This is a genomic window from Stappia sp. BW2, assembly GCF_008107695.1.
Classification (GTDB): Bacteria; Pseudomonadota; Alphaproteobacteria; order Rhizobiales; family Stappiaceae; genus Roseibium.
Genome location: NZ_VIRG01000066.1, coordinates 171,924 through 401,165, shown reverse-complemented (window position 1 = coordinate 401,165; position 229,242 = coordinate 171,924). Strand labels below are relative to the sequence as shown.

The 229,242-nt window shown below is 58.8% G+C and carries 211 protein-coding genes, 2 tRNA genes and 1 pseudogene (2 of these 214 running past the window's edge); 126 read left to right on the top strand and 88 right to left on the bottom strand.

The window, feature by feature from the left end; genetic code table 11:
- Positions 1-203, bottom strand: the 5' portion of a protein-coding gene (locus FMN63_RS13340; protein WP_148584456.1) for a hypothetical protein. It extends 100 nt beyond the left edge of the window; only the first 203 of its 303 coding nucleotides appear in the window; it begins with the start codon at positions 201-203; its stop codon lies off the left edge, out of view.
- A 12-nt stretch (positions 204-215) separates the two neighbouring features.
- Between FMN63_RS13340 and FMN63_RS13335 the strand changes: the two genes are divergently transcribed.
- A complete protein-coding gene (locus FMN63_RS13335; protein WP_148584455.1) occupies positions 216-1,070 on the top strand; it encodes a fumarylacetoacetate hydrolase family protein in 855 nt (284 codons plus the stop codon).
- 247 nt (positions 1,071-1,317) lie between these two features.
- Here FMN63_RS13335 and FMN63_RS13330 read toward each other — a convergent pair whose 3' ends face one another.
- Positions 1,318-2,067 carry an SDR family NAD(P)-dependent oxidoreductase gene (locus tag FMN63_RS13330; RefSeq protein WP_148584454.1) on the bottom strand — a complete coding sequence of 250 codons (750 nt, stop codon included), beginning with the start codon at positions 2,065-2,067 and terminating at the stop codon, positions 1,318-1,320.
- A 187-nt stretch (positions 2,068-2,254) separates the two neighbouring features.
- Here FMN63_RS13330 and aptA point away from each other — a divergent pair, with 187 nt between their 5' ends.
- The gene (gene aptA, locus FMN63_RS13325) at positions 2,255-3,571 is read left to right on the top strand and encodes an omega-aminotransferase AptA (RefSeq protein ID WP_205514006.1); all 1,317 of its coding nucleotides are present in this window, start codon (positions 2,255-2,257) and stop codon (positions 3,569-3,571) included.
- Positions 3,572-3,611: 40 nt separating this feature from the next.
- Here aptA and FMN63_RS13320 read toward each other — a convergent pair whose 3' ends face one another.
- On the bottom strand, positions 3,612-5,093 hold the full coding sequence (locus FMN63_RS13320; RefSeq protein WP_148584453.1) for an aminotransferase-like domain-containing protein: 1,482 nt from the start codon (positions 5,091-5,093) through the stop codon (positions 3,612-3,614).
- Positions 5,094-5,352: 259 nt separating this feature from the next.
- On the opposite strand from FMN63_RS13320, the gene FMN63_RS13315 reads away from it, so the two are divergent.
- The 4 genes from FMN63_RS13315 to FMN63_RS13300 all read left to right on the top strand — a co-directional run bounded on the left by FMN63_RS13315 (position 5,353) and on the right by FMN63_RS13300 (position 9,757).
- Positions 5,353-6,492 carry an ABC transporter substrate-binding protein gene (locus tag FMN63_RS13315; protein WP_148584452.1) on the top strand — a complete coding sequence of 380 codons (1,140 nt, stop codon included), beginning with the start codon at positions 5,353-5,355 and terminating at the stop codon, positions 6,490-6,492.
- Positions 6,493-6,594: 102 nt separating this feature from the next.
- Positions 6,595-7,683 (top strand): ABC transporter ATP-binding protein, encoded by a 1,089-nt coding sequence (locus tag FMN63_RS13310; protein ID WP_148584451.1) that lies wholly within the window; start codon positions 6,595-6,597, stop codon positions 7,681-7,683.
- A gap of 2 nt (positions 7,684-7,685) precedes the next feature.
- On the top strand, positions 7,686-8,609 hold the full coding sequence (locus tag FMN63_RS13305; RefSeq protein WP_148584450.1) for an ABC transporter permease: 924 nt from the start codon (positions 7,686-7,688) through the stop codon (positions 8,607-8,609).
- Positions 8,606-9,757: an ABC transporter permease gene (locus FMN63_RS13300; RefSeq protein ID WP_148584449.1), complete on the top strand. Its 1,152-nt coding sequence runs from the start codon at positions 8,606-8,608 to the stop codon at positions 9,755-9,757. Before FMN63_RS13305 ends, FMN63_RS13300 begins: the two co-directional genes overlap by 4 nt.
- Positions 9,758-9,779: 22 nt before the next feature.
- Here the strand turns inward: FMN63_RS13300 and FMN63_RS29845 are convergent, their stop codons facing one another.
- A complete protein-coding gene (locus FMN63_RS29845; protein ID WP_148584448.1) occupies positions 9,780-10,319 on the bottom strand; it encodes a PAS and helix-turn-helix domain-containing protein in 540 nt (179 codons plus the stop codon).
- A gap of 86 nt (positions 10,320-10,405) precedes the next feature.
- On the opposite strand from FMN63_RS29845, the gene FMN63_RS13290 reads away from it, so the two are divergent.
- The 38 genes from FMN63_RS13290 (at position 10,406) to FMN63_RS13105 (ending at position 51,147) form a co-directional block, all read left to right on the top strand.
- Positions 10,406-11,731, top strand: a complete 1,326-nt coding sequence (locus FMN63_RS13290) for an acetylornithine deacetylase/succinyl-diaminopimelate desuccinylase family protein (RefSeq protein WP_148584447.1) — start codon at positions 10,406-10,408, stop codon at positions 11,729-11,731.
- Positions 11,718-13,202, top strand: a complete 1,485-nt coding sequence (locus FMN63_RS13285) for an ABC transporter substrate-binding protein (protein WP_148584446.1) — start codon at positions 11,718-11,720, stop codon at positions 13,200-13,202. The genes FMN63_RS13290 and FMN63_RS13285 overlap by 14 nt, the downstream gene beginning before the upstream one ends.
- A gap of 101 nt (positions 13,203-13,303) precedes the next feature.
- Positions 13,304-14,251 carry an ABC transporter permease gene (locus tag FMN63_RS13280; RefSeq protein WP_148584445.1) on the top strand — a complete coding sequence of 316 codons (948 nt, stop codon included), beginning with the start codon at positions 13,304-13,306 and terminating at the stop codon, positions 14,249-14,251.
- Complete coding sequence (locus FMN63_RS13275; RefSeq protein ID WP_148584444.1) at positions 14,251-15,081, top strand: ABC transporter permease; 831 nt, start codon at positions 14,251-14,253, stop codon at positions 15,079-15,081. Before FMN63_RS13280 ends, FMN63_RS13275 begins: the two co-directional genes overlap by 1 nt.
- The gene (locus FMN63_RS13270; protein ID WP_148584443.1) at positions 15,078-16,682 is read left to right on the top strand and encodes an ABC transporter ATP-binding protein; all 1,605 of its coding nucleotides are present in this window, start codon (positions 15,078-15,080) and stop codon (positions 16,680-16,682) included. The genes FMN63_RS13275 and FMN63_RS13270 overlap by 4 nt, the downstream gene beginning before the upstream one ends.
- Before the next feature lie 11 nt (positions 16,683-16,693).
- Positions 16,694-18,148 (top strand): aldehyde dehydrogenase family protein, encoded by a 1,455-nt coding sequence (locus FMN63_RS13265; RefSeq protein ID WP_148584442.1) that lies wholly within the window; start codon positions 16,694-16,696, stop codon positions 18,146-18,148.
- 125 nt (positions 18,149-18,273) lie between these two features.
- Positions 18,274-19,014: an SDR family oxidoreductase gene (locus FMN63_RS13260; protein ID WP_148584441.1), complete on the top strand. Its 741-nt coding sequence runs from the start codon at positions 18,274-18,276 to the stop codon at positions 19,012-19,014.
- 84 nt (positions 19,015-19,098) lie between these two features.
- The gene (locus tag FMN63_RS13255) at positions 19,099-19,488 is read left to right on the top strand and encodes a GFA family protein (RefSeq protein WP_148584440.1); all 390 of its coding nucleotides are present in this window, start codon (positions 19,099-19,101) and stop codon (positions 19,486-19,488) included.
- 527 nt (positions 19,489-20,015) lie between these two features.
- Positions 20,016-20,936 (top strand): sugar ABC transporter substrate-binding protein, encoded by a 921-nt coding sequence (locus FMN63_RS13250; protein WP_148584439.1) that lies wholly within the window; start codon positions 20,016-20,018, stop codon positions 20,934-20,936.
- Between the two features lie 77 nt (positions 20,937-21,013).
- Positions 21,014-22,582: a sugar ABC transporter ATP-binding protein gene (locus FMN63_RS13245; protein WP_148584438.1), complete on the top strand. Its 1,569-nt coding sequence runs from the start codon at positions 21,014-21,016 to the stop codon at positions 22,580-22,582.
- On the top strand, positions 22,579-23,577 hold the full coding sequence (locus FMN63_RS13240) for an ABC transporter permease (protein WP_148584437.1): 999 nt from the start codon (positions 22,579-22,581) through the stop codon (positions 23,575-23,577). The genes FMN63_RS13245 and FMN63_RS13240 overlap by 4 nt, the downstream gene beginning before the upstream one ends.
- Positions 23,574-23,984, top strand: a complete 411-nt coding sequence (gene rbsD, locus FMN63_RS13235; RefSeq protein ID WP_148584436.1) for a D-ribose pyranase — start codon at positions 23,574-23,576, stop codon at positions 23,982-23,984. The genes FMN63_RS13240 and rbsD overlap by 4 nt, the downstream gene beginning before the upstream one ends.
- Positions 23,981-24,907 carry a ribokinase gene (gene rbsK / locus FMN63_RS13230; RefSeq protein ID WP_148584435.1) on the top strand — a complete coding sequence of 309 codons (927 nt, stop codon included), beginning with the start codon at positions 23,981-23,983 and terminating at the stop codon, positions 24,905-24,907. Before rbsD ends, rbsK begins: the two co-directional genes overlap by 4 nt.
- Before the next feature lie 80 nt (positions 24,908-24,987).
- On the top strand, positions 24,988-25,977 hold the full coding sequence (locus FMN63_RS13225; RefSeq protein ID WP_148584434.1) for a LacI family DNA-binding transcriptional regulator: 990 nt from the start codon (positions 24,988-24,990) through the stop codon (positions 25,975-25,977).
- A gap of 151 nt (positions 25,978-26,128) precedes the next feature.
- Positions 26,129-28,423 (top strand): bifunctional salicylyl-CoA 5-hydroxylase/oxidoreductase, encoded by a 2,295-nt coding sequence (locus tag FMN63_RS13220; RefSeq protein ID WP_148584433.1) that lies wholly within the window; start codon positions 26,129-26,131, stop codon positions 28,421-28,423.
- Positions 28,420-29,163: an SDR family NAD(P)-dependent oxidoreductase gene (locus FMN63_RS13215; protein WP_148584432.1), complete on the top strand. Its 744-nt coding sequence runs from the start codon at positions 28,420-28,422 to the stop codon at positions 29,161-29,163. The genes FMN63_RS13220 and FMN63_RS13215 overlap by 4 nt, the downstream gene beginning before the upstream one ends.
- A complete protein-coding gene (locus FMN63_RS13210) occupies positions 29,163-29,645 on the top strand; it encodes a MarR family winged helix-turn-helix transcriptional regulator (protein ID WP_148584431.1) in 483 nt (160 codons plus the stop codon). The genes FMN63_RS13215 and FMN63_RS13210 overlap by 1 nt, the downstream gene beginning before the upstream one ends.
- Entirely contained in the window at positions 29,635-30,435 is an 801-nt protein-coding gene (locus FMN63_RS13205) for an enoyl-CoA hydratase family protein (RefSeq protein ID WP_148584430.1), read from the top strand. Before FMN63_RS13210 ends, FMN63_RS13205 begins: the two co-directional genes overlap by 11 nt.
- Positions 30,435-31,589 (top strand): acyl-CoA dehydrogenase family protein, encoded by a 1,155-nt coding sequence (locus FMN63_RS13200; RefSeq protein ID WP_148584429.1) that lies wholly within the window; start codon positions 30,435-30,437, stop codon positions 31,587-31,589. Before FMN63_RS13205 ends, FMN63_RS13200 begins: the two co-directional genes overlap by 1 nt.
- Positions 31,590-31,592: 3 nt before the next feature.
- On the top strand, positions 31,593-33,212 hold the full coding sequence (locus FMN63_RS13195; protein WP_148584428.1) for an AMP-binding protein: 1,620 nt from the start codon (positions 31,593-31,595) through the stop codon (positions 33,210-33,212).
- 131 nt (positions 33,213-33,343) lie between these two features.
- The gene (locus tag FMN63_RS13190; RefSeq protein ID WP_148584427.1) at positions 33,344-34,480 is read left to right on the top strand and encodes an ABC transporter substrate-binding protein; all 1,137 of its coding nucleotides are present in this window, start codon (positions 33,344-33,346) and stop codon (positions 34,478-34,480) included.
- Positions 34,481-34,537: 57 nt separating this feature from the next.
- Complete coding sequence (locus FMN63_RS13185) at positions 34,538-35,458, top strand: branched-chain amino acid ABC transporter permease (protein WP_148584426.1); 921 nt, start codon at positions 34,538-34,540, stop codon at positions 35,456-35,458.
- Positions 35,455-36,438, top strand: a complete 984-nt coding sequence (locus FMN63_RS13180; RefSeq protein WP_148584425.1) for a branched-chain amino acid ABC transporter permease — start codon at positions 35,455-35,457, stop codon at positions 36,436-36,438. Before FMN63_RS13185 ends, FMN63_RS13180 begins: the two co-directional genes overlap by 4 nt.
- Entirely contained in the window at positions 36,431-37,180 is a 750-nt protein-coding gene (locus FMN63_RS13175) for an ABC transporter ATP-binding protein (protein WP_148584424.1), read from the top strand. The genes FMN63_RS13180 and FMN63_RS13175 overlap by 8 nt, the downstream gene beginning before the upstream one ends.
- Positions 37,177-37,866, top strand: a complete 690-nt coding sequence (locus FMN63_RS13170) for an ABC transporter ATP-binding protein (RefSeq protein ID WP_148584423.1) — start codon at positions 37,177-37,179, stop codon at positions 37,864-37,866. Before FMN63_RS13175 ends, FMN63_RS13170 begins: the two co-directional genes overlap by 4 nt.
- Positions 37,867-37,869: 3 nt before the next feature.
- Positions 37,870-38,271 (top strand): acyl-CoA thioesterase, encoded by a 402-nt coding sequence (locus FMN63_RS13165; protein WP_148584422.1) that lies wholly within the window; start codon positions 37,870-37,872, stop codon positions 38,269-38,271.
- 98 nt (positions 38,272-38,369) lie between these two features.
- A complete protein-coding gene (locus FMN63_RS13160) occupies positions 38,370-38,765 on the top strand; it encodes a RidA family protein (RefSeq protein ID WP_148584421.1) in 396 nt (131 codons plus the stop codon).
- 389 nt (positions 38,766-39,154) lie between these two features.
- On the top strand, positions 39,155-39,883 hold the full coding sequence (locus FMN63_RS13155) for a FadR/GntR family transcriptional regulator (protein ID WP_148584420.1): 729 nt from the start codon (positions 39,155-39,157) through the stop codon (positions 39,881-39,883).
- Positions 39,876-41,039 carry an aminotransferase class I/II-fold pyridoxal phosphate-dependent enzyme gene (locus FMN63_RS13150; protein ID WP_286192631.1) on the top strand — a complete coding sequence of 388 codons (1,164 nt, stop codon included), beginning with the start codon at positions 39,876-39,878 and terminating at the stop codon, positions 41,037-41,039. The genes FMN63_RS13155 and FMN63_RS13150 overlap by 8 nt, the downstream gene beginning before the upstream one ends.
- Before the next feature lie 44 nt (positions 41,040-41,083).
- Positions 41,084-42,340 carry an ABC transporter substrate-binding protein gene (locus tag FMN63_RS13145; protein WP_148584419.1) on the top strand — a complete coding sequence of 419 codons (1,257 nt, stop codon included), beginning with the start codon at positions 41,084-41,086 and terminating at the stop codon, positions 42,338-42,340.
- Positions 42,337-43,269 carry a carbohydrate ABC transporter permease gene (locus FMN63_RS13140; RefSeq protein WP_205514004.1) on the top strand — a complete coding sequence of 311 codons (933 nt, stop codon included), beginning with the start codon at positions 42,337-42,339 and terminating at the stop codon, positions 43,267-43,269. Before FMN63_RS13145 ends, FMN63_RS13140 begins: the two co-directional genes overlap by 4 nt.
- Before the next feature lie 10 nt (positions 43,270-43,279).
- Complete coding sequence (locus FMN63_RS13135; RefSeq protein WP_148584418.1) at positions 43,280-44,122, top strand: carbohydrate ABC transporter permease; 843 nt, start codon at positions 43,280-43,282, stop codon at positions 44,120-44,122.
- Positions 44,123-44,134: 12 nt separating this feature from the next.
- Positions 44,135-45,196 carry an ABC transporter ATP-binding protein gene (locus FMN63_RS13130; protein WP_148584417.1) on the top strand — a complete coding sequence of 354 codons (1,062 nt, stop codon included), beginning with the start codon at positions 44,135-44,137 and terminating at the stop codon, positions 45,194-45,196.
- Between the two features lie 763 nt (positions 45,197-45,959).
- Complete coding sequence (locus FMN63_RS13125; protein ID WP_148584416.1) at positions 45,960-47,213, top strand: ABC transporter substrate-binding protein; 1,254 nt, start codon at positions 45,960-45,962, stop codon at positions 47,211-47,213.
- Positions 47,214-47,353: 140 nt separating this feature from the next.
- Positions 47,354-48,268, top strand: a complete 915-nt coding sequence (locus tag FMN63_RS13120) for a carbohydrate ABC transporter permease (protein ID WP_148584415.1) — start codon at positions 47,354-47,356, stop codon at positions 48,266-48,268.
- A 13-nt stretch (positions 48,269-48,281) separates the two neighbouring features.
- A complete protein-coding gene (locus tag FMN63_RS13115) occupies positions 48,282-49,121 on the top strand; it encodes a carbohydrate ABC transporter permease (RefSeq protein WP_148584414.1) in 840 nt (279 codons plus the stop codon).
- The gene (locus FMN63_RS13110; RefSeq protein ID WP_148584413.1) at positions 49,118-50,152 is read left to right on the top strand and encodes a Gfo/Idh/MocA family protein; all 1,035 of its coding nucleotides are present in this window, start codon (positions 49,118-49,120) and stop codon (positions 50,150-50,152) included. Before FMN63_RS13115 ends, FMN63_RS13110 begins: the two co-directional genes overlap by 4 nt.
- Positions 50,149-51,147 (top strand): ABC transporter ATP-binding protein, encoded by a 999-nt coding sequence (locus FMN63_RS13105; RefSeq protein ID WP_148584412.1) that lies wholly within the window; start codon positions 50,149-50,151, stop codon positions 51,145-51,147. The genes FMN63_RS13110 and FMN63_RS13105 overlap by 4 nt, the downstream gene beginning before the upstream one ends.
- Positions 51,148-51,467: 320 nt before the next feature.
- Here FMN63_RS13105 and FMN63_RS13100 read toward each other — a convergent pair whose 3' ends face one another.
- From FMN63_RS13100 to yghU, 3 genes are all read right to left on the bottom strand, one after another.
- Positions 51,468-52,901, bottom strand: a complete 1,434-nt coding sequence (locus tag FMN63_RS13100) for an NAD(P)(+) transhydrogenase (Re/Si-specific) subunit beta (RefSeq protein WP_148584411.1) — start codon at positions 52,899-52,901, stop codon at positions 51,468-51,470.
- Between the two features lie 12 nt (positions 52,902-52,913).
- Positions 52,914-54,497 carry a Re/Si-specific NAD(P)(+) transhydrogenase subunit alpha gene (locus FMN63_RS13095; protein WP_148584410.1) on the bottom strand — a complete coding sequence of 528 codons (1,584 nt, stop codon included), beginning with the start codon at positions 54,495-54,497 and terminating at the stop codon, positions 52,914-52,916.
- Between the two features lie 393 nt (positions 54,498-54,890).
- Positions 54,891-55,760: a glutathione-dependent disulfide-bond oxidoreductase gene (gene yghU / locus FMN63_RS13090; RefSeq protein ID WP_148584409.1), complete on the bottom strand. Its 870-nt coding sequence runs from the start codon at positions 55,758-55,760 to the stop codon at positions 54,891-54,893.
- 441 nt (positions 55,761-56,201) lie between these two features.
- Here yghU and FMN63_RS13085 point away from each other — a divergent pair, with 441 nt between their 5' ends.
- On the top strand, positions 56,202-57,602 hold the full coding sequence (locus FMN63_RS13085; RefSeq protein ID WP_148584408.1) for a selenium-binding protein SBP56-related protein: 1,401 nt from the start codon (positions 56,202-56,204) through the stop codon (positions 57,600-57,602).
- Positions 57,603-57,680: 78 nt separating this feature from the next.
- Complete coding sequence (locus tag FMN63_RS13080) at positions 57,681-58,265, top strand: hypothetical protein (protein ID WP_286192684.1); 585 nt, start codon at positions 57,681-57,683, stop codon at positions 58,263-58,265.
- A 17-nt stretch (positions 58,266-58,282) separates the two neighbouring features.
- On the opposite strand, the gene FMN63_RS13075 is transcribed toward FMN63_RS13080, so the two are convergent.
- On the bottom strand, positions 58,283-59,542 hold the full coding sequence (locus FMN63_RS13075) for a M24 family metallopeptidase (protein WP_148584406.1): 1,260 nt from the start codon (positions 59,540-59,542) through the stop codon (positions 58,283-58,285).
- A 95-nt stretch (positions 59,543-59,637) separates the two neighbouring features.
- Here FMN63_RS13075 and FMN63_RS13070 point away from each other — a divergent pair, with 95 nt between their 5' ends.
- A complete protein-coding gene (locus FMN63_RS13070; protein ID WP_148584405.1) occupies positions 59,638-60,525 on the top strand; it encodes a LysR family transcriptional regulator in 888 nt (295 codons plus the stop codon).
- A gap of 4 nt (positions 60,526-60,529) precedes the next feature.
- On the opposite strand, the gene FMN63_RS13065 is transcribed toward FMN63_RS13070, so the two are convergent.
- The 6 genes from FMN63_RS13065 to egtB all read right to left on the bottom strand — a co-directional run bounded on the left by FMN63_RS13065 (position 60,530) and on the right by egtB (position 68,143).
- On the bottom strand, positions 60,530-60,961 hold the full coding sequence (locus FMN63_RS13065; protein ID WP_148584404.1) for a universal stress protein: 432 nt from the start codon (positions 60,959-60,961) through the stop codon (positions 60,530-60,532).
- Positions 60,958-63,594, bottom strand: coding sequence for a TRAP transporter permease (locus FMN63_RS13060; RefSeq protein WP_148584403.1), 2,637 nt, complete (start codon positions 63,592-63,594; stop codon positions 60,958-60,960). Before FMN63_RS13060 ends, FMN63_RS13065 begins: the two co-directional genes overlap by 4 nt.
- Positions 63,595-63,779: 185 nt before the next feature.
- Positions 63,780-64,742: a TAXI family TRAP transporter solute-binding subunit gene (locus tag FMN63_RS13055; protein ID WP_148585563.1), complete on the bottom strand. Its 963-nt coding sequence runs from the start codon at positions 64,740-64,742 to the stop codon at positions 63,780-63,782.
- Between the two features lie 58 nt (positions 64,743-64,800).
- Positions 64,801-65,670: a MurR/RpiR family transcriptional regulator gene (locus FMN63_RS13050; RefSeq protein WP_148584402.1), complete on the bottom strand. Its 870-nt coding sequence runs from the start codon at positions 65,668-65,670 to the stop codon at positions 64,801-64,803.
- A gap of 260 nt (positions 65,671-65,930) precedes the next feature.
- Positions 65,931-66,878, bottom strand: coding sequence for an L-histidine N(alpha)-methyltransferase (gene egtD, locus FMN63_RS13045; RefSeq protein WP_205514002.1), 948 nt, complete (start codon positions 66,876-66,878; stop codon positions 65,931-65,933).
- Positions 66,878-68,143, bottom strand: coding sequence for an ergothioneine biosynthesis protein EgtB (gene egtB / locus FMN63_RS13040; RefSeq protein ID WP_209001104.1), 1,266 nt, complete (start codon positions 68,141-68,143; stop codon positions 66,878-66,880). The genes egtD and egtB overlap by 1 nt, the downstream gene beginning before the upstream one ends.
- Before the next feature lie 555 nt (positions 68,144-68,698).
- Here egtB and FMN63_RS13035 point away from each other — a divergent pair.
- The 3 genes from FMN63_RS13035 to dapA (FMN63_RS13025) all read left to right on the top strand — a co-directional run bounded on the left by FMN63_RS13035 (position 68,699) and on the right by dapA (FMN63_RS13025) (position 70,637).
- Positions 68,699-69,289, top strand: a complete 591-nt coding sequence (locus FMN63_RS13035) for a TetR/AcrR family transcriptional regulator (protein WP_162855027.1) — start codon at positions 68,699-68,701, stop codon at positions 69,287-69,289.
- 43 nt (positions 69,290-69,332) lie between these two features.
- Positions 69,333-69,617, top strand: coding sequence for a YciI family protein (locus FMN63_RS13030; RefSeq protein ID WP_148584399.1), 285 nt, complete (start codon positions 69,333-69,335; stop codon positions 69,615-69,617).
- Positions 69,618-69,749: 132 nt separating this feature from the next.
- Positions 69,750-70,637: a 4-hydroxy-tetrahydrodipicolinate synthase gene (gene dapA / locus FMN63_RS13025; RefSeq protein WP_148584398.1), complete on the top strand. Its 888-nt coding sequence runs from the start codon at positions 69,750-69,752 to the stop codon at positions 70,635-70,637.
- 136 nt (positions 70,638-70,773) lie between these two features.
- Here the strand turns inward: dapA (FMN63_RS13025) and metG are convergent, their stop codons facing one another.
- The 3 genes from metG to FMN63_RS13010 form a co-directional block, all read right to left on the bottom strand.
- Positions 70,774-72,294: a methionine--tRNA ligase gene (gene metG / locus FMN63_RS13020; protein WP_148584397.1), complete on the bottom strand. Its 1,521-nt coding sequence runs from the start codon at positions 72,292-72,294 to the stop codon at positions 70,774-70,776.
- A gap of 184 nt (positions 72,295-72,478) precedes the next feature.
- Positions 72,479-73,474 carry a YeiH family protein gene (locus FMN63_RS13015; RefSeq protein WP_148584396.1) on the bottom strand — a complete coding sequence of 332 codons (996 nt, stop codon included), beginning with the start codon at positions 73,472-73,474 and terminating at the stop codon, positions 72,479-72,481.
- 26 nt (positions 73,475-73,500) lie between these two features.
- A complete protein-coding gene (locus tag FMN63_RS13010) occupies positions 73,501-74,817 on the bottom strand; it encodes a cytochrome-c peroxidase (RefSeq protein WP_286192628.1) in 1,317 nt (438 codons plus the stop codon).
- Positions 74,818-74,820: 3 nt separating this feature from the next.
- On the opposite strand from FMN63_RS13010, the gene FMN63_RS13005 reads away from it, so the two are divergent.
- Positions 74,821-75,303: a tetratricopeptide repeat protein gene (locus FMN63_RS13005; RefSeq protein WP_148584395.1), complete on the top strand. Its 483-nt coding sequence runs from the start codon at positions 74,821-74,823 to the stop codon at positions 75,301-75,303.
- A 102-nt stretch (positions 75,304-75,405) separates the two neighbouring features.
- Here FMN63_RS13005 and FMN63_RS13000 read toward each other — a convergent pair whose 3' ends face one another.
- The 6 genes from FMN63_RS13000 to FMN63_RS12975 form a co-directional block, all read right to left on the bottom strand.
- Positions 75,406-76,464, bottom strand: coding sequence for a TRAP transporter substrate-binding protein (locus tag FMN63_RS13000; RefSeq protein ID WP_148584394.1), 1,059 nt, complete (start codon positions 76,462-76,464; stop codon positions 75,406-75,408).
- 27 nt (positions 76,465-76,491) lie between these two features.
- Entirely contained in the window at positions 76,492-77,985 is a 1,494-nt protein-coding gene (locus tag FMN63_RS12995) for a TRAP transporter large permease (RefSeq protein WP_148584393.1), read from the bottom strand.
- Positions 77,985-78,575, bottom strand: a complete 591-nt coding sequence (locus FMN63_RS12990) for a TRAP transporter small permease (RefSeq protein ID WP_148584392.1) — start codon at positions 78,573-78,575, stop codon at positions 77,985-77,987. Before FMN63_RS12990 ends, FMN63_RS12995 begins: the two co-directional genes overlap by 1 nt.
- A gap of 165 nt (positions 78,576-78,740) precedes the next feature.
- Complete coding sequence (locus tag FMN63_RS12985) at positions 78,741-79,256, bottom strand: flavin reductase family protein (RefSeq protein ID WP_162855051.1); 516 nt, start codon at positions 79,254-79,256, stop codon at positions 78,741-78,743.
- Complete coding sequence (locus tag FMN63_RS12980) at positions 79,256-80,146, bottom strand: aldo/keto reductase (RefSeq protein WP_148584390.1); 891 nt, start codon at positions 80,144-80,146, stop codon at positions 79,256-79,258. The genes FMN63_RS12985 and FMN63_RS12980 overlap by 1 nt, the downstream gene beginning before the upstream one ends.
- A complete protein-coding gene (locus tag FMN63_RS12975) occupies positions 80,146-81,300 on the bottom strand; it encodes an LLM class flavin-dependent oxidoreductase (protein ID WP_148584389.1) in 1,155 nt (384 codons plus the stop codon). The genes FMN63_RS12980 and FMN63_RS12975 overlap by 1 nt, the downstream gene beginning before the upstream one ends.
- A gap of 190 nt (positions 81,301-81,490) precedes the next feature.
- On the opposite strand from FMN63_RS12975, the gene FMN63_RS12970 reads away from it, so the two are divergent.
- Positions 81,491-82,201 (top strand): GntR family transcriptional regulator, encoded by a 711-nt coding sequence (locus FMN63_RS12970; protein WP_148584388.1) that lies wholly within the window; start codon positions 81,491-81,493, stop codon positions 82,199-82,201.
- A 35-nt stretch (positions 82,202-82,236) separates the two neighbouring features.
- Positions 82,237-83,361 (top strand): Gfo/Idh/MocA family protein, encoded by a 1,125-nt coding sequence (locus FMN63_RS12965; protein WP_148584387.1) that lies wholly within the window; start codon positions 82,237-82,239, stop codon positions 83,359-83,361.
- Between the two features lie 85 nt (positions 83,362-83,446).
- Here the strand turns inward: FMN63_RS12965 and FMN63_RS12960 are convergent, their stop codons facing one another.
- On the bottom strand, positions 83,447-83,875 hold the full coding sequence (locus FMN63_RS12960; protein WP_148584386.1) for a hypothetical protein: 429 nt from the start codon (positions 83,873-83,875) through the stop codon (positions 83,447-83,449).
- A 213-nt stretch (positions 83,876-84,088) separates the two neighbouring features.
- Between FMN63_RS12960 and FMN63_RS12955 the strand changes: the two genes are divergently transcribed.
- A complete protein-coding gene (locus FMN63_RS12955; RefSeq protein ID WP_148584385.1) occupies positions 84,089-86,752 on the top strand; it encodes an SH3 domain-containing protein in 2,664 nt (887 codons plus the stop codon).
- A 6-nt stretch (positions 86,753-86,758) separates the two neighbouring features.
- Here FMN63_RS12955 and FMN63_RS12950 read toward each other — a convergent pair whose 3' ends face one another.
- The gene (locus tag FMN63_RS12950) at positions 86,759-87,220 is read right to left on the bottom strand and encodes an Lrp/AsnC family transcriptional regulator (protein WP_148584384.1); all 462 of its coding nucleotides are present in this window, start codon (positions 87,218-87,220) and stop codon (positions 86,759-86,761) included.
- A 101-nt stretch (positions 87,221-87,321) separates the two neighbouring features.
- Here FMN63_RS12950 and FMN63_RS12945 point away from each other — a divergent pair, with 101 nt between their 5' ends.
- Positions 87,322-88,791, top strand: coding sequence for an aminotransferase class V-fold PLP-dependent enzyme (locus FMN63_RS12945; RefSeq protein ID WP_148584383.1), 1,470 nt, complete (start codon positions 87,322-87,324; stop codon positions 88,789-88,791).
- 16 nt (positions 88,792-88,807) lie between these two features.
- Complete coding sequence (locus tag FMN63_RS12940) at positions 88,808-89,596, top strand: class II glutamine amidotransferase (protein ID WP_148584382.1); 789 nt, start codon at positions 88,808-88,810, stop codon at positions 89,594-89,596.
- Positions 89,597-89,667: 71 nt separating this feature from the next.
- Here FMN63_RS12940 and FMN63_RS12935 read toward each other — a convergent pair whose 3' ends face one another.
- The 4 genes from FMN63_RS12935 to FMN63_RS12920 all read right to left on the bottom strand — a co-directional run bounded on the left by FMN63_RS12935 (position 89,668) and on the right by FMN63_RS12920 (position 92,153).
- Positions 89,668-90,039, bottom strand: coding sequence for a SpoIIAA family protein (locus FMN63_RS12935; protein ID WP_148584381.1), 372 nt, complete (start codon positions 90,037-90,039; stop codon positions 89,668-89,670).
- A gap of 136 nt (positions 90,040-90,175) precedes the next feature.
- Complete coding sequence (locus FMN63_RS12930) at positions 90,176-90,796, bottom strand: HD domain-containing protein (protein ID WP_148584380.1); 621 nt, start codon at positions 90,794-90,796, stop codon at positions 90,176-90,178.
- Positions 90,797-90,870: 74 nt separating this feature from the next.
- Positions 90,871-91,440, bottom strand: a complete 570-nt coding sequence (locus FMN63_RS12925) for a helix-turn-helix domain-containing protein (protein WP_148584379.1) — start codon at positions 91,438-91,440, stop codon at positions 90,871-90,873.
- 86 nt (positions 91,441-91,526) lie between these two features.
- On the bottom strand, positions 91,527-92,153 hold the full coding sequence (locus FMN63_RS12920; protein WP_148584378.1) for a DapH/DapD/GlmU-related protein: 627 nt from the start codon (positions 92,151-92,153) through the stop codon (positions 91,527-91,529).
- A 398-nt stretch (positions 92,154-92,551) separates the two neighbouring features.
- Between FMN63_RS12920 and phnC the strand changes: the two genes are divergently transcribed.
- From phnC to FMN63_RS12895, 5 genes are all read left to right on the top strand, one after another.
- Complete coding sequence (phnC, locus tag FMN63_RS12915) at positions 92,552-93,385, top strand: phosphonate ABC transporter ATP-binding protein (protein WP_148584377.1); 834 nt, start codon at positions 92,552-92,554, stop codon at positions 93,383-93,385.
- 58 nt (positions 93,386-93,443) lie between these two features.
- On the top strand, positions 93,444-94,358 hold the full coding sequence (phnD, locus tag FMN63_RS12910; protein ID WP_148584376.1) for a phosphonate ABC transporter substrate-binding protein: 915 nt from the start codon (positions 93,444-93,446) through the stop codon (positions 94,356-94,358).
- Between the two features lie 164 nt (positions 94,359-94,522).
- Entirely contained in the window at positions 94,523-95,371 is an 849-nt protein-coding gene (gene phnE / locus FMN63_RS12905; protein ID WP_148584375.1) for a phosphonate ABC transporter, permease protein PhnE, read from the top strand.
- An 11-nt stretch (positions 95,372-95,382) separates the two neighbouring features.
- The gene (gene phnE / locus FMN63_RS12900; RefSeq protein ID WP_148584374.1) at positions 95,383-96,717 is read left to right on the top strand and encodes a phosphonate ABC transporter, permease protein PhnE; all 1,335 of its coding nucleotides are present in this window, start codon (positions 95,383-95,385) and stop codon (positions 96,715-96,717) included.
- Between the two features lie 158 nt (positions 96,718-96,875).
- Positions 96,876-98,063: a lytic murein transglycosylase gene (locus tag FMN63_RS12895; RefSeq protein WP_148585560.1), complete on the top strand. Its 1,188-nt coding sequence runs from the start codon at positions 96,876-96,878 to the stop codon at positions 98,061-98,063.
- Between the two features lie 51 nt (positions 98,064-98,114).
- Here the strand turns inward: FMN63_RS12895 and FMN63_RS12890 are convergent.
- Positions 98,115-98,549 (bottom strand): annotated as a pseudogene (locus tag FMN63_RS12890) (GGDEF domain-containing protein); the annotation flags it as partial.
- Between the two features lie 20 nt (positions 98,550-98,569).
- Positions 98,570-99,682 (bottom strand): ATP-binding protein, encoded by a 1,113-nt coding sequence (locus tag FMN63_RS12885; RefSeq protein ID WP_148584372.1) that lies wholly within the window; start codon positions 99,680-99,682, stop codon positions 98,570-98,572.
- Between the two features lie 221 nt (positions 99,683-99,903).
- Here FMN63_RS12885 and parA point away from each other — a divergent pair, with 221 nt between their 5' ends.
- The 5 genes from parA (at position 99,904) to FMN63_RS12860 (ending at position 111,931) form a co-directional block, all read left to right on the top strand.
- On the top strand, positions 99,904-100,545 hold the full coding sequence (gene parA, locus FMN63_RS12880; RefSeq protein ID WP_148584371.1) for a ParA family partition ATPase: 642 nt from the start codon (positions 99,904-99,906) through the stop codon (positions 100,543-100,545).
- 121 nt (positions 100,546-100,666) lie between these two features.
- On the top strand, positions 100,667-106,210 hold the full coding sequence (locus tag FMN63_RS12875; RefSeq protein ID WP_148584370.1) for an alpha-2-macroglobulin family protein: 5,544 nt from the start codon (positions 100,667-100,669) through the stop codon (positions 106,208-106,210).
- A gap of 39 nt (positions 106,211-106,249) precedes the next feature.
- On the top strand, positions 106,250-108,349 hold the full coding sequence (gene pbpC / locus FMN63_RS12870) for a penicillin-binding protein 1C (RefSeq protein WP_286192627.1): 2,100 nt from the start codon (positions 106,250-106,252) through the stop codon (positions 108,347-108,349).
- Between the two features lie 834 nt (positions 108,350-109,183).
- Positions 109,184-110,332, top strand: coding sequence for a porin (locus FMN63_RS12865; protein WP_148584368.1), 1,149 nt, complete (start codon positions 109,184-109,186; stop codon positions 110,330-110,332).
- 438 nt (positions 110,333-110,770) lie between these two features.
- Positions 110,771-111,931 carry a porin gene (locus tag FMN63_RS12860; protein ID WP_148584367.1) on the top strand — a complete coding sequence of 387 codons (1,161 nt, stop codon included), beginning with the start codon at positions 110,771-110,773 and terminating at the stop codon, positions 111,929-111,931.
- Between the two features lie 160 nt (positions 111,932-112,091).
- Here FMN63_RS12860 and FMN63_RS12855 read toward each other — a convergent pair whose 3' ends face one another.
- The gene (locus FMN63_RS12855; protein WP_148584366.1) at positions 112,092-113,021 is read right to left on the bottom strand and encodes an alpha/beta fold hydrolase; all 930 of its coding nucleotides are present in this window, start codon (positions 113,019-113,021) and stop codon (positions 112,092-112,094) included.
- A gap of 278 nt (positions 113,022-113,299) precedes the next feature.
- On the opposite strand from FMN63_RS12855, the gene dapA (FMN63_RS12850) reads away from it, so the two are divergent.
- On the top strand, positions 113,300-114,178 hold the full coding sequence (gene dapA, locus FMN63_RS12850) for a 4-hydroxy-tetrahydrodipicolinate synthase (protein ID WP_148584365.1): 879 nt from the start codon (positions 113,300-113,302) through the stop codon (positions 114,176-114,178).
- Positions 114,179-114,282: 104 nt separating this feature from the next.
- The gene (gene smpB / locus FMN63_RS12845; RefSeq protein ID WP_148584364.1) at positions 114,283-114,762 is read left to right on the top strand and encodes an SsrA-binding protein SmpB; all 480 of its coding nucleotides are present in this window, start codon (positions 114,283-114,285) and stop codon (positions 114,760-114,762) included.
- Positions 114,763-114,951: 189 nt separating this feature from the next.
- Here smpB and FMN63_RS12840 read toward each other — a convergent pair whose 3' ends face one another.
- The 3 genes from FMN63_RS12840 to FMN63_RS12830 form a co-directional block, all read right to left on the bottom strand.
- Positions 114,952-115,410, bottom strand: coding sequence for an acyl-CoA thioesterase (locus FMN63_RS12840; protein WP_148584363.1), 459 nt, complete (start codon positions 115,408-115,410; stop codon positions 114,952-114,954).
- Positions 115,407-116,570: an iron-containing alcohol dehydrogenase gene (locus tag FMN63_RS12835; RefSeq protein WP_148584362.1), complete on the bottom strand. Its 1,164-nt coding sequence runs from the start codon at positions 116,568-116,570 to the stop codon at positions 115,407-115,409. Before FMN63_RS12835 ends, FMN63_RS12840 begins: the two co-directional genes overlap by 4 nt.
- A gap of 128 nt (positions 116,571-116,698) precedes the next feature.
- Positions 116,699-117,106, bottom strand: coding sequence for a DUF2000 family protein (locus FMN63_RS12830; RefSeq protein WP_148584361.1), 408 nt, complete (start codon positions 117,104-117,106; stop codon positions 116,699-116,701).
- Between FMN63_RS12830 and FMN63_RS12825 the strand changes: the two genes are divergently transcribed.
- The gene (locus FMN63_RS12825; RefSeq protein ID WP_148584360.1) at positions 117,105-118,013 is read left to right on the top strand and encodes an AraC family transcriptional regulator; all 909 of its coding nucleotides are present in this window, start codon (positions 117,105-117,107) and stop codon (positions 118,011-118,013) included. The two genes, FMN63_RS12830 and FMN63_RS12825, sit on opposite strands and share 2 nt — an antisense overlap.
- Here FMN63_RS12825 and parC read toward each other — a convergent pair.
- Complete coding sequence (gene parC / locus FMN63_RS12820; protein WP_148584359.1) at positions 118,010-120,262, bottom strand: DNA topoisomerase IV subunit A; 2,253 nt, start codon at positions 120,260-120,262, stop codon at positions 118,010-118,012. The genes FMN63_RS12825 and parC overlap by 4 nt on opposite strands.
- A gap of 443 nt (positions 120,263-120,705) precedes the next feature.
- Here parC and FMN63_RS12815 point away from each other — a divergent pair, with 443 nt between their 5' ends.
- The gene (locus FMN63_RS12815; protein ID WP_148584358.1) at positions 120,706-121,149 is read left to right on the top strand and encodes a hypothetical protein; all 444 of its coding nucleotides are present in this window, start codon (positions 120,706-120,708) and stop codon (positions 121,147-121,149) included.
- 376 nt (positions 121,150-121,525) lie between these two features.
- Positions 121,526-122,200: a signal peptidase I gene (gene lepB, locus FMN63_RS12810; protein ID WP_148584357.1), complete on the top strand. Its 675-nt coding sequence runs from the start codon at positions 121,526-121,528 to the stop codon at positions 122,198-122,200.
- 16 nt (positions 122,201-122,216) lie between these two features.
- On the opposite strand, the gene recO is transcribed toward lepB (FMN63_RS12810), so the two are convergent.
- The 9 genes from recO to rpoZ all read right to left on the bottom strand — a co-directional run bounded on the left by recO (position 122,217) and on the right by rpoZ (position 130,249).
- Complete coding sequence (gene recO / locus FMN63_RS12805; RefSeq protein WP_148584356.1) at positions 122,217-122,972, bottom strand: DNA repair protein RecO; 756 nt, start codon at positions 122,970-122,972, stop codon at positions 122,217-122,219.
- Between the two features lie 59 nt (positions 122,973-123,031).
- Complete coding sequence (era, locus tag FMN63_RS12800) at positions 123,032-123,958, bottom strand: GTPase Era (RefSeq protein ID WP_205514086.1); 927 nt, start codon at positions 123,956-123,958, stop codon at positions 123,032-123,034.
- A gap of 87 nt (positions 123,959-124,045) precedes the next feature.
- Positions 124,046-124,756, bottom strand: a complete 711-nt coding sequence (gene rnc, locus FMN63_RS12795) for a ribonuclease III (protein WP_148584355.1) — start codon at positions 124,754-124,756, stop codon at positions 124,046-124,048.
- Between the two features lie 36 nt (positions 124,757-124,792).
- Positions 124,793-125,545 carry a signal peptidase I gene (gene lepB, locus FMN63_RS12790; RefSeq protein WP_148584354.1) on the bottom strand — a complete coding sequence of 251 codons (753 nt, stop codon included), beginning with the start codon at positions 125,543-125,545 and terminating at the stop codon, positions 124,793-124,795.
- A gap of 115 nt (positions 125,546-125,660) precedes the next feature.
- Positions 125,661-126,083, bottom strand: a complete 423-nt coding sequence (gene acpS, locus FMN63_RS12785) for a holo-ACP synthase (RefSeq protein WP_148584353.1) — start codon at positions 126,081-126,083, stop codon at positions 125,661-125,663.
- Positions 126,084-126,154: 71 nt separating this feature from the next.
- On the bottom strand, positions 126,155-126,769 hold the full coding sequence (locus FMN63_RS12780) for a DUF2062 domain-containing protein (RefSeq protein WP_148584352.1): 615 nt from the start codon (positions 126,767-126,769) through the stop codon (positions 126,155-126,157).
- A gap of 30 nt (positions 126,770-126,799) precedes the next feature.
- Entirely contained in the window at positions 126,800-127,381 is a 582-nt protein-coding gene (gene pyrE / locus FMN63_RS12775; protein WP_148584351.1) for an orotate phosphoribosyltransferase, read from the bottom strand.
- Between the two features lie 111 nt (positions 127,382-127,492).
- Positions 127,493-129,739: a RelA/SpoT family protein gene (locus FMN63_RS12770; RefSeq protein WP_148584350.1), complete on the bottom strand. Its 2,247-nt coding sequence runs from the start codon at positions 129,737-129,739 to the stop codon at positions 127,493-127,495.
- A 108-nt stretch (positions 129,740-129,847) separates the two neighbouring features.
- Complete coding sequence (gene rpoZ / locus FMN63_RS12765; protein WP_148584349.1) at positions 129,848-130,249, bottom strand: DNA-directed RNA polymerase subunit omega; 402 nt, start codon at positions 130,247-130,249, stop codon at positions 129,848-129,850.
- Positions 130,250-130,650: 401 nt separating this feature from the next.
- Between rpoZ and FMN63_RS12760 the strand changes: the two genes are divergently transcribed.
- Positions 130,651-131,244, top strand: a complete 594-nt coding sequence (locus tag FMN63_RS12760) for a LabA-like NYN domain-containing protein (RefSeq protein WP_148584348.1) — start codon at positions 130,651-130,653, stop codon at positions 131,242-131,244.
- A gap of 14 nt (positions 131,245-131,258) precedes the next feature.
- On the top strand, positions 131,259-131,918 hold the full coding sequence (locus tag FMN63_RS12755; RefSeq protein ID WP_148584347.1) for a uracil-DNA glycosylase: 660 nt from the start codon (positions 131,259-131,261) through the stop codon (positions 131,916-131,918).
- A gap of 270 nt (positions 131,919-132,188) precedes the next feature.
- Here FMN63_RS12755 and FMN63_RS12750 read toward each other — a convergent pair whose 3' ends face one another.
- Positions 132,189-132,971 carry an arginyltransferase gene (locus FMN63_RS12750; RefSeq protein WP_148584346.1) on the bottom strand — a complete coding sequence of 261 codons (783 nt, stop codon included), beginning with the start codon at positions 132,969-132,971 and terminating at the stop codon, positions 132,189-132,191.
- A gap of 45 nt (positions 132,972-133,016) precedes the next feature.
- Positions 133,017-134,849, bottom strand: a complete 1,833-nt coding sequence (locus FMN63_RS12745; RefSeq protein WP_148584345.1) for an SLC13 family permease — start codon at positions 134,847-134,849, stop codon at positions 133,017-133,019.
- A gap of 200 nt (positions 134,850-135,049) precedes the next feature.
- Between FMN63_RS12745 and FMN63_RS12740 the strand changes: the two genes are divergently transcribed.
- Complete coding sequence (locus FMN63_RS12740) at positions 135,050-135,535, top strand: TspO/MBR family protein (protein WP_148584344.1); 486 nt, start codon at positions 135,050-135,052, stop codon at positions 135,533-135,535.
- Between the two features lie 2 nt (positions 135,536-135,537).
- Here the strand turns inward: FMN63_RS12740 and FMN63_RS12735 are convergent, their stop codons facing one another.
- From FMN63_RS12735 to hemB, 3 genes are all read right to left on the bottom strand, one after another.
- Positions 135,538-136,044: an RDD family protein gene (locus tag FMN63_RS12735; protein ID WP_148584343.1), complete on the bottom strand. Its 507-nt coding sequence runs from the start codon at positions 136,042-136,044 to the stop codon at positions 135,538-135,540.
- Between the two features lie 197 nt (positions 136,045-136,241).
- A complete protein-coding gene (locus tag FMN63_RS12730; RefSeq protein WP_148584342.1) occupies positions 136,242-137,492 on the bottom strand; it encodes a threonine ammonia-lyase in 1,251 nt (416 codons plus the stop codon).
- Positions 137,489-138,484, bottom strand: a complete 996-nt coding sequence (hemB, locus tag FMN63_RS12725; RefSeq protein WP_205514084.1) for a porphobilinogen synthase — start codon at positions 138,482-138,484, stop codon at positions 137,489-137,491. Before hemB ends, FMN63_RS12730 begins: the two co-directional genes overlap by 4 nt.
- Before the next feature lie 274 nt (positions 138,485-138,758).
- Here hemB and FMN63_RS12720 point away from each other — a divergent pair, with 274 nt between their 5' ends.
- The 16 genes from FMN63_RS12720 to FMN63_RS12645 all read left to right on the top strand — a co-directional run bounded on the left by FMN63_RS12720 (position 138,759) and on the right by FMN63_RS12645 (position 155,298).
- Complete coding sequence (locus FMN63_RS12720) at positions 138,759-139,898, top strand: isobutyryl-CoA dehydrogenase (protein ID WP_148584340.1); 1,140 nt, start codon at positions 138,759-138,761, stop codon at positions 139,896-139,898.
- Positions 139,899-139,951: 53 nt separating this feature from the next.
- Positions 139,952-140,989 (top strand): enoyl-CoA hydratase/isomerase family protein, encoded by a 1,038-nt coding sequence (locus tag FMN63_RS12715; RefSeq protein WP_148584339.1) that lies wholly within the window; start codon positions 139,952-139,954, stop codon positions 140,987-140,989.
- Between the two features lie 23 nt (positions 140,990-141,012).
- Positions 141,013-141,432, top strand: a complete 420-nt coding sequence (locus FMN63_RS12710; RefSeq protein WP_148584338.1) for a DUF6163 family protein — start codon at positions 141,013-141,015, stop codon at positions 141,430-141,432.
- A gap of 73 nt (positions 141,433-141,505) precedes the next feature.
- Positions 141,506-142,423, top strand: a complete 918-nt coding sequence (gene mmsB, locus FMN63_RS12705) for a 3-hydroxyisobutyrate dehydrogenase (RefSeq protein WP_148584337.1) — start codon at positions 141,506-141,508, stop codon at positions 142,421-142,423.
- A 153-nt stretch (positions 142,424-142,576) separates the two neighbouring features.
- A complete protein-coding gene (gene ldtR, locus FMN63_RS12700) occupies positions 142,577-143,092 on the top strand; it encodes a transcriptional regulator LdtR (RefSeq protein ID WP_148584336.1) in 516 nt (171 codons plus the stop codon).
- Between the two features lie 358 nt (positions 143,093-143,450).
- Entirely contained in the window at positions 143,451-144,755 is a 1,305-nt protein-coding gene (locus tag FMN63_RS12695; protein WP_148584335.1) for a L,D-transpeptidase family protein, read from the top strand.
- Positions 144,756-144,882: 127 nt separating this feature from the next.
- Positions 144,883-145,110 (top strand): DUF6898 family protein, encoded by a 228-nt coding sequence (locus FMN63_RS12690; protein ID WP_148584334.1) that lies wholly within the window; start codon positions 144,883-144,885, stop codon positions 145,108-145,110.
- Positions 145,111-145,518: 408 nt separating this feature from the next.
- Entirely contained in the window at positions 145,519-146,829 is a 1,311-nt protein-coding gene (gene glyA / locus FMN63_RS12685) for a serine hydroxymethyltransferase (protein WP_148584333.1), read from the top strand.
- 28 nt (positions 146,830-146,857) lie between these two features.
- Positions 146,858-147,334 carry a transcriptional regulator NrdR gene (gene nrdR / locus FMN63_RS12680; RefSeq protein ID WP_148584332.1) on the top strand — a complete coding sequence of 159 codons (477 nt, stop codon included), beginning with the start codon at positions 146,858-146,860 and terminating at the stop codon, positions 147,332-147,334.
- Between the two features lie 20 nt (positions 147,335-147,354).
- Positions 147,355-148,479, top strand: coding sequence for a bifunctional diaminohydroxyphosphoribosylaminopyrimidine deaminase/5-amino-6-(5-phosphoribosylamino)uracil reductase RibD (ribD, locus tag FMN63_RS12675; protein WP_148584331.1), 1,125 nt, complete (start codon positions 147,355-147,357; stop codon positions 148,477-148,479).
- A 1-nt stretch (position 148,480) separates the two neighbouring features.
- Positions 148,481-149,092, top strand: a complete 612-nt coding sequence (locus FMN63_RS12670) for a riboflavin synthase (protein WP_148584330.1) — start codon at positions 148,481-148,483, stop codon at positions 149,090-149,092.
- A gap of 157 nt (positions 149,093-149,249) precedes the next feature.
- Positions 149,250-149,699, top strand: coding sequence for a 6,7-dimethyl-8-ribityllumazine synthase (gene ribH, locus FMN63_RS12665; RefSeq protein WP_148584329.1), 450 nt, complete (start codon positions 149,250-149,252; stop codon positions 149,697-149,699).
- A gap of 5 nt (positions 149,700-149,704) precedes the next feature.
- Positions 149,705-150,226 carry a transcription antitermination factor NusB gene (gene nusB / locus FMN63_RS12660; RefSeq protein WP_148584328.1) on the top strand — a complete coding sequence of 174 codons (522 nt, stop codon included), beginning with the start codon at positions 149,705-149,707 and terminating at the stop codon, positions 150,224-150,226.
- A 2-nt stretch (positions 150,227-150,228) separates the two neighbouring features.
- Entirely contained in the window at positions 150,229-151,227 is a 999-nt protein-coding gene (gene thiL / locus FMN63_RS12655) for a thiamine-phosphate kinase (RefSeq protein WP_148584327.1), read from the top strand.
- Between the two features lie 493 nt (positions 151,228-151,720).
- Complete coding sequence (locus FMN63_RS12650) at positions 151,721-152,944, top strand: MFS transporter (protein ID WP_148584326.1); 1,224 nt, start codon at positions 151,721-151,723, stop codon at positions 152,942-152,944.
- 218 nt (positions 152,945-153,162) lie between these two features.
- Entirely contained in the window at positions 153,163-155,298 is a 2,136-nt protein-coding gene (locus FMN63_RS12645) for a sodium-translocating pyrophosphatase (protein WP_148584325.1), read from the top strand.
- Between the two features lie 64 nt (positions 155,299-155,362).
- On the opposite strand, the gene FMN63_RS12640 is transcribed toward FMN63_RS12645, so the two are convergent.
- Entirely contained in the window at positions 155,363-155,800 is a 438-nt protein-coding gene (locus tag FMN63_RS12640) for an outer membrane protein assembly factor BamE (protein WP_006931570.1), read from the bottom strand.
- A gap of 113 nt (positions 155,801-155,913) precedes the next feature.
- Between FMN63_RS12640 and FMN63_RS12635 the strand changes: the two genes are divergently transcribed.
- The 6 genes from FMN63_RS12635 (at position 155,914) to FMN63_RS12610 (ending at position 160,415) form a co-directional block, all read left to right on the top strand.
- The gene (locus FMN63_RS12635) at positions 155,914-156,462 is read left to right on the top strand and encodes a ubiquinol-cytochrome C chaperone family protein (protein WP_148584324.1); all 549 of its coding nucleotides are present in this window, start codon (positions 155,914-155,916) and stop codon (positions 156,460-156,462) included.
- Between the two features lie 56 nt (positions 156,463-156,518).
- Complete coding sequence (locus FMN63_RS12630) at positions 156,519-157,091, top strand: YceD family protein (RefSeq protein ID WP_148584323.1); 573 nt, start codon at positions 156,519-156,521, stop codon at positions 157,089-157,091.
- Positions 157,092-157,306: 215 nt separating this feature from the next.
- On the top strand, positions 157,307-158,371 hold the full coding sequence (gene plsX / locus FMN63_RS12625; RefSeq protein ID WP_148584322.1) for a phosphate acyltransferase PlsX: 1,065 nt from the start codon (positions 157,307-157,309) through the stop codon (positions 158,369-158,371).
- On the top strand, positions 158,368-159,345 hold the full coding sequence (locus tag FMN63_RS12620; protein ID WP_148584321.1) for a beta-ketoacyl-ACP synthase III: 978 nt from the start codon (positions 158,368-158,370) through the stop codon (positions 159,343-159,345). Before plsX ends, FMN63_RS12620 begins: the two co-directional genes overlap by 4 nt.
- A gap of 141 nt (positions 159,346-159,486) precedes the next feature.
- Positions 159,487-159,801, top strand: coding sequence for an integration host factor subunit alpha (locus tag FMN63_RS12615; RefSeq protein ID WP_023003819.1), 315 nt, complete (start codon positions 159,487-159,489; stop codon positions 159,799-159,801).
- A 20-nt stretch (positions 159,802-159,821) separates the two neighbouring features.
- Positions 159,822-160,415: a MerR family transcriptional regulator gene (locus tag FMN63_RS12610; protein WP_148584320.1), complete on the top strand. Its 594-nt coding sequence runs from the start codon at positions 159,822-159,824 to the stop codon at positions 160,413-160,415.
- 25 nt (positions 160,416-160,440) lie between these two features.
- Here the strand turns inward: FMN63_RS12610 and FMN63_RS12605 are convergent, their stop codons facing one another.
- The 3 genes from FMN63_RS12605 to FMN63_RS12595 all read right to left on the bottom strand — a co-directional run bounded on the left by FMN63_RS12605 (position 160,441) and on the right by FMN63_RS12595 (position 164,441).
- On the bottom strand, positions 160,441-161,820 hold the full coding sequence (locus FMN63_RS12605; RefSeq protein ID WP_148584319.1) for a hypothetical protein: 1,380 nt from the start codon (positions 161,818-161,820) through the stop codon (positions 160,441-160,443).
- Between the two features lie 108 nt (positions 161,821-161,928).
- Positions 161,929-163,128, bottom strand: coding sequence for a glycerophosphodiester phosphodiesterase family protein (locus tag FMN63_RS12600; RefSeq protein ID WP_148584318.1), 1,200 nt, complete (start codon positions 163,126-163,128; stop codon positions 161,929-161,931).
- Between the two features lie 77 nt (positions 163,129-163,205).
- On the bottom strand, positions 163,206-164,441 hold the full coding sequence (locus tag FMN63_RS12595; protein WP_148584317.1) for a cytochrome P450: 1,236 nt from the start codon (positions 164,439-164,441) through the stop codon (positions 163,206-163,208).
- Positions 164,442-164,717: 276 nt separating this feature from the next.
- On the opposite strand from FMN63_RS12595, the gene FMN63_RS12590 reads away from it, so the two are divergent.
- Together FMN63_RS12590 and FMN63_RS12585 are read left to right on the top strand one after the other, a co-directional pair.
- Entirely contained in the window at positions 164,718-164,906 is a 189-nt protein-coding gene (locus FMN63_RS12590) for a hypothetical protein (RefSeq protein WP_148584316.1), read from the top strand.
- 164 nt (positions 164,907-165,070) lie between these two features.
- Entirely contained in the window at positions 165,071-166,144 is a 1,074-nt protein-coding gene (locus FMN63_RS12585; RefSeq protein ID WP_162530039.1) for a DUF389 domain-containing protein, read from the top strand.
- A gap of 67 nt (positions 166,145-166,211) precedes the next feature.
- Here FMN63_RS12585 and FMN63_RS12580 read toward each other — a convergent pair whose 3' ends face one another.
- The 5 genes from FMN63_RS12580 to FMN63_RS12560 are packed head-to-tail and all read right to left on the bottom strand — an operon-like array spanning position 166,212 to position 170,314.
- Positions 166,212-166,718: a GAF domain-containing protein gene (locus FMN63_RS12580; RefSeq protein WP_148584314.1), complete on the bottom strand. Its 507-nt coding sequence runs from the start codon at positions 166,716-166,718 to the stop codon at positions 166,212-166,214.
- 35 nt (positions 166,719-166,753) lie between these two features.
- On the bottom strand, positions 166,754-167,506 hold the full coding sequence (locus FMN63_RS12575) for an ABC transporter ATP-binding protein (RefSeq protein ID WP_148584313.1): 753 nt from the start codon (positions 167,504-167,506) through the stop codon (positions 166,754-166,756).
- A complete protein-coding gene (locus tag FMN63_RS12570) occupies positions 167,503-168,348 on the bottom strand; it encodes an ABC transporter ATP-binding protein (RefSeq protein WP_148584312.1) in 846 nt (281 codons plus the stop codon). The genes FMN63_RS12575 and FMN63_RS12570 overlap by 4 nt, the downstream gene beginning before the upstream one ends.
- Positions 168,345-169,241, bottom strand: coding sequence for an ABC transporter permease (locus FMN63_RS12565; RefSeq protein WP_148584311.1), 897 nt, complete (start codon positions 169,239-169,241; stop codon positions 168,345-168,347). The genes FMN63_RS12570 and FMN63_RS12565 overlap by 4 nt, the downstream gene beginning before the upstream one ends.
- Entirely contained in the window at positions 169,238-170,314 is a 1,077-nt protein-coding gene (locus tag FMN63_RS12560; protein WP_148584310.1) for an ABC transporter permease, read from the bottom strand. The genes FMN63_RS12565 and FMN63_RS12560 overlap by 4 nt, the downstream gene beginning before the upstream one ends.
- A 223-nt stretch (positions 170,315-170,537) precedes the next feature.
- Between FMN63_RS12560 and FMN63_RS12555 the strand changes: the two genes are divergently transcribed.
- The 7 genes from FMN63_RS12555 to rfbA all read left to right on the top strand — a co-directional run bounded on the left by FMN63_RS12555 (position 170,538) and on the right by rfbA (position 177,623).
- A complete protein-coding gene (locus tag FMN63_RS12555) occupies positions 170,538-171,212 on the top strand; it encodes a cupin domain-containing protein (protein WP_148584309.1) in 675 nt (224 codons plus the stop codon).
- A gap of 24 nt (positions 171,213-171,236) precedes the next feature.
- Positions 171,237-172,823: an ABC transporter substrate-binding protein gene (locus FMN63_RS12550; protein ID WP_148584308.1), complete on the top strand. Its 1,587-nt coding sequence runs from the start codon at positions 171,237-171,239 to the stop codon at positions 172,821-172,823.
- A gap of 93 nt (positions 172,824-172,916) precedes the next feature.
- Positions 172,917-174,011, top strand: a complete 1,095-nt coding sequence (locus FMN63_RS12545) for a M24 family metallopeptidase (RefSeq protein ID WP_148584307.1) — start codon at positions 172,917-172,919, stop codon at positions 174,009-174,011.
- A gap of 157 nt (positions 174,012-174,168) precedes the next feature.
- Complete coding sequence (rfbC, locus tag FMN63_RS12540; protein ID WP_148584306.1) at positions 174,169-174,747, top strand: dTDP-4-dehydrorhamnose 3,5-epimerase; 579 nt, start codon at positions 174,169-174,171, stop codon at positions 174,745-174,747.
- Positions 174,744-175,826: a dTDP-glucose 4,6-dehydratase gene (gene rfbB / locus FMN63_RS12535; protein WP_148584305.1), complete on the top strand. Its 1,083-nt coding sequence runs from the start codon at positions 174,744-174,746 to the stop codon at positions 175,824-175,826. Before rfbC ends, rfbB begins: the two co-directional genes overlap by 4 nt.
- On the top strand, positions 175,823-176,713 hold the full coding sequence (gene rfbD, locus FMN63_RS12530; RefSeq protein WP_148584304.1) for a dTDP-4-dehydrorhamnose reductase: 891 nt from the start codon (positions 175,823-175,825) through the stop codon (positions 176,711-176,713). Before rfbB ends, rfbD begins: the two co-directional genes overlap by 4 nt.
- A gap of 37 nt (positions 176,714-176,750) precedes the next feature.
- Positions 176,751-177,623: a glucose-1-phosphate thymidylyltransferase RfbA gene (gene rfbA, locus FMN63_RS12525; RefSeq protein WP_148584303.1), complete on the top strand. Its 873-nt coding sequence runs from the start codon at positions 176,751-176,753 to the stop codon at positions 177,621-177,623.
- A gap of 278 nt (positions 177,624-177,901) precedes the next feature.
- Here rfbA and FMN63_RS12520 read toward each other — a convergent pair.
- The 5 genes from FMN63_RS12520 to FMN63_RS12500 all read right to left on the bottom strand — a co-directional run bounded on the left by FMN63_RS12520 (position 177,902) and on the right by FMN63_RS12500 (position 182,823).
- Positions 177,902-177,978, bottom strand: a tRNA-Pro gene (locus tag FMN63_RS12520).
- A gap of 43 nt (positions 177,979-178,021) precedes the next feature.
- Positions 178,022-179,326 carry an O-antigen ligase family protein gene (locus FMN63_RS12515; protein WP_148584302.1) on the bottom strand — a complete coding sequence of 435 codons (1,305 nt, stop codon included), beginning with the start codon at positions 179,324-179,326 and terminating at the stop codon, positions 178,022-178,024.
- A complete protein-coding gene (locus tag FMN63_RS12510; RefSeq protein WP_148584301.1) occupies positions 179,323-180,930 on the bottom strand; it encodes an undecaprenyl-phosphate glucose phosphotransferase in 1,608 nt (535 codons plus the stop codon). The genes FMN63_RS12515 and FMN63_RS12510 overlap by 4 nt, the downstream gene beginning before the upstream one ends.
- On the bottom strand, positions 180,930-182,159 hold the full coding sequence (locus FMN63_RS12505) for a glycosyltransferase family 4 protein (protein ID WP_286192624.1): 1,230 nt from the start codon (positions 182,157-182,159) through the stop codon (positions 180,930-180,932). The genes FMN63_RS12510 and FMN63_RS12505 overlap by 1 nt, the downstream gene beginning before the upstream one ends.
- A 106-nt stretch (positions 182,160-182,265) precedes the next feature.
- Entirely contained in the window at positions 182,266-182,823 is a 558-nt protein-coding gene (locus FMN63_RS12500) for a polysaccharide biosynthesis/export family protein (protein ID WP_148584300.1), read from the bottom strand.
- Between the two features lie 197 nt (positions 182,824-183,020).
- Between FMN63_RS12500 and FMN63_RS12495 the strand changes: the two genes are divergently transcribed.
- A complete protein-coding gene (locus FMN63_RS12495; protein WP_148585557.1) occupies positions 183,021-185,549 on the top strand; it encodes a Wzz/FepE/Etk N-terminal domain-containing protein in 2,529 nt (842 codons plus the stop codon).
- Positions 185,550-185,583: 34 nt separating this feature from the next.
- On the opposite strand, the gene FMN63_RS12490 is transcribed toward FMN63_RS12495, so the two are convergent.
- On the bottom strand, positions 185,584-186,753 hold the full coding sequence (locus FMN63_RS12490) for a GNAT family N-acetyltransferase (protein ID WP_162530038.1): 1,170 nt from the start codon (positions 186,751-186,753) through the stop codon (positions 185,584-185,586).
- A gap of 205 nt (positions 186,754-186,958) precedes the next feature.
- On the opposite strand from FMN63_RS12490, the gene FMN63_RS12485 reads away from it, so the two are divergent.
- Positions 186,959-188,053 (top strand): polysaccharide deacetylase family protein, encoded by a 1,095-nt coding sequence (locus FMN63_RS12485; protein WP_209001101.1) that lies wholly within the window; start codon positions 186,959-186,961, stop codon positions 188,051-188,053.
- On the opposite strand, the gene FMN63_RS12480 is transcribed toward FMN63_RS12485, so the two are convergent.
- A complete protein-coding gene (locus tag FMN63_RS12480) occupies positions 188,013-188,228 on the bottom strand; it encodes a DUF2842 domain-containing protein (protein WP_148584297.1) in 216 nt (71 codons plus the stop codon). The genes FMN63_RS12485 and FMN63_RS12480 overlap by 41 nt on opposite strands.
- A 148-nt stretch (positions 188,229-188,376) precedes the next feature.
- Between FMN63_RS12480 and FMN63_RS12475 the strand changes: the two genes are divergently transcribed.
- Positions 188,377-189,471 (top strand): COX15/CtaA family protein, encoded by a 1,095-nt coding sequence (locus tag FMN63_RS12475; RefSeq protein WP_148584296.1) that lies wholly within the window; start codon positions 188,377-188,379, stop codon positions 189,469-189,471.
- A 130-nt stretch (positions 189,472-189,601) separates the two neighbouring features.
- Here FMN63_RS12475 and FMN63_RS12470 read toward each other — a convergent pair whose 3' ends face one another.
- The 5 genes from FMN63_RS12470 to FMN63_RS12460 form a co-directional block, all read right to left on the bottom strand.
- Positions 189,602-190,882: an O-acetylhomoserine aminocarboxypropyltransferase gene (locus FMN63_RS12470; RefSeq protein ID WP_148584295.1), complete on the bottom strand. Its 1,281-nt coding sequence runs from the start codon at positions 190,880-190,882 to the stop codon at positions 189,602-189,604.
- Positions 190,883-191,039: 157 nt separating this feature from the next.
- Positions 191,040-191,165 carry a hypothetical protein gene (locus tag FMN63_RS29840; protein ID WP_286192623.1) on the bottom strand — a complete coding sequence of 42 codons (126 nt, stop codon included), beginning with the start codon at positions 191,163-191,165 and terminating at the stop codon, positions 191,040-191,042.
- 135 nt (positions 191,166-191,300) lie between these two features.
- Entirely contained in the window at positions 191,301-191,429 is a 129-nt protein-coding gene (locus FMN63_RS29835) for a hypothetical protein (RefSeq protein ID WP_286192622.1), read from the bottom strand.
- A 135-nt stretch (positions 191,430-191,564) separates the two neighbouring features.
- A complete protein-coding gene (locus FMN63_RS12465; protein WP_148584294.1) occupies positions 191,565-191,750 on the bottom strand; it encodes a hypothetical protein in 186 nt (61 codons plus the stop codon).
- A 92-nt stretch (positions 191,751-191,842) separates the two neighbouring features.
- Positions 191,843-192,373, bottom strand: a complete 531-nt coding sequence (locus FMN63_RS12460; RefSeq protein WP_148584293.1) for a CoA-binding protein — start codon at positions 192,371-192,373, stop codon at positions 191,843-191,845.
- Positions 192,374-192,556: 183 nt separating this feature from the next.
- Between FMN63_RS12460 and FMN63_RS12455 the strand changes: the two genes are divergently transcribed.
- Positions 192,557-193,429: an AraC family transcriptional regulator gene (locus FMN63_RS12455; protein WP_148584292.1), complete on the top strand. Its 873-nt coding sequence runs from the start codon at positions 192,557-192,559 to the stop codon at positions 193,427-193,429.
- Between the two features lie 52 nt (positions 193,430-193,481).
- Here the strand turns inward: FMN63_RS12455 and FMN63_RS12450 are convergent, their stop codons facing one another.
- Together FMN63_RS12450 and FMN63_RS12445 are read right to left on the bottom strand one after the other, a co-directional pair.
- Positions 193,482-193,916, bottom strand: coding sequence for a DUF3052 family protein (locus FMN63_RS12450; RefSeq protein WP_148584291.1), 435 nt, complete (start codon positions 193,914-193,916; stop codon positions 193,482-193,484).
- A gap of 35 nt (positions 193,917-193,951) precedes the next feature.
- Positions 193,952-194,773: an enoyl-CoA hydratase gene (locus FMN63_RS12445; RefSeq protein ID WP_148584290.1), complete on the bottom strand. Its 822-nt coding sequence runs from the start codon at positions 194,771-194,773 to the stop codon at positions 193,952-193,954.
- A gap of 159 nt (positions 194,774-194,932) precedes the next feature.
- Between FMN63_RS12445 and FMN63_RS12440 the strand changes: the two genes are divergently transcribed.
- Entirely contained in the window at positions 194,933-195,757 is an 825-nt protein-coding gene (locus tag FMN63_RS12440; protein ID WP_209001100.1) for a DUF1194 domain-containing protein, read from the top strand.
- A 54-nt stretch (positions 195,758-195,811) separates the two neighbouring features.
- On the opposite strand, the gene FMN63_RS12435 is transcribed toward FMN63_RS12440, so the two are convergent.
- The 7 genes from FMN63_RS12435 to FMN63_RS12405 form a co-directional block, all read right to left on the bottom strand.
- Positions 195,812-197,848, bottom strand: a complete 2,037-nt coding sequence (locus FMN63_RS12435) for an ASKHA domain-containing protein (protein WP_148584288.1) — start codon at positions 197,846-197,848, stop codon at positions 195,812-195,814.
- 276 nt (positions 197,849-198,124) lie between these two features.
- Positions 198,125-199,081, bottom strand: a complete 957-nt coding sequence (locus tag FMN63_RS12430) for a methyltetrahydrofolate cobalamin methyltransferase (RefSeq protein WP_148584287.1) — start codon at positions 199,079-199,081, stop codon at positions 198,125-198,127.
- Complete coding sequence (locus tag FMN63_RS12425) at positions 199,082-199,975, bottom strand: methylenetetrahydrofolate reductase (RefSeq protein ID WP_148584286.1); 894 nt, start codon at positions 199,973-199,975, stop codon at positions 199,082-199,084.
- Positions 199,968-200,270, bottom strand: coding sequence for a virulence factor (locus tag FMN63_RS12420; protein ID WP_148584285.1), 303 nt, complete (start codon positions 200,268-200,270; stop codon positions 199,968-199,970). Before FMN63_RS12420 ends, FMN63_RS12425 begins: the two co-directional genes overlap by 8 nt.
- Before the next feature lie 113 nt (positions 200,271-200,383).
- Positions 200,384-201,052 carry a DUF1638 domain-containing protein gene (locus FMN63_RS12415; RefSeq protein ID WP_148584284.1) on the bottom strand — a complete coding sequence of 223 codons (669 nt, stop codon included), beginning with the start codon at positions 201,050-201,052 and terminating at the stop codon, positions 200,384-200,386.
- A gap of 5 nt (positions 201,053-201,057) precedes the next feature.
- Complete coding sequence (locus FMN63_RS12410; RefSeq protein WP_148584283.1) at positions 201,058-201,762, bottom strand: cobalamin B12-binding domain-containing protein; 705 nt, start codon at positions 201,760-201,762, stop codon at positions 201,058-201,060.
- A gap of 178 nt (positions 201,763-201,940) precedes the next feature.
- Positions 201,941-202,558 carry a TetR/AcrR family transcriptional regulator gene (locus FMN63_RS12405; protein WP_148584282.1) on the bottom strand — a complete coding sequence of 206 codons (618 nt, stop codon included), beginning with the start codon at positions 202,556-202,558 and terminating at the stop codon, positions 201,941-201,943.
- Between the two features lie 87 nt (positions 202,559-202,645).
- Between FMN63_RS12405 and FMN63_RS12400 the strand changes: the two genes are divergently transcribed.
- A complete protein-coding gene (locus tag FMN63_RS12400; RefSeq protein ID WP_148584281.1) occupies positions 202,646-203,155 on the top strand; it encodes an anthrone oxygenase family protein in 510 nt (169 codons plus the stop codon).
- Between the two features lie 277 nt (positions 203,156-203,432).
- Here FMN63_RS12400 and FMN63_RS12395 read toward each other — a convergent pair whose 3' ends face one another.
- Positions 203,433-205,103: a formate--tetrahydrofolate ligase gene (locus tag FMN63_RS12395; RefSeq protein ID WP_148584280.1), complete on the bottom strand. Its 1,671-nt coding sequence runs from the start codon at positions 205,101-205,103 to the stop codon at positions 203,433-203,435.
- A gap of 426 nt (positions 205,104-205,529) precedes the next feature.
- Between FMN63_RS12395 and FMN63_RS12390 the strand changes: the two genes are divergently transcribed.
- The 6 genes from FMN63_RS12390 (at position 205,530) to FMN63_RS12365 (ending at position 211,513) form a co-directional block, all read left to right on the top strand.
- Positions 205,530-206,090 carry a helix-turn-helix domain-containing protein gene (locus FMN63_RS12390; protein WP_148584279.1) on the top strand — a complete coding sequence of 187 codons (561 nt, stop codon included), beginning with the start codon at positions 205,530-205,532 and terminating at the stop codon, positions 206,088-206,090.
- A 235-nt stretch (positions 206,091-206,325) separates the two neighbouring features.
- Positions 206,326-207,513 (top strand): glycine C-acetyltransferase, encoded by a 1,188-nt coding sequence (locus FMN63_RS12385; RefSeq protein ID WP_148584278.1) that lies wholly within the window; start codon positions 206,326-206,328, stop codon positions 207,511-207,513.
- Entirely contained in the window at positions 207,510-208,550 is a 1,041-nt protein-coding gene (gene tdh / locus FMN63_RS12380; RefSeq protein WP_148584277.1) for an L-threonine 3-dehydrogenase, read from the top strand. The genes FMN63_RS12385 and tdh overlap by 4 nt, the downstream gene beginning before the upstream one ends.
- Before the next feature lie 90 nt (positions 208,551-208,640).
- Positions 208,641-208,931, top strand: coding sequence for a hypothetical protein (locus FMN63_RS12375; protein ID WP_148584276.1), 291 nt, complete (start codon positions 208,641-208,643; stop codon positions 208,929-208,931).
- A 54-nt stretch (positions 208,932-208,985) separates the two neighbouring features.
- A complete protein-coding gene (locus tag FMN63_RS12370; RefSeq protein ID WP_148584275.1) occupies positions 208,986-210,050 on the top strand; it encodes an NUDIX domain-containing protein in 1,065 nt (354 codons plus the stop codon).
- Positions 210,051-210,106: 56 nt separating this feature from the next.
- On the top strand, positions 210,107-211,513 hold the full coding sequence (locus tag FMN63_RS12365) for a nicotinate phosphoribosyltransferase (protein WP_148584274.1): 1,407 nt from the start codon (positions 210,107-210,109) through the stop codon (positions 211,511-211,513).
- Between the two features lie 76 nt (positions 211,514-211,589).
- Here FMN63_RS12365 and FMN63_RS12360 read toward each other — a convergent pair whose 3' ends face one another.
- Positions 211,590-212,807, bottom strand: a complete 1,218-nt coding sequence (locus FMN63_RS12360) for a winged helix-turn-helix domain-containing protein (protein ID WP_148584273.1) — start codon at positions 212,805-212,807, stop codon at positions 211,590-211,592.
- A 213-nt stretch (positions 212,808-213,020) separates the two neighbouring features.
- Here FMN63_RS12360 and FMN63_RS12355 point away from each other — a divergent pair, with 213 nt between their 5' ends.
- Both FMN63_RS12355 and FMN63_RS12350 read left to right on the top strand, forming a co-directional pair.
- Positions 213,021-213,827, top strand: a complete 807-nt coding sequence (locus FMN63_RS12355; RefSeq protein ID WP_148584272.1) for a substrate-binding periplasmic protein — start codon at positions 213,021-213,023, stop codon at positions 213,825-213,827.
- 38 nt (positions 213,828-213,865) lie between these two features.
- Complete coding sequence (locus FMN63_RS12350; RefSeq protein WP_148584271.1) at positions 213,866-214,633, top strand: sulfite exporter TauE/SafE family protein; 768 nt, start codon at positions 213,866-213,868, stop codon at positions 214,631-214,633.
- 238 nt (positions 214,634-214,871) lie between these two features.
- Here the strand turns inward: FMN63_RS12350 and FMN63_RS12345 are convergent, their stop codons facing one another.
- Positions 214,872-215,906, bottom strand: coding sequence for a GlxA family transcriptional regulator (locus FMN63_RS12345; RefSeq protein ID WP_148584270.1), 1,035 nt, complete (start codon positions 215,904-215,906; stop codon positions 214,872-214,874).
- Positions 215,907-216,097: 191 nt separating this feature from the next.
- The gene (locus FMN63_RS12340; protein ID WP_148584269.1) at positions 216,098-216,868 is read right to left on the bottom strand and encodes a LysR family transcriptional regulator; all 771 of its coding nucleotides are present in this window, start codon (positions 216,866-216,868) and stop codon (positions 216,098-216,100) included.
- A gap of 108 nt (positions 216,869-216,976) precedes the next feature.
- Between FMN63_RS12340 and FMN63_RS12335 the strand changes: the two genes are divergently transcribed.
- From FMN63_RS12335 to FMN63_RS12310, 6 genes are all read left to right on the top strand, one after another.
- Positions 216,977-217,417 (top strand): hypothetical protein, encoded by a 441-nt coding sequence (locus tag FMN63_RS12335; RefSeq protein ID WP_205513996.1) that lies wholly within the window; start codon positions 216,977-216,979, stop codon positions 217,415-217,417.
- 213 nt (positions 217,418-217,630) lie between these two features.
- Entirely contained in the window at positions 217,631-218,443 is an 813-nt protein-coding gene (locus FMN63_RS12330; RefSeq protein ID WP_148584268.1) for a ferredoxin--NADP reductase, read from the top strand.
- Between the two features lie 244 nt (positions 218,444-218,687).
- A complete protein-coding gene (locus tag FMN63_RS12325) occupies positions 218,688-219,551 on the top strand; it encodes an N-acetylneuraminate synthase family protein (RefSeq protein ID WP_148584267.1) in 864 nt (287 codons plus the stop codon).
- A gap of 63 nt (positions 219,552-219,614) precedes the next feature.
- On the top strand, positions 219,615-220,364 hold the full coding sequence (locus FMN63_RS12320) for a class I SAM-dependent methyltransferase (protein WP_148584266.1): 750 nt from the start codon (positions 219,615-219,617) through the stop codon (positions 220,362-220,364).
- 31 nt (positions 220,365-220,395) lie between these two features.
- On the top strand, positions 220,396-221,577 hold the full coding sequence (locus FMN63_RS12315; protein WP_148584265.1) for an acylneuraminate cytidylyltransferase: 1,182 nt from the start codon (positions 220,396-220,398) through the stop codon (positions 221,575-221,577).
- A 551-nt stretch (positions 221,578-222,128) separates the two neighbouring features.
- Complete coding sequence (locus FMN63_RS12310) at positions 222,129-223,031, top strand: class I SAM-dependent methyltransferase (protein ID WP_148584264.1); 903 nt, start codon at positions 222,129-222,131, stop codon at positions 223,029-223,031.
- 90 nt (positions 223,032-223,121) lie between these two features.
- Here the strand turns inward: FMN63_RS12310 and FMN63_RS12305 are convergent, their stop codons facing one another.
- The 3 genes from FMN63_RS12305 to FMN63_RS12295 form a co-directional block, all read right to left on the bottom strand.
- A complete protein-coding gene (locus FMN63_RS12305) occupies positions 223,122-224,978 on the bottom strand; it encodes a tetratricopeptide repeat protein (RefSeq protein ID WP_148584263.1) in 1,857 nt (618 codons plus the stop codon).
- A 154-nt stretch (positions 224,979-225,132) separates the two neighbouring features.
- Positions 225,133-225,567, bottom strand: a complete 435-nt coding sequence (locus tag FMN63_RS12300; RefSeq protein WP_148584262.1) for a hypothetical protein — start codon at positions 225,565-225,567, stop codon at positions 225,133-225,135.
- A gap of 587 nt (positions 225,568-226,154) precedes the next feature.
- Positions 226,155-226,229, bottom strand: a tRNA-Val gene (locus tag FMN63_RS12295).
- A 404-nt stretch (positions 226,230-226,633) separates the two neighbouring features.
- Between FMN63_RS12295 and FMN63_RS12290 the strand changes: the two genes are divergently transcribed.
- Positions 226,634-228,589, top strand: a complete 1,956-nt coding sequence (locus tag FMN63_RS12290; RefSeq protein WP_148584261.1) for a DUF4139 domain-containing protein — start codon at positions 226,634-226,636, stop codon at positions 228,587-228,589.
- Between the two features lie 34 nt (positions 228,590-228,623).
- Here FMN63_RS12290 and gph read toward each other — a convergent pair whose 3' ends face one another.
- On the bottom strand, positions 228,624-229,242 hold the 3' portion of the coding sequence (gene gph / locus FMN63_RS12285; RefSeq protein WP_162855026.1) for a phosphoglycolate phosphatase. The gene runs 44 nt beyond the window's last position; only the last 619 of its 663 coding nucleotides appear in the window; the start codon falls outside the window, past its right edge; it ends in the stop codon at positions 228,624-228,626.

Sequence of the window (229,242 nt, the reverse complement as noted above, 5' to 3'; positions counted from 1 at the left end):
ATGCCCTCGTGGGAGATAACGGTGCCTGCAAGTCCAAGCTGAGAAAGATCCTCTCCGGCCCCTGTCGATACAGGCTTCTGCGACGACGACAAATCCAACAATGACGATCCAAAGATCGCTGCTGTCTTGTACGACGGATCGAATTTGTCGTACCCAAACCCATCGAGCCTGATTGCATTCGCGACCCGGCTCCAACCAAGCAAGGACGATTCTTTATGAAATTGCTGAGATATGGCGCGCCGGGACAGGAAAAACCCGGTGTTCTCGATGCCGATAACCGTGTTCGTGATCTGTCTTCCGTTGTTGCGGATCTTTCCGGCGACACACTTCTGCCGGAAAGCCTTCAGCGCCTTCAGGGGCTTGATGTGGCTTCTTTGCCGCTGGTCGAAGGGGCTCCGCAGCAGGACCTGCGCGTCGGGCCTTGTGTCGGCAACATCGGCAAGTTCATCTGCATTGGCCTCAACTACGCCGACCACGCTGCCGAATCCGGTATGGATGTGCCGCCGGAACCGGTGGTCTTCAACAAGTGGACCTCGGCAGTGGTCGGTCCCGACGACGACGTGATGATCCCGCGCGGATCGCAGAAGACCGACTGGGAAGTCGAACTGGGTGTCGTGATCGGCAAGGGCGGTGCCTACATCGAGGAAGCTGATGCGTTGAGCCATGTCGCCGGTTTCTGCGTCGTCAACGACGTCTCCGAACGCGAATACCAGATCGAGCGCTCCGGCACCTGGGACAAGGGCAAGGGCTGCGATACCTTCGGCCCGATTGGCCCCTGGCTGGTTACGCCGGATGAAGTCGGCAACTTTGACGATCTGGGCATGTGGCTGGAAGTCGACGGCAAGCGCTACCAGAACGGCTCCACCAAGACGATGGTCTACCGCGTGCCGTTCCTGATTTCCTATCTCAGCCGCTTCATGAGCCTGCAGCCGGGCGACGTCATTTCCACCGGCACGCCTCCGGGCGTCGGCATGGGCCAGAAGCCGCCGGTCTATCTGAAGGGCGGCGAAGTCATGACGCTGGGCATCGACAAGCTGGGCAGCCAGACCCAGAAGGTGACCAAGGCCTGATCCCTTAGGGACCTTGTCTGAACACTTACGGCCGGACGCGGAAACGCGTTCGGCCGTTGGCGTTTTGGGGGAAGGGGGGTGCGCATGCGCCGTGAAAGATCATGCCGGCCAGATTAGCACGTTGCATCTCCAGCTTGTCGTCCCGGTTTGTTGCGTCAGCTTCAAGACCCGGGACCTGGTATGCTGTGGTGCTGGCAGGGGGCAAATGCGACGTGTTGCGATTGCTGGATACCGCCTAACGCTCTCCTCAGTCTTCCCGAGCGATCTGCCAGCCGGCCCAGGACTGGCTGACGGGCATGATTTCCAGCGAGTTGACGTTGAGATGTGGAGGCTGCGTTGCAACCCAATACACCGTGTTCGCGATGTCTTCCGGCTGGATCGCGTTGGCACCACCATAGAGGGCGTCATAGCTTTCCTGATTGCCGCCGGTGCGCACCAGCGTGAATTCGCTCTCGCATAGGCCGGGCTCTATGGAGGTGACCCGAACACCCTTGCCGTGCAGGTCGGACCTGAGGCCCAGTGAGAACTGGCGCAGGAAGGCCTTGGTTGCCGCATAGACGTTTCCGCCCGGATAGGGCCAGTTGGCGGCAATGGAGGAGATGTTGACGATCATTCCCTTGCGCTCGATCAGTTTGGGCAGAAGCTGATCGGTAATGGTGACGAGACCGGTGATGTTGGTGTCGATCATTGTCTTCCAGTCGGAGAGCTTCGTCGCCGGGGCCGAGGCCGTGCCAAGCGCAAGACCGGCGTTGTTGACGAGAATATCGATCTCCTGAAACGTCACCGGCAGGCTGGCAAGCGCTGCCGTGGTAGCGGCTTCATCCATGATGTCGAAGGCAAGTGGATGAAAGGCATCCCCCAGATCCGCCTTCAAGGTTTCCAGCCGGTCCGCGCGCCGGCCGGTGCCGATGACCTGCCAGCCGTTTTGCACGAACAGCCGGGCCATGGCCTGACCGAAGCCGGAGGTTGTCCCGGTAATGAGGATTGTGCCGCGCATGAGTCTGCCTTTCCGAAAGTGTCTGCAACAGTCGTTTGACCGGACCATAGGCAGCTGCTCCGCCAGCACAACGCCAAATTCAGGTCATGGCCCTCTGGCTCCTATGAAATTGAGCGCTGGCTCTACGGTGGCTCAGCCACTGGTCCTAGGAGTGATGACATTGCTTCGTATTCAAGGACCTTGCGCCATGACCAAGATGCCGATCAACATGGATCACCACTGGCTCCCGTTTACCAACAACCGTCTCTTCCACAAGGAACCGCAGATGTTCTCGCGGGCGGAAGGTGTGCGCTACTGGACACCGGAAGGCCGGGAAATCCTGGATGGCTCCTCCGGACTGTTCACCTGCGCTGCCGGTCACGGGCGCAAGGAAATTGCCGAGGCGGTCTACAAGCAGCTTCAGGTTCTGGACTATTCTCCTCACTTCCAGCGGGCAGCGCCGATTTCCTTCGAACTCGCCGAAGCGCTGAGCGACATCCTGCCGGAAGGTCTCGATCGGATCTTCTTCGGATCTTCCGGGTCCGAAGCGGTCGATTCCGCCATCAAGATCTGCCTTGCCTATCACAAGGCGAAGGGCGAGCCGCAGCGCACCCGTTTCGTTTCACGGGCCTGGGGTTATCACGGGGTCAACCTCGGCGGTACGTCGCTGGCGGGCATGGTCAACAACCGGCGAGATTTCGCAGGCGTTACCTGCGACGTCGTGCATATGCGCCATACCTGGAACGAGGATCAGCGGTTCACGAGAGGGCAACCGCAAGATGGGGCCTCGCTGGCGGAGGATCTCGAAGAGCTCTGCAAGACCTATGGTGGCGAAACGATTGCGGCGGTGTTTGTCGAGCCGATTGCCGGGTCCATCGGGACCATCGTGCCCCCCGTCGGCTATTTGCAAAAGCTGCGTGAGATCGCCGACAAATACGGCATTCTGCTGGTGTTCGATGAGGTCATTACCGGCTTCGGGCGGACGGGTTCGGCCTTCGCGGCACAGGAATTCGATGTCACTCCGGATGTCATGACCATGGCAAAGGCACTCACCAACGGTGCTATTCCGATGAGCGCCGTTGCGGTGAAGACGGAAATTCAGAAAGCCGTCATCGACTCCATTACCGCGGATCGGCCGGAACTGATGCACGGCTATACCTATTCTGCTCACCCGGTTGCCTGCGCAGCGGCTCTGGCGACGCTTGGCATCTACAAGACCGAGGGGCTTTTCGAGCGGGCAGCAAGCCTCTCGGCCACTTTCCTGGACGGCGTGTTCAGCCTGCGCAATCTGCCCCATGTCTACGATCTGCGCGGTCATGGCATGATGGCCGGCATTCAGCTGACGCCGGGCGAAACGCCGGGAGCGAAGGGCTCTCTGGTGCAGCGGCGCCTGTTCGATGAAGGCCTGCACGTGAAGGCGACCGGCGACGCGCTCATCTACGCCCCGGCACTCACCACATCGGAGGAAGACCTTTCGATGATGGTCGATGTTCTCCAGAAGGTGTTGGGCCAGGCAGAGCTTTAGGTCACCAGTTTCCAGCGGTCCCGGCCATCAGCCGGGATCGCTACCCGCATTCCGCCAGAACCTGGCCAAGCAGCCTGATGCCGGGTTCCAGCTTTTCTTCGGCAATCGCACCGAAACCCAGGCGGATGCGGTTTCGTGGGCTGTTCGGGGAAAAGTACCGGCCGTCTCCGGCCTCGATCAGGATGCCTTGCCGCGCCGCCCTCGATTGCAGCTCCGCTGCCCGGATCGTGTCCGGAAGCCTGATCCAGACACCGGACCCGCCCGTCGTGGCTGTTGCCTGACAGGTCGGTAGATGCTTCTCGATCAGCCTGAAGATCTTCTTCCATTTCTGAGACAGGATCTTTCGCTGGCGGCGGATGTGGGAATCATAGTGGCCTTCGGACAGGAAGATCGCCATTGCCCGCTGGTCCAGCGCCGAAGGGTGCCGGTACATCAATCGTCTGAGCGCCCTTAGCTCCTTGATGATACGCCTGTCCGCCGCGATGAAGCCGAGCCTCAATCCGGGGAAGAGCGCCTTGGAGAGGCTGGCAACATGAATGACGCGGCCCGTTCGGTCGAAACTGCGCAGAGACGGTTTCTGTGCGCCGATGAAATTGAGCTCATGCTCATAGTCGTCTTCCAGAACGATGAAATCGTGTGTTTCGGCATGGGCCAGCAAGCGAAAACGCCGCTCCATCGACATGGTGACATTGGTGGGGGACTGATGCCCGGGCGTCACGTAAACGAGACGTGCCCCTTTCAGTTCGTCTCCAACCCGCATGCCGTTTGAATCGACCGGATGATACTTCAGCTCCGCACCGAAGGACTGGAAGATGTTGCGCGTGTCGACATAGCCGGGCTCCTCCATGTCCGTTCTGACGCCGGGCCGGCAAAAAAGCTGTGCCACCAGAAAGAGGGCGTTCTGCGCACCGACAGTCACCAGGATCTCGTCCGGTTCGGCGCGGAAGCCTCGCTGAGGCAGCATTCGGCGGATGATCTGGTCCACGAGCATCGGGTCGTCCAGATCGACCAGATCGCCGATCCAGGTTGGGGCATGCTGCGCGGTTCCCGCCAGCCTCACACAATCGCGCCAACGCGTGACGGAGGTCTTGTCGGGGGCGAGCTGTCCATAGATGAACGGGTAGGGATAGGACTGCCAGTCGACCGGTTTGGAAATATTCTCCTGGGCGGCATAGCTGTAGGTCAGAAAGGCTTGCGGATCGAAGGGGTGTTCGGCGGCGGGCAGGATGTCCTTCGCGTGATCGTCCACCCGGATGTTCAACTGCTCGCGGATATGCCGTTCGTTGATGAAGTATCCGCGCCGGCTGACCGATTTCAGATAGCCGTCTTCAACCAGCCGCTCATAGACGATGGCAACCGTGTTGCGGGAGACCTTTATCTCGCTGGAAAAGACGCGGGTTGCCGGCAGTGGCTCGTGCAGGGGCCACACGCCGTCCAGAATGGCCTCGATCAGCCGTTCCTGGATCTGGTGCTGCAATCGTCTGCCCGGATCGAAGGGCGTCTCGAAATAGGTAGAAAGCATTTGTCCTGACAGATTTCCCTGATTTCGGTTAGCCCGCACGCGCCAGTCTGACGGGGCATTCTCAATCTGGAAAGCCCGGCAAATCCTCTGGCTCCATAGTTTTCACTCTCTGGCTCTAAGGGTGAATTTTGCACCGCAATATCCTTTCTTGCAACGCTGCGCAGGATCGTCCGGGCAATGCGACCCTTTCCTAAAAACTGCGACCTGTAATGCGCCAGAGCGAGAACAGTTTGGTGAAACCATCAGTGAAGGGGAAGTCATGATCAGTTTTAAAAAGGGGGGATCCGCGACGCGGCGCGATTTCCTGAAGACCGCTGCGGCGGCAGGCGCGGGTCTGTCCATGCCGGCGATCGTCAGTTCCAGCGTGCTGGCCTCATCCGGTGAAATCAACATCATGATGTGGTCGGATTATCTGCCGGAAAGCTTCGTCAACGGCTTCACCGACAAGACGGGTATCAAGATCAACTTCACCGGCATCGGTTCCAACGAAGAGATCATCAACAAGCTGAAAGCCACCAACGGCGAGGGCTTTGACATCGTTTCCCCGACCGTGAACCGCAACCTCCTTTGGGCCGAACTCGGCCTTTTGCAGCCGTTCGACATGTCCAAAGTGGCCATCGACAAGGTCAACCCGTCCATGGCGCTTGGCGAAACCCATTGGAACTTTGACGGCAAGGGCGTGTTCTGGCTGCCGCATATCTGGGGCACGGAAGGCATTGCCTGGCGGACGGATGCCTTCGTTCCAGGTGGCGAATTCCCGAGCTACTACGATGTCTGGGATGAAGCCAACGCAGGCAAGACCATGGGCCGTGGACACTCCATGCTGCTTGGCCTCGGTCTCGGTCTCGAAGGCCGCGGCGAACTGGAGCCGGGCTCCATGTGGGCCGCATATGAAAGCCCTGAAATGATGGACGAAGTCTGGACCAAGGTTGTTGAGGCTGCCATCGCCAAGAAGCCGAATATCAAGCTGATCTGGAACGATGCCGATACCCAGAAAAACGGTCTCCTGAACGAAGGCGTGATCGTCGGTCAGACCTGGGACGGTCCTCCGCTTGCACTGAAAACCGCCGGTGAACCCGTCATGTACCGGGCGCCGAAGGAAGGGGCGATGGCCTGGGTCGATGGCCTTGCCATGCCGACAGGTGCGAAGAATATCGAACAGATCTATGCCTTCATCGAGACGGCTTACGACGCCAAGCTCGCCGGAGAAGCCATCAAGACCCATGGCTACAATTCACCGGTTCTCGGGGCTGCCGAATTTGGTGGTGAGGTCTATGCCAAGAACTTCGCCGATGCCTATCCGGGCGAAGCGCTGGACAACCTGAACGCCTGGCCGGCGGAAGCCCCCTGGTACTCGGAAAAGCGGACCGAATACACCAACAAGTTCCTGTCCGCATAAGGCCTTTCCGGCTTTCTCAATGGTGTGGTGCCGGGCGCAGTGTCGCCCGGCCTCGGCCGCCTTGCTTGCGTCTTCCTTTTCCGCCGTCCTTCTGAGAGCGTCATGGCCACAAAAGATATTGTTCTGGATCACGTTTCCATTCGTTTTGGGGCCTATACCGCGGTCGACAATGCGCATCTCGTCATCAAGGGCGGGGAGTTCTTCTCTTTCCTCGGTCCATCCGGCTGTGGCAAGACCACCTTGTTGCGGTGTATTTCCGGGTTTTCCGACCCGTCCGAAGGCCGTGTCCTGATCGGCGGACAGGATATGAGAGGCATCGGGCCGAACAAGCGGCCGACGGCCCTGATCTTTCAGAACCTGGCGCTCTTTCCGCTCATGAGCGTTGCCGACAACATCGCCTTTCCGCTGGAAGTTCGGGGTATTGGCCGCAAGGAGCGGCGTAAACGGGCGGACGAACTTCTGGACATGATCGCGCTTCCAGGTGTCGGCGACAAAAAGGTGCACGAGCTCTCCGGCGGTCAGAGGCAGCGCGTGGCCATTGCCCGCGCTTTGGCGGTTGAGCCCGACATCCTCCTGCTCGATGAGCCACTGTCCGCGCTCGACCTGAAACTGCGCCACCACATGCGCACCGAACTGCGCGCCATCCAGCAGCGCGTCGGCTTGACCTTCATCTACATTACACACGACCAGGGCGAGGCGCTGACCATGTCCGACCGTGTCGCGGTGATGAATGCCGGTGTGATCGAACAGGTCGATCCGCCTGAGACCATCTACAATCGTCCCAAGACCTCCTTCGTCGCCTCGTTTGTGGGCGAAACCAATGCCATTGAAGGCAAGGTCGCCCAGCAGACGGAAGCGCTGGTTTCCGTCGAAACCCCATTTGGCCGTCTTCAGGGAAGGGCGGCAGGCGGGCGGCAATATAAAGCAGGCGAAGACTGCATCCTCTTCATCAGGCCCGAGCAGCTGAGCCTTGAAGGCGGTACGCCCAACACGCTGACCGCGAACTGGGTCAAGGAAGAGTTTGAAGGCAACTCGAGGCAGTTGTTCCTGGAAGCGAACGGCGTCCAGCTGCGGCTTACCCGGGTCAACCTTGGCGGCACGCCGGATAATCTCTCCGGCGGTACGGTCTCGCTCGGCTTCACGCCCGAGCAGGCAATTGTCCTGCCTCATGGCGCGCTGGCGGGGGCGTGACGATGAAAGTGCTTCAAAACGTCTTCAGTGAAATCTCGGGCAAGCATGGCCTTGGAGCTGCCTCCTTCGTCGCCGTTGCGGTGCTGTTCTGGGTGATCTGCCTGATCACGCTGCCGCAGGTGGCGATGCTCGACTATTCCTTCCGGTTCAATTTGCCGGCGGCTGAAGTGGGTGGCCCGCAGGATGTCTATACGCTTGAAAACTATGCCTATTTCTTTCAAGGCAATGATGGCACGGTCAACACGCTCGATATAGGAATCCTGGTCAAAACCCTGATCGCGGCGGTGTTCGTCACCTTCATCGACATTCTGCTCTGCTACCCGATTGCCTTCATCCTGGCCCATTCGGCCACCGGGGTGGCGGCGCGAATGATGGTGATCGGTCTGATCGTGCCTTTCTGGGTGAACGAGATCCTGCGCGCCTTCGCCTTCCGTGTCCTGTTCGGCTCCACCGGTCTCATCAACGGCATCGGCATGTCGATGGGGCTGTGGGACCAGCCGGTGGATTTCATCCGGGCCGATGTTGCGCTCTACTCGGGCCTGACATACGCCTACATCCTGCTGATGGTATTCCCGATCTTCAATGCGGTTGAGGCGCTTGACCGAAACCAGATCGAAGCGGCCAGGGACATGGGCGCAAGCTGGTGGCGGGTGCATTGGCGGGTGGTGCTGCCGGTCGCCAAGCCGGGCATCGCTTCGGGAGCGACCATGGTGTTCATGCTCACGGCAGGTGCCTTGGCCGCCCCGCAGATCCTCGGCGGGCCGTCAAACCTCTGGTTCACCCAGCTCATCTACCAGTGGTTCAACGAAAGCGCCAACTGGCAGCGCGGTTCGGCCTATGCGGTGATCCTGCTGATCGTCTGCATATCCTTCGTCATGATGCTGATGCGTGTCTTCAAGGTCTCCATCGGGGAGATCGGCCGATGAACCGGGGCACAGGCGGCGGCGTGGTCGCGACAGGCTTTTCGCTGCTTTTCTTCACCTTCCTGTTCGGTCCGCTGATCATCATGGTGATCACGGCGTTCAACTCCTCCTCTTTCCCGAGGATCACACCCTGGGAATGTTTCACGACGGAATGGTTCGGCGTTCTCTTTGCCAACGACAGGCTGATGAGCGGTCTCGCCAACAGCCTTGTGATAGCCGTCAGCGTGGTGGTCATTGCCGTACCTATCGGCTTGGCGGGAGCGCTTGCGCTGTCGGAGCTTGGCCCCCGCTTGCGTGCAGCCCTCTACACGGTGCTGATCACGCCGATCCTCATTCCGGGGGTGGTTCTCGGCATCTCGACCATCATCTTCTGGGGCGCCTTTGGAAGGTCTGTCGGGGCGGACTATGGCTCGATTTTCTACAGCGGCATGTTTCTGACCCTTGCCGGGCAGGTCACTTTCATTTCCGCCTATGCAATGCTGGTGTTCCTGGCTCGGTTGCAGCGCTTTGATCCGATCCTGACGGAAGCCGCTCTTGATCTCGGTGCAACGCCGGGGCAGGCCTTCCGAAAGATCCTGCTGCCCTTCCTGGGGCCGGCCATCGGCTCTGCGGCGTTCCTGACCTTTCTGGCATCATTCGAAAACTACAACACCACCGTCTTCACGATCCTGTCGGGCAACACCTTCACCACGGCACTTGCCTCCAAGGTCCGGCACGGGACCGATCCTTCGTTGTCGGCGCTGGCGGTCATCATCATCGGCATCACGTTGATCGGGGCGGTGGTGCACGAAGCCCACATGCGGCGGAAGGAAGTGATGCGGACCGGCACTACCGCGCGGTCGCGCATCTATGGCAATCCGGTTCTGCGGACACTTGTCCATCCGTTGACGATTTTCGTGATCCTTCTGGGCATTGCGGGCTTTGCCACCTATCAGGGCACGCAGCATGATGCCGGCGTCTGCAAGCAGCAGATCCTGGACGAAAAACGTGCCCGCCAGCAGGAACTTCTGGAGGAGCAACGCAGGAAAATGGAAGCTCAGAAGCAGAACCAGGCACCCGCATCCACCGCGCCGGCCGAAGAGCCGGTCAAGGCCAACCCGTCGCCTTTCGGCGGTGCCTTCAAGTCCAACGGGCTGAAGCCGGGCGAGTGACAGCCTGTCAGAAGCTTAACGTCTACTGCCCGGAAAGCCGGGACAGCAGCACGGCAACGCTTTTGACCTGAAACTTCTTCAGCAGTCTCGCACGGACATCTTCCACGGTTCTGGGGGAAAGGCTCAGGACGCGGCCCATTTCCTTGCTGGTCTGGCCTTGTGAGAGGAGAAGCAGGACATCGCGCTCGCGCGGTGTCAGTTTCGGACCCGCTGCCGCATTGTCGATCAGGGCGAAACTCAAGACGATCCGGGCCAGCGGCGTTTCCGGCGTCAGGGTGCGGGCGCGGAACCGGCACCAGATCGGCGTCCCGTCGGAGCGCCGCATCAGCCGTTCGTCCGTATAGGGCAGGGACCGGCGCAGGGGCTCAAGGCCGATGTCCCGGATCTGGTGGAACTCCTGGTCCGTGCCGTACAGCAGCCGGAAACTCTGGCCAATCAACTGCTCCTTCTTGAAACCGAACATTTCCACGAATGTCTGGTTGCAGGCGCGAATGATCCGCTTCTCGGTCAGCGCCAGGCCCATGGGGGCATTTTCAAAGGCGAGTTGGTCGAGATTTTCCATGTTTCACCGTGTTCCTACGGTATTGGCACCGTAGTTTGACGGTAGCATAGTTCTTGCCTGTTTTTCCAACGGGAGGCCGAGACGGGATGGCGCTTGCAGACGACCTGATCCGTGAGATCGACGGAAGACGCGAAGACCTGATCGCGCTCACACAGGACCTTCTGCGCATCCCCACGCTCAATCCGCCCGGCGAGAACTACCGCGAAATCTGCGACTATCTGCAAAAGCGTCTGTCCAGATCCGGTTTCGATATCGAGCTGATCCGGGCCCATGGCACACCCGGTGACAGCGACAGATATCCGCGCTGGAACATCGTCGCGCGCCGCGATGGCGACAGCCCGGGTGACTGCGTGCATTTCAACAGTCATATCGATGTGGTCGATGTCGGCCACGGATGGACGAAAGATCCCTTCGGCGGAGAACTTATCGACGGCAAGATCTATGGCCGGGGCGCCTGTGACATGAAGGGTGGTCTTGCCGCCAGCATCGTCGCAGCCGAGGCTTTTCTGGCCGTCTGTCCGGATTTTGCCGGGGCCATCGAGATCAGCGGCACGGCGGACGAGGAATCGGGTGGTTACGGCGGCGTCGCCTATCTCGCCGGCAAGGACTACTTCAGCCCGGACCGGGTCCAGCATGTCATCATTCCCGAACCGCTCAACAAGGACCGTATCTGCCTCGGCCACAGAGGCGTCTGGTGGGCCGAACTGGAAACCTTCGGGGAAATCGCCCATGGCTCGATGCCGTTCCTCGGCGATTGCGCCGTCCGGCACATGGGCGCGGTGATCGACGAAATGGAGCAGAGCCTGTTTCCGGCGCTCGCGCAAAAGCGCACTGAAATGCCGGTGGTGCCGGAGGGGGCCAAGCAGTCGACGCTCAACATCAATTCCATCCATGGCGGACAGTCGGAAGGCGAAGCAGATTTCACCGGCCTTCCGAGCCCCTGCGTGCCGGACAGTTGCCGCATGGTGATCGACCGCCGCTTTCTGCTGGAGGAAAACATCGACGACGTGCAGGCGGAAGTTCTGGAAGTGCTGAAAACGGTTGAAGGGCAGCGTGACAAGTTCCGCTACGACCTGCGCGAATTGCACAGGGTGCTGCCCACCATGACGGAAAAGGATGCGCCCGTCGTGCGGACCGTCGCGAAGGCGATTGCCGAGACCATGGGCCGCGAAGCGGAATATGTCGTCAGTCCGGGCACATACGACCAGAAGCACATCGACCGTATCGGTAAACTGAAAAATTGCATCGCCTATGGCCCGGGCATTCTGGATCTGGCACATAAACCGGACGAATATGTGGGAGTGGATGACATGCTCGATTCTGCGAAGGTGATGGGCCGCTCGCTGATCGAGCTTTTGGCAAGGCCTTGCGAAAGCGGCCTCAATAAAGGGGGAAGTCATGCGTTTGCGTAAGTTTGGATTGGGTCTGGTCAGCGCCCTGGCGTTGGTCGCGAGCGTGGGAATGGCCCATGCGAAGAGCGATATCGTGGTCGCCATGCAACTGGAACCACCGCATCTGGACCCGACTGGTGCCGCTGCAGGCGCGATTGATTCGGTTCTTTATTCCAACGTCTTCGAAGGGCTGACCCGCTTCGGTCCGGATGGCTCGGTCAATCCGGGTCTTGCCGAAAGCTGGGAGATTTCCGAGGACGGCAAGACCTACACTTTCAAGCTGCATGAGGGCGTGAAGTTTCACGATGGTTCGGATCTGACGGCAGACGACGTCAAGTTCAGCCTGGACCGCGCACGGGCCGATGACAGCCAGAACGCCCAGAAGGCGTTGTTCACCGGCATCGAAAGCGTCGAAGTGGTCGATCCGCTCACTGTGAAGGTGACGCTCAAGGAACCGAACGGGAATTTCCTGTTCAATATGGCCTGGGGCGATGCGGTTATCGTCGCGCCGGAATCCATTGCCGATATCAAGAGCAAGCCAATCGGCACGGGTGCTTTCAAGTTCACCGACTGGGTGCAGGGCGACCGCATCGATCTGGAAAAGAATGCGGACTACTGGGGGGAGCCGGCCAAGCTCGACAAGGTCACCTTCAAGTTCATTTCCGATCCGACGGCTGCCTTCGCTGCCGTGATGGCGGAAGACGTCAATGCTTTCGTCGGTTTCCCGGCACCGGAAAACCTGCCGCAGTTCGAGGCCGATCCCCGCTTTCAGGTGCTGGTTGGCTCTACCGAAGGCGAGACCATTCTTGCCGCCAACAACAAGCTGCCGCCGCTCGACAACGTCAAGGTGCGCGAAGCGATTGCCCATGCAATTGACCGGCAGTCAATCATCGATGGTGCGATGTTCGGCTACGGCACACCGATTGGTACCCATTTCGCGCCGCATAATCCCGACTATGTCGATCTGACGGACAACAGCCAGTACGACCCCGAACTTTCCAAGAAACTTCTGGCCGAAGCCGGTTATGCCGATGGCTTCACCACCACGCTGAAGCTGCCGCCGCCTTCCTACGCCCGCCGGGGAGGGGAGATCATCGCCGCACAGCTCCGTGCCGTCGGCATTGAAACCGAGATCACCAATCTGGAATGGGCGCAGTGGCTGGAGCAGGTCTTCAAGGGCAAGGATTACGGCCTGACGATCGTCAGCCATACCGAGCCGATGGACATCGGCATCTATGCCCGTGCGGACTACTATTTCCAATATGATAATGCGGACTTCCAGAAACTCTTTGCCGATCTGACGGCGGAGAACGATCCGGCCAAACGCTCCGATCTTCTGAAACAGGCCCAGGAGATGATCTCCAAGGATTACGTCAATACCTACCTGTTCCAGCTCGCATTCCCGACTGTCGCCGATGCCAAGATCAAGGGGCTCTGGGAAAACCAGCCGACCCAGGCGACGGACCTGACAGCGGTCTACTGGGAAGACTGACCCATACTGCAAAGCGGATGCTCGCACCCCACGTGCGGGCATCTTTCATCCCTCCATTCCTTTTGCCGGTACCTGACTGCCGATAGGCACGCGACGCGTTCATGCTGCAATATTTCCTGAAACGCCTTCTGTCCCTCGGGCTCAGCCTTGTGGCCGCGTCGGTGGTGATCTTCCTGGCTCTGGAAGTGGTGCCGGGGGACCCGGCGTCCTACATGCTTGGCCTCAACGCCCAGGAAGACACACTGGCCGCGCTGCGCCAGGAGCTGGGCCTCGGCGGCAGTATTCTCGAGCGCTACACAGCCTGGGCAGGTGGACTTCTGGTCGGCGATTTCGGAACGTCCTACACCTATCGCACGCCGGTTGCCGGCATGATCGCCGACCGGCTGTGGGTGTCCTTGCCGCTGGCGCTCTATGCATTGGTGCTAAGCACGTTGATCGCCTTTCCGGCCGGCATCTGGGCTGCCTCGCGCCGAGGCTCCCATGCTGATGGGGCCATCATGGGTGTCACGCAGCTCGGCATTGCCATTCCCAATTTCTGGTTTGCAATGCTGATGGTGCTGGTCTTTGCCATCAATCTGCGCTGGTTTTCCGCCGGCGGTTTTCCGGGGTGGGACGCAGGCTTCTTCGTTGCCCTGAAAGCACTGACCTTGCCGGCAATTGCGCTCGCGCTGCCACAGGCGAGCATCCTGACACGTGTCATTCGCTCCAGCCTGCTCGACACGCTCGGGGAGGATTTCATCCGTACTGCCCGGGCCAAGGGGCTGAGCAAGGGACAAGCGCTCTGGCGCCATGCTGTGCGCAATGCGCTCATTCCAGTGCTGACGATCCTCGGGCTGCAATTCTCCTTTCTCTTGGCAGGCGCCATCATCATCGAAAACGTCTTCTTCCTGCCGGGGCTCGGCAGATTGGTCTTTCAGTCAATCAGCGCGCGCGATATTATCGTGGTCGAGAGTGTCGTGATGCTGCTGGTCTTTGCGGTCATCGTCGTCAACTTCGCTGTCGACATGACGTATGCCTGGGTCGATCCGAGATTGAGGAGGCGTCGTTGATGGCCCTCCTGTTCCGCAGCCGAACCCTGCTTCCAGGTGCCGTTTTGACGCTGCTGTTCACGCTCGCAGCGCTGATCAGTCTTGTGTGGGTGCCATACGACACGACGGTGGTGGACATCGCCAACCGAATGAAGCCGCCAAGCTGGTTACATCCCTTTGGCACCGATCAGTTCGGACGCGATATTCTCAGCATGATCATGGTCGGCGCCCGCACCTCCATCGCCGTCGCGCTGGTGGCCGTCGGCATCGGCATGGCCGTCGGTGTCCCGCTCGGTCTTGCCGCTGCTGCCAGAAAAGGCGGCCTGATGGACGAGATCATCATGCGCGCCAATGATCTGGTGTTTGCATTCCCGAGCCTTCTCATTGCGGTCATGATCACCGCTGTGTTCGGGGCATCGGCACTCAACGCCATCATCGCCATCGGCATCTTCAACATCCCGGTGTTCGCCCGCCTGACGAGAGGCGCCGCACTGTCGCTCTGGAACCGGGAGTACATTCTGGCGGCGCGGGTGGCGGGCAAGGGCTCGGCGCGCATCTCGCTGGAACATATCCTGCCCAACGTCGCCAATCTCCTGATCGTTCAGGGCACGATCCAGTTCTCGCTCGGCATTCTGGCCGAGGCAGGTCTGAGCTACGTGGGTCTCGGTGCACAGCCTCCCACGGCAAGCTGGGGCCGAATGCTGGCCGACAGCCAGACGATGATATCGCTCGCGCCTCATCTGGCACTGTTTCCGGGCCTCGCCATCCTGTTGACCGTGCTCGGGCTGAACCTGCTGGGCGACGGCCTGCGCGACAGTCTCGACCCGAAACTCAGGAGAGCCCGGACATGACCCTCTCCGAAACCGGCCTCCTTTCCATCCGGGATCTGTCGCTTTCCATTCATGGTCTGCCGATCCTGAAAGACGTCTCCATGGAAGTGGCGCCGGGGCGCATTCTGGGTGTGATCGGCGAGAGCGGATCTGGCAAGTCGATCACGGCCTTTTCCGTGCTGCAACTGTTGCCTGGCGGTTCGACTTGCAACGGGTCAATCACCCTGTTGGGCAAGGACATCCTCTCGCTGAGCGAAGCCGAAATGTGTGGCCTGCGCGGGCGGGATGTTGGCATGGTCTTTCAGGAGCCGATGACCGCGCTCAACCCGCTGAAGACTATCGGTGCCCAGGTTGCCGAGACGATCCTGATCCATGAGCGTGTTTCCAAAGCCGAAGCGATGGCACGAGCAGCCGATGCCTTGCATCGGGCGGAGCTGCCGCAGGAGCGGTTCCCGCTCAGCCGGTATCCGCATGAACTCTCCGGTGGTCAGCGGCAGAGAGTGGTCATCGCCATGGCGATTGCGCTCAGGCCCAAACTCCTGATTGCCGATGAACCAACCACGGCGCTGGATGTCACCACCCAGGCGCAGATCCTGGATCTTCTGAAGCGTCTTGTCGCCGAGGATGGCATGGGCCTGATGCTGATCAGCCATGATCTCGCCGTCGTGGCCGACCTTGCCGACGATCTGGTTATCATGCGCCAGGGGGAGGTGGTGGAAAGCGGCCCGGCAAAAGCGCTTTTCGGCAATCTGCAACACCCTTATTCGCGCGCGCTGCTGGAAGCTTCGGCCCACGTGCCGGACCGCAGCCACGAAATGCTGGAGCCGCCGCTGCTGCAGGTGCGGGAAGTCGTGCGCGAGTATACCGGACACACGCACGGCTGGTGGGGCAAGACCACGCAGTTTCGCGCCGTTGACGGGGTCAGCTTCGAGATCCGCAAAGGTGAAAGCCTTGGTCTTGTCGGCGAATCCGGTTGCGGAAAATCGACGCTTACGCGGGCGATCCTCGGCCTTGAGGAGGTGCAGGGCGGCGAGATCCTGTTCGATGGTCTGCCGGTCTTCACCCATCACCATGCAAATCAGATCGTGCGCCGGCGCATGCAGGTGGTGTTTCAGGACCCCTATGGCAGCTTCAATCCGCGTTGGAAGGTGGAGCGGCTGATCACCGAACCGTTCCATCTCATGTCAAATCCACCGCGTGGTGCCGAGCGCGACAGGGCCGTTGCCGAAGCTCTTGAAAGCGTCGGCTTGAGCGCGGCCGATGCCCAAAAGTACATTCACGAATTTTCCGGCGGCCAGCGCCAGCGCATCGCAATTGCCCGCGCGCTGATCATCAAGCCGGACCTGATCATTCTGGACGAAGCAGTGTCGGCGCTCGATGTATCCGTCCGTGCCCAGGTGCTCGATCTTCTGGCGGATCTGGCCGACAGGTTCGGCCTGACCTACCTCTTCATCAGCCACGATCTCAGCGTGGTCCGCTCGATCACGGATCGGGTGCTGGTGATGAAATCCGGCAAGATCGTTGAAGAAGGTCCGACAAACACCGTCTTTGACCGGCCCAGCCACCCATACACACAACAACTTGTTGCCGCCGCGCCGGTTCTGCCGGCCGGTATCGCTTGAGGGAGAAGCCCATGACCCAGCACCTGGACCTTTGGTTCGATCCGGCCAAGTGCCTGATCGGCGGAAAATGGGTGGCCCCTGTGGGAGGAGGCGAACTGCCGCTGAACGATCCATCGACCGGAGCACGCATCGGGGCCATTGCCCGCGGCGGAGCGGCGGACATTGATGCGGCGGTCGCGGCGGCGGAAGCTGCCATGGCAGGGGAGTGGGGCCGGACAAACGCTGCCGAACGCGGCCGGTTTCTGTTTCGCCTGCGCGAATTGGTGCTGGAAAAGGTCGACCATCTGGCGCGGATCGAGTCCCTCGACGTCGGCAAGCCGCTGAAACAGGCCCGCGCCGATGCCGTAGCGCTTGCCCGGTATCTGGAATTTTATGGCGGCGCCGCCGACAAGCTCCATGGCGAAACCATTCCCTATCTCGATGGCTACACGGTTTACACCTTGCGCGAACCGCATGGCGTGACGGGACATATCGTGCCGTGGAACTACCCGATGCAGATCATCGGCCGATCTGTCGGCGCTGCCCTGGCAACAGGAAACGCGTGCGTTTTGAAACCGGCGGAAGACGCTTGCCTGACTGCACTCGCCTTTGCGGATCTTGCCCGTCAGGCCGGTTTGCCAGAGGGGGCGTTGAACGTGGTTCCGGGGCTCGGGTCCGAAGCCGGTGCAGCTCTGACAGCTCATCCCCGCGTTCACCACATTTCCTTCACCGGATCGGTCGCAACCGGTGTTCAGGTGCAGACGGCAGCAGCCAAAAATGTTGTGCCGGTCACACTGGAGCTCGGCGGCAAGTCGCCTCAGCTTGTGTTCGAAGATGCCGATCTGGACGCAGCCCTGCCGTTTCTGGTCAACGCGGGCATCCAGAACGCGGGCCAGACCTGCTCGGCGTCCTCGCGCATTCTGGTGCAAAGGTCTGTCGTTGATCAGGTTACCGAACGCATGGCGGCTCGTTACGGTTCCCTGAAGGTTGGACCGGCGCTGAACGATCTCGACGTCGGGCCGCTGATCTCGTCAAAGCAGAAGGGCATCGTTTCCAGCTTTCTGGACCGGGGTGCGGATCTTCAAAAGGTTGCTGAAGGCGTGCTGCAGGATGCACCTGACGGCGGCAACTATGTCTGCCCGACCCTTTTTGCCGGCGTTTCACCCGGCCACGTGCTGGCCCGGGACGAGATCTTCGGTCCGGTGCAGGTGATCATTCCCTTTGACGATGAGGACGAAGCCATCGCCATCGCCAACGGCACGGACTACGGCCTGGTCGCGAGCCTTTGGACCCGCGACGGAGCGCGTCAGATGCGGCTCGCCAAAAAGATCCGTACAGGCCAGGTCTTCATCAACAATTACGGCGCCGGTGGCGGTGTCGAGCTGCCGTTCGGCGGCATGGGCAAATCCGGTCACGGCCGGGAAAAAGGCTTCGAGGCCCTCTACGGCTTCACCACACTGAAGACCGTGGCGGCGTTTCACGGGTAGGAGCCGGGATGCTCCGCTTCGTTGCGCGGCAAAAGAACAATGAAATGTAGCTCCCCGATCCCGGCTCGCGCTTCGCTTGGCCTGGATGACGCCGGAGAGCATGGAACCAAGATCGGGAGGTTTGCATGAGACTTGAAGGAAAGAAGGCGATTGTCACGGGCGGGGCCTCGGGCTTTGGCGCTGGTATCGTGCGCAAGTTCGCTGCAGAAGGCGCCAAGGTGATGGTCGCCGACCTGAACCTGGAGCTTGCCGAGGAAATTGCCTCCGAAGTCGGCGGCCTGGCCATCAAGGCGGATGTGTCCAGCAACGACAGTGTCAGCCACATGGCTGACGTTGCCTCGTCTCTGCTCGGCAGCGTCGACATTCTGGTCAACAATGCAGGCATCACGCATCTGCCCAAGCCGATGCAGGAGGTCACGGAAGAAGAGTTTGACCGGGTCATGGCGGTCAATTGCAAGTCGGTCTATCTGACGGCGAAGCACTTCGTCCCGGCCATGGCGGAAGCCGGCAAGGGCGCAATTTTGAATGTGGCCTCCACCGCAGGCCTCAGCCCGCGTCCTCGGCTCAACTGGTACAACGCCTCCAAGGGGTGGATGATCACCGCGACGAAGACAATGGCCGTGGAACTGGCCCCTTCGGGTGTTCGGGTGAATGCAATCTGCCCGGTGGCCGGTGAAACGCCGCTGCTGAAAAGCTTCATGGGGGAAGACACGCCCGAAATGCGTGCCAAGTTCCTGTCTACCATTCCCATCGGCCGCTTTTCCACGCCGGAAGACATGGGCAACGCGGCCTGTTTCCTGTGCTCGGACGAGGCGGGCATGATCACGGGCGTCGCGATGGAAGTCGATGGCGGCCGCTGTATCTGAGCATTGATCAGCCGTGGCAGAGTCACGTATCAGACAGGTCTGAACAGACTACGCAACGATGAGACGGCTGAGGAGACGGCGAAGATGAAGCGATACACCGGTGGCTGCCTGTGCGGAAATGTCAGGTTCGTGGCGGAAGGCGATCCCTACCGGGTTGGCCTGTGCCACTGTCTCGACTGCCGCAAGCACCACGGGGCATTGTTCCATGCCTCAGCCGTCTTTCCGCAGGACGCTGTAAGTCACGAGGGGGAAACGGGCGAGTACCAGGGGCGGTCCTTCTGCCCGCGGTGCGGGTCGTCCGTTTTCTCGCAAACGGGCGATGAAACCGAGGTGCATCTTGGCGCGCTCGATGCACCCGACCAGTTGAAGCCAACCTACGAACTCTGGACCATCCGCCGCGAAACCTGGTTGCCGGAGTTTCCGCTTTCCGCGCACTACGAACGGGACCGGGAAAATGAGGGCCGCGAGGAGTAGGGCGCGCGGTTAGCCCAGTGACGTCCGCGCACCCCTCGGGTTTCCAGCCGGTGGCCCGTCACAAGATCCTAGGTCTCCTCATTTCCGGAGCAGTCGCGTTTTCAAGAAGCGTTGGCGCGATCAAACCGGGGCTCAATGCGAGTTTGAGAGTGATCTGACCTCGGGATCAGTGCTGCGCTTGTCCCGAGAGCCAGCTGCCGGAACGTCGATGCCGGCAAGATTTCGGGCCCGCTGATTTCCGATATATGTTTGGGCGACCGGCAACGTTTTTCTGGTCCGGAGAGATGAAGGCGAGCGGATTCGATCTTCCTGGCCCCGCTTCTGAACCCTGTCGAGCAAATTTTTCTCACGTTTAATTTCAGGTGAAAGTTGCTGAAATCGCTCGTGATTTCTACGTATGAAATGAATGCATTCAAAAAAATGAAACGTTTCATATTGACGTCCCAATTTGGCCGTGCTTTCAATTATCGAACCTGATAGCGCCCTTGGAATGGCGTGAGAGGTGCAGCCTTTTTGGGAGGAAAATCATGAAGTTATTGAAAATCGCTGCTGCGGCGGCGACAGGCCTCGCTTTGCTTGGTGGAACCGCTCTCGCTGACGAAAAGCCGGTGGTTGGTCTGATCATGAAATCGTTGGCCAACGAGTTCTTTCAGAACATGATGGTGGGTGCCGAAGAGCACCAGAAGCGCCGTGGCGACTACGAGCTCAAGGCCGTCGGCATGCAGAACGAGACCGACTTTGAATCTCAGATCAACGCGGTCGAAAACTTCATCACCCAGGATGTCGACGCCATTGTGGTCGCGCCTGCCGACAGCCGTGCCATGGTCCGTCCGCTGAAAAAGGCGATGGAAGCCGGTATCGTCGTGGTCAACTTCGACGTGGCGCTTGATGAGGAAGCCAAGAAGCAGCAGGGCGTCGAGCTGGCCTTCGTCGGTCCGGACAACCGGGGCGGCGCCAAGCTTGCAGGCGATGCACTGGGCAAGAAGCTGGGTGAGGGCGGCAAGGTCGTCATCATCGAGGGCAACCCGGGTGCGGACAACGCCACTCAGCGCCGTCTGGGCTTTGAGGATTCCGTTGCCGAATACAAGCTCGACCTGCTCGACAGCCGGACAGCGCATTGGGAAACCGAAGAAGCCAACCAGGTGTTCGCCACAATGCTGACGGCTCATCCCGACATCCAGGGCGTCATGGCAGCCAATGACTCCATGGCCATCGGCGTCGTGAAGGCACTGGAAAGCGCCGGTCGCACCGACATCGAAGTGGTCGGTTTCGACAACATTCCCGCTGTCGGTCCGATGATCGAAGACGGCAGGATGCTGGCAACCGTCGACCAGTTCGGCACCGAAATGGCGGCCAACGCCATCGATATGGCGCTCGACGTGGTTTCGACCGGTGAACCGCTGCAAGGCTGGGTCAAGACCCCGATTGAATTGGTGACTGTGAAGTAAGCAGTCTCAAGAAGGCTCCCGCCCGGTCAGCTTCAGGGCGGGAGCTGTTTATCCATTAAAGAACGACTGGACGCATCATGGCAGCAGCATCGCTTGCCGCAGCGCCCGCTGCTGCACCGGACCGCGCTTTCCTGACGGTCGAGGGTCTGAAGAAGCACTTCGGTGGCGTCAAGGCGCTGGACGGGGTTAGCTTTTCCCTGGACGAAGGCGAGGTTCATGCGCTCGTTGGAGAAAACGGCGCGGGCAAATCGACCCTCATCAAGATCCTTTCCGGCGTGTTTCCCTACGATGCTGGGCAAATTGTCCTGGCGGGCGAGCCTTATCGTCCTTCGAGCCCGCATGATGCCAAGGATCATGGCGTGCAGGTGGTTCATCAGGAATTCAACCTGCTGGAACATCTCTCCATCGCCGAAAACATCTCCATCGAGCAATTGCCGAAGAACAGCCTTGGTCTTCTGGACCGCAAGGAAATGAACCGGCGTGCCCGCAAGGCCCTGGACTCAATCGGGCTGACGGATGTGGACGTTACCGCGCCGGTGAGCGCGCTCGGAATTGCCCATCGCCAACTTGTCGAGATCGCGCGGGCACTGCAGTCGAAAAGCCGGATCCTGATCCTGGATGAACCGACCGCGACCCTGACGGAACGCGAGACCAAACGCCTGTTCGACATCGTCGCCGGCATCAAGGCGGACGGGGTCACGGTGGTCTTCGTCTCGCACCATCTCGATGAAGTCTTTGCCATCTGCGACCGTGTCACGGTGTTCCGAAACGGCAAGACCATCGCGACCGATCTCATCAGCGAGACCACGCCGGAAGGTGTGGTTCAGCGGATGGTTGGGCGCAAACTGGCCGCAGAGCAGCATGAGCACCCCGAGGGCCACGTTGTGGGGGCAAGCGCGCTGCGGCTGGAAAATCTTGTGACCTCCGCAAATCCCGGAAACTCGGGGATTTCGCTTGATTTGCGCTACGGCGAGATTGTCGGAATTTCCGGACTTGTCGGCGCCGGACGAACGGAAATCCTGCGCGGCATCTTCGGCATTGATCCACCCCGGTCCGGAAAGATCTTTCGCGATGCCACGGAAGTGCGTTGCAAAGGCCCGCGCGATGCCATCGCGGCCGGGATTGGATTTGTCACGGAAGACCGCAAGGACGAAGGGCTCATTCTGGGTATGCCCATTGCCGCGAATATCTCGCTGGCCAATATGGGATCCGTTTCCCGTTCGGGGCTCTTGAAGCTGGCGGAGGAAACGCGCCAGGCCATTGCAGGCGCAGCCCGGCTGACCCTCAAGTACGGCCGTACCTCGGACCCCGCGTCGAGCCTGTCCGGCGGCAACCAGCAGAAGGTTGTTCTGGCCAAGTGGCTGGCGCGCAATCCGAAGGTTCTGCTGCTCGACGAGCCCACACGTGGTGTCGACGTTGGCGCCAAGGCGGAAATCTACGCCATTCTGAAGGACCTGGCCCGTGAAGGCGTGGCCCTGCTTGTGGTCTCTTCGGAAATGCCGGAGCTGATGACGCTGGCCGACCGCATTCTGGTGCTTGCCGAACACGAGATCCAGGGCGAAGTGAAACGCCCCGACTTCTCAGAAGAAAACATCCTGAAACTGGCCTATGGGCAAACGCCGGGCGCCGGGGAAAACGACACATGACAACCGAAACCTTGAGTGAAACGGCTGCTGCGGCACCGAAGTTCTCCATCCGGACGGTGCTGCACAATGCCGGTATCGGTCTGGCTCTGCTGGCGCTGATCGTCTTTTTCTCGCTCTTCACCGAGCACTTTCTGACGCCGAACAACATCACCAACATCCTGACCCAGATCACCATCAATCTGGTGCTGGCCGTCGGCATGACCTTCGTCATCCTGATTGGCGGTATCGATCTATCTGTCGGGTCTGTGATGGCCTTTGCTGCCGTTGTGGCCGGCAAGGCGATTACCTTGCCCGGCTTCGGACCGGCGGAAGCCATTGCGCTTGCCATTGTCGCGGCCACGCTGACTGGTGTCTTCTGCGGCTTTCTCAATGGTGCCATCAGTGCCTACTGGTCGCTGCCGTCCTTCATCATCACGCTCGGCATGCTGAACATTGCCCGTGGCGCGGCGCTGCAGGTGTCCGAGGCGCAGACCATCTATTCCTTCCCCTTTGCCTTCGAGGAATTCGGGTCCGCCATGATCTACGGCGTGCCGGTGGTGTTCCTGGTGGCGTTGGTTCTGGTCTTCATTGCCTGGTTCGTGCTGAATTTCACGGTCTTCGGCCGCCTGATCTACGGCATCGGCAACAACGAGGAAGCCGTCCGGCTGGCCGGTCATTCGGTGGCCCGCTACAAGATCGCGGCCTTCACCATCTGCGGACTGACGGCCGGAATCGCGGCCGTGGTCTATATGGCGCGTCTCAACATCGCCAGCCCGATTGCCGGCATCGGTTTTGAACTCAACGCCATCGCAGCCGTCATCATCGGCGGTACCAGCCTCAGCGGCGGACGGGGATCGGTCATCGGAACGCTGCTCGGCGCCTTCATCATCGGTGTTCTCGCCAACGGTCTCATCCTGATCGGCCTCAGCGACTTCATGCGCCAGATGATCACCGGTGTCGTCATTATCGTTGCTGTCATCCTCGACTACTACCGTGCAAAGTACACAGCCAAATGAAACGCACAGCCCTGCTGAACCGCCACCTGAGTGCGCTAGTCGCCTCTCTCGGGCATATGGATGAAATCGTGGTCGCCGATGCAGGCCTGCCTGTGCCTGCCGGTGTGGACGTCATCGACCTTGCCATCACGCCGGGCGTGCCAACCTTCCGTGAGCTGCTCGCCGCGCTGCAATCCGAACTCGTCATTGAGGGGGCCGTCTGGGCTGAGGAAGCCTCTGACGACCTGTCGTCGCTGATGCAGCGCGAGGTAGACTTCTGGGCGTCGGAAACGGGCAAGGAGATCGCCGTTTCAAGGCTGTCGCACGAAGCGTTCAAACAGCGGACGCAAAAGGCCAGGGCCGTAATCCGCACTGGCGAGGTTACCCCCTACGCCAACATCATTCTCATCAGCGGAGTAGCGTTTTGACGTCCGTTACCGTTGTCGGCAGCATCAATATCGACCTTACCAGCTATCTCGACCGCTGGCCGAAGATCGGTGAGACCATCTCCGTTCGTGAAACCGTCACCTCGCTGGGCGGGAAGGGGGCAAATCAGGCTGTCGCTGCCGCCCGGCTGGGTGCGAATGTCAATTTCATCGGGGCCGTCGGCAAAGATGGTTTTGGGGCGGAAGCTGCCGCAGCTTTGAGGCCCGAAGGGGTTATGACCCTGCTGGAGGAATTGCCGGACACCGCAACTGGCCTCGCCTTCATCGATGTCGGCCCGGATGGGCAGAACATGATCCGGCTTTCCGCCGGTGCCAACGGCCGGTTGTCGCCCGATACTGTGTCTAAACAAGCAGATATCCTGGGTCAAAGCCGTGTTCTGCTGCTTCAGAATGAAATCGGCCTGGAAACGTCACTGGCAGCGGCGCGGCCGGCGCGTCAGGCCGGTGCGCTGGTGATCATGGATCCGGCACCGGCCCCCGAGCCTGCCTGGCCTGCAGAGGTGTTGACCGCGTTCGACATTCTGACCCCAAACGCGGGCGAGGCCGGTGGTCTGCTGGGAGCGGAACCTCGAACACTGGCAGATGCACGAGAGGCAGCCGATGCCCTGCGGACCCTTGGTCTGCGCGGCGCCATCGTCACGATGGGGGCGGACGGTGTGGCCTGGTCCATCGACGGCAGCGCCGGCGCCTTGCCGGCCCCGAAGGTGCACAGTATCGACACGGTTGCCGCCGGGGATTGTTTCAATGGCGCATTCGCGGCGCGGATCGCCATGAACAAGCCGATTGAAGAAGCGATTGCGTTCGCCATGCAGGCGGCAGCCCTGGCGACCACCCGCAAGGGAGCCGCCGCATCCCTGCCACGTCTGGACGAGCTGGAGGCATTCCCCGTTCAGCGCATCGCCTGAATGAATTCAAATGCTTGATCCTGTCATCGAGGAGTGGTTCAAGGTAGGCATCGCCTGGGGCGCGGGGAGACACGCAAAACATGCCAACAATCAAAGACGTCGCACGCAAAGCCGGTGTGTCGGTTGGTACTGTCTCGCGCGTTCTGTCCAAGAATGAATCCGTCAAGCAACCGCTGAAGGAACGTGTGCTCGCGGCAATGCAGGAGTTGGACTACAAACCCAACCTTGCCGCCAGGGCACTGCGCACCAACAGCATCGACGTGATCGGCCTTGTAGTGCCGGATATCACCAATCCGTTCTTTTCCCAGCTCGCCAAGAACATTGAAATGGAGGCCGCCAAACGGGGGCACTCGGTGATGCTGGCGAACTCCCACGATGATGCGGACGCCGAGCAGACACAGATTGCGGCACTGCTCGACAGGGCCGTGTGCGGGGTCATCGTTGTGGCGACCTCCGACGGCGGCCAGACACACAAGGCCGATGTTCCGATAGTCTCGCTCGACCGCCGGTTCGGACCCTATCCGCTGGTCGCGACCGATCATTTCGACGGTTCGGCGAGGATTGCCGATCACCTGGTTGGCCTGGGGCATCGCCGCATCGCCTATATCGCCGGCCCGCAATCCATGGAGGTTGCCCGCCAGCGGCAGGAAGGTTTCGTTGCCCGGATCAAGTCCCTGTCGACGTCGGACGATCCGATCATGCTCACCGTTCACGAAGGCCATTTCGATTACGACAGCGGTGAGGACATCGGCCGGGAAATCCTGAAAGGCGCCTCAAGCGAGACCCGCCCCACCGCCATCGCCGCCGCCAGCGACCAGCAGGCCATCGGCGTTCTGCGTTGTGCGCGCGACCTGAAGATCGCCATTCCGGCGGATCTGTCCGTCACCGGCTTCGATGATATTGCGCTCGCGGCTCTCGTTGTCCCGCGTCTCACCACCTTGCGTCAGCCAATCGAACGGCTGGCAGGGTCAGCGGTTGAACGGATCTTTGCAAGGGAAGCTGCGGCCGACGAGGCGATTGCAGGGGAGATCGTGGTGCGGGAATCGACGGGGACAGTCTCTTCTTCCTAATACGACACTGAGTGTTGCCAACCTGCGTCCACAAGGCATGATAACCAATTGGCAGAGCTCTATCGGCATTTGTTTCAAGCTTGAAATTTTAGGCTTGAAATAAAAATCTCCCTGTGGTTCGCTGAAGCATAACACAGCAGGGGAGTTTCGTATGAGGATTGCTTGTCTGGGCGGAGGACCTGCCGGTCTCTATTTCGCCATCTCGATGAAACTGCGAGACCCGTCTCACGAGATCGACGTGATCGAGCGCAACCGCGCCGACGACACGTTCGGCTGGGGCGTGGTGTTGTCTGATGAGACCTTGCAGAATCTTGCCGTCAACGACCCTGTCAGTGCCAAGGCCATCGGCGAGAATTTCGCCTATTGGGACGACATTGCCCTGCATATGCGTGGTGAACGTCTTGTCTCTACCGGGCATGGTTTCTGCGGTATCGGCCGTATGAAACTCCTGGTGCTCCTGCAGGAGCGAGCCCGGGAACTTGGCATCAACCTGAAATTTGAAACCGAGGTCGACAGCGCCGAGGACTATCGCAAGGACTACGATCTTGTGGTTGCCAGCGACGGTCTGAATTCCAAGACCCGGACGCTCTATCAGGATACCTTCAAGCCGGATATCGATCAGCGTCTGTGCCAGTTTGTCTGGCTCGGAACCCATCAGAAATTCGCTGATGCCTTCACCTTCATCTTTGAAGAAACCAAGCACGGCTGGGTCTGGGCGCACGCCTATCAGTTCGACGATGAGACCGCGACCTTCATCGTGGAGTGCACGCAGGAAACCTTTGATGCCTTCGGCTTTGGCGAGATGAGTCAGGAAGAGAGCATCCGGACCTGCGAGGAGATCTTCAAGGATCACCTTGGCGGCCATCCGCTGATGACCAACGCCAAGCATATCCGTGGTTCCGCCTGGATCCGTTTCCCACGCGTGCTGTGCGATAAGTGGAGCCATGAGAACGTGGTGCTGCTCGGCGACGCCGCCGCAACTGCGCATTTCTCCATCGGGTCCGGCACCAAGCTTGCCTTTGAATCGGCAATCGCTCTTGCGGAATATCTGCATACGGAAGCGGACATGGCCGCTGCCTTCAAGCGTTATGAGGAAGACCGGCGCCTGGAGGTGCTGCGTCTGCAGTCGGCAGCCCGCAATTCGCTGGAATGGTTCGAGCATGTCGAGCGGTATCTCCATCTCGATCCCGTTCAGTTCAACTATTCCATGCTGACCCGCTCCCAGCGTATCAGCCACGAAAACCTGCGTCTGCGCGACCCGAAATGGCTGGAGTCCGCCGAGCGCTGGTTCATGAACCAGGCGGGCGTATCACCGAACTCACCGGTGCGCGCGCCGATGTTCACGCCGTTCAAGCTGCGTGAAATGGAGCTGAAGAACCGCATCGTTGTATCGCCAATGGCCCAGTATAAGGCTGTTGATGGTGCGCCGACCGATTGGCACCTGATCCATTACGGCGAGCGCGCCAAGGGCGGGGCAGGGCTCGTTTTTGTCGAGATGACCTGCGTCAGTGCCGAAGGCCGGATCACGCCAGGGTGCCCTGGCCTTTATGCGCCTGAACACGAGGCAGCCTGGAAACGGCTGACCGACTTCGTGCATGCCGAAACCGAGGCCAAGATCTGTTGCCAGATCGGTCATTCCGGCCGGAAAGGCTCCACGCGGATCGGCTGGGAAGGCATGGACAAGCCTCTTGAAGACGGCAACTGGGACCTTGTGTCCGCATCCGCCATTCCCTGGTCGGACGGCAATGCGTCGCCGCGCGAAATCACGCTGGCCGAGATGGACGAGATCAAGGCCCAGTTCGTTTCTGCTGCCGAAATGGCCGAGCGCGCCGGCTTCGACATGATCGAGCTTCATGCCGCTCACGGCTATCTGCTGTCGTCGTTCATTTCGCCGGTTTCCAACGCGCGGACGGATGAGTACGGCGGATCGCTGGACAACCGGATGCGCTGGCCGCTGGAAGTCTTCAACGCCATGCGGGCCGTCTGGCCTGAGAATAAGCCGATGTCGGTGCGCATCTCCGCCTGCGACTGGGTGGGCGAGGAAGGCATCACGCCGGATGATGCGGTTGAAATCGCCCGCCGGTTCCGGGACGCCGGTGTCGATCTGGTCGACGTTTCCGCCGGTCAGACAACGCCGAAGGCACGTCCGGTCTATGGCCGCATGTTCCAGACGCCGTTCTCCGACCGCATCCGCAACGAGGGTGGACTGCCGACAATGGCTGTCGGCAACATCTACGAGGCTGACCATGCCAACTCGATCCTGATGGCGGGTCGGGCGGATCTTGTCGCCGTCGGCCGTCCGCATCTGGCAGATCCCTACTGGACGCTGCATGAAGCCGCCAAGATCGGCGACCGCAAGGCTACCGACTGGCCGCTGCCCTATCTTGCCGGCCGCGACCAGATGTGGCGTCTGGCCGACCGGGAAGCGGAGATGCTGAAGGTATGAGCGTCGAAGGTCGCCATATCCTTGTAACCGGTGGCGGCAGCGGCGTTGGCGCTGCCTGTGCCCACCTCTTCGCCGAAAAAGGCGCGAAGGTCACCATTTTCGGCAGGACGGAAGCAAGCCTTGCCGAACAGAAGTTGCCCTATCAGATCTGCGATGTAACCGACACGCAGGCCGTCCAGGCGGCTGTCGACGCGGCCCGGCAGATGAACGGCCCTGTGGATGTGGTGATCGCCAATGCCGGTGCTGCCAGCAGCAAGCCTTTTGCCCGCACCACGGTGGAAGACTTCCAGGCCATGCTGGCGGTGAACCTCTTCGGCGTCTCCAATGTCTGGCAGGCGGCACTGCCGGACATGAAGGCAAGTGGCTGGGGCCGGATGATCGCAATCGCCTCCACGGCTGGACTGCGCGGCTATCCCTATGTCAGCGCCTATAGCGCCGCCAAACACGCGGTGGTGGGCCTGACGCGTTCGCTGGCGCGGGAACTGGCCAGAACCGGAATAACGGTCAACGCCATATGCCCGGGCTTCATCGAGACGCCGTTGTTGCAGCGTTCCATCGACACAATCGTCGAAAAGACCAGTATGAGCCCGGAATCTGCGGCCGATAGCCTGAAAGCGGATAATCCACAGGGACGGTTTATTCAGGTTTCGGAAGTTGCCGAAGCTGCTTTCTATCTGTGTTCTGATGGAGCCGTGTCCGTAAACGGCCACGCGCTGACACTTTCAGGAGGGGAGCTCTGATGGCGGAAACTGCGGAAAAACAGGAAGCCTTGTCCAAGACGCGCCTGCGTCTCTGGCTGAAGCTTTTGAAATCCGTCAATGGAATCGAGGCAGAGATCCGCCGGAACCTGCGTGACCAGCATGGCACGACGCTACCGCGGTTCGATGTGATGTCTGCGCTTGCCCGGTTTCCCGATGGCCTGAAGATGTCGGAACTGTCGACGTTCCTGAAGGTGTCGAACGGCAATGTTACCGGCATTGTCGACAAGCTGACCGAAGAAGGCCTTGTCCTGCGCGTTGCCGTTCCGGGCGACCGGCGCGCCCAGGTGGCCCGGTTGACCCCCAAAGGCAGGACCGCCTTCGAGGAACTTGCCGCCCATCACGAATCCTGGATCGATGAACTGCTCGAGGGCTGGTCGGCGGACGATATCGCTGCGCTTTCGAGCCGGCTCGATCTGGTTCTGAAACGTCAAAGCCAGGAGGAGAGTGGCAATGCGAAGTGACGTGACGCATTTCAAATGTGAGATCGCCAACGGCATTGCGCGCATCGCGCTCGACCGGCCCGAACGCAAGAACCCGCTGACCTTCGAAAGCTATGCAGAACTGCGCGACTGGTTCCGGGATCTCGTTTATGCCGACGATGTTCATGCGGTGGTGATCCTGCCGAATGGTGGCAATTTCAGCTCCGGCGGCGATGTTCACGACATCATCGGCCCGCTGACCAAAATGAACATGAAGGAGCTTTTGGCCTTCACCCGCATGACGGGCGATCTGGTGAAAGCCATGCTCAATTGCGGCAAGCCGATCATTTCGGCGGTGGACGGCATCTGCGCCGGTGCCGGTGCCATCATGGCCATGGCATCCGATCTGCGTGTAGCCACACCAGAGGCCAAGGTTGCTTTCCTGTTCAACAAGGTCGGCCTTGCCGGTTGCGACATGGGCGCTTGTGCGATCCTGCCGCGGATCATCGGTCAGGGACGGGCTGCGGAGCTGCTTTATCTCGGCCGCTCGATGAAGGCCGAGGAAGGTCATGCCTGGGGATTCTTCAACGCGGTGGTCCCGTCGGACGAGCTTGAGCAGACGGCCATGGACATGGCCGGCCGTATTGTTTCCGGCCCGACCTTCTCCAATTCCATGACCAAAACCATGCTGGCGCAGGAATGGTCCATGGGGCTTGATCAGGCCATCGAAGCGGAAGCCCAGGCGCAGGCAATCTGCATGCAGGGCAATGACTTCCGCCGGGCTTATGAAGCTTTCGTCAAGAAAGAAAAGCCAGTTTTCGAGGGTGATTGATGTCGGATAAATCGTTTCTCCGCTGGCCGTTCTTCGAAGACCAACACTGGGGTCTTGCCGAGGACCTGGAGGTCTGGGCAGGCGCGCATCTGGCCGATCTCGATCATACGGACACGGACGCTGCCTGCCGGCATCTGGTCACGGCCCTGGGCGAAGCAGGCTTTCTGCAGCACAGCGGCGCGCCGGATGGCAAGCTGGATGTGCGCAGCCTCTGCCTCATCCGCGAAACCCTGGCCCGTCATGATGGTTTGGCCGACTTCGCCTTCGCCATGCAGGGGCTCGGCACCGGTGCCATTTCGCTGTTCGGCACGGACGAACAGAAAGCCGAGTGGCTCCCGCTGACGCGCAGTGGCAAGGCAATCTCCGCCTTTGCGTTGACCGAACCCCAATCCGGCTCGGATGTTGCCAACTCGACCATGACCGCCACCGACGATGGCGATGCCTATGTGCTCGACGGCGAAAAGACATGGATCTCCAACGGCGGTATCGCTGACGTCTACACGCTCTTTGCCAGAACCGGCGAAGCGCCTGGGGCGAAGGGACTTTCCGCGTTCATCGTGACGCCGGATCTCCAGGGCTTTGAAGTCGTTGAGCGACTGGAGACCATCGCACCCCATCCGCTTGCCACATTGCGTTTTACCGGTTGCCGCATTCCGAAAAAGAACCTGATCGGAACGCCGGGAGCAGGGTTCAGGATCGCCATGTCGGTTCTGGATATCTTCCGCTCAACGGTCGCCGCCGCCGCTCTGGGCTTTGCCCGCCGGGCGCTGGACGAGGCGCTTTCCCGGGTCACGACGCGTGAAATTCAGGGCTCACCGCTGTTCGATCTGCAACTGGTGCAGGGGCATATCGCCGATATGGCGCTGGACGTCGATGCCGCCGCGCTTCTGATTTACCGAGCTGCCTGGACCAAGGACAGCGGTGCCCCACGCGTTACACGCGAAGCCGCCATGGCGAAGCTGTTTGCGACCGATCAGGCGCAGAAAGTCATCGACAAGGCCGTGCAGCTTCATGGCGGTGACGGCGTGCGCTCGGGAATGCAGGTTGAAAAGCTCTATCGTGAAATTCGCGCCCTTCGGATCTACGAAGGGGCGTCGGACGTCCAGAAAATCATCATCGCGCGCCAGACTCTTGGCGCATTTCAGGGAGACTGATCCATGCTTGGTTCCTCCGCACATGTTGATACCTTCACCCGGGACAACCTTCCGCCGGAAGACAGCTGGCCCGACTTCCTTCTGGATGGGTTTCAGTATCCCGAACGTCTCAATGCGGGCGTCGAACTGACTGACAGGATGGTCGAAAAGGGGTTGGGAGATCACACCGCCCTGATCGGCAATGGCCGCCGCCGCACCTACAAGGAACTTTCGGACTGGACCAACCGTCTGGCCAATGCACTGACTGAGGATCTGGGCGTAAAACCGGGCAACCGGGTGCTGATCCGGTCCGCAAATAACCCGGCCATGGTCGCCTGCTGGCTTGCAGCAACAAAAGCGGGTGCGGTTGTCGTCAACACGATGCCCATGCTGCGCGCCGGTGAACTTTCCAAGATCGTCGACAAGGCCGAAGTCGAATTCGCCCTTTGCGACACACGCCTCATGGACGAGATGGTTGCCTGCGCCAAAACCTCCTCCTTTCTGAAGAAGGTGATCGGTTTTGACGGGACGTCGAACCACGATGCGGAACTGGACCGGCTCGCGCTGGAAAAACCCGTGCTCTATGACGCCGTGCAGACGGGGCGAGACGATGTCGCCTTGCTGGGCTTCACCTCCGGATCCACCGGTACACCCAAGGCGACGATGCACTTCCACCGGGATCTGCTGATCATTGCCGACGGCTATGCAAAAGAGGTCCTGGGCGTTACGCCGGACGATGTGTTTGTCGGGTCGCCGCCACTGGCCTTCACCTTCGGTCTCGGCGGACTGGCGATCTTTCCGCTGCGGTTCGGTGCAGCGGCGACGCTTCTGGAAGCTGCGACACCGCCGAACATGATCGAGATCATCGAGAAATATAAGGCCACCGTCTGCTTTACTGCGCCGACCGCCTACCGGGTGATGTTGCAGGCCATGGACGAGGGGGCTGACCTTTCTTCACTGCGCGCCGCGGTTTCTGCCGGTGAAACCTTGCCGGCTCCCGTTTATGAAGCGTGGATGGCCAAGACGGGTAAGCCGATGCTGGACGGGATCGGCGCAACGGAGATGCTGCATATCTTCATCTCCAACCGCTTCGATGATCACAAGCCTGCCTGCACAGGCAAGCCTGTGTCCGGATACGAGGTTAGAATTCTCGACCAGGACGGCAACGACGTTGCTCCCGGGGAAGTGGGACGCCTTGCCGTGCGTGGACCGACCGGTTGCCGCTATCTGGCAGACGACCGCCAGGGCCAGTACGTGATCGACGGCTGGAACATCACCGGCGACAGTTTCTCCATGAGCGAGGACGGCCATCTGCACTTTGCCGCTCGCAACGACGACATGATCATCTCCGCCGGCTACAACATCGCCGGTCCGGAAGTGGAGGCAGCACTGCTGGCGCATCCGGCGGTTCAGGAATGCGCCGTCATCTCTGCGCCAGATGAGGAGCGTGGCGCCATCGTCCAGGCTCACGTGGTTCTCGTGACTGGTGAGGAAGCGTCGGATGATCTTTCCAAAATTCTGAAAGACCACGTCAAGGCGACGATCGCTCCCTACAAGTATCCACGGTCGATTGTTTTTGCCGATACCTTGCCGAAAACGGAAACTGGCAAGATTCAGCGCTTCCGGTTGCGTCCGGACGCCTGATCAGAACTCCGCGTGGGGCACGCGGGAAAACAAGACAACAAGCCCCTTGCCGACCGTGCCGGAAAATGAAGCGCGGCGGTCCAAACTAAAAAAACGGGAACAGCAGGTCCAAAGACCAAGAGGAGCAGCACATGAAATTTGTAACATTGGCGGCGGCAGCCGCGCTGGCGATCGGCCTTTCCAGTGCCAACGCCGAACCAGTGAAGGTCGGCATGATCACGACGCTCTCCGGCGGCGGTGCGGGCCTAGGCATCGATGCGCGCGACGGCTTCATGCTGGCGGTCAAACAGGCCGGCAACAAGGACCTTGAGGTGATCGTCGAGGACGACCAGCGCAAACCGGACGTCGCGGTTCAGCTTGCCGACAAGATGATCCAGTCGGACAAGGTCGACGTCCTGACCGGTATCATCTGGTCGAACCTGGCCATGGCCGTCGTGCCGTCCGTGACCGCTCAGGGCAAGTTCTACCTGTCGCCGAACGCCGGTCCGTCCGCACTGGCCGGCAAAGGCTGCAATCCGAACTATTTCAGCGTCGCCTATCAGAACGACAACCTGCATGAGGCCGCTGGTGCCTACGCCAAGGAAGCCGGTTTCAAGAAGACCTTTATCCTTGCGCCGAACTATCCGGCCGGCAAGGATTCGCTCACCGGCTTCAAACGCTATTATCGCGGCGAACTGGCGGGCGAGATCTACACCAAGCTGGGCCAGACCGACTATGCGGCCGAGTTGGCGCAGATCCGTGCATCTGGCGCAGACAGCGTGTTCTTCTTCCTGCCCGGCGGCATGGGGATCTCCTTCCTGAAGCAATACGCCGACAGCGGCATCGATCTTCCTGTCGTCGGTCCTGCTTTCTCGTTCGATCAGGGCATCCTGCAGGCGGTTGGCGATGCGGCGCTGGGGGTGAAGAACACCAGCCAGTGGAGCAAGGACATCGACAACGATGCCAACAAGGCGTTTGTGGAAAGCTTCAAAGCCGAATACGGCCGCCTGCCGTCGCTCTATGCGGCCCAGGGTTTCGACACGGCCAACCTGCTGCTGTCGGCCATGGCCAAGGCGGATGTGACGGACGCGGACGCTTTCCGGGCCGCTCTTGAGGCTGCGGACTTCCCGTCCGTGCGCGGCAAGTTCAGCTTCGGCCCGAACCATCACCCGATCCAGGACATCTATGTCCGTGAGGTGATCAAGGAAGGCGACGTCTACACCAACAAGATCGTAGGAACGGCCCTGAGCGATCACGGCGATGCCTATTCGGACGAGTGCAGCATGTAAGGTATTGACCCAAAAGCCGGTGCAGGAAGCTGCACCGGCAAACGGGGCGGGGAACTCATGTCTCTGATATTGCTCATAGAGCAGGTTCTGAATGGCCTGCAATTCGGCATCATGCTGTTTCTGATGGCCGCCGGGCTGACCTTGATCTTCGGCGTCATGGGGTTGATCAACCTTGCCCATGGTTCGCTTTACATGATCGGCGCCTTCTGCGCGGCGGCTGTTGCGGCTGCCACCGGATCCTTTCTGCTTGGCCTCATCGGGGCACTTGCCGGGGCCGCCATCGCAGGTGCCCTTGTCGAGCTGGTGGTTATTCGTCGGCTTTATACGAAGGACCATCTGGATCAGGTGCTGGCCACCTTCGCGCTGATCCTGATCTTTTCCGAAGGAACGCGCTGGATTTTCGGTTCCTTTCCCTTGTTTCTCAATGTGCCGGAGTTCCTGTCCGGTCCGGTCACGCTTCCGGGCGGTATCGAATATCCGCTTTATCGATTGACGCTGATCGCGGTCGGTCTTGCCGTTGCCATTGGCCTCTGGCTGCTGATTTCCAGAACGCGGCTCGGGGTGCAGATCAGGGCAGGGGAGAATGACCGCGAGATGATCGCGGCCCTCGGCATCGATATCGCCCGGCTCTACACCATCGTCTTTGCTCTTGGCGCAGCACTGGCCGGGTTGGCAGGTGCGCTGGTCGGTGCCATCCAGTCGGTACAGGTCGGCATGGGCGAGCCGGTGCTGATCCTGGCCTTCGTCGTCATCGTCATCGGCGGTATCGGCTCCATCAAGGGCGCGCTTGTGGGGGCCATCCTTGTCGGGCTGACCGATACGCTCGGCGGCATCTTTCTGCCCGAGTTCTTGAAGCTCTTTCTCGATCCGTCGACCGCCACCTCCATCGGCTCCTCGCTCGCCTCCATGGCGATCTACATTCTCATGGCTGCGGTGCTGATCCTGCGTCCTGCCGGTCTGTTCGGAGCGCGCGCATGATCCGGGAACGCTATCTCAATGCGCTGACACTGGCGTTGTTCGTCGCGATCCCCTTTTGGGCGATCACGGCAGACGAACCCTTCACCATCACCCTGATGACACGGGCCGTTGTCTTCGCCATTGCCGCCGTTGGCCTCAACATCGCACTCGGCCTTGGCGGATTGGTCAGTCTCGGCCATGCGGTTTTCTTCGGTCTGGGCGGCTATGCCATGGGCATCCTGGCCTACCATGCCCAGAATTACACCGCGCTTACCGAATGGCCTTTCCTCATTGAAGGCACGAAGTCCATGCCGGTGATCTGGCTTGCGGCCATTGTGGTGTCTTCCCTTGCTGCGCTGGTGATCGGCATTCTGTCTCTCCGAACGGCAGGGGTCTATTTCATCATGATCACCCTGGCCTTTGGCCAGATGTTCTTCTTCTTTGCCATTTCCTGGGCGGAATACGGAGGAGAGGACGGACTGTCGATCTATGTTCGCAACGGGTTTCCTGGGCTCAATACGCTGGATCCGATCCAGTTCTACGGTCTTTGCCTGGGGCTGCTGTGCCTTGTGCTGCTGTTTGCTTGGCGGCTGTCGGGATCTCCGTTCGGCCTCGCGCTCAACGCCGCCCGGCAAGTTCCCGTTCGAGTGGAAACAGCGGGTCTGGATCCGGTGCGGCTCAAGCTCGTTGCCTTCGTTCTCTCCGGTGCCATAACCGGTCTAGCCGGGGCATTGTTCGCCGATCTGAACCGCTTCGTCAGCCCGACGATGTTCAGTTGGCAGACCAGTGGCGAGATCATGATCTTCATCATTCTGGGTGGGGTTGGCCGTCTGTTCGGGCCTGTCGTCGGTGCTCTGGTCTTCGTCGCGCTGGAACACTGGCTCGGGGGCCTGAGCGACTTCTGGCACATCTATCTGGGATTGTTGTTGCTTGTCATCGTGCTCTTCGGCAGGGGTGGACTGATTGGAATGCTCTGCGGACGGGAGGCTGTTCATGACTGACGCTGTTCTGCAGACAAGCGGCATCTCCAAGAGCTTTGGTGCCTTGCGTGCCAGCAGGGACATTTCCATCGACCTGAAGCCTGGAGAAATCCATGCGATCATCGGCCCCAACGGTGCTGGCAAGTCCACCCTGATCGGCCAGATCTGCGGTACGCTGAAGCCGGATTCCGGGTCGGTCCACCTGCTGGGCAAGGATGTCACGCATCAGCCGACACGGGCCAGGGCGCGGGCCGGTTTGGGGCGAACCTTCCAGATCTCCTCGCTGTCCATGGAAGACACGGTTCTCCAGAACGTGCTGCTTGGCGCTCTGGGCGCCAGCGGTCGGCCCTGGCGGTTCTTCTCCAACGTGCTCAAGGACACGTCCTTGCGCGAAACCGCCGAGGAGGCGCTGGCCCGTGTCGGCCTGTTGGACCAGGCACGCATGCGCACGGCAGAACTCAGCCACGGACAGCGCCGCCAGCTGGAAGTTGCCGTCGCGCTGACACAAAAACCAAAGGCGCTCGTGATGGACGAACCCATGGCGGGCATGGGCTCCGAGGGCTCCAAACTGCTGACCGGTTTTCTCGATCAGCTCCGCCACGAGGCGCCGATCCTGCTCGTTGAACACGACATGGACGCGGTCTTCTCGCTGGCCGACCGCATCAGTGTGCTGGTTTATGGCGAAGTGATCGCCACCGGCACGGTCGATGAGATCCGCGCCAACGCGGCCGTCAAGGAAGCTTACCTGGGAGACGAAGCATGAGCAGTCTTCTGACACTGTCCAATGTGACGGCCTCCTATGGAGCCAGCCAGGCCTTGTTTGGCGTCGATCTGGAAATCGGCGAGGGCGAAGTGCTGGCCTTGCTCGGGCGCAACGGCATGGGCAAGTCGACCACCGTCAAATGCATCTGCCGGATGCTGTCCGCGCAAGGCTCACTGGTGTTCGACGGGCAAGATCTTGCCCGTCTGCCAAGCCACAAGGCGGCCAGGCTGGGCCTTGGTCTTGTGCCGGAAGGCCGCCGCTGTTTCGGAACGTTGAGCGTCCATGAAAACCTGATTGCGGCGGCCCGGCGCGGCGACTGGACCTTCGAGCGCGTGATCGCCATGTTTCCGCGGCTCGGCGAACGGCGCGGTCAGCGGGCGGGGTCGCTCTCCGGTGGTGAGCAACAGATGCTCGCCATTGGCCGTGCTCTGATGACCAACCCGAAGCTCCTGATCCTGGACGAAGCAACGGAAGGTCTCGCACCGGTCATCCGCCAGGAAATCTGGTCGGTGGTCCGCCAGTTGAAGGCCGAAACGGGCCTTGCCATTCTCGTCATCGACAAGTCGATCAAGGAACTGCGCCAGGTCTGCGACCGGGCAACGATCCTGGAACGCGGCACATCCGTCTGGGCGGGTGGTATCGACGCGCTGACTGACGACGTCACTGCCAAATACATTGGGGTTTGAGGAATGTTCCGGTTCGAGCAACCTATCTTGTTCAAGCATTGCGATCCGGCGGGGATCGTTTTCTATCCTCGCTATTTCGAGATGATGAACGATTGCGTCGAAGCCTTTTTCGACAAGGTCGCCGCATGGCCTTTCAAGGACATTCACAAGGTGGGAGCCGTGCCGACCGCCGAGATCCACACACGTTTCATCGCACCCAGCCGGCTGGGCGACTATCTGGTGTTCGACCTGAAACTGACCAAGGTCGGCCGCACCAGCTGCGGCATCGAAATCTCTGCGTCCTGCGACGGCGAAGCACGTTTTCAGACCGAGCTTACTCTCGTCAACGTGGATAGCGGCGGCAGGCCGGAAGCATGGCCGGAACAGGTCAAACAAAGATTTCAGGACCAGTCGGCGTTCGCCTGAACGTGGACCGGTTCAACAGGAGGAAACGATCAGCCTTGAGAGGGTCAATCCAGTCGGATTGATTTTGCTGATCCGGAAGACAAGGAAAGTCAGGATCGATGACGGTCAAAACTATTCAACCGAACGGCTGGGCCCCGGCAAAAGGCTATGCAAACGGCATGCTGACAGAGGGCAAGACGCTCCACATCGGCGGCCAGATTGGCTGGAACAAGGACCAGGTCTTCGAAAGCCATGACTTCGTCAGCCAGATGGAGCAGACGCTCGCCAATATCGTGGCCATCGTCGAGGCCGCTGGCGGCGCCGTGACCGACATTGCCCGCCTGACTTGGTTTATCACCGACAAGCGGGAATATCTCGCGCGCCAAAGGGACGTCGGCGAAGCCTATCGCCGGGTGATGGGCAGGCATTTCCCGGCCATGTCCGTGGTTGTCGTGGCCGGTCTGATCGAAGACGACGCATTGATTGAAATCGAAGCGACCGCCCAGGTCGGCTGACTCGCTGAACACTCCTGATTGACGTATCAGCAGCCCGGCGCCTCGCGCCGGGCTTTTTGTTTGGGTCCCCCTAAGAGGCCGGCGTCTCGCCGGGGGAAGCACAGGACGATCCGGGACTGCAATGAAATAGAATCGGGAACCACCAATGCGTCTTCTCCCGGCTCCAAAACTCCCCGATCCCGGCTCGCACGTCGCCCGGATGTTAGGGCAATACTGAGATGAACAGTCTTGGTTGGAGCTGCTCCTCCGTGGTGGATTTAAAAAATATCAAACAAAACAGATACTTGAGGAGGGTAAAGCTCAGAGGAAAAACTATGTCTGACAAAGTCTTTACAATGTCAGACAAAGTGCTAACGTGACTATGAAACAAGTGGGGTCGACATCTGTCCATGCCGGAAAATGCACAACAGCCGAAACCGGAAGCGGCGTCCGGATCAGCGAGAGAGCCGCGGGATGTGCCGCGTGCTCTGATCGGCCTGATCGAGCAGGAAGGCCTCAAGGTGGGGGATCGACTGCCACCGGAGCTGGAGCTGGTGCGCCGTCTCGGCTTTGGCCGGTCGACCATTCGCGAGACGCTCAAAACCTGGGAAAGCATGGGTGTCGTCAGTCGCAACAAAGGCGCCGGTACAAGGCTCATCGCGGAAATTTCAACGAACACACTGCGTGTGGCACTGACCATCAAACATGAGGCTGATAGTCTGTTGCGCACGCAACAGGTTCGCCGGCCTCTGGAAATCGAGTCGGTGCGCATCGCAACGAGATCCGCAACGCCTGAGCAGCGGCTGATTATCAATGCCCGGGCGGCGGAACTGATGGCGGTCTATGAGGCTGGTGAGGACTGGCGCCCGGCAGACCACCGTTTTCACAACGCCATTCACGATGCGACCGGGAACCCCCTGTTCAGCCAGTTCATTGAACAGATTCAGAAAGCCTTTCACGACATTTACGATGCACCGTTCGGCAAACCGCATCTCGGTCAGGACACCATTCCGCTGCACCGCCCGCTTGCCGATGCGATCATCGCCGGCGACGAGGACAAGGCCGCGGAACTGGCCGGAATGATCATCGACATGGTTTGTGCCGAAACCCAGAAAATTTCAGAGGAACACGATGGCTGACGCTATGCCGGGTGGATATTCGATCGAGACGCTGCTGACGGCAGCTGCCGAAAGTGGAGGCGCCGTCGCTCCGCCAATCGTGCAGACGTCTCTTTTCACCTTCGAGAATTATCAGGCCTTCGAAGACCGCATGGCGGGCCGCTCGAATGAGCCGCTCTACACCCGCGTCCAAAATCCCACGGTGGCTGCGTTTGAAAAACTGATGGCGCAGGCGGAAGAAGGCGAGGCTGCAATCGGTTTTGCGTCCGGCATGGCGGCGATTTCCTCAACCATTCTTGCCTTCGTCAAGCCGGGCGACCGTATTGCCTGCATCGAACATGTCTATCCGGACGCCTACCGCCTGCTTGAGCGCATGTTGAGGCCCTTCGGTGTTGGCGTCTCCTATCACTCTGTCGAGGAGTTCCAGACAGAGCCGGATCTGCTCAAAGGAGTGAAGCTGGCCTATCTGGAAAGTCCGACGTCCATTGTCTTCCAGACGATGGATCTCGGGGTCGTCGCGTCTCACGCCAAGAAGCACGGCACCATAACGGTGGTCGACAATTCCTGGGCAACGCCGCTGTTCCAGCGTCCGTTGACCCTCGGCATCGATATCGTGCTGCATTCCGCATCCAAATATCTGTCGGGCCATTCCGATACGGTTGCCGGTGTGGTGGTGGCCAGCCGGGAGTTCATCGACAGCATCCGGGACCTGACGCTGCCCCTACTGGGTGGCAAGCTGGCGCCTTTCGAGGCCTTTCTGTTGACGCGGGGGGTGCGCACGCTTGGGCCCCGCATGCGTCAGCACCAGGCAACCGCAAATCTGTTTGTCGACCGCTTGTCGAACCACCCGCATGTCAGCGCGGTGTATTCACCCGGTCCGAACATCGTTCCCGGCCTGACCGGCCGCTCGGGCCTTTTGTCCGTCGCGCTGAACGACAACGTCGATATCCCGAACCTTGCCGACAGCCTGAAGCTGTTCCGTCTTGGCGTCAGCTGGGGCGGGTTCGAAAGCCTGATCCTGCCGACGCGGATCGGCCTCAATCAGGCGGGTGAACAGAATTCAATGCAACGCTTTGGCGTCTCCGACAGGATCGTACGCCTCAGCCTGGGGTTGGAAGACCCTGACGATCTTTGGGCCGACTTCGAAACGGCCCTGAGCAAAAGCGCCCGGACATAAGACGGCGTATTTCAAACCAAACCTGAAAGAAGCGGAGTTGAACCATGAGGGGACTGATAGGAGCAATTAGCGCATTGGCGTTTCTGGCTGGCTCGGCAGCGAGCGCGGAAACCCTGAAGCTGGTGGAAGTGATCACCAGCCCGGAGCGCACGGAAGTGCTGCAGAAGCAAGTGGACGCCTTCGAGGCTGAAAACCCGGGCACAGAAGTTGAAATCGTCTCGCTGCCCTGGGGCCAGGCCTTCGAAAAGCTGGCAACCATGGTCGCCGGTGGCGATATTCCGGATGTCGTTGAAATGCCGGACCGCTGGGCGGGCATTTACAAGGACAGGCTGGTTGACCTCAACGACAAGATCGCAAACTGGGAATATGGCGGCACGCTAACCCAGAAGACCCTGGACATGGGGCGTCAGACTGACGGCAAGACCGCCCGGATGATCCCTTACGGCTTCTATCTGCGCGCCATGTTCTACAACAAGAAGCTGCTGGCGGAAGCCGGCGTTGAAAATCCGCCGAGCACAATGGCGGAATTCATGGATGCGGCCAAGGCTGTGTCCGAGCTGGACGGAAAATACGGATATTGTCTGCGTGGCGGACCCGGTGGGCTCAACGGCTGGATCATGATGGCCGCCACCATGAACGGAGACAACACCTTCTTCGACGAAGACGGCAACAGCACGATCAACCAGCCGGGCTCCGTCGAAGGTATCCAGTTCCTGATGGACATGTACCAGAAGGGCTATGCCCCGAAAGACTCCGTCAGCTGGGGCTTCAACGAGATCGTGGCTGGCTTCTACTCGGGAACCTGCGCGTTCCTCGATCAGGACCCGGACGCGCTGATTGCGGTTTCCGAGCGTATGGCGCCGGAAGATTTTGCGGTGGTGCCGATGCCTGTCGGTCCGGCCGGAAAAGCCTTCCCGACCATCGGTTTCGCCGGTTGGGCCATCTTCGACACGACCAGCAACGAAGATCTTTCGTGGAAGCTGATCGCGCATCTGTCCAGCCCCGAGGCCAACAAGGAATGGGCAAAGCGCGTTGGTGTTATCCCGATCCACGAAGGCGCCGAGCAGGATCCGTACTTCAAGACCGAGCAGTTCAAGGGCTGGTTCGACACGCTGAATGGCGATCAGTACATCCCGACGGTCATGCCGACCTATCTGGAGCAGTTCGGCTATTTTGCGGATTCCATTGCACTTGAATCCAGTCAGGAAGCATTGCTCGGAGATCTCACCGCGCAGGAACTGGCCGACACATGGGCTGAGTTCCTGACGGCAGAGTATGGCCGCTGGAAAGCCGCGCAATGACAATGATCGACACCGCCGAGCCCGGGAAAAAGTCCCGGGCTCGGCCCTCCTTCTACTTTCGCTACATGGTGGAGCCTTATCTCTACCTGACCCCGGCAATCGTGCTGATTGCCCTGGTGATGCTGGTGCCGCTGGTCATCGGCATTTCCTACGCCTTTCAGTCCGTCAACCTGCTGCGCCCGTTCCAGTCGGGCTGGGTCGGCCTTGCCAATTTCGAAGCGTTGTGGTCGGACCGGAAGTTCTGGCTGGCGATGACCAATACCTTCTGGTGGACACTCGGATCGATTTTCTTCCAGTTTTTCCTGGGTCTCGGCCTTGCAATGCTTCTGAACACCCAGTTCCACTGCAAGCGCATCGTCCAGGCGCTGGTGTTCCTGCCCTGGGCTGTCCCGACCTTCCTGTCGGCGCTCACCTGGGCCTGGCTGTTCAATCCGACCATCGGCCCACTGCCGCACTGGTTGGCCGCTCTCGGCATCTTGTCTGAGCCGTTCAACATCCTGGGCGACAAGCATCTTGCCATGTGGGGGCCTGTGACCGCCAACGTCTGGTTCGGCATTCCGTTCTTCGCCATCACGCTGCTGGCGGCGCTGCAGTCCATCCCCGGCGAGCTTTATGAGGCGGCGGAAATCGACGGCGCCACGGCCTGGCAGTCCTTCACGAAGATCACTCTGCCGTTCCTCGCGCCGATGATCGCAATCACCGTCATGCTGAGGACGATCTGGATCGCGAATTTCGCCGATCTCATCTTTGTCATGACCGGCGGCGGACCTGCAAACTCCACGCAGATCCTGTCGACCTATATTTTCACAACCGCCTTCCGGAAACTCGATTTCGGCTATGCCTCCGCAATCGCGGTCGCGCTCCTCGGGCTGCTGCTGATCTATGCGGCAATCCTGCTGGTGCTGCGCCGGAAACTGGTCAAGATCTGAGGTGCTTCCAATGAGTACCCTTCGCAATAGCTCGCCTCTGGCGGTCACGGGAAAATATCTGGCTCTTGGGTTTTACGTCGCCTTTGCGCTGTTTCCGCTCTACTGGCTCGTCAAGATCGCGATCACACCGGACAAGCTGATCTTCACGGAAGGGACGGCGCTCTTTCCGAGCGAGTTTACCTTCGAGAATTTCCAGACCGTTCTGATTGCGACGGACTTCCTGTCCTACTTCAAGAACAGCGTGATCGTGTCCGTCGGCACGGCGGCCATCACAACGGCCATAGCTGCTGCTGCCGGATACGCCTTTTCGCGCTTCGTGTTTCGCGGCAAACGCCTGATCATCGCCTTGATGCTGATCACCCAGATGTTTCCGCTGCTGATGATCATTGCGCCGATCTACAAGATCGTTGCTGCGGTTGGCCTGCTGAACTCGCTCACCAGCCTGATCATCGTCTACACGGCCTTCAACATCCCCTTCGCCACGTTCCTGATGCAGTCCTTCTTCGACGGCATTCCGAAGGATCTGGAAGAGGCCGGCATGATTGACGGGTGCACCCGCTTCGAAGCGCTCAGGAAGATCATCCTGCCATTGACGCTGCCGGGGCTGGGCGCGACCCTTGGGTTCGTCTTCACCGCAGCGTGGAGCGAGCTGTTGTTCGCACTCATGCTGATCAACTCCAATGACACGATGACCTTCCCGGTCGGGCTTCTGACTTTCGTTTCGAAGTTCTCTGTCGATTGGGGGCAGATGATGGCGGCCGGCGTCCTCGCTCTCGTGCCGTCCTGCCTGTTCTTCATCTTCATCCAGCGCTATCTGGTCCAGGGGCTAACCTCTGGCGCCGTCAAGGGGTAGGGGACCCGGATCATGGCTCGTATCGAACTCAACAACATCGCAAAGGCCTACGGTCCCGTCGAGGTGATGCGCGATATCAACCTGACCATCGACGATGGCGAATTCATCGTGCTTGTCGGCCCGTCCGGCTGCGGCAAGTCCACGCTGCTTCGCATGATCGCCGGGCTGGAGCCGATTTCCGGCGGTGACTTCACCGTTGACGGCAAACGCATGAACGAAGTGCCGCCCCGTGACCGGGACATGGCGATGGTGTTCCAGTCCTATGCGCTTTATCCGCATATGGATGTAGCCCGCAACATGGGCTTTTCGCTGGAAATCCGCAAAGCGGCCAACGAAGAACGTGTGAGCAAGGTGCAGGAAGCTGCGAGAACACTTGGCCTGAGCAAGTTGACGGAACGCCTGCCGAAGCAGCTTTCGGGTGGTCAGCGGCAGCGTGTTGCCATGGGCCGGGCCATCGTGCGTGACCCAAGCGCTTTTCTGTTCGACGAACCGCTGTCCAACCTCGATGCGGCATTGCGCGTCGAGATGCGTCTTGAGATCGCCCGGCTGCACCAGCGGCTGAAGGCAACGATGATCTATGTAACCCACGACCAGGTGGAGGCCTTGACGCTGGCCGACCGCATTGTGGTTCTGAATGCCGGCGACATCCAGCAGGTCGGCACGCCACTCGATCTTTACGAAACTCCGGCCAACAAGTTCGTTGCCCAGTTCATCGGGTCTCCGACCATGAACATTCTGGAGATCGAACCGAAGCAGGGCGGGCTGTCGCTGAAGAACGGGGCAAACCTCGGTGTTGGTCTGACAAACGCTCAGGCAGGCGCTAGGGAGTTGGGCGTCCGGCCGGAACATCTCAACATTGTTTCCCCGGAGGAGGCTCATATTTCGGGAACCGCCGAACTGGTCGAACACCTCGGGTCGGACACCAACATCCATGCCAATGTGCCCGGCATCGGTCAGGTGCTTGTGCGCGAGCACGGTCATTTCGCGCTGAAATCCGGTGACCCGGTTGGCATCGCGCTGGATCTTGAAAAGACCCACCTGTTCGATGCGGATGGTCGACGCCTGGCTGCCTGAGCGCAAGTTATCGCGACGAAAGCCAGACAGTGGATCAGCGCCGGCGTTCTTAACAAGGTGCCGGCGCAATGCTCGTGAGCAGCCGCTCAGCGCCCGGCATCACCTGTCACCTGATCGCTTTCGAAAACAGCTTCTTTTTCAACGAACACCTGACTGCAGCCCTGTTGCCTGCATGGTTTGGCATTTGCAGGTTGATCTGCGGTTCCGAAATCGTTGAAAAGGAATTTCTCTATCAAAATCAAAAAGTTATGACGGATGCGTGAGGCTCGTTGACCCGAGGTTGTGTGCCGGATGACTACTGCGACCCAGCGGACAAGACAGCCCAGGCATGGCCAGAGCTGTCTGATCAGGCGTGAAGTGTGCCGTTTTTTTCAAAAGGTCACTTCGGAAGGCGCTTTCAACCCGTTTGAGCGGGCCTCCTAAGCTTCAGAACAGTGCTTTTAAGCTGAAAATCTGGAGAAAATAATTCCAATATAATACCAATAACTGTCTCATTTGTTTGATTTAGCTGTCAAAAAATGATTTTCACGAATTTACACTAATAGGTCGACAAGTGGTATCAAATAGGTATTATATACGTTGAGCAGGAGGGCTGATGTTCTCCAGCGCATGTTGTTCTGTATCTGGCGGTAAAACAACAACGTGAATGGCAGCGGCAATCCTCATTAGGGCAGGCCGGGTCAGGAAACGGAAGAGACTCCAACGCCGTGAGCGAACAACCTGAAACGTCCAGCGATGGATGGAACTTTTCGGAGGTGTCTTAATGAAACGCAATATTCTCGCACTGGCGATGGCCAGCACCGCGCTCCTTACATCCGCAGCTTATGCCGAAGACGTCACGCTGACGATTGAAAGCTGGCGCAACGATGATCTGGCGCTTTGGCAGGAAAAGATCATTCCGGCTTTCGAAGCCTCGCATCCCGGAATCAAGCTGAAATTCACCCCGTCCGCACCGACGGAATACAATGCCGCGCTGAACTCCAAGCTCGACGCCGGCTCTGCAGGCGATCTGATCACCTGTCGCCCGTTCGATGCCTCCCTGGCGCTTTATGATGCCGGACACCTGTCGGATCTGTCCGACATGGATGCCATGGACAACTTCTCCGACGTCGCCAAGGCTGCCTGGCAGACAGACGATGGCTCGGCAAGCTTCTGCGTTCCGATGGCCGCCGTGATCCACGGTTTCATCTACAACAAGGACGCGTTTAACGAACTGGGTATCGAAGTTCCGACGACCGAGGAAGAGTTCTTCGCCGCGCTCGACAAGATCAAGGAAGACGGCACCTATATCCCGATGGCCATGGGCACCAATGACCAGTGGGAAGCGGCCACCATGGGCTACAACAACATCGGCCCGAACTACTGGAAAGGTGAGGAAGGCCGCAAGGCTCTGATCGCCGGCGAACAGAAACTCACCGACGAGCAGTGGGTTGCGCCTTACGCCACGCTGGCAAAATGGGCGCCTTACCTTGGCGACGGCTTTGAGGCACAGACCTACCCGGACAGCCAGAACCTGTTCACGCTTGGCCGTGCCGCAATCTATCCGGCTGGCAGCTGGGAAATTTCCGGCTTCAATGCGCAAGCCGATTTCGAAATGGGCGCCTTCAAGCCGCCGGTCCGCAATGCTGGTGACGAATGCTACATCTCCGACCACACGGATATCGGCATCGGCATGAACGCCAAGACCGAGCATCCCGAACAGGCCAAGGAATTCCTGGCATGGGTGGCCTCTCCGGAATTCGCCACCATCTTCGGCAATGCGCTGCCGGGCTTCTTCCCGTTGTCCAAGACACCCGTCGAGCTGGAAGATCCGCTCGCGAAGGAATTCGCTAGCTGGCGCGGCGAGTGCGAAAGCACCATCCGGTCCACCTATCAGATCCTGTCTCGGGGCACGCCAAACCTGGAAAACGAAACCTGGGGTGCATCCGCTGCGGCCATCAAGGGCACGGAAACACCAGAGGCTCTCGGCAAGAAGCTGCAGGAAGGCCTGGCTAACTGGTACGAGCCGCAGAAGTAATCTGCACAAATGAAAATGGTTCCCGCGGCGGCATTCGGATCGCCCGGGAACTCTATTCCCGGACAGGCTTCGGCTTGCCCCCGGAACGTCTGTATCCCGGAGAGGCCAGGCCTGCCCGGGGCATTTGACCGGAGCTTTTCATGAGCAGGCCTCGTTTCCGCTGGCATATCGTCGTGTTTCTGGCCCCAGCGGTCCTTGTCTACACGGCGGTGATGATCTTCCCCCTCTTCAACACGCTTCGCCTTGCGCTTTACAGCAAGATCGATCAGGAGCGTGTCTTCGTGGGGCTGCAGAATTTCACCACGCTTCTTGGCGATCCGCTCTGGTCGGATCAGTTCTGGAACGCGCTGGGAAACAATTTCTGGTTCTTCCTCATGCATATGCTGGTTCAGAACCCGATCGGCGTCGCACTGGCGGCCATTCTCAGCCATCCGCGGCTAAGGTTCGCGGCCTTCTACCGCTCGGCGATCTTCATTCCGACGATCCTCTCCTTCGTGATTGTCGGTTTCGCCTGGAAGCTGATCCTGTCGCCAATCTGGGGCATTGCCCCCTCCATGCTGGATGCCGTTGGACTGAAATCCCTGTTCGCACCCTGGCTCGGCAAGGAAGAATACGCATTGACCACGCTGTCGCTCATTTCGGTCTGGCAGTTCGTGGGTATTCCGATGATGCTCATCTATGCCGCTCTTCTGTCCATTCCCGAAGAGATCCTGGAAGCTGGCGAGATCGACGGCATCACCGGCATGTCGGCCTTCTGGAAGATCAAGCTGCCTTTGATCCTGCCGTCCATCGGCATCATCTCGATCCTGACATTCGTCGGCAATTTCAATGCCTTCGACCTTATCTATACAACGCAGGGGGCGCTGGCCGGACCGGATTTCTCGACCGATATTCTCGGCACCTTCATGTACCGCACGTTCTTCGGGTTCCAGCTTCAGCTGGGCGATCCCTACATGGGCTCGGCAATTGCCAGCGCCATGTTCGCGATCATCCTGATCGGCGTCTGTCTCTACCTCTTCGGCATCCAGACCCGGATGCGCAGATATCAGCTGTAAGGGAGGTCGTCACATGAACAAGGCGCGTACCAATCCGCTCAACACCGCCGCCATGCACGGCGCCCTGATCCTCTACACGCTGATCGCGCTTTTCCCGGTCTTCGTGATCCTGATCAACAGCTTCAAGACCCGCAAGGCGATCTTCCGCGAACCGCTGGCGCTGCCCAGTGCCGACAGTTTCTCGATGATCGGATACCAGACGGTCATGAAGCAGGGGGATTTCTTCCTCTATTTCCAGAATTCCATGATTGTCACCGTGGTATCGCTGACCTTCATTCTGGTTTTCGGGGCCATGGCGGCCTTTGCCCTCAGTGAATACCGATTCAAGGGCAACATGCTGATGGGCCTCTACCTGGCGCTCGGCATCATGATCCCGATCCGGATCGGCACCGTGGCCATTCTGGAAATGATGGTTGCCACCGGCCTGGTCAACTCGCTGATGGCACTGATCCTGGTCTACACGGCTCAGGGCCTGCCCCTTGCGGTCTTCATCCTGAGCGAGTTCATGCGGCAGGTATCGGACGATCTGAAGAACGCCGGACGTATCGACGGGCTTTCGGAATACACGATCTTCTTCCGCCTTGTGCTGCCTCTTGTTCGCCCGGCGATGGCGACGGTCGCAGTCTTCAACATGATCCCCATCTGGAACGATCTGTGGTTCCCGCTGATCCTGGCTCCGGCTGAGGAAACCAAGACGCTGACGCTCGGCAGCCAGGTGTTCATCGGTCAGTTCGTCACCGACTGGAACGCGGTCCTGTCCGCGCTTTCGATGGCGATCCTGCCGGTGCTGGTTCTTTACGTCATCTTCTCGCGTCAGCTCATCCGCGGCATTACCTCGGGAGCCGTCAAATGATCCGGGTTCTGATCGTCGGCCTCGGCAACATGGGGCTCTCCCATGCGCTGGCTCATCACAAGCATGAAGGCGCCGAGATCGTCGGTCTCGTCAACCGTTCCGGCCAGGTCTCCCATGCGGATCTTGCCGGCTATCCGGTCTTCACGGATTACGCCGTAGCGTTGGAAACCACCAAGCCGGATCTGGTGGTCATCTCCACCTATTCCGACACCCATGCGGATTACGCGGTCGCGGCAATGCGCGCCGGGGCGGACGTCTTTGTCGAAAAGCCGCTTGCGACAACCGTTGCCGATGCAAAGCGGGTGGTCGCCTGTGCCGGGGAAACCGGCCGCAAGCTCGTGGTCGGTTATATCCTGAGGCATCACCCTTCCTGGGTTCGCCTGATAGAGGAGGCACGGGGGCTCGGCGGCCCTTATGTCTTCCGCATGAACCTCAATCAGCAAAGCTCGGGTGCTGAGTGGGAGACCCACAAGGCCCTGATGCAAACGACGGCGCCGATTGTCGATTGCGGCGTGCACTATGTCGATGTCTGGTGCCAGATCACCGATGCCGAACCTGTGAAAGTCCACGGCATGGGGCTGCGGCTATCCGATGAAATCGCGCCGGACATGTACAACTACGGACAGTTTCAGGTGTTCTTCGATGATGGTTCGGTCGGCTGGTACGAAGCCGGCTGGGGCCCGATGATGTCGGAGACCGCCTTCTTCGTGAAGGATGTCGTCTCGCCAGCAGGCTCCGTCTCGATCGTTGAGGACGACAAGGGCGCCTCCGCCGATGTCGACGGCCACACCAGGGTCGGCGGGCTTCTGGTCCATCGCCCGGAAGGCGATAGGCACATCAAGCTGCCGGGCGAACCCGGCCACCAGGAGCTTTGCGACGCCGAGCAGGCGTTCATGCTTCGCGCGATTTCAGAAAACATCGATCTCAGCCGGCATATGCAGGATGCGGTCCGGTCGCTGGCGATTTGCCTTGCCGCCGACGAGAGCATCCGCAGCGGTCACTCAGTCATGCTAAAGGAGCTAACGCCATGAAGGCGCTAACCCTGACGAACGTCAACAAGTCATTCGGCGATGTTCATGTCCTGAAGGACATCAATCTCGAGGTGGAAGACGGCGAGTTCGTCGTTTTCGTCGGTCCGTCCGGGTGTGGCAAATCCACCTTGTTGCGCGTGATTGCGGGTCTTGAGGACGTTTCCTCCGGCGAGGTCTCCATCGGCGGGGAGATCGTGAATGCAACGCCGCCCTGCAGGCGCGGCATCGCCATGGTGTTCCAGAGCTACGCGCTTTATCCGCATCTCAACGTGCGCAAGAACATGTCTCTTGCACTCAAGCAGGAAAAGCAGAGCAAGCAGGTGATCGAGGAGCGCATTGCCGAGGCGACCCGCATGCTGAACCTTGAAGACTATCTTGAGCGTTATCCATCGGAACTCTCCGGCGGCCAGCGCCAGCGTGTCGCGATCGGCCGGGCCATCGTGCGCCATCCGAAGTTGTTCCTCTTCGATGAGCCGTTGTCCAACCTGGATGCGGCGCTGCGCATGAACACAAGGTTGGAGATTGCCAACCTGCACCAGCAGCTCAAGACCTCGATGGTCTATGTGACACACGATCAGTCCGAAGCCATGACGCTGGCCGACAAGATCGTGGTCCTCCGCGCCGGGCGTGTCGAGCAGGTCGGAAGCCCGATGGAGCTTTACAACAACCCGGTCAACCAGTTCGTCGCAGGCTTCCTCGGCTCACCGGCCATGAATTTCATGCCCGCAAGCCTGATCAGTGAAGGCGACACGCGCACGCTCGGAGTGCGTCCGGAAGATCTGTTCCAGAGTGACCAGGGGCCTCTCAAGGCGTCTGTACAGCATGTGGAACATCTTGGCGGCGACACCAATGTGATTGCAAAGGTGAAAGACCACCAGATCACCGCACGCCTTTTCGGCCAGCACGACATCAAGCCAGGTGCCGAGTTGAGCTTCGGCATTGCGGACGGCAAGTCGTTCTATTTCGACAAGGACGGCGCGCGATTGCGCGGGTAGGACACTTCTTTTAGAAACAACACAAAGGCCACCTGGAAGAGATCCTGGTGGCCTTTGTTTTTTTAGGGACCGTCAATCCGGACAAGTAAGGCGAAGCCGAACGCCGATCCGGACTCCAGATATATTCGTGCCGAAGGCACACCGAACCGGAATTGAAAGAGTGACGGTGTTCGCTGCGCTCACGCTGATATCCGGGTTCCGGATCGGCGCGCAACTTGTGTTGCGCTTGTCCGCAATGATGGTGGATGGGGCGGGCCTCTACCATCAAAAAAAGCCGCCCCGGTTGCCCGGGACGGCTTTTCGTTTTCTTGCGTTCGATCCTAGCCGATCTGGGTGAGCAGCTTGTCGAGGCTGGCCTTGGCGTCGCCGTAGAACATCCGTGTGTTCTCCTTGTAGAACAGCGGGTTCTCGATGCCGGAGTACCCTGTGCCCTGGCCGCGCTTGGAAACGAAGACCTGCTTCGCCTTCCAGACTTCCAGAACCGGCATGCCGGCGATCGGCGAGTTCGGGTCTTCCTGGGCTGCCGGGTTGACGATGTCGTTGGAGCCGATGACGATCACGACATCCGTTGACGGGAAGTCTTCGTTGATCTCGTCCATTTCCAGAACGATGTCGTATGGCACCTTGGCTTCTGCCAGAAGCACGTTCATGTGGCCGGGCAGGCGGCCTGCGACCGGGTGGATCGCGAAACGCACTTCCTTGCCCTTGGCCCGCAGGCGCTTGGTCAGCTCACTGACCGATTGCTGCGCCTGGGCAACCGCCATGCCGTAGCCCGGAACGATGATGACGCTGTCGGCGTCTTCGAGCGCTGTAACGACGCCGTCGCTGTCGATGGCGATCTGTTCGCCTTCCACTTCCATGGCCGGGCCGGTTGTGTTGCCGAAACCGCCGAGAATGACGGAGACGAACGACCGGTTCATCGCCTTGCACATGATGTAGGACAGGATCGCACCGGACGAACCAACCAGCGCGCCGACGACGATCAGGAGATCGTTACCGAGCGAGAAGCCGATGGCGGCCGCAGCCCAGCCCGAATAGGAGTTCAGCATCGACACCACCACCGGCATGTCGGCGCCGCCGATGCCCATGATCAGGTGATAACCAATGAAGAAAGCCAGCAGTGTCATCAGGATCAGCGTCCAGATGCCGGCACCGTTCAAGAACAACAGCAGCAGGATGACGCTGAGGGCTGCCGCACCGGCGTTCAGCATGTGACCGCCGGGCAGTTTTTCTGCCTTGGAGGTCACCTTGCCAGCCAGCTTGCCGAAGGCGACGACAGAGCCGGTAAAGGTGACGGCACCGATGAAGACACCAAGGAACACTTCAACCTTCAGGATCGACTGCTCGATTGGCGTCTTGTGCGCGAGGATCGCGGCAAAGCCCTCAAGCGCATGGCGCTCTTCCTCGCCCATCGCCAGTACGTTGCCGAGTTCGATGTAGGCGTTGTAGCCGACGAAGACGGCGGCCAGACCCACAAGCGAGTGCATGGCCGCGACAAGCTGGGGCATCTCGGTCATCTGGACGCGCTGCGCCACGAAGTAACCGATGATACCGCCGGCAGCGATCAGGATGAGAGACAACAGCCACAGGCCCGAGCCCGGGCCGATGAGGGTGGCGACAACGGCCAGTCCCATGCCGGCAATGCCGTACCAGATCGCGCGCTTGGCGCTTTCCTGGCCGGACAGGCCTCCCAGGGACAGGATGAACAGAACAGCCGCAACAACGTAAACGGCGGTCGTGAAACCGAATTCCATCTGCCGGCCTCCTTAGGATTTCTGGAACATGGCGAGCATGCGCCGGGTGACGAGGAAACCGCCGAAGATGTTGATCCCGGCCATGAAGACGGAGAGACCAGCCAGCAGGATGACCAGGAAGGATCCGGATCCAATCTGCATCAGCGCGCCGAGGATAATGATCGACGAAATGGCGTTGGTGACAGCCATCAAGGGGGTGTGCAGCGAGTGGCTGACATTCCAGATGACCTGGAAACCGATAAACACGGACAGCACGAAGACAATGAAGTGCTGCATGAAGCTGGCCGGGGCGATGAGGCCCACGAGCAGCAACAGCAAGCCGCCGATTGCCAGCAGGGTCACCTGCTGTTTCGTTTGTGCCTTGAAGGCAGCCGCTTCCTCCGCGCGCTTTTCTGCCGGCGTCAGCTCCTTCGGCTTTTCCTTCGATTTAGCCGCGATTGCCTGAACCTTCGGCGGTGGTGGCGGGAAGGTGATCTCACCTTCATGGGTCACCGTTGCGCCACGGATGACATCGTCTTCCATGTTGTGAACGATCTGACCGTCCTTTTCGGGGGTCAGGTCAGTCAGCATGTGGCGAATGTTGGTGGCAAAGAGCGTGGAGGATTGAGCCGCCATGCGCGAAGGGAAGTCGGTGTAGCCAATGATCGTGACACCGTTTTCGGTGACGACCTTCTCGTCCTTCACCGTGCCTTCCGCGTTGCCGCCGCGTTCGGCAGCGAGGTCGACGATGACCGAGCCCGGCTTCATGGCCTTGACCATGTCTTCCAGCCAAAGCTTCGGTGCGTCACGGTTTGGAATCAGCGCCGTGGTGATGACGATGTCCATCTCCGGAGCCAGTTCCCGGAATTTGGCAAGCTGGGCTTCACGGAACTCCGGAGAGGAGACGCTGGCGTAACCGCCGGTCGCGGCGCCGTCCTGCTGTTCTTCCTCAAAATCCAGGTAGACGAATTCTGCGCCCATGGATTCGACCTGTTCGGCCACTTCCGGGCGGACGTCAAACGCATAGGTGATTGCACCGAGCGATGTGGAGGTGCCAATGGCGGCAAGGCCGGCAACGCCTGCGCCGACAACCAGCACCTTCGCCGGCGGAACCTTGCCCGCAGCCGTAATCTGGCCGGTGAAAAAGCGGCCGAAGTTGTTGCCTGCCTCAATCACGGCCCGGTAGCCGGCAATGTTGGCCATGGAGCTGAGAGCATCCATCTTCTGGGCGCGCGAGATGCGCGGCACCATTTCCATGGCAATGACGTTCGCACCCGATTCCTTCGCTTTTTCAAGCCCGTCGGTGTTGCCGCCCGGGTTGAAGAAGGAAATCAGGGTCTTGTCCTTGGTCAGATAGCCCAATTCCTTGTCGTTCGGCGGCCGGACCTTGGTCACGATGTCCGACTTTTTCCAAAGGTTGGCGGCTGTCTTGACGATTTCGACGCCGGCTTCTTCATAAGCCTGGTCGGAAAATCCGGCGGCAGTTCCAGCTCCGCTTTGCACAAGGCAGGTGAAGCCGAGCTTCTGCAACTGCTTAGCGGAGTCCGGTGTCATCGCCACACGGTTTTCCCCGGGGAAGGTTTCCTTTGGTGCGCCTATCGTTAGGGCTTCTGGCATACGTCTCTCCAGCAAGTGTCGAGGAAATGGCCCGTGGAGGGGGCAGGTTGGCCGGTTCGGCGAACAAGCTGCCCCCATGCGCCCTGTCCCTCACAAACGTGCTGAGATTTAGAAACGAAAATTTTACTTATGACAAGGTGTCTTCCGACTGAATTTGGCGGGTATTGCCGCAACGCACAATCAGAGCTGCGTGATATAAATTTAACGGGGTTTACAAAACAAGGGTATTGGAAACTATGAGAAAGGACATTCCGAAACCGGAATACTCAAAAATGGCCCGGAAATAGTGAATTTTCCCGGCCGCCTAAAATATCCGGCCACATTGATCCAAGACTGATCGTGTAAAAAATTGGAGCAGCGGTTCCTGAAAACAGAACCGCTGCCAAATAAAATTTATTCTGCGGCCGGGTCCAGAGCGGCCTTTGCATCCAGATCAGCGGAATCGTGACGCTCTGCAAGCTGCTCGTGATCTTCGCCCCAGGTCCGATTCACCTTGCGTCCACGGACAACCGCCGGACGTGCATCGATCTTCTCGGCCCAGGCCAGAAGGTTCTTGTATTCGTGAACAGACAGGAATTCGGCTGCATCATAGGCGCGGCCAAGGACCATTCCGCCATACCAGGGGAAGATCGCCATGTCGGCGATGGTGTAGTCGTCGCCCGCAATGTAGGGGCGTTCGGCCAGCGCCTTGTCGAGAACGTCGAGCTGCCGCTTGGCTTCCATGGCAAAACGGTCGATGGGATACTGGTACTTTTCCGGCGCATAAGCATAAAAGTGGCCGAAACCGCCGCCGAGATAGGGAGCTGACCCCATCTGCCAGAACAGCCAGTTCAGCGTTTCGGTGCGTTTGGCAGGATCCTTGGGCAGGAATTCACCGAACTTCTCTGCAAGATACAGCAGAATGGAGCCGGATTCGAACACCCTGGTGGGAGTGTCGGTCGAGTGGTCGACCAGCGCCGGGATCTTGGAATTGGGGTTGGCTTCAACGAAGCCGCTGGAGAACTGATCGCCATCGTTGATCTTGATCAGCCAGGCATCATATTCGGCGCCTTTGTGGCCGAGCGCGAGCAGTTCTTCGAGCATCACCGTCACCTTGACGCCATTCGGGGTCGCCAGGGAGTAAAGCTGAAGCGGGTGTTTGCCGACGGGCCGTTCCTTTTCATGGGTCGCACCTGAAACAGGCCGGTTGATACTGGCAAACTGGCCGCCGCTTGGCTGTTCCCAGGTCCAGACTTTAGGCGGGGTGTAGGTCGGGTCACTCATGAGGCAAGTCTCCGGAACGGGTCGTGCGGTAAACGGATGATAAGAACAGAGCAATGGACAACGTGATCCATCGCAATCTTACGATTAGATAGGCGGTCATGGCAGGATTGCCTAGGGTTGATTTTAGGACAAGAGCAAATAATTGCGTCGACGCGGGCATCTTGAAAATCCCGTTGCAGTTGAAGGCGAGATTGAAGTTTGGCGTTCTATGTATTCTCAAGAAGTTGGAATGCGTTTTCGCCATCGACCCGTGCTCGTATTTCAGGCATTCTTTTGGAATTGCACTCGGAATGGCCGCTTGTCCGGTAGAAGATCATCGGCAAAACCCGGGTGCAAAGCGCATGAGAAGCAGCATTGGAGACGTATTCGGGAGGTCGGCAAAAACAAGAAAAGGAATGCGGACATCCCGTCTTGAATGTCATCACGTTGAGGGAGGACGACATGAATTTGAGGCCCGATCCGAGTTTTTATCCGACGCCACGCATGGCGATGGAAGCGCCAGTTGAAAAACTGGCATTCACACTGATGCTCAGTCCCGATTTCTCGCAGCCCGACGGCCTTGCCGTCGTCAATGTCGATCCGGAAAGCCCGGACTACGGCAAGATCGTGCATTCCGTCTTCATGCCGAACAAGGGCGACGAATTCCACCATTTCGGCTGGAACGCCTGTTCGTCGGCCCTGTCGCCCTTGACGGGCCACGCCTTTCTGGAGCGCCGTTATCTGATCATTCCGGGCATCCGGTCGTCGCGCATTTACATTATCGATGTGAAAGAGCCGCTGCAGGCGAAGATTCACAAGATCATCGAACCGGAAGAACTCTTTGCAAAGACAGGCTATTCCCGCCCGCACACGATCCATTGCGGACCGGAGGGCATCTATGTCTCGACCCTTGGCGGCGGTGGCGCTGACGGCACCGACGGGCCTCCAGGCATCTTCATCATGGACTGCGAGACCTTTGACATTCTCGGCCGGTACGAAATGGATCGCGGCGTCCAGGACAAACATTATGATTTCTGGTGGAACCTGCCGCGAGACTACATGGTGTCGTCCGAATGGGGGCTGCCGCCGCAATTCGAAAACGGTCTCGTCGCGGAAGATCTTCTGTCCAACAAATACGGCCACAGCCTGCATTTCTGGGATCTGCGCGGACGGAAAAACATACAGACCATCGATCTGGGCGAAAACCATCAGATGGCCCTGGAGGTTCGTCCCGCCCACGATCCCGCAAAACAATACGGCTTTTGCGGCGTTGTCGTTGACACCACCAACCTGCAAGGGGCGATCTTCACCTGGTGGCGCAAGGACGACGGCACGTTTGAAGCCAAGAAGACCATCACCATTGACCCACAACCGGCCGACCCTGCGGACCTGCCAGAATTGCTGAAAGGTTTTTCCGCCGTTCCGCCGCTGGTGACCGACATCGATCTCAGCCTCGACGACAAATATCTCTATGTCGCCTGCTGGGGCACGGGCGAGATGCACCAGTATGATGTCTCAGACCCGATGAAGCCGGTGCTTGCGGGCAAGGTCGAGATCGGTGGAATTGTAAAAAAGACCAAACATCCGAACGGCAAGACTTTCGGCTACGGCCCTCAGATGGTCGAGATCAGCCGGGACGGCCAGCGGGTCTATTGGACAAATTCGCTTTATTCCACATGGGACGATCAGTTCTATCCCGGAGAGGGCGGGGCGGCGATGGTGATGGCCCGGGTGGCAACCGGAGGCGGCTTGACGCTCGATCCGGATTTCTGGGTCGACTTTCCAAAGGGCTACCGGTCGCACCAGATCCGGCTTGAGGGGGGCGACTGCTCGACCGACAGTTTCTGCTTCCCGTCGGTCTAGGTTTTGGAAGAGGCAAGTGTGACGGCTCTTTGGTGGGCCGTCATCGCATCGGGGCTATATCACGGCCTGAACCCGGGCATGGGATGGCCCCTGGCTGTGTCGGCCGCCTTGATGGAGCAGCGTGCGCTGGCCCTGCCGCGTGCGCTGATCCTGCTGGCGGCCGGACATCTGGCGGCGATGCTGGTTGTTCTGTTGCCCTTTTCGGCAATGGTCACGCTGGTGAACCTGGAGCGGGAAATCCGCATTAGCGCCGCCTGTCTGGTGATCGGCATGGGGCTTTACCTGCTGATCACCGATCGCCATCCGCGCTTTCTGGCCAGGATCTCACCGGCAAAGCTCGGCCTATGGTCCTTTCTGGTGGCAATCGCCCATGGGGCGGGGCTGATGCTCGTGCCGATCTATCTTGGCATCTGCGCGATGGAGCAGGAGGCGGGCCACGCGGCGGCTGGCACGCTCATGGGGGCGGATGTGAGGATGGCGTTGCTGGTCGCAGCGGTTCACACGCTCGCCATGGCATTTGCCGGCGGTGTTCTTGCAATCGGTGTCTATTGCTGGTTGGGCCTAAGGTTTTTGCAAAAGGCGTGGTTCAATCTTGACCGCGTCTGGGCCTCCAGCCTTGTACTCGTCGGTGCATTCGCCCTGTTCCTGGCGCTTCGCAGCTGAGCCGTTAGGTCCATACCCTAAACCAGCAGATGTGCCTCAAACGGAAACCGGGACAGGGTCTCTATGCCTGTTCCGGTGATCAAGACCTGCTGTTCCAGCTTCACGCCTTCCTTCGCCCCTTCCGCGCCAATGAAGCTTTCTACGCAAAGCGTCATGCCTGGCTCCACGATACCGTCATAGCCGGCATCCGGAAAATCGCCGTGGTGATACAGGTAAGGGTATTCGCCGGTCATGCCGCAGCCATGGGCGGACAGGTAGTAACGGTGGGCATAGTAGCGCTCGGGGATGTTCCACGCCCGGTCGGCATAATCACGAAAGCTCATGCCGGGCTTGAGAATACCCATGTTGTGGTGAACCTGCTCATAGGCAACCTTGTAAAGCTCGCGCTGGGTGACTGTCGGCCGATCCGGGCCGGAATGGAAGGTTCGGGAAAAGTCTGCGTAGTAACCGTGGCAGCCAACGACATCCGTATCGAGAGCGATCAGCTCGTTCTCTCCAATGACATTGTCCGATGTTTCCTGGAACCACGGATTGGTGCGCGATCCCGCGTTCAGGAGCCGCGTTTCGACGTAGTCGCCGTTCTGCTCGATGATCGACTTGTGCAGCACCGACCAGAGTTCGGCCTCCGTGAGCCCCGGGCGGATGGCCTCGCGCAGCTTGCCGACGCCAATCTCCGTTGCGCGCAAGGAGGCAATCACGCATTTCATTTCTTCCGGTGACTTGATCGCGCGCGCCATTTCCACGGGCTGCTGGGCATCAACCACGTTGAGACCGGCCTCTTTCAGGGCGATGGCTGTGCCCGCATTCAGTCGTTCCAATCCCACTGTGGCATCCTTCAGACCCGTCAACTCATGGATCGTATCCGCCATCTCCGCGGCCCAGGCGCGCTCACGTTCAGCAATATGAGGCCCTGCGGCAACGAAACTTGCGGTTTTCGAAGGACGGACCTCATCGACGGTTTCATACCCTTCGCCAAGATGAAGACAGCCGGTGAACTCGAACAAAATGGCGCGGTTCTGGGTCAAAAGCAGGTAACGCGACGGCGCATTGCGCATGGAAAACACCTGCATGTTCCGCGTACCGGTCGCATAGCGGATGTTGACCGGATCGGACAGGATCACCGCGTCGACGCCATATTCGGCCATCTTCTGACGGACACGTTGCTGCCGGTATGTGCGAACGGCCACAAGGTCTATGCCGTCCACCTCGGGTGCCCGGTCGAGCTGCGCCAGACCCTGAAGGTCGCTGCGCTCCGCATGCCAGTCCAGTTCCGCCATCTGTCATCGTCTCCAGTTCAACTGACTGGAATATCGAGCGGTCGATGACGCTTTAAAAGGTTGGAAAAATTCGGGTCGTTAGATAACTTTTGGTAATGCAAGCCTATCGAAAGTCCCTTCCGCCGCTCGACACGCTGGTCTTCTTCGAAGCCGCCATGCGTCATCTGAATTTCACAGAGGCCGCCGAAGAACTCTTCGTGACCCAGGCCGCCGTTTCCAAACGCATCCGGCAGCTGGAAGAGTGGCTGGGCGTTGACCTGTTCGAGCGGTCCGGCCGAAGGCTTCAGCCAACGGAAGCTGGGACATATCTTGCTGAGAAGACAGGCATGACGCTGGACTATCTGACACAGGCGCTGAGCGCGTTGAAAGTGCCGGAGAGGCCCGTCGTGCGGATTGCGTCCGTAACGGCACTCGCTGCCTTCTGGCTTCAGCCGAGGCTAAAGGACTTTGCGCTTTCCGAAGAGGCCTGTCTGTTCAATCTGGCAACGGCAGACGACCTGGGGGACCTCCTCAAACCGGAGCACGACCTTGTCATCCTGCATGGCGACGGCCGGTTTCCGGGCTGGCAGTCGGAACTGCTGTTTCAGGAGGTTCTGACCCCGGTCGGGACGCCGGAGGTTATCGAGCATGTGCTGCACGGCGGGAACGGACTATCGCCATCGCTTCTCAATTACCCGCGTCTGGCGCCAAACTGGATCGACTGGCCGGGCTGGATCCAGCGAACCGGGAGAACGGAACTCAAGAATTGGCCTGTTCACGTATGTGCTAGCTACAACCAGTCCATCGGGCGCGCCTTGAAGGGGCAGGGGCTCGCGCTCGGCGCCTTGCCGTTGTTGCAGGAGGAGATTTCCTCCAGCCGCCTCGTGCCGCTGGACAGCGCCACGCTCAAGACGGGAATGGGTTATTTCATTGCCTGGCCGAACATGCGGCCGCTCGGCGTGGAAGCCGAGCGGATGAAAGACGCACTTCTTTCAGTCGGCTGATACCCTAGTCGCGCACAACATAGACCGAGCACTTGGAGTGACGCACGACCCGGGCCGCATTGGGCCCGAGCAGGAATTCGCTCAAATGCGGCTGGTGGGAACCGATGACGATCAGGTCCGCCCCGGTCTTTTTTGCCGCTTCCAGGATTTCCTCGTAAATCGAGCCGGTGGCGACCAGATGACGGATTTCGCTGTTTCTTTCCGCCCCCAGAATGCTTGAGACTTTCTCGACCAGTTTTTTCTGGGTGTCCGCCACCATCTGGCCCTGGAAGTTCTCATCGAAGTAGGAGGCGACAAGATTGATGCCGGCGCTCGGAACAACGGTGATCACATCGAGCTGGGCATCGTCCAGACGGGCAAGCTTGTCAGCCGTCTGCAACACCATGGTGTCGTTTTCGTGCTGAACATCGAGGGCGCACAGGATGGATTTCGTCATGCCGCTGCTCCTTCTTCACGGGTGGTCCGGCCTGCACGGGCGCGTTGGAGGAGGAAGATGATGGCGAGAAACAGCAGCCCCGGAATATAGATCAGTTCCTTCGGCCACTGATCGGCCTCGAGCCGGGCTTCCTTCACGATCACCGGTTCGTCACCATAGAAGTCGAAGGTGCCAAGCTGCTCGAAGTAGGGCGTTCCCGGGAAGGGTTCATCCAGCTTCAGAACGCCGTCTTCCTCAATGGTCGTCAGGCCAAGCGCCTGCAACCTCGCTTCTCCGCCGTCTTCGCTCCCGGGCGTGATCGCGATGCGCGTTTCCATCGTCTTGCCGGTATCGAAGTCCGGGCCGCTCAGCACCAGTCGGATTTCGCTTCCTGTGGGCGCATCGCCAACCGCCTGGACGAAATGGTCCGGAGAGACGATCTCGAACGGAGGCTGGATCCGGTTCATGAAGAAATCCGGACGGAACAGAATGAAGGCAACCAGCACCAGGGCGACGCTTTCGTAGATCCTGTTCTTGGTAAGGAAGTAGCCCATCGTGCCGGCGGTAAACACCAGGATCGCTATCGTCGCCATGATGAAGACGAGTATGCCCTGGGTGACCGTGACGTCGATCAGGAGAAGATCGGTGTTGAAGATGAAGACGAAGGGCAGGGCGACGGTCCGCAGGGAATAGAAGAATGCGGTGAACCCTGTCTTGATCGCATCGCCCCCCGACACCGCCGCCGCGGCAAAGGAGGCTAGCCCCACTGGTGGCGTCACATCCGCCATGATGCCGAAGTAGAAGACGAACAGGTGGACGGCGATCAGCGGCACGATCAGTCCGGATTGCGCGCCGAGTTCGACCACCACACCGGCCATCAGGGAAGACACGACGATGTAGTTGGCTGTTGTCGGCAGCCCCATGCCCAGCACGAGTGACAGGATGCCGACGAAGATCAGCATCAGCACAAGATTGCCGCCTGAGACGAACTCGACGAGATCCGCCATCACCTGGCCGATACCGGTCAGTGTGACCGTGCCGACGATGATGCCGGCGGTCGCCGTGGCAAGACCGATGCCGATCATGTTGCGCGCACCGTCGATCATGCCGTGACCGAGGTCGACGACACCTGCCTTGAAGGCTTCGACGGTCTCGCTTTCACCGCGGAAGATCGCCTTGATGGGGCGCTGTGTCAGAAGGATCGCAAAAAGCAGTGCCGTTGCCCAGAAGGCGGAAAGGCCAGGCGACTTCTGCTCGATCATCAGGAAGTAGACCAGAACGACGATCGGCAGCAGGTAGTAAAGGCCTGCCTTGTAGATCTGCGAAATATCCGGAAGCGTGATTTCTTTTGCGTTGGGATCATCTGGATGAAGATCGTCGACGCTTGCGGCCAGTTTCAGAAGGGCGAGATAGGCAACGAAAACCAGCAGTGCAAGAACCCAGGACGCGCCTTCCGGTACAAGGGCGACAACCCAGCCGACCGGATATTGCACACTGTAGCAAAGCGCTGCAAAGGCGGCGAAGAAGACGAACATGCCGATGATCGTGCGCAGGGTTGAGACGGACTTGTGCCCGATGGTGGGCATGTTCCGCTTAACGGCTTCCAGGTGCACGATATAGACGAGCGCGATGTAGGAAATCACGGCCGGCAGGAAGGCGTGGGTGATCACGTCGACATAGGAAATGCCGACGTATTCGACCATCAGAAAGGCGGCGGCTCCCATCACCGGAGGCATGATCTGACCGTTCACCGAAGAGGCAACCTCGACGGAGCCTGCCTGCTCGGACGTGAAGCCGACCCGTTTCATCAGCGGAATGGTGAATGTGCCCGTTGTGACAACGTTGGCGATGGACGAGCCGGAAATGAGGCCGGTGGCCGCAGAGCCGACGACGGCTGCCTTTGCCGGGCCGCCCTTCAGGTGGCCAAGCGCACCGAAGGCCATCTTGATGAAGTAGTTGCCCGCTCCGGCCTTGTCCAGCAAGGCACCGAAAAGCACGAACAGAAAGACGAACTTGGTGGAAACACCGAGCGCGATGCCGAAGACTCCTTCCGAAGTGATCCACATGTGGCTCATCGCCTTTTGCAGCGAAGCGCCCTTCCAGCGGATGACCTCCGGAACCCATTCGGAAGAGCCGAAGAAGACGTAGAGCAGGAAAACGGTTGCGACGATGGCCATGGCCGGGCCTAGCGCCCGGCGCGCGGCTTCAAACAGAACAACGATGCCGGCAAGCGCGAACCACTTGTCCATGTTGTCCGCAAGCCCGCCATTGGCAACGATCTTTTCGTAGAAGAAGAAACCGTAGAGCGAAATGAAGGCGCCGAAAATTGCCAGAGCCCAATCCTGGATCGGGACGCGATGTCTCGGGCTGCTCGTAAGCGCCGGATAGGCCATGAAAGCCAGGAACATTGCGAAGGCCAGGTGAAACTGACGGCTGTTGTTGATGATGTCGGACGGCAGCACGTAATAGACGATGGGGGAGGCAAGCAGAACCTGGAAACAGGACCAGATCAGTGCAACGCCGGCGATCAGCAGCCCGACGGATCCCGCAGGGTTTCTGGACCCGGAATCGGAGGACGCTACGAGTTCCTGAAGTTCTTCTTCGGATAGTCCCTGTCGTTGGTCCCGTTCGTTCGGCTGGTTCTGCTCAGACATGAAGTTCCCCCCGGTCTTCCGGCTGAAGCGCAACGGATGTGTTGCGCGAGGCTGGCACCCGAAAACCACGCTGGCCGTGGCATCTGTCAATTGATATATGAAATGCCTTGGCCCGCCTGTCGGTCAATGGGCCGCAGCTGAGAAACGGGCCCGGATAATGACCGGGCCCGCATTGAATGAAGGGCTTAGTTGATCCAGCCCTGTTCCTTGTAGTACTTCGCAGCGCCCGGATGCAGCGGTGCGGACAGACCGTCCTTCACCATTTCTTCCGGCGTCAGGTTGGCAAACGCAGGATGCAGCTTCTTGAAGGCATCGAAGTTCTCGAAGACCGACTTGACCAGCGTATAGACGACTTCATCGTCAACCTTCGCGGAGGTGATGAAGGTCGCGCCGACGCCGAACGTGGTGACGTCCTCATCATTGCCGCGGTACATGCCGCCCGGGATGGTGGCCTTGCGGTAGTAGCTGTTGTCGTCGATCAGCTTGTCGACGACCGGGCCGTCAACGGTCACGAGCTTGGAATCGCACGCGGTGGTGGCTTCCTGAATGGAGCCGGACGGGTGGCCAACCGTGTAGACCATTGCGTCGATCTGATTGTCGCAAAGGGCGGCAGACTGTTCCGCGGCCTTCAGCTCGGTTGCCTGCGCGAAGTCGTCGGCGGTCCAGCCCATGGCCTCCATCAGAACTTCCATGGTGCCGCGCTGACCGGAGCCCGGGTTGCCGATGTTGACGCGCTTGCCTTTCAGGTCCTCGAAGGACTTGATGCCGCTATCGGCGCGGGCAACGACGGTGAACGGCTCGGGATGTACGGAAAAGACGGCGCGCAGGTCTTCAAACGGGCCTTTGTCCTCGAACTTCGAGGTTCCGTTATAGGCGTGGTACTGCCAATCGGACTGGGCAACACCGAATTCCAATTCGCCTGCGCGAACCGTGTTGATGTTGTAGACGGACCCGCCGGTGGATTCCACGGAGCAGCGGATACCGTGATCCTTCCGGCCCTTGTTGACCAGTCTGCAGATGGCGCCGCCCGTCGGATAATAGACGCCAGTCACACCACCGGTGCCGATGGTGATGAATTGCTCTGCAGAGGCTGCGCCGGAGAATGCGATGCTGGTCGCCAGAACGGCGCCCGCAAGGTTCAGTTTCATCATCATTTGACTTGGCTTCCCTTTGTTTCGTTTCTTATGTCCGGCATGGCGATCCACGCTAGACGTTTTCAAATTCGTCGAGCAGACGATTGTGTCTGTCGACCTCCTGGATCCGGGCTTCCGCCTCGGCTCCGGCCCGCGCAACCAGCATGCCTGTGATGGTTTCGATAAGCACGAGCGTGGCTGCGTAAGACGAGAAAAAGTGAGGACTATCAGTGCGTTGTATGAAGTGGTAAGTCGCGAATTGTAATGCCGGGAAAGTGTGGCTGTCGGTCAGGACAATCACCTGTGCACCATTTCCTGCAGCCACTTCGACCGCACGCACCGAACGGTGGGCATAAGGGTGTTTGGACAGGACAATGACCGTGTCTTCCGAGGTGATACTCGCAAGCGTGCTGCCCAGTGTCGCTCCGTTGCGTCCGGCAACAATCCACCTGTCGTCGAACCACTTCGCCAGATAGGCGAAATAGTCGGTGAAACCCGCAGAGGCGAGGGCACCGATCAGGATGATCTTTCGGGACTGGCTGAGCCGGTCGACTGCGGCGTGCAGAACCGCCGGGTCGATGTCGTCCACCAGCGCCTTGATGTTGTCGATGCAGGCGGAAACCTGGCGCGGCAACAAAGGCAGGTCGGCATCGGAGCGAAGCTTCCTGGCCTTGTCCTGAAACGTGTCCCGCCCCCGATGGCTTAATTCGTTCCGGGCCTGCTCACGCAACGCTTCGTAGTCGGAAAAGCCCAAGGCTCTGGCAAGTCTTGTGTAGCTTGCTGGTGAAACACCACTGGCCGATGCGATGGATCGCAGGCTGCGGGTGGCGATTTCCACTTTATTTTCAGCAACATAGTCCGCCGCTGTCCGCAAAGCATCGCTCAACTCGGCATAATTGGCCGAAATGGCGGAACGCAGATGGGGCGGCGAAATGGTTTCCATCCGGTTACTGTTTCATTTGTTTTTTGCATTGTCAATTTGTGAAACAAATGTTTCGTGCGCGAAAACTTCCCGTGCCGCACGCACGTAATTCATGCGTGTTTTTTACACATCAAGGTCTTCTTGGAGATCGGAAGCTGCTGTCACAGAAAAAGAAACACGCGCGGGAACGCGCAGGTCAAAGGGGCTCCAAGGTGAGGGAACGGCTTCGGGAACAGGTGAGGCTAAAGGGTAGCCTCACCTGTTCGTCTGTATGGCCGGAACTAGGCGGCCTGTAGCGTGTAGACGGAGAACCAGTTGTTCTCGTCGCTGTCGACGTCGGTAATCTGCCATCCCCCTTCGTGGGCGATGCCTTCGAAGGCGTCTTCGCTGTATTTGTGCGAGTTTTCGGTGTGAATGGTCTCGCCCTTCGCAAATGCAACGGTTTCACCGGCGATGGTCACCGTCTGCTGTGCCTTGCTTTCCAGGTGCATCTCGATCCGGCTTTCACTGACGTTCCAGACGGCTTTATGCGCAAAGGCGGCGAGATCGAAAGTGCCGTCCAGTTCCCGGTTGATCCGTTGCAGAAGGTTCTGGTTGAACGCCGCAGTGATGCCGGCCGGATCGTCATAGGCATCCTGCAGAACCTGGGCGTCCTTCGGCCGGTCCACCCCGATGATCAGGCTTGCTTCCGGCATGGCGGAGCGAATGTTCGACAGGAGGGCCGCTGCCTCTGATTTTTCGAAGTTGCCGATCGTGGAGCCGGGAAAGAAGATCAGGACAGGCAATTCAGGCAGCAAGGGGAGCTGACCGAAGGGCTGTGTAAAATCGGCGGCGACCGGAATGACAGCCAAGGACGGGTAGGCACGGCGAACCCGTTCGGCTGCGGCTTTCAGGTGATTGGCTGAAATGTCGATCGGCATATAGACGGACAGATCCGGAAAGGCGTCCAGCAACAGGTCGGTTTTGCGGCTGGATCCGCTGCCAAGTTCCACCATTGCTCCGCGTGCCCCGGGAAGCCGGCGGTATTTCTTTGCGTTCCGTTCCAGGATCGAGATCTCGGTCCGGGTTGGATAATAGGCATCGAGTTCCGTGATCGCTTCGAAAAGATGCGACCCCACATCGTCATAGAGCCATTTGCTGCTGACGACCTTCCGGTCTTTCAGGAGCCCTGCAAGAATATCGTCGCGAAACAGATCTGCCTGCGCTTCAGGCGATACATGTTTGGTCATCATAGGTCTCCTGCCAGCCTCAGGCCGAGCATCTGCCAGCGTTGGTGTGGATAGAAGAACGTGCGGTAGGAGGCCCGCATCTGCTCCTTCGGCGTTGCGCAGGATCCGCCGCGCAGAACCATCTGGTTGACCATGAATTTTCCATTGTATTCGCCAATGGCCCCTTCGGGCGGTTTGAAGCCGGGATAGGGGCTGAAGGCGCTGCTGGTCCATTGCCAGACGTCGCCCCAGAGCCCGGGTCTGCGGCCAACCGGCAGAAAGGCTCCGTTTTCCAGAAAATTGCCGTCGATCAGGCTAGGCTCTGCAGCTGCTTCCCACTCGGCCTCCGTCGGCAGCCGGTGTCCTGCCCAACGGGCAAAGGCATCTGCTTCGTAGTAGCTGACATGGACAACCGGTGCGGCAAGGTCGACGGGCCGGGGGCCCTGCAAGGTGAAGGTCCACCATTGATCGTCCTGCTGCCACCAGTAGAGGGGACTGTCCCAACCGTTCTTTTCGCGAACGGCCCAGCCTTCCATCAACCAGAGCGTCTGATTGGTGTAGCCGCCGTCTTCCATGAAGGCGATCCATTCGCCGTTGGTGACGGGACGGTCCGCTAGCCGGTAAGGCTCCAGCCAGACCTTGTGACGCGGTCCTTCGCAGTCATAGGCAAAGCCGGAGCCGTCGTGGCCGATTTCAAGAAGGCCGCCGTCATAGGATATCCACTCTGCATCCTCTACCGCGCTCACCGGAGCCGGTTTCGCTTCGACATAGCCAGGCAGCAGAGGATTGAAGGAAAAGGCATGCAGAAGATCTGTCACCAGCAATTCCTGGTGCTGCATTTCGTGGTGACACCCGAGCGTGATCAGGTCTTCAAGCTTGTCCTGATCCAGCGAAAACGCGTAGCCGACCAGCCCTTCGCGCAGGGCGTCTTCCACGTGTGAGCGATATTCAAGCACATCGTTCGCGCTGGGCCGCGAAAGCAGACCCCGTTTTGACCGAGTGTGCCTCGGCCCTGCCTGAACATAGTAGGAGTTGAACAGGACGGCGAAGCGATCATCACGTGGCTGATAGCCGGGCAGGGAAGGCTTTAGGATAAACTCTTCGAAAAACCAGGTTGTATGCGCCAGATGCCATTTTGGCGGACTGGCGTCTTCCATGGATTGCAGCCCCATGTCTTCAGCAGTAAGTGGGGCGGCGAGCGCAAGTGTTTGCGCTCTGACCTGATCGAACAGGTCCGTTACGTCGGAATGCGGTGCATCCTGCATCCGCCCATCCAGCAAAGTCATATATATCCCTCCACGCGGGAACCGGCTGCTGTGCCTCCAGCCGAACCTGTGTCTGCCACCAAGCGGACCTTAGATAGGCAGCGAACGTGACATTCCAATGCCGGAAATTGCGCCCACCCTGTGCGTAAATGCGCTGTCAGAGAGGTTGGTTGCATGGTGTTGATGAAAAATATCATTGTTTCATTTAATCTGCATTTGAGGTTTGATTGTTGGTAAATTCAACAAGTTGTTGAAAATGATGGTGTTTTTTTCGGGGTGCGATCATGTGGCTTCGGCGTTGTTGCCTGCTGGCATCCTGAATGAGATCTCCTGACAGGGTGTGTCAGGAGATACTGCAACCACCTTTCACATTGATGTGAGGCGCAACGAAATCGTACGGAAACTGCTTAGGAAGCATCGCGAAGCTTCCGTGTTCCCTGTGCGTCTGCGCCCTTGTTTTAAAGCGCCTTCCGTCTACGGCCGAATGGGCTTGACGAATTTGGACGATTGTCCTAATTCTCGGTTAGGTCAAGTGTCCTAGAGGCGCGTAGGAGAAAGCAACAGGAGGTGAATTTGGTGGCGGCAACTGAAACGCGGCAACAGATCATTGATGCAGCGGACGGCCTTTTCTATGCCCAGGGTTTTGCACAGACGTCCTTTGCCGACATTGCCGCAGCGGTCAAAATCTCGCGCGGCAACTTCTATTATCACTTCAAGACCAAGGACGAGATCCTGGACGCGGTCATCGACAAACGATTGTCGGACCGTAGAAAGCTGCTCGCCAAATGGGACGAGACGGCAGACGGCGCACGAAACCGGATCGAGTGTTTTATCCGGATCGTCATCGTCAATCAGGCGAAGATAATGGCCTATGGCTGCCCCGTTGGCACACTGACGACGGAACTTGCCAAGATCGATCACCCCTCCGGGGACAGGGCGAACGAGATCATGGCTCTGTTTGGGGACTGGCTCGAGCAGCAGTTCCTGGAACTCGGCTGCGGTGAAAACTCCAGGGACAATGCCTTGCATGTCCTTGGCTGGAGCCAGGGCGTCTCGACGCTCGCCCAGGCGTTCAAGGACCCAGCCTATGTCGAGCGCGAGGTGTCGAAGATCCTGACCTGGCTGGACGGCATCGTGGCTGCAACGGATCAAAAACGCAGCCAGTAATCCCCCTTTTTTGCCTTTCACATAAACTGGAATGGAGACGAATATGTTTGTCGTGACACTGACCTTTGCGGACAAGGCCCGAGCAGGGGCGCTGATGGAAGGTCACAAGGCCTGGATCCAGCGCGGCTTCGAGGAAGGATACTTCCTGATGGTCGGCAGTTTGCAGCCGAACCGTGGCGGCGGGATTCTGGCCCATGGCGCAAGCCTGGAGAAGCTGGAAGCTTTCGTTGACGAGGATCCCTTCGTTGCGGAAGGCGTCGTGACCGCCGAAATTCTGGAAATCACCCCGGCACGTCTGGATGATCGTCTGGAGTTTCTGGCTGCCTGACCGCAGGAAGGTGTTCATGCAAGGGCAGAGCAGGTTGCCAGAAGCAAGCTTTTGGTGGCACATCGGTTACGCAAGTCAATCGATGGACACGGGGCGGCGCTCTCATGCGGCATGGCTCCGGGAGGATGTCAGATGCTCGAACTCAAGGGATCCATTCCCGCCCTTGTCACGCCGTTCCGGGATGGAAACCTGGACATCGAAGCGCTCGAGCGTCTGGTGGAGTGGCACATAGCCGAGGGCAGCGACGGGCTGGTTGCTGTCGGGACGACGGGTGAAAGCCCGACTGTCTCCAAGATCGAGCATAAGGACATCATCAAGCGTGTCGTCGACCTCGTGGCTGGCCGCATTCCGGTTATTGCCGGCACGGGCTCCAACGCGACGGCACAGTCCCTCGACATGCTACAGCACGCAGAAGCCGTTGGCGCGGATGCGGCGCTGGTGGTGACGCCCTATTACAACAAGCCGAACCAGGCAGGACTGCTCAGCCACTACAAGGTTCTTCACGACAACAGCGCGATCCCGATCATTCTCTACAATATTCCCGGGCGCTGCGTGATCGATATTCTGCCGGAAACCATGGCCGAGATGGCGCGCTGGCCACGGATAGTCGGCGTCAAGGATGCCACTGGCAGCATGGAGCGGGTCAGCAAACAAAGGGCCCTTTGTGGCAAGGCGTTTCTACAGTTCAGTGCGGAGGATGCTGCTGCGCTGGGCTTCAATGCCCACGGTGGACGGGGGTGTATTTCGGTGACCGCCAATGTGGCGCCGGGCCTTTGCGCGGATTTCCAAAGAGCATCGCTTGCCGAAAATCTCGACCTTGCCCGGGATTATCAGGATCGACTGTTGCCGCTTCATTCAGCGATGTTTCTGGAACCGCCCGCGGCCTGCGCCAAATACGCTCTGTCCAGACTTGGGCTTTGCAGGGAAGAGGTCCGTCTGCCACTGACTGCGGTTACCGAGGCAACGCGCCGAGAAATTGACAAGGCCATGGAAGTGGCCGGTCTTGAGATGATTTCTTAGGCCAGCTGAAGAAACAGGCGGGCCGCTTTCTTCACTCTGGCGGGCAAGGCGGGTTCTGGCTGATGTTTGAGCACCAGGTTCAACCACCCGGCGGCTGCCGCCGGGTGGTTTCGTTCCATTCTATCCTCGCCGCGTCTTACTGAACGCGCGGGAAGAGCGTCTCGATTTCACCGAGATCGCTATTGCCTTCCAGCCGGTCGAGTTCCGGTTTCCACGGGCAGGCGATAGCCGGTGCGTTCAACATGGCCAGAGCCCTGTCGGCGGATGCCGGGATTACCTGTGTCAGCGCTTCCATGACGACACGCAGGCTGTCCAGCGTTACGTAGATCACTGTCTGGCAGCGTTCACGGGTCTCTTCGTTCTTGATCAGATCCCAGGGAGCCTGTTCGGCGAAGTAGTTGTTCATTTCGTCGGCGACGGTGATGATCGACTGCACGCGCGCCGGAATTTCAGCGAGGTTGATCCATTCGCCCATGCCCTTGGTCGCCGCAAGTACGGACTTGCGGATGGCTTCGTCCTCGGCTGACAGGGGGCCTGGTGCAGGCAGCTTGCCGTCGAAACGGGCCTTGGAGAACTTCGCTGCCCGCGACAGCAGATTGCCGATCTTGTTGCCCAGTTCCGTGTTGTAGGACTGGGTGATGAAGTCGACCGAAATCTGGCTGTCGCTGTCCGCGCGCATGTGCCGTGCGAGGTACCAGCGCAAGGCATCGACACCCAGCTTCTCGATCACCTCGATCGGATCGACGACGTTGCCGATGGACTTGGACATCTTCACGCCGCCCGCACCAACCCAGTGGCTGTGCACGGACAGCTTCTTCGGCAGTGGCAGACCGGCGGCCATCAGCATGATCGGCCAGTAGACGCCATGCGGCTTGAGAATGTCCTTGCCGATCAGATGCTCGCATTCCGCCCACCAGCTTTCGTAGCCTGCTTCCGGCCAGTTGATGTTGGTGAGGTAGTTCGCCAGCGCATCGAACCAGACATAGGTGACGAACTCGGTGTCGAACGGCAGTTCGATACCAAGGGTCACGCGGGCTTTCGGCCGGGAGATGCAAAGATCTTCCAGCGGTTCGGACAGCATCTGCTTCAGTTCGTTCTTGAACGCTTCGGGCTGAACGAAATCCGGGTTGTCGGCAATGTGCTGCAGAAGGCGCTCGCGGAACGGCTCCATCTTCAGGAAGTAGTTGGTCTCTTCCGTCTGCTCCACCTTCATGGTCGGGTGCAGCGGGCACTGACCGTCTTCGGTCAGATCGGATTCCTTCTTGAACTCTTCACAGCCCTTGCAGTAGGTGCCGGTGTAGTTCTTCTTGACGATCAGATCCTTGTCGAAGATCGACTGCTCCATTCCGGCAACGGCCGTCTTGTGGCCTTCGCGGCTGGTGCGCACGAAATAGTCGTAAGCCACATCCAGGCGGTCGAAGACGGCCCGGAATTCCGCGCAGCGCATGTCCAGGTAGGTCTCAACGGACATACCTTCTTTTTCCGCCGCTTCCTGGTTCTTCTGCCCATGTTCGTCCACGCCGGTGGACAGCATCATGTCATACCCCAGCGCCTGCCGGTTGCGTTTCAGGATATCGGCCATCACGGACGTGAAGGCGTGACCGATATGCGGAGAACCGTTGACGTAGTAGATCGGGGTGGTGATGTAGCTTTTCATCCAAACGCTTTCGAAATGTTTGGGCGGAAACAAGTCCGGTCCGGCTTGTCACGGCGCATCGGCCGTTCCGCCAAAAGAGGTGCGAGCTATATTCCATACTCGCCCGCACAAGAAAAGCCCCGGCCCTTGAAAAGAACCGGGGTTTCACGTGCTGATATGGTGTGCCGGAAGGCTGATGAAAAGATCAGCCGATCAACCAGATCCCGCCAATGACGAAGAGCGCCAGAAACGCCGTTTGCGTGACGAGCATCCAGATGGCCGGACCGCCGACTTCCAGCAGTTTCGGAATTGACGTTTTCATGCCCACCGCCGCAATCGCGGCCAGCAGCGCCCAGCGGGAAACATGGCCGGCGGCATCCTTGGCAACCTGGGGAATGAAACCGAACGAATTGAGCGCGGCAAGCACCAGAAAGGCAACGACAAACGCCGGCATGATCGGGGGACGGGCGCTGCCCGGCTCGGAGCTCTTGCGCAGGATGAGCGCGGCGACCAGCACAATGGGGGCCAGCATGGTGACGCGGATGAGTTTGACAAGGGTGGAGAGGTCTCCGGTTTCCTCGGAGATTGAAAAACCTGCCCCCACGACCTGGGCGACGTCGTGAATTGTGCCGCCAAGAAAAACGCCGGTCGCATCCATGGAAAGGCCCAGATAGGAGCTGAGAATTGGATAGAAGATCATGGCAAGGGTAGAGAGCACCGTTACGGTGATTACCGTGAAGGCAAGATCGCGTTCGGCGTGCTCCCGCTTCGGCAGGATCGAGCCTATGGCCATGGCCGCAGAGGCGCCGCAAATGGCGACGGCCCCGCCGGTCAGGAACGAAAACAACCTGTCCCGCCCGAACAGCCCGCCGATCAGCAGCGAAAATCCGATGGTGGCCAGAACGCCGAGGATTACCAGCAGCAGAAACGGCAGGCCCAGTTGCTGCACCATTTCCACGCTGATGCGCACACCAAGCAGGGCGACGCCGATGCGCAGCAGCGTTCGGGCAGCAAAGGCGATGCCTTCGCCCGTACGCTGTTCCTCCGACAGGAAATTCAGCGGCATGCCGAGCAGGATGGCCATCAGCATGGCCGGCGCACCATAGTGCTCGTTGAGGAACTGCGCCGCGATGGCGACAAGGCCGGCAATCGCAATACCCGGAAACAGCCGGCTTGCCCGGTCTTTCAATGGACTAACCATGAAAAGCTCTAGATCCTTGTTGATGTTTACCGGTCGACCGGAAGGCCGCTCGGGACCGTGGCAGGAATGCCAAAAGGCGGAGACGTAACAGACTGCGCTCCAGTCAGGCTTTTCAGGAAAGCCACAAGATCGGCAATCTCCGAATCCGATAAGGAGAGAGGTTCAATATCTCTGAAATGGGCCTGGCGCGCCAGTTCCCGGGCATCATTCCAGACCACGAAATCGATTGCGTCCAGCCATGGTGCCTGAGGCAGGGCGGCGGTTTGCGGTTTCCAGGCTTTCAGCATCCCGTCCGGGTCGAGGTGATGCCGGATGATACCCTCCAGCGTGGGATAGGCGCCATTGTGCCCGTAGGGCGCCGTCAGCTCGACGTTCCGCAGCATCGGGGTCCGGAACCGGTAGGCATCTTCCAGACGGTCTGTCTCACCCATCACGCCAACATCGCGCACCATCGGATCGAACCTGCGCGTGCGGCCCGGGCCGAAGGGGGGAAGGCCAAGGGCGTGGAACTGCTGGTCGCTCAGCATCTTGCCGGAATGACAGGACGCACAGTTTGCCTTGCCGTAAAAAAGAGCGAGCCCGCGTTTCTGGGTCGGTTCGAGAGCGCTGTCTTTTCCGGCCAGATATCTGTCGAACGGGCTGTCGATACTCTGCCACTCCATCGCCTGAAAGGCCGCCAGCGCATTGGCGATCTCCACGATGGTGACGGCTTCCGGCGTGTCGATGTGGTCGAAGGCCTCGACAAACAGGCGGCCGTATTCGGGGATGATGCGGACGCGCTTGGCCAGGATCGGCCAGGCGTTGTCGATGCGGTCGTAGATGGCGCCGGCGACTTCGTTTTCCTTCGGATTGCCCGCCATTTCGAACTGGGCGGAAACCGGAAAGACGGCCTGGGCTGCGAGCAGGGAGTTGAACCCGGTCGGCAGCCATTCTTCCGCCGGAGAGTTGAAGCCGTTCTCGAAGGTGTCGGCAATCGACAGGCGGCCGTCGTGAAACAGGACGTGAAGCTGTTTTGCCCCCAAATTCCAAAGACCTGGGGCGTTTCGCGGAATCCGTTTCTTAATGCGGTTGTCACCGGTTCCGGCAATCCGCTCTGGGCCCAGCCCTTCACCGCCTTCGCCGATGCCGAGCGACAACCGGTCTCCGGTGCCAAGGGCTGGATGATGGCAGGTCGCGCAGGCGATATTCCTGTTGCCGGAGAGGATCTTGTCGTAAAAAAGCAGCTGGCCGAGCGCTGCCTGCTTTCTGTCGAACGCGATGAAGTCATCGTCCGTCAGTGGGGGCGGAAGTTCGGCGGAAAACGCTGGCACCGACAGGCCGACCACCAGAGGGAGCAACCGCAAGACATGAAGACCACGCTGACCGCCGCTCTTCTCGCCCTTGGGCTTTGCACGGCAACCGCCCATGCGGAAATCGAAGCCGCGCGCGACCTGATGGAGGCCAATCGCTACGAAGAGGCGATGAAGGAACTCTGGCCGGCGGCGCGTTCCGGCAACGCGGATGCCGAAGAGCTGATCGGTGTCATGTACGCCATGGGTCTGGGTGTCGAGCGCGACGACCAGCGGGCGTTCGAGTGGTATCTCAGAAGTGCGATGAAGGGCCATCCCGGCGCACAGTCCGGTGTCGGCTGGTACTACGAGGTGGGCCGTGGCCTGCCGGCTCCCGATCTCGTGCGGGCCTACATGTGGTACACGCTCTCCGCCATCGGGGGAGACCCCGACGCTGCGATCTCTCTGGAAGAGGTGGTCAAGAAGATGACCAGGGAAGAGATTGAAAAGGCGCATATCCTGGTCGGCGATTACAAGGTCTGGATGTATCCGTTCAATTGAAGGTCGGCGGCCGCTACCGGTCGGGACCTGTGAAGGGGCCGTCGTTGTGCAGCGATAGCACGTGTCACGCCCTTTTGAGGCAGGGCGTGACACGGAGTTTCGTCAGTTCAGATCGGCAGAGCGATCAGCATCGATTTCGGCTTCGGCTGTTGCCACAGCTTCTTCCAGAGCGCCGAAGATCTCGCCGCCACGTCCGACATTGCCCTTGAACCAGTCATAGACCGGGGCTGCAGCTTCCTTGAAAGCTGCCTTTTCTTCCGGGGTCGGAACGTAGAGGTCGCCGCCGCCAGCGACGAAGTCTTCATAAGCCTTGATCGACTTGCGCTTCGGCGAGGCGAAGGTTGCCTGCTGCAGGGCATAGAAACCATCCACAACGACGCGGCGCAGATCTTCCGGCATGGACAGGAACTTCTCGTTGTTCATCCACCACAGCGCGCCCATGTAGGCGTGACCGTCGAGGGTGACGTACTGAAGACCCGCATCGGGGAACTTCATGCCCATGATGTCGGTGATGCCGTTCTTGGAACCTTCGACAACGCCTGTCTGCAGCGAGGTGAAGAGTTCCGGCCACGGGATCGGCGTCGGAGCCGCCCCAAGGGCCTTCACCAGTTCCTGCGGCAGGTCGGCAACGACGGTGCGGATCTTCAGGCCTTTCATGTCTTCCGGCGTGGCGACACGGTGCTTGGTGTTGGCGAAGTTGCGCCAACCGCCGGTGTTGCCGATGGTCATCAGGCGGATGGTGTTGCCGGAGTCTTCCAGCGCCATGCCGCGCATGGTGCGGGTGAACTGGCCGGACAGCACGTGTTCGGCAATCCGGTCGTCGCTCATCATGTAGGGCAGGTCGAGAACCTGCACATACGGGAAGATCCCGGCCGCACCGCCGGAGGTGGAGATGTAGATGTCGATCGCACCGTCGGAAATGCCCTGCAGGCATTCTGCGCCGTTGGAGCAAAGCTGGGTGCCGATGAACAGTTCAACTTCAATGGCACCGTTGGAGGCGGCTTCGACGAAGTTCTTGAAAACGACGAGGCCATCATAGTCTTCGTCGTTTTCGTTGGAGTTGGCGGTTGCACGCAGCGTGTAGTCCGCGGCAAGCGCGCTCAGCGACGATCCGGCAAGCATTGCCGCGACGGTGAGCGTTTTCAGTGCAGTTTTGAGCATGAGGTTCCTCCCTTTAAAAGCTCATAATCATTGGGCAAATCCGGTCAGACGCGGGATCGTCATCGAAAGTGCCGGAATATAGGTAATCAGGAAGATCACCGCGATCTCCACCGCCAGAAACGGCAGAATGGCCTTGGCAATGGTTTCAACCCGTTCTCTTGAAACCGAGGCCGCAACGAAGAGCACCAGACCCATTGGCGGTGTTGCCAGGCCGATGGTCAGGTTGACACTCATGATGATGGCGAAATGGATCGGATCGACGCCCAGGTTGACGAAAATCGGTCCAAGGATAGGCCCGAGTATGATGATCGCCGGACCCGCATCCAAGAACATGCCGACCACGAACAGCAACAGGTTGATCAGGAACAGCAGGATCAGCGGGTTTTCAGACAGAGTAAGGACAAACTCGGCCATGATTTCGGGCGCGTGGCTGAGGCTGACGACGGTCTTGAAGGCCATCGCCGCGCCGACCAGCAAAAGCACCACTGCCGAAGTTATGCCGGCCCTGTTCAGGACGCCCGGGATCTCGGACACCTTGATGGAGTGCAGAACGAAGAAACCGATGACAAGCGCATAGGCAACCGCGACCGCGGCTGCTTCCGTCGGTGTGAACACGCCCAGCAGAATGCCGCCGAGAATGATGATCGGGGTTTGCAGCGGGGCGACGGCCTTCTTGCACACAACCCGGAAATCCTCCGAGACGGCGCTTCTGAGGTTCCACAACAGGAAGTGGGAGACAACAAGGAAGACCACAAAAAGCAGCAGCGTGGTTGTGGTGGACAGGTCTTCGAACCCGGCAACACCGCCGATCAGCCCCGCAAGCGTGGTGAACAGGGCAGCCAGGTTCGCTCGCAGGACAACGAAGGAAAACCAGTACTCGACCGGTGCCAGGGTCTGGCCGGGATTGACGATCCTCTGGGCTTTGGGAAGATCGTACTTGTTGGCCATGACCTTGACCATCAGCATCAGACCGATGCCCACCATGACGCCGGGCACGATGCCGGCAAGGAAAAGCGCGGCAACGCTTTCGCCCATCACATAGGCATAGATGATCATGATGCCTGACGGCGGAATGATCGGTCCGATGACGGAACTCGCTGCAGTGATCGCCGCCGCAAAGCGTCTCGTGTAGCCCTGTTTCTCCATCGCCGGGATCAGCATGGACCCGAGGGCGGAGGTGTCGGCAACTGCCGAACCTGACAGACCGGCAAAGAGCATCGACGACAGGATGTTCACATGCGCGAGGCCACCGCGAAGATGTCCCATCAGTGCCTGGCTGAATTCCACCAGCCGCAAGGTGATGCCGCCCTTGTTCATCAGCTCGCCTGCGAGCATGAAGAACGGAATCGCCATCAGAGGAAAACTGTCCATGCCATTGTAGACGTTGCGGTAAAGCAGCGTGATGTCCTTTTCCTGCCCGTTCAGCCAGAGCAGAAGGCCAGGGGCAGCCAGAAGGCCGAAGAAAACCGGCAGTCCGATCAGCAGGAAGACAAGAAAGACGGGGAGGAACCAGATCAGCATCAATCAGCTCCTGCCATGTCGGGGTCGGGAATGGCCGGCAATCGGTCGCTGCCGCCGAAGTTGGCGATGATGTTCCGCAGGATCAGTTCGATGTTGACGAGTGTCAGCAGGAAAACCCCGACGAGGATGGAAGCCATCATCCAGCTTCGTGGGACGCGGATCCATTCGCTGAAGGAAAGATTGCCCGGCACATAGAGGGAAGCGGTCGCGAAACGGCCTCCAAAGCCCGTAACCTCGGAATATCCGATCTTCAGGGCGACGACCAGCACCACGAGCGAAATCAGCAGGAGGAACAGCGATATGGCGCTGCCCAGAAAGCGGGGCAGGGAATGGGTGAACATGTCGATGGCAACGAAACCGCCTCTTCGGAACGCGGTTGGCGCCATCAGTCCCGTCATCCAGAGCATGCAGAAACGGGCTGCTTCGTCCGGCCAGGGCAGGGCATTGTTGAAGACATAGCGGCACACGACCTGCACAAGGATCGCGATCACCATCAGAGCCACGGCGACGATGCCGATGCCCCGTCCAATCCGCAACAGCAGCGAATTGACGAAGTCGAGCGGTGCGAGGACCGCCAGCAATATGCCCATCCGGGCTCCTCCCTGGACCAACCGGTTGCCATGTACGCGAACATGAGAACCGGAAAGCTGATCTCGTTTAAAGTGGCGAAGCAGTCTTCTGCGATCTCCTGACACAGAACAGAAGGCCTGTCACTTTCCTCCTCAACGGGCCGCTTGTCGCCCCGTTTTTCGCCCTTATTTTGGGGCGGTTTGTCCGAGTTTGCCTGCGTAAAACGTCAGGGCTTCTCCCGAGCGCATCTCCGCCTGCAGAACATGCCCCAGAACGATCAGATGATCGCCGCCTTCATAGGCGGTGAACCTCCTGCACTCGAACCGGGCGAGGCAGTTTTCGATCAGCGGCACACCGTTGTCGTCGATCGTGTAGGGAAGCTGATCGAAGGCATGGGCATTGCGCACGAAACTGCTGCAGACTTCTGCCTGTTCGTGGCTCAGAACGTGGATGGCGTAATGCTCGGCGGTTTCGAAGTAGCGGAACCTGCGCGCCCCCTTGTCCGGCATCCACAGCACCAGCGGTGGCTCCAGAGAGACGGAAGAGAAACTGTTTGCGGTAATGCCGACAGGGCCGTCGGCCGATCCGGTTGTCACCACGGTAACGCCGGTGGCGAATCGGCTGAACGCATCGCGCAACAGGCGCGTGTTTTCGGCATCCGGTTCGAAGGTAACGGTATGATTGGCATTCTGCATGGTCATCATGGCACCTCTGTTCCAAGAGCCGCCTCGTAAAGACGGTACCAGGTTTCGCGATCCAGGTTGACTTTCAGCGCATCGGAGATCTGCGCGATGCGCTCCAGATTGTTGGTGCCCATGACCGGCAACAGCTGCGCCGGATGAGCCAGCAGGAAGGCGACCGCGACTGCGGACCGGTCGACACCGGCCTCCGAAGCGATGTCATCCATGACTGTACCCAGCTTTCCGCTTTCGGAAATAAGCGAGCCGCCGCCGAGCGGAGACCACGCCATCAGCCTGGTGCCGAGACGCTGGTGGAACGCCAGGTCGCCATTGGTGAACGGCGAGATTTCCTTCAGCGAGATCTCGATCTGGTTGGTCGCAAGCTGGTTCGACATGGCCGACTGCAGCAGTTCCCAATCCCAGGGACGGAAGTTGGAGACACCGACGCTGCGCACCTTGCCGCTCTTGACCAGATCGTCGAGCGTCGCTCCGGTCTCGTGATGGTCCATAAACGGATCCGGGCGATGGATCAGAAGCAGGTCGATGGTCTCGATGCCCATGTCGGTGAGGGACGTCTCGACGGACTTTTCGATATGAGCGCGCGAGGTGTCGTAATGTTTCACCCTGGCATCGGAATACCGTCCGGCCGGCGCGACGATGTCGCATTTGGTGACGATTTCCATCTGGCCACGCAGGGACGGATTGGCTTTCAGTGCCCCGCCCAGCACGGCTTCTGCGGTGTACCCACCATAGATGTCTGCCTGGTCGAACGTGGTGATACCCTGGTCGAGGCAGGTCTGGATTTTCCGTTCCACATGGGCGGGCGAGGTGTCGCTGTCGTCGCCGATGCGCCACATGCCGTAGATCAGGCGGGAGAATTCCAGGGTGTCAGAAAGTTTCACGCGATCCATTAGCGGCGCACTCCTTCGCCGAGCGGCGTTGCCGGGGTTTCTGCCGGGACACGGCCATATGCGTGCGGCAGGGAACAGGTTTTCAGGTTCGGCAGAACCCGCGCTCCGAAATGCTTGGCTTCTTCCAGATGCGGATAGCCGGAGAAGATGAAGGCGCGGATGCCTATCTTCTGATAGGCCTCAATCTTGGACATCACCTGATCGGTTGAGCCGACCAGCGCAGCGCCGCAGCCGGACCTTGCCCGGCCGACGCCCGTCCACAGGTTCGGCTCGATATAGCCGAATTCATCAGCGATCTCGCGGTTCTTGGCTTGGTGGCTCACCCCAAGAGACTTGGCGTCGAGCGCCCGCTCGCGGATCGCCGTTCCCTGAACTTCATCGAGTTTTGACACAATGTAGTCGGCGTATTCCTGCGCTTCCTTCTCGGTGTCGCGCACAATCATGTGCACGCGCAGGCCATAGTCGAGGGTCCGGTCGTATTTTTCGGCAACTGCGTTGACCGCCTTCATGCGGCCTTCCAGTTCTTCCATCTTTTCCGGCCACATCAAATAGACGTCGCAATGCTGTCCGCACAGGTCCAGCGCATCTGGCGAATACCCGCCGAAATAGAGCAGGGGTCCACCGGTCTGGTAGGGGCGCACCGGATCCGTTGTCAGGCCCTTGAAGTTGTAGATCTGGCCTTCGTGGTTGATCTCGTCCCGGGTCCAGGCCTGCTTCAGGATTTCCACCACTTCCCGCGAGCGCTGATAGCGATAGCTGCTGTCGGCCTGTTCGCCGGGAAAGTCGGACGAGATGATGTTGACCGTCAACCGGCCTTCAAGCATGTGGTCCAGCGTGGCAATGGTCCGTGCCAGCATGATCGGCTGCATCTCGCCGCAGCGGACGGCCGCAAGCAGGTTGATCTTGTCGGTGATCGGTGCGCAGCCGGCGACGAAGGACAGTGTGTCCTGGCCGACCTGATAGGAAGACGGGCACAGAATGTTGCGAAAGCCCTGCTGTTCGGCTGTCTTGACGATGGAGGAGCAATGCTCCCAGGAGGACCGCAGGTGGCCTTCGGGGACGCCCAGAAACTGGTAGTCGTCGGAACACAATGCGGCGAACCAGGATACCTCCGCTGCATCGAGATCCGGTGACGTTACTGGGACTACGGTCATGAAGTGCCTCCCTTGGACCAACTTGTCGAAAAGCGAAACCGGCGTGCGTCACCTGAGGCGCGATTGAGGTTTCGCTATTTTCGTTTGTTTTCGAATGGCTTCATTCTGCCTTCGATTTCTTCTTGCATATCACCCGGTTTGATGTAAATCAATAGTGTATCAATTTTGAAAACGAGACCTTCGAACCGTCATGCCAACCGCCTCGCAAACCTCGACCGCGTTGCCGTTATACGTGCAGATAAGCGAGCTTTTGATCAGGGATATCGCGTCTGGTCGGCTGATCGACGGGGAGCGCTTGCCGCCGGAACGAGAGATGGCGGAGGAGCTTGGTATCTCTATCGGAACCCTGCGCAAGGCACTTGCCGATCTTACGCAAAAGGGCTTACTCGAGCGGATACAGGGGTCGGGAAATTACATACGCCAGGGCGGCACGCATGAAAGCGTCTACGCCATGTTCCGTCTGGAGCTTCTGACTGGCGGAGGTCTGCCGAAAGCGGACGTTCTTGACGTGCAGCGCATGGACAAGCCCGACGACCTGCCAGCCTTCGGCACCAGCGCGGAGGGCACTCGCATCCGGCGTTTGAGGTTCCTCAACGATGTGATGATCGCTGTCGAGGAAATCTGGCTGGACGGGGACGCTGGCTTCGTCCGCCGCGAGCTCCTGTCCGATTCCCTCTACCGCTTTTACCAGAAACACCTGGGGTTCTGGATCGTGCGCGCGGAAGACCGGGTCACCATAGGTGCGCTTCCGGACTGGACGCCTGACATCTTTCAGAAGAAACCGGGCACCTTCACTGGATTTATTGAACGGTTCAGTTGGGCGGATCGCCCCAAACCGGTCGAATATTCGCGAACCTGGTTCGATACGGACCGGGCGCATTACGTGCAGCGTTTGAAGTAGGTGGACAGGGAAAGCCACCACGCATGGAGGACTGAATGCCTGCAAAGGTAAGATATGGCGTCATTGGCTGCGGGATGATGGGGCGTGAACACCTGCGCAACATTGCACTCCTGCCGGACACCGAAGTGACGGTGATCTTCGAGCCGGACGCCGGAATGGCGGAAGCGGCGGAACTTTTTGCACCCCGGGCGCAGTTCGTCGGATCCGTTTCGGAGCTGCTGGACGTGGAAGAGCTGGACTGCATCCTGATTGCCAGCCCGAACCACTGCCATGTACCGCAGATGGAAGAAATTCGCCGCAAGCGCCCGCTGCCGCTTCTCGTCGAAAAACCGCTCTTCACCGATCCGAAGGACGTTGCCGAATTGGAGGCTTTCAAGGCGTCCTATCCGGCGCCTGTGTGGGTGGCAATGGAATACCGCTACATGCCGCCGATCGCCGCCCTGATCGAGCAGGCGGAGCCTGCCACCGGCGGCATCAAGATGCTGACGATCCGCGAACACCGCTTTCCGTTTCTCGACAAGGTCGGCGCATGGAACCGGTTCAACCGCTATTCAGGCGGAACATTCGTCGAGAAATGCTGCCATTTCTTCGATCTCATGCGGCTTATCATGAAATGCGAACCCGTCCGTGTGATGGCCTCCGCCGGACAGGACGCCAACCACAAGGATGAGATCTATGACGGCGAGCAGCCGGATATCCTCGACAACGGTTATGTGATCGTCGACTTTGAAAACGGTTCCAGGGCCATGCTGGAACTGTGCATGTTCGCTGAAGGCGCCCGGTATCAGGAAGAGGTTTCGGCGGTCGGTCCGGAAGGCAAGATCGAAGCCTTCGTACCGGGCCCCGGCCGCTTCTGGCCCGAACACCTCGGCGAGCCGCCGGTTCCCCAGCTCGTCGTGTCGCCAAGATACCCGAAGGGGCCGCGTCAGATCGACATTCCGGTCGATCCGCTGATCCTCGACGCAGGCGACCACAACGGCTCAACCTTCTATCAGCACGAAGGCTTCGTTGCGGTCGTGCGTGGTGAAAAGCCGGCGCCGGAAGTGACGCTGGAAGATGGATGGCGGGCCGTGGAAATGGGGTTGGCGGCGCAGCAGTCTGCCCGGACAGGCCAAGCCGTCACGCTGCGGGCCCAGACGCTTTCATCCGTCGCCTGCTGACAAGCCGGTTTTCCTCCAGATACCTGGCCGGTGCGACGTCCGTCGTGCCGGCCTTTTTCATTTGCACCGGAGGTGAGGTCTCGGCTTACCAGCGTTCCTTCGGCAACAGGGACTGAACGTTGTTGGAACTGAAGCCGTCACGTCCGCGGCGCATGTTGATGGCACGGATCGGTACCTTGTATTCGCGGCCGGTATCCGTCTTTTTGCATTGCTGCTTTCGGTAAGCGAAGTTGTCGGGCACGTTCCTGTGGTTTTGCACCAGGACGCAAAATAGGTCGTAGCGGCCGTTCACATCGATGTTCCGATGCGCTCCCTGAGCGACAATCACCTGCATGTGGCGGGTGAAGCCCTTGTCGAAAAGCAGAAAATTGCAGTAGGGCTCGGTGCCCTTGGGTGTCCGCGTGCTCTCACAATAAAAGACCTCGGCCCTGGCTTCCTTCGGACCGGCTGGCGGGAAGGCGCCGATCGACACAATCCCCGCAAGAACGGCTGGCAGAGCGAAGCGTTTCAACATTCCAATAAACTCCTGGTCGAAATGCGGTTTTTTTCAACGTGATCTTGCGGATTGAATATCACTCAAACTAAGATTTGGCGGTGACGACCCTCACAAGGAATAGGCGTTACGGCAAATTTCTGTTTGTTGCGGGGCCAGGCAGGCTCCGGAAGCTACGCAGACACATGCACTGACATTGACAGAGCTGGTCGAACCGGCCCCTGGGAGGTCCAAATGCGTAAGTCACTCTCCGTTCTATTGTCTTCAACGTTGATTTTGCAAACGGTTTTCATCAACGGGGTGCTTGCCGCGCCTGCCGTCACGACGGCCAACGTCAATTTCCGGCAAGGCCCGGGAACGAACTTCGGTTCCCTCGGAACCGTCCCCTCCGGCACGCAGGTCGAGATGGAAAACTGCGACGATAGCGGCGCCTGGTGTTCCATCAGCTACAACGGTCAGAACGGCTTCGTCAGCGGCCAGTATCTGCAGCTCAGCGAACCGGAACAGACAACCGGCTGGCCCCGGTCCTTCCAGACCGACGCAGGAGCCACGCTGGTGCTCTATCAGCCGCAATTTACAGAGTGGGACAACTTCAAGACGCTGAAGGCGCTCGTGGCCGCGGAATACATCAAGGACAAGGATACCAAGCCGGTGTTTGGCGTAATCGGCGTCAGCGGCACGACTGTGGCAGACACCGGCAAGAGCAAAGTGGATATCAATCAGCTTCAGGTGACGGAGCTGGATTTTTCGGCACTGGACCGGCAGTCGCTCACCGACCTGTCACTTCAGGTCGGCAAGATCATGCCAACCGGAACAATCACGGTGAAGGAAGACCGGATCACCGCCGGCCTTGCCGAATACAAACGCATGGACGATGTCCAGGGCCTGAATTCGGAAGCACCACCGATTTTCATCTCCACCGAACCGGCCATTCTCGTGCAGACCGAAGGCGCGCCGATCTTTGCGCCCGTCAAGGGTGACCAGGGCCTCAGCTTCGTGGTCAACAGCAACTGGGACATTCTGAGAATCGATGAGAGCGGGGAGCTTTATCTTCGCGATGAAAAGTCCTGGATGAAAACCAAGGATGTGTCTGCCGGTTGGCAAGCAGTCGACAAGTTGCCGGATCTGATCGGATCTCTGCCCGATGACGACAACTGGAAGGAAACCAGGGAAGCGATCCCGGGCGAACCGTTTGCCGACAACGCGCCGCCGAAGGTGATCTATTCCGACAAACCGGCGGAAATGATCGTCTTTGACGGCAAACCTGCGCTGGAACCGGTAAAAGGCACCGATCTTGAGTGGGCCTCCAACACCGACAGCGATGTGTTCTTCCTGAAATCCACGTCCACCTGGTACATTCTCGTCTCCGGACGCTGGTTCAAGTCTGCCTCGCTCGAAGGGCCATGGACGTTCACGACACCGGACATGCCGTCTGATTTTCAGAACCTGCCGGAAGATGCACCTTACTATTCTGTCCGCTCCTCCATTCCGGGCACTTCGGAGGCCTCTCAGGCCAGGCTGAAAGCCAGCATTCCGACAACTGCCCGTGTCGAGGTCGGTTCCGTCAGTGCGGACGTTTCCTATGCGGGCGATCCGGAATTTGAAAAGATCGACGGCACGTCGATGTCCTATGCAGTCAATACCAGCGACCAGGTGATCCAGGTCGGCGCGAAATACTACGTGCTGCAGAACGGTGTCTGGTTTGTGGGGGACAGTCCTCAGGGGCCGTTTACCGTCGCAACGGCCGTGCCGGACGAGATCTATACCATTCCGCCGTCTTCCCCGGTCTACAACACCACCTATGTTCGCATCTACGACAGCGAGCCTGGTGCGGTCTGGTACGGGTATACGATGGGCTATCTGGCCGGGTTCCTGTCCTGGGGCGTCTTCGTCTATGGCACCGGATATTATTACCGGCCCTGGTATCGCCCGGGTCTGCGTCCCATCTACTTTCCACGACCGGTAACCTATGGCATCGGTGCTTTTTATAACCCGGTCCGGGGCACTTTCGGCCGCTACGGTTACGCCTATGGACCGCTGAGAGGCATTGCCGGAGGCGGTATCTACAATCCCCGTACCGGCGGCTATATCCGCGGCGGCGCCATCAGCGGGCCGCGCGGCAGTGCCGGCTTTATCAGCGCGTATAATCCGCGTACCGGCAACCGTGTCGTGGCTGGTGGGGTCAGGGGCATTTATGGCTCCTGGGGTGGCAAGGTCGTAAGCGGGCCGGAATGGTCGCGCACGCGTGATGTTCAGGCGAGCACCGTCCAGCGCTGGAAAAAGGACGGCAATCTCGGCCAGGTGGCCAACCTTGATCGCCGGGGTGACGTCTTCGCCGGCCGAGACGGCAGCGTTTATCGCCGTGACGGAGATACGTGGCAGAAATTCCAGGGAGGCCGTTGGGATCAGGTTGCCGCACCATCCCGCGACGCAATCCGGGATCGTGCGGGTGATGTCAGCGCCGGACTGGCTGGCGGTGCGATTGGTGCCGGGGCAGGGGCCGCCCTTGCCAACCGACCGTTGGGCGACAAGGCACAGAACCGGCCCAACGTTCAGCGCCCGACCAACCTTCCTGCCGGCCAGCGACCGAAAGTTGAGCGTCCCAATGTTCAACGTCCCAGTGTTCAACGTCCAAATGTGCAAAGACCGGCGGAGCGTCCCAATGTGCAGCGGCCGAGCGTCCAGAAGCCAACTGTGCAGCGCCCTGCGACCCGCCCGGCCACGCGTCCGGCAGCGAGGCCCCAGGCGCCTGCACATTTGAGCCGGGATCAGCGGGCCAGAACGGCCGGCAACCGGCAGGTCAACCGTCAGCGCAATGTTCAGCGCTCACGCCCGCAGGCGCGGCCCCAGCGTTCTGGCGGTGGTGTGCGCAGGGGAGGCGGCGGACGCCGCCGCTGAGGCTCTTTAAATTGGAAGATCGCGGGCGTCCGCGATCGATTCCATGGTCATGTACGACGTGACCGTATCCAGATCGACCTTCTCGATCAGGCGCTGATACACCCTGTCGAAGGCATTCATGTCTTCGGCAACGACTTTCAGCATGTAATCGTAATCACCGGCAATCCGGTAGAAATCAATCACGTTCGCAATGGAAACCACTTCGCTCCGGAACCTCTCCAGCCATTCCTTGGAGTGATGCCGGGTCCGGATCATCACGAAGACGGTGAGGTTCAGCCCGATCCTGGCCGGATCCAGCCGGATCGTGTGCCCTTCGATCAAACCGCTGTCATAGAGTGCTTTCAACCGGCGCCAGCAAGCGTTCTGGGAAAGGCCAACCGTGTCTGCAAGGTCGCGTTGCGACAGGCGGGCGTCCCGTTGCAGGGCGCGCAACAGCGCGCGATCAATTTGATCGAATTTTTTCTCCATATTCGATCAAATGACACAAATTCAGAAGTATGACAATTGAATGAGGTGAGGAAATCACATCCAAAGTGGTCGTATGATCCGGAAAAGTCGTTTCGGAGCATATGATGACCCACAAAACTGGCACCGCACTCGATCATTTCATCGAGGATCTGAAGGCCCCGGATCTGATCTCCCGCTTGCGAACGGGATTGATCGGCGAGGGGAAATCCGTCTCCGGTCCGTACGGTGAACGCGAGCTGATCTATGCCGACTACGTGGCCTCCGGACGCGCCTTGCGCCAGATCGAGGAGTTCGTTCTGGAAGACATCCTGCCGGTCTACGCCAACAGCCACACGGAAGCCTCCTACTGTGGTAGCGCCATGACGCGGATGCGCGAGGCAGCGCGGTCTGAAATCGCGCGCATTTGCGGGGCAGATGACACCTATGCGACCGTTTTCTGCGGCTCAGGTGCAACGGCGGGGCTCAACCGGCTGGTGCATCTTCTTGGCGTTTCCGCAGCGGCTGAGCGGGGTGAACATCCGCTCGTCGTGATCGGGCCCTACGAGCATCATTCCGACATTCTGCCATGGCGTGAAAGTGGGGCTGAGGTTGTCGAGATTAACGAAGCAGAGAATGGCGGTCCTGATCTTGCCGAACTGGAAGATGTGCTGCGCAACGCAGGCTCCGGTCGACTGATCGTCGGTGCGTTTTCCATGATGTCCAACGTAACCGGCATCGTTACCGACGACGAAGCGGTCACGCGGTTGCTGAAGCGCTACGGCGCTCTCACCGTCTGGGACTGTGCAGGCTCGGGTCCGTATCTGCCGGTCGACATGAAGGCCGGGACGGATGCGCAGAAGGATGCCGTTGTCGTCTCGCCGCACAAGTTCATCGGCGGACCCGCCGCCTCAGGTATCATGATCGTGCGCAAGGACGCCGTGAGCAAGGCAACACCGGTCTTTCCGGGAGGCGGCACCGTGCGTTTCGTGTCGCCCTGGGCACATGACTACTCCGGCAATCTTTCAGCCCGCGAGGAAGCGGGAACACCGAATGTCATTGGCGACATCCGCGCAGCCCTTGCCTTTCTGGTCAAGGAAGCCATCGGACAACAGGTGATGGACGAGCGGAATGCCGCCTGGCGGGCGAGGGCGCTGGCCGTCTGGCGTAACAATCCGGCCATTGAAATTCTTGGAAACGACAAGGCGTCGCACGTGTTGCCGGTGTTCTCGTTCCGTGTGCGTGATCTGGAGCGTGGAGGTTATGTCCACCAGCAGCTTGTCACCCGCATGCTGTCGGACCTTCATGGCATTCAGGCGCGTGGCGGTTGCGCCTGCGCGGGGCCTTATGCTCACCGGTTGCTGGATATCGGACCGGAACAGTCCGAAGCGCTGCGGACAGGCATTCTTTCCGGTGAAGAACTGAAGAAACCCGGCTGGACACGGCTCAATTTTTCGGTGCTCATGACAGAAGACAAGGCGGACAGGATCATTGCCGCCGTTGATGAGCTGGCGTTGCATCCCTATCCGGCCGCGGACGATTACGCGTGCGATGAAACCACCGCCCGGTTCAAGGCAATGCAAGACGCAGCTTGAAGGATACCAAGTCGACATGTGCCGCTGGGCTGCCTGGAGCGGAGCTCCGAAATATCTGGAAGAAGTCATTTGCGACCCGGCGCATTCGCTGATTGATCAGAGCCGTAACGCACTTTCCTGCAAGACGTCCGTCAATGCCGACGGCTTCGGCGTCGCCTGGTATGGTGAGCGCGAGATTCCTTGTGTTTACAAGGACGTGCGTCCGGCCTGGTCGGATCCGAACCTGTTGCAGATCGCCAAACACATACGCTCGCGCCACTTTCTGGCGCATGTACGCGCGTCCACCGGAACGGCGACTTCGCGGGACAACTGCCACCCGTTCACCTTTCAGCGCTGGACCTTCATGCACAACGGTCAGGTTGGCGGTTACGACAAGGTACGTCGCCGCCTCGATAACATGATCCCGGACGACCTCTACCGCGACCGAATCGGCGGCACCGACAGCGAAAGCCTGTTTCTGGTTGCGCTTGCCTATGGTCTTGATCTGCACCCGCGTGCGGCCATGGCACGCGCGGTGTTCGAGGCTGAAGCGCTGTCCAAATATGCCGGAACGACGCCGCACATGCGTTTTGCCGCCGGCTGGTCGGATGGAGAAACGCTCTTTGCGGCACGGTACGCTTCGGACAACCTGGCACCGACACTCTATTACCGTGTCTATGACGACGGCGTGATGGTGGTTTCAGAACCGTTGGACGAAGCGCGCGGCTGCTGGATGGAGGTTCCCCAGGGCCAGATGATCGAAGTCAGGGACGGCAAGGTGAAGCAGGTTGCCTTCCTGAGTGACGAACAGCTTGTTGATGCCTGATCGCACCAACTGATCGACCAGGCCTGATCAGGCCGAACTGCGATTGGCCGGAGGCTCTTTTGCAAAAGACTTCAGGCCGGACTTTCGATCCAGTGCCAGGCGATGTCGATTTCATCCCGGTCAAAGTGTTTTTCCTGAATGCCGACCATCTTGGCGAACGTAGCGTCTATTGCAACAAGCGCCGCCAGCAATTTGCTGTCCGTCACGATGGCGATCTTGTTGAGATGCTGCATGTTGGCCAGCACCCATCTGATGTCCTCCTTGGCAGCCTCGAAGGACACGCCGACATGGTCACCCAGAACGACCAGGACGCTGATCTTGCCCTGGTCCTCGATCATTTCCTCAGCCCGGGCGATCAGGCTCTGTTCCTGTTCGACATCGACTTTTCCGGAAATTTCGACCCCGAGAACAGCACCGTGGCTGCGGGGCAGGATAGTGTACATGCTGCTTCCTCCGGCAGTGTCTGACTGGTACATCCGGAAGCGTAAACCCATTCTCGGCAAATAAGAAACTGTCTGACCGGAACCGGAGCCTCTTCGGCGGGAAACGTCGTCGAGGAGGTGTGTCATGATGGGTCGCTCAGGCGTTTTCCCGGCGGGCATCCGTCATCAAGGCCTGGGTCAGATCGTCGACCGTTTCCCGCATCTGGCGGGTCAGGGCGCAGCAGTCGGTACGATCGCGGCCATAACCCATGTTGAATGCGTAAAACGAAGGGGCCTGCCTGGGCATCAAGACGTGCTGAAGCATGGTTTCCAGCTTATCGAACGCCTTGGCGATTTGAGCCTCCGCCGTTTTTGCCGCTGCATATTCATCCCAAAGCGACAGCAGCTCTTCAGCCACGTCTGCCGGCAGTGGTTCGCACAAGGTTAGAAAGTCCCGCCGTTCCCGATCCTGCCGGTTGTCTCCGGGTGTCTGCAAGGGGGCGGGGATATCTCCCGAAATGGCTTCACCGAGATCATGCACCAGTGTCAGTTTCAGGAGTTTTAGCAAGTCGATCGCTTTCAGCTCCTGTTCGAACAGCAGAACCATCAAGGCGAGTCGCCAGCTGTGTTCAGCCGTGCTTTCAGGCCTGCCATTGGCGGTCGTTCCCGAGCGAAGCGTGTCTTTCAGCTGCTCGGCAGATTGCAGGAAATCCAGGAGACCGGTCAGTCTGGCTGAGGAGATGTCCGGAAGATTGAGGGGAGGGGCGGTCAGTGTCATGGCGGTCAGACTAGGGCTGGCGGCCAGCTCGGGCGAGCTTCCGCATAATTTATGCGCCAGAATTATGTGCTGGTTTACGAGCCAGGCAATTCTTCGCGGACAAGGCGTGCAAAACGCCCGTCGGACAGCGGCAGGCGCGATATCCGGATGGTGCTTTCCGGAATGGTCATTTCCGGAAAGTCGACATGTTCCGTGCTGTAGACAATGTCCGGGGCGTCTGGTTCGAACCAGCCATAGTCGGCCAGCCGATGCTCGGTTGCCCTTATGCCTTCGGACGCAAAACGCCAAAGGGGACGATTGAGAAACTCACTCACCGGGGCGCGCCATTCACAGGCACGCGGGCCGGACATGGCCAGCAGCCTGTGTGTGAGGTCGCAGACCAGATGCACGGGAACGGCTGACCGGGAGACCAGATCGAGCAGGGCCTTGTCGGCGGCGCTCTGCGGACGCGCCCTGAGCAGGCGGGTGATTTTCGTCCTGTCATGACCATCCGGCTGCACTTTGCCGCTCTCCCAGCGTGAAATCCGCGTCTGAGAGACGCCGAGTTCATGAGCCAGGGTTTCCTGCTTGACCCGGTTCAGCACGCGCCAGCGCCGGAGAGACGGGCCAAGACTGCTTTCAAGAACGGCGGTTTCTGTTCCCATACGCCAAGTGTAACGCGTCCATGTCCCTTTGTGCAGCAGGAAACGCCGCGCGGGCCACTCAGGCCAGGGCCACAGCCACGGCAGGGTCAGCGGTATTTTTCGATGAATTCGTCGATAGACAACTTGCGAAAGTCCGGAAGCCGTTGCTTCAGCTCGTCATGGCTCCAGTCCCACCAGGAAATATCGATCAGGGCCTGTTCCTGCTGTTCGGAGAAACGCCGTTTGATTTCCCTAGCGGCCACACCGCCGACAACGGTGTAGGGCGCGACATCCTTGGAAACGACGGCCCCGGCCGCGACAATTGCCCCCGTGCCGATGGAAACGCCTGCCAGAACCGTAGCGTTGTGGCCAATCCACACGTCATGGCCGATGGTCACCCAGTCGTCCTTGCGCCACTGGAAGAACTCAGCGTCGTCCTCGCCGAGGTCATAGGCTGCCGCGCGATAGGTGAAGTGGTGCTGGGAGGCCCGCCAGGTCGCGTGGTTTCCCGGGTTGATGCGCACACGCCGGGCGATGGAACAGAACTTGCCGATCGTCGACCAGACGACATCACCTTCCTGCACGATATAGGAATAGTCCCCCATGCTGCTTTCGCGCATTTCCGTGCGTGCACCCACCTCGGTCCAAATACCGAGATCACAGTTCAACACCCTGGCGTCCGGGTGAATGTTCGGGGCTTCGGTGAGGGCAGGCTTCTGGATCGGCGCGGACATGTGGGCTCCATCATCGGTGGCAGGGATATCTGAGCTGGCTTTTAGCCTTGCCTGTACCGACCGTCATGACGCTTTGATGACCGTGAGGTGACTTCCTTATCTTTTTTCACGCGCATCACCACAGGCGAAAGGGCCCCCGGCAAGTGAGGGCTGTCGTTTTGAACACGGATTTCTGAGCAGACTAAAGTCAGGCAGGTGGAATGCCGACAGGACTCGGAAAGCTCTGAGAGACTTGCGGAATCCCTGCATTGGACGGTTCTCCTGACCGCGCTCCAGGTCTGGATGTCATTGATTTGTCATAAAATTTTAGGCCTCCAGACAAAGGACTGTCATTTTTCTGTAATCGTCCGATGGCTCTTGTCGCGCAGCACAAAGAACACAACGGACAGGGCTGGCGCGTGATTCAATTTAAGGAAGTCACCAAGACCTTCGGGTCTCGGACCGCGGTCAACAAAGTAAGTTTTGATATCGACAAACCGCAAATGGTCGGGATCATTGGCCGGTCCGGCGCCGGCAAATCCACTTTGCTGCGCATGATCAACCGTCTGACGCCGGCAAGCTCCGGGCAGATCCTGTTCGAGGACCGGGACATTCTCGGTTTGAAGGGCGGCATGATGCGCCGTTGGCAGCGCGATTGCGCCATGGTTTTCCAGCAGTTCAACCTGGTTCCACGTCTGGATGTGGTCACCAACGTGATGCTTGGCCGTCTCAACGGTCACGGCACCTTGAAAAGTCTCTTCAACATCTTCAGCCAGGAAGACGTCAATTCCGCGCTCGCGGCGCTCGACAGGCTGGGTATTGCCCAGGAAGCCACCAAACGGGCCGAGGAGCTGTCCGGCGGCCAGCAGCAACGCGTCGCCATTGCCCGCGCCCTGATGCAGGACCCGCACATGATCCTGGCGGACGAGCCGATTGCCTCTCTCGATCCGATGAATGCCAAGATCGTCATGGATGCGCTGCGCGAAATCCATGAACGCGACAACAAGATCGTCATCTGCAACCTGCACACGCTCGACACAGCCCGGACCTATTGCGACCGGGTGATTGGCATGCGCGACGGTTTCCTCGTGTTCGACGGGCCTCCGGAAGCGCTGACCACGGCTGTCGCACGCGAAATCTACGGTGCCGATGAGAGCTTCAACGAGGCGGCGACGTCCACCGCTATCGATGCCGGCCAGGCCGGCTCCACAGAATCCGCCGGTGCGATGACCCCGGCGGTGGCAGCGGTCTGATCCGTCTGCGCACCCGCTTAACGTCATCACTATTGAGAACTCTGGGGGAGTGTCCCAAATGAAACTCGTTGCTAAAGTTGCTGCACTTGCTGCCGTCAGCATGATTGCCCTGAACGCTTCTGTTGCCGGTGCAGCGGAAATCACTGAATTCCGTATCGGCCTGCTCGGCGGCGAAAACGCTTCCGACCGTCTGCGTGCCAACGAATGCCTGCGCGAAAAGACCGAGGAACTGCTCGGCGTTCCCACAAAGCTGTTCGCTCCGGCTGACTACAACGGCGTCATCGAAGGCCTGCTTGGCGGCAACCTCGACATGGCCTGGCTCGGTGCTTCCGGCTACGCAAAAGTGTTCCTGACTGACCCGGAAGCTGTTGAGCCGGTTCTGGTCAAGGTCAACAACGACGGGAGCTACGGCTATTATTCCATCGGCTTTGCCCGCGTTGACAGTGAGATCAATTCCCTCGCGGACATGAAGGGCAAGACCTTCGGCTTCGGCGACCCGAACTCCACGTCCGGCTACCTGATCCCGTCCATCGAAATCCCGAAACTCGGCTACTCCATGGAGCCGGGCGACTATTTCTCCGACGTCGTCTTTACCGGTGGTCACGAGCAGACCATCGTTGCTGTGTTCAACGGCGACATCGCCGCCGGTGTGACCTGGGCTGACGGTCTTGGCGAATGGGAAGACGGCTACAACTCCGGTGCGCTGCGCAAGGCAACCGATGCCGGTCTGGTCGACATGACCGAGATCAAGGAAATCTGGCGTTCGCCAGTGATCCCGGAAGGCCCGGTCGTTCTGTCCAAGAAGCTTCCGGACGACGTCAAGGCGAAGATGACCGCACTGATGGCCAACCTCGTAAAGGACGACCAGGAATGTGCCTATGGTGTCATGGCCGGTGAAGCACGCGGCTTCGAACCGATCACCCATGAAGCTTACGAGTCGATCGTCGCAGCCCGCAAGGCAAAGAGCGAATAATCGCCAGCTTCGAACTTTGCGCGGGCCGGCTTCTGGCCCGCGTATTGCCCTTGGGGGTCGGCAACCGGCCTCAACGCCGCTCGAAGAGCCTGGCTTCGGAAGGATGAAGCCTGCAACGCCACTCCGCTCCGGATGAAGCGAGCATCAAGTAAAGGTTCCAAACAATGGCTGTTGCCGCACTCGAGCAGGAAATCCTGTCCATGCGCAAACGCCGCCAGCTCTATTCAATGATAGGGCTGCTGCTGGTCGTCGCGGTTCTGGTCTCCGGATATTCAAAATCCAATGCCATGAACTCCGGCGGGTTCATTCAGGGCCTGTCGAAGTTCTTCGACTATCCGGGCGAAATCGTCGTTGAAGCCTTTGATGCCGGACCGGCCTTTTTCTCGCTGGTGTTGCAGTTTGTGCCGGCCATGATGGAAACCTTGAACATTGCCGCGGTCGCGACCCTTCTGGGCGGTACAATGGCGGTGGTGCTGGCCATGGCCTCCACACGAAATGTCGATAGCTGGGGACCGTTGATCCCGGTGGTCCGCCGCATCATGGACATTACGCGCGCCTTTCCCGAACTGATCATCGCCCTGTTCCTGATCTTCGTGCTCGGGTCCAGTCCGGTGCCGGCCATGATTGCGGTTGCCTTTCACACGGCCGGGGCGCTCGGCAAACTTTTCTCCGAAGTGAACGAGAACATCGACCGCAAGCCCATCGAGGGCCTGTCGGCCTGCGGGGCCAGCTGGTTGCAGCGCATCCGGTTTGCCGTGCTGCCCCAGGTCGCGCCGAACTATCTGAGCTATTTTCTGCTGCGCCTGGAAATCAACGTGCGCGCTTCGGCCATCCTCGGCTTCGTCGGTGCCGGTGGTATCGGTCAGGAGCTGCGTCGCACCATCGGCTGGGGCAAGGGCGCGGGCGATGAAACCGCCGCGATCTTCGTCCTTCTGTTCATAACCATCATGGCCATCGACCAGCTTTCGTCCTACCTGCGCGGCAAGCTGGTCGGCTCCGGCCGGGCGCATTGAGGGAAAATCTCATGACCGTCGATACGCTCGAAACACCCGTCACCCAGGCATTGGTCTGGGGCCAGGTCCGCCGGCGGGCGCTGATTACAGTGGCTCTACCGCTCGCAGTCCTCACATATCTCGTCTACACGTGGTTTGCTTTCGGCGTGCCGGAACTGCTCTCCCGTGCCCAGCCGGAGCGGGCCTTGATTCTGGCAACCGATTCCGTTGCCTACAAGGTTCATGTCACAAAGGATTTTCGGCATAACGACTTTAAGGTCGCCATAGAAGGCGAGCGCACCGCGACATACGACAATGCGAAGTTGCCGAAGTGGGTGCAGATCGACGGCGAAAACGGCGTGGTCGATCTCGGGGACGGTTACCAGGTCGAGATTGACGGCAAGACGGCCCTGTTCACGATTCCCGGCTACGGCGTGGTCAAAGGCACCGCGACTGCCAAGGGTGTCGACACCGTTCTGCCGGACGGGCCGGTTCCGGACTGGATCAAGGACAATCCGCGCAAACTCGACGTTCGTCCGACGCTTGACCGGCGCCTGCAGATCACAAAGACGAAGATCGAGGTTCACAACTACTTCGGTGGCTGGGAGAATTTCTGGTTCCCGTTCCGCTCGCCGCTCTACGGCATGTCCTTCAGCCAGCTTTATGCGCTGGCGTTGAGCGCGGATCGCATGGACCCGGACACATCGAACCTCTGGTTCATCGTCAACGAGTTCCTGAAGAACCCCGATTGGCAGCACGGCAAGGTCTTCACCGCCTTGTTCGAGACCATCATGATGGCAGTGCTCGGCACGCTGACGGCCGCGTTCTTCGGTCTGCCGCTGGCATTTCTGGTCGCGCGCAATTTCACGCCGTCGAAACTGTTTCGGTTCGGAACCCGTCGTCTCTTCGACTTCCTGCGCGGCATCGACATGCTGATCTGGTCGCTGATCTTCATTCGCGCGTTCGGCCTCGGACCGCTGACCGGGGCGCTGGCAATTGCCTTCACCGACACCGGTTCGCTCGGCAAGCTGTTTTCCGAAGCACTGGAGAACATCGACAACAAGCAGGTCGAGGGCGTGAGGGCGACCGGCGCCAACCAGATCCAGCGGTATCGCTACGGGGTGATCCCGCAGATCCTGCCTGTTTTCGTGTCCCAGGTGCTTTATTACCTGGAATCCAACACCCGGTCGGCCACGGTCATTGGCGCACTCGGGGCAGGGGGCATCGGCCTCTTGCTGGTCGAAACCATGAAGACCTCGCGCGATTGGGAAAATACCAGCTACATCATCATCCTGACCATCGTCGTGGTGATAATGATGGACCAGGCGTCTGGCTGGTTGCGCCGGAAGCTGATTGAAGGAAAATAAGGCCTTCCGACCGGAAAAAGGGATGACTCGGCGCGGCAGTGGCGGCGGGTTTGTCTTGATAACTTCAGCTACCCTCTTTTTGCCGTATTTATGTCGCGCTAGCGTGTCAGCGTTCGGCAAATCGTTTCGAAGCTGCGGAGGGGCCTGTGCGTCAGGGCATGCGAAATCATCTGGTAAATGTTGCGTTCGGAACCGGTCTGTCGATGATGGCCATGACAGGATCGGCCTTTGCCATCGAAAGCTGTGTGGCTTCATTGAAGAAGCAGGCGGTTGCTGCCGGTGTCCGTCCGGAAATCGCCGAGCGCATGTTGTCGGGCGCAACCTTTGACGAGAAAGTCATTCGCTTCTCGACGTCCCAGCCCGAGCACAAGACCGAAATCTGGGACTACATGGCCTTTCTGGTCGACACACAGCGGATCCAGGACGGCAAGGCCAATCTGAAGAAGCACAGCCGAACGCTCTCTTCCATCGAAAAGCGATACGGGGTCGACCGGCATGTGGTGCTGGCGGTCTGGGGGATTGAGAGTGACTACGGTAATTTCCGGGGCGATTTCTATACCCCGCACGCGCTGGCCAATCTGGCGTGCGCCGGCAAGCGGCGCCAGAAGTATTTTCGGGGCGAGCTGATCAAGACCATGCAGATTGCCTCGCGTGGCGATGTTCCAGCCAAGGATTTTGTCGGCTCGTGGGCAGGGGCCTTCGGTCAAACCCAGTTCATGCCGAGTACCTACAACAGCCTTGCCGTCGATTTCGACGGCGATGGCCGCAAGGATCTGGTGAACTCCGTCCCCGACGCGTTGGCGTCAACGGCGAACTTCCTGAAGAACGCCGGATGGCGGAACAGCCGGCCCTGGGGGTATGAAGTCAAGGCTCCCAAGAGCTACAGCGGCCCGTCCGGCCGGAAGAACTATTCCTCCCTGTCGACCTGGGGCAAACGCGGCTTCACCAATATCGATGGCAGCGCCCTTTCCGGCAAACTGGACGCGGCCCTGATCCAGCCCGCGGGCGCGGGCGGTCCGTCTTTTCTGGTGACGCGCAACTTCCGGGCGCTGCGGTCCTACAACGCGTCGACCTCCTACGGTCTGGCGATTGCGCTGTTGTCGGAACTCGTTTCCGGAGGCGAGCCGTTCAAGACGCCGTGGCCAACGGATAACCCGGGCCTTTCCCGTGCGCAGCGTGTGGAACTGCAGAAGCTCCTCAATCGCAATGGCTTCAATGTCGGCGAGCCGGATGGCAAGGTCGGCCCGGCCACGCGTGAAGGCATCCGCAAGGCGGAGGCGCGCCACGGCCTGCCGGTGACGGGCCGCCCGTCCTGGAATGTCTATTCGGTGCTTGGGGGCAAATAGCGGAGAGCGAATTTTGCGCGCTCTTGCCGGAACCGGGTTTCAAGTATGAGTTCACACCCTGGCTTCAGCGCCCTGAGGCAGGGAAACAGTCAGGCTGGAATGGAGGCAGCTTCTGTTCCGGCCTGTTTTCTTTGCCTGATACATGGCTTCATCCGCGCTTCTCAGGAGCTCGTATTCCAGATCAGGTCCATTGGGCAGAACCGCGATACCAACGCTCGCACCGACTGTCCTGTCCTCGGCGCCGTCGATCGGAATCGGCAGGTTGATCTTGTGGACGATTCTTTCGGCGAGGACCGATAGACTGTCGGCTTCTGTGCGTCGCGTCGACAGGACAAGAAACTCGTCGCCGCCCATCCGGACAAGCGTTTCGTCCTTGTGCAGCAGAGCCGACAACCGACTGGCGATCGTCTGGATGACCTGATCTCCGACCGAGTGTCCGTAATGATCGTTGACGCTTTTGAACCGGTCGAGATCGATCAGAACGGCGGCGACCCTGACGCCCGGCGCTAGGCCGGTTCGAAGAACTTCGACATAATCCGGCGGTTGCCGACACCTGTCAGCGCATCGTGCAGGGCATTGAACTCGATCCGGGCGTTAAGGTCCCGCAAGCTGGCGTTGGCATCCCGCAATTCCGCGTTCAGTGTTTCGGTTCTGGTGCGCAGTTCCCGTTCATAATCGGCCTTGCTGTGCGCCAGCCGGAATTCCAACCGGTTCCGGAAGTCGTTGCTTTGGCGTTCCGTTTCCTCGGTGAACATCTTCTGCTGAAGTGTCACATAGGCTTTCAGGTACCCGAGTGCGTTGCGGTGATCTTCCAGAGCTTCATGAGTATGTGATAGCTTCAGGTAGAAATTGCGCGTCCAGTGGTGATAGTTGGCTTCGGCGGCAATCAGAAGGCCGCTTTCCAGTTCGGCTTGCGCCTCATGAAAACGCTGCTCCTCGAAAAGGCTCAATCCCAGCACGTAATGCAGGTGACAGGCGACCCGACGGTCCTGGCTGAACTGAGCAGCGACCAGCCCCTTGGCGGCGAGCGTGCGGGCCTCTTCCAGCTCACCGGCTTTCACCAGTGCGGCCCCCAGAACCTCGTAAGCGTAAGGCAGATTGACAGCGTTGCGATGCTTGAGCGCAACTGCCAGGCAGGCCTTTGCCGCGTCGATGGCAGCTTCAACAGTGCCGCAGCGCAATTCGATACGCGACAAGGTTTGCAGAATATGCGAGCGCTCATAAACAAGGTTCAGCCGGTCGGCGATGGCCATGGCTTCCTGTAGCTTGGAGAGTGCCTTCTCGTAGTCATGATGGTAGGCGCACATGTTCGCGAGCACGGTGAGCGCTTCGATGCCGGCACGGCCATGGGCTTCGGCGCCCAGGATCTCCAGACTTTCACCCAGGATGGCATCGGCCTTGCTGAGTTCACCAAGGCTGTAGACGCAGACGGACTTGATCACCAGAAGCTTGGACCAGCCTTGCGGATCCTGCTTTTGATCCATCATGGAAAAGGCCTTGTCGGCCAGCCTTGTCGCCGCATGAAAATGGCCGGACCAGCGTTCCAGCCAGGAAAGATTGAACTGAAGCGGACGGTTGCCGGGATCTGGCGTCGGGTCCCGCTGCAGCGCGTTGTACAAAAGGCGTTTGCAAAACGCCGGATTACGCCATCGCAGGGCCCAGCTTCGCTCTTGCAAATCCTTCAGATGCGCCTCCTACAACGGTAGGTTCTAAAAATTATCACGGGGTATCATAGGTATATTTTTTTAACGTAGCGGAAATTCATTGGGATAAGCCATAGATTTGTTGCGTTGCGAAAATCAACGGCGCTATATATTGGCGAAATTCTGGAGGGTTACGCATGTCCGGGCGGATATTGACTGTTGCACAGCAAAAAGGCGGGTCAGGGAAAACAACCCTTGCAGCCCACCTTGCCGTCGCACTTGCCAAACAGTCTGGAGAACCGGTGGCGATCCTCGACGTGGATCCGCAGGGCTCACTGGGAACCTGGTTCGAGGCGCGGGAAGAAAACCTGGGCGAAGACAATACCGGTCTTGAATTCCGAACCGCCTCCGGGTGGGGAGCAAGGCGCGAGGCCCGTTCGCTCGCCAAGTCGCATGGCTACGTGGTTATCGATACACCTCCCAAGATTGACAGCGATGCCAAGCCGGCGATCGACGCTGCGGACTTCGTGATTGTGCCGATCCAGCCGACGCCGGTCGACCTGTGGGCGACGGCGCAGACCGTCGAGATGGCGACGCGTGAAGATACGCCGGCACTGCTGGTGCTGAATCGCGTGCCGCCTCGTGCATCCCTGACCGGCGAAATGGCCGATGCCATTGCAGCCTCCGGCTATGACGCGCTCAATGCACGCTTGGGCAACCGCACCGTTTTTGCCGCAGCAATGGGCAGAGGGTACGCCGTGACCGAGGACGCGCCGTCCAGCAAGGCAGCCCAGGAAGTTGCATTGCTGATCGAGGAACTGGTCGGCAGGATCGGTTAAGCTCTCGGGGCTACCCAAGTCTCCTAGCGTAAGCAGAGTTCACTCTAAAATCTTTTTTGCCTTGTCCTTGTCACGTTCCAGTGCCTTGATAGGGCAAACTATGGGCCCCGGAGGATTGGCCATGTTCGTTTTTTCGTTTTTTTCCCAAAGGCTTTCCATGAATTTCAAACATCGCTTCAAAACAGTTGCGAAGACGGCACTGCTGGCCGTCGCAGCCACAGGCCTGGCCGGTATGGTGGCCACATCCGCTGGTGCGCAGGACCGCCGGGTCGTCACCATCGATGACGCCGATTTCTTCGGTGGTGACTATCGCACTGTGAAGGATGTCGATCTGGACGGGTGCAAGTCCGTCTGCCTTGGCGACAAGCAATGCCGCGCCTTTACTTTCAACACCTCTGCGGGATGGTGTTTCCTGAAAACAGACTACGGCGAACTGCAGAGCTTCGCGGGCGCGATCGCCGGCCGTGTCGTTGAAGTCAAGGCGCCGCGCGCCGACCAGAGCGCGGATCGCAAGGCCGAGCTCGTTTTTGTTCCCAAGTCCCAGTTGGAAAGTGCGCAGACCTATTCCCTCAGTATTGCAAATTCGGTGCGCCCCAACGGTCAGACGACGGATCAGTTGCGCCGAAGCGGGCAGGCTGCCCTCAGCGCGCGCAACGGTGCACTCGCCGAAGCCGATTTCCTCCAGCTGATCAAGCTGGAACCAGGCGAGTTTGACGCCTGGACCCAGCTCACCACTGCCTTGCTGCTGCAGAATCCGGAGAGCTGGCGTGATAGGGAAACCAAGCGCAAGAACGCGATATATGCCTCGATCAATGCCTATCTGCGCTCGGTAAGTGCACAGGAACGTGCTTTGTCGCTGGAACTGCTGGGCCGCTCGCTGGTCCAGAGCAGCGAATACAAGACCGCAATCAAGGCCCTGCGGGCGTCACTGGCGGCAGAGGAAAACCCCAGTATTCGCCGTCAGTATGCGGATCTGGTGGCGGAACATGGCTTCCGGATCGTCGATCACGAGGTTGATTCCGACAGCGCGGCGCCGCGTATCTGCCTGGTCTTCTCGCAAAAGCTGCCGCTCGGCCAGGACATGAGCCCATATGTCAGCGTTAGCGGTGAGGGATCGTTCGCCATCGAATCGGAAGGCAACCAGATCTGTGCCGATGGGCTCAAGCATGGTGGCCGCTACCAGATCACAGCACGCAGCGGCTTGCCGGCCGCCGACGGCGAGAAACTGGAAAAGACCGCCGACCTTACTGTCTACGTCAAGGACCGCTCGCCGTCCGTGAGCTTTCTGAGCCGCTCCTATGTTCTTCCCGCTGGCGGTGATCCCACGATTCCCATCGTCTCCGTGAACACTTCGCAAGTCGAGACCTCTATCTACCGCATCGGCAACCGCTCCATCGCCGATATTCTGCGTGACAATCGCTTCCTGCGACAGCTCGACAATTGGCGGGCGGATCAGATCGAGGACGAATTGGGCGAGAAGGTCTGGACCGGGATCGTCGAGACCGGCAACGACCTCAATCAGGACATCACCACGGCCATACCGATTTCCGAAACCGGCATTGAGCTGGAACCGGGTGTCTACGCCATGACGGCGCGCTCCAAGCTGGATCAGAAGAACCGCTGGGGCACATTGGCAACCCAGTGGTTCCTGGTGTCGGATCTTGGTTTGACGGCCCTGTCGGGCGACAACGGAATTGCGGCCAATATCCGTTCTCTGACGAGTGCCAAGGCACTGGAAGGCGTGAACGTTCGCCTTCTGGCCGTCAACAACGATATCCTGGGTGAAGCCGTCAGCAACGCCGAAGGTTTTGCCGAATTTCCAGTCGGTCTCACCCGAGGCCGCGGCGGCCAGGCACCCGGCATTCTGGTGGCGGAAACATCAGAGGGGGACTATTCCTTCCTGGACCTGCGCAAGCCTGCGTTCGATCTTTCCGACCGCGGTGTCGAAGGCAGAGCGGCTCCAGGTCCGCTCGATGTTTTTGCCTGGACGGATCGCGGCATCTACAAGGCTGGCGAGACCGTGCACGCCCAGGCTCTGCTGCGCAACGCAAGCGCAACGGCGCAGGAAGACTTTCCGCTCACCTTCATCTTCAACCGGCCCGACGGGGTTGAGCACGCCCGCTTTACCGTGAACGATGGCGGGCTCGGCGGCCACCTTCAGGACGTGACACTGACAGCGTCTGCACAACAGGGCATCTGGTCCTGGCAGGTCTTTGCCGACCCGAAAGGCCGGGCCCTGATCGAGCAGACCTTCCTTGTGGAAGACTATCAGCCCGAGCGGGTCGATTTTGACCTCAAGACCGACGCCAAGGCCTTCAACCGGACCGGACCGACATCGGTTTCCCTGGATGCCAAGTATCTCTACGGGTCGCCGGCCAGTGGCCAGACGCTGGAGGGTGATGTCATCGTACGTCCCATCCGGACGCTTGAAGCTCATCCCGGGTATCAGTTCGGCATTGCCGATGCAGATGCCTATTCACAGCGCGGCTCTCTTTCGTCTGGCCTGAAGACCGACGACGACGGCAAACTTACCTTTGACGTCTTCATGCCCGACCTTCCAGAGACCACCATGCTTTATACCGGCGAGCTGATTGCGCGCCTCGTGGAAGCCGGCGGCCGCTACGTGGAGCGGGATCTGGATCTGCCCGTGGCCATCGACGGTCCGCGCATTGGCGTGAAGCCGGCTTTCGACGGTGATGTCGATGAAGGCGGCCCTGCAGATTTCTCCGTGATCGTCATCGATGAGGACGGCAAGGAAATGGATGCGGCTGATATTGGCTGGACTCTTTCCAAGGTCGACCGGCGATACCAGTGGTACCGATATGACGGGAACTGGTCCTATGAGCCGATCACCACAACCCGCCGTGTTGCCACGGGTAAACTGCAGGTGACGGCCGGCCAGCCGGCACAGCTTTCCCTTCCGGTGGAATGGGGCGAGTACCGGCTTGATGTCGAAGGCAGCGGACCGCTGCAGACATCCACCCGTGTCACCTTCGATGCCGGCTGGTATTCCGCCGATGCCTCTTCCGATACGCCTGATTATCTGGACGTTGGTCTCGACAAGACCAGCTATCGGCCCGGTGACACGGCCAAACTGCGCCTGAAACCACAGATGGCCGGGATTGCCGTGATCAATGTTGTTTCCGGTGGCTTGCTGGCCAGCAAGACCGTTGAAGTGGCGGCCGAGGAAACCGAGGTCGACATACCGGTCAGTGACGACTGGGGGGCAGGGGCCTACATAACAGCCAGCCTCTACCGGCCAATGGACCTGGAGCAGAAGCGAATGCCGTCGCGTGCGGTGGGCTTGTCCTGGCTGCAGGTCGATCCTGGTGACCGGGTGCTTGACGTGGAATTGTCGGCACCGAACCGGATACTGCCCGAAACGACGCTGGACGTGCCGGTGAAACTGGCGAACCTGAAAGGGGGCGAGCAGGCGTATCTGACGGTTGCCGCCGTTGATGTCGGCATCCTCAACCTGACCGGTTTCAAGACGCCCGATCCGGAGAAATGGTATTTCGGCCAGCGGCGCCTTGGCACAGATTTCCGTGATCTGTATGGCCAGTTGATCGACCGGATGGCAGGAACCCGCGGGCGGGTCCGATCCGGAGGAGATGCCGCAGGCATGCGGCTCGATGCACCCCCGCCGGATGAAGAACCGCTTGCCCTGTTCTCCGGGCTGGTGACCGTGGGCGACAACGGCGAAGCGACGGTCTCCTTCGATATCCCGGCCTTCAATGGCGCGGTCAAACTGATGGCGGTTGCCTGGACAAAGGATGGTGTCGGGTCTGCGGATCAGGAAGTGGAAGTACGTTCGCCGGTGGTGATGACGGCCAGTGCCCCCGCCTTCCTGGCACCGGGCGACCAGTCGCGCATCGCGCTGGAGATCGACAATGTCGATGGTCCGTCTGGCGCTTATGCACTCGATGTGTCCGTGGCGGACGGCCTGCGGCTGGAAGGCGGTAGCACGGATCAGTCGCGCACGCTTGATCTTGAAAACGGCAAGAAAGCGCTGGTTCTCCTGGCTGTGTCAGCGGAAGACAAGCTGACCAAGTCTGAAATCGTGGCGTCTCTCACCGGGCCCCAGGGCGAAGTCTTCGTCAAGCGTTTCAGCCTCGAGGTTGAAGATAACCAGCCCGAGATCGTTCGTCAGAGCGCCTTCTCGCTGGCTTCCGGAGACAGCCTGTCGCTGGATGCGGATACGTTTGACGGCCTGCGGGCGGACACGGTTGACATCACCCTGTCTGCGGGCGGGGCGGCAAGCATTGATGTGGCAGGCCTCCTGGCTGCACTCGACCGCTATCCCTATGGCTGCACCGAGCAGACCACCAGCCGGGCCCTGCCGTTGCTTTATCTGAGCGAAGTTGCCGAGGCTGCCGGTCTCGGCGGCGACAGCGCCATTCGTGAACGGGTCGTCAAGGCGATTGCACGGATCCTGTCGAACCAGTCGTCGTCCGGTGATTTCGGTCTCTGGAACAGCTATGGCGGCGGTGACACCTGGCTGGACGCCTATGTTACCGACTTCCTGACGCGTGCTCGCGAAAAGGGCTATCTGGTTCCCGATCTCGCGTTCACTTCAGCGCTGGACAATCTGGAAAACAGATTGGCCTATTCGTCCGACTTCCAGGATGGCGGCGAGGGCGTTGCCTATGCGCTTTATGTGTTGGCCCGCAACGGCCGCGCTTCGATGGGGGATCTTCGCTACTACCTGGATGCCAAGCTGCAGAACTTTGCGACTCCGCTCGCCAAGGCGCAGGTTGCCGCCGGGCTTGCCCTCTATGGAGAGCGTGAGCGGGCTACCACCGGATTCCGGGCGGCGCTTGCCGCCTTGCCGAAGGAAGCTCCTCAGTATTATCGCGACGACTATGGCTCGATCCTGCGCGACAGCGCCGGGGTGACGGACTATGTCGTTTCAGCATCCATGGACGACAATCTGAAATCCGAAGCCATCGATTTCCTGAAAACCGCTCAGGCCAACAAGCCATACCGGTCGACCCAGGACATGGCCTGGCTGCTGCTGGCTGCCAATGCGCTCAACGAATCCGCGCAGGACGCCCGGATCTCCGTTCGTGGTGAAGTGACACCCGGGCGCCTGGCCTGGTCGCTGGCGGGAAGCGAAGTCGCAGACTTCCCGGCAGAAGTGAAGAACAACGGTGACGCGGCAACGGAGCTTCTCGTTTCCGTGGCCGGTCAGCCGCTGGTTCCCGAACCGGCCGGTGGCAAGGACTATGCGATTGAACGCACGGTCTACGACCTGGACGGCAACCCGATCGATCCAACCGCAGTTCCGGTCAACACCCGGCTGGCTGTGGTCGTGACCGTGCGGGCCCTGACGGATCATCCGGGCCGGCTGATGGTGGTCGATCGCTTGCCTGCCGGTCTGGTGATTGACAATCCGCGGCTGGTACGGTCCGGCGATCTCGGCGGCCTTTCGTTCCTTGATACGGTTGATCAGCCAGAGCATACGGCCTTCTACAAGGACCGTTTCGAAGTGGCTGTCGACCAGACCCGTTCGAGCGGCAAGGAGCTGACTTTGGCCTATCTTGCAAGGGCGGCGACCCCGGGGGACTACTCGCACCCACCGGCGTCGGTTGAGGACATGTATCGTCCCGATCGGCGTGCCATCACGTCGACCGGCCGGCTGGTTGTTCTCGGGCCGACTCGGTAAGGCCCGAAGATGAAGACATTGGCGCGGCGGGACTGGCACATGATCCGGCGGTGGCTGGCCGCCACCGGTCTTGGTGCCGCCGCGCTGTCGCTCTGTCTCTTTGCAAAGGTTGAGCACGACTATGCGTCGCTGCCGGCGCCGCCTAGCGTCGCGGATCTGCCTTTGTCTGTCGTTGTTCTGGACAGGAACGACCGGCTGCTGCGCGCCTTCACCAGTCAGGATGACAAGTGGCGTTTGCCGGTTGAGTTGGCCGAAGTCGATCCGCTGTATTTCAAAATGCTGCTGGCCTTTGAGGACAAGCGGTTTTTCGAACATGGCGGGTTCGATCCTCGGGCTCTGATTCGCTCCGCCCTGCAAAGCCTCCGGAACGGCCGTATTGTTTCCGGCGGTTCGACGCTCACCATGCAGGTTGCGCGTTTGCTGGAAGAGCAGTCGACGAAGTCGCTCGAGCGCAAGTATGAGCAATTGCTTCGAGCCGTTCAGCTTGAAGCGGTGTTCTCAAAAGAAGACATCCTGCACCTTTACGCACTGCGGGCCCCCTTTGGTGGCAACCTGGAAGGTGTCCGGGCGGCAAGCCTGACCTGGTTCGGCAAGGAGCCGGGACGTCTCACGCCCGCGGAAGCCGCGTTGCTCGTGGCGTTGCCGCAAAGCCCGGAGGCACGGCGGCCCGATCGTTTTCCCGAACGCGCGAAAAAGGCCCGAAACCGGGTGCTGCGGCGGGCGGCGGCCGCCGGTGTTCTCAGTTTGGAAGAGGCAGCTTCCGCTGCGAACGAACCGGTAAGAACCGTTCGTTACGCAATGCCGTTCCTGGCACCGCACGAAAGCCGGCAAGCCCGGGCCGACACGCCACAATCGCCCGTTCACCGGTTGACCATAGACCTTGACCTTCAGCGCGCGCTCGAATCCCTTGCAAGGCGCAAGAGCGAGACAATGCCGTCGCCTGTCTCACTGGCAATTCTGGTGGCGGATCACCAGAGCGGAGAGATTCTGGCAAGCGTCGGCGCGCCAGACCTGCTCGACACGCGCCGTCAGGGACATGTCGACATGACGCGTGCGACCCGTTCACCGGGCTCGACGTTGAAACCGTTCATCTACGGCCTCGCCTTTGAGGAAGGTGTCGGTCTGCCGGAAAGTTTCATTGTAGACCGGGCAACCAACATCGGCGGGTATCAGCCGACCAATTTCGACCAGTCCTACCAGGGAACGGTCACCTTGCGCGAAGCGCTGCAGCTGTCGCTGAACACACCAGCCGTGAAACTGCTGGAAGCCGTGGGGCCTGCTCGGCTGATTGCGCGGCTGAAACGGGCGGGCGCCAATCCCGTGATGGAAAAAGGCATTGCCCCTGGCCTTGCCATCAGTCTTGGGGGGCTCGGCATGTCGCTCAGGGACCTGACCCAGGCCTACGCGGCCATGGCGCGCGGAGGCGCGCCTGTCGCTCTGTCAGTCTGCCGTGCGGATTGCGGGAAGATCAGGCAGAGGGTGTCTTCTGCCCATGTCCTGTCTGAAAAGGCCTCCTGGCTGGTCGGCGACATTCTGTCTGGATTGCCGCAGCCCCAAAGCGCGGAAACGCACCATGTCGCTTACAAGACCGGCACGGCATACGGCTACCGGGATGCCTGGGCTGTCGGCTATGACGGGCGTTATGTGGTGGCGATCTGGTCGGGGCGTCCGGATGGCACGCCCGTGCCCGGGGCGACGGGAGCCTCTGTCGCGGTGCCGATTCTCTTCGAGACATTTCAGACACTGGGGCCGGACCGGGTTCCGCTCCCCGATGGTCCGGCGGAAGCCATGGGTGTTGCCGGGCGACAGATTCCCGAACCGCTCCGCTTCGCGCGGTTGCCGCAAAACCGCGGCACGCTGCGCACAGGCGACAGCTTGCAGATCTCCTATCCACCGGACGGCGCCGAACTGGATCTGGGATTCGCAGAGGACAGCACAACGAACCGAGCCGCGCAGCCCCTTGTCGTCAAGTTCAAGGGCGGTGCCGGGCCGTTTTCCTTCCTGGTCAACGGACAGCCTCTCCGCACCGGTCAGCGGGAGCGGCAACTGGTCTGGCAGCCGGACACGCCCGGTTTTGCGGATGTGACCGTACTCGATGCCAACGGCAACAGTGCCGGGATAACAGTTCTTCTTCACTAGACGGGGGTATGGGGCCTCAGCCTAGAGACGTTGTTCGTGGACTGAAGTCACCAAGCGAATTGCAGCTGTGAAATGACTTCCCACAAGGCGGGAGTGGGGAGAGGCTGCCTGACCGTTTCAGCCAGTCATTGGTCTGTTCAACGATGCTTTGGCTTGGCGCGGCAGAATCTCTCGCAAATGCCCTGTTTCACCCGATCGCGGCGATTCTTCCTGATTCCAAATGTTCGGCAAAGTATGCGGAAGACGAGATTCGCATTGCGTTTTCTGGTTTCAGACGAATTTCTCCACTCGTCTGGGAGGTGTTTCCCTTACTCCAACGGAAGGTGCTCAATTTCTTATCTGTTTCTGGTTTATTTTATTAAAAAAGAATAAATAAAGAAAATTAGATAGAATAAGTAGAAATATACATTCTAAAACTCGAAGTAGGTGAATATTTTTGCTGGGGAGTTATCTGAAGTCTCAAACGTAATCGCTTTTTCTTTGTTGTGTTGCGCCGGTATGGGGTTGGGCCCAAACCCGCGTATCCATCATTTCTGTAGGGTTTCTGCCGAGTAATTGCCCAAGTATTCCCTTGGGGAAAGGGAAATTGGTTGTAAAACAGTATGTTGCAGAAAAAGCACACAGGTGCCCGGCTGTGTTGCCGGTTGGCAGTTTGGGCTTGCTGCGCCGCGTCGAGTTTGGTTCTTAGCTTCTGCGACGGCGAGTAATCGCCAGTAAAAACGGTTCTGGCTTTTTCTGCTGAATGGTTTTTGTACGAAATCGCGGGGATGGAACCCACCAGGTCCTTGAGGGTCAGGTTTGGTTCCAATGAAAATTGACTTTTGGAGGTCAGATATGAAACTCAAGAGCTTGATGCTCGGCGCTGCAGCTGCTGCTGCTGCCACCACCGCACAGGCAGCCGATCTTCCGGTTGCTCCGGAGCCGGTTGATTACGTTCGCGTCTGTGACGCTTACGGCGCACGCTTCTACTACATCCCGGGCACCGAAACCTGCCTCCGCGTTGGCGGCCGTGTTCGTACCCAGGTGATCGTCAACAACACGCTGGACAACGGCGCATGGGGCAACCGTGATTCTGACGGCTACTCCTGGCTGTCTCGCGGCTACCTGTACCTGGACGCTCGCACCGCAACCGAATTCGGTACCCTGCGTGCATACGTCTCCATGTACTCCACCGTCACGAACGGTGTCGGTTCTTCCACGCTGGACAACGCTTACATCCAGTGGGGCGGCCTGACAGCTGGTTACCTGTCGTCTAACTTCGACATCTTCACCGGTCAGACCTTCATGGGTGTTGTTGACCGTAACTGGTCCGACCAGACCACCAACCAGATCGCTTACACCGCAGCTTTCGGTAACGGCTTCTCCGCTACGATCGCTCTGGAAGATCGTTCCAACCGTGAAGTTGGCACCTACGGCGGCACTCGTGCACCGGACCTGGTCGCTGCTCTCGGCGTTTCCCAGGGTTGGGGTTCTGCACAGCTGTCCGGTGCTCTGCACCAGGTTTACCCGGATGCAGCATTCAACCGCACCAATAACGGTGGCGAAGACTCCCTCGGTTGGGCAGTCGGCGGCGGCGTCGTCTTCAACCTGCCGATGGCTTCTCCGGGTTCCAACATCTACTTCCAGGGCTTCTACGCAGACGGCGCTCTGTCCTACATCGGCGCAAACAGCACCGTTGGCGGCGTAGCAGTCTCCGATTACGGCCCGACCGGTAGCACTTCCACTGGTTACTCCCTGTCTGCTGGTGCTTACATCCAGGCAACTTCCACGATCGGTCTTGCTCTCGACGGTTCCTACATGGACATCGATCAGCCGACTGGCGCAACCGATCTGACCCGTTGGGCAATCGACGGTTCCGTACAGTGGGAGCCGGTCTCTGGCTTCGTAATGGGTGCTGACGTTGGTTACGCCAACACCGACCCGAGCAGCGCATCTGACGTTGACGAACTCCTCTTCGGTGTTCGTATGCAGCGCACTTTCTAATCATCTGATTAGAATTCTGGCTGTGATCCTCTGAACTCCAGTCAGTCACGCGGCCCGGCAGGCTTCAATCTGCCGGGCCGTCCCCATTTTGATTCCCTGAGAATTTGCATGGGGTGAGGCTTCGAGCCTCCCGGCCAAGGGCCGGTCAAAACGGCGGTTTTGCCGAGAATCCTAACAGTTTCTAAATATCCGATCCATTTTTGTGACATTCACGCAACACCGGTTTTTGAAAACAGCCGCTGCGGTAGGTCTGGACCGTATTCTGTGTTGAACCGGGGAAATGTATGCGTATGGTCATCCATGCGAGCGGCTTCGAGCCGCACTGATTTGTCTGCCTCGGACGTCCAACCTCCGGTCGGTGACAAACTCAGACACAATTCGCGGGGACAATGGCGCTTATCTTTGGTGCCAATTGAAATGACTGATTGGAGGTCAGATATGAAACTCAAGAGCTTGATGCTCGGCGCTGCAGCTGCTGCTGCCGCCACCACCGCACAGGCAGCCGATCTTCCGGTTGCTCCGGAGCCGGTTGATTACGTTCGCGTCTGTGACGCTTACGGCGCACGCTTCTACTACATCCCGGGCACCGAAACCTGCCTCCGCGTTGGCGGCCGAGTTCGTACCCAGGTGATCGTCAACAACACGCTGGACAACGGCGCATGGGGCAACCGTGATTCTGACGGCTACTCCTGGCTGTCTCGCGGCTACCTGTACCTGGACGCTCGCACCGCAACCGAATTCGGTACCCTGCGTGCATACGTCTCCATGTACTCCACCGTCACGAACGGTGTCGGCTCTACCACGCTGGACAACGCTTACATCCAGTGGGGCGGCCTGACAGCTGGTTACCTGTCGTCTAACTTCGACATCTTCACCGGTCAGACCTTCATGGGTGTTGTTGACCGTAACTGGTCCGACCAGACCACCAACCAGATCGCTTACACTGCAGCTTTCGGTAACGGCTTCTCCGCTACGATCGCTCTGGAAGATCGTTCGAACCGTGAAGTTGGCGTCTACGGCGGCACTCGTGCACCGGACCTGGTCGCTGCTCTCGGCGTTTCCCAGGGTTGGGGTTCTGCACAGCTGTCCGGTGCTCTGCACCAAGTTTACCCGGATCGTGCAGCTGCACACCAGACCGGCACAACCAACAACGGTGCTGACGATTCCCTCGGTTGGGCAATCGGCGGTGGCGTCGTTGTGAACCTGCCGATGGCTTCTCCGGGTTCCAACATCTACTTCCAGGGCTTCTACGCAGACGGCGCTCTGTCCTACATCGGCGCAAACAGCACCGTTGGCGGCGTAGCAGTCTCCGATTACGGCCCGACCAGCGGCACCTCCACCGGCTACTCCCTGTCTGCTGGTGCTTACATCCAGGCAACTTCCACGATCGGTCTTGCTCTCGACGGTTCCTACATGGACATCGATCAGCCGGCTGGCGCAACCGATCTGACCCGTTGGGCAATCGACGGTTCCGTACAGTGGGAGCCGGTCTCTGGCTTCGTAATGGGTGCTGACGTTGGTTACGCCAACACCGACCCGAGCTCTGCGTCTGACGTTGACGAACTCCTCTTCGGTGTTCGTATGCAGCGCACCTTCTAATCATCCCTCACTCGAGGTTTGATGGAAAACCCGGCGGAAACGCCGGGTTTTCTTTTGTCTTGTCGCAGGAAAAATCTGCAAGGAGCAACGCAGCTTGCGATGCTGATGCTCAAACGCTCAGCAATACAGAAGCGTAAAAGTCCGTGGCCGGGTGGCCAGGTCAGACGGTTTGCAGAAATTCCGAGATCGTCTTATGCGTTTCACCGTCCCATAGAACCGGGGCGTGTCCCTGGCCTGGAACGGTTTTCACGGCCGCGTTCGGGTGATTCTCCATCATGCGACGGCAGGTGTCCGGGCTCAGCAGATCGGAATGTTCTCCGCGCAGAACAAGAACCGGGCGGTCGGTCAGCTTTTCGTAGAGCGGCCAAAGATCAGGCGAGGGCGCGGCATCATCCAGGCTTGCCAGTTGATGGGCGAGGGCGGGGTCATAATCCATGACCACATGGCCGTCGCGATCCGACGCGAGCTGATGGGCCAGTCTGAGCCAGTCCGCCTTTATGAAAGCCGGAAACTGATATCCGAGTGCATGTTCGAGCTTTTCCGCGACCTCCTCATGAGAAGCGCTTTTCATCTGGTGGCCAAGTGTGGAAGCAATTCGGTGGATCGCTCGCATCTCGATATGCGGACCGACGTCATTGAAGATGACGGCAGCCATTCGGGAAGCCGGATAGCGCAAGCCCATGGCCAGGGCGTGTAGGCCGCCACGTGACGTTCCAAGCACGGCAAAACGGTCCAGATGCAATTCTGCAATGGCAGCATCGATGTCTTTGTCTTCTACGGTCAGTGCGTAATTGCGCCAGTCCGGATCCCAGTCGCTCTTGCCGCGCCCCCGATAGTCGAGAGCGATGACCCTATGCCCGCGAGATTGAAGGAAACGCGCGATCTCATTGAAATCTCGTGTGTTTCGGGAGAGGCCAGGCAAGCAAAGAACCGGAATGGCGGATGGTGTCCCTTCCGGTGCAGCCGTCCCCACTGGCCACTCGCACCCGGAAAGGGTCAGGCCGTCCGGGCTTTGCCATGTAAACTCGACCGCCGGGTGATTTGGAGCAGTGCCGGCGCTGAAGAGCGCCTCTTGTGGCGCAGAAGCCATGAGTGTCTCCCGTTACGTTTCCATCCAAAGGTTGTTTTTTCAAAGATAGAGTGGAATGCGGAAGGCTGCCAATAGGAAGACTTCTTATCCAGGTCTGAAAACAAGGCGACGGGTGTCGCTGGAAGAGCGCAGTTGAGGCAAGAAAAGTCGAAAAGCATCGGTTCTATGGCCTTGGAACCATTGCTCCTTGTTCAGCAGATGAGTATGTTGCGCCTCCATCTGAAACAGATACCCTTCCGCCCGTCGGAACCGCGACAATCATCCAAGAGGAAACCGAGATGTTCAAAGGTTCAATTCCAGCGCTGATTACCCCGTTCAAGGACGGAGCGCTTGATGAGAAACGGTTCCAGGAGTTTGTCGACTGGCAGATTGCCGAAGGCTCATCCGGTCTCGTACCTGTCGGAACGACCGGGGAAAGCCCGACGCTGACCCACGACGAACATAAGCGGGTGGTGGAGCTTTGCGTGGAGGCCGCTGCCGGCCGTGTTCCTGTCATGGCGGGTGCAGGCTCCAACAACACGATCGAGGCTATCGACTTTGCGCAGCACGCCGAAAAGGCAGGTGCCGATGCCTTGCTGGTCGTAACGCCTTATTACAACAAGCCGAACCAGGCTGGCATGAAGGCCCATTTCAAGGCCGTCAACGATGCAGTCGGTATTCCGATCTTCATCTACAACATTCCGGGACGTTCAATCGTCGACATGTTGCCGGAAACGATGGCCGAACTGTTTGAAACCTGCGAAAACATCAAGGGCGTGAAGGATGCGACCGCCGACATGGCCAAGGCGAGCCGTCAGCGCCAGCTGTGTGGCCCGGAGTTCGTCCAGCTGTCAGGTGAAGACATCTCCGCGCTTGCCTTCAACGCGCATGGCGGTGTCGGCTGTATTTCCGTAACCGCCAACGTTGCGCCGCGCCTGTGTGCCGAATTCCAGGCAGCCACATTCGCGGGGGATTACAAGAAGGCACTTGAGTATCAGGATCGGCTGGCACCGCTGCACCGGGCCATGTTCCTGGAGCCGAGCCCGGGTGGCGCAAAATACGCGCTCTCCCTGCTTGGCAAGGTAGATGAGGAGCTTCGGTTGCCGCTTCTGCCGGTAAGCGAGGCCGCGCAAGCCGAGATTCGTGCTGCGATGGCACACGCCGGATTGATCAACTGATCGGAAAAGGAATGGCGCAGGCCGCCGGGAACTGACGTTCGTCTTAAGTGTTTGCCTGTTTGAGACGAACTCAGATCCATGGCGCTGACGCCGGAAGGATAAAAATGGCTCCGAGAAAAGGGGGCGATCCGGGGCGGACCATCATTTCCGACAACCGGAAAGCCCGGTTCAATTTCGAAATTGAAGATACGCTGGAAGCTGGAATCGAGCTGAAAGGCACCGAGGTCAAGTCTTTGCGCAATGGCAAGGCGAACATAGCCGAGTCCTACGCTGCCGAGCACAAGGGCGAGATCTGGATCTACAACGTCTATATTCCGGAATACCTGCAGGCCAACCGGTTCAACCACGAGCCGCGCCGTCCGCGCAAATTGCTGTTGCACAAGCGGGAAATCGGCAAACTCGCAGGCGCGGTCCAGAAGGACGGCAAGACGATTGTTCCGCTCAAGCTCTATTTCAATGAGCAGGGCCGGGCAAAGCTGGAACTGGCGCTGGCCCGCGGGAAAAAGCTGCACGACAAGCGCGAGACTGAAAAGAAGCGCGATTGGCAGCGGGAAAAATCCCGGTTGATGAAGAACTTGAGCTAACTGCGTCTATCCACAGCAGCACAAAACCTCAACTCCATGACTTTGCGTAACCTGTGGAGGGCTTGCGCATAAGATGTGGAAGAGCTGTGCACTGGCTGTGGGTAGCGAAATTGCCAATCCCGGGCTTTTCCCGTGAATTGCCTGTGTAAGGCCGTAGCAAAAAAAGTCTTTCTGCGCACCCATCTTCCTCTAAGCCGTCAAACTTTCCAGGATATCGCGTTTCCAGTCAGGAATGGGGCAGGGCCTGCGCGTTTCACGGTCTACATGAACATGCACAAAGCGGCCATGAGCTGCTGTTGTCTGGTCTTCGCCGGCAAACAGCCCGACCCGGAAAACCACAGACGTTGAGCCAAGTTTCTCGACCTTCAACCCTGCGGAAACGACGGAAGGAAAGGTCAGCTCGGCAAAGTAATTGCAACCGGTTTCCACCACCAGAAAGATTTCCTGGCTGCTGATCGGGTCGAGCAATTTGTTGTCAACGTACCAGCTGTTCACGGCAGTGTCGAAATAGCTCAAATACTGCACATTGTTGACGTGCCCGTAGATGTCCACATCTATCCACCTTGTGGGGATATGTAGAAAAGCTTTGAATTCGGACCGCTTCAAAGGTTCCGGTCTGGTTGCTTGGGGATTAGCTGTGAAATTCATAGCGCTGCCTTGTAGATATCAAACGCGTCCGTTTCGCCCATTTCCCTCAGATTGTTGACCAGAAGACGTGTCTGTTTCATGGCGTCGCTCGCCAGTTTGGGCAGATCGGCTTCGCTGATACCGACATCGCGCAAGCGTGTCTGAAGACCGAGTTTTACGGCAAGGTCCGCCAAGTGTTCCGCGAATAGATCAGACCGGGCCCGCGCATCGCTTACGCCACTAAGCTCCGGAAATACGGTTGGCGCGATCTCGGCATAAGTCTCTGAGGCAACGGCGTTATTGAACTTCAGGACATGTGGCAGGACTAGCGCGTTGGACAATCCGTGGGGGACGTGAAACGTACCGCCGATGGGATAGGCAAGGGCATGAACCGCCGCCACAGGTGAGTTGGCAAAGGCCATGCCGGCAAGCATCGAACCCAGCAGCATTGCCCCCCGTGCGTCGGTGTCGTCAGGCGTAAACACCGCCTTTTCGATATTGGCGCCCAGCAGCTTCAGAGCTTCGATGGCCAAGGTTCTGGACACCGGGTTGTTGTTCGCGGATTTCGAGGCGTAGCCCTCAATGGCATGAACCATCGCGTCAATGCCTGTCGCCGCTGTTACCGGTCCTGGCAGGCCAAGGGTCAGCAACGGGTCGAGGATCGCAAGATCGGGCAAAAGGAGCGGCGACACGACACCGCGTTTTTCTTCTTCTCCAACCGTGATGATCGAAATCGGAGTGACCTCCGATCCGGTTCCTGCGGTCGTCGGAACAAGGATCAGCGGCAAACGCGGGCCCTTGGCGTTTCCGATGCCCCAGGCATCGTCCAGGTCCTCTTTGCTGCCAAGCAGCAGCGCGACGAGCTTGGCGACATCAAGCGACGACCCTCCACCGAACCCGATGACGGATGTCGCCCCGTGAGCGCGGGCTGCGTCCACGGCAGCATCAACGAGTGACCTTGGCGGATCGGCAACGACGTCACTGAACCGGGCCAAGTCGTGCCCGGCCCCGGTCAGTGCGGCTTCGCAGGACGCTTGCAGGCCAAGGGAAACAATTCCCGGATCGGTTACGAGAAAGGGGCGGGGCCCCAGAAAAGAAGCCGTGTGGCTTGCCAGGGTCTCAGCGGCGCCATTTTCGAAGACAATGCGCTGACTGGTGTTGAACGTGAACGCCCCTATCATAAGTCCTCCCGGGTACTGTTTGCTTCACAGTGGCAGGAAAAGACATGCGCAGTCGAGAGAAGATTGATCCGACTTTTGAGGAAGATGAGGCGTGCCACACCTTCACGAACTCCAGCGTCGATAGTGGTTCAGGCGTGCATCTTCGCGCCTTTTGAAACCTTGTCTGCGATCTTCCTGTCCGCATGAAACGCGATGCCGACAACCTTCGCATCGTCCGGGCCAAAGCGTGAAAAGACCTCCCGGTTCGCGCTGTCATGGCCGGTGGTGAACATTTCCTCGATGTAGAGGCTTGCCGGAACCGATCGGTCCAGCGTGCGCCTGTGAATCTTGCTGAGTGTCTCTGCGTCAGCACTGAGGACGATGATCGGCTGAACACTCATCGGGTGATAGACATTGGCTGCTGCATCGCTATAGGCTTCGCCGATTATGCCGGGCTTTGCTGCGGCAACGCCGGTTGACAGGAACGCGGTCACATTCAGCTTCTGCCACACAGCGAGATCTTCTCGAACAACAACGACGAACTTGGTTTCGAACATGACTTTCAACTCCACACGGGGATTTCATCTTGAAGCGGAAGAGCAGGATCTAGCGGAGAGCAAGCCGAGTGGTCTTGAACGTTTGTGCGCCGTTGAAGCGGACACGATCCTCGTTGCGCCACCGGAACAGGGGATCGAGCGCATTGAGGCCCGGTTTCACGGCAATGGCTTTGCGCCGCACCGGCACGATACATACGCCATCGGTTTGACCATCAGCGGTGTGCAGACCTTCAGTTATCGCGGTGAGAAACGTGCTTCATTGCCGGGACAGGTGATCGTCATCCATCCGGACGAACTGCATGATGGCGGTGCGGGAACCGAGCGCGGGCTCCGCTACCGCATGCTCTACATTCCGCCGGAGCTGATCAGTGAAGCGTTGGCGGTCTCGGGCAATGCGCGTCTGCCGTTTATCGGCTCACCGGTTATCTCAGACGAGGGCTTCAGAAAAGATCTGGCAGATGCCCTGTCCGACATTGATCAAGAAATGGGAGCCTTCCGGCGTGATTGCCTTGTCACGGATCTGGCCGCTTGTCTGGCCCGTCACGCCGATGTCCGCAAGGAAGGCAACATCACGTTGAACTGGTCGTCTCTGAGGGCTTGCGCCGAGTATTTGAGAGACGGCTGTGCCGACAGGATCAGCATGGAAGAGCTGGAGGACCTGGCGCAGATGGACAGGTTTTCCCTGTCCCGACAATTCCGCAATATATTTGGAACGAGCCCGCACCGCTATCTCGTCATGCGGCGTCTTGAGAGGGCCAAGACAGAATTGACCCAGGGAGCGTCCCTTGCCGATGCGGCCTTTGCCAGTGGTTTTGCGGATCAAAGTCATCTGACCCGCCACTTCAAGCGCACATTCGGAATGACGCCCGGTCACTGGCGGCGGCTTTGCGCCGCCAGTATGGCTTAGAGCTTGTTCGGTCCAAATTTGTTCGACCGCGGGAACCCTGTGGGAGGCAGGCGGCCGGCCTGGCCGCGTTCGCCGCGCCAATCGGCGAGTTCTTCCAGAGACCGGGTGAAGCTGCGGCCGGAACTGTCGGTCCAGGTCAGGCCGTCTTCGCTCTTGAAGACGCGAATGTCCGAAATGTTGCCATCCCGGTAGCGCTGCAGGCGAACGCCGCGGCCACGGCCCATCTGCGGGATCTGCACCAGCGGGAACACCAAGAGTTTTCTGTTTTCGCCGATGATGGCCACATGATCGCCGGCTGCCTCCACACAGATCGAGGCCGCTGCCGGCGCACTGAGGTTCAGCACCTGCTTGCCCTTGCGTGTGTTGGCAACGACGTCGTCCTCGCTGACGACAAATCCACGCGCCTCGGTGGTCGCCAGCAGCAGATTGCGCCCAGGTTTGTGAACGAAGGCATTCACCACATCCTGCGCCTCGTCCATTTCCACCATCAGGCGGATCGGTTCGCCATGGCCACGCCCGCCGGGAAGACGGTCCGCGCCAAGCGTGAAGAACTTGCCGCCGGTCGAGAACAGCAGAATCTTGTCGGTGGTCTCCGCATGCAACGACAATTTCAGTTTGTCGCCCTGCTTGAACGCGACGCCGGAAAGGTCCGTCTGGTGACCCTTCATCGCGCGGATCCAGCCTTTTTCGGAAATGATGACGGTGATCGGTTCCTTTTCGATCATCGCCTGCTGGATATCGATCAGATCCGTTTCCGGGGCTTCGGATTTGTCGGTCCGGCGCTTGCCGATTTCGGTTTCAGGGCCATAGACCTTGGAGATATCCGCGATCTCCTTGGAGATCTTGGTCCACTGACGCGCGTCGGAACCGAGCAGCTTGGTCAGGTCGTCTTTTTCCGCCGATAGCTTGTCGTGCTCCTTGCGGATTTCCATCTCTTCCAGCTTGCGCAAGGACCGCAGGCGCATGTTGAGGATGGCTTCTGCCTGAACATCCGACAGCTCGAAAGTTTGCATCAGTTCGGCTTTGGGTTCGTCCTCCTCACGGATGATGCGGATGACCTCGTCCAGGTTCAGATAGGCGACAAGATAGCCTTCCAGAACTTCCAGACGGTGGTTGATCTGCCCAAGCCGGTATTCGGACCGGCGGATCAACACTTCCTTGCGGTGGTCAAGCCATTCACGCAGGACCTGCTTCAGGCCCATCACCATGGGCACCTTGCCCATGGACAGGACGTTCATGTTCAAGGAGAACCTGTTTTCCAGGTCCGTCAGCTTGAACAGTGACTCCATCAGGATGTTGGCGTCGACATTGCGCGAACGCGGCACTAGGACGATGCGAATGTCTTCTGCCGATTCATCGCGGATATCGTCCAGAAGCGGCAGTTTGCGCGCCGTCAGCAGTTCGGCGATCTTTTCGATCAGGCGCGACTTCTGAACCTGGTAGGGGATTTCCGTGACGACAATCGCCCACTGCCCACGGCCGAGGTCTTCGACTTCCCAGCGGGCACGGATGCGGAAACTGCCGCGTCCGGTTTCATAGGCTTCGCGAATGGAACCCTGATCCGACACCAGAAGACCACCGGTCGGGAAATCCGGGCCCTTGATGTATTCCAGCAATTCGCCGGTTTCCGCATTCGGGTTCTTGATCAGGTGCTGGCACGCCTGGCAAAGCTCGAACGCATTGTGCGGCGGAATTGACGTCGCCATGCCAACGGCGATGCCCGACGACCCGTTGCCGAGAAGGTTCGGAAAGCCGCCTGGCAGAACAATCGGCTCCTTGTCTTCACCGTCATAGGTCTCACGGAAATCGACGGCATTCTCGTCCAGCCCGTCCAGCAGCCGCTTGGCGGTATCGGTCATGCGCGCTTCGGTGTAACGCATGGCCGCTGCGTTATCACCGTCGACGTTGCCGAAGTTGCCCTGGCCGTCGATCAGCGGATAGCGCTGCGCGAAGTCCTGGGCAAGACGAACGAGCGCATCGTAAACCGCCTGGTCGCCATGCGGGTGGTATTTACCGATGACGTCACCGACAACGCGGGCGCATTTCTTGAAGCCAGATCCGGGGTCGAGTTTCAAAAGGCGCATCGCATAGAGCAGGCGCCTGTGCACCGGTTTCAAACCATCGCGCACGTCAGGCAAGGCCCGGTGCATGATGGTCGACAGTGCATAGGCCAGATAGCGCTCTTCCAGCGCATTCTTGAGATTAATGCTCTCAATGCCGCTTGGCGGCGGTGTCGTCTCTTTTCCCATGAATATCTGCTAACCTGTTCGGCGGGCGGGTTCAATTCGCTTGCACGCGGAAAGGGCCGGAACTGGCCGATTTTCAACGGAAATCGGTAGGTCCAGGCAGGCGTGGCTGGCGATGGCGGGCGAAGAAACCTATTGCGGCTGTTCCCGGTTGTCTTTTACAGGCAAATCCGAAATCATCAATGCAATCCTGGGTAGGCGCTGAAAGCACGGCAGGGCCCAATTCGTTCGGAGAATGAACCGGTGATAAAACTGTCCTTTGCCGCAAGCAGTCTTGCTTCCGCGCTCCTGCTCTTTTCTCCATTGGCCGCTTTCGCGCATTCCGCACCATGGAACACGCCTTACGGTTCCTACTTCGACCGGCCGGACTTGGCACCTGAGTTCGAGGTTTTGTCCGATGGGCTGAGATCCGGAAAGTGATGCTTCCAGGCGATGTTCTGCTGGAGATGGAGCGCAAGGATGGCAAAATACAGATCGCCACCTTTGATCAAAGCGGCCATGGCGCGGTGCTCTGCGTCAAGGGGATCTATCAACTGGCGCGGGCAGCGCTCGACAGCTGTCAGGATGTTGAAAACGAGCGCGTATCGCGTCTTGTGGACGAGGCGCTTGAGCGGATGGATCGTTTCATCCTCGCCAATTCGATCGAGCCTGTCACGATGAGCCAAATGAAGGAGCGTAATCAGGCAAAGCTCAGGAAACTCCGCGACGATCTGAGTGGACCGGATGCATCTGGAAAGTTGAAGAGCTGCAAGGCGGACGTTCCCGAGCGCGTGCAATCCCCTGCGCGTCTGGTGTCTGCGTTTGACGAAACCTCCGACGAGGAGTTCAGAGCGAAGGTCGACGACCTGCTGTTGGTTCCACGCCTGCCGGCGATGAACCCGTGTCTTTAGGACAAGGAGCATCGTCATAGACTGCGTACTTGCCGTTGACGATGCGCGCATGTCTTGAAGCGCGCGCAAGGCTCCGGATATCACCGGGCTCCGGAGATCAGAAGGCGCACGGCGTAGAGCAAGTGCCGATGTGACCGGCTTCCATGCGTCACGCGTGGCCGGCTGTACAATCACCATCGCGACTTCATCAAGCTGATCCGCACTGGCAGGGACCTGAAACGCCATGCCGAGAAACCCAAGCCCAAACAGGATGAAGGCAAGCAGGTGAAAACCTCAGGTTGCGTGAAGGGCTTGTGAGAATCAGCACCATCCCTTAGTTGATCGCCGAGTTTATTTCAGTCACGCAAAACTGCGTGGCGCGTTTTCAGGCGGGTTCATGGCTTCCCAACGCAAATCTTTTCGTTGGCTCTTGGTCGGTTTGGTGGCGCTGGTTCTTGCTGCTGTAGTGGTGTCCTGGAATGATTTTTACCTGTTGCGCCTGAAAACCTATTCCATTCCTTCCGGCAGCATGCGTCCGACCCTGGAGGTCGGTGAAGTTGTTCTTGGGAGAAAAATCTTCCCCTCAATGGGCGAGCACTATGAGCCAGTCCGCGGAGACGTAATCGTTTTCAATATCGCTGCCAAAGGGGCAAACGATTATCTGGAAAGGGTCATCGGCTTGCCGGGCGAGCGCATACGGCTTCAGGACGGCGTGGTGCTGATCAATGATGTGCCTGTTCCACGTCAGGCCCTTGCAGACTATCGCTACGAGGCTTCAGACGGTACTGAGGTCTCTGCTCCGCGATATAGGGAAACTTTGCCGAACGGCAGAAGTTACGAAGTTCTGGATCTCGATCCGCAAGGAGAAATGGACACGACAAGAGAATATGTCGTGCCCGACGGTCATCTGTTTGGAATGGGCGACAATCGGGACAATTCGGCCGACAGCCGTTACACGGATTACGTCGGATATGTACCGCTGAACGAAGTTACCGGTGTCGTTGAGACGATCCTTCTTCGCAAGGGCGAGAGCAGTTCACTTTGGCAGCCGGTTCAGCCGGAAGCAAATTAGGCGTGTTTCTGGAGTTTCAGAAATTCCAGGGGAATTCGGTTCGGTAACGCTTTTCAAGGGCGGTGAGCACCTGGTTTCGTGTGCCGCCGTCCCTGGCCTCATGTTCCTGCACGTATCTGTTCAGGAAAAAGCTCGTCAATTCGAAACCCTGGGTGACATCGGCCCAGGTCAACTCACTGCCCGCCTGCCGTTGCCCGTCAAGAAGAAAGCTGGGCAGGGGGAGCAAGCGGTCATGATAGGGCGCGCCGGCTTCCCGGCAGACAGCACGGGCGGATTTCGGTGAGACATAGGCAAGGTCTTCGTTGCTGCCGGTGGCGACGCAGGATGAAAGATCAAGACCGATACCGAGGTCACGCAAGACCTCAAGCTCGAAGCGGATCAGAAGCGCGGCTGCCGCGTCCGAAGCCTCCAGATGGTCCAGAACCACGGTCAGCGCATTGAACAATCTCGGGTAGGCATGTCTTTCGGGCAGGAGGCGAAGCAGAAAGGCCAGATGCTGGAGCGCTGCCAGACCGAGACTGCTGGTCATGAGGTCACCCGCCCGCAGCGTTTCCGGCTCAATCTGAAACTGGCCGAGATGGTCGGAAAGGCGTGCCTTCCAGGTGAGGGTAAGCTCATTGCCAGGCTGCAGGACAGGCCGGTGCCGCCGGGAACGACCACCACGCACAAGGCCGAGGTGGCGGCCATGATCCAGCGTCATGGCCTCCAGAATGACATCGTTTTCGCCGTGTTTGCGGGTGGTCAGCACCACGCCGCGTCCGCTCCATTCCAAGGGCCGTTTCCCGTTTCACATCTGGCCGGGAGTTTGGCGGATTCGGAGATCCGCGCAAATTATTTCGGAAATTCGAGCCCCATTTCCCGGTAGCGCTCCGGATCGTCCGCCCAGTTCTCCCGAACCTTCACGAACAGGAACAGATGAACGGGAGCTTCGATGATTTCCGAAAGCTCTTCGCGGGCGGCTTGAGAAATCGCCTTGATGGTCTGGCCGCGTTTGCCGAGCACGATGGACTTCTGGCTATCCCGTTCCACGTAAATGGTCTGCTCGATCCTGGCCGATCCATCCTTGCGGGCCTGCCACTGTTCTGTCTCCACGGTGGAGATATAGGGCAGTTCCTCGTGCAGGCGCTCGAACAGCTTCTCACGGGTGATCTCGGCGGCAAGAATGCGAAGAGGCAGATCCGACGGCTGGTCTTCCGGAAAGAGCCAGGGACCGTCCGGAACCTTGGACGCGAAATAGTCCAGAATGGACTGGGTGCCATCGCCGGTCAGAGCGGACACCATGAAGGTCTCTTCAAACGGGACGATTTCATTGATCTTCTGCGCCAGCTGCAGCAGTTTCTCGCGCTTGGCGACATCGGTCTTGTTGAGGATCAGGACCTTGGGCGCCTGTTGGCTGGAAAGGCGTTTGAGGATGTTCTCCACTTCCTCGGTCAAACCTTTTCGGGCATCAACCAGAAGCGCGATCAGATCGGCATCGCGCGCACCGCCCCAAGCGGTATCAACCATGGCGCGATCGAGCCGGCGCTTGGGTTTGAAAATGCCTGGCGTATCGATGAACACCAACTGCGCCGCACCATGCATGGCCACGCCGCGCACGATCGTGCGGGTGGTCTGCACCTTGTGCGTGACAATGGATACCTTGGTGCCGACAAGCTGATTGATCAGAGTCGATTTACCGGCGTTGGGCGCGCCAATGAGGGCAATGAAACCCGCCTTGGTATCGGTCGGCATCTCCGGCAATGGCTCGGGAAGCGGCATGTCGAAACGGCCGGTCGGGGCCTGAAAGCCGTTGTCGTCGTCCTCGTCCATCGGACCGTCATTGGTGGTGTCGTCACTCAACCTGTTCTATTCCTTCCAAACGCCTTCCCGGCGCAGCACGGCTTCTGCCGCATTCTGTTCTGCAATCCGCTTGGAACCACCCTTGCCTTCGCCAGGCGGCAGCCCCTGAACGGTAACCGACACGGTAAAATTCGGAGCGTGGTCCGGTCCGTCCCGGGTGGTCACGTCGTATCGCGGCGTCGGCAGGCTCCTGGACTGTGCCCACTCCTGGAGCGTTGTCTTGGCATCGCGCAGCGGTCCCGACCAGGATAGCATACGCGGTTCCCAAAGGCGCGTGATGAAGCTTTCGGCCGCCTCGAAGCCACCGTCCAGATAGATCGCCGCGATGACCGATTCACAGATGTCGGCAAGCAGGGCGGTCTTCTTGCGGCCACCGGTTTGCGCTTCTGCAAGTCCGATTCGCATGGCATCGCCAACGCCGAGCTCCTGCGCGATTTCCGCACACGTCTCACGCTTGACCATATGGTTGAAGCGCCGGGCCAGTTCGCCTTCATCTGCCCGGGGAAAATGCTTGTGCAGCATGGAGGCAATCACGAGGCCGAGAACACGGTCGCCGAGAAACTCCAGTCGCTGATAACTTCCCGCGACCGTTTCGGACGGAGGCAGGGCACTGGCATGAGTCAGCGCTACCCGCAACAGCTCCAGATCACGGAACTCATATTGCAGCGCGCTTTTCAGGGCCGAAACCGGTCCTGGTTGATGATGTTGTCTTTTCATGCTGCCTGCTTGGGCGACCTGTCGCCAAAGCCCCGGTTAGAGTGTTCGGCCAATCCGGTCCCAGCGAACGCTCCACGGCCAGGACCAGATATGCCAGGCTGGCGTTCCTTCCTTGATGGAGAAGAACAGGATTTCGGCACGGCCCATGAAGTTTTCGAACGGAACGTAGCCAACCCTGTCCAGAAAACGGCTGTCGACAGAGTTGTCCCGGTTGTCGCCCATCATGAAGTAATGGCCTTCGGGCACCTTGTACTCGCGGGTGTTGTCCATCTCTCCGTGTGTGGTGAGATCCAGGGTCTCGTAGGAAACGCCGTTCGGCAGGGTTTCCAGGTAGCGCGGCACGCGGCGCACGAGGCCGGACGGTGATTGTTCGATGTAATCGTCGATCCGCTCACGTTTGACCGGTTCACCATTGATATGCACCACGCCGTCGATGACCTGGATTGTATCGCCGGGCAGGCCGATCACACGCTTGATGTAGTCAATGGAGGTATCCCTCGGCAGCTTGAAGACGGCGACATCGCCCCGTTCCGGGTCGGAAGCCCAGATACGGCCACTGAAGGGGCCCAGGCCGAAGGGAAAGGAAAAGCGAGAGTATCCATAGCTGAATTTGGAGACGAACAGATAGTCGCCAATCAGCAATGTATCCTTCATCGAACCGGATGGAATGTTGAACGGCTGGAACAGGAATGTTCGCACGATCAGGGCAAGCAACAACGCCTGGACAATAACCTTGACGGTTTCAACGAGGCCGCCGTCCTTATCCTTCTTGTTTTCCGTCACGCTCATGTTGTCCCTTGATCAAATTTGTCCGGCATTCTGTTCGGCACTGCCACTTACAGCCGGACTCTTATCCGCTAGCGCCTGTTGACGCAATGAGAGGAAGGCCCTTAAGGCTGGGCTTTCAGGAGGAATCCGCCTTTGGAGGTTCAGGCCGGTCGCCCGGCCGGGCCGAAATTACGGCAGAGGCCTGCGCCAGTGGGTAATCGTCTGTATTTATCTGATTGATGGCAGTCCTGAAACCAGAAGGCCCCACCGCCTGCAATCGTTCTATGCCGCCACCCATAAGGGCTATGGCCGGCTTGCTGGATGCCAGCTTCGCTATGCCCGTCTCTCGCAAGGCGACATCCATGCGAATGCCGCTGCCAAGTGCCTTCGAGCAGGCTTCCCTGAGCGCGAAACGTTTGGCGCAGGAGGCGGCGCGCTTGTTTGATTTGGTTCGCTCGACTTCAGTAAAGACCTGGTAGGTGAAGCGCTCTTCGAACCGTTCGAGAGTTTTCTCGAAACGACGAATATCAATCAGATCGCTGCCATTTCCAGGGATCATGCCTTGCTTTCCAGGTTACGGCGGGATGAGAGCCGGGATCTCAGTTTAGTTGGGCTGGGCAGCCGGCAAAATCAAGCGCTGCCGTCTTCTTCAACGGTGTTGCCCGGGGCGGGAAACAACCGGCCATGTTTGCCAGCACCCTTGTCGGCGAGTTTGTTTCTGCGCCGCCGCTGATAGACTTCGACACTTTTGTAAACGACCACGTAGGACACCGTCCCGACAACGAGGCCGAGCGGGACAGCGCCAATAAACATCGGCTTGAGCATTGGCCAGAGCGCATCGAGCGACTTCTCGAAAAGGCCATGCTGAAACTGCTGGTGTACCTGGTGCGTATCTGTGTGCGGCGCGCGCCCGTAGAGTATCCACTGCCCGATCTTGAAGGTGAAGGCCCAGATGAACGGGAACGTCAGCGGATTGCCGACGGATGTTCCGAGCGCGGCAGCGATCAGGTTGCCGCGTACCACGTAGGCAAGTGCAAACGCCGTCAGAAAATGGAACCCGACCAGGGGCGTGCAGGAGGCAAAGGCTCCCGCGGCAAAACCCAGGGCGATCGCGTGAGGGGTCGCAGTCAGGCGCAACACCCGCTTGCCAAAATAACGGGTTGAGCGCGCCCAACTGTTCCGGGGCCAGACGGCGACGCGCAGTCGCTCAATCCGTGTTGGCCTATTTCTCCGGCGAAACAGCATGGTCTAAGGCTCAATCCCGTGTTTTTTTGTTTAGCTCAATCCGCGGCTGCCTGGCTTGACAGCAGGCAGAGCGGCCAGTTCTGGCGGCAGGTTGTCCGGTTCATAGGCCGGAACCTTGTATTCTGCCAGCGCTATTACCGGCACCGAGGCATCTGCCTCGCCACCGGATCGGTCGATCAGGCAGGCAACACCCAGGACTTCAGCACCAAGAGCTTTCAACGAGGTTACCGTTTCACGGCTGGAAAGGCCGGTCGTAACGATATCCTCCACAACAATGACTCGGGCGCCTTGCGGCATTTCGAAGCGGCGCAGTCTGAATTCACCGTCTTCCCGCTCCACCCACATGGCAGGAACATCGAGATGACGGGCGGTTTCGTAACCCGGAATGAGGCCACCGAGGGCAGGAGAAACGATGTAATCGATCCTGCCGAGGTCGGAGGCGCGGATCTTGTCGGCAAGCGCCTTGCAGAGCTTTTCCGTCTTGTCCGGATACATGAACACGCGAGCCTTCTGCAGGAAGACCGGGCTGCGCAGACCGGAGGTCAGAATGAAGTGGCCTTCCAGAAAGGCTCCGGCCTCGCGGAATACGGCCAGAACTTCATCGCGTGTCATTATCAGATCCCCTCAAAATTCTTCGGCGGCTGCGCGCCGGCCTGTGGTTTATCAGCGGTGTTGTCCACTCGAAAGCGGCTTTGTCGTTTTGTGCCGGTTGCCACTGGCAATCTAGCCATTCACACGACTGACGCTGGAAACATTAGGCTTGCTACGCAGCTGGTTTATGATCCTGTTCAGGTGTTTCAGATCCCAGACTTCAAGATCAATGATCATCTGATGGAAGTCCGAAGCGCGCTGCATCATCTTGACGTTGTCGATATTGCCGCTGTTTTCGCCGATCACCTGGGCAATGGTTGCCAGGGAACCGGGTTCGTTTGCAGCAGATATGTCCAGGCGCGCAGGGAACCGTTCCGGATTGTTGACGTCAATGTCCCAGCGAACGTCGACCCAGCGCTCTGTCTGGTCATCGAATTCCTTCAGGGACGGCGATTGTATGGGATAGATGGTCAGTCCTTCGGACGGGGTCAAGATGCCGACGATGCGATCACCGGGAACAGCTCCGCCATCAGGTGCGAAGGTGACCGGAATGTCTCCGGACAGACCGCGGATTGGCAGGGCTGGTCCTTCTTCGGCCTCGCCGTTGGCGTTTGCTGCGGCCTTGTCTGCATCAATCTCTCCAGGAGGTATGCGGAACTTCAGGCCGTGACCCTGTTTCAGGCCGAACCAGCCTTCTTCCAGCGGCGGGCCGGAAAGGGCCACGCGCTCGTCCTGATAGTCCGGATGGGCTGACTTCAGAACCAGTTGGGCCGAAAGATCGCCGCGACCGACGGCGGCCAGCAAATCGGCAACGCTGGCCTGGTGCAAAAGATCGAGAATTGCTTCCAAGAGGTCTTCCGAATAGGCCTTGTCCGCCCGGGCAAAGGCGCGCTTCAGAATGTGTTCTCCAAGGGCTCCGTACTGCTTGCGCACCGACTCCCTGGTGGCGCGGCGGATTGCGGCACGCGCCTTGCCGGTAACGGCAATCGCTTCCCAGGCTGGCGGCGGCGTTTGCGCGGGCGAACGAATGATCTCGACTTCGTCACCGTTATGCAACTCGGTCACCAGCGGCATGATCTTGCCGTTGACCTTGCAGCCAACGCAGGTGTTGCCGATGCCGGTATGAACCGCATAGGCAAAATCGATCGGCGTTGCGCCCCGGGGCAGGGCGATCAGCCGGCCTTTGGGGCTGAAGCAGAAGACCTGGTCGTGGAAGAGTTCCAGCTTGGTATTTTCCAGAAACTCTTCCGGTGTGTCCCCCTGCGCCAGCAATTCGGTGGTTCTCCGCAGCCATTCGAAGGCGCGGCAGTCTTCCGTGTGCCGGGCAATGTTGCGACCGCCGAACTCACCATCTTTGTAGAGTGCATGTGCGGCGATGCCGTATTCCGCGACCCGGTTCATTGAAATGGTCCGGATCTGCAGTTCCACGCGCTGGCGGGACGGTCCGACAATCGTGGTGTGGATCGACTTGTAGTCGTTCTGCTTGGGCGTGGAGATATAGTCCTTGAACCGACCGGGAACGGTCGGCCAGGTCGTGTGAATGACGCCCAGCACACGGTAGCAGGCTTCCACGGTGCCAACCGTGACGCGGAACCCGTAGATATCGGAGAGCTGCTCGAAGCCGATGGCCTTGCGCTGCATCTTGCGGAAGATCGAGTAAGGGCGCTTTTCGCGCCCCTTCACCAGGGCGGCCATGCCCCGTTCGCTGAGACGTTCCGTCAGCGTTGTCTCGATGTCCAGGATCAGGTCTCGGTTGCGTTCGCGCAGATCGACCAGACGATCGGTGATGGTTTCATAGGCTTCGGGATTGAGCGTGTGGAAGGCAATGTCTTCCAGCTCCTCGCGCATGTCGTGCATGCCCATGCGCCCGGCGAGCGGCGCATAGATTTCCATCGTTTCTTCGGCAATCCGCCCACGCTTGTGCTCCGGCATATGGTGGAGCGTGCGCATGTTGTGCAAGCGATCGGCGAGCTTGACCAGAAGCACGCGGACGTCATCGGCAATGGCAAGCAGAAGTTTGCGGAAGTTTTCGGCCTGCTTGGCTTTCTGAGAGACCAGGTCCAGTCGCTTGATCTTGGTCAGACCCTCGACCAGCTTGCCGATTTCCTCACCGAACAGGGAGTCGATCTCGGCCCGGGTCGCGTCGGTGTCCTCGATGGTGTCATGCAGCAGGGCGACCGCAATTGTGGCGTCGTCCAGGCGCAGGTCCGTAAGGATCGCGGCAACTTCGAGAGGATGGGAGAAGTAGGGGTCGCCAGACGCACGCGTTTGAGAGCCGTGTTTCTGCATGGCATAGACGTAAGCCTTGTTGAGCAAGGCCTCGTCGGCGTCCGGATTGTAGCGCGTAACCCGTTCAACGAGTTCGTATTGACGCATCATGGCCGCAACCGACCCTGGCAAACGGCTGAGACATCAGCGCGACAGACAAAAGCCGTCTGAAGCGCCGGGGCTTTCCCGCCGCGCTTCAGACGAACCTGTGAACTCAAATCAGACGTCGTCGGTCCGCTCCGGCGGAACGAGGCCTTCCAGGCCGCGCAGCAGGTCTTCTTCGGACATGCGGTCAAACTCGACAGCGCTGTCGTCAACGTTGTTGACCTGCGTCATCTGATGCTGGTTGGGGGACGGTACCATCGGCACGGCATCGGCCTCAGGCTCATCCACTTCCACATACTTCTGCAGAGAGTGGATCAGGTCCTCTTTCATGTCTTCCGGGCTGACGGTCTGCTCGGCAATCTCACGAAGCGCAACAACGGGGTTCTTGTCGTTGTCACGGTCAATGGTCAGCGGCGAACCGCTTGAGATCATGCGAGCGCGATGCGCAGCAAGCAGCACCAGCTCAAACCGGTTTTCGACCTTGTCGATGCAGTCCTCGACGGTCACGCGCGCCATTCGACGTCTCCATAGGCTTAAGGAACTTGAAGGACCAGCGTATAGTGTTCACGTTTCCAAAAAGCAACCCCTTGTCATATTTGAGAGGACTATCGCTGGTATTGGAACGCACAGACAAAAAATCCGATGTTTTTTTGTCTCATTTCGCGCAGCCTATTCGCTTTTGCATTGCGGCGCTCCAATATTATGGTGTAGTCCACTAGTAACGGCCCTTTCCAGAATCAGAAGGCCGTTGACAAAACAAAACGATAAGCTGTGTGACGCCGCGGTATACGCGGTAAACTTACAGCAAAATATACGTCGCCTTATAGTGTCTGCCTGGAATTAGGTCGCGGGAAACTGGTTCCTCCAACGCAAAATTTCAAGAGCGGCGTATATGACTCGGAAAGGTTTCAAATAAGATGTTTGACGCTCGAGAAAAAGTTGCTTTGTTCATTGATGGGGCGAACTTGTACTCAACGGCCAAAGCGATTGGCTTTGATATCGACTACAAACGTTTGCTGAAAGAGTTCCAGGGACAGGCGTATCTTTTGCGCGCGTATTATTACACCGCGTTGATTGAAGATCAGGAATATTCCTCCATACGTCCGCTGATCGATTGGCTCGACTACAATGGCTACAAGGTCATCACCAAACCGGTGAAAGAATTTGTCGATAGCGCCGGCCGCCGCAAGGTGAAGGGCAACATGGACATTGAGCTGGCTGTGGATGCCATGGAGCTGGTGGAATCCGTCGACCATGTGGTCCTCTTCTCCGGTGACGGCGACTTCCGCTCTCTGGTTGAAGCGCTGCAGCGCAAGGGCCGCAAGGTGAGTGTGGTTTCGACGCTCAAGACCCAGCCACCGATGATCGCTGATGATCTGCGCCGTCAGGCCGATCACTTCATCGATCTGGCAAGCCTTGCAAACAAGATCGGACGCGATCCCTCGGAACGTCCAGCCCGCCCGCAAACGCCCGCGCACGTTGATGAAGACGACGACGACGACGATTACTGAGGCTTATCCGGGCAATGTCCGAGCGTATTGCAGATAGCTGGCCGGTCGATCCGCCGCCGGATTGCTTGGCCTGTCCGCGCCTCGTCGCCCTGCGCGAGGAGTTGAAGGCCGTTCATCCCGACTGGCATAATGCGCCGGTGCCTTCCTTCGGAGACGCGTCTCCAAGCCTGCTGATCATCGGCCTTGCGCCGGGTATGAAGGGGGCCAACTGCACCGGCCGTCCTTTCACGGGCGACTATGCCGGGGACCTTCTTTACCAGACGATGATCGAGTTCGGCTTTGCCGAAGGCACCTATCAGGCCCGGCCGGACGACGGGTTGCGGCTGAAAGAAGCGATCATCACGAACGCAGTGCGCTGTCTGCCGCCGCAGAACAAGCCGACCGGCGCTGAAATCAAGACGTGCCGTCCGTATCTGCTGTCGACGCTTGATGCCAATCCTTCGATCAAGGCTGTGCTCGCGCTTGGCCGCATTGCGCATGAAACCTTCCTGACGGCCCTTGATCAACGCAGGGCATCATTCCCCTTTGCGCATGGCGCACAGCACGAGCTTCCCGGAACGGGACTGACACTTTTCGACAGCTATCACTGCTCGCGCTACAACACCAACACCGGCCGCCTGACCGAGGAAATGTTCCACTCAGTATTCAGGCAGATCCGCTCGTTCATTCCCTGAGTGGGGGAGGGCCTTCGGCGACGTTTCAGCCGATTGGTGTGTTGGGCGGTCAGCATCCCAGCAAAGGCAAGGATGCTTTCGGAAGTGTGCCACATATTCTGCCTCATCCTGAGGAAGCGCGTGAACGCTGTCTCGAAAGATGGGCCACTTGTTTCTGCTTCTGACTATTCTGCCATCATCGAGACAGACCTGAAGGTCTCCTCAGCATGAGGTAATCTGGAGCGGATTACCAAAATACTCAAAGCTTCAGGCTAACCAGATATCCTGCCATCACTCTTCCGAGTGCGGTGCCTTTTGATAGGCCTCAGCGTCGGCAATCAGCCAGCCATTGGGGCCGAGATGCTCCTGCGGCTTGAAACGGGCCTTGTAGGCCATCTTTTGAGAGCCGTTGACCCAGTATCCCAGGTAGACGTAAGGCAGGCTCATCTTGCGGGCACGCTCGATGTGATCAAGGATCATATAGGTGCCGAGGGGCGTCTTGGTGTAATCAGGATCGTAGAAGGAATAGACCATCGACAATCCGTCCGAGAGTTGATCGGTAAGCGCGACGCCCAGCAACGGGCCTTCGCCAGCGCCGGTAATGAAGCTGTTCGGACCGCGTCGCCGGTATTCCAGCACCAGCGTTTCGACATGGGTGTCTTCAACCATCATCGCATAATCAAGAACGCTCATTTCCGTCATGCCGCCATTCTCATGGCGAGCCTCCAGATAGTCGCGGAAGAGATCGTACTGTTCCGCTGACGGGCTGGGCGGAAGACAGGCGCCAACGATATCGGATCCTGATTTCCAGACGCGCTTGAAGGATTTGGTCCACTTGAAATCATCGACCCGCACACGCACCGAGATACAGGCCTGGCAACGTTCGCAGGCTGGGCGATAGGCTATGTTCTGGCTGCGCCGGAAACCGCCTTGCGTGAGCACTTCGTTGAGCGCACCGGCGCCATGGCCGACAAGATGGGTAAAGACCTTGCGCTCTTGTTTCCCCTCAAGATAGGGGCAAGGTGCGGGCGCAGTCAGATAGAACTGCGGATGATCTGTGGGGTGCCGTGTCACCGTCTTGTCCCGCGAAACCTTTTGATTTGTTCTCTATTCCGGGTCCTATAGTCCGTAATACCATGGCGCGACCAGTGAGAAGGTCAACCATAAAATGAGCGCGAGCGGGGTACCAGCCCGCACAAAGTCGTTGAACTTATAGTGACCTGGCCCCATGACGATCAGGTTGGTCTGATAACCGATGGGAGTCGCGAACGACGAGTTGGCCGCAATGATCAGACAGACGACGAACGCTTCCGGATTTGCGTCGATCTGATTCGCCAGATTGATCGCAATCGGAGTGAACAGAACGGCGGCCGCGTTGTTCGACAGGAAGTTCGTGAGGATCATCACGATAAAGAACAGGGCCGACAGCATCACGGTCGGCGATGACCCGGCCAGCAGATGAACAAGTCCGGTGGCAATGGCATTTGCTCCGCCTGTTCCCTCAAGCGCAACGGCGGCAGCCAATGATGCCCCCACCAGCATGAAGATGCGGCTGTCGATGGCGCGCATGGCCTGCCGAACGTTGAGGCAGCCTGAAACGATCATCGCAAACGTACCGGCCACGGCAGTGGTGACAATCGGGACGAGGCCGCTGGCGGCCAGTGCGACCACAAAGGCAAAAATGACGAGCGCCCGCGGTGCGTAACGCTTGCGCGGCACCTCGGCCATCGACCAGTCCAGCAACAGGACGTCGCGATTGCCGCGCAGGCGCGCAATCGCCTCTTCGCTACCGGCCACAAGAAGCACGTCGCCGGCTTCCAGGCGAATGTCGTTCATTGCCATGCGCGGCATGCGGCTGCGGCGCTGGATGCCCATCACCAGGCAGCCTGTGTCGGTGTAGAAGGCCGACTGGGGCAGGGTGCGCCCCATAAGGCGGGAGGCGGGGGCCACCACCGTTTCCGCCAGGCTGATTGTGCCTGCCGGAGCCTGTGTTTCGCGGCCTGAGCCGTTCGCATCGGAATCGGCTTCCATCAGCGGTTGCCTGCGGGCCAAGGCATTGGCAAGGGCGGTGCGCGTTGCAGCCACAATCACCGTGTCACCGGGTGACAGCACAACGTTTTCAAACGGTGGCAGAACAGGCTTCTGGCCACGCTGAACCAGTCTTACGGTCATGTCCTTCAATTGCGGGAACATGCCGGACACGGATTCCACACCGACCAACGGATGGCCGTAGGTGATTTCGATCTGAGCGATGAACTGTTTTCCGGAAGAACTCTGAAACTCTTCCGCCATGGTTTTGCGCACCGGAAGCAGCTTCGGCATGATGAACAGCACATAGATCGAGCCGACGCCGGCCATGATCAGCCCGATTGGCGTGAAGCTGAAGAAGGTCAGCCGCAGATCAGAGCTTTGCGCGGCGAAATTCGCCACCAGCAGGTTTGTGGACGACCCGATCAACGTCGTCATGCCGCCAAGAATTGCCAGATAGGACAGCGGCATCAGAACCCGGGCAGGGGACTGGCCCACCGTGGCGGCAACGGCTGTCAGGATCGGCAGGAACATGACCACGACAGGGGTGTTGTTCAAGAACGCGCTGAGGGCGGCCACGGTCAACAGAACGGGGATCGCAGCTCGCAGCGACCGTCCCCGTGTCATTTTCACGATGGCCTTCGCTGGTCCTTCCAGGGCATCGGTCTGGAACAGCCCCTGGCCGATGATCAGCAGACAAATGACCGTAATCAGCGCCGGGTTGGAAAAGCCGGACAGGAAGTCGCCGGTGGCTATGAACGACCCATCCGGCTTTTGAACCGGAAACACCGCAAAAATTACAATGAAGGCGGAAACCGAGCCAAGGGCGATTGTTTCAATCGCATAACGCTCAAGGGCGTAAAGGACGACAGTGGACGCGATCACCACGAAGGTCAGCGCCATTGCAATATCAACTGAGTGCATTCACCTGCCCAAAGCCAGCTCGGCCAATTTCAAGAAACCACACTCTAAAGCAGGCGGTCCCGGCAATGGAAGAGCCTTAAGACAATATTGCCGTTGATATATTCGTGTCACGAGATGACACTTTTAATGTTGAACTACCAGATATTGTGATTTGGTCCCAAGATTGGGAACCCTTGAAGTCAAGCCGCGTTGAAGAAGTCATGAGTTCAGAAAATGCAAGTTCGCCGTCGCTAACGAGAAATCTTCCCTTGCTGGTCTTGTTTCTGGCTATCGTTTTGGGGGTGGGCATAACGATCGGCATCCTGAACACGCCTGGCGCCTGGTACGAAGCTCTCACAAAGCCACCGTTCAATCCTCCAAACTGGGTATTCGCGCCAGTCTGGACCATTCTTTATGTGATGATTGCGATTGCGGGCTGGCGAACATACCTGCGTGCGGGCAACAGCCGTATCATGCAAATCTGGTACGGGCAGCTGATCCTCAACTGGATCTGGTCGCCGCTGTTCTTCACCTTGCACTTCATGTGGACGGCCTCAGCCGTCATCGCGGTGATGCTCTATCTGATCCTGAATTTCATCGGAGGCAACTGGCGCGCGGACCGTTTGTCCGCGCTGCTGTTCATTCCCTATGCGCTCTGGACAACATTCGCTGGCCTGTTGAACCTGTCGCTAGCGCTCTTGAACTGACGTTACATTTGTCGGCGCGCGTGGTCCTGATGGTAGGCGGAGTTGATCACCACCGTTCCCAGAACAAGGTCGTGCAACAAGCGTTTTCGGTCGGAAAACAGAGACACCAGCAGAACGAGCGGTGTCAGCAAAGAGATCGAAAACCAGAACAAAATGACATGGACGGCTGCCAGAAGCGGGTAGGGCTTGGCTCCATACCAGAGGCGCATTTCCAGCCCCATGGCGCGCATGCCGAGGGTTGATGCCTGCGGGCCACCAAGGGTGAAGGCGACATAGAGAAGCGCAACAGCCGTCGGCAGGATGCCATAAAGCAGGAAGCCGAGGCCCAGAGTGAAGACGCCTAGGAAGAACACGACGATCCCTGCGCCGAAGGTGAACAGCGTGATCACGATCAGATCGATGAAAAACGCAAAGATGCGCCGACTGCGCACACCGGAAAACAGCTCCGGATTGCTTACAGGATCGAAAACGTCCTGACGGGCATAATCGGAGGTGGTTTCTGCAGACATGGCGCGGCTCCCTTGGGTTCGTTGTCTGTAATGTGGGGATTGGCGGCACGTTTCGCAATTATGTGCCGCGCGCCGCTATCGTTGTCTGCACGTCACCCACACCCGGCCCATTCCTTCATGACGAACCTGACGGTCCAATTCGGGATGAGCGGGAGGCGTGCATACGCTTCAACAGGAAGACACGTCGGTGCCCCGGCTCAATCCATCCGCTCGCCGATTTCCAGATAACGCACCACGAAGGCGCGTTCGCGCAAGGCGGCGATGATACGCTCGCCATGCGGACGGTCGAAGGCTTCGAAGGTGACGTCCAGCGTTGCCCCCTTGGCAGGAACGTTGAGGAACAGACGATGGTGTTCCACATCGACCACATTGCCCTGCATGTCGCCGATGACGGTCGCGATTTCGCCGAGAACACCCGGCCGGTCCGGGGTATCGATCCGAATTGAGACCAGTTTGCCGTCACGGGCAAGTTCGCGGACCACGATCTTAGACAGCAGCCGCGGATCGATGTTGCCGCCGCACAGGACAAGACCAACCCTTTTGCCTGCGAACCGTTCTGGATCCGTCAGCAAAGCTGCAAGACCGGCCGCGCCAGCGCCTTCGGCAATGGTTCGCTGCAAGGTCAGATAGGCGTTGATCGCACGTTCGATGCTGCTTTCCGAAACGAGCAGAATATCATCGACTGCCCTTTTGACGACTTCGGTTGTCAGAACGCCGATGTCGCGCACCGCAATGCCTTCGGCGATGGTTGCGCCCTCGCAGCGCACGTCCTTGCCGTAGAAAGCCCCCCACATGCCGGGATAAAGCGTCGTCTCGACGCCGATCACTTCGATTGAGGGCTTGATGGCCTTGGCTGCAGTGGCAATGCCTGCGATCAGCCCGCCGCCGCCCACAGGCACGACCAGGACATCGAGATCCGGCTGCTGCGCCAGCATTTCAATGCCGATCGTTCCCTGGCCATGAATGACATGGGCATCGTCATAAGGGTGCACCCAGACGAGATTGTTCAGCTCAGCCAGCCTGTCGGCTTCTTCCTTTGCCTCGGCCAGCGTGTTGCCGGCCAGAACGACTTCTGCCCCGTGGTTCCGGGTTGCCGAGATTTTCACGAATGGCGTCAGGACCGGCATGACGATGGTTGCCGGTATGCCGAGTCGTCCGGCGTGATAGGCAACACCCTGGGCATGGTTGCCTGCGGAGACCGCGATCACGCCGCGTTTCTTTTCATCCGCCGTCAGACTGGAGAGTTTCACCAGCGCACCGCGTTCCTTGAAAGCGCCGGTAACCTGCATGTTTTCGTATTTCACGAAGACATCGGCTCCGGTCAGTTGCGAGAGACGCGGGGCAGGCAGGCACGGGGTTTCGATCACGGCGCCGTTCAAAAGGGCAGCCGCCTCCTGAACCCTGGTAAACGTGACTTCGTCAGCACGGCTGACCTCGGCAGAGGTCATTTCCCGCCTGCCAGCATCTCGGCCACCTTGGGGGCGAAATAGGTCAGGATACCGTCAGCGCCTGCGCGCTTGAAGGCCAGCAGGCTTTCCAGCATGGCCTTGTCTCCGTCCAGCCAGCCGTTTCCAGCGGCCGCCTTGATCATCGCGTATTCGCCGGACACCTGATAGGCGTAGGTTGGAACCTGGAACTCGTCCTTGATCCTGCGGACAATGTCGAGATAGGGCATGCCCGGCTTGACCATCACCATGTCGGCGCCTTCTGTAATATCCAGTTCGGCTTCTCGCAGGGCCTCGTCGGTGTTGGCCGGGTCCATCTGGTAGGTGCGCTTGTCGCCGATCAAGGTGCCGGACGAACCCACGGCGTCGCGGAACGGACCATAGAAGGCAGAGGCGTATTTGGCCGAATAGGCCATGATCTGTGTTCCACGGTGCCCTTGTGAATCAAGAGCCTGGCGAATGGCTCCGATACGGCCGTCCATCATGTCGGACGGGGCGATGACATCCGAGCCCGCTTCCGCCTGCACCAATGCCTGCCGGCAGAGCTGATCGACAGTTTCGTCATTCAGGATCGTGTCGCCGTCCATCAGTCCGTCATGACCGTGGCTGGTGTATGGGTCGAGCGCGACGTCCGTCATCAGGCCGAGGTTCAATCCTTCCGCCTTGATGGCGCGCAAGGCACGGCAGGTCAGATTTTCCGGATTGAGCGCCTCGGACCCTGTTTCGTCGCGCAGACCGGGATCGGTATAGGGAAACAGCGCCAGTGCGGGAATGTTCAGCTTTGCCGCCTTCTCTGCGTCGCGCACGGCTTCGTCCACCGACAGGCGCAGGACATCCGGCATGGACGGCACTGCCTGGCGGATATTCTCGCCGTCCACGAGGAAGATCGGCCAGATCAGATCATCGACCGTGAGATTGTTTTCCCGCACCAGACGGCGCGACCAGTCGCTCTGGCGGTTGCGGCGCATGCGGGTACCGGCCAGGAGTGTGTCCATGTGGTCGGAGGTGATCTGCGGAAGGGGGGATTTTGACGACATGGGCCCTGTCTGTTCGCTAATCGACGTTGGAAGGCGTATTCTGATCGAAGTGAGCCGCCAATCTATCACGCAGATTGACGCAATCAAATATTCTGAAAAACAACTGAATTTAATATGGAAAAAGAGATTGTTTGACGTTTGCGTCAAATGTGCTTTAGTGCTGCCGCGAAGTCAGGGCGCAGACCTTTCCGGGGGAGGAAACGCGTCGCCACCGCTTGAGGGAGGATAATCCGTGGACTTTTCACTGAACGAAGATCAGCGCGCCTTTCAGGACATGGCGGCAAGCTTTTCGCGCGACGAACTCGCGCCTTTCGCCAAGGAGTGGGACGAAGAAAGTCATTTCCCGATACCCACGTTGCGCAAGGCGGCAGAACTTGGTTTTGGCGGCATCTATGTGAAGGAAGATGTCGGTGGTTCGGCTCTTACCCGGCTGGATGCGACACTGATCTTCGAGGAATTGTCCAGGGGCTGCACGTCGACGGCGGCCTATATCTCCATTCATAACATGGTGGCCTGGATCATCGACACCTATGGCTCGGAAGAGCTGCGCCAGAAGTATCTCCCCCGACTTTGCACCATGGAGCTGCTCACAAGCTACTGCCTGACCGAGCCTGGGTCCGGATCGGATGCGGCAAGTCTGCGCACCAGCGCCAAGGATGATGGTGACCATTATATCCTGAACGGCTCCAAGGCATTTATCTCCGGCGGCGGCGTCAGCGATCTTTATGCGGTCATGGTCCGCACGGGCGGCGAGGGGCCTTCCGGCGTTTCCTGTGTTCTGGTCGAAAAGGGGACCCCTGGTCTCAGCTTCGGTGCCAACGAGGTGAAGCTCGGCTGGAAAAGCCAGCCGACGGCCCAGGTCAATTTTCAGGATTGCCGGGTGCCGAAGTCTAATCTGATCGGATCGGAAGGCGAGGGCTTCAAGATCGCCATGGCCGCGCTTGACGGCGGCCGGCTCAATATCGGCGCCTGCTCGATGGGGGCAGCTCAGGCTTGCCTGGACCACGCCCTGGCTTATGTGCAGGAACGCAAGCAGTTCGGTCGTCCGATTGCAGACTTTCAGGCACTTCAGTTCCGCCTTGCGGATATGGCGACCGAGCTGGAAGCAGCGCGGCTTTTGTTGCACAAGGCAGCTTCGGCGGTGGATGCGAAATCTCATGATGCCACCAAACTCGCGGCCATGGCCAAGCGGCTTGCTACCGACACCGGCTTCAAGGTGGTCAACGAAGCGCTACAGCTTCATGGTGGCTACGGTTATCTGCGCGACTATCCGATCGAGCGCTATTTCCGCGATGTCCGGGTGCACCAGATTCTGGAAGGCACCAATGAGATCATGCGGCTGATCATTGCGCGGCAGTTGCTGAAGGACTGATGGAGTTTTCCGATCCACTCCGTTGAAACGACTCTTCTTTTTGCGAGGCGCCAGTGAGCGACGACATTCTTTTCCAAAAGCGTGGCAAGGCCGGGTTTGTCATTCTGAACAGGCCCAAGGCACTGAATGCGATCAATCATGCCATGGTCAAAGCCATGGCCAAACAATTGACGCGCTGGGCGGAAGATCCGGAAATCGCTCACATCGTCGTCACAGGCGCTGGCGACAAGGCCTTTTGCGCAGGGGGCGACATTCGCAGCATTTATGATGCGCGCATGGGCGGGCAGACGGATGGACTGAGTGCCTTTTTCCGTGACGAGTATATTCTCAATGCACAGATCAAGGCCTATCCGAAGCCTTACGTCGCGCTCATCAACGGGATCGTCATGGGCGGCGGCGTTGGGGTTTCGGTTCACGGCAGCCACCGGATCGGCACTGAAAAGACGCTGTTTGCCATGCCTGAAACCGGGATCGGCTTTTTTCCCGACGTCGGCGGAACATACTTCCTGCCGCGCATGCCCCGGAACAGTGGAATTTACTGTGCGCTCAGCGCAGGCAGGTTGAAACAGGGCGATGCGCTGGCAACAGGTGTGTTGACCCATGCCATATCCGAAGAGGGCCTTGCTGATCTGGAGCGGGACCTGGAAACGGCAGACGACGTCGGCGCCGTGCTTGCCCCTTATCTCGTTACGCCGGACAAGGGGTCCGTGTCGGACAATCTCGACGTCATCGACGAGGTTTTTTCGGCTGCGGCGGTGGAAGACATTCTGTCGCGCCTGGAAAAATCGGACACGGACTTTGCCGCGAAGACGGTGGGTGCTATCCGGCAAAAATCTCCGACAAGTGTTCTTCTCGCTTTCGAACAGATGAAACGAGGCGGCCAGCTTTCCTTCAACGAATGCATGAAGCTCGAGTATCGCATCGTGTCCCGCATCCTGCAGGGAACGGAGTTCTACGAAGGCATACGTGCGGTGCTGGTCGACAAGGATCAGACGCCAAAATGGTCGCCTTCCCAGATTAGCCAAGTGGACAGCGCCGATCTGGCGTCGTATTTCGAGGAACCTGCTGACGGAGATCTGCCGCTCGGCTAAGCCCAATCTGACCCGGACATTCCATGATTACCAGCTTTCAGGACCTGATCGATTCCCGCCCGCCCTGGAGCACGCTTCTGATCTGGTATCTGCGCGGCATCGCGATCATTCTCATTGGCGGTGGCGTTATCTATTGGGCGCGCATCATTGGCATTGTCGAATGGCGCGGCCTGTGGTTCTGGGACATGCCCGTAGCCATGCAGGGAGCCATCGTCTTTTTCGCTGTGCTGGATCTTGTGGCCGCGACCGGCCTTTGGCTGACCGTTTCGTGGGGCACGGTCATGTGGATCTTCCGCTGTGCTTGCCAGATCGTCATGCACACCGCCTTCTCCGATCTCTATGGACGACGTCCTTATGAGATCGCCTTCTATCTGCTGACAATCGCGATTTATGCGGCGCTGGCGTTCCTGATGGACAGGGAGAACAAGGCCAATGCCATCTGACCGCAGTTGAATCAGTTTTTGAAGAGGCTGGAACGGCGGTTCAAGACGGCCAGCCAACAGATTCAAAACCAACATGAAATCTTTCTGGGAGGAAACCATCATGAGCACTATCGGATTTATCGGCCTCGGCAACATGGGTGGACCGATGGCGATCAATCTCGTCAAGGCCGGGCACAGGGTCCTCGGCTTCGATCTGTCCGATAAGGCCATGGCGGCGCATGAGGCGGAGGGCGGTGAAAAGGCCGCTGGCGTCGCCGAACTGGCTGCCGCAGCCGATGTGATCGTCACCATGCTGCCGGCCGGCAAACATGTTCGCCAGATCTATGAAGGCGAGGGGGGCATCCTGGACAATGCCAAACCCGGTACTCTCATGATCGATTCCTCGACGATTGACGTCGACAGCGCCCGCGCAGTCAGCGCGGCTGCGCAGGCCAAGGGCATGAAGATGGTCGACGCACCGGTCTCCGGCGGTGTTGCCGGCGCCGCCGGTGGCACCTTGACCTTCATGGTCGGGGGGTCGGAGGAAGCGTTCGAAGGGGCCAAGGCCTATCTCGACATCATGGGCAAGACCATCGTTCATGCCGGCGATGCGGGAACCGGTCAGGCAGCGAAGATCTGCAACAACATGATCCTCGGCATTTCCATGATCGCCGTGTCGGAGGCATTCGTGCTTGCCGAGAAGCTGGGTCTCGACAAGCAGAAGTTGTTCGATATCTCGTCGACGGCCTCCGGCCAGTGCTGGTCCCTGACATCCTACTGCCCGGTGCCGGGGCCGCTACCGGCCTCGCCGGCGAACCGGGATTATCAACCTGGGTTTGCAGCCGCGATGATGCTCAAGGATTTAAAACTTGCTCAGGAAGCAGCAAATTCGGCAGGCGCGGCGACGCCTTTGGGCGCGGAAGCCGCGGCGCTCTACTCTCTCTTCTGTAACGCGGGTGGCGAAACCCAGGATTTCTCTGGGATTGTGAAGTTCCTGCGGGGAACATCATGAACAACAAGTTAAAGGGAAGTCTAAAACGGCCCTGAGAAGTTAACGGATGATTCAGCGTGTCTCTTAAGCGGATTTTAGAATCGCTCGGTTAGATTGCGAAACAAGGCGGGAAAATATCCGTCCAAAGACAGGTACTATAAGAGGCGCAATCACATGATCACCGCAAGTAGGGCAGTTGATACTGTTGGGCAGAACGAAGGGGAAGAGCTTGAGATCAAGCCGCTTTACCTGGAGGCTCTGACACTCGTTGAGAGACTGCATCGCCGTCTGCTCGACGTCATCAAGGACGAATTCGACCGTATGGGCCGGTCCGATGTGAACAGCGTGCAGGCTCTGCTGCTGTTCAACATCGGCGACAGCGAACTGACGGCCGGTGAGCTGCGGACACGCGGCTACTACCTGGGGTCGAATGTCTCCTACAATCTGAAGAAGCTGGTTGAGACAGGATACATCCACCATCAGCGTTCGCGCATGGACCGTCGGTCTGTCCGCGTCAGCTTGACGGAAAAGGGAACGGAAGTCGCCAAGATCGTGAACGATCTTTATGAGCGTCACATGTTGTCCGTCGAACAGGTCGGCGAAATCGGCCCGCAGGACTTCGTGGCACTGAACAAGTCCCTGCGCCGCCTGGAGCGGTTCTGGACCGATCAGATCCTGTACCGGCTGTAAGACAGTCACGGCACTTTCAAATGAAATGGCACCGTCCAGCGGGCGGTGCTTTTTCTTTTTGAGCCTGAATTTGCTGGCTGCACACAAATTGTCGCATCGCAATTTGCTTGCTGCGGAAAATCAAAGTTATGATGTCAGCGGTTTCGTCTTCTAACGCTGCGTTGACATCTTGTGGTCACATTGAAATGGCTTTGTGCGGTGCTCCTGACACCGAGATGGTTAAAAAATCAAGCGATTTGTTAACTCCCTTCCGATAGGACTGGGGGCAGGAACCGCCGGGGTGGTCCTATTGTGTTGGGCTGATCCCGAGTACATGAAGAAAATTTGCGCGGAAATGCGCTGCAACATGGGGTCGGCGATGAACCTTTTATCCGGATCGTTCGGGATAAAGCGTCACTTGAAGTGGACTGCTGGAAAAACGCTCAAGAGCATGATCGTGCTTGGCGTGGCAACGCCGGCCATGGTTGCAAGTGCTGCCCAGGCACAGACGGCCCCGATGACATTCGCCCAGAACCAGCAGGTTGAATGGACGGATAACTTCGATATCGCGACAGACCACATCACCGAAGTGAAGTCTTCCGCTCCGACGTTGTCGCCTCAGACGGCCGACTACATCGCTGCGGCAATCGATCGCTATCAGCGCATCGTCCAGGCTGGTGGATGGGGAACCGTCTCCACGGGTGGCAAGGCGCTGCGCATCGGTGCCAAGGATCCGCGCGTTGTCGAACTGCGCCGCCGTTTGATAGTGTCCGGCGATCTGGAACAGCAGGCCGGCCTGTCGGATACGTTTGATTCCTATGTGGACGCAGGTTTGCGCCGCTTCCAGCTTCGTCACGGATTGATCCCGGACGGGGTAATGGGCGACAGCACCGTGACCGCCTTGAACATTCCGGCCGACGTACGTCTCCGTCAGCTCGAAACCAACATGATCCGCATGCGTTCCATGTCCGGTTTCCTGGGGGACCGCTATGTGATGGTCAACATTCCGGCTGCGGAGATCGAAGCTGTTGAAAACGGCATGGTCCGCTCTCGCCACACGGCCGTTGTTGGCAAGATCGACCGTCAGACGCCGATCCTCAACAGCAAGATCTACGAGCTGAACTTCAATCCATACTGGACGGTTCCGAAGTCGATCATCCGCAAGGACCTGATCCCGAAGATGAAAGAGGATCCGCAGTATCTCGCGAAGAACAACATTCGCATCTTCGACTGGAGCAACAACGAGCTCACCTGGCAGCAGATCGACTGGAACACCGACGAGGCGACCCAGTACCGGTTCACCCAGGATCCTGGCGCTGAAAACTCTCTCGGTTCGGTGCGCATCAACTTCCATAACAAGCATCAGGTCTATCTGCACGACACGCCGTCAAAGACCCTGTTTGGTGAAGCAAACCGGTTCCACTCCTCGGGTTGCGTGCGCGTCCAGAACGTGCGCGAGCTGGTGACCTGGCTGTTGCAGTCGACCACTCCGGACTGGGATCGTGGCCGTGTTGACAGCGTCATCCGCACCGGTGAGCGGGAAGATGTGAAGCTGAAATCGCAGATACCGCTTTATCTCACCTACATCACCGCCTGGGCGAATGCCGACGGCGTGGTGCATTTCCGCGATGATATCTACGATCGCGACGATCTCTATGGAACGGGTGAGCAGGCGCGCCTGTAAGCGGCGCTCAGCATCACGCAGTTTTCCTTGTTGTGAAACGCCGGTCTTGATCAGGCCGGCGTTTCATGGATTCTAGCTCCATTCGCACACCTGTTCGAAGACAGGATGTTGGATCAGGAGAACGGCAATGAGTCGCGACGAGCGGCGTGGTGAAATCTATCTTGAGTTCCGGCCAATCGGGCAGCAGGTCAAAGTTACTGCGATTGACGCGGACACGGGACTTGAAGTGTCGGTTTTTGGCCCATCCTCAGCCGCGCAGGAAGATCTCCAGCGCCTTGCCGTCCGCAAGCTCCGCCGCCGCATCGAACAGGAAGCCCTGACCGCCCAGGACAGGCCTGACCCGACCCTTTATTGAGGGGAAGTCCGAAACGGCCGCAAACGAATTCGTTCGCGGTGAACAAGATATCCAGTCACATCGCTTCAGAAATCAGCGGAGCGGAAACGCGCTTTTCGGTAAAAGAGTTCAGATCGTTTCAGCGAATATTTCCGCCTCACGCTAAGTTGAGGGTGTAAAGGGCTGAAAAGTTACAAGTGTAACCTGTTTACCTGTCCGACTATGTCCTGCCCCTGGCGGTGAAGACTTTGGTTCTTCAAGATTTCCCGGCGGTGTCGTTTTCCAAGCTGGACGCGTCGGTATGCCTCTTGGTTATGGCCGGGGTGTGTGTTAATTCCTCGCCTCACACAGGCATGACGGTCGATAGCGTCCTTCCGGACATTGGCCGCCGATGCTCCTGATCTATCAAAAGAACACAAGGATGGCGCTATGTCTTTGATGGAAAGCTCCGATCAGTCCCTGCAGTCCGGTTTCTTCACCCGCAGCCTTGCTGAGGCCGATCCGGATATCTTCGACACGATCGGCAAGGAACTCGGCCGTCAGCAGCATGAAATCGAGCTGATTGCTTCGGAAAACATCGTGTCCCGCGCAGTGCTGGAAGCACAGGGCTCGATCTTCACCAACAAATATGCCGAAGGTTATCCGGGCAAGCGCTACTATGGTGGCTGCGAGTTTGCGGATATCGCCGAAACGCTGGCAATCGAGCGCGCGAAAGAACTGTTCGGCTGCCAGTTTGCCAACGTTCAGCCGAATTCCGGCAGCCAGATGAACCAGGCCGTGTTCCTGGCGCTGCTGCAGCCGGGCGACACCTTCATGGGCCTGGACCTGAACTCCGGCGGTCACCTGACCCACGGGTCTCCGGTCAACATGTCCGGCAAGTGGTTCAACGTCGTCTCCTATGGCGTGCGTGAAGACGATCACATGCTCGACATGGACGAGGTCGAGCGCCTTGCCAACGAACACAAGCCCAAGCTGATCCTGGCTGGCGGCACCGCCTATTCCCGTATCTGGGACTGGAAGCGCTTCCGCGAAATCGCTGACAGCATCGGTGCTTATCTGATGGTCGACATGGCGCACATCGCGGGTCTGGTTGCAGGTGGCGTTCATCCGTCGCCGGTGCCGCACGCGCACGTCGTCACCACCACCACCCACAAGTCTCTGCGCGGTCCGCGCGGCGGCATGATCCTCAGCAATGACGAAGCGATTGCCAAGAAGATGAACTCGGCCGTGTTCCCCGGTCTTCAAGGCGGCCCGCTGATGCATGTGATCGCTGCCAAGGCTGTTGCCTTCAAGGAAGCTCTGCAGCCGGAATTCAAGGCTTATGCCCGCGCTGTTCAGGAAAACGCCAAGGTACTGGCCGAAGTCCTGAAAGAGCAGGGCCTGGACATCGTTTCCGGCGGCACTGACAACCACCTGATGCTGGTGGACCTGCGTCCGAAGAACGCCACCGGCAAGGTGGCTGAGAAATCTCTCGGCCGTGCCAACATCACCTGTAACAAGAACGGTATTCCGTTCGATCCGGAAAAGCCGTTTGTCACCTCCGGCGTGCGTCTCGGCACTCCGGCAGCGACCACACGCGGCTTCGGTGTTGCGGAATTCCGCGAAGTTGGCCTGCTGATCACGGAAGTGTTGGACGGTTTGAAGGCCGCAAACAGTGAAGAGGGCAACGCAGCAGTTGAAGCCGCGGTCAAAGCCAAGGTAGAAGCACTGACGGCCCGGTTCCCGATCTACGGGGGCTAATCGCGGGCTCGGTCAGGAGCTTTAAGACATGAGATGTCCGTTTTGCGGGGGCGAGGAAACCCAGGTCAAGGATTCCCGCCCGACCGAGGACAATACAGCCATCCGCCGCCGCAGGATCTGCAACACCTGCGGCGGCCGGTTCACCACTTTCGAGCGCGTGCAGCTGCGCGAGCTCCTGGTGCTCAAACGTTCCGGACGCCGCGTTCCTTTCGACAGGGAAAAGCTGATGCGGTCCGTGCAGATAGCGGTGCGCAAGCGGCCGGTAGATCCGGACAAGATCGAACGCATGGTCTCCGGCATCGTTCGCCAGCTTGAAAGTTCTGGCGAAACGGAAATCACTGCGGAAACCATCGGCAACCACGTCATGGAAGGCCTCAAGGCCATCGATGACGTTGCTTATGTTCGTTTTGCCTCCGTCTACAAGAATTTCCGCGAGGCGAAGGATTTCGAAGCCCTTCTCGATGAGCTGAGCGATCCTGACGGACATCCGCTCAAAAATCCCTGACCCGCAGTATCCGGTTTTTCATGTCCGAGCTTTCCAATCTTGATGCCCGTTTCATGGCGGCCGCAGAGCGCCTTGCCCGTCGTGGTCTGGGCCGGGTGTGGCCCAATCCGTCCGTAGCCGCCCTCATTGTTCGTTGCGAAGAGGGGAGTGCCGTTGTTGTTGGCAGGGGTGTCACCTCGCGTCCCGGCATGGCACATGCGGAAGTCAACGCTTTGAATCAGGCGGGGGAAAGGGCGCAAGGGGCGACCTGCTATGTCACCCTGGAGCCATGCTCTCACTATGGCCGGACACCGCCCTGCGCCAAGGCTCTCATCGAAGCTGGTGTGAAACGTGTCGTCATTGGTATGCTGGACCCCAATCCGCGCGTCGCGGGTCGGGGCGTTGCCATGCTGCGCGAGGCGGGCATCGAGGTGAAAGTGGGCGAGCGCGAGAAGGCCATGCAAGCGCTCTATCGCGGCTTCACATACAGGCAGTTGAAACAGCGCCCTGTGGTGTTCCTGAAACTTGCGGTCTCCCGGGACGGGTTCATCGGCCGGGCGGGCGAAGGCCAGATCAAGATTTCCGGGCCTCTGTCGATGCGTAAGGTGCACGGTTATCGCGCCGAATGCGATGCAATTCTGGTCGGCTCCGGCACTGCACTTGCCGATGATCCGCAGCTCAACTGCAGGCTGCCCGGCCTGGCGGATCGCTCGCCCGTTCGCGTTATCATCGACCGGTGTGCCCGGTTGCCGCTGACGTCCAAACTGGTGCGGACCTGCGCGGATGTACCGGTCTGGCTTGTCTGCAGCAACACTGCGGATGCCGACAAGATCGCGGATCTGGCAGCGGCCGGTGTCAACGTCATCCGCGTTCCTGCGGAAGAGGACGGCATCAAGCCCTCGGTCATGCTCAGTGCGCTGGCGACGCGCGGCGTTACGCGGGTCATGGTGGAGGGCGGCTCCCGTCTGGCATCGTCCTTCCTGAAGGCCGACCTGGTGGACGACCTGTGCGTCGTCACCGGGGATATCGTCATTGGCGAGGGCGGCATATCAGCTCTGCACGGTCTTGACCTTGCAGATGTTCTCAAAGACCCCAAATTCGAGCGGGTCGACGCCGGCCGGTTCGGTCCCGACAGTTTTGTTTATCTCAGACGGCGCGGAGCCTGACATGTTCACCGGAATTGTGACCGACCTTGGCGAGATCCTCGCCGTCGACAAGATCCCTGCCGGGATGCGGACGCGGATACGCACCGTGTATGACACGGACAGCTTCGACATCGGAGCGTCGATTTCCTGCGCAGGCGTCTGCCACACGGTGACGGCCAAGGACAATGGCTCCAACGGCAACTGGTTCGAGGTGGAATCGGCAGCCGAAACCCTCGCGTTGACCAATGTTGCCTCCTGGAAGGTCGGCCAGAAACTCAATCTGGAACGCTCGCTGACGATGGGGGCCGAACTGGGTGGACATCTGGTCCTTGGCCATGTCGACGGACTGGCGACGGTGACCAAGCGGGAAGATCATCCGGATTCGGTCTATTTTCAGTTCGAGGCACCCGAGGATGCAGCTCCCTTCATTGCCAAGAAGGGTTCGGTCGCGCTCGATGGCACGTCCCTGACAGTGAACGAGGTCGACGGTCTGCTCTTTTCCGTCTTCCTGATCCCGCACACTCTGGAAGTCACCACCTGGTCGGACCGGAACATCGGTGACAAGATCAACCTGGAGGTGGATATGATGGCCCGCTACGCCGCCCGCCTTGCGGAATTCTCCAAGACCGGATAGGGGACAGTCCCAACACCTTCTAAAAGAGCCAATATCGCTTGCCGCCTTAACCACGGGACGAACTCGTCACCGGGATGTCGCGGTCCTTCACGAATGAGACTGGACAAACCGGGGCAGACGTGGTTCCTGTCGCGGCCTTACATAGGAACGAAAACCCATGAGCGCTGCACCGAAACTTCTGATCATCGAAGCCCGTTTCTACGAAGACCTGGCCAATGCGCTTGCAGAAGGCGCGATCAAGACCATTGAGGCTGCCGGCGCAAGCTATGACCGGATCGCCGTACCGGGCGTTCTGGAAATTCCGGCTGCCCTTTCCATGGCTCTGACGGCAATGGAAAATGAAGGCGTGCTCTATGATGGCTTCGTTCTGCTGGGTGTCGTCATCCGCGGCGAAACCACCCATTACGACATTGTTGCCAATGAATCGAACCGGGTGATCATGGATTTGATCGTCGATGCGGATCTGGCTGTCGGAAATGGTATCCTGACCGTTGAAAACGATGAGCAGGCGTGGGCGCGCGCGAAGGTGGACGACAAGGATAAAGGCGGTGCGGCTGCCCGTGCTGCCCTCGACATGATCGCCCTGCGCGAGCGGCTTGGAGTATAAGAAGAATGACCGGAAAGGCCGACCCGGAAAAACCGGCTGGAAAAACTGTGCGACCTGCCAACAAACGCGGCGTGGCGCGCCTTGCTGCCGTGCAGGCTCTTTACCAGATGGACGTGGGTGGTGCACCGCTGACCAGTGTGGTCAGCGAATTCACCGCCTTTCGTCTCGGCAAGGAAATCGACGGCGAGCAATATCGCGAAGCTGACGAGCAATGGTTCAAGCAGATCCTTGCCGGCGTTGTGGAGGACCAGAAGTTTCTGGACCCCTATATCCACACTGCGCTGGTCGAGGACTGGCCTCTGAAGCGGATCGACAGCCTGCTGCGGGCGATCCTCCGCTCCGGCTCCTACGAGCTTCTGCGCCGCAAGGACGTTCCGGCCAAGGTGATCATTTCCGAGTATATCGACGTCACGAAGGCCTTCTTTGAAGACGACGAGCCGGGGCTCGTGAACGGTGTCCTCGACCGCCTTGCGCATGAACTGCGCGGCGGTGAATTCGATGAAAAGAAAACGGACGGCGCTTCCTGATCATGGACGCTGACCGGCCAGGCGAATTCGAGCTGATCCGGCGTTTCTTTGCCCCTCTGGCAAAAGACCCGGGCAGCCTCGGTCTGACCGACGATGCCGCGGTGTTGACGCCCAATCAGGGCTATGACCTCGTTCTGACAAAGGACGTGCTTGCGGCTGATATTCACTTTTTTGCTGAAGATGCGCCAGAGGCGATCGCTGCCAAGGCCTTGAGAGTCAATCTTTCGGATCTTGCTGCGAAGGGGGCCCGTCCGCGTGGCTACCTGATGGGTCTGTCCTTGCCGTCGGACTGGACGGTCGACTGGCTGGAGCGGTTCTGCAACGGCCTCGCCGCCGACCAGGCAGCCTATGATTTCCATCTCTATGGTGGAGACACCGTTCGCTCCGGTAATGGACTGCAGGTGTCGATCACGGCCATTGGCGAGGTTGAAACCGGCCGGGCCGTCCGGCGTTCGGGGGCGCGGCCGGGGGATCTTCTGTTCGTCACCGGAACCATCGGCGACGCTGCCGCCGGTCTGCAGGCACGCCTTAACCCCGACTTCTGCCGCGATCACGAACTGACCGAGAGCGAAGAAGCGCACATCCTGGACCGCTACCTCTTGCCGAGACCGTGTACGCGGCTTGCTGGTGCTGTGGCCGACTATGCTTCGGCAGCCATGGATGTTTCGGATGGCCTGATTGCCGACTGTGCCCACATGGCCAGAGCGTCCGCTTTGGAGCTGACGATCGATCTGGACCGCGTTCCGCTGTCACCAGCGCTCGCTCACCTCAAGGCCAAGTCGCCCGAGACCCTTGCCCGGTGCCTGAACGGCGGCGACGACTACGAAATCCTGATGGCAGTGCCGCAAGAACGCGCCGAAACGCTGCGCCGAGCAGCTCAACTGGCCGGTTGTCCTGTCACGCAAATCGGCCATGTCCGGAAAGGGGAGGCAGGGCTCCGGCTTGTGGACGCCGGCCAGCCTGTCGACTACAGGCGCTTTGCGGGTTTCAGTCACTTCTGACCGCTCCATGTGCAAGCCTAAAGCACTTGCCGAGACGATTGCAGTCTTTCGACGTGGCTGTCTTTGCTGCCGTGCCGCGCAATAATACGCCCGGTGATGATGGGTTTTTCCTGGAAAGTGGCCGGGAATAAGTGCCTGTAAAAAAATCTATTTCCCACACTTGGTCTGCTGAGCCTCTCTTGCGGGTGGTCGCTTTTAGCCTCTTGTTCGTGCAGGTGGTGCTCGCGACATCAATGGCTGCACAATGACGTTGCGCTTTCGCCGGTAGGCGCTTTTGGCGAGTGATTTCCTGAAAGGGAGCGATCACCAAAACTGAAAGGTCTTGCCGATGATGCACATCACGTTTTGGCAGGGTGCCAGGCCTTGGACATCGCCTGAAGACGTCGCGGCTTTCGGTATTGGTTCAAGTTACAAATGAAACTTCTGGTCTTTCCCGCTCAGCCCTTGGCGTGGTATGTGCCATGTAAACTTACGCACTCCTGAAAGTATCCGAATGACCGTGACCACCCCCGATAGCTTTGTCGACGACAGTCTGGCAAAACGAAACGCGCTGCTTCTGGCTCTGGCCCAGGCGATTGGCGGGGCTTCTGCGTCTATCGTGATCGCGACGGCGCCTATTGTCGGTTATGCGATGCTGGAAACGGACAAGTCGCTGGCGACCTTGCCGGTCTCGGCCATGGTCCTGGGAACCGCTTTTGGAACCATACCTGCAGGCATGATCATGCGACGCTATGGCCGCCGCGCCGGGTTCATGGGGGCGGCGCTTCTTGGTGCCATAGCGGGGCTTCTGGCATCGTTCGCGGTTTTTCAGGATGCGTTCTTGCTGTTCGCCCTTGGGTGCTGCATCAGCGGGTTTGCCGGCGCATTTGTGCAGCAATATCGCTTTGCTGCAGCCGATACCGCAAGTGATGCCTTCAAACCCAAGGCTATCTCATGGGTGCTCGCGGGGGGCGTGCTGGCCGGCATTGTCGGTCCGCAAACGGTTATCGCAACCAAGGATCTGTTTTCACCGATCCTGTTCGCCGGCACTTATCTGGCTCAGGCGGCCTTGTCGCTGATCGCCTTCTTCCTGGTGTCTTTCCTTCGTGTTCCCAAACCGAAACGGCAAAGCCATGCCCAGGCGGGGGGACGTCCGCTGCTTCAGATCATGACGCAGCGCCGTTTCATTGTCGCGGCTGCCTGCGGCATCTGCTCCTACGCGCTCATGAGCATGGTGATGACGGCAACGCCGCTGGCCATGATCGGTTGCGGTCTGTCTCAAAACGACGCCACGCTTGGCATTCAATGGCATGTGCTGGCCATGTTCGGCCCAAGCTTCTTCACCGGCAATCTCATTGCCCGCTTCGGCAAGGAGAGGATCGTTTCCATCGGCCTGTTGCTGCTGGCCGGGTGTTCAACCGTTGCACTGATGGGTGTGGATCTCGCCAATTTCTGGATCGCTCTGATCCTGCTCGGCCTTGGCTGGAATTTCGGCTTTATCGGCGCCACCGCCATGCTGACTGACACCTATCGGCCCGAGGAGCGGAACCTGGTGCAGGCGGTCAATGATTTCCTGGTTTTCGGCTTCGTTGCCGCTGCCTCTTTCTCATCCGGTGCCCTGTTGAACGTTTACGGCTGGGACACTGTCACCACGCTGGTCTTTCCCTTCGTGGTGCTGTGCATCGGCTTGCTTGTCTGGCTCTCGGTTGCAGAAAGAAGAGTGGATACAACTGCTTAAAGTACCGTCTAAAATCCATTTCGTCAGCGCAGCATAAATACTGCATCGCACCAAAAAATAACGCAACGGAAGTTTTAAATTAAACAATGTAAGAGCTTGACGAGACGCTCCGCTTTGCTGCTATCGTGACTTTCCCTAACGTCGAGGAATTGGTGTGTAGGGCCGTCAGGCGGAAAAAACGACAAGAAAATCAATCCGCCGCAGCTTTGGGAGGAAGTATGATCGAGCTTGTCGTCATCTTTTGTGGCCTCTTGTCCCTTGCCTATGGGGCATGGGCTATCCAGTCCGTTATGGCAGCGGATGCAGGGAACGCGCGTATGCAGGAGATCGCCGAGGCGATCCAGGAAGGGGCTAGCGCTTATCTCAACCGTCAATATACGACTATTGCCATCGTGGGGGCCGTTGTTTTCGTGCTCGCCTGGCTTCTGCTGTCCGGCACCGCGGCAATCGGTTTTGCCATCGGGGCCATCCTCTCGGGAGCTGCCGGTTACATCGGCATGATGGTTTCTGTCCGGGCCAATGTCCGCACCGCCCAGGCGGCCAGCCAAAGCCTCGGGGCAGGGCTGGAGATTGCGTTCAGGGCCGGTGCAGTTACCGGCCTTTTGGTTGCTGGCCTGGCCTTGCTTGGCGTTGCCGTCTATTTCGCCATCCTCACCGGCATGATGGGCTACGACCCGACCGACCGGACCGTGATCGACGCGCTGGTCGCGCTTGGCTTCGGTGCATCCCTCATTTCCATCTTCGCCCGTCTCGGCGGCGGTATCTTCACCAAGGGGGCTGACGTTGGCGGCGACCTGGTTGGCAAGGTGGAAGCCGGAATTCCGGAGGATGATCCACGCAACCCGGCCACCATTGCCGACAACGTCGGCGACAATGTCGGCGACTGTGCGGGCATGGCGGCCGACCTGTTCGAAACCTACGCGGTGACGGTTGTCGCCACGATGGTTCTGGCGTCGATATTCTTCACCAGCAGCCAGGCCATTGATCTGATGCATCTGCCGTTGCTGATCGGTGCAAGCTGCGTGGTGACGTCCATCATCGGCACGTTCTTCGTCAAGCTTGGCAGCAACAACTCGATCATGGGAGCGCTCTACAAGGGCTTCATCGCCACGTCGGTGCTGTCCGCAGTTGCCCTTGGGATCATCATCTTCGGCTGGATCGGGGCAGGTACGGAATTCACCACGTCGGGCGGAACGACCTTCACCGGATTCGACCTGTTCGTCTGTGGTCTCGTGGGACTGGTGGTAACCGGGCTGATCATCTGGGTGACAGAGTATTACACCGGTACGGAGTACCGTCCGGTCAGGTCCATTGCACAGGCTTCGGTCACCGGTCATGGCACCAACGTGATCCAGGGTCTTGCCGTGTCACTGGAGGCGACAGCCTTGCCGGCCTTGATCATCATTGCCGGTATTCTGGTGACGCACGCCTTCGCGGGCCTTTTCGGGATCGCGATTGCGGTGACGACGATGCTGGCGCTGGCGGGCATGGTGGTCGCGCTCGATGCTTTCGGCCCGGTGACGGACAACGCCGGCGGCATTGCCGAAATGGCGGACCTTCCGGCTGAAGTGCGCTCCACCACGGATGCACTCGATGCGGTTGGCAACACCACCAAGGCGGTCACCAAGGGCTATGCCATCGGGTCTGCAGGCCTCGGAGCGCTGGTGCTCTTCGCCGCCTATACGGAAGATCTGAAATTCTTCTCCAGCAATGCTGCAGAAGGATCGATTTTCTACGGTATCGACGTCAGTACCCTGTTCACGCTGTCCAACCCCTATGTGGTCGCGGGGCTCCTGTTCGGTGGCCTGTTGCCCTATCTCTTCGGCGGCATTTCCATGACCGCCGTCGGCAGGGCGGCCGGTGCGGTGGTGGAAGAAGTTCGCCGCCAGTTCAAGGAAAAGCCAGGCATCATGCAGGGGACGGAACGGCCGGATTACGGCCGTGCAGTGGACATGCTCACAAAGGCGGCGATCCGGGAGATGATCATCCCCTCGCTGCTGCCGGTGCTGTCGCCCATCGTGGTGTTCTTTCTGGTCAAGGCCGTGGCGACACCTGCGGATGCCTTCGCGGCGCTCGGGGCGATGCTGCTCGGTGTGATCGTGACGGGTCTCTTCGTGGCAATTTCCATGACCGCCGGTGGCGGTGCCTGGGACAACGCCAAGAAGTCCTTCGAAGACGGTTTCACCGACAAGGACGGCGTAACCCACCAGAAGGGCAGCGAGGCCCACAAGGCCTCGGTGACAGGCGATACGGTGGGAGATCCCTACAAGGATACTGCCGGTCCGGCCGTGAACCCGATGATCAAGATCACCAACATCGTGGCTTTGCTGCTGCTGGCGATCCTGGCGCACTGAAGGAGCAGAAAAAGAAAGCCCCGGCCGCTGGCCGGGGCTTTTTCATTTGCTTGCAGCTTTGGCCTTAGAGGCCGAGGCTCGGGTTGGTCGCACCGCGCAGGATCTGCGTCAGGAAGCCGTAGTCGGCGCCGCCCGTCCGGGTCTTGCGCGTGACGATGTCGACGATCTTGCCGTCTTCCAGCGAGTAGTTGCCGAGATCCTGGACGTAGCCGTCCTTGTCGAAGTAAACCGCAACCACGCGCTGCTCCACGATATCCGGCGCCATGAAGGCGGTCGTCGCGGTTTTTTGGGAGATGTAATAGTAGGCGTCACCGTTGAGGCTGGACGTCGTTGACGGGGTTCCCAGAACAAGCTCAACCTGTTCGCGGCTGGAGCCGACCTGAACCTGGTTCAGCATGTCGCTGGTGATGACATGCCCGTGCGTATACGTGGATGTAAAACAGCCGCCGAGCGGTAAGGTGACCAGAAGCGGAAGGATCAGGGCGCTTGCCTTGAAGTTCATCTAAGAATTCCCGTTTCGCCAGACCGGTCTGGCTGCTCTTGAATTTCGTTGCTTGGCAAAGTCACTATCGTGGGATAGGGCACAAGGCAACACCTGACTTAAAAGGAGATGCCATGCTGTTTGGCCTGTTCCGCCGACGGACCCGCGATGCCGAGCACAAGGTTTATTGTGAAATCGTGGCTCAAGCACGGCAGCCAGTCTTTTATACTGACTTTCACGTGCCTGATAGTGTTGACGGCCGATTTGACATGATCGTGGCCCATGCAGTGCTGTATTTCCGCCGGATGCGCGGGGAAGGCAAAAAGGTTTCGGAGTTCACACAGAACGTTTTCGACCTGTTCTTTCAGGACATGGATGCCTCGTTGCGCGAAATGGGCGTCAGCGACACGCGTGTGCCAAAGAAGGTGAAAGTCATGGGTGAAGCTTTTTATGGCCGCGCGGATGCCTATATTCCGGCGATCGAAACAAAAAGAGTTGATGAGCTGGCCGAGGCACTCGGTCGCAATATCTATCCCGATGCCCCGGAACCGGTCGCGCAGGAGCGTTTGGCGTATTATATGCTGGAAGCAGCCGAAAGCCTTGAGGGGCAGACGGTGGAAGCACTGATGAACGGGAGCATCGTCTGGCCCGACCCTGAAAAATTCAAGGCATTGCCGGTCTGAGAGCCAAGCCGGCGGTGAAAGAGGCCGCGACAAAGGTGCCAAGGTAAAAACAAGAAATGAAAAAACAAACTTTCCCCTATTCCTACAAGATCAACGCGGCCCGCGTTGTCGACAAGGACGAACGCGTCACTGTCAAGCCGGATGAGGCAGCTCTGAAAGCCATCGCGAAAACCTATGAGCTGGATGGCATTCGTGACCTCAAGGCGGATTTCCTGCTGAAGCCGTATCGCAAGGCGGGATTGCGTGTGGTCGGTCCGCTGACCGCTACGCTTGAGCAGACATGTGTCGTGTCGCTGGAACCCTTCGAAAGCCAGCTGAAGATCGATGTCGACCGCACTTTCGAACCCCAGTCCAGCCGCCCTCGCAAGGTCAGCGATCTCAATGATGACGGCGAGATCGAGATCGATCTTGAAACGCTCGATCCGCCCGATGTGATTCTGGATGGTGTTCTCGACCTGGGAGCTGTCATCTGCGAGGAACTGGCGCTGACGCTTGACCCGTTCCCGCGCAAGCCGGGTGTAGAGTTCGAGGGAGGCGATGGCGAGGACGTAAGTGCTGACGAGGAACCAGAGGCCAAACCGTCGCCTTTCGCTGCGTTGCAGGCGCTCAAGGATCAGTCCGACAGCTGATTGGTCATCGTATTCACAGTTGCCCGAACGATATGGACAGGGTCTTCATGCAGGTTTTCAACGTCAGAACTCTTCGCGATCAGGAAAACGGTTGTCAGTCTTGCCAAAACCGTTATGTTCGCGCCCGTTCTAGGCCCTTGCCGGACCTGCAGGACTTTGTCTGGAAGCACCGCTCGGTGCTGTTCTTGGTAGCGAAACGTCAAAAGACCTTCTAGATGGCGAAAACTATTCCGATTTCTCTGGATGCCATGGGTGGCGATCATGGGGCTGACGTCGTCATTCCCGGGGCGGAAATCGCGCTTGTCCGTCATCCCGACATCCGCTTTCTGTTGTTCGGTAACGAAAAGGTCGTTCTGCCTCTTCTGGAGAAGTATCCAAGAGTTCGCGACGCTTCGACCTTCCATCATTGCGATGTCTCCATTGCCATGGACACCAAGCCCAGCCAGGCGCTGCGCCAGGGCCGCTGGCGTTCGTCCATGTGGCGGTCCATCGAAGCCGTGAAGACCGGCGATGCCTCTGTGGCCGTTTCTGCCGGAAACACCGGCGCGCTCATGGCCATGTCGAAGTTTTGCCTGCGAACGATGGCCAATATCGAACGGCCAGCCATTGCGGCCATCTGGCCAACCATGCGCGGCGAGTCCGTCGTGCTTGATGTCGGCGCGACGATTGGCGCCGATGCACAGCAGCTCATCGACTTCGCCATTCTCGGCGGCGCCATGGCGCGGGCCTTGTTTGGCGTTCAAAAGCCAAGCGTCGGCCTGCTGAACATTGGCGTGGAAGAGGTCAAGGGTCTGGAAGAAGTTCGTACCGCTGGCCGGCTCCTGCGCGAAACGCCACTGCGCTCGCTGCATTATGCCGGGTTCGTGGAGGGCGACGATCTGGGCAAGGGCACGGTCGATGTGGTCGTGACCGAAGGTTTTGCCGGTAACATCGCGCTCAAAACCGCGGAAGGTACCGCCAAGCAGATCGGCAGTTACTTGCGTTCGGCCATGAATCGGACCTTTATGTCCAAAATCGGCTATATCTTCGCCAAAGGCGCCTTTGATCTGCTGCGCGAGAAAATGGACCCGCGCAAGGTCAACGGCGGCGTGTTCCTGGGACTGAACGGCATCGTGATCAAAAGTCACGGCGGGACGGACGCCGAGGGCTATGCCTCGGCCATCGACCTTGCCTACGACATGGTCAAAAACGAACTGACACACAAGATCGCCCAGGACCTTGTGAATTATCATCGCGGCCGCTTCGCTGAAGCCGCGCCGACATCGGAAGGTGATTTGTGAGCGTAATCCGTTCCACCGTAACCGGCTGCGGAAGCTTCCTGCCGGAAAAAATCCTGACAAATGACGATCTTTCCAAGATGGTCGATACGTCTGACGAATGGATCGTTCAGCGCACTGGCATCCAGCAGCGCCACGTTGCCGCCGAAGGAGAGGTGACCTCGGACCTCGCTCTGGAAGCTGCCAGGCGGGCGCTGGAAAGCGCCGGCAGGGACGCTCAGGAGATTGACACCATCATTCTGGCAACCGCCACACCGGACAACACCTTTCCGGCAACGGCTGTCACCGTGCAGGCCAATCTGGGCATCTATCACGGCGCCGCATTCGACGTGCATGCCGTCTGTTCCGGGTTTGTCTACGCTCTGACGACCGCTGACGCCTACATTCGGGCCGGCCTGTCAAAGCGCTGCCTGGTCATTGGCGCAGAAACCTTCTCGCGTATTCTCGACTGGACCGATCGCACGACCTGCGTTCTCTTTGGCGATGGCGCGGGTGCTGTCGTCGTTGAAGCTGGTGAAGGTGAGGGCACGACGGCGGACCGGGGTGTTCTGACATCTCACCTGCGCTCGGATGGCCGCCACAAGGAAAAGCTGTTTGTCGACGGTGGTCCGTCCGCAACCCAGACAGTCGGTCACCTTCGGATGGAAGGCCGCGAGGTCTACAAACACGCCGTCGGCATGATCACCGACGTGATCGAGGATGCCTACAAGGCTACGGGTACGACATCGGAAGACCTCGACTGGTTCATTCCGCACCAGGCCAACAAGCGCATCATCGACGCCAGCGCCAAGAAACTCCGGATCGCACCGGAGAAGGTCGTGACGACCGTTCAGCATCATGGCAACACTTCCGCTGCGTCCATTCCGCTTGCGCTGGATACGGCCGTAAAGGACGGGCGTGTGAAAAAGAACGATCTCGTGATGCTGGAAGCAATGGGCGGCGGATTCACCTGGGGCTCTGTCCTTTTGCGCTGGTAAGCCTCGCCTTACGCTCTACGACAAATCTGATTTCCACCAAGAGTTCCGGTTGACCGGCTCGCCGCAAGGCCGTACCGTATGGCGTTGCATTGGAGTTCTTGTGCAAAATCAGCCAGATGATGGCGTCGTTGAGGAGGGGTTATGGGCAATCGGACTATTACCCGTGCTGATCTGTGTGAGGCTGTTTATCAGAAAGTTGGTCTGTCCCGGACCGAATCTTCTGAGTTGGTCGAACGCGTACTTTCTGAAATTTCCGACTGTCTTGTGACAGGAGAATCAGTAAAATTATCTAGCTTTGGGTCTTTTGTGGTCCGCTCCAAGGGGGAGCGTATCGGCCGCAATCCAAAGACCGGCGAAGAAGTACCTATTTCACCGCGCCGCGTGATGGTGTTCAAACCGTCCAACGTCTTGAAACAGCGGATCAATGATGCGCTGACAGGGCAGGCCAGCAAATAGTAAGAAAACATTAAGACCGAATGAGCTCGCAGGAAAAAAGCCCCGACGCCTTTCGTACCATCAGCGAAGTCGCAGAAGACCTGGATCTGCCGCAACACGTGTTGCGGTTCTGGGAGACACGCTTCTCGCAGATCAAGCCGCTGAAGCGGGGGGGCGGCCGGCGGTATTACCGTCCGGACGATGTCGAGCTTTTGAAGGGCATCCGTCATCTGCTTTACGGTGAAGGCTACACGATCAAGGGCGTGCAGCGCATCCTGAAGGAGCAGGGGCCGCGCTTCGTCATGCAGATCCGCCATGAAGACATGTCGACCCTGGAGGCGGTTGCAGCGTCCGAACCGGTTCCCGCAGAGCCGGCACCGGCACCGGTCGCAGTTGCTCAGAACGGCCAGCATGAAAACTACTATGGCCCGCTGCCGAATGGCGTCCTGGCTGACGATGCACCGGATCCAGCTTCAGCCCATGGTCACTTCAGCATCCTTGGCCGTCTGCGCGGAGAAAAACCGGCGCAGGGCGCGGGATCACAATCCTCCGTAACCAAAGAAGACATTCGCCGCCTTCAAGCGACCCTTTTTGAGTTGCTGGAATGCAAGCGCACGCTGGATCAGGCGCGCTGACGGCTGAGCGCTGAACGTTTACGCCTTATCTGTCTGCCTTCCGTTTGAACAGCTTTGACAGGAAGCCCGGTGATTTACCGGCGTTCCCCGGAGGGGTGGTTGAAACCTGTGCCTGCTTTGCGAATTCGCGCAATTCAGCAAGCGACATCCGATTGGTCGGGGGAGAAGGCTTTCTGGCAGCACCAGTGTCTTCAAACCGGACAGATGCCTCGGCGATGGTCTCACGGAGATCCTGCGCGGTTGAGGGCGGGACAGTCTCAGACGCGTCGGCGTGAGCCGGTGTCGAGGACTGCTCAGGCAGATCCAGTCCCGACATTTCCAGCTCAAGGGTTTCCTCGTCCGGACCTTCAGCGGTCTGCGGAGCAGGCGTCTCGTCCTTCATGTCCTGCAAGCGTTCCAGGATAGCAGCATCCACCGGGTCGTTCGGATCCAGCCCGGCGCCCTCGCTGTCCATGGTCTGGGGACCTGTCTCCTTGCGGACCCCTTCATGGTACTCGTATATCGCCGATGCGTTTTCGCGGATGATGCCATAATCGGGATTGTGGACGACCTTGAGCTCGATCGTGCTCAGGTCATCATCGTCCTCGTCATGGTAGATCACCTGAATCTTTTCGTTTTCATTCCGGCCGAAGACGTCGCCGTCATCGATCATCTGGTCGTTTTTCCGTGTAACCTTCGCAAAGGCGACGATGATCTCGGCAAGATATTCGGGAGGCAGTCCGCAGGGCAGGACTTTCACCCGGTGGCCGGTCAGCCACTGGGCCCCGGTTCCCTCCATGCCGATCAGCCGCTCGCCGGTTTCCGGATCCTGCTGCGCGAAAGGGTTGGGCAACAGGTACAGGTCGTCGAAATTCGAAGCACGGGAGAGGGCAGAGAAGGCGTCCGGTTTCAGCAAGAAACGGCTTGGCGCCCAAAGCACGGCCTCCGGCTGTGATCTTTCCACGATGATCGTCGTAATCAACCTGGCGATCTCCATCGCCTGCAAGGTTTCTTCAAGTTCACAGAAGGCTATATTTTCCACACCGGAAAAGGTCTTCAGATTGTCGGGCAGCGAATCCGTTGGAATGACGCTTTTTCTCACCGAAACCTGCGTACAGGCCGCAATGTCGTACATAAGATCAACCGCCTCCGGAAAGGCGGTTCGCGCATAGTATGTCTCGAGCGCAGCATCGATCAGCGGCGTCTGCTCGAAAGGCTCTGATTGCGTTACGAGGATGTGGAACTTGCCGCACAAGTAGCGCTTGTCGATCTCGTCGGACGTGTTCAGCAACTGACAGGCGCTCTGCGGCACACCCGCTTTCTCCGCGACTGCCAGAATGACAGCCTTGATCTCTTCACCGTCAAGCGGCTGGTAGCGCTTGTAGAGAATTTGGGAATCGACGCTTGGAAGCGGGTGCGTTTTCAATTGTTTGACCACATGTGGTTGGAAAGATGGACCACAGGTTAGGCAACTTTGGTGAAAAAGGCATTATCGCCGGATTTCCAGTTCAGTTGCCGTAACCCGGGCACTTGTTCATTCCAGTCCAAGGCAGGATGCGTAGAAGCTGGTGGTTGCCGGCCAATCGGAGAAGATGCCCTTGACGCCGACCTGACGCGCCAGCACGTCGACAACCTCATAAAGCTTGCCGTCGCCGTCTATTGCAGCGTTGACTGTCTGATAGTACCAGCCACCGCCGGAAGATAGGGGGCCTGATCTTTCAAGGCTCCAGGCAATCAACTCGAGCCCCGCTTCCTTTGCCGCCTTTGCATAGGCCGAGGGAACGATCTTGCCATCTTCCTGCGCGAGCAGGACGAAGAGCGGCGGCGCGAGATAGTTGACGCCCAGGGCTTTCAACTCCTCCATGGAGGGGGAGAAGGTTTCCGGGTCCGCAGGATCGATATCGCGGCGGCCTTCCAGAAAAATGGCCTGCTTGCCGAAGTCCGGTTCGTTCTCGATCCAGTAGAGAACGTCTTCAAGGTTGAACGACTGAGGGTAGACGTCTTCCGGCGGAATGCCTGCGGCCTTGTATGCGTCGATCAGCTTTTGCGCGTAGGCGGCCTGGGTAAAGCCCTCAAACGGCATGTCGACTGCAGGAGCTTTCAGTTCCGGAGTGAATTTCACGCCAAGGTCCTTGAAGAGACGGATCGAGGCTTCGTGGGTCATCAGTGTACCCGTGCCCGCATAAAGTTCGGTGCGCCAGGGCGCAGTTCCTTTCTGGTAGGCTTCAGGGGTGGCGGCAGTCTTGTCGGCACCGTCCATCTTGCCTCGCAACGACTGGAATTCGGCAAGGGTCAGATCGCTTGTCCGGCACTCTGCCGACGCGGGCCTGTCACCAGATGCGGGAGTGAAGGTCTGTGTGCATTTGCCGGCAAGATCGGTCGTCAGAATGTTGGTGGTCGTATGCAGATCGTTCTGGGAGTGCCGGCAGACCAGTTCCTTGTCCTTGGTAAAGGTGACGTCGCATTCCAGGATACCGGCTCCCATCAGCGCAGCGGCACGGTAGCCTTCTTCCGTGTGCTCTGGAAACTGCAAGGGCGCACCGCGATGGCTGATCGAGAACTGGGTGCGCTTTGCCGGTTCGCCGATGCAGGCCATCAACGTGTCCTTCAGCGGACCATCCGCCATCTGGGAAACCAGATAGGCGGGACGGGGCCCAAGCTCGACCGTCTCCGCTTGGGCAGGCAAGACGGCACAAAGCCCGGTCAGGCAGAAAAGAACTGGTTTGAGGCGCATGAGGTATCCAATGGCTTGATGGAATGAAGGGAAATAACTAGCGGCGCTTAGGGGCGGAGCAAGAGTAATTCCTGCAACTAGGCGGGTCGCCAGGCAAGTCTGAGCGATTCCGGCCCTCTCACCGACAGGCCACGCTTGTAGGAGACACTGTCTTGCGCAAGTTCAATCGACTTGAACCTACTGAGCAGTGTGGAGAAGATGATGTCCATGTCCAGGCGCGCAAGGTGGTTGCCGAGGCAGAAATGTGCGCCACGGCCAAAGGCTATGTGCCAGTTGGGCGCCCTGCCGGCATTGAAGCGGTCGGCATCGGGAAACTGGGCCGGATCGCGGTTGGCGGCCCCGTAAAGGACACCAAATTTCGTGCCGCGCGGATAGTCGGCACCGCAAACCGTCATGTCTTCGGTGGAATAGCGATGGAAGAAGGGAAGGGGCGATTCATAGCGGAACATTTCCTGCACCGCTGTTTTCATCAACGACGGGTCCTGCCGAAGACGCTGCAGCTCATCCGGAAATTTCAATAAAGCATGCATGCCGCTGCCGAGCACGTCGATGGTCGAACCGTGACCGGCCATCAGGATGAGCATGGCGGTCGAGATAAATTCGTCCTCGTTCATCTGACCGGCCCGTTCAGCCTCGATCATCAGTGACAGAAGATCGTCCTTCGGCGCGCGTTCGCGCTCTGCCTTCAGTCCTTGCAGATAGCGGTAAAACTCGGTCGTGTTGCGTTCGGCCAGTTCCTTGCGCTCATCCGTCCGGTCGATGTCGAAATACTGGACGATGTTTTCCGACCAGACACGCAGTTGCGGGCAGTCCTCGTCGGGAACGCCGAGAACGCGACCGATGATATGGCCTGGAACATGGGCCGCGAGATCTTCGATAAAGTCGATTTCGGTACGGTCCGCCAAACTGTCGAAAAGGCGGTCGACATACGCCTGGATGTCGTCACGCAGCTTGCCGACCATCACCGGAGTAAACAGCTTGAACACCTGCTTGCGCAGTCGGTCATGTATTTCTCCGTCGCTGTCCAGGAGCGAGAACTGCACGAAGCGCGAATGGTGCGGCATGTCGTGCCAGTTCTGAGCCCGTTTCATCGCCGCGATTTCGTCCGCGTCGGCGATGTGGTCCATGGACCTGACCATCTTGCCGTTTTGCACGATTTCCGAAACGTCATCGAACCTTGCGGCCAGCCAGATGTCAAAATCCTCGAAGTAAGTCAAACCCTTGCGTCCGCGCAGTGCGGCGTAGAACGGGTAGGGATCTTGCGCGAAGGCATCTGACAAAGGCGCGAAGGAAAGGTCTGTGGAAGGGCTCATGAAGGGCTCTTGAGGTCGGTTTGGATGGGGTAGAATTGTGATTCTTGGCAGGGTCGAAGATTTGGCTGGCCAAGTGCAAGCGAAAAGCGGGAGCTATGGGCCAATTTGTTGTCTTTGGGAAAGTTATCCCAAGCAACACCTTTAGCTCTTGGGGATTGTGAGGAAATGACATTTCTGACGATATCGGCAGAGGATTTGAAATCTTAACAATTTCTAAACGCGGGCTGAGAGGCCTGCTTGCACCAACCAGCAGAACAGAGTGTGCGTGAGGCCGTAATGCGTGTGCCAAAGGCTTTCAATGACGAGTATCAAACCTTCTTGCGGGAAACGGGCCTGGACAACCCTGATCCGCAAGCACTCCTCATGGAACTCGCCTCGCTGTCGATGGAAGTCTACCTGAAAGAAATAGCCTGGCTTTCCGAGTTTATCGGCAAGATCGAGCGCGCGAAAAAAGCAGCGGCGTAATTACAAGGCGTTGACCGGACGAGGTCATTGTCTTCGCATTGGCAGTTACTTCAAAAAGACCGAAGCTCCCACTTCAGATTGTAAGGGGAGCTATTGCAATTTAGATGACGAGCGACACAGCTTGGAGCATACTCGTACGGAGCACCGTTCGGAGCAGCTGTGTCATGTCTATCAGTCAGTTCTCCACCACCAAGGAAATTCTGAAGTTCGAGGGCGCCGACAAGGCAGCTTATTGGCGCAAATTCGCTTTGCTGTTGTCGCTTGCGGTGATCATCGCAACGATGGGACTTCTGCGGAACTCAGGCGCGGTTGTGATCGCAGCCATGCTTGTCGCTCCCTTGATGACCCCGATCCTTGGCATCGCTTCATCCATCGTGATGGGCTGGGTCGGCCGGGCGCTTTTCCTGATGCTGACAGTCTGGCTCGCGGCCGGCTGCAGCATTGTCATCTCGTGGCTTATTGTCTGGATCGCGGACGCTCCTTCGACTTTGCTGTTGCCCGACGAGGTGCTGAGCCGGAGCAACCCCGGTGCGGAAGACATGGTCGTCGCGTTGGCGGCCGGCATCGCGGGCGCTTACGTGCAGATCCGAAAGTCGGAAATCAGTCTTCTGCCCGGTGCAGCCATCGGCGTTTCGCTTGTTCCCCCGCTTGCTGCTGCCGGAATCCTGTTTTACTTCGGCGAACAGGAAGCGGCCTACGAGGCGACGCTGCTGTTTGCCACCAATTTCGGTGCAATCATCTTCTCCGCCAGCTTGGTCTATATCATCCTTGGTCCTCGGGAGCGGCTCTTCCGCAAAGCACATCGGGGCCTCAAGTTTACACTCGGCATGGCAGTCACGCTGGCGTTCCTGACCGTCGTTCTGGTGCAGCTTCTTGCAGCGACGTACCTGCGCTACATCGAAACCGGAACAGAGGCCATCCTGGCACAACGCACCAAGGAATGGGCAGGGGATACCCCCGTCGAAATCATCCGGGTCGATGTGCATGCGCGCACCAAGATTGCGGAGATCTGGGTTCTCCTCGATCTGCCATCGGACGCGCAATACAAGATCGGCTCGCTTGACGACTTTCTGCCGGCAGCGATGAAGGAGCATCCTTTCAGGGAAGCCGCACGCGAAGTTCTGGGAGAAGACTACAAGGTGGTCGTCAGGTATCAGACACGTATCGCCTGGCAGGTTGATCTCGCTACGCAAGCGATTGATGTTGCACCTTCGGTCGATGCCGTGCAGGAGGATTGACGATCACGGCAAAATAAAACCCCGCCGGAAAGGCGGGGTTTTAAACAACTGCGTGTCCAGTTTGGCCTCAGGCGCTCGCCTGCAGTGCCCGGCTGGCGAGATAGGCGGCCTTGGCCGGCAGCGAAAGCAAGCCTTGCGCCTGGGCAACGCGTTCCGGCGTGTAGTGATGCTCCTCATCAAGCATGTTGACCGTACCGACCAGCGTATCGCCAAGAACGACAGGCAGGTTGATGACCGAGCCGCAGCCAAGCCGGCCGATCAGCTCGTAATCGGGAAATACGGTTGCAATCTCGGCTAGCGTGTTGGCAACAAAGCTTTTCCGGTCCTTGTGCACGGTTTCGAACCAACTGTCATAGGTGATCGGCTTGGTGCCGGACACAGGATAGTCGTCCGGGTGCGATGTATAGGAACGCTGTGCCAATTCGGTTTTCATGTCGGCTGTCATGAAGGTGAACAGCTTCACGCCGACGGTTTCCCGTGTCAGCTTCAGCAGGGCATCAAAAGGCGCATCCGGTATGGTTGCGATGGACAAGGCATGGTCAAACGTGGCCAAAGGGCCTGTGAAATCGGTCATTTATCGAAGTCTCGGACAAATCGGGTTGAAGTGGTTCAGGCGGATTGCAGAGTGCCGCCGCTGGCAGCATAAAGTTCGCGGGAATACGGCTGGGAAAGCTGGCCCGACTTGAGGGCGTCGACACCGGCGATTTCGACCACGCGGCCATGGCGCATGACAGCCAGCCGGTCGCACAGGAACGAGACCACGGGCAGGTTGTGGGTGACCATCAGATAGGTCAGTCCCTGTTCGCGCCGCAGCTTCTTCAAGAGGTTCAGAATTTCCGCCTGTACGGAAACGTCCAGCGCGGACGTTGGTTCGTCCAGCAGCAGCACCCGCGGTTCCAGCATCAAGGCGCGCGCGATGGCAACGCGTTGGCGCTGGCCGCCGGAAAGCTGATGCGGAAAACGGAAACGAAAGCGCTGATCCAGGCCCACCGCGGCCAGCATATCCTTGACCCGGCTGTCCCGCCCACCGATGCCGTGAATGGCCAGCGGTTCGGCAAGGCAGGTGTCTACGGTCTTGCGCGGATGCAGCGAGCCATAGGGATCCTGAAACACCATCTGGCAGGTTTCGGCAAAGGCCCGGTCCGGGGAATGGCCCCGGGCTTTACCTTCAACGGAGATGGTTCCCGTCCACTCTGGAGCCAGTCCGGAAATGGCTTTCAGGATAGTCGATTTACCGGAACCGGATTCCCCGACAAGGGCAAAGCTCTCGCCTTCGGCAACGTCAAACGACACATCATGAACCACGGTGGTATCGCCGTAGCTGACGGTGAGATGTTCAAGATGGATGGCGGCATCGGTCATGTGCCGGCTCCCGTGGTCCATGTGCTGCGGTCGAGAACGGGCAGCTCATCGCGGTCTTCATTCATGCGTGGCATCGCGGCAATCAGGCCACGGGTATAGGGATGCTGTGCGTTGTGCAGGTCGCTCGCCTTGCATTGCTCGACGATCTCGCCGCTGTTCATCACCAGGATGCGATCGCAATAGCGGGACACCAGGTTGAGGTCGTGACTGATCAGGATCAGCCCCATGCCCTTGCCGGTGACCAGATCATCGATGATGTCCAGCACCTGCGCCTGCACGGAAACATCAAGCGCGGAGGTCGGTTCGTCGGCGATCAGCAGATCCGGTTCCGGGATCAGCATCATGGCGATCATGATGCGCTGGCCCATGCCGCCGGAAACCTCATGCGGATAAAGCCCTGCCACACGCGACGGATCGTTGATGCGCACAGCTTCCAGCATGGCCAGCACCCGTTCCTTCAGCTCCCGGCGCGGCAGCTTCTTGTGCGTGACGAGCGCTTCGGCGATCTGCTCGCCAACGGTCATGACGGGGTTGAGCGAGAATTTCGGGTCCTGCATGACCATGGAAATGCGCGCCCCGCGCAGATCGCGCATCTGTCGTTCGCTGAGGCTGAGCAGGTCGACGCCGTCGAAAGTCATGCGCCGGGCGGTGACTTTGCCGGGTTTGCGGATCAGGCGCAGGATCGACCGGCCGGTCATGGATTTGCCGGAACCGGATTCACCCACGATCCCGAGCCGTTCCCGGCCAAGCGTGAAGGATATGCCCTTGACGACATCGACCGGGCCACGCGCCGTCGGGAAGGTGACGGTCAGGCCATCGATTTCAAGAAGAGGGGTGCTCATTGCTTGTCTCCCTGCTTGGGATCGAGCACGTCACGCAGGCCGTCACCGAGGAAGCAGAAGCCGAGGCTCACCAGAATGATGGCAAAGCCCGGCATGGTGGCGACCCACCATTGGTCGAGAATGAAATTGCGCCCACGCGAGATCATTGCGCCCCATTCCGGCAGGGGCGGTTGCGCGCCCAGGCCGAGAAAGCCGAGACCGGCAGCCGTCAGGATGATGCCGGCCATGTCCAGCGTCACGCGAATGATGGTGGAAGACGCACAGAGCGGCAGCACGTGGCGCAGGATAACGCGAGCGGAGGAGGCGCCCTGCAGGCGCACCGCGGCAATGAACTCCGCATCGCGGAAGGTGATCGTCTCCGCCCGGGCGATCCGTGCGTACGCAGGCCACGCGGTGATCGCGATGGCGATGATCGCGTTTTCGATGCCGGGTCCAAGGGCCGCCACGAAGGCAAGCGCAAGGATCAGTTTCGGCATCGACAGGAAGATATCGGTCACGCCCATGAGTACCCGGTCAGTCCAGCCTCCGAAATAGCCGGACACTGCACCAACGACGAGACCGATGGGTGCGGCAATGACGGCCACCATGGTAACGATCATCAGCGTGATCCGTGCCCCATAGACGACACGGGAATAGATGTCCCGGCCCAACTCGTCCGTGCCCATCCAGTGGGCCGCGGACGGCGGCATCAAGCGGTTGGCGAGATCCTGGCCGATGGGCGAGTAGGGCGCGAGCAGGGGCGCGAAGATCGCCATCACGATCAGCACCAGGATGATGAAGCCCCCCACCACGGCAAGCGGATTGCGCAGGAGCGCGGCAAAGACATGCCAAGCGCGGCCAAGGTTTGCCTGCAGGCGCGAGGAGGGGCTGTCGTCGAGAAGCCAATCGATCATTTGCGGGCCCTCGGATCGAGAATGCGGTAGAGCACGTCGGATATCTTGTTGATGAGGATGAAGACAGCGCCAATGACAAGGGTCGCGCCAAGCACGGCGTTCATGTCGGCATTGAGCAGGGCATTGGTCAGATAGTTGCCGATACCGGGCCAGGAGAACACGGTCTCGATCATCACAGATCCTTCCAGAAGTGCGGCATAGGACAGGCCGATCACGGTGATCAACTGGATGCGGATCGGATAGAACGCGTGGCGCCAGATGACACGGCGTTCCGGCACGCCCTTCACCCGCGCGGTGGTCACATATTCATGGCCAAGCTGGTCGAGCATGAAGGAACGGGTCATGCGCCCGATATAGGCCAGGCTGAAGAACCCGAGGATCGAGGCCGGCAGCATGAGGTGATCGAGCGCGTTCCAGAAAATATCCCACTCGCCGGCGACGAGACTATCGATCAGGTAAAGCCCGGTGACGGGTTCAACGATGCCGTCATAGAAGATGTCGATGCGGCCCGGGCCGGCAACCCAGCCAAGCCCTGCGTAGAACACCGCGAGGCCAACAAGGCCAAGCCAGAAGGCGGGAACCGAATAGCCCAGCAGCCCGAGCACGCGGATCAACTGGTCGATCCAGCTGCCCTGACGTGTTGCCGCCAATACCCCCATCGGCACGCCAAGCAGAACGCCGATCAGGATGCCGATGGTTGCCATTTCCAGGGTCGCTGGAAAGAACCGCGCCAGATCTTCAGCAACCGGCCGGCCGGTGGAAATCGACATGCCGAGATTTCCGGTGAAGACGTCGCCCACATAGGAGAAAAACTGGATGACAAGCGGACGGTCGAGACCCATCGCCTGCCGTGCGGCGTTATAAACCTCGTTTGAAGCCCTGTCGCCGACAACCGCCAAAACCGGATCGATCGGCACCACGCGGCCGACGAAAAACGTGATCGCAAGCAGGCCGAGGAACGTTGCAACCGTCACGAGGCAAAAGCGCAGCACGGCCGTGGCGCTGCCCAGAAGCTGGCTCGTCAACAGGCCTTCCCGCGCATCGGTCGCACTCTCGGACGGCTCAAAAGACATGCCGGTATCGGCATGTCGCCGTTCCCTGTTCAACCGGTTTCTTCAAGTCGGCTCTCCACGCTCGTGTGACTCAATTTCTGAAGCAGATCTTTCAGGGCGTTGTTTTTAAACATCTTTCAGAAACCGCCTCTGGTGAGGCTTTTCCAAAGCTGCCTAAAAAAGTACTTGGAGCATACAAAAAAATCTGGTTACATCAAAAAAATTTTGATGGGAGTAAAAATCTTTGAGCAGTTCGACGGCGCGTGCCGCCTCCGATGCCGATACGAAGGTTGGCGCGCTGATCCGGGCGCGGCGGCGGCAATTGGGGTTCACCCTGCAACAGCTGAGCGACGCTTCAAACCTGTCAGTCAGCTATCTCAGTCAGGTCGAGCGGGATCACGCAACACCGACACTCGGGTCTCTGGCGGGCATTGCCCGGGCGCTCGGTGTCGGGCTGGACTATTTTGTCGCGCAGCCGCGTGCCCAGGATGCGCTGACCCGCGCTGCGACACGGCCGAATTTCTCCATTTCCGGTTCCGCAGTCAGCTATGAACGGCTGGGCACCGAGTTTCCGGGAAACCAGCTCTCCTCTTTCATTCTCACCGTGCCGCCAGGATATGCCTCGGAAACGGTGAGCCATGAGGGTGAAGAGCTGATCTACATCCTGGAAGGGTCCATCACCCAGTATCTCGACGGGGAGGCGATGGTGATGACCGCTGGCGACAGCCTGCATTACCGGGGAAACACACCCCATGCCTGGTCCAACCCGAACGACGAGCCGGCAAAGCTCCTGTGGACCGGCACTCTGACGATTTTCAACGCAGGTGACGAGAAAACCAGCCGTATCGAGCTGGTGTCGCCGGACAAGAGTGCGGTGAAGGCGTCGCCTGGCCGCACCAAAAACAAGAACAAATCCTAACCCCTGACAGACGGAGACGAAGGAATGAAGCTTTTAAGGACCGCACTTCTGGCTGCCGCCCTGGCAATGCCGATTGCGCAACCTGCCAGTGCCGCGACGCCGGACAACATTCTGGTCGTGGCTCAGAATATCGATGACATTGTCGCCATTGATCCGGCACAGGCCTACGAGTTTTCCTCCGGCGAACTCGTGACCAATGTCTATGACCGGCTTGTGCAATATGATGCCGAAGACCCGACAGTTCTGGCCCCGGGCCTTGCAGCCGAGTGGCAGACCGATGCCGATGCAAAGACCATCACGTTCACGTTGCGCGATGATGCGACGTTCCATTCCGGTAATCCGGTTCGTGCGGAAGACGTCGTGTTTTCCTTCGCACGCGTCATCAAGCTGAACCTCACCCCGGCTTTCATCCTGGCCCAGCTCGGCTGGACGGCTGAAAATGTCGAGGACATGGTCACGGCGGACGGCAACAAGGTCATCGTCAAATACGAAGGTGATTTCTCGCCGGCTTTCGCCCTCAACGTCCTGGCTTCCCGTCCGGCCTCCATCGTCGATGAAAAGACGGTGATGGAGCATGAAGAAGACGGCGACATGGGCAACAAGTGGCTCAACGCCAACTCTGCCGGTTCCGGCCCGTTCGAACTGCAGACCTACCGCCCGAGCGAATTGGTGCGTTACAAATCCAATGCCGACTACTTCAAGGGCGCTCCGAAGGTTGAAGGCGTCATCATCCGTCACGTTGCCGAGGCTGCCACCCAGCAGTTGCTGCTTCAGTCCGGCGATGTCGACATGGCCCGCAACCTGACGCCGGATCAGATCGCCGGCATGGATGGCGACTCCATCAAGGTCGAAACCTATCCGCAGGCAGCAGTGCACTTCCTTTCCTTCAACCAGAAAAAGGATGTGTTGCAGCCTGAAGCGGTGTGGGACGCGGCCCGTTACCTCGTCAACTACAAGGGCATGACCGACAGCTTCCTGAAAGGCCAGATGGAAATTCATCAGGCGTTCTGGCCAAAGGGCTTCCCGGGCTCCTACGACGAGACGCCTTACACCTACGATCCTGAAAAGGCCAAGCAGATCCTGGCTGACGCAGGCATCGAGACGCCGATCACGGTAACGCTCGACGTGATCAACTCCACGCCGTTCACGGACATGGCCCAGTCGCTGCAGGCAAGCTTTGCCGAAGCCGGGATCAACTTCGACATCATCCCGGGCACAGGCTCGCAGGTCATCACCAAGTACCGTGAGCGCAGCCACGAGGCGATGCTGCTGTACTGGGGGCCGGACTTCATGGACCCGCATTCCAACGCCAAGGCCTTTGCGTATAACAGCGACAACTCCGACGACAATTATCAGGCAACCACCACTTGGCGGAATGCCTGGGCTGTTCCGGCGGAGATTAACGAGATGACCAAGGCAGCGCTTGCCGAGAGCGATCCTGAAAAACGCAACGAGATGTATGTCGAATTGCAGAAGGAAGTTCAGGCCAAGTCGCCGATCGTTATCATGTTCCAGGCAGCCTATCAGGTTGCCATGGACCCGAAGGTCGAGGGCTACGTCAACGGTGCCACCTCTGACTTCGTCTACTATCGTCTGGTGACGAAGAACTGACGCTGAACACCGAGCCGTCCCGGTTCTCCCGGGGCGGCTTTTTATTGCTGACAGCCGTTCGCTGATTGACCAATCCTTCCGGAGTTTCCTGAAATGTCTTCCCTTTCCGATCAGCGTCTTGCCGCGCTGCGCGAGCGTATGTCCGCGACCGGAACCGATCTTGTCGCCATCGGTCCGTCCAGTCACATGATGTATCTGGCCGGTCTCGATCCCCATGGCGACGAGCGGCCCGTGATGCTGCTGGTTTCGAAAAGCCACGCAGGATTCCTGATGCCGGCGCTCAATGTCGACAGCTCTCGCCGGAAGACCCACCTGCCGTTTTTCCCCTGGCGCGATGACGATGGCCCGGACGCCGCGCTCGCCACCTTGCTGGCCGTTTCCGACCTGCCGGAAGCGCCGAGCGTCGTTATTGACGAAACCATGCGCGCCGATTTTGCCCTGCTGCTGCTCGACGCGCTTCCCGGCGCTTCACGCCGGTTCACCGGTGACACGGTCGGGCACCTGAGATCTCGCAAGGATGACGATGAATACCGACGCTTGAAGGCCAGTGCCGTGCTCAATGATACGGCTGCCATGGCCGGCTTCGACGCGCTGAAACCCGGCATTACGGAACTCGAGATCGCCGCCGCCATCCGCGATGTCTACAAGCAGGCCGGCGCGACACCGGTTTTCACCTCGGTCTGCTTCGGCGGCAACGGCGCCTTTCCGCATCATCACACCGGCGAGACGCAGCTGAAAGACGGTGACGCGGTGCTGATCGATACGGGCGGCCGTCTGGAGGGGTACCCATCTGATATGACCCGGGTCGGTTTCTTCGGAACACCGACAGCGGAATTTGAAAAGGTCCATGCGATTGTGGACAAGGCCGTGGAAGCCGCTCTTGCGGCTGCAAGGCCAGGTGTCGCCGCGAAAACAATCGACAAGGCAGCCCGGGATGTCATTTCAGCGGCAGGCTATGGTGATTTTTTCACACACCGGACAGGTCACGGCCTTGGAATAGACATACATGAGCCTCCATATCTGACGGCGACTTCCGAAACCGTACTGGATGAAGGTATGGTGTTTTCAATCGAACCTGGGATCTATCTTCCCGGTCAATTTGGCCTGCGTCTTGAGGAAATCGTCATCCTGCGCGCCGATGGACCGGAAATCCTCTCCGACTTGCCGCGCGTGGCGGTGGTGAGGTGAACGCTCGGCGATAGATGGGCACGAAGGTGTTTCGGGAACGGGGTCGGATTGCCGCTCCTTCGTCATTGAAGGAGCACGAACTTATAGAGCTTCGCGGAAGGCCAGCTCTGAAGCTTGGTCTTTCGCGGAACCTGACCGCGAAGACCGAAATGGATTCATGCTTGAAGTAATTGAACTCGACATTCCCGAAGTCAAGATTATCTGCCCCAAGCGGCACGGCGACAGCCGTGGTTTCTTTTCCGAAACATACAACAAAGCTCTGCTGAGTGATGCCGGAATTGACATCGATTTCGTGCAGGACAATCACGCCTATTCCGCGGAAAAAGGAACGGTTCGCGGATTGCATTTCCAGATGCCGCCCTTCGCGCAGGACAAGCTGGTGCGTGTGGTGCGCGGAGCGATACTGGATGTTGCTCTCGATCTGAGACTGGGCTCGCCAACCTACGGCCAGCATGTGTCGTCGGTCATTTCAGCTGAAAATGGGAAGCAGATCCTTGTTCCCTCCGGGTTTGCCCATGGATTGGCGACGCTGGAACCGCACACCGAGGTTCTCTACAAGGTATCGCAATACTACGCACCGGAGCACGACCGGGGCATCCTGTGGAACGATCCCGACCTCGCCATCGATTGGGGCCTGGCAGAAGCCGATGCCATCCTCTCCGCAAAGGATCGGGGCCTGCCACGGTTTGGTGAAATCGGCGCCTGTTTCTCATGTCCGGAGGCAGCGGAAGGATGAAGGTTCTCGTTACGGGTGGTGCCGGCTTTATTGGATCCGCGGTCGTCCGAAAGCTGGTGTCGCAGGAGCTTGCGGACGTCGTCACGGTCGATGCCCTGACCTATGCCGGGAACATGGCCTCTCTCGCGCCAGTCATGGAAGCGCCCCAGCACCGCTTTGTGCACGCTGACATCCGCGACGCTGAGGCAATGGCCGGTCTCCTGGAGACGGAAACACCTGACGCGGTGATGCATCTGGCCGCCGAAAGCCATGTCGACCGGTCAATTGACGGTCCCGCTGACTTTATCGATACAAACATCGTGGGCACCTACACCTTGCTGGAAGCGGTGCGAACCTATTGGTCCGGCTTGCCATTGCCGCGCAAGGAAGCCTTCCGGTTTCATCATGTCTCCACGGATGAGGTCTATGGCAGTCTCGGCCCAACGGGAGCCTTCAAGGAAACAACCGCCTACGCGCCGAATTCGCCTTATTCCGCTTCAAAGGCTGCGTCAGATCATCTGGTCAGGGCTTGGCACCATACCTATGGGATGCCGGTGGTCACCACCAACTGTTCCAACAATTATGGGCCTTACCAGTTTCCGGAAAAGCTGATCCCCTTGATGATCCTGAACGGCCTTGAGGAGAAGCCGCTGCCGGTTTACGGCGCGGGAGCCAATATTCGGGACTGGCTTCATGTGGACGATCATGCGGATGCGTTGTGGCAGGTACTGACGCGCGGAACGCCGGGGCAGGTCTACAATATCGGCGGCGATGCCGAACGGCGGAATATCGACGTCGTTCACCTGATCTGCGATCTTCTCGATGAGTTGCTGCCTGCCGGTAAACCCCGGCAAGAGTTGATTACCTTCGTAACTGACCGACCCGGCCACGATGCGCGTTACGCCATGGATATTTCCCGGATTTCTGCCGAACTGGGTTGGCGGCCCCGACATTCTTTTGAAAGCGGATTGCGTCAGACGGTCGATTGGTATCTGGGCAATCGCAACTGGTGGGAAGAGGTTCGCACCGGCCGCTACGCCGGCAACAGGCTGGGGCTTGGGACCAATGGGGTTTCAAATGCAGCCGCCGGTGCATCATGACACGCATTCTGCTCACCGGAGCGAACGGCCAACTTGGCCATGAGGTTGCCAGGCAAGGCCTGAAAAAGGGGTTCGATCTCGCAGCGCTCGACAGATCGCAATTGGATATTACGGACCGCACTTCTGTTGCGGAGGTTATCGGGCGGCTTGCCCCCGATCTGATCGTCAATACGGCTGCCTATACCGCTGTTGATCGCGCGGAAACAGACCGGCAGGCCGCCTTTGCGGTCAATCGCGATGGAGCGCGCAATCTTGCGGAAGCCGCGCAGAAGCACGGAGCGGTCCTGATGCATTTTTCCACGGACTATGTCTTCGACGGTACACATCAGCATGCTTATGTCGAACAGGACGACGTTGGCCCCATTGGTGTGTACGGCGAAAGCAAGGAAGCAGGTGAAGCGGCCATCCGCGCCGCGACCGACCGTCACCTGATCCTGCGCACCTCCTGGGTCTACGGCGTTCACGGCGCCAACTTTGTCCGGACGATGCTGAAGCTCGCGCAGGAGAGGGGGCAAATTCGCGTCGTCGACGACCAGCGCGGATGCCCGACATATGCAGCGGATCTCGCGGAAGTCGTGCTGCGACTGGCCGAACGGATTTTGAACAATCAGATTGGGCAGGACGGTTACGGAACGTTTCACTGTGCCGGTCAGGGTGAAGTGACCTGGCATGGTTTTGCGGACAAGATATTCGAGCTTGCCGGCGAGCGCTTCTGCAAAAAGCCGGAGTTGATCGCCATTCCGGCGTCTGAATTTCCAACACCCGCAAGGCGGCCAGTAAATTCGGCGCTTGATTGCTCAAAACTGGCGCGGGTCCATGGCCTTGCCATGAGACAGTGGCAGGCCGCACTGCGCGACATGCTGGATCAACTGGAACGAAATACCTGATTTTATTTAGTCATGTGGACGGAAGTGGAGTTGGAAAATGAAAGGCATCGTGCTTGCGGGCGGAAGCGGAACGCGTCTCTTCCCGGTTACCAGATGCATCTCAAAGCAGCTGTTGCCCGTCTACGACAAACCGATGATCTATTATCCATTGAGCGTCCTGATGCTCGCTGGGATAAGAGATCTCCTGATCATCACGACACCACGTGATGCGGCAGCCTTTCAGAGCCTTTTGGAAGACGGTACGCAATGGGGCGTGAACATACGCTATGCGGTGCAGCCTGAACCGGCCGGCATCGCGCAGGCATTCCTGATTGCCGATGACTTTCTTGCCGGGCAGGAATGCGCCCTCATCCTGGGGGACAATCTCTACTATGGCCATGGCCTGACGGAAATGCTCGCGCGGGCCTCGCAACGAAAGTCCGGCGCGACCTTGTTCGGTTATGAAGTTGCCGAGCCGGAGCGCTATGGCGTCGTTGCGTTGGACGCCTCCGGAAAACCGACTTCTATTGAGGAAAAGCCGAAAACCCCGCGCTCCTCCTGGGCCGTGACGGGGCTCTATTTCTACGACAAGGACGTCACTGATATTGCCTCCGACATTCGTCCGAGCGCACGGGGCGAGCTGGAAATCACGGACGTGAACGCCCGCTATCTGGAACGCGGAGACCTCCATGTAGAGCAACTCGGCCGCGGATTTGCCTGGTTCGACATGGGTACGCACGACAGTCTCATCGAGTCCGCCACCTTCGTTCAGGCCATTGAAAAAAGACAGGGGCACCGCATCGCCGTACCGGAAGAAATTGCGTTCAAGAACGGCTGGATCAGTGCGAACGATCTGGAACGCCTGAGTGAAGATTATTCCAACAGCGGGTATGGGGACTATTTGCGGAAAATCGTCTCTAGAAGATTTTGAGAGAATTTCTCATAGAAGAATAAAAAAATATTTTCGGTATTTTTTGTAATCAGAAAATAACTATTTCATTCAATTGGGTGTTTTTCTGAAAGTGCCAATTAATATTTTGATGACAGATAAGCTTCCAAAAGGCGAAGATGTAATAGGTTAGTCGGGATCGTGTAAGCTCGGCGTTGGAACAAAACGCTTCAAGCACCTGCTCCACACACCAAAGCGTTGTTTCTGAGCGCCTTTTGAGCGTTCAGAAATCCAAAAATTCCATAAGTCTTTGAAATTGTTGGTCGGGCAGGCCGGATTTGAACCGACGACCCCTTCACCCCCAGTGAAGTGCGCTACCAGGCTGCGCTACTGCCCGAACGGACCCTACCTAGCTTGTTCGCATGACAAGCGCAAGCAGGTTATTGCGTCTGGGGAGGAGCTTTTCCAGACTTCTGTAAACTCCGGCCAAAGACCGCACCGCCGGATACTGCAGGGCGCCCGTGGCCCAGCTTTTCGGCGGCGATCAGGCCCCACGCAAGTCCGTACAGCATATACATATGCCGCCAGTGGTCCGTGTCGATAATTGCGGAGAGGATCAGATGTGCCGCAAAAACTGAAAAGACACATTGCGTGAAGGCCGTCCACGGACGTGATTTGAACAGGAGCGGCACAAGGGCACAGAATGTCCAAAGCGCCATCAGAATATAGACCGAGCCGCCAAGCCAGCCGTAGGTGGTGAAGCCTTTCAGATAGACGTTGTGCTCATCCTCCGGGAAATACTTGTGGAACTCCAGCGCCCCAAGTCCGAGGGGGCGGTCCATCACCATTTGAAACCCGAGCGAGTATCTGGCGAAGCGGCCAAGGCGGGCACCATCATAGGATTGCACGAGCTTTGCGCGCTCGGCGAACATGTCGGCGACCGTGTCAATGGACAGCGCCGCGCCCAACAGGGCGACCACTGAGAGAATGCCGAGTGCCCCGAGCATAACGAGGCGCACTCGGCGCGGGCCGGCCTTTTCGGTGACAAGCGCCAGAAAATACACCATCAGGACCGATGCCGTCAGAACACCCCAGGCACCGCGCGAAAAGCTCAAGAACACGCCAAGCATCAAAATGGCGAGCGGCACCAGCAGATGCAGGTTGCGCAGGACAGACTGGCGAAGCAGCTTTTGGATCAGGAGCAACGTCGGCAGCACCAGAAACGGACCGAACACGTTGGGGTCCTGGAAAGTGCCGCGGGCTCGGTCATACAGCGTGAAATAGGATGCACCGGGGAAGAGGTGGAAATAACCGGCGATCCCGATGGCCGCCACCAGCACGGCGCTGGTGATATAGCCGCTCTGGATGACCCGGACCCGGCCGGGATCTTCCGCAATGATGGCGGCATAAAAGATGGCCGTGATTGCCAGAAAGCCGGAAACGGCAATATACATGATCGCATCGCCCATTTCCTCGGCCATGGGAATGGAGGCTATGCCGCCGGCGATATAAAGCATCAGGCAGATGATCAGCGGACCGAATTCCCGCCGAAGTTTAAGGCCGCAGGCCAGCCAGACGACCAGTAGAAGCGCCATGTACAGTTCATAAGGCGCAGGTTCCTTGATCACGAATCCCGAAAGGAAGGCAGCAAGCCAAAGCGCACCGTTGCCCAGACTCTTCGTCTGAAGACCGATGGGCGCGCGCGCATGGGGCGTACCGCCGAAAGGTTCGATCGCAAGGCTCAATAGGCGTTCTCCGTATTGAGCAGCCGAAATGGCGTTTGAAGAAGGATCTTCAGATCGAACAGGATCGACCAGTTTTCGATGTAGTAGACGTCGCACTCTACACGTTTCTGGATCTTTTCCGGTCGGTCGACTTCGCCGCGCCAGCCGTTGATCTGGGCGTAGCCGGTAACGCCAGGTTTCACCTTGTGGCGGGCGAAATAACCGTCGACGACGTCGTCCCAGGTCTTGTTGTCGGTGTGGGCGTTCACCGCATGGGGACGCGGACCGACGAGCGAGAGGCTGCCGCCAAGAACGTTGAAAAGCTGGGGCAGTTCGTCGATCGAGGTTTTGCGGATGAACCGCCCGACCCGTGTGACGCGCGGATCGCCCCTCGTGACCACCTTTTTCGCATCCGGATCGGCCATTTCCGTATACATGGACCGGAATTTCAGAACTTCGATGATCTCGTTGTTGAAACCATAGCGCTTCTGCCTGAACAGGATCGGTCCCTTGCTTTCCAGCTTCACGGCGATGGCAGCGGCGATCATGACCGGAAACAGCGTGAGGATGGCCAGAGAGGCAAAGACCAGGTCGAAGACGCGTTTGGCCACCATATCCCAGTCGGCAATCGGCTTTTCGACCACATCGACGAAGGGAACCGTGCCGATGAAACTGGATCCGCGGTTACGGAAGCGAACCTTGTCCGTGTGGGCCGACAACCGGATGTCGACCGGCAGGACCCATAGTTTTTTCAGAAGCTCGAGAACCCTTTTCTCTGCGCGCAAGGGAATGCAGACAATGAGCATGTCAATGCGTGCAAGCCTTGCGAACTCCACAAGGGCGCTGATGTTGCCGAGTTTCGGGTAGCCGGCCACGACCGGTGGTGACCGGTCGTTGTTTCGGTCATCGAAAATACCACAAATACGGATGTCATTGTCTGGCTGAGCTTCCAGATCATGGATCAGCTCCTGTGCGGCCGTGCCGCCGCCGACAATGATGGCGCGCCTTTCCAGGCGGCCCGATTTCATCCAGTGGCGTACCAGCCGGTAAACAATGAACCGCGACAGGCAAAGGCCCGTCAGACTTGCGGCGAACCATGTGCCGATCCAGGTTTCAGAAACCTCCGTGCCCACGCCTGTCATGGTTCGCAGAAGTGCAAACATGGCAAACACAAGGGTCCAGCCGGCAGCAACGCGCCCGATCTGCGACAGGCCCTGGCGCATGACCGGCACCTGATAGACATCCGCCGCCTGGAAAAAGGCGAGCGCAAAAAGGATGGCGGCGCTGGTGACAAACAGATTGCCAAGTCCGAAGCCCGCGGCTTCCGGGCTGCTGATGCTTGCGACAAGAGCCGTGCCAACAATCAGCAGGACATCCGTCAGGCGCACCATGCCGGTCAGAACAGTGGCGGAAATACCCTTGCCGCCAAGTCCTTTTGCAATTTCATAAGCTTGGGCTGAAAGGCTGCTGTTGGCGGCAGACAGAACCTTGATGTTGGTTTGTCCGGTTGCCCCTTGCACGCTTTGCCTGAGGTGTTTTTCCAGCCGGTTGCCCAAAGCGGACGCATCGCCTGAGTCGGGATTGGGTTCGAACGGATCTGTAGGTTTTAAAACACGGCTTCTCATTATTGGTTGCTCGATCTGGCAAGTACAGTCTGCACGTGGCTTGCCGCGGAGACACTTTCAACCCTGGCGGACGACGAGCTATCGGTCGGAGCGATGCCCTGGATTTCCTGATAGAGGGTCGTAATTCTGTCGTTCATCAGGTCGACCGAGAATGTTTCGGCAAGACAGCTGCGCAGACTTTTTGCCTGCTGAGCCATTTGTGCCGGATCTGCAAGGGCTTCTTCCATGGCCGTGGTGAGTTTGCCGATATGACCCGGCGCCACCAGGCGGTTGGAGTAGCGGCCGAAAATTTCCGGAATACCGCCGACCCGCGTTGCGATCAGTGGTCGTTCCGCGGCCACGGTCTCCAGAATGATGTAAGGCATGGCTTCCGCACGCGACGGAACAACCACAGTTCTCGCGAGTTTGAACGCCTCTCGGGCGGGCAGGGCACCGTGGAACGTAATTGCGCCCTCCAGCCCCAGCTTTTTGACCATGTTCCGATAGCGCTCTTCGTCGGGGCCTTCGCCAACGATGTGAGCCTTCGGCGCGGTGCCGGTTTTCAGGCGAATGTTGTAAATCGCCTCGATGAAAAGGTCCGGTCCCTTCAGATCCCGCAGCATGCCGATGTAGAGGAAATCGGCGGCATCATGATTGGGGGAAACGGGTTGGAATTCGTCTGCTGTCAGCCCGTTGTAAACGATTCGCGAGCGCGCTCTCGGAAGACCGACCTTGCTTTCATAAGCTGCCGCCTCGTAGTCCGAGACGAAGATCAGCCCGTCCGTCATGCGGCCGAGAAGACGCTCCAGCAAGTGATAGACACGGCCTTCGAACCGGTTGGGATCGTAATGCAGACTGCCGCCGTGCGGGCAATAGACCCGGGCGGTTTTCTGGCCGCGCAACCGCAGCACAGTGCCGATCAGGCGCGCATACGCGCCCCCTTTGGCTCCATGTCCATGCAGAATGTCTGGTTTGAGATCCCGGATGTGCCTGTAGAGGGAAACAGTCGCCGTCAGGTCCTGGATGGTGAGCTGACGTTTCATGGGAAATCGCGCAAGGCCAAGCGAAAGTTTCGGCTTCACTTCCTCAAGAAGCTGATTGTCGAACGCACTGCCCGTGCTGCTGTCGCATACGATCCCGACATCGTGTCCCGCTTCCGACTGGCAGATAGCAAGATCCCGAATGTGGCGGAAAATGCCGCCAATGGGCGAACGCACGCAATGCACGATCCGCATTGGGGTCGTTGTCATGATGCAATATCCCTGTATCCACCCCCAGGTTTCTTTTTGAACCTGTGGGGCCCTGAGACTGCATCCTAACAAAGGGTAGTGAGTCCACCGTTAACTTAGCGGAGGCCTAAAAATAACGTTCGCGGACGTAAATTGTGTCACCGGGGCGCACTGGGTCCGAAATAGGAACACGACCGTTTAGAATTTCACCGTTGAGCTGCCGGGTGATATCCACATTCGATTGAAGCGCCCGCGCACTGAAACCGCCCGCCGTTGCGATGGCGTTTTGAACGGTCATGCCGGCGACGTAATTATACTGGCCTGCATTTTGCACCTCACCCATGACGAAGATCGGGCGATAGGTGTCGACTTCCACCGACACGTCCGGATCGCGGATATAACCCTTGCGCAGCTTGGTTGCAATTTCGGCTGCCAGCCCTTGCTGCGTCTTGCCGCGTGCTGCGACGTTGCCGACCAGCGGGAAAGAAATATATCCAGCCTGATCAACAACATAGGTGTTCGACAGGTCGTCCTGGCCAAACACGATAATGCGCAGCTTATCGCTCGAGTCCAAGCGGTAAGGCTGGGTCAGTGTTTCATGAAACGCTGTCGGCGGCTGTCTGTACCCGCTGCATGCAGCAAGGCCTAGGCACAGGCCCAGGACAACAAGCGCTCTCATTCGCATCAACGACTCTCCTACAATTCGGAGACAGGATCGCGCTTTATGGTTAATTGAGGGTGAAGAGCAGAAAAGACATGCTGGATACCCTGTCAAATATGCGCATGCATTTCTTAACAGGGCCGCCAGGGAAACTATATGCGCCTTAACCGAACGCTTACCATAATTCGACATAGTTTGCCGATATTTTGGAGTTTCAAGTGATGAATGCTGAACGGCAGACACATTCCGAAGACGACATGGCGCTGGATCTGGGTGGTCTGTTGCGGACGATCGCGCGATCCCTGGGCTGGCTTTTGCCGCTTACGCTTTTCGTTACGGTTGCCGTTTTTCTGGGGCTTCAGTTTGTTGCGCCCAAATACAAGGCCGAAGCGCGTATCATCATTGAAAGCACGGACAACCTGCCCGGTGCTGCGCGAGGGCAGGAGGAAGAGCGGGCCCTGCTGGACAGCGAAGGTGTTGTCAGCCAAGTGCAGCTTCTCAAGTCCGCTGACCTGGCACGCCGCGTTGCGAACAAGCTCAACCTTGCTGCGATTCCCGAATTCGATGCCAATGACGATGGCAGCCTCGTGAACATTCTGTTGTCTCTGGTCGGGCTCGGCACCAAGACGGAAGGCAACAGCCAGGAAGAACGGGTCCTCAAACACTATTACAAGAATCTGGAAATCTACCGGCTGGAGGGTTCCCGCGTCATCGCGGTCGATTACACCGCCGAAAGCCCGGTTCTGGCTGCCAAGGTCGCCAATACGATTCTTGACGAATATCTGTCGGTTCAGTCCAGCGCCAAACGTCAAACGACTGAGCGGGCCTCCGCAGCTCTGGAACCTCAGATCGTTGAATTGCGCAAGGAAGTTCAGGCGGCGCGGCAGGCGGTGTCTGATTTCCGTGCGCGCGCCGATCTGCTGATAGGCGCCGATAACATCCCGCTCAATCAGCAGCAACTTGCCGAAACAAGCACGGCTTATTCCGAAGCTCAGTCCGCCAAGGCTGAATCGCAGGCAAAGGCCGATCTCATTCGCGAATTGTTGAATTCGGGTGGATCGCTTGAAACCGCCAGTGAAGTTCTGAGCTCCGCGCTCATCCAGCGGTTACGCGAACGCCAGGTCGAAATTCAGTCGAACATTGCCGAACTTTCCATCACGCTGCTGCCCAACCATCCCCAACTCAAGGCTCTGCAGTCTCAGCTTGGGGATTATGACCGGCAAATCCGGTCGGAAGCGCGCAAGGTTCTGCAGGGCCTGGAAAATGATGCCAAGGTGGCAGACCAGCGCGCAAAGGCGCTCGGAGCTCGCCTTGACGAGTTGAAAAAGGCCGCCGCTAAATCCAACGCCGATCAGGCACGGCTAACGGAACTGGAGCGGGAAGCCAATGCCAAGGCGGCCCAGCTTGATCAGTTGCTTTTAAGCTATCAGGAAGCCGACTCCCGCTTGCGGGCACAGGTTCTGCCCGCCGATGCGAGGATCATCTCGCGGGCCAGCGTTCCGGTGGAGCCGGATTCGCCAAAGATCATTGCCAGCACCATCATCGCCGCGCTTGTGACCTTTATTCTCGGGTGTGCATTTGTGCTCATGCGCGAATTCCTGAACGGAGCCGCACTTTACAGGATGCAGGATGGCCCCTCTGCCGGGCAACGCGTTGCCCCGCCCATGGAAGAGCGGCCAAAGACCGGGCCTGACGATTCCTCGCGAGGTGGCAACCCTGGCTGGGGCGGGGGCTATGGTCAGACCGTCGCCAGCTACAGGATAGAGCCCGGCGAGTGGAACACATCCGATACGCCTCGTGCGGCAGAACCGGACGTGCCTGAAGCCATTGAGAGTGTTGAAAGCGTAGAGAGCGTTCCGGAACCAACCGAAGAAAAGGTTTCCGAGAAAAGACCTGAGCCACAAGCCGAGACCTCGGAGAAGCCCGTTCGACCGAAGGGCCGCGTTGGGATTCTGGCCGGCAAGCTTCTTGGCCGTGGAAAAAAGACCGGCCAGGATGCCGAAGTCAGCCAGGCCTCTGTTGCAGGCAGCCCGGTCCCGGTGGCAGACAGCCAAGACCCGGTCGACGACATACGGGGTTCCAAGGACATCGACGAGGACGCCCCGGAAGCGGACGTCATGCCTGCAGCGGTTGTCGCGGCAACCAGGTCCAAAAGACGTGACAAGCCTGAAGAGCAGCTGAAGACGATGCATGCGGACGATGTTGAAGCAGCAGGCCGCGTCGTTGTTCTCAGTGTGGACGACGAAGCCCTGTCTCATGAACTCGCGTTCGATCTGATCCGGAAAGCCGCCGGACGCGGCAAGTCTTCGCTCATCATGGAGGTCTTCCCCGACCAGTCCAACTCGAAGGGTGCGGAAGGCTTTTCCGATATCGTTGCCGGCACGGCTCCCTTCGCCAAGGTGGTTTACAGGGATGCAGGGTCAAAGGCGCATATCATTGAGGCAGGCCGGGTCGAAATCACGGACGAGATGGTGAATTCGGAGCGTTTCAAACTGGCCCTGGAAGCGATCAAGTCGACATACGAAACCGTTGTCGTTGATCTCGGGGCGATTGATGGATCGCTGGCAAGTGCCCGCATGTTGAGTTTTGCGGACAGGGTTTTGATAGCTGCGTCTGCCCCAGACCACAGTCACGAACTGCAGAGCGCGGCGAACCTTCTGGCGCACAACACCGGAGCAAAGGTGGAAGTCGTGATACCAGACGGCGCTGGTCCGGGGCCGCGCCGAAACGGCGACGGACACGCCGCCTGAAGAGCTGGCCTGCAACAGTAGACAGGCGCTTTGCTCAGCCGCCCTGGCCGATGCCTGCTTTCCACTTCCTCAGACGCCGGATCAGCGGCCATAGGGTCGCGGAATTGCGCAGACGGGCCTTGGTGTTCAAGCGTGCTGCCTCCAAGCGCAATCGCAACGCTCCCTTCCAGCTCATCGCCAGCAGACTGTCTTTCAGCAACACAGGCTCCGCCCAGCCGGTCTTGTAGCGTTCTTCGCCAAGGCCGAGGTCAAGTGTTTCGAACCTTGGGTCCGCACATGCCCGCTCGATGATTTCCTTGATCAGCACCAAGCCGGGGCTGTTGGGCAGCATGTCGTCGTGGGCGACGCTGTTGCTGTAGGCGTAAAGGGTCGCTCCATGTTCGACGCACAGATAAGTGGCCCGGATTCGACCGTCCGTTTCCAGAAACCAGAGGTCCAGCGGATTTGGCTCCTGAACCTGTGTGTCAGCCGTTGCGTTGAGCCCCAGCGCGGTGGAGAGAAACGTTCTGGCGGGACGTTGCGAGAAGACATTGGGGATGCCTGCTGCCTTCGCTCTAAAGGCTCGTTGCTCGAAAAACGCATCCAGGCCGCGTTGCTTGTCGGCGCGGTCAGAGGCTTTGACAACCCTGTAGTCACCGGCGGCACGCAGGTGCCGTTCCTTGCGCAGAAGGTTCTTGCGTGACGACTTGCTGTGTGTGGCATTGAAAAACTGCTCGAATTCATCGGGCAGGGCAGAGGCAAAAACAGGGCTCGGGCTTGCAGTGGCGCACTCCAAGACCAGCGGATGGCCGCGGCCCTGCCAATTGTCTGGAACGTTTTCCAGTTTCAGGAGGTCTGCACCGATCTGCCGGCAGACGTCAGACAGCAAGTCCTGCATCTCTGCCGGGGTGACAGTGCGGTAAAAATCTGCATTCCAGAGACCGGTGTTCTGGTTGCCGTTCTGGTGGCCGAGAAAGGTCAGGGTGGACGTGCCTGCGGATCTTTCCAGTTGCAGAGGCAGCACGAAGAGAGGCTCATCCTGTCGCCGGCCGACGACGATTACAGGAACGCAGTTCAAGCTTTTGCCTATCGTCTCGAACCAGCTGATGAGCCAGGAGGGGGACTGGTAGGGATTACTGTGCGGCACACTCTTTAGTTGTTGCCAGTCGGGCTGCGCTTCGCTAAGCCTCGAGAAAATGGACAGTTCAAGATTGGCTGCGGCCATGGTGTTCACCTTACAACCGTGCGCTTGGTGAACAGGCTGATACGGCATTTGAAAATTGGATAAACCATTTTGAACGAACATTGAGGAAAGACTGGACGCCGCGATGGCAGATCGAGCTAAGTCTCGATAGATTTAGCAATAATTGTTAAAGAAACCGTGCCTAACTGGCACATTCTAGCAAGGCGGGCATTGCGGCCACATGGGCATGCGGCAAAAAACGGTAACACGCGCATTCAGTGTGCTGAAGGGAACGGGGCTCGGCCGTATGCTGGCACCGTTCACCCAGGGCTGCGGTGCCGTGTTCATGATGCACCACGTGCGGCCGGCACGCCCTGATGCCTTTCAACCCAACCGTCATCTTGAGATCACGCCCGAGTTTCTGAAACTTGCGGTCGATCGTATCCGCGCCAACGGCTATGAAATCATCTCTCTGGACGAAGCCGTCGATCTGCTCAAGTCCGGCTACGGGCACCGCCGCTACGCGGTTTTGACATTCGATGACGGCTACCGGGACAATCTCACTGTTGCCTATCCGGTCCTCAAGGAACTGGAAGCACCTTTCACGGTGTTCGTCACCAGCGGTCTGATCGATCGGACCAGTGAGCTGTGGTGGCTCGCTCTGGAGCAGATCGTTGCGGAAAATGAGGAAGTGGTCTTTAGCGACGCGCAGGGCAGCACCGGTATCTCGTGCAGAACCGTCGCGGAAAAGAATGCGCGTTTCGATAAGATCGTCGATCATCTGACGCTGGAAGTCGCCGAACTGGATCAGCGCAAGATCATACGGTCGCTTGCCGAAAGATATGGTGTCGATCTGAGAGCGCTGGCCGACAGGCAGATGATGTCCTGGGACGAGACGCGCCAACTGGCTGGCGACCCGCTGGTGACCATCGGTGCTCACAGCCGCAATCATTTCGCCATGGCACGGCTGGACGAAGACGCTGCCCTTAAAGACGTGAGTGAGGGGCTGGAACGGCTCGAGAAAGAGCTTGGCCGCCGACCAAAACACTATGCATATCCGTATGGAAAATCACACGCTGTCTCCCAGCGCGATGCGGATATTTTGCGGGAGATCGGCTTTGCTTCGGCTGTAACGACGCTTCCCGGGGTGCTTCAATCCGTCAACGCACGGGACCCGATGATGTTACCGCGCGTCTCGCTGAATGGCCGCTTTCAGGACCCTTCGGTCGTTGACCAGTATCTGACAGGCGCACCTTTCGCGCTGTACCGGGTTGCCCGGTGGGCCGCCAATGGTTTTGGTGTCAGGTCCGGTTTTTCCCGCCTCTTTCCATCCACCAGATAATCGCACCCGCCGGGATCACCCAGGCCAGTCCTGCGATGCCGAAGTAGATGAAGCGGATCGTGTTCGACGATTGCTGCAGGGTCAGGTCACCGATCACCATCGCGGTGAGGGCATAAACCACCACGAAAACCACCAGCAGCACCATGCCGATAAACTTGCGAAACGAGGGAACCATTGTCAGGCGTTTCCGTAATGCGAGTGTGAAGCCGCGATGAGGGACCTTTTGCCGCAAATTGCCCCGCACCGCTTGCCGTCTTGCTTCAGCACCTATATCTCCGCAAGCCAAAGGTCAAACTCACGATAAACATTTCCGGAAGCGGGTCATGATTGCAGTTGCAGAAGGTGTGAAGAGCGAGCAGATGCTTCCGGCCAAATTGCAAAAGGTGCGGCAGAACAGGGCTCTTATCCGATGGTGGCTCTATTGCGTGTGTGCGCTGATCCTTGCCATGGTCGTTGTCGGCGGAGCCACGCGGTTGACCGAATCCGGCCTGTCGATCACCGAATGGAAGCCCATTCACGGTGTCATTCCCCCGCTCAGCGAGACCGAGTGGGAAGAGGAGTTGGAAAAATACCGGCAAATTCCTGAATACCAGCTCATCAACAAGGGCATGAGCCTGGAGGAATTCAAGTTCATCTTCTGGTGGGAATGGGCACATCGGCTGCTCGGCCGGTTTATCGGTGTCGCCTTCTTTGTGCCGATGGTGGCCTTCTGGGCAATGGGGCGGATCGAGCCCTGGTTGAAGCCCAGACTGCTTGTCGGCCTTGCGCTTGGCGGCCTTCAGGGATTCGTCGGCTGGTGGATGGTGGCGTCCGGGCTGGTTGAACGTGTGGATGTCAGTCAGTACAGGTTGGCGACCCATCTCACGCTCGCATTGTTCATTTTCGCCTATCTTTTCTGGATTGCGAGGCGGCTGACACCGCTGCCAGCTCCCGAGCGCACGGAACAGGAGCGTCTCGCGGGGCTGGGAAAACTGGTCCTTTGTCTGGTCTTCGTGCAAATTTTCCTGGGCGGTCTCGTCGCCGGATTGAATGCCGGTTTGACCTTCAACACCTGGCCGCTGATGGATGGCCAGTTTATCCCGCGTGGCATGCTGGCCATTCAGCCTATCTGGCTGAACTTTTTCGAAAACGTGATGACGGTCCAGTTCCAGCATCGCATGACGGCCTACGTGCTGGTTTTCACCGGTGTAGCGCTGGCCTGGAGCACGTTCCGTGTGAGCCAGCGCAAGGAGCTGCGCAGGGCAGGCGCGCACGTGGGTGGATTTGTTATGTTGCAGGCACTCTTCGGCATTCTGACGCTGCTCTGGCAAGTGCCGCTGTCCATCGCGTTGGTGCATCAGGGCTTCGCGGTCGTCGTCCTGGCGGCTGCCGTCGACTATGTAGCTGTTCTGAAGGGGCCGTTTGCCATCCGCAACTAGTGTGCGGAAAAGGCCTTTCCACGCGTAAACACGCAGCCGCGAGGCGGTGCCAGGCGAGTTGCCCCGAAGTTGAGATCGCAAAGAAAAGCCCGCCGGTTGGCGGGCTTTTCGTCTGTTTCGCTGATGTTTGTTATCCGGCGAGCGCCTGATCGAGATCGGCGATGATGTCGTCGACATCCTCCAGCCCGACCGAGATACGCACCACATCCGGGCCTGCACCGGCAGCCGTCTTTTGTTCGTCCGAGAGCTGGCGGTGCGTGGTGGAGGCGGGATGGATGATCAGGCTGCGCGTGTCGCCGATATTGGCCAGGTGCGAGAACAGCTCCACCTTGCTGACCAGCGCGACACCCGTGTCATATCCGCCTTCCACGCCAAAGGTGAAGACTGCACCGGCGCCCTTGGGCATGTATTTCTGCTGCAGGTCGTGGTGCTTGTCCTCCGGCAGGGCTGCGTAGGACACCCATTTCACCTTGTCATGGGCAGCAAGATGAAGCGCGACTTTCTTGGCATTGTCCGAATGACGTTGCATGCGCAGGGGCAGGGTTTCGATGCCTGTCAGGATCATGAAGGCGTTGAAGGGCGAAATAGCCGGTCCGAGATCGCGCAAGCCAAGCACGCGGCAGGCGATGGCGAAGGCAAAATTGCCGAAGGTTTCGTGCAGGACGATGCCCTGGTATTCCGGCCGTGGCTGGGACAGCAGCGGATAGTTGCCGCTTGCGGACCAGTCGAAGCTGCCGCCGTCGACGATGATGCCGCCCATGGAATTGCCGTGACCGCCCATGAACTTGGTCAGCGAGTGCAGGACGATATCCGCACCGTGTTCGATCGGGCGGCACAGGTAAGGCGTTGCCATGGTGTTGTCGACCACTAGCGGCACACCCTTGGCCTTTGCGATTTTCGCAATTGCTTCGATGTCGACAACGATGCCGCCCGGATTGGCGAGGCTTTCGATGAAGATCGCGCGCGTGCGGTCGTCAATGGCCGCTTCGAAGGATGCCATGTCTGCCGGGTCGGCCCACTTCACGCCCCAGCCGAAGCTTTTGAAAGAATGGTTCAGCTGGTTGATCGATCCGCCATAGAGCTTGTTGGCAGCTACGATGTTGTCGCCCGGCTGCATCAGACTGTGGAAACACAGGAGCTGTGCCGAATGGCCGGAAGCTGTCGCAAGCGCGGCGGTGCCGCCTTCAAGCGCTGCAACGCGCTCTTCAAGAACAGCCGTCGTCGGGTTGGTAATCCGGGTGTAGATGTTGCCGAATGCCTGCAGACCGAACAGGGAAGCTGCGTGATCGACATCGTCAAAGACGAACGACGTCGTCTGATAAATTGGTGTCGCCCGCGCGCCTGTTGATGGATCCGGCGCAGCGCCAGCGTGAATCGCAAGAGTGGAAAAACCCGGAATATTGTCGCTCATAAAAGACCTCCCTGTTGGATTGGCGGCCAGTTTGACCGAAGCCGCATGGCAGGTCAAAGAACGATTTTGCGGTTTTGTGAGCTAAAGGAAATTAAGTTTGTCAAAGCTTTAGGCTGAATTGGCCGGTGCGCTGCATATCGAGGTCTGGCGAAAACCTCTAATGGTCGGACCAGGTGTTGCGGTTCTCCAGCTTTACGCCGAAATAGACACCGAACAACAGTGTGGCTGCCAGCAGCGGCAGGCTCCAGGCCAGAAAGGTCATATCTGCGAGGACAGCAAACAACGCGGCCTCCTTTGAGCCTCAAAAATGTCGATGCGAGGGAGAAGGTTAACGATGTCTTATGGACGAAAGGGAAAGAAATTCGCGAGCATTCGGGGCAAATTGAGTGAAAGCTCTTATAAATAGAAATTAAAATTCTCAGATTTCGTCGGAGGGAACGGCTCTGTTGCGTTTGGTATCGCGAGCTTTCTCCGCAGCCGCCTTCTGCAGATGAATCAGCACTGCGATACAGACGACGAATGCGACAGTCGCCAGAGCGAATATCATGACCCATGCCCTCTCGAAACTGCCCTCATAGGCGGAACCTCGCCAGAAGGCAGGCCAATACCACAACCCTCGATCAACCTATCCTAGCAGAAACAAGCAGAGCTTTGCAGCAGGAGCGCATACGTTGACCCCAATTTATTCGCCACTTTGCTCCCGTTCGCCGGAGCCGGCTTTGTCGCGGGTCCAGGTTTCGTCGCGATCGGCGAAGGGCGAACCGTGTCGAGCCTTGTGAACGAATGCAAACAGCAGCAGGGCAACCAGGCCCGCCATGGCCATGAGGACCCACTCAAATGCGGTAAACAGGTTCGGGTCTTGGGTCATGCTGCCTCCCGCTGCTGATGCCATCCGGTTGCTCGGATCTCGATAAACGAGCTACACGCGAGCATTGTGCGAAGCTGATGCGTTGGGGAAAATCAGTTGTCTTTTTCCCCGGAAAGCCCACGATGCTGGAACCCGGCCTTGAGGGCAGGGCGTTTGGAGGAAAGGGTTCTGGAATTTACGCCGGCCCAGCCGATTTCACCGGACAATCGACCGTATTCAATCTTCGGGCAGCGATCCATCACCATTTTGATGCCCGCTTCTTCCGCTCGGGCCGCGGCCTCGGCATGGCGAACTGTCAGTTGCATCCAGATGACCTTGGGCAGCTTTCCGCTGGCAATCACTTCATCGACGATTGCACCGGCAGCTTCGGAATTGCGAAAGATATCGATCATGTCCGGCACCGCCGGCAATTCGTCCAGAGACGCATAGACCTTCTGTCCCAGGATCTCCTTGCCCGCCTGACCCGGATTGATGGGCCACACTTTGTATCCTTTGGACAAAAGGTACTTCAGCACAAAATAGGACGGCCGGACATTGTTGGCACTCGCGCCGATCATGGCGATGGTTTTCACCTCGTCGAGAATACCCTTGATATAGGCGTCCGCATAAGTGTCGTGATTCATGGAATGGAGATCCTCAGATTTACCGGGTCATCCAATTCGAAATGCCGCCGGGCCGCAAGGGGCCTTGTGCCGCATTCCGGTCTTCCTTGAAGATTTATGAAACTGCGCAGGGACGGTCAGGCGCCCCGAACCGTTCACCGGTAAACAGGAGAGGCCAGACAGGCAAACGGAAGGCGGCGTCGCATGGGTGAATTGAAACAGCGGTTCCAGAAGGTATTGGAGGCAATAGACCAGACGCTGGACGGTCCGCTTGACGTTTCTGCGCTTGCCGGTGTTGCCGCCTATTCGACGTTTCATTTTCAGCGCCAGTTCTCGGCGTTCTTCGGCCTGGGCGTTGCCGACTACCGGCGGCTCCTGAGGCTCAAGCGTGCCGGACAGCAGCTCGCATTCAGACGCGAACTGCCGGTCACCGAGATCGCCTTCGATGCGGGCTATGAAAATCTTGAAAGCTTCTCGCGTGCGTTCAAGCGCGTTTTCGGGCACAGCCCGTCGGCGTTCCGGTCAACACCCGACTGGTCTGTCTGGCACAGAACCTACGACCCCTTACTGCAGTTGAAAGGACAGTTCATGTCGGATCAGTCCCTTGATGGCTCGGCCGTCCGGATCGTCGCTTTTCCTGAAACAGCCGTCGCCATACTCGAGCATCGCGGACCGCCGCAGGAGGTACCAGCGACCGTCCGGCGTTTCATCGCTTGGCGGAAAGCACATGCAAGCCCTCCGTCCAGAAGCGTGACGTTCAATATTCTCTATGACGACCCCAAGACGGCGCTGCCTGAGGATTATCGGATCGGTGTTTGCTGTGCTGTCAACGGGCCAGTCACGGAAAATGATGAGGGTGTGGAACCTGGAACGATACCGGCAGGGCGCTGCGCTGTTATCAGGCATTCCGGTCCGCTCGACTTTGCCGAAGAAACGATCCGCGCCCTGTATCGCGACTGGCTGCCGCAAAGCGGGGAGGAGCTGCGCGACTATCCGTTGTTCGTTCAACGCCTCAGTTTCTTCCCGGACGTTCCCGAGCACGAGGCGAAAACCGACATTTTCCTGCCGCTGAAATGACGGGGAACCTCGCTGAACCTCACTGGCAGCAGTGTGAGCTGCCGGTAGGGTTTCAGGCCAGTTTTGCCGCCTGATCCTTCCGGAGTTCCTTGCGGATCATCAGCTTCAAACCGGACCAGATTTCGTCGACGGCACAAACCTTGACGTCCACGAGGTCCATCGGCAGGCAGAGTTCGCGAATGGTATCTTCGGTGATATCCGTTGGCACCTTGCTGGCCTTTTTCGGCCAGGACACCCAGATCATGCCATTTGGAGCCAGTACGTCCCGAAGGGCTGCCAGATGGCCGGCGAGATCCGCCCGTTCCGTAACAAACACATGCGCGCAATCAAGAGCGGGCTCCGGTGTGGGGATTGTCACCACGCCGGGGTCTTGGGTCTGCAGAAGCTTGGCAATGCCTTCCGGCATCCGGTGACGCCAGCAAACCATTCCGGGTTTCAGCCCGAGCTTTGCAGACAGCGGACGTCCGGAGTAACCGGCTTCTGGCATGGCTTATCCTTGAGGCCTTTGAATAGCTGGCCGGATCAGCTGTCCGTCCATTCGGGTTTGCGTTTTTGCAGAAAGGCATTGATGCCTTCTTCCGCATCCCGCGCCATCATGTTGTCCACCATGGTCTGTGCTGCAAAATCATAGGCATCCGACAGTGGCATTTCCAACTGACGATAGAATGCCTCCTTGCCGATTTTCAGCGTCTTGGAGGACTTGGAAGCGATCGTTTCCGCGTATTTCTGGACGACCTGCTCCAGGTAGTCACGCGGGACGATGCGGTTGATCAGGCCGAAATCCTTGGCCGTGGACGCATCGATGCTTTCGCCCGTCAACAGCATTTCCATGGCCTGTTTCGGCGCAACATTGCGGGACAGTGCAACCATGGGCGTGGAGCAGAACAGGCCGATGTTGACGCCCGGTGTGCAGAAAGTGGCCGTGTCGGTGGCAAGGGCAAGGTCGCAGGAGGCAACCAGCTGGCACCCGGCTGCGGTGGCAACGCCCGTCACCACGGCAATCACCGGCTTGGGCAGACGGACGATCTGCTGCATCAGGTCCGAACACTGGCGCATGATCCGCTCATAGGTCGCCTTGCCGCCGTCAGCGTCTCCGCGCGCTGCGGTCAATTCCTTCAGGTCGTGCCCCGCGCAGAATACCTTGCCTTCCGCACCGAGCAGGACAACACGCACGGCAGGGTCTTCAGCGGCTTTGCGCAACTCGCCGGCAAGGGCGGTCATCATCTCGCTCGACAGAGAATTCATCCGCTCTGGCCGCTGCATCACGATCCGGTAAACGCCCTCATGAAGAAGCGTTGCGAGCATCGGTTTCTGGATCTCGTCATTTGCTGCGGTTTCGGACATGGAACGCTCCTCCAGGGTTTGCTTTGCTGTGGTTATAGCCGAGGCGGGCAGGGCGGCGAAAGTGTTCCTTCGGCTGGTGACCGCTTCCGATCACAGATGGTTTATCTGACGATGCGCCAAGTTGCTGGCGGTTCCCCCTGTTTCGGTTATCCTTTGGTCATGTGGAGGCTTTCCCAAGTCCGCTCACTTGCAGGTGCAGTCGCTCTGCTTCTGGCTCCTCTCGGTCCGGCGCTCGCGCAGGAACAGGTTGATGTCGCTCTGGTTCTTGCGGTTGATGTCTCGCGCTCCATGTCGCCAGAAGAGCTTCAGATTCAGCGTCGCGGCTATGCGGCCGCCATTGCCAGCCCGGAAGTGGTGCGCGCCATCGGCTATGGCGCCCATGGTCGGATCGCCCTGATGATGTTCGAGTGGGCCAACGAAAGCCACGCGCGCGAGATTGTCGGATGGTCGGTGATCGAGAACACGGAGGACGCTCAGGCCTTCGCCGGCAAGGTTATGGCCGATAGCACCTACGGGCAGCGGCGCACCTCGATTTCCGGAGCAATCAGACATGCATCGGCCTTGCTTGTCGACGCCCCCTTCAAGGCGGACCGGCGGGTGATCGATATTTCCGGGGATGGTCCCAACAACCAGGGCGCTGCTGTGGAGCAAGCCCGCGATGCCGCGGTGGAGGCCGGGCTGGTGATCAACGGATTGCCACTGATGACCACCGGCGGCATGGGCTTCCAGTTCAATATCCCGGATCTCGACGTCTATTATCAGCGCTGTGTCATCGGCGGGCCCGCCAGCTTCGTCATTCCGGTGGACGACTGGGAACAGTTTCCCGAAGCTGTCCGCCGCAAGCTCATTCTAGAGATCGGCGGCGTCACTCCTCCAGAGCCGAAAGTCATTCCAGCCCAATTCACCTTCGAGGAACCCTATGATTGCCTCGTGGGCGAAAAGATCTGGCGGCGTATGCGGGATCAGTATTTCTGGGATCAGTAGCGGCGGATCCGTTCTGCCGCTCTTTCATGCTTGCCCGCTTTTTCGCTCAGGCTGTCAGCCCCGGCGCCGCCTCCGTCGGCGCTCGCCCCCGCTTGCATCCGAACCGGCGTCTGCTTCCTTGCGCTCGGGCAATTCGACAGCGGCGCGGAGATTGGGGAAGGGATCGACCTTGTTGGGCAGCGCCATGGCATTGACGAAATGCTCCTGGAACTTTGGCTCCAGGGCTGTCTCGATTTTCTCGATATCCCGAACGGTCTGTTCGATCTCGCGCCTGTAGCCCCGGTTGAGCAGCGCCATGCGCGCGCCTGTGCCTGCGGCATTGCCAACGCCGGAGACACCCTCCAGCGGGCAATCGGGAAGGAGCCCCAGGATCATTGCGTATTTTGGGTCGATGTAGCTGCCGAAAGCACCAGCCAGACGAATGCGATCCAGTGCATAGGTACCCAGCTTGTCCTGCAGCAGTTTGACACCGGCATAGAGCGCGCCCTTGGCAAGCTGGATCGCGCGGATGTCCGTCTGAAGGATCGAGATTTCGACCCCATCGCTTGCAATCACATATGAAAAAGTCCGGCCGGTGGATTTGACGCGCGGGGTCCGCTCGGCCATCGCGCCATTGATCACGCCATCTTCGGTGATGAGCCCGGCCAGATACATCTCGGCAACCGCCTCGATGATGCCCGAACCGCAGATGCCGGTGACGCCGACGGTGTCGACCTTCTCGGCAAATCCTTCTTCGTCCGACCATTCATCGACGCCGATCACCTTGAAGCGCGGCTCAAGCGTTTCCTTGTCAATGCGGATGCGCTCGATGGCGCCAGGCGCGGCGCGTTGTCCGGAAGAAATCTCGGCGCCCTCGAACGCGGGGCCAGTGGGAGAGGAGGCCGCCAGCAGCCGGTTTCTGTTGCCCAGAACGATTTCCGCATTGGTGCCGACGTCGACGAGCAGGGTGATCTCGTCAAGTTTATACGGGCTTTCAGCTAGCGTTGCAGCCGCGGCATCGGCACCGACATGGCCGGCGATACAGGGCAGCATGTAGACACGGGCTCCGGGGTTCAGTTCCAGGTCCAGATCGCGTGCGTTCAGTACCATGGCGTCGGAAGCCGCCAGCGCGAAAGGAGCCCCGCCAAGTTCCACCGGATCGATACCAAGAAACAGGTGGTGCATCACCGGATTGCCGACAAAGGTCGCGTCGAGCACATCCGTGCGGTCCGCGCCGACATCGCCGACAAGTTTGCCGATCAGCGCGTTGATGGCATCGCGCACGGCCTTTGTCAGATCCGGCAGCTTTGACGGGTTCATCTGCACATAGGACACCCGGGACATCAGATCTTCGCCAAAGCGGATCTGCGGGTTGGACGTACCGGCGGATGAAACCGTGCGGCCGTTCTGCAAGTTACACAGATGAGCTGCAATGGTTGTGGAGCCGATGTCGACGGCAAGCCCGTAGACCGCAGGCTTATCCCCGGGCCGGAGGGCGACCAGCGTCGGCAGGACGCCTCTATCCTCGTGGATGGCGGCGGTCACATGCCAATTGCCCTTGCGCAACGTCGTCTGGACGCTCGGCAGCAAGACCGGGTCGATTGCGAGATCGGCAATTCCCGTCTCTGCAATCAGGGCTTCACGCAACCGGTCGATGTCTCCTCGCGGCGTTTCCATGTCCGGTTCGGCAATCGCAACGGAAACAAGAGAGATCGGGCTGTCCGCTTCGATAGTACGAGCCTCTGCGCGTTTGCGCACGACCTGGCGGTTGGTCTGGGCATCGGTCGGAACATCGACAACAAGATCCCCCAGAATCTTTGCCTGGCAGGAAAGCCGCCTGTCGGCAGGCAATTTGCGCAAGGTTGCATAGCGGGTTTCCGCCTCGGTGGCTCCTTCCAGGTTTTCGGCTCTACTGGTCAGATTTTCCTTGGCGAACGTGCCTTCGGAAACCGAAATCTGGCAGCGCCCGCAAATGCCACGTCCGCCACATACCGATTCCACATAGACCCCGAGCGAGCGGGCTGCGTCGAGCAGGGGCGTTCCGACGGGAAAAGTTCCCCGGCGTCCGCTCGGTTGGAAAACGACTTTGGCGTGTTTAACGGTCTCGGTCATGGCTCGCGTTCTGTCACTACCGGTTTTCAAAACTCTGCGGGGATGTCCCCCGACCCGCTCCACCCCGGTAAAGGGAAGAGGACTTGGGCTGTACCCGCCGCAACGAAGTCATCCTAACGACGACTTCGGGTCCAGCGGTTTGAAACGTTTCCCACGACACGCAAAACCCCTCCCACTTGCGGGGAGGGGATTGGGGTGGGGATCCCATCCTGAAATTGGTGAAAAGCCACCCCGTTTGCAGACGGGAAAGAACCGCAAACTTTTATGTCTGGGAACTCAACCTGCGGACCGGCGTGCTGCGCGTCCGCCGCGGCGGCGCCCACCTGAGGAGCCTCCGCCTTCGGACGGTGCCGCAACTGCGCCGGGGGCTGCCGGCTGGTGGTCACGGTAGGTCATGATCCATTCCTGGCAGTTGGGATCGGCACCGTTGAGCACGTTGGCAGCGCGTACGGCTTCCATTTCCTGCGGACGGCATGGGTTCATGATCGCAGACGTCATGCCGGCACCGATGACCATCGGAATGAAGCCTGCATTGATGCCATGTCGATGTGGCAGACCAAAGGAAATGTTGGACAGGCCGCAGGTGGTGTTGACCTTCAGCTCCTCACGCAAGCGGCGCAACAGGCGGAACACCTGCTGACCGGCTGTGCCCATGGCACCGATCGGCATCACAAGCGGGTCCACGACAATATCGTGCGCGGGAATGCCGTAGTCGGCCGCGCGCTGGACAATCTTCCTGGCCACTTCAAAGCGTACGTCCGGATCTTCCGAGATGCCGGTCTCGTCGTTGGAGATCGCCACAACCGGCACGTTGTACTTCTTGATGAGCGGCAGGATCGCTTCCAGCTTTTCCTCTTCACCGGTCACGGAGTTGACCAGCGGACGGCCCTTGGCAACCGCAAGCCCCGCCTCGATGGCGGCGGTCACGGATGAATCGATAGACAAGGGAACGTCGACAAGCTCTTGAACAATCTCGATAGTCTTCACGAGCAGCGGTGGTTCGGTCTCGTTCGGATTGACCGCGGTCACGCCGGCGTTGACGTCGAGCATGGTTGCGCCCGCGGCCACCTGGGCCAGGGCGTCGGCCTTGACGGTTTCGAAGTTGCCTTCGGCCATTTCCGCCGCCAGCTTCTTGCGGCCGGTCGGGTTGATCCGCTCGCCGATCACACAGAAGGGCTGGTCGAAACCGATGATGATTTCCTTGGTCGCGGAGGCGACAACAGTGCGGGTCATTTATGCGCTCTCATTGGCAGTCAGGATTGAAGACGAAGTCTGAAAAGACCAACTCCCGCGGCTAATCAGCCACTCAGCAGTTTTCTGGATACCGCCAAAGGGGTAGGCGTGAATCTGGGCCAATTGGGTGTCGGGCTGGCTGGTGACGCGGGTCTCCAACGGATCGACCATCGTGTTCGGGTCGTAGCCGGACAGCATGGAGACGACGGCGCCGCCACGCTTTTTCAGGAAGTTGAAGGAGTTTTCAACACCGGCAAAAGCGGCATATTTCAGAAGGGTCGTCATCTTGGCCGGACCAGCAACACCGACATGCACCGGGAATTCGTTGCCCCATTCGCGCAACTCGTCCAGCCACAGGCTGACCCGATGCGGATCGAACCCGAACTGGGTCACGATGCGGAACTCGGCATCGCTTTCGCGGGCAAGTTCATGCTTGCGTTGCAGGAAGCTTTTGATCACGTCCGGCTTGATGTCCGGTGCGCCTTCGGGGTGTCCGGCAACGGCGATCTTCTTGATGCCGAGCTTGTCGAACAGACCGGTTTCCAGAAGAGCGACAGAAGAGGTGAGGGGACCGGCTTTCTCGGCTTCGCCCGCAATGGCCAGAACTTCGGTGGCGCCTGCTTCCTGCGTCAGCCGGGTGATGCGGCGCTCGAAGTCCTCGCGGCTTGCATACCGGCGGGCCGCCATATGCGGAACGGCGGTCAGCTTGTTGTCGCGCAGGATGCGGGCTGCGTCGACGATCATGTCTTCCGAGCAGTTGCCCAGATCCGTGACATAAATCTGCGTGCCCGCGGGGATGAACTGCAGAAGCTCGGTCTTTTCGACCACCTGCCTGGGGGACATTTCGGTAGAGGCGGGAAGCCGCCCATTGGCCAACAGGCGCTGATCAGTCATGTTCCGAGCCTCCATTTTCAAGCAGGGTTTTAAGTCTCTCTTTCGGATAGGCAGAGACCAGGTCGGTCAAGGCCGCGTCCGCTTCCGTTTCAAGATCGTCCGTCACCGAAACCGGGTCGGTCCGGCGCCACTCCGCCATATAGGCGTCGCTGTCCTTCGCCCCGATCCGCATGGCGCAGGCGTCGATGGCTTCCATGAACATGGCAGGCAGTTCCCGCCGGGCGGATTTACGCCCCTGCTTCACCAGGATCTGTGCCGGGATGTCCCGCCAATAAACGATGATTTTCTGCGCCATTCTCGGAACTTCCTCCTGAGAAACATCATTGCCGGAAGCTTGCTGGCCCAGGACGCCTGATAGCGGCATCAGCACGTGAAAAACCGACTTGTCCGAAGGCTATTTTGCGACGCTCAATCCGCCCGGCCTTTGCCCAGAAACGGCTGCAGCAATCCATACCCCGTTCGTCGCATTTCAAACGGCAGGCCCAGCCTGTCCGCAGCGCGCCGTGCCGCATCCTCAAGGGCCGGGTCATCAGTCTGGGCCAGGTAGAGAACGCGGGTGTAATGGGCGAAATACATGTCCCTCAAGTGCGGGTGCCAGTCGAGACCCAGCGGTTCGATGACCATGGTCTGGAAATGCCGGGCCAGGAAATCGGTCAGATAGAATGTGCCGAGCTGGTCGTCTTCCATCTGGTCGAATTCTTCAATGCCGGTGAAAAAGGCGTAGCAGTGCGCGCCTTCGATGCGCCGCGCGCCGGTTTCCTCCAGCACCCTGTCTAGCAGGCCGCCGGTGCCGCAATCGCCATAGGCCACCAGAATGTCGGAGTAGGTGTCCGCGTTCTTCAGGATGGTTCGGCGGACTTCATCCGGTATCTTGTCCGGCGTGTTGTGCAGCTTCGCCGGAAGGCAGGTGATGTCGACGTGGTCGAGGTTGTTCTTCTCGCGAATGGCGATGACCTCGCGCGCCAGGGCACCGCAGGCAATAACAAGAACGCGGCCGACCTTGTCGTCCGCGCTCCCATCCGTCTCAATCGGAAACAGAGGCTCGCCCACCAGCATTTCGGCAGCCTCCTTGAACATTGCCGTCAGCCCTTGTTGGCCAGCATGTTGTGGCGGCGAGCGATCAGGTCTTTCGCCATTTCCACAGCAACGGCCGCGTCGCGGCAATAACCATCGGCTCCGACAGCTTCACCGAATTCCTCGTTCAGCGGTGCGCCGCCGACGAGCACGATATAATCGTCGCGAATGCCCTTGGCCTTCATTTCGTCGATCACGACCTTCATGTAAGGCATCGTCGTGGTCAGAAGGGCCGACATGCCGAGAATGTCCGGCTGATGCTCTTCGATGGCCGCAAGATAGTTTTCGACAGGGTTGTTGATGCCAATGTCGATCACTTCGAAGCCGGCACCTTCCATCATCATCGAGACAAGGTTCTTGCCGATGTCGTGGATGTCGCCTTTCACGGTGCCGATGACCATTTTGCCGACCTTCGGTGCACCGGTCTCCGCCAGCAGCGGGCGCAGGATGCTCATGCCGGCCTTCATGGCGTTGGCCGAAAGAAGCACTTCGGGAACGAACAGGATGCCATCGCGGAAGTCGACGCCGACGATCCGCATGCCTTCCACCAGAGCCTTGGTCAGGATGTCGTAGGGAGCCCAGCCGCGTTCCAGAAGAATGTTCACGGCATCCAGGATTTCTTCCTGAAGACCGTCGTAAAGGTCGTCATGCATCTGCTCGACAAGTTCGTCGTCAGAAAGGGAGGCGAGATCGATATCGTCTTCGTCAGACATTGGCAGCTCCAGCAAGGCGCAACAGGCCATCAACTCAGTGCAAAAGCTTATGCCTCAAGCCGGATTCGCCGATATCTCCAAAGCGACACGGCTAGTCGTTTACGCGACAGGTAAATCGAGCCGGGCCATTCAACTTCAATTTTCTACGCCAACGGGAAATGTTTGTAGCTGTCTAAACTTACGAGACGGTGGCGATACTGCCACCGGAAAGAAGTCGAACCGCATTCCAGGCGCTGTCCGCGCGGGCCTCGATGTCGGTATCCGCCACATGTGGCAGGGCGCGTGTCACCAGCCGAATTTGAAGATCCCCGATCAAAAGGGACAGGTAAAGTTCGGCAGCAGCAGCCATCTCAAGGTCTGCCAGAAATCCCTTGTTCTGCACTTGCGCGACAAGATCGCAAACGAGCGGCAGAACGGCGTTGCGGCCGCTTTTTGCCAGGGCTGTTCCTAGCGTACCCGTAGCGTCGGCAGCCGCCGCGCGGTTGAGAGCGATCGCGGCCGGATTCGTGAGTACGCGGAGCAAGCTTCGCCCGAAGCGTTTCATCGCCTCGTCCGGAGAGGAGGCTTTGCCGATACAGTTTTCCAGCGCCTCACGGATGTCTTCTGCGTTGCGGTCCACCAGAGCTGTGAAAAGTCCGGTCTTGTCGCCATACCAGCGGTAAAGCGTTTCATTGGAGGCCTTTGCTTTTCTGGCGACCGCCAGCATCGACATATTGTCATAACCTTCGGCCAACAGCAGGTCGATTGCTGCCGTTTCAATGGCCGTTTTTCTTCGTTCTCTGGCTTCCGCCCGCATGCCGGTCTCTCCATTGCTTGCCTGAAACCGTAATTGATGTTACGGAAATTACAATCCGTACACATAATTACGGTTTTGGAGGGTGGGATGTATCGACTTGCACTTGGAACCGGTCTTCTGGCTGTGCTGTTTGCCGGGGCCATTTTCGGTTTCTTTTACGCCTGGATCTGCTCGACGATGTGGGGCCTTGATGCTGCTGATCCCAGGATCGCGATTGCGGCGATGCAGGCGATGAACGCCTCGGTTCGAAACGCGACCTTCGCGCCGGCCTTCTTCGGCACGCCCCTCGTTCTAGCGCTTGCCGGGCTGATCAGCCTGGTGGCGGCGCAGCGCGCAGCGGGAGTGTCCTTTTTTGTGGCTGCCCTTACCTACGCCCTTGGCGGTATGGCGCTGACAATTCTGGTCAATGTGCCGATGAACCAGGAGCTTGCCGGGATACCAGTTCCGGAGGACCTGAAGGAAGCGGCAACGCTTTGGCGGTCCTATTCCGAACCGTGGCAGCTGTGGAACCAGACCCGGACGGTCTTTTCGGGTCTCGCACTCCTACTGGCAGCAACTGGACTTGTCTTGCTGGGACGAAACCAGCACCGCGCCTAGTGCTGCAAACTCCCAGCCACACCTCCATCCGCTTCGTCCTGCCATGGCTCAACCATGGCATCCACACCGCTTCGCTTTCGCACCGCTTCGCTTCCGCACGTGACGCTCCCGTCTGAGGCAATGGAACGGTATGGGTTGCAGGATTGGGCTCAGCAATGACGGGGAGCGAGGGGCTGTTGGTTTTCTTTGACTGGGGTGCCGCGACAGGCAAATTCACAAGAAAAAGGCGGGTCGTTCGACCCGCCTTGTCCTGAGGGTAAACATCGCTCGCGATGGATCAGAACAGGCCTTCGATCTGGCCGTTGTCGTCCAGCTTGATGTGGTTGGCCGACGGCACGCGTGGCAAGCCCGGCATGGTCATGATTTCTCCGCAGATCACCACGATGAAACCGGCCCCTGCCGACAGACGGACTTCGCGGACAGGCAGGCTGTGGCCGGTCGGGGCTCCGCGAAGCTGCGGGTCGGTGGTAAAGGAATACTGGGTCTTGGCCATGCAGACGGGCAGATGGCCGAAGCCGTCCGCTTCCCAGCGTTTGAGCTGGTCGCGCACCGACTTGTCCGCCAGCACTTCGTCTGCCCGGTAAATGCGCTTCGCGACGGATTCGATCTTCTCAAACAGGGACAGGCTGTCGTCGTAAAGCGGTGCGAACTGGGCGCCGCCGCTTTCCGCCAGTTCCGCCACTCGGGTGGCAAGCTCTTCCGTACCGGCTGAACCGTTGGCCCAATGGGTCGCCAGGATCGCATCGACGCGATACTCGGCGCAGTAATCCTTTACCGCCTGAACTTCCGCGTCCGTATCTGCCGTGAAGTGGTTGATGGCAATGACCGCAGGAACGCCGAATTGCTTGATGTTCTCGATGTGGCGGCCAAGGTTGGCGCAGCCCTTTTTGACGGCCTGGACGTTTTCGGTGCCGAGGTCTTCCTTGGCAACGCCGCCGTTCATTTTCAAAGCCTTGATGGTCGCGACGATCACCACGGCATCCGGGGTTAGTCCCGCCTTGCGGCATTTGATGTCGAAGAATTTCTCGGCACCGAGATCGGCACCAAAGCCTGCTTCCGTCACGACATAGTCGGCCAGCTTCAAGGCCGTCTGGGTGGCAACCACGGAGTTGCAGCCGTGTGCGATGTTGGCGAAGGGGCCGCCGTGGATAAAGGCAGGATTGTTTTCCAGAGTTTGCACGAGGTTCGGCTGCATCGCTTCTTTCAAAAGCACTGTCATGGCGCCGTCCGCTTCCAGTTCACGCGCGGTGATCGCCGTCCGGTCGCGTCTATAAGCAACGATGATGTCCCCGAGCCGTTTCTGCAGGTCGTCCAGATCGGTTGCCAGGCACAGGATCGCCATGATTTCGGAGGCAACCGTAATGTCGAACCCTGCTTCCCGCGGGAAGCCGTTGGCGATGCCGCCAAGGGAGCAGACGACAGTGCGCAGTGCCCGGTCGTTCATGTCCATCACCCGGCGCCAGACCACCCGGCGGATATCGATGCCCAGTTCATTGCCCCAATAGATGTGGTTTTCGATCAAGGCGGCGAGCAGATTGTGCGCAGAGGTGATGGCGTGGAAATCGCCTGTAAAATGCAGGTTGATGTCTTCCATGGGAACGACCTGCGCATAGCCGCCGCCGGCTGCACCGCCCTTCATGCCGAAGCAGGGGCCAAGCGACGGTTCGCGCAGGCAGATCATCGCGTTCTTGCCGATCTTGTTGAGACCGTCGCCAAGACCGACCGTCGTGGTTGTCTTGCCTTCGCCGGCCGGGGTCGGGTTGATTGCCGTCACCAGAATGAGCTTGCCGTTCTTGCGGCCGTTCAGGTTGGCAATGTACTCGGCGGAAATCTTGGCCTTGGTGCGCCCATAGGGCAGGAGAGAGTCTTCGGGAATATTCAGCCTTTTGCCGATTTCCTGAATAGGTTTCATTTTGGCTGCACGGGCAATTTCAATATCGCTGGCCATGGGGTTTCTCTCCGAAGCGTTTCCGAATTCTTGTTTTCCGGATGCGGTTATGGACCGCCCCCAGCTTATGCGGAAACGCTATGGGAGGGCGCAGTGCAGCAAATGTTCCGAAAGCGACAGGATGCGCTCCGGAAGCGACGGCGGCCCGTTCGGCGTTGGGGAGCAGCACGGTTCCCGGAAAAAGAAGCATGGTCAGAACCGCCGGTAGGAGGTCGATAAGTCGTAGCGAATGACAGCAGGTGTGCGAGGGCCGCCTTGCAAGGAGAGCAAAATTGGCACCGAAGACGAGTTCCGTCATCGCAGGCCTGATCAGGGTAATAAGTGTGGCTGATTTGAACTGGCCGAAGCGACGCTTATGCGGCTCGTCAAGTCGGATGACAGGAAAAGAAAATTGCAATATCTGGCGAAACGGATTTTAGTTCCGTCATGACAGATTCGGACATTCTTTCCCGCTTGCCAGCCCGCCTCAAGAAGGCGCGGCGTGCCCAGGGCCTGTCGCTGGAGGCGGTTGAAAAACTCTCGGGTGTTTCCCGCTCCATGGTTAGCCAGATCGAGCGCGGAGAATCCAACCCGACTGTCGCGACCCTGCTCAATCTTACCAGAGCCCTGAATGTCGATTTCGCCGGTCTGCTGGGGGAGGAAACTGCAGAGGACCGGGTCGAGATCGTGCACGAACACCAGACCCCTGCGCTCGACAGGGCCGGAGACGGTTGCAGGATCCGGATACTGTCGCCACCGCAGGACGCGGGCCGGTTCGAAATCTATGAACTGATCTTCACCGAAGGCGGCAAGCTTGAAAGCAAGCCGCACGAGCGCGGAACGCGGGAACAACTGATAGCCGAAGACGGCCAGCTGGAAGTTACCTCCGGCGTGGCCAAAGGCATCATCGGCAAGGGCGATACGGCCCGTTACGCGGCGGACGTGCCCCATTGCATCGCTTCCGTGGGCGGTCCAGCGCGGGCGATCCTGATGGTGGTGAAATTCTGAGGGTGGCGTACCGCATGCGCCGGTTCTGCCTTGCGTAATGCTGGTTTCCGTATGGCGGGTGTCATAGCCATGCGTTTGCACCTGTGCAATCTTCCTGACCGAAAAGGTTGATTCAACCGCCTGTTTCTTGCGGATGGGTGGCTGCAAAAATCCGTGATACTGGAAATTGAATCTTTTATTGCGAACAAAAATCCGACATGATGGAGGAAATATCCATCTTGCCGGAGGAAGCCCCGTGTCCGATGCCTTTCTGTCGCATATTTCCGAGACGCTTGAAGAAATCGAGGCCGAAGGGCTCTACAAGCGCGAGCGGCTGATCACCTCGCCTCAGGGCGGCTTGATCACGGTCGGCGGGCGCGAAGTCATCAACCTTTGCGCAAACAACTACCTGGGTTTGGCCGATCATCCGGCTCTTGAGGAAGCTGCTCGCAAGGCTCTTGAACCAAAGGGCTACGGCATGGCGTCCGTGCGTTTCATTTGCGGAACGCAGGACATTCACCGCCAGCTTGAACAGCGTCTGGCCGAGTTTCTCGGCAAGGACGATGCCATTCTGTTCGCGGCCTGTTTCGACGCAAATGGAGGCCTGTTCGAACCGTTGCTTGGGGCTGAAGACGCGATAATATCGGACGCGCTCAATCATGCGTCGATCATTGACGGCATTCGCCTGTGCAAGGCCCAGCGCTATCGCTACGCCAATTCCGATATGGCGGATCTGGAGGCGAAACTGAAGGAAGCCCGGGCTGCCGGGGCTCGTCACATCATGATTGCCACAGACGGCGTCTTCTCGATGGATGGTTACCTCGCCAACCTGCCGGGTGTGACCGAGCTGGCCAGGCAATATGATGCCGTTGTGATGGTCGACGATTGCCATGCGACCGGCTTCATGGGGCCAAAGGGGAGAGGCATGCCGGCGCATTTTGGCGTCGATGTCGATATCCTGACAGGAACGCTCGGCAAAGCGCTGGGCGGCGGCATAGGCGGCTATATTGCAGGACCTCAGCCTGTCATAGATCTGCTGCGCCAGCGGGCGCGACCCTACCTCTTTTCCAACTCTCTGCCGCCGGCTGTGGTCATGAGCGGACTGGAAGCCATCCGTCTGGTGGAGGAGGGCGACGATCTGCGCAAGAACCTCTTCGAAAACGCCAGCTATTGGCGCGCCGGTCTGGAAGCGCTTGGCTTCACGCTTCTGCCGGGGGAACACCCCATCATTCCGGTGATGCTGGGGGAAGCCCAACTGGCGCAGGACATGGCGGCAAAGCTGTTCGAGGAGGGTGTCTACGTCTCCGGTTTCTTCTTTCCTGTGGTGCCGCGCGGTCAGGCCCGCATCCGCACGCAGATGAATGCGGCATTGACCCGGTCCGATCTGGATCGCGCGCTGGAGGCCTTTGAAAAGGCCGGCAAGGCGACGGGAGTGCTGTCATGAGCAGCAACGAAATGAAGGCGCTGTGCAAGTCCGAGCCGAAGGAAGGTCTCTGGATGACACGTGCGCCGGTTCCGGAAATCGGCCCGGGCGACGTTTTGATCAAGATCCACAAGACCGGTATTTGCGGCACGGATATTCACATCTGGAACTGGGACGACTGGGCGGCGAAGACGGTGCCCGTACCGATGATCACCGGTCACGAATTCGCGGGTGAAATCGTCGAGATCGGCAAGAACGTCACCGATCTGGAAATTGGCCAACGGTGCTCCGGCGAAGGCCACCTGATTGGACGGCACTCCCGTCAATCGCGAGCGGGCAAGTTTCATCTGGATCCGGAAACCCGCGGCATCGGCGTCAACGAGCAGGGCGCTTTTGCAGAATATCTGCGCCTGCCGGCCTTCAACGTCGTTTTGCTGCCGGACGAGATCGATGACGAGATCGGTGCCATTCTCGATCCGCTCGGCAACGCGGTTCATACCGCGCTCAGTTTCGATCTGGTCGGCGAGGATGTCCTGATTACCGGTGCCGGTCCGATAGGCATCATGGCCGCAGCCGTGGCTCGTCATGTCGGGGCGCGCAATGTGGTTATCACTGATGTCAACCAGGCCCGCCTCGACCTGGCGACGAAGGTTGCCGATGTGGTGCCGGTCAACGTGGCCAGGGAAGATCTGAAAGGCATCGAAAAGAAGCTCGGCATGAAGGAAGGCTTTGATGTCGGCCTGGAAATGTCGGGCAACCAGGCGGCGCTCGACCAGATGGTTGAGAACCTCGTGATGGGAGGTCGGATTGCGCTACTTGGCATTCCTCCCGGAAAATCGCCGGTGGATTGGTCGCGCATCGTCTTCAAGGCAATCACCATCAAGGGCGTGTACGGCCGCGAAATTTTCGAGACCTGGTACAAGATGATTGCCATGCTGCAGAACGGCCTGGACGTGCGCAATGTCATCACACACCGCTTTGGTGCAGACGATTTCGAGAAGGGCTTTGCTGCCATGAAGTCAGGTGAAGCGGGCAAGGTGGTGCTCAGCTGGACGTGAGCCAGCTGTCCGGCGGGAGAGATTTCGCTCAGCGCATCTGTAAACAGGAGTCGCAAGAACGCCCTCGATAATATCGAGGGCGATATTTTTGTGCGCGACGATTTTCTTGCGGCGTCGCACTTCTTTACAAAAGCCAAGGTTTTCAAAGAGAATTTTGCTTTCCAGGATCACGACCGTCAGCCAGTCGCTTGCGATAGGCCTTTGCGAAATGGAGGCAAGAAATCTTCTGGGCCGCAGCTATTTGAACCGGTGTTTGTTTCCGGCCTGACGGCCAATCGAGTGGGCAATTCGTCGGCGGGCTTGCCACTCCTTCCACGTCGAGAAGCGAATAATACTCATTTAGAGTATTATTCGCTTGATAATGCTCTAAATGAGTATTAGGTATTGGGCAGCCGAGGAGTTCGGCTGCATCTCAACAGTTCGAGGGAGTCTCGAATGTCTAAATATCATTACGGTGTTTTTGTCGGCCGTTTTCAGCCGCTTCATACGGGCCATGAGGCCGTCATCAGATCGGCGCTGAATGAAGTCGATACGCTGATCGTGCTGATCGGATCTTCCTGTCAGGCACGGACCCCGCGAAACCCATTCACCTACACCGAGCGCGAAGAGATGTTCGCCAAGGTGTTCAAGCACGAGCTGACGACCGGTCGTTTGATCCTGAAACCTGTTTTGGATCATCCCTATTCGGACGCTGCCTGGTGCGCAGAGGTTCAGCGGGCCGTCAACGAAACAGTGCTGGCCCATTACAACAGGGGCGGTGTCGTTCTGCACGGTTTGCAGGACGTCAGGATTGCATTGTCCGGCTACGGCAAGGACCGCACGAGCTATTATCTGAAGTTGTTTCCCGAGTGGGGCAATGTCCAGTTGGCCAGCCAGCACGGTACCTTCTCGTCGACTGATGTGCGCAGGCAGTTGTTCCAGCGCATCCCGGTTATCTCCCGCTCGGTTCTGTCTGCCGGCGTGGCGGAGTGGCTGGAAGCTTTTGCCCTGACGGAGACCTTTCGTGCTCTGCTGGAAGAGGCCGAGTATCTGGAGGCTTATCCCGGCCAATGGGGCAGGGGCCCGTTCGTGACAGTGGATGCCGTTGTCATCCAGTCCGGCAACATTCTTCTGGTCGAGCGCGGACAGGCGCCCGGCAAGGGATTGCTTGCACTGCCCGGCGGGTTCCTTGATCCCAGCGAAAGCATCAAGGACGCCGCGATCCGCGAATTGAAGGAAGAAACCGCCATCAGCGACCACAAGGGCGAAATCCCCCCGGCGATGCTGGCATCCTTCATCGACGGCACCAAGACAAGGGTCTTCGACCATCCCGACCGGTCGCTGCGCGGCCGCATCGTCACCCATGCGTTTCTGTTTCGCCTGCCGGAACGGCGCGAACTGTTTTCGGTCATGGGGGGGGACGATGCCATGTCAGCCAATTGGCATCGCCTGGGAGATCTGAACCCTGAGCAGTTCTTTGAAGATCACTGGTCCATCATCCAGCTTATGGCGGACCTGTAACAGCGTCTGCGGGGGAGGCCCGCAGACAATCGCATCTGTCACGTGAGGAGTTCACAATGACAAACCCACTTTTGGCGACCGACAGCTACAAGCAGTCGCATTTCAAGCAATATCCACCCGAAGCCCGCAGGATTTCGGCGTATCTGGAAGCAAGACCCAATCCGTTTTCGGACAGCGTCCTGTTCTTCGGATTGCAAGCCTACCTGAAGGACGTGCTTCTCAAGCCGATCACCGCATCGGACATTGAAGCGGCTGCGCGCATCTGCGCGGCCCATGGCGTCCCCTTCAACCGGGAAGGCTGGGAACAGATCCTGACGGATCATGGCGGTCTGTTTCCGCTAGAGATCAAGGCGCTGCCGGAAGGAACGCTTGCGCCGAGCGGTGTGCCGCTTGTTCAGCTGGAAAACACCGACGAACGCATGCCATGGCTGACCACCTGGGTGGAGACCGCCATGTTGCGGGCGGTCTGGTATCCATCGACGGTCGCGACCCTTTCCTTCATGTGCAAGGAGATCCTGTATCGCGGTCTTCTGGAAACTTCTGAGGATCCGGACAGCCAGATCCCGTTCAAGCTGCACGATTTTGGCGCGCGCGGTGTTTCCTCTGCCCAAAGTGCCGCTCTTGGTGGCGTGGCCCATCTGGTCAATTTCGCCGGCACCGACACCATGGAAGCGCTTGAAGCGGCCATGACCTGGTACGGCGCAGATGTCGCTGGCTTTTCGATCCCCGCAGCAGAACACTCGACAATGACCAGTTGGGGACGGGAGCGGGAAATCGATGCGTACCGGAACATGCTGGCGCAGTTTGCCCGGCCCAATGCGCTGGTGGCGGTTGTTTCCGACAGCTACGATCTGGGCAACGCGGTCGAGAACCTGTGGTGCGGACGCCTGAAGGAAGAGGTGCTCGCCTCGGGAGCAACGGTTGTCGTTCGCCCGGATTCCGGTGATCCCGTCGAAACGCCGCTGAAGGTCATGGAAACCTTGTGGCAGCACTACGGCGGCTCGGAGAACAGCAAGGGGGCGCGCGTGCTGCATCCCTCGGTTCGCGTCATTCAGGGCGACGGCATGAAGCTCGACACCATCAGGCAACTGGTGGAGGAGCTGGTGCGGCGCAACTGGTCGGTCGACAACATTGCCGTCGGCATGGGCGGCGGTCTGTTGCAGCGGCTCAACCGGGACACCATGCGCTTTGCCATGAAGGCAAATGCCATGAAGGCTGCGGACGGCACCTGGCGTGATGTGTCCAAGACCCCGGTCACCGATCCGGGCAAGGCCTCCAAGGCCGGACGACAGGCGACCGTCCTCGAAAACGGAATGCTGACCGCAGTTCGTTTTGAAGAGGCGGGCAGCAGACCAGATCAGTTGCAGACGGTCTATCGCAATGGCGCGCTGGTGAAGGACTGGACCTTTGAAGAGGTCCGTCAGCGGTCCCATCAGCATCTGCTGGACAGGGTCGCAGAGTGACCTTCTGATTGATCAAGGGCGCAGGCGGAGTTGGCAACTCCGCCTGCGCCTGAAGCTTCTGCGCGGGAACCAGACCCTAAAGGGGCGTCCTTTGCCAGTCCGGCTCGTAGGTGATGTTGGAAACACCGGCAAAGCGGGCGGTGCGTTCGAGCTCCGCCTGAAGCTTCGCCTCACGCCCCTTCGAGGCTCTGATGCCTTGCTCCGGCCAATAGGCCCGCACGTGGAGTCTGTTCTCGCTTCGGAGAGCCTTCATGTCGATCCGGCCAATCAAACGGTCACCTTCCAGAACAGGGAAGACGTAATAACCGTACTGGCGTTTTGGCTCGGGCACGAATATCTCGATCCGGTAGCAGAAGCCGAACAGCCGTTCGGCGCGTTTTCGGTCACGTAGCGCCGGATCGAACGGCGACAGGATGCGCACGCGCGAAGGGGGCTCTGGAAGCTCCGATAGGGTGTTGAGCGTTTCCGGATAGACGAAGACCTTCCGCCAGGATCCGTCGACACATTCAACTTCAATCTCGATAATTGTGCCCTCGGCCAATGCCGCGGTACACCAGTCCCTGGCTTCCAGAGGCGTGATCAGGTCCCAGAAGGCCGCGATCTCGCCGGAGGTTGCGAAACCCAGACGGTCGAGGGCTGAGCGGGCCGCCCAATCGGTCGTCTCATCGAAATCATGTGCGGCGTGAAGATGCTGCGCTGGGATGACCCGCTCCGTCAGATCGTAGACCTTTTGAAATCCGTTCCGGCCGCAAACCGACAACTCACCGGTGCGCCACAGAAACTCGAGTGCGGCCTTGGAGGGGTGCCACTCCCACCAGCCGCCGCTGCTGCGTTTTTCATCTTCACCGACAGTTGCCGACGTGACGGGACCATGGTCGCTGATCCGTTTGAGGATCTCGTCGAATTTTCTCTCGAACTCGTTCTGGTGCCAGTTGCGCCATCTGTTGATGAGATTTTCCTTGTCCCGGCTGAACCGCAGGCGCCAGTGTCGGAAGAATTCCGTTGGTATGACGGACGCATCATGGGTCCAATGTTCGAACAGATGCCGGTCCCGCTCGGTAAGAAGCTTGAGGTTCTTCTCCTTGTAGGCAGGTCTTCTGGCGGCGAGGATCATGTGGTGCGCACGGGCGACCGTGTTGATGCTGTCGATCTGGACGAAACCGAGCTGGTCTATGACTGCGGCAAGATCATCCCCTTTCCCGCTTCCCCTGGGGGCGGAGGCAAGGCCGTGTCTGTCCAGGAAGAGGCGCCGCGCGAGACGATTCGGCAGCCGAGGCAGCGAGGTTGCATTCATGCTAATGAGGCTAGCATCTTCCTCGCATCATAAAAACGGTTGTCAGTCGAATATCGTCAATATCGACTATGATGTAATTGCAATCAGAAGTGGCGAACCAGCAATTACAACGTACATACACGTAAAACGTGTTTTTTGATTGACCGATCAGTCAAAAGGCGGTTCACTTGATTGCCCGGCTTTAATCGAGGCGTTGTTCGAGCGGTCAAAAAAATGAATTTTTTCAATCGATTGAGAAGGCGATTGTGCGTCACGGCTCTGGCGTATGCGCTTTTTTCGCTAACGCCTGCGAGCTATGCGGACACGGGTGATTGCTCAAGAATCAAGCTGAACGGATCAAGTGTCTGGTACCCGGTCTCCATGCGCCGGCAAGCGGACGGCAGTCTCGATGGCGTTTTTCCAGACCTTGCCCTGGATGTCTTTAACGCCCTGGGTGTGCCGTTGATGGTCGGATCGGAACTTCCCTGGAAGCGGCTTTTGACATTGCTGGAGCATGGGCAGATCGACGTTCTCGCCGGGGCATATCTGACCGATGAGAGGCTTGCAAAATATGGTGTCAGCCTGCCGGTGATGGAGGAAGAAGTCAGCGTCATTGTCCGTTCCAATCTCGCTGTCCGTCCACAATCATTGAAAGACCTTGCGGGACTGAGAGGCGTTGCGCCGTTTGGAGCGACGTTCGGCGAGGAATTCGAGAACTTTGCCGCAGCCAATCTAGCAATCGAAAGACAGCCGTTCGAGGACTTCAAAACCAATGTTCTTCTTGTGGCAGAGGAAAAGGCGGATTATCTGATAATCGCTCGTCAGGAAGGCGAGGTGATGATCAGGGAGGCGCGGGTTGAAGGAAAGGTCGAGGTCTTGCCATGGCATGCTTCGGTCAATACGCTTCATTTCCTGTTCTCCCGGGCAACGCCGTGTATAAAAATGCTGGAAGCGTTTGACGAAGAACTGCTTCGCCGCCGGGAGTCCGGCCAGTTGGAAGAATTGATCGAAGGCTACAATCTGCCAACGGGCGACGGGTAGCAGAAACAAGAGACCCACATGCAGCATCAGGTATACGCGTGACGGATCTGGGTGCATCCGGCCCGTGGCTGGTTATCGTTGCCGTGGTGGTATTCCTCTGCGCGGGCTTCATCAAGGGGCTGGTCGGGTTCGGTTTGCCGACCATCGGTCTTGGTCTGATGACGGTATTTGTCGGTGTCGAAAAGGCGATGGTCCTCATTCTGTGGCCGGCATTTCTGACCAACCTTTGGCAAAGCGTGTACGGAGGTCACCTGCGCGTTCTTGTGCCTCGTCTCTGGCCGTTTCTGGTTTCCGCTGTTGCAATGCTTGCTGCCGGGACATTCATCCTCACCAAGGTGCCGGACGGGGCTGCCGATCTGCTGCTCGGACTTCTCATGGTTTTCTATGCCGTACCGATGTTGGCGGGTGTTGTTCTGCGCATTCCTGAAAACCGGGTCATTCCGATTGGGGTGGTCGTCGGGCTGATCAACGGTGTCCTGTCGGGCCTGACTGGGTCCTATTCGGTGCCGGGGGTCATGTATCTGCAGGCACTTGGGCTCAAGCGGGACGAACTGATCCAGGCGATGGGGCTCTTGTTTCTTTTATCGACGATTGCGCTCGGGGTTTCTCTTGGTGGCTTCGGGCTGATGGGTGGTCAGGAAGCGCTGGCATCTGCGGCACTGGTCGTACCGGCCCTATCGGGTGTCTGGGCAGGGCAGGTCACACGGCGCAAAGTGTCGGAGATAGGCTTCCGCCGTCTCGTGCTGGCCGCCATCCTCGCACTCGGCCTCTATCTCATCCCCCTTGGTCTCTGGCGGCTGCTCTAGCTTTTCAAACGGGAAGCGAAATCGTGGTGCTCTGAAGCCAAATCGAAGTATTTGCTCCCCGTCCTCATGTGGGTCCAGCGAAGCACAAGCTGTAACCGGGGAGGTTCCGCGGTTGCCATCTGCGTAGGATTGTTCGTCGGACCTTGGCCAGGCCACGTCCGGGAGTATCAGCGGAAGGCTGCAGCAAAAACGCCGCGGAAATCGCGGCGTTCGCTTTCGGCACGTTGCCGCATTTGTCTTACTTCGCGACCAGACGCATGGGGGTGGCTGTGCCGACACCGGATGTCGACTTGGTGTTGGCCCACTGGTAGGACTGGCGCTCTTCTGTCGGCGTACACAAGAAGCGCTCGCGATAGCACTTGGTAAAATGAGACGTTGACGCGAAACCGCAGGCAAGCGCGACATCCAGAACAGGTCGACTGGTCCGGCGCAACAGATCCCGCGCGGTTTCCAGGCGCAGTCTCAGGTAATACTGGCCGGGGGTGCAATTGAAATGACGGCGGAAAAGACGTTCCAGTTGGCGCGGTGACAGGTTAACCGTCATGGCAAGCTGCTGGCAGCTCAACGGATCCTCGATATGCAGGTCCATGATCCGGATCGCATCGAGGATCTTGGCATTCGAAATGCCGGTCCGGGCTTCGATGTCGTGGCGCTGAGCGGATTCGCCGGAGCGCATGTTCTGGTAGAGCGACCCTTCGGCGACCTCGTGAGCCAGATAGGCGCCGTGCTGGATCGCGATCAGGCGGAGCATCATGTCGAGCGAAGCCATGCCACCGGCACAGGTCATGCAGTTGCGGTCTATCGCGAAGATGTCGGAGGTCACCTCGACATCCGGAAATTCTTCACGCAGGGACCTCAGGTTCTCCCAATGGATGGTGCAACGGCGACCGTCCAGAAGATGATACCGCGCAAGAAGATAGGCGCCGGTGCAGATGGCGCCGAACGTGCGCCCCATGGCATTCAGCCGGCGCAGCTTGTTGCCAAGATCCGCGTCCAGCGGCAGGCGTTCAACATCAATGCCTGTACACAAAAGTGTAATGTCGGCGTCTTGCAGATCGCGAACAGATTTTTTAACTGCGACTTCGCAACCATTACTCGCCGTGACCGGATTCCCGTCAAGCGAATAAGTTGTCCACTGGTAGTATTCTCTCCCCAGTAGGCGATTTGCTATTCGGACAGGTTCGATAACGCCGGCGAAAGCGTTCATGGAAAACCGATCCATGAGCACGAATGCTATTCTCTGGCCTGTTTCTTCGTGCGTGCGTCCAGACATTTACTTTGCCTCTGTGGAAGGTAATATTGTTTCTTGTCTTTGATTTTCTCCGATTTTTGCAGTTTGTATTTGTCTGTCAAATAAAAAACTCTTACAAAGCCGACATTCCAATAATTGTTACAAACGAATTGGTGATGTTGCCCAGCCTGTCATCCAGGTGCGTAACATTTCATCGGCAAAAGTCGTCTTTTTTACCGCGACGCCAACGCTGCGTTTTTCCAGCCCCCATGCTCCAGCGGAATCCCCGTCAGAGCGCTTTTCATCTTCAAATGACCGGCCGGCAGGATGGCTGCGCCAAAGCCTAGTGCGGTCAGTTCCAGGACCTGCTGATCGTTGACGGCTTCTGCGGAAATGTTCAAAGGGGCATCTGCGAGGGCGAGTTCAGCCAGAAATGCATCGTGCCTGGGGCAATACCTGCGGGAGACCAGCGTTATGGAGCGAAGATCCTCGATCGAAACCTTGGTCTGTCCCGCTAGCGGATGAGACCGTGCAACGGCGACAACATAGGGCTCTGTATAAAGTTCCGTGTACCTGTGCCCCTTCGGGGCGCAGATCTTGTCGACAATCGCGAGTTCCGCATCCTCCGCCGCCTGCTCGAAACGCATTTCAAGCGTGGGGCAGGACGTGCGCAGCGCATGAAACGCGCCTTGATATGCGGACAAGAGGATATCTGGAGCCACATAAAGGCTCAGATGGAGAGGAGGTTCTTTGCGGAACCGGCGTTCCGCATCCTCGACAGTACGAAGGATCGACTGGGCGTGGTGATAAAGATCCCTGCCGGCCGGTGTCGGGCGTAACCCCATACGTGAACGAACAAAAAGGGGCGTTCCCAACGTGTCTTCTAGTTTCTGCAAGGCTTGCGACAAGGAGGGTTGGGAAATGCCGTGCCCGGCAGCCGCTGAACTGATTGTTCCCATTTCAAAGGCGCTGACAAAGTAGCGGAGCGGGGTTAGTTCAAGCATAGGCGTTACCTATATCAAGGATAAGAAACATAAGACTATATTATGGAAAGGGACGGGCGCACACCTCTGACTGTCAATGACTACGTCAGGTATTGAAGGAAGCCCCGTATGAATTCCGCATCCGCTCTTTCTCAGTCAGAAACCTTTCCACTGGCTCGCACGGAACCGATCACCATTCACCGCGTGCTCGACCTCTTTGAAATGGGGGCTCCCGAATTATTCGGGGAGCTGTCGGATCAGTTCGATTTCCGTATCGATCACTATCGCGATGAAACCGATGTTTCCTGGCAAGTCGCCTCGGGGCTGGCGGAAATGGCGCTTGTGTTGCAGCGCCTTGCACGGGACGTGTTCCCAAAGGGCACGCACGTACTCGGGTTGGCTTCCCAGGCATTGGGGCAGGGGTGGTATTTGACCCGCTTCGAGCAGCGGTTTTTCTATCCCGTCAAAGGCCGCGAATGTGAAAGTGTCACTTATATCCTCAGCCACGAAAGCGAGGGAAAGCTTGATTTCTTCCGCGAAACCGTGACGACGATTTCAGATAGATCCTGACCATTCTTGCTCTTGGGCTGCCTTCCGGCAATGCAAGGATAGCGGCCCGGGAGCCCACGAGAACAGCGCTTGCCCCGGGTTCCTGACCTTTTTTAGAATGATTTTTTTGCACTAAGCGCCTTTAGGGGATCTGAGTTGCTTCAAGTCAAGGCCGGACTAGTGCTACATGAGGCACAATCTATCAAGAGCGCTGACTTACGGACCCTGATCGACATGAACGTACTTGCCAAACCCGCCGACCTCGAAGCTGCCGCCCCGGCTGGCGCTTTCGTCGAGGAAGTGAAATCCGTCCAGCATTACACGGACCGCCTGTTCCGCTTTCGTATGACCCGTCCGGCGAGCTTCCGTTTCCGGTCCGGCGAATTCGTGATGATCGGCCTGATGATCGACGGTAAGCCGCTGTACCGTGCCTATTCCATCGCCAGCCCGGCATGGGACGAAGAGCTGGAGTTCTTTTCGATCAAGGTCCCGGATGGTCCGCTGACGTCGCATCTCCAGAAGATCCAGCCCGGTGATGCGGTGCTGATGAAGAAGAAGCCGACTGGCACGCTGGTGAACGATGCCCTCATTCCCGGCAAGCGTGTCTATATGTTCTCTACCGGCACCGGAATCGCGCCGTTTGCCAGCCTGATCCGCGATCCGGATACCTATGAAAAGTTTGACCAGGTGATCCTGACGCATACCTGCCGCGAAGTGTCCGAGCTGAAATACGGTGAGGACCTTGTACAGGAAACCATCAACGATCCGCTGATCGGGGAATTCGCGAAGGACAAGCTGGTGCATTACACCTCGGTGACCCGCGAAGACTTTCCGCGTCAGGGCCGGATTACTGACCTGATCAAGTCCGGCAAACTGTTCGAAGACCTAGGCGTGCCGCCGCTCGACCCGGCCGTCGATCGTGGCATGATCTGCGGATCCATGGACATGTTGAAGGACACCAAGATCCTTCTGGAAGAAGCTGGTCTCACGGAAGGGGCCAACAACAAGCCTGCAGAGTTTGTTGTCGAACGTGCTTTTGTCGGCTGAGTCGGCGAAAGCTTAGTCTGTTAATTTTGCTTAGATCTTTGGCTGGGGGCGCGTGTTTAACACGTGCCCCCGCAGCTTTATTAAGGGTCTGTTTTGGGTTTTCCAAAGAAAGCAGGGTCGATAACCCTTAATATGGGGCTCGCGGGTGGACAGACCTGACCGGCAGTGGCAAGAATCTGTCTTAAAAATGGCAAGTCAGCAGGGCCACTAGAACGCTGCAGGCCAAACATCAAGGTACTGAGCCATGATCTCCGACAGTCGAACCTACGTGATTGCCGAAATCGGTATCAACCATAATGGCGATATCGATCAAGCCCTCGAAATGATCCGCAAATCGAAGGAGGCCGGGTGCGACGCAGTCAAATTCCAGAAGCGCACGGTTGATATCGTCTATTCGGCCGAAGAGCTGGCGCGTCCGCGGGAAAACGTCTTTGGCACAACCAACGGTGATCTGAAGCGCGGTCTGGAATTCGGCAAGGCCGACTATGATCGTATCGACAAGTTGTCGAAGGAACTGGGCATCGACTGGTTCGCCTCGCCCTGGGACGAAGGGTCCGTGGATTTCCTTCTGGATTATGACACGCCCTATATCAAGGTCGCGTCTGCCATGGTCACGGATCGCGACTTTCTCGAATATTGCGCACGCAGCGGGCGGCCACTGCTGGTTTCCACCGGCATGAGCGACATGGCGATGGTCAAGAGCTTCGTCGATGTGATTGAGCGCTCTGGCGGGGAGATCGCGTGCCTGTACCACTGCACCTCCACCTATCCGACCCGCGATGACGAGATCAATCTGCGCGGTATCTCGACCCTGAAAGAAGCCTTTCCCAAACTCAAGGTCGGCTTCTCCGGTCATGAGGAAGGCATCTTGCCAAGCGTCTGCGCGGCAGCTCTCGGAGCATGTTCGATCGAGCGGCACGTTACGCTGGACCGTTCCGACTGGGGTTCCGACCAGAAGGCATCGCTCGAAATGCCGGAAGTTGCCGAGATGGTCGCACAGATCCGGCGAGTAGAGGTTGTGCGCGGTGACGGCGTTCTGCGTTTCTATGAAGACGAGAAGCCGATTGCAGAAAAACTGCGCCGGAAAGTCACGCTGCAGGCGGCGTGAGACAGCTGATGTATTGGTGGGCTGACCGCGACCGGTCGGCCCTTTTTTGTTCAAGAGATTTATATGTCCATTATTGACAGCTGCCTGGATCTCTATCGGGGGGAGAGCTACTACGTGGCGTATCCCGCCCGGCCGCTTCCACAGGACTATTGGGAAGCAAAGAAGGATCCGGACGGCAAGGTCAGGGATATTGAAGCCGAGCGCGACCAGCGCAAGGAAGATGTTCGCTACATCGCCGACTACGTCAACGCGCGGGCTCCCGGTCGGGTGCTGGACATCGGATTTGGCCTTGGCGAATTGCTGGAACAGGTGACCGGCAAGAACGAATGTTTTGGTCTGGACCCATCTCAAAAGGCTGTCGAGGTCGCCCGGCAGTGGTTTTCCGCTGACCTTCGACACGGCGTTCTGGAGAAGGGCACCTTTTCGGAAGGCATGTTCGATGTGGTGACCGCAAACCATGTCATCGAACATGTCGACGAGCCCATACCTTTTGTTGAAACCATCTTCGAGATCCTGAAGCCCGGCGGGGATTTCATTTGCGGCACGCCGAACTTCGCGTGTGCGGCCGCACGGGTCTATGGGGACCGTTTCCGGTTGCTGCATGACCCAACTCATGTGAGCCTCTTTACGGACGATTCTCTTGTCAGGCTGCTGCGTGACACGGGGTTCCGCATCGAAATGGTCGAGTATCCCTATTTCGGAACACGTTTTGCCACCCGCGAAACGTTTGACAGCATGGTGCGGGGCGACGCGGATGTGTCGCCGGCGTTCTGGGGGTCCTTCGTAACGGTCTTCGCGCGCAAACCCGAGTGAACACAGCTTTCCCGAGGTGGTTGAACATAAAATGAAAATTGTAGCGGCCATTCCAGCAAGAGGCGGTTCCGTCGGTCTTCCGGGAAAGAACATCCGGCCCTTGAACGGCATTCCGCTTGTCGGGCGAACGGTGCGTGCCGCGCGCGGATCGCGCTTTGTGTCCGAGGTGTTTGTTTCGAGCGACGCTGCGGAGATTTTGACCGTCGGTGAGAAATATGGTGCAAAATCCGTTCTGCGTCCGGCGGAACTTTCCGGGCCGACTGCGAGCTCTGAATCCGCGTTGATCCATCTTCTGCAGAACGAGCCGTCCCTGATCAGCGAACCACCGGACGTTCTGGTCTTCCTTCAGTGCACGGCGCCTTTCACTCAGGCCCAACACGTGGATCATGTGGTGGAGGCCCTGCTGGCCAAGGAAGCGACAAGCGCCATCTCGGTTGTTGACGATCACGGCTTCTACTGGGAAGTGGGCCCCAACGGCGAAGGCGTGGGCCTGAATCACGACCCCAGAAAACAGCGCGTCCGCCGCCAGGACATTTCTGCAAGATACCGGGAAAATGGCGCTGTCTATGCCATGCGTGTGCCGGAGTTTCTTGAGGCAGGCAACCGATACTGCGGGAAAACGATCCTGGTGCCGTTGGATTCGACCTGGATCGAAATCGACACCTCGCAGGACTGGGACATGGCGGAAGCCTTCATCCGCTCCGAACCCTTCACCGGTTTCCTGACCGACACCGAAACATCTCCGTTGCGGGCGCTGGTAACGGCTTTTGCCGGTGTGCACACCGACAATACGATTTTCGTCAATCGCGACGGCACTGAGTCCATCGTCTGCAACCGCTATGACGAGATCGGTCTCGACCGTCTGCTTGGACGGGGCATGATGCTGCTGATGCTGGACCGGGAAGAGGACAGCCTTGCCGTCCAGCGTGCGCGCAAACTTGCCATGGATTACAAGCACCACCTGTTCGACAAGATGCAAACACTGTCGGACTGGCGCACCAAAAAAGGGCTGGACTGGTCCGAGATTGCTTATATCGGCGCAGACATTGCCGATCTGGATTGCATGAAAGCCTGCGGCCTCAGCATCGCGCCGCGCAATGCACCGGCAGAGGTGAAAGCAACGGCAACTGTCGTTCTGGAAAGTGCCGGCGGCGCAGGTGTCTTGAACGAAGTCGCCGAACTGCTGATCGCGCGTGGGATGATCGCCACTTGATCTGATCAGTTTTTCGTTTTGACTGATCGCAATGGAGGAGACAGGACGAGATGAGGTTACAGGCGGTGTATCTTTCGGCCTTCTGAAAACTTGATCATCTGTTATCGGTCGCAGATCTTTCGAACAATGGCATTTTGAGTCCTTGCAGAACCGCAGGCGGAAAGAGTGCGCGCTCTGCGTGCGGCCTGTTGGTGAAAAGGTGATTTCTCTATCGGTTGCCCTGGCAAAAGACGGATTATTCACAATTGAAAGCCACTTCCGGTGAGAGGTTAACCATCGATAATAATGTCGTGAAAAATTATAATCGATCGCTATTCTCTCTCTCTCGGTGACCCCGGAATAGGTAATTCTCTCTACTAAAAAGAAAAAATGGTATTTTTTGAAGGATTGAGGTGACCGAATGAGTTCGGGTTCAATTTAAAGTAGAAAAAAATTTCGAGATTTTTAAGTGGTCAATTTTCAATTTGGTTTTCTATTTATTGGTGTGGTGTATCGGCTGTCGAAACCATAGTAAGATCAATCATGACTTAACGTTATTTTGGTGGTTGTGGATGGATCTTGCAATCCGACAGGCAAGCGTCTCGGTGTTCGACACGTTGCATCGGCTCGGCCTTGCTTCCCTGGAAACGCAAAGTGTTCTCGCGCCGCGGACCCGCGACAAGGAAGGGCTGACCGTCTATCGCGACACGGTTTCCGGCGTCGTTTACATCAATGACTACTATGTCGGGGACGAGACCTACGAAGGCGCTGAACACCGCAAGGACGATTTCTACAAGCGCATCGACTGGGACTATGAATACCGGCAGGACCAGTTCCGGCGTCTGGACGCCTACGAACAGTTTTATACGGGCAAGACCATCACCGAGTTCGGCTGCTGGAAGGGGCTTTTCCTGCGGGAGGCGGCGAATCGGGGCGCTGATGTTACCGGGATCGAACTGCACAGGGGCTATATCGAGGCCCTGGTCGCAGATGGCTATCGTTGTGTCGACAATGCAAACCAGATCGCACCGGGCACACAGGATGCGGTCTTTGCATTCCATGTTCTGGAGCATCTTCCCGATCCGCTATCCACCTTGCGGGACCTACGGGCGCTTCTGACCGACACTGGAACACTTGTTGTTGAGGTTCCCCATGCCTCCGATTTTCTGTTGTCCAATCTTCAGAACGAAGCCTTCCTGAATTTCACCCTCTGGAGCCAGCATCTTGTTCTTCACACGCGCGAAAGCCTGAAGCGTCTGCTTGCGGCAATCGGTTTTGAGGATATCTTGATTGAAGGGGTGCAACGGTATCCGCTGTCCAACCACCTCGGCTGGCTTGCCAACGGCAAGCCCGGTGGCCAAAAGTCCAGCCTGTCCGCTCTGGATACGCCGGAACTCCGGTCGGCTTACGAGGCTGCGCTTCGCAAGATCGACGCGACAGATACGCTCGTCGCAATCGCCAGGAAAGCCCGGTAACAGGCCACGTCAAAAACGTCCGAAGGTACCACCTGGACACGGAGTAGATCGGCTTTTGGAGAACTGGCAGGCGTTTGGGTGCTGGACCTGTTACAGCCCCAGGCGTTCCTTGCGCCTGTCTGGATAGCCGGCCGCCAGTTCCTCGCGCATGGCTTCGATGATTTGCGGCACCATGTCAGCGGTTGGCTTCGTTTCGTCGATGTGAAGGTACTTCATGCTCGGATACCAGGGCGGATTGGCCTGGCCGAGCAGCAGGGCAGGTTCGACAGGACCGAACCGCACACACGGAACGCCCAGAACACCTGCCATGTCCGCGACGCTGGTATTGGAAGAGACAACGACATCACAAATGGCAGTCAAATCGGCTGCCGCAAGCAGGTCGTTGAACAAATCGATGTCCCGGAAAAAGGTGAACCGACCCTCGGAACGGGTGACCAGAAAATCAACCTCCTTTTGCAGCGCCAAATACTGAAGATTGATGTAAATCGCGTCTTCAGCATCAAGGATCGGCGCGAAATCCGGTGCGGACAGGTAATAGCGTGCCCGGTATTTCTCCAGATTGCGCGAGCGCCAGGAGACGCCGATAACCGGTTTCTCGTCGGCACCCGGCAACAGGCTGAGATATTGCCGGGCTCTTTCCTGGTTGAATTTGTAAACCGGGTACGGGGCTTTTTCGAAGCTTTCGAAGTCCCGACGGAAATAACGCGCAAGGTCGACCATGTTGGCTGTGAGATCGTAGTCAGCATCTTCTGGACTCTGGTCTTCCTTCGGCGTACCCGGCCTGACATGGATGTCTGGAAACGAATTCTGGAAAAAGGGAACGGACTTTGCGGAGACCTCAAGAATAAGTTTTTTCGCCCGCGCCTGGATGTCGTGAAACATCGTGCCGCATTTGAGTGCGTCGCCCAGCCCCTGGTCGCCCCACAAAAGGACGGTGTTGTCAGAGATGTCCTCGCCCTGCCATTCGGGCTTGGGGAACTTCCGTCGTTGGGACTTGGCTTTCTTGTCTTCAAAGCGCGCGGCGTGAATGTCCCAGCCTGTTTCCAGATCCCCCTTGGCCAGATAGGCAAGCGATAGGTTCCAGTCGAGACCGGAAATCGCACCGCCGGGCGCTTCCTCCTTGGCCTTTTTCAGGATGTCGATGCTGTTCTGGCTGCGGCCGAGCATGAGATAGTGAACCCCGAGCGTGACCTTGCAATGGTAGTTGCCCGGTGTGCCTTTCACCGCTTCTTCGGCATACTTCAATCCTTCGTGCGTTCTTGAAAGCGAGAACAGAACGCGGGCCTTCTCATGGATCAGAAGTGGATTATCCTTGAAGCGTTCCAGAGCCTTGTCGAGCGCCTCGAGCGAAACGTCAAACTGTTTCAATTCCAGCCGGCACCGCGCCTGTTCGATGCAGTTCTCGACATTGTCAGGCGCCAGTAATTCTGCTCGCTGGAAGAATTTGAGTGCATCTTCGTACCGGTTGCTCTTGCGCAGTAGCAGGCCATAGTTTGTGAAGATTTCACCGTAGTTCGGGTTGGCCACAATCAGGCTTTTGAAGATCGCTTCGGCCTCTTCAAACTGCTTCAGACCGGTCAGCGCGATTGCCTTGATGTTGAGCGCCTCGCGCTCTGCTGGATTGAGCGACAGGGCCTTTTCCGAAACGGCGAGCATGCTTTCCGGATCCGTTCCGACGTCCATCATCGCCCGGGCGAGGTTGGCATAGAACGAAGCCTGCTTCGGGTTCTGGGCAATTGCCTTCTGGATACATTCGACAGCCTTTTTGGGCGATCCCAGTTGCCGGTAGGTCACGCCAAGCAGATTGAGTGCATCAGGATTGGTCGGTGCCTTTTTCAGAACCAGCTTATAGCACCGCTGCGCCTTTTCGATCTCTCCGGACTGATGATAGGCCAGTCCTTTGACGAGCTTTTCACGTAAAGGATTTTGAGCGGTTTGCGTGGCCATATTCTATCTGCTCTTTGGGAATCACTTGAGCCAGAATAGCAGGAAGGGGGCGGAAAGGCAGGCACGCTAGCCTGGCAGCCAGTATTACCTTGGGGATTGAGGCCAAACTTGCCTGACCCAAAACTTGCCTGAGCCAAAACCTGCCTGAGTACGTCTACTGCCGGCGGAACTGCTGCGATTGATATTGCTGGTGTCGATATTGTTGCGGCTGTCCCCGCTGAGGCCGGTAGTCTTCGCGCTGAAATTGCTGGCGCCGATAGTAAGACCGGTTTTGCGGCAGGCCGAGGCGGCGTTGTCTTTCGATTTGCAGCAGGCGAACTCTTTCCTCACGCAGTTGCTGAACACGCTGCGCTTCCTCCAGCTTCCGCCTTTCCTGTGCCAGTCGTTGCCGCTCGAGTTCCAGGATCAACATCTGCTGCCGCAGCAGAGATTGGTTGAGTTGCTGCTCCTCCTCGTTCAGAAGGGGCGCTGCTGGAAGCTGCGGGTCTTGCGTCGTCTGTGCGTATGCAGCCGGTGCGCACGCAAAGGCCGCAATAAGTACCAAGAATGCCAAAGCTATGTTGGTGGCGGAGCGTAACATGTCATCCATGCCCTTTGCCGAAGCGGGGGCTTTGTTGTCGGTCAGCGCAACACCGGACCTTATCCGGTGCATCCGATCTTCAGTATCTGCTCAACGGAACGGACATTGGCAGTATACACGCTCACCTTTTACGGCGCTGATCTTCAACCGAATTTGCCCAGCTTTCTGGCAAGACTTGCAATCGTTGTGAACGAGGTCACTCCAAAGTTTTAAAAATGTTACTGCTGGACTTGAAAGTTGGTAGAGGACTTTCGTGGGTGAGGCTGGAACAGGACTGTCCAGCCAACTGATTACTATTTTTGGTCAAGGCGGTTCTTCAGCGCGATGCAATGGATACTCCAGAAGTTCGAGGATACCGGCAAGCTGGCAGAGGCGCTGGATCAACTCGGGCAGGCATAGACCGCTTCTCGAAGTTAGCAGCGGGTATCCCGCTTCAGCTTGATCAAAACAGAATGCCAAGTCGATCGAAGTTGCCGATTGCGGCGGGAACACAGCCGACCGGATCAAGGACTTTTTGGCAGCGCTTCATCGGGCAAGCAAAAAATGCTCGTGCATCCATCCCGCTGCCTGGACTGGAACTTTGATTAAGTAAGAAATGGTGGGCGATACTGGGATTGAACCAGTGACCCCTCCCGTGTGAAGGGAGTGCTCTCCCGCTGAGCTAATCGCCCATGCCTTGGTGGCTGGTGGCGCGTGTCTAGGGCAAATCGACAGCTTGCGCAACACCCTTTTTGCCGAACCGAATTCTGATCGCGGCGCTTTCCGGTCTTTGAGGACGGTTGTCAAATGATTGCTGGCTCCGCTTGCGCGGCTGGATGCTGTTCTCGGTGGTTTGAGGCTGCGACGCCGGGCATGAGTGCATGCCGATTTGGATTGCTGGCGCGGCGTCAAGAGGGGGAGCCTCGTGCCGGATATTGACGCTCCAGAAACCTGTGGGAGACGTAGCAAGGCGCCGGTTGAAACGGGCTGGTGACTGGCCTGACAGATAATGTGAGGGGCAGAGCTCAAACTTCCCGAAAAGGCCGTATTTAAAGCGGACGATCATTTTACTGACTGTTTTTGGGAGTGTTTTTAAATGATTACGCGCGTTTCTTCCCTCGCGGTTGTGTGCCTGTTTCTACCCGCACAGGCCTTTGCTGCAGACAACGGCCCCATAACCAGCATTACGCTTTCCTCTGGTGGGCTCGCCGAAGTGGTGCGCAAGGCGGACATTGACAGCAGTGGCCTCATCAACATGACCGTCCCGCTTGATCAGGTGAATGATGTGCTGAAGAGCATTGTCGTGTTCGACAAGGTGGGCGTTGTCGAGGGCATCACGCTGCCAGGCCCGAATCCGCTGGCGGAAACCTTCAAGAACCTGCCGTTCACCGTGGAAGATCTGCAATCGCCTGCGCGCCTTCTGGCAAAACTGCAAGGTGCGCGGGTGCGTCTGGAAAAGGCAGGCTCCACGGTCGAAGGGCTAGTTCTAGGCGTGTCGGTACAGGACGATGGCGACAAGGGGCAGTCTCACGTCGTTTCGGTTCTCAGCGATGGTCACATCACCGGTGTCGGCTTGTCCGCGGACACCGAAGTCACGTTTCTTGATGAAGACATTCAGCAGAAGGTCGCAAAGGCCTTGTCGGCGGTGGGCAACGGAAAGTCCGACGGTGCGCGCACAGTTGCGCTGAAAGTGGCGGGCGAGGGGGAGCGCGAAGTCGCCGTTTCGTATGTGGTACCAGCCCCCATCTGGAAGACGGCTTACCGGGTGGTGACCATGGCAGGTGGCAAGGCCCGACTACAGGCCTGGGCGGTGCTTGAAAACGCCAGCGGCGAAGACTGGGACGATGTCAGGATCACCTTGTCCTCCGGCGCTCCGGTGACGCTGAAACAGCGGCTCCATGACCTTTACTGGAGACAGCGACAGGAAGTGCCGGTGGATGTTTCCAGCGGTTATGTTCCGCCTGTCGACATGGGTGCACAGCCGCAATTCGATATGGCCGAGAGCGCGGCCCGTAGGCCTGGCGCTCCAAGGTCCAGTGTCTTCGCCTCGGCTGCGGCTCCGGTAATGGCCGTCGACATGGCGGCCGCCAATGTCGGCGAAGTGAGCGAGGGTGCTGTGACGGCATCCTTCACGCTTCCCTGGCCCGTCGACCTTGAAAGCGGTGAAACCCTGTCGGCGCCGATTGTCGATCAGGTTGTGTCCGCTGAAACGGTGTCTGTGTTCCAGTCGGAAAGCGGTCTGCAGCATCCGATTGCGGCGATCCTGATCAAGAACGAGACGAAAACCAGCCTGCCTCAAGGCATTCTGACGGTCTATGACGAAAAGGAGGGGTATGTCGGCGATGCGCAGATCAGCGGCATGCCATCGGGCGAAAGCCGCATGGCAAGCTTTGCGACCGACAAGAAGGTCAGGATCGCACAGTCGACGTCCGCCGACAGCCAGATCGTTTCGATCAAGGTCACCGATGGCGTATTGAACGCCACGGTGCGTGAGCAATCGTCAACGCAATATGCCATCAAGGGCGCACCGGACGGTGACCGGACGATTGTCATCGAACAGACCAAACGGCCTGGCTGGACGTTTTCTTCCGATCAGGAACTGGACAGCACAGCCACGCATCATCGATTGAAGGTCGAAGTGCCCGCCGGAAAGACCGAGACGGTTTCGGCGCTGCAGGAGCGGACCTTGTCTGAGACCTATTCGCTGATGTCCACGGATGCGCGCCAGTTGCTTTACCTTTCCAAGCGGTCGCCGGACACCGAGACCGCTGAAAAATTGAAGGAACTGTCGGACCTTCAGAACGAGATTGCCCAGATCGAACGTCAGATCCAGCGGTTGCGTCTGGAAAAGGACGAGGAGACCCGAGACCAGGAACGGCACAGAGCCAATCTGGCGGCGCTTCAGCCAGGTGCGGATCTCTACAAGCGCGCCGCGCGCAAACTGGAGGAAAGCGAAACCCGGATCGAGGAGGTCGATACGCAAATTGCGGACCTCTCCGTGCGCCGGGAAGAAATCCGCGAAACCCTGGGCAACGCCATCAGGACGTTTTGAACCTTCGAGACATCTGCCTCAGGGGAGGGGCGTATCAGGACTTTAGCGACGCGACCGCATCCGCCAACTCGTCGAAATGCGAAATCACCCGGTCCGGAGAAAGATCCCGGACCGGCACAGTCGTATAGCCGAAATCGACCGCGATCACCGGAATGCCGGCATTGCGTGCGGCGTCGATATCGGTACCGCTGTCTCCAATCATGATGGAGCCGCCTATCTCTCCACCTGCCCGGTGAATGGCGCCATGCACCGGCTCTGCATGCGGCTTGGCGACCTGGAACGTGTCACCCCCGACCACAGCGTCGAAATGCCTTGCAAGATCTAGTGTTGCCAGGAGCGGATGCGTAAGGCGTTCTGCCTTGTTGGTGCAGACCGCCAGCTTCCATCCGTCTTTTCGAAAAGCTTCGAGCGCGGCCACGACACCATCGAACGGTCGCGTATGAACCGCGATGTTGTCGGCATAATGCTTCAGAAAATGGACATAGAGCGGAGCGATGGTTTCATCCGTCCAGGAGATGCCGTTGAACTCGAGGCCGCGCTGGATCAGCACTTTCGCGCCCAGGCCAACCATGTTGGCCACGTTTTCTTGCGGAATGGTGGAATGCCCTGCGGACGTCATGACAACGTTCAAGGTGGCGACGAGATCTTCCATG

Excerpts from the sequence above, each read along its gene's own strand:
- FMN63_RS13335 (WP_148584455.1), top strand. The coding sequence starts at position 216 with ATGAAATTGCTGAGATATGGCGCGCCGGGACAGGAAAAACCCGGTGTT.
- FMN63_RS13330 (WP_148584454.1), bottom strand. The coding sequence starts at position 2,067 with ATGCGCGGCACAATCCTCATTACCGGGACAACCTCCGGCTTCGGTCAG.
- aptA (WP_205514006.1), top strand. The coding sequence starts at position 2,255 with ATGACCAAGATGCCGATCAACATGGATCACCACTGGCTCCCGTTTACC.
- FMN63_RS13320 (WP_148584453.1), bottom strand. The coding sequence starts at position 5,093 with ATGCTTTCTACCTATTTCGAGACGCCCTTCGATCCGGGCAGACGATTG.
- FMN63_RS13315 (WP_148584452.1), top strand. The coding sequence starts at position 5,353 with ATGATCAGTTTTAAAAAGGGGGGATCCGCGACGCGGCGCGATTTCCTG.
- FMN63_RS13310 (WP_148584451.1), top strand. The coding sequence starts at position 6,595 with ATGGCCACAAAAGATATTGTTCTGGATCACGTTTCCATTCGTTTTGGG.
- FMN63_RS13305 (WP_148584450.1), top strand. The coding sequence starts at position 7,686 with ATGAAAGTGCTTCAAAACGTCTTCAGTGAAATCTCGGGCAAGCATGGC.
- FMN63_RS13300 (WP_148584449.1), top strand. The coding sequence starts at position 8,606 with ATGAACCGGGGCACAGGCGGCGGCGTGGTCGCGACAGGCTTTTCGCTG.
- FMN63_RS29845 (WP_148584448.1), bottom strand. The coding sequence starts at position 10,319 with ATGGAAAATCTCGACCAACTCGCCTTTGAAAATGCCCCCATGGGCCTG.
- FMN63_RS13290 (WP_148584447.1), top strand. The coding sequence starts at position 10,406 with ATGGCGCTTGCAGACGACCTGATCCGTGAGATCGACGGAAGACGCGAA.
- FMN63_RS13285 (WP_148584446.1), top strand. The coding sequence starts at position 11,718 with ATGCGTTTGCGTAAGTTTGGATTGGGTCTGGTCAGCGCCCTGGCGTTG.
- FMN63_RS13280 (WP_148584445.1), top strand. The coding sequence starts at position 13,304 with ATGCTGCAATATTTCCTGAAACGCCTTCTGTCCCTCGGGCTCAGCCTT.
- FMN63_RS13275 (WP_148584444.1), top strand. The coding sequence starts at position 14,251 with ATGGCCCTCCTGTTCCGCAGCCGAACCCTGCTTCCAGGTGCCGTTTTG.
- FMN63_RS13270 (WP_148584443.1), top strand. The coding sequence starts at position 15,078 with ATGACCCTCTCCGAAACCGGCCTCCTTTCCATCCGGGATCTGTCGCTT.
- FMN63_RS13265 (WP_148584442.1), top strand. The coding sequence starts at position 16,694 with ATGACCCAGCACCTGGACCTTTGGTTCGATCCGGCCAAGTGCCTGATC.
- FMN63_RS13260 (WP_148584441.1), top strand. The coding sequence starts at position 18,274 with ATGAGACTTGAAGGAAAGAAGGCGATTGTCACGGGCGGGGCCTCGGGC.
- FMN63_RS13255 (WP_148584440.1), top strand. The coding sequence starts at position 19,099 with ATGAAGCGATACACCGGTGGCTGCCTGTGCGGAAATGTCAGGTTCGTG.
- FMN63_RS13250 (WP_148584439.1), top strand. The coding sequence starts at position 20,016 with ATGAAGTTATTGAAAATCGCTGCTGCGGCGGCGACAGGCCTCGCTTTG.
- FMN63_RS13245 (WP_148584438.1), top strand. The coding sequence starts at position 21,014 with ATGGCAGCAGCATCGCTTGCCGCAGCGCCCGCTGCTGCACCGGACCGC.
- FMN63_RS13240 (WP_148584437.1), top strand. The coding sequence starts at position 22,579 with ATGACAACCGAAACCTTGAGTGAAACGGCTGCTGCGGCACCGAAGTTC.
- rbsD (WP_148584436.1), top strand. The coding sequence starts at position 23,574 with ATGAAACGCACAGCCCTGCTGAACCGCCACCTGAGTGCGCTAGTCGCC.
- FMN63_RS13225 (WP_148584434.1), top strand. The coding sequence starts at position 24,988 with ATGCCAACAATCAAAGACGTCGCACGCAAAGCCGGTGTGTCGGTTGGT.
- FMN63_RS13220 (WP_148584433.1), top strand. The coding sequence starts at position 26,129 with ATGAGGATTGCTTGTCTGGGCGGAGGACCTGCCGGTCTCTATTTCGCC.
- FMN63_RS13215 (WP_148584432.1), top strand. The coding sequence starts at position 28,420 with ATGAGCGTCGAAGGTCGCCATATCCTTGTAACCGGTGGCGGCAGCGGC.
- FMN63_RS13210 (WP_148584431.1), top strand. The coding sequence starts at position 29,163 with ATGGCGGAAACTGCGGAAAAACAGGAAGCCTTGTCCAAGACGCGCCTG.
- FMN63_RS13205 (WP_148584430.1), top strand. The coding sequence starts at position 29,635 with ATGCGAAGTGACGTGACGCATTTCAAATGTGAGATCGCCAACGGCATT.
- FMN63_RS13200 (WP_148584429.1), top strand. The coding sequence starts at position 30,435 with ATGTCGGATAAATCGTTTCTCCGCTGGCCGTTCTTCGAAGACCAACAC.
- FMN63_RS13195 (WP_148584428.1), top strand. The coding sequence starts at position 31,593 with ATGCTTGGTTCCTCCGCACATGTTGATACCTTCACCCGGGACAACCTT.
- FMN63_RS13190 (WP_148584427.1), top strand. The coding sequence starts at position 33,344 with ATGAAATTTGTAACATTGGCGGCGGCAGCCGCGCTGGCGATCGGCCTT.
- FMN63_RS13185 (WP_148584426.1), top strand. The coding sequence starts at position 34,538 with ATGTCTCTGATATTGCTCATAGAGCAGGTTCTGAATGGCCTGCAATTC.
- FMN63_RS13180 (WP_148584425.1), top strand. The coding sequence starts at position 35,455 with ATGATCCGGGAACGCTATCTCAATGCGCTGACACTGGCGTTGTTCGTC.
- FMN63_RS13175 (WP_148584424.1), top strand. The coding sequence starts at position 36,431 with ATGACTGACGCTGTTCTGCAGACAAGCGGCATCTCCAAGAGCTTTGGT.
- FMN63_RS13170 (WP_148584423.1), top strand. The coding sequence starts at position 37,177 with ATGAGCAGTCTTCTGACACTGTCCAATGTGACGGCCTCCTATGGAGCC.
- FMN63_RS13165 (WP_148584422.1), top strand. The coding sequence starts at position 37,870 with ATGTTCCGGTTCGAGCAACCTATCTTGTTCAAGCATTGCGATCCGGCG.
- FMN63_RS13160 (WP_148584421.1), top strand. The coding sequence starts at position 38,370 with ATGACGGTCAAAACTATTCAACCGAACGGCTGGGCCCCGGCAAAAGGC.
- FMN63_RS13155 (WP_148584420.1), top strand. The coding sequence starts at position 39,155 with ATGCCGGAAAATGCACAACAGCCGAAACCGGAAGCGGCGTCCGGATCA.
- FMN63_RS13150 (WP_286192631.1), top strand. The coding sequence starts at position 39,876 with ATGGCTGACGCTATGCCGGGTGGATATTCGATCGAGACGCTGCTGACG.
- FMN63_RS13145 (WP_148584419.1), top strand. The coding sequence starts at position 41,084 with ATGAGGGGACTGATAGGAGCAATTAGCGCATTGGCGTTTCTGGCTGGC.
- FMN63_RS13140 (WP_205514004.1), top strand. The coding sequence starts at position 42,337 with ATGACAATGATCGACACCGCCGAGCCCGGGAAAAAGTCCCGGGCTCGG.
- FMN63_RS13135 (WP_148584418.1), top strand. The coding sequence starts at position 43,280 with ATGAGTACCCTTCGCAATAGCTCGCCTCTGGCGGTCACGGGAAAATAT.
- FMN63_RS13130 (WP_148584417.1), top strand. The coding sequence starts at position 44,135 with ATGGCTCGTATCGAACTCAACAACATCGCAAAGGCCTACGGTCCCGTC.
- FMN63_RS13125 (WP_148584416.1), top strand. The coding sequence starts at position 45,960 with ATGAAACGCAATATTCTCGCACTGGCGATGGCCAGCACCGCGCTCCTT.
- FMN63_RS13120 (WP_148584415.1), top strand. The coding sequence starts at position 47,354 with ATGAGCAGGCCTCGTTTCCGCTGGCATATCGTCGTGTTTCTGGCCCCA.
- FMN63_RS13115 (WP_148584414.1), top strand. The coding sequence starts at position 48,282 with ATGAACAAGGCGCGTACCAATCCGCTCAACACCGCCGCCATGCACGGC.
- FMN63_RS13110 (WP_148584413.1), top strand. The coding sequence starts at position 49,118 with ATGATCCGGGTTCTGATCGTCGGCCTCGGCAACATGGGGCTCTCCCAT.
- FMN63_RS13105 (WP_148584412.1), top strand. The coding sequence starts at position 50,149 with ATGAAGGCGCTAACCCTGACGAACGTCAACAAGTCATTCGGCGATGTT.
- FMN63_RS13100 (WP_148584411.1), bottom strand. The coding sequence starts at position 52,901 with ATGGAATTCGGTTTCACGACCGCCGTTTACGTTGTTGCGGCTGTTCTG.
- FMN63_RS13095 (WP_148584410.1), bottom strand. The coding sequence starts at position 54,497 with ATGCCAGAAGCCCTAACGATAGGCGCACCAAAGGAAACCTTCCCCGGG.
- yghU (WP_148584409.1), bottom strand. The coding sequence starts at position 55,760 with ATGAGTGACCCGACCTACACCCCGCCTAAAGTCTGGACCTGGGAACAG.
- FMN63_RS13085 (WP_148584408.1), top strand. The coding sequence starts at position 56,202 with ATGAATTTGAGGCCCGATCCGAGTTTTTATCCGACGCCACGCATGGCG.
- FMN63_RS13080 (WP_286192684.1), top strand. The coding sequence starts at position 57,681 with ATGGGATGGCCCCTGGCTGTGTCGGCCGCCTTGATGGAGCAGCGTGCG.
- FMN63_RS13075 (WP_148584406.1), bottom strand. The coding sequence starts at position 59,542 with ATGGCGGAACTGGACTGGCATGCGGAGCGCAGCGACCTTCAGGGTCTG.
- FMN63_RS13070 (WP_148584405.1), top strand. The coding sequence starts at position 59,638 with ATGCAAGCCTATCGAAAGTCCCTTCCGCCGCTCGACACGCTGGTCTTC.
- FMN63_RS13065 (WP_148584404.1), bottom strand. The coding sequence starts at position 60,961 with ATGACGAAATCCATCCTGTGCGCCCTCGATGTTCAGCACGAAAACGAC.
- FMN63_RS13060 (WP_148584403.1), bottom strand. The coding sequence starts at position 63,594 with ATGTCTGAGCAGAACCAGCCGAACGAACGGGACCAACGACAGGGACTA.
- FMN63_RS13055 (WP_148585563.1), bottom strand. The coding sequence starts at position 64,742 with ATGAAACTGAACCTTGCGGGCGCCGTTCTGGCGACCAGCATCGCATTC.
- FMN63_RS13050 (WP_148584402.1), bottom strand. The coding sequence starts at position 65,670 with ATGGAAACCATTTCGCCGCCCCATCTGCGTTCCGCCATTTCGGCCAAT.
- egtD (WP_205514002.1), bottom strand. The coding sequence starts at position 66,878 with ATGACCAAACATGTATCGCCTGAAGCGCAGGCAGATCTGTTTCGCGAC.
- egtB (WP_209001104.1), bottom strand. The coding sequence starts at position 68,143 with ATGACTTTGCTGGATGGGCGGATGCAGGATGCACCGCATTCCGACGTA.
- FMN63_RS13030 (WP_148584399.1), top strand. The coding sequence starts at position 69,333 with ATGTTTGTCGTGACACTGACCTTTGCGGACAAGGCCCGAGCAGGGGCG.
- dapA (WP_148584398.1), top strand. The coding sequence starts at position 69,750 with ATGCTCGAACTCAAGGGATCCATTCCCGCCCTTGTCACGCCGTTCCGG.
- metG (WP_148584397.1), bottom strand. The coding sequence starts at position 72,294 with ATGAAAAGCTACATCACCACCCCGATCTACTACGTCAACGGTTCTCCG.
- FMN63_RS13015 (WP_148584396.1), bottom strand. The coding sequence starts at position 73,474 with ATGGTTAGTCCATTGAAAGACCGGGCAAGCCGGCTGTTTCCGGGTATT.
- FMN63_RS13005 (WP_148584395.1), top strand. The coding sequence starts at position 74,821 with ATGAAGACCACGCTGACCGCCGCTCTTCTCGCCCTTGGGCTTTGCACG.
- FMN63_RS13000 (WP_148584394.1), bottom strand. The coding sequence starts at position 76,464 with ATGCTCAAAACTGCACTGAAAACGCTCACCGTCGCGGCAATGCTTGCC.
- FMN63_RS12995 (WP_148584393.1), bottom strand. The coding sequence starts at position 77,985 with ATGCTGATCTGGTTCCTCCCCGTCTTTCTTGTCTTCCTGCTGATCGGA.
- FMN63_RS12990 (WP_148584392.1), bottom strand. The coding sequence starts at position 78,575 with ATGGGCATATTGCTGGCGGTCCTCGCACCGCTCGACTTCGTCAATTCG.
- FMN63_RS12985 (WP_162855051.1), bottom strand. The coding sequence starts at position 79,256 with ATGACCATGCAGAATGCCAATCATACCGTTACCTTCGAACCGGATGCC.
- FMN63_RS12980 (WP_148584390.1), bottom strand. The coding sequence starts at position 80,146 with ATGGATCGCGTGAAACTTTCTGACACCCTGGAATTCTCCCGCCTGATC.
- FMN63_RS12975 (WP_148584389.1), bottom strand. The coding sequence starts at position 81,300 with ATGACCGTAGTCCCAGTAACGTCACCGGATCTCGATGCAGCGGAGGTA.
- FMN63_RS12970 (WP_148584388.1), top strand. The coding sequence starts at position 81,491 with ATGCCAACCGCCTCGCAAACCTCGACCGCGTTGCCGTTATACGTGCAG.
- FMN63_RS12965 (WP_148584387.1), top strand. The coding sequence starts at position 82,237 with ATGCCTGCAAAGGTAAGATATGGCGTCATTGGCTGCGGGATGATGGGG.
- FMN63_RS12960 (WP_148584386.1), bottom strand. The coding sequence starts at position 83,875 with ATGTTGAAACGCTTCGCTCTGCCAGCCGTTCTTGCGGGGATTGTGTCG.
- FMN63_RS12955 (WP_148584385.1), top strand. The coding sequence starts at position 84,089 with ATGCGTAAGTCACTCTCCGTTCTATTGTCTTCAACGTTGATTTTGCAA.
- FMN63_RS12950 (WP_148584384.1), bottom strand. The coding sequence starts at position 87,220 with ATGGAGAAAAAATTCGATCAAATTGATCGCGCGCTGTTGCGCGCCCTG.
- FMN63_RS12945 (WP_148584383.1), top strand. The coding sequence starts at position 87,322 with ATGATGACCCACAAAACTGGCACCGCACTCGATCATTTCATCGAGGAT.
- FMN63_RS12940 (WP_148584382.1), top strand. The coding sequence starts at position 88,808 with ATGTGCCGCTGGGCTGCCTGGAGCGGAGCTCCGAAATATCTGGAAGAA.
- FMN63_RS12935 (WP_148584381.1), bottom strand. The coding sequence starts at position 90,039 with ATGTACACTATCCTGCCCCGCAGCCACGGTGCTGTTCTCGGGGTCGAA.
- FMN63_RS12930 (WP_148584380.1), bottom strand. The coding sequence starts at position 90,796 with ATGACACTGACCGCCCCTCCCCTCAATCTTCCGGACATCTCCTCAGCC.
- FMN63_RS12925 (WP_148584379.1), bottom strand. The coding sequence starts at position 91,440 with ATGGGAACAGAAACCGCCGTTCTTGAAAGCAGTCTTGGCCCGTCTCTC.
- FMN63_RS12920 (WP_148584378.1), bottom strand. The coding sequence starts at position 92,153 with ATGTCCGCGCCGATCCAGAAGCCTGCCCTCACCGAAGCCCCGAACATT.
- phnD (WP_148584376.1), top strand. The coding sequence starts at position 93,444 with ATGAAACTCGTTGCTAAAGTTGCTGCACTTGCTGCCGTCAGCATGATT.
- phnE (WP_148584375.1), top strand. The coding sequence starts at position 94,523 with ATGGCTGTTGCCGCACTCGAGCAGGAAATCCTGTCCATGCGCAAACGC.
- phnE (WP_148584374.1), top strand. The coding sequence starts at position 95,383 with ATGACCGTCGATACGCTCGAAACACCCGTCACCCAGGCATTGGTCTGG.
- FMN63_RS12895 (WP_148585560.1), top strand. The coding sequence starts at position 96,876 with ATGCGAAATCATCTGGTAAATGTTGCGTTCGGAACCGGTCTGTCGATG.
- parA (WP_148584371.1), top strand. The coding sequence starts at position 99,904 with ATGTCCGGGCGGATATTGACTGTTGCACAGCAAAAAGGCGGGTCAGGG.
- FMN63_RS12875 (WP_148584370.1), top strand. The coding sequence starts at position 100,667 with ATGTTCGTTTTTTCGTTTTTTTCCCAAAGGCTTTCCATGAATTTCAAA.
- pbpC (WP_286192627.1), top strand. The coding sequence starts at position 106,250 with ATGATCCGGCGGTGGCTGGCCGCCACCGGTCTTGGTGCCGCCGCGCTG.
- FMN63_RS12865 (WP_148584368.1), top strand. The coding sequence starts at position 109,184 with ATGAAACTCAAGAGCTTGATGCTCGGCGCTGCAGCTGCTGCTGCTGCC.
- FMN63_RS12860 (WP_148584367.1), top strand. The coding sequence starts at position 110,771 with ATGAAACTCAAGAGCTTGATGCTCGGCGCTGCAGCTGCTGCTGCCGCC.
- FMN63_RS12855 (WP_148584366.1), bottom strand. The coding sequence starts at position 113,021 with ATGGCTTCTGCGCCACAAGAGGCGCTCTTCAGCGCCGGCACTGCTCCA.
- dapA (WP_148584365.1), top strand. The coding sequence starts at position 113,300 with ATGTTCAAAGGTTCAATTCCAGCGCTGATTACCCCGTTCAAGGACGGA.
- smpB (WP_148584364.1), top strand. The coding sequence starts at position 114,283 with ATGGCTCCGAGAAAAGGGGGCGATCCGGGGCGGACCATCATTTCCGAC.
- FMN63_RS12840 (WP_148584363.1), bottom strand. The coding sequence starts at position 115,410 with ATGAATTTCACAGCTAATCCCCAAGCAACCAGACCGGAACCTTTGAAG.
- FMN63_RS12835 (WP_148584362.1), bottom strand. The coding sequence starts at position 116,570 with ATGATAGGGGCGTTCACGTTCAACACCAGTCAGCGCATTGTCTTCGAA.
- FMN63_RS12825 (WP_148584360.1), top strand. The coding sequence starts at position 117,105 with ATGACTTTCAACTCCACACGGGGATTTCATCTTGAAGCGGAAGAGCAG.
- FMN63_RS12830 (WP_148584361.1), bottom strand. The coding sequence starts at position 117,106 with ATGTTCGAAACCAAGTTCGTCGTTGTTGTTCGAGAAGATCTCGCTGTG.
- parC (WP_148584359.1), bottom strand. The coding sequence starts at position 120,262 with ATGGGAAAAGAGACGACACCGCCGCCAAGCGGCATTGAGAGCATTAAT.
- FMN63_RS12815 (WP_148584358.1), top strand. The coding sequence starts at position 120,706 with ATGGAGCGCAAGGATGGCAAAATACAGATCGCCACCTTTGATCAAAGC.
- lepB (WP_148584357.1), top strand. The coding sequence starts at position 121,526 with ATGGCTTCCCAACGCAAATCTTTTCGTTGGCTCTTGGTCGGTTTGGTG.
- era (WP_205514086.1), bottom strand. The coding sequence starts at position 123,958 with ATGCCGCTTCCCGAGCCATTGCCGGAGATGCCGACCGATACCAAGGCG.
- rnc (WP_148584355.1), bottom strand. The coding sequence starts at position 124,756 with ATGAAAAGACAACATCATCAACCAGGACCGGTTTCGGCCCTGAAAAGC.
- lepB (WP_148584354.1), bottom strand. The coding sequence starts at position 125,545 with ATGAGCGTGACGGAAAACAAGAAGGATAAGGACGGCGGCCTCGTTGAA.
- acpS (WP_148584353.1), bottom strand. The coding sequence starts at position 126,083 with ATGATCCCTGGAAATGGCAGCGATCTGATTGATATTCGTCGTTTCGAG.
- FMN63_RS12780 (WP_148584352.1), bottom strand. The coding sequence starts at position 126,769 with ATGCTGTTTCGCCGGAGAAATAGGCCAACACGGATTGAGCGACTGCGC.
- pyrE (WP_148584351.1), bottom strand. The coding sequence starts at position 127,381 with ATGACACGCGATGAAGTTCTGGCCGTATTCCGCGAGGCCGGAGCCTTT.
- FMN63_RS12770 (WP_148584350.1), bottom strand. The coding sequence starts at position 129,739 with ATGATGCGTCAATACGAACTCGTTGAACGGGTTACGCGCTACAATCCG.
- rpoZ (WP_148584349.1), bottom strand. The coding sequence starts at position 130,249 with ATGGCGCGCGTGACCGTCGAGGACTGCATCGACAAGGTCGAAAACCGG.
- FMN63_RS12760 (WP_148584348.1), top strand. The coding sequence starts at position 130,651 with ATGTTTGACGCTCGAGAAAAAGTTGCTTTGTTCATTGATGGGGCGAAC.
- FMN63_RS12755 (WP_148584347.1), top strand. The coding sequence starts at position 131,259 with ATGTCCGAGCGTATTGCAGATAGCTGGCCGGTCGATCCGCCGCCGGAT.
- FMN63_RS12745 (WP_148584345.1), bottom strand. The coding sequence starts at position 134,849 with ATGCACTCAGTTGATATTGCAATGGCGCTGACCTTCGTGGTGATCGCG.
- FMN63_RS12740 (WP_148584344.1), top strand. The coding sequence starts at position 135,050 with ATGAGTTCAGAAAATGCAAGTTCGCCGTCGCTAACGAGAAATCTTCCC.
- FMN63_RS12735 (WP_148584343.1), bottom strand. The coding sequence starts at position 136,044 with ATGTCTGCAGAAACCACCTCCGATTATGCCCGTCAGGACGTTTTCGAT.
- FMN63_RS12730 (WP_148584342.1), bottom strand. The coding sequence starts at position 137,492 with ATGACCTCTGCCGAGGTCAGCCGTGCTGACGAAGTCACGTTTACCAGG.
- hemB (WP_205514084.1), bottom strand. The coding sequence starts at position 138,484 with ATGGACACACTCCTGGCCGGTACCCGCATGCGCCGCAACCGCCAGAGC.
- FMN63_RS12710 (WP_148584338.1), top strand. The coding sequence starts at position 141,013 with ATGATTACCAGCTTTCAGGACCTGATCGATTCCCGCCCGCCCTGGAGC.
- mmsB (WP_148584337.1), top strand. The coding sequence starts at position 141,506 with ATGAAATCTTTCTGGGAGGAAACCATCATGAGCACTATCGGATTTATC.
- ldtR (WP_148584336.1), top strand. The coding sequence starts at position 142,577 with ATGATCACCGCAAGTAGGGCAGTTGATACTGTTGGGCAGAACGAAGGG.
- FMN63_RS12695 (WP_148584335.1), top strand. The coding sequence starts at position 143,451 with ATGAACCTTTTATCCGGATCGTTCGGGATAAAGCGTCACTTGAAGTGG.
- FMN63_RS12690 (WP_148584334.1), top strand. The coding sequence starts at position 144,883 with ATGAGTCGCGACGAGCGGCGTGGTGAAATCTATCTTGAGTTCCGGCCA.
- glyA (WP_148584333.1), top strand. The coding sequence starts at position 145,519 with ATGTCTTTGATGGAAAGCTCCGATCAGTCCCTGCAGTCCGGTTTCTTC.
- nrdR (WP_148584332.1), top strand. The coding sequence starts at position 146,858 with ATGAGATGTCCGTTTTGCGGGGGCGAGGAAACCCAGGTCAAGGATTCC.
- ribD (WP_148584331.1), top strand. The coding sequence starts at position 147,355 with ATGTCCGAGCTTTCCAATCTTGATGCCCGTTTCATGGCGGCCGCAGAG.
- FMN63_RS12670 (WP_148584330.1), top strand. The coding sequence starts at position 148,481 with ATGTTCACCGGAATTGTGACCGACCTTGGCGAGATCCTCGCCGTCGAC.
- ribH (WP_148584329.1), top strand. The coding sequence starts at position 149,250 with ATGAGCGCTGCACCGAAACTTCTGATCATCGAAGCCCGTTTCTACGAA.
- nusB (WP_148584328.1), top strand. The coding sequence starts at position 149,705 with ATGACCGGAAAGGCCGACCCGGAAAAACCGGCTGGAAAAACTGTGCGA.
- thiL (WP_148584327.1), top strand. The coding sequence starts at position 150,229 with ATGGACGCTGACCGGCCAGGCGAATTCGAGCTGATCCGGCGTTTCTTT.
- FMN63_RS12650 (WP_148584326.1), top strand. The coding sequence starts at position 151,721 with ATGACCGTGACCACCCCCGATAGCTTTGTCGACGACAGTCTGGCAAAA.
- FMN63_RS12645 (WP_148584325.1), top strand. The coding sequence starts at position 153,163 with ATGATCGAGCTTGTCGTCATCTTTTGTGGCCTCTTGTCCCTTGCCTAT.
- FMN63_RS12640 (WP_006931570.1), bottom strand. The coding sequence starts at position 155,800 with ATGAACTTCAAGGCAAGCGCCCTGATCCTTCCGCTTCTGGTCACCTTA.
- FMN63_RS12635 (WP_148584324.1), top strand. The coding sequence starts at position 155,914 with ATGCTGTTTGGCCTGTTCCGCCGACGGACCCGCGATGCCGAGCACAAG.
- FMN63_RS12630 (WP_148584323.1), top strand. The coding sequence starts at position 156,519 with ATGAAAAAACAAACTTTCCCCTATTCCTACAAGATCAACGCGGCCCGC.
- plsX (WP_148584322.1), top strand. The coding sequence starts at position 157,307 with ATGGCGAAAACTATTCCGATTTCTCTGGATGCCATGGGTGGCGATCAT.
- FMN63_RS12615 (WP_023003819.1), top strand. The coding sequence starts at position 159,487 with ATGGGCAATCGGACTATTACCCGTGCTGATCTGTGTGAGGCTGTTTAT.
- FMN63_RS12610 (WP_148584320.1), top strand. The coding sequence starts at position 159,822 with ATGAGCTCGCAGGAAAAAAGCCCCGACGCCTTTCGTACCATCAGCGAA.
- FMN63_RS12600 (WP_148584318.1), bottom strand. The coding sequence starts at position 163,128 with ATGCGCCTCAAACCAGTTCTTTTCTGCCTGACCGGGCTTTGTGCCGTC.
- FMN63_RS12595 (WP_148584317.1), bottom strand. The coding sequence starts at position 164,441 with ATGAGCCCTTCCACAGACCTTTCCTTCGCGCCTTTGTCAGATGCCTTC.
- FMN63_RS12590 (WP_148584316.1), top strand. The coding sequence starts at position 164,718 with ATGCGTGTGCCAAAGGCTTTCAATGACGAGTATCAAACCTTCTTGCGG.
- FMN63_RS12585 (WP_162530039.1), top strand. The coding sequence starts at position 165,071 with ATGTCTATCAGTCAGTTCTCCACCACCAAGGAAATTCTGAAGTTCGAG.
- FMN63_RS12580 (WP_148584314.1), bottom strand. The coding sequence starts at position 166,718 with ATGACCGATTTCACAGGCCCTTTGGCCACGTTTGACCATGCCTTGTCC.
- FMN63_RS12575 (WP_148584313.1), bottom strand. The coding sequence starts at position 167,506 with ATGACCGATGCCGCCATCCATCTTGAACATCTCACCGTCAGCTACGGC.
- FMN63_RS12570 (WP_148584312.1), bottom strand. The coding sequence starts at position 168,348 with ATGAGCACCCCTCTTCTTGAAATCGATGGCCTGACCGTCACCTTCCCG.
- FMN63_RS12565 (WP_148584311.1), bottom strand. The coding sequence starts at position 169,241 with ATGATCGATTGGCTTCTCGACGACAGCCCCTCCTCGCGCCTGCAGGCA.
- FMN63_RS12560 (WP_148584310.1), bottom strand. The coding sequence starts at position 170,314 with ATGTCTTTTGAGCCGTCCGAGAGTGCGACCGATGCGCGGGAAGGCCTG.
- FMN63_RS12550 (WP_148584308.1), top strand. The coding sequence starts at position 171,237 with ATGAAGCTTTTAAGGACCGCACTTCTGGCTGCCGCCCTGGCAATGCCG.
- FMN63_RS12545 (WP_148584307.1), top strand. The coding sequence starts at position 172,917 with ATGTCTTCCCTTTCCGATCAGCGTCTTGCCGCGCTGCGCGAGCGTATG.
- rfbC (WP_148584306.1), top strand. The coding sequence starts at position 174,169 with ATGCTTGAAGTAATTGAACTCGACATTCCCGAAGTCAAGATTATCTGC.
- rfbB (WP_148584305.1), top strand. The coding sequence starts at position 174,744 with ATGAAGGTTCTCGTTACGGGTGGTGCCGGCTTTATTGGATCCGCGGTC.
- rfbD (WP_148584304.1), top strand. The coding sequence starts at position 175,823 with ATGACACGCATTCTGCTCACCGGAGCGAACGGCCAACTTGGCCATGAG.
- rfbA (WP_148584303.1), top strand. The coding sequence starts at position 176,751 with ATGAAAGGCATCGTGCTTGCGGGCGGAAGCGGAACGCGTCTCTTCCCG.
- FMN63_RS12510 (WP_148584301.1), bottom strand. The coding sequence starts at position 180,930 with ATGAGAAGCCGTGTTTTAAAACCTACAGATCCGTTCGAACCCAATCCC.
- FMN63_RS12505 (WP_286192624.1), bottom strand. The coding sequence starts at position 182,159 with ATGACAACGACCCCAATGCGGATCGTGCATTGCGTGCGTTCGCCCATT.
- FMN63_RS12500 (WP_148584300.1), bottom strand. The coding sequence starts at position 182,823 with ATGCGAATGAGAGCGCTTGTTGTCCTGGGCCTGTGCCTAGGCCTTGCT.
- FMN63_RS12495 (WP_148585557.1), top strand. The coding sequence starts at position 183,021 with ATGAATGCTGAACGGCAGACACATTCCGAAGACGACATGGCGCTGGAT.
- FMN63_RS12490 (WP_162530038.1), bottom strand. The coding sequence starts at position 186,753 with ATGGCCGCAGCCAATCTTGAACTGTCCATTTTCTCGAGGCTTAGCGAA.
- FMN63_RS12485 (WP_209001101.1), top strand. The coding sequence starts at position 186,959 with ATGCGGCAAAAAACGGTAACACGCGCATTCAGTGTGCTGAAGGGAACG.
- FMN63_RS12480 (WP_148584297.1), bottom strand. The coding sequence starts at position 188,228 with ATGGTTCCCTCGTTTCGCAAGTTTATCGGCATGGTGCTGCTGGTGGTT.
- FMN63_RS12475 (WP_148584296.1), top strand. The coding sequence starts at position 188,377 with ATGATTGCAGTTGCAGAAGGTGTGAAGAGCGAGCAGATGCTTCCGGCC.
- FMN63_RS12470 (WP_148584295.1), bottom strand. The coding sequence starts at position 190,882 with ATGAGCGACAATATTCCGGGTTTTTCCACTCTTGCGATTCACGCTGGC.
- FMN63_RS29835 (WP_286192622.1), bottom strand. The coding sequence starts at position 191,429 with ATGATATTCGCTCTGGCGACTGTCGCATTCGTCGTCTGTATCGCAGTG.
- FMN63_RS12465 (WP_148584294.1), bottom strand. The coding sequence starts at position 191,750 with ATGACCCAAGACCCGAACCTGTTTACCGCATTTGAGTGGGTCCTCATG.
- FMN63_RS12460 (WP_148584293.1), bottom strand. The coding sequence starts at position 192,373 with ATGAATCACGACACTTATGCGGACGCCTATATCAAGGGTATTCTCGAC.
- FMN63_RS12455 (WP_148584292.1), top strand. The coding sequence starts at position 192,557 with ATGGGTGAATTGAAACAGCGGTTCCAGAAGGTATTGGAGGCAATAGAC.
- FMN63_RS12450 (WP_148584291.1), bottom strand. The coding sequence starts at position 193,916 with ATGCCAGAAGCCGGTTACTCCGGACGTCCGCTGTCTGCAAAGCTCGGG.
- FMN63_RS12445 (WP_148584290.1), bottom strand. The coding sequence starts at position 194,773 with ATGTCCGAAACCGCAGCAAATGACGAGATCCAGAAACCGATGCTCGCA.
- FMN63_RS12440 (WP_209001100.1), top strand. The coding sequence starts at position 194,933 with ATGTGGAGGCTTTCCCAAGTCCGCTCACTTGCAGGTGCAGTCGCTCTG.
- FMN63_RS12435 (WP_148584288.1), bottom strand. The coding sequence starts at position 197,848 with ATGACCGAGACCGTTAAACACGCCAAAGTCGTTTTCCAACCGAGCGGA.
- FMN63_RS12430 (WP_148584287.1), bottom strand. The coding sequence starts at position 199,081 with ATGACCCGCACTGTTGTCGCCTCCGCGACCAAGGAAATCATCATCGGT.
- FMN63_RS12425 (WP_148584286.1), bottom strand. The coding sequence starts at position 199,975 with ATGACTGATCAGCGCCTGTTGGCCAATGGGCGGCTTCCCGCCTCTACC.
- FMN63_RS12420 (WP_148584285.1), bottom strand. The coding sequence starts at position 200,270 with ATGGCGCAGAAAATCATCGTTTATTGGCGGGACATCCCGGCACAGATC.
- FMN63_RS12415 (WP_148584284.1), bottom strand. The coding sequence starts at position 201,052 with ATGTTCAAGGAGGCTGCCGAAATGCTGGTGGGCGAGCCTCTGTTTCCG.
- FMN63_RS12410 (WP_148584283.1), bottom strand. The coding sequence starts at position 201,762 with ATGTCTGACGAAGACGATATCGATCTCGCCTCCCTTTCTGACGACGAA.
- FMN63_RS12405 (WP_148584282.1), bottom strand. The coding sequence starts at position 202,558 with ATGCGGGCGGAAGCCAGAGAACGAAGAAAAACGGCCATTGAAACGGCA.
- FMN63_RS12400 (WP_148584281.1), top strand. The coding sequence starts at position 202,646 with ATGTATCGACTTGCACTTGGAACCGGTCTTCTGGCTGTGCTGTTTGCC.
- FMN63_RS12395 (WP_148584280.1), bottom strand. The coding sequence starts at position 205,103 with ATGGCCAGCGATATTGAAATTGCCCGTGCAGCCAAAATGAAACCTATT.
- FMN63_RS12390 (WP_148584279.1), top strand. The coding sequence starts at position 205,530 with ATGACAGATTCGGACATTCTTTCCCGCTTGCCAGCCCGCCTCAAGAAG.
- tdh (WP_148584277.1), top strand. The coding sequence starts at position 207,510 with ATGAGCAGCAACGAAATGAAGGCGCTGTGCAAGTCCGAGCCGAAGGAA.
- FMN63_RS12370 (WP_148584275.1), top strand. The coding sequence starts at position 208,986 with ATGTCTAAATATCATTACGGTGTTTTTGTCGGCCGTTTTCAGCCGCTT.
- FMN63_RS12365 (WP_148584274.1), top strand. The coding sequence starts at position 210,107 with ATGACAAACCCACTTTTGGCGACCGACAGCTACAAGCAGTCGCATTTC.
- FMN63_RS12360 (WP_148584273.1), bottom strand. The coding sequence starts at position 212,807 with ATGAATGCAACCTCGCTGCCTCGGCTGCCGAATCGTCTCGCGCGGCGC.
- FMN63_RS12355 (WP_148584272.1), top strand. The coding sequence starts at position 213,021 with ATGAATTTTTTCAATCGATTGAGAAGGCGATTGTGCGTCACGGCTCTG.
- FMN63_RS12345 (WP_148584270.1), bottom strand. The coding sequence starts at position 215,906 with ATGTCTGGACGCACGCACGAAGAAACAGGCCAGAGAATAGCATTCGTG.
- FMN63_RS12340 (WP_148584269.1), bottom strand. The coding sequence starts at position 216,868 with ATGCTTGAACTAACCCCGCTCCGCTACTTTGTCAGCGCCTTTGAAATG.
- FMN63_RS12335 (WP_205513996.1), top strand. The coding sequence starts at position 216,977 with ATGAATTCCGCATCCGCTCTTTCTCAGTCAGAAACCTTTCCACTGGCT.
- FMN63_RS12330 (WP_148584268.1), top strand. The coding sequence starts at position 217,631 with ATGAACGTACTTGCCAAACCCGCCGACCTCGAAGCTGCCGCCCCGGCT.
- FMN63_RS12325 (WP_148584267.1), top strand. The coding sequence starts at position 218,688 with ATGATCTCCGACAGTCGAACCTACGTGATTGCCGAAATCGGTATCAAC.
- FMN63_RS12320 (WP_148584266.1), top strand. The coding sequence starts at position 219,615 with ATGTCCATTATTGACAGCTGCCTGGATCTCTATCGGGGGGAGAGCTAC.
- FMN63_RS12315 (WP_148584265.1), top strand. The coding sequence starts at position 220,396 with ATGAAAATTGTAGCGGCCATTCCAGCAAGAGGCGGTTCCGTCGGTCTT.
- FMN63_RS12310 (WP_148584264.1), top strand. The coding sequence starts at position 222,129 with ATGGATCTTGCAATCCGACAGGCAAGCGTCTCGGTGTTCGACACGTTG.
- FMN63_RS12305 (WP_148584263.1), bottom strand. The coding sequence starts at position 224,978 with ATGGCCACGCAAACCGCTCAAAATCCTTTACGTGAAAAGCTCGTCAAA.
- FMN63_RS12300 (WP_148584262.1), bottom strand. The coding sequence starts at position 225,567 with ATGGATGACATGTTACGCTCCGCCACCAACATAGCTTTGGCATTCTTG.
- FMN63_RS12290 (WP_148584261.1), top strand. The coding sequence starts at position 226,634 with ATGATTACGCGCGTTTCTTCCCTCGCGGTTGTGTGCCTGTTTCTACCC.